Genomic DNA, 225,506 nt, shown 5'->3' on the forward strand with positions numbered 1-225,506 from the left:
GCGGGAGGGCGGTTCGCTTCGAAGGCACCAACTCGCATATCGACGAAATGCTGGAGATGTTTTCCGAGGAGCCGGCTAAGGTCGAGCCGGAGCAGGTGGAGAAAGTCTCGCTTGCCACGCGCGTCTTCGCGCCGATCGGCAAGATGACCTATGAGGTCTGGGACAATTTCGCCGCTGCCATGTATATCCTCGGCTCGGCGGTGCGCGGCGCGCAGATGAAGTTCGGCCGCGGCAGCGGCGTTTCGCCGGCCTCGATCGTCAACCAGATCGACCATATGGGCGTTCGCGCCGTTCCGATCATCTTGCTGATGTCTTTCCTGATCGGGGCGATCATCGCCCAGCAAGGCGCCTTTCAGCTGCGCTACTTCGGGGCTGAGGTCTTCGTCGTCGATCTCGTCGGCATCCTGCAATTGCGCGAAATCGGCGTGCTCTTGACCTCGATCATGATTGCCGGCCGTTCGGGCAGCGCGATCACCGCCGAAATCGGCTCTATGAAGATGCGCGAGGAGATCGACGCGCTGAAGGTGATGGGCCTGAACCCGATCGGCGTGTTGATCTTTCCGCGGCTGGTGGCGTTGACCATCGCGCTGCCGCTTTTGACGGTGCTGGCAAATTTCGCCTCGCTGGGCGGGGCTGCCGCCGTCGCTTGGGGCTATTCCGGCATCACCTTCGCCAATTTCCTGTCGCGCCTGCACGAGGCGGTCACATTGTCGACGGTGCTCTCAGGCATGATCAAGGCGCCGTTCATGGCGCTGGTCATCGGCATCGTTGCCGCGGTCGAGGGGCTGAAGGTCGGTGGCAGCGCGGAATCGCTCGGCCAGCACGTGACGGCCGCGGTGGTGAAGGCGATTTTCGTCGTCATCCTGATGGACGGGCTTTTTGCGATGTTCTATGCAGCGATCGATTTCTAGGATGGCGGACCGCGTGGACGAGAAACCGATCGATACGGAAGACAAGGACGAAAGGGATATCGTGCTATCGGCGCGCGACGTCACCGTCGGCTTCGGATCCAAGGTCGTGCTCGACAATTTGAACCTCAATATCTACCGCGGCGAGATCCTCGGCTTCGTCGGCGCGTCGGGCACGGGTAAATCGGTGCTGATGCGCACGGTGCTCCGGCTGCTGCCACGCCGCTCCGGCACGATCAAGATCCTCGGCCAGGATTTCGACGAGCTCGACGAACCGCAACGCAACGCGCTCGACATGCGGCTCGGCGTGCTGTTCCAGCAGGGGGCGCTGTTCTCGTCGCTGACGGTCAAGGAAAACATCCAGGTGCCGATGCGCGAATATCTCGACCTGCCGACCTCGCTGATGGACGAATTGGCGCATTTGAAGATCCGTATGGTCGGGCTTGCAGCCGATGCTGCCGACAAATATCCATCCGAACTGTCCGGCGGCATGATCAAGCGCGCAGCCCTTGCCCGCGCACTGTCACTCGATCCGGAACTCGTCTTCCTGGACGAACCGACTTCGGGTCTCGACCCGATCGGCGCGGCCGAATTCGATGAACTGATCGCCAACCTGCGCGATAGTCTGGGATTGACCGTGTATATGGTGACGCACGACCTCGACAGCCTGTTTTCGGTCTGCGACCGTATTGCCGTGCTCGGAAAGAAGCGAGTAATGGTGGAAGGCACGATCGGCGACATGCTGGCCTATGACGATCCGTGGGTGCAGGCCTATTTCAAGGGCAAACGCGCGCGGTCGATTGTGCCGCAAAACGATGCTGCCGCGCGGCACGACAGCAGCGGAAAGTGACCGGATAAGATGGAAACCAAAGCCAATTACACGATTGTCGGTTTTTTCACGGTGCTGGTGATCGCGGCTGCCTTCGGCTTCGTCTACTGGATGGCCGAATATGGCCGCGGCGGCCCGATGACGGAACTGATCGTTCGTATTCCGGGCTCGGCCAACGGTCTCAGCGTCGGCTCGCCGGTGCGCTTCAACGGCATCCAGATCGGCTCGGTGCAGACGCTGTCGATCGATGCCGACGATCCGCAATATTCGCTGGCCTTCACCCAGGTGCGCACCGATGCGCCGATCTACCCCTCCACCAAGGCCGCCCTTGAAATCCAGGGTTTGACCGGGGCTGCCTATATCGAACTCTCGGGCGGTCGCAAGGGCGAGGAAAGCATCCTCCAGCATGCGATCGATAACGGCAAACGCGCCGTCATCGTTGCCGACCAATCGAGCGTCACCAATCTTCTGGCGACCGCAGACAAGATCCTCGATCGCGCTAATGACGCGGTCGGCGAGCTTCAGGGTTTCATCGAAGATTCGCGCGGGCCGTTGACCGAGACTTTCAAGAATGCCGAGACGTTTTCGGATGCACTTGCCAAGAATTCCGGCAATATCGACGCCTTCCTGCAGAGCGTGGGTGAGCTCTCCAATACGGTGAAGGCGGTCTCCGGCCGTGTCGATTCGACGCTTCAAGCCGTCGAGTCGCTGGTCAAGGCGGTCGATGCGCAGAAGATCGATAACATCGTCTCCAATGCCGAGAAGATTACCGCCAATGTCGCCGATGCCTCCGGCGACCTCAAGGGCGCGATCCAGAAGTTCGACCAGACGGCCACAACCTTCAACGATTTCGGCAAGCAGGCACAGGCGACACTCGATCGCGTCGATACGCTCGTTGCCCAGATCGACCCGGCGAAGGTGAAGGGCTCTGTCGACGACATCGCGCAGGCGACCAAGGATGCGCGCGCCGCCGTCGCCTCGATCCGCGAGGTCGCCAACACGGTTTCGGCGCGTCAGAAAGATATCGACCAGACGATCCAGGACGTGTCGCAGCTTTCCAACAAGCTGAATTCGGCCTCGACCCGCATCGACGGCATTCTCATCAAGGTCGATGCGCTGCTCGGCACCGACAATACGCAATCGCTGTTCACCGAGGCGCGCAATACGCTGGAATCCTTCAAGAAGGTCGCCGACAACCTGAATTCGCGCATTGGACCGATTGCCGACAATCTGCAGAAATTCTCGAGCGGCGGCTTGCGCGACGTGCAGACTCTCGTCAACGACATGCGCGGAACCGTGAGCAATCTGAACGATACGATCACCAACTTCGACCGCAATCCGCAACGCCTGATCTTCGGCGGGGACACGGTGAAGCAATATGACGGCCGGACGCGGCGTTAACTGGGAAATCAGGGGTAGCCTAATATGGTCGCATCGCATTTGTTGTCGCGCCGTTCACGGATCAGGGGAACGGTGATCGCGCTGCCGCTGACGGCGCTGATCCTTTCGGGGTGCGGCACCGCGGCCAAGAACGACACCTATGACCTGCCCGCTGCCGTCGACGGCAGTGGACCCGCGGCCAAATCCCGCCAGATCCTGATCGCCAGCCCGACGGCGCTAAGGTCGCTCGACAGCGAGCAGATCGTCATCCGTGTTTCGCCTTCGGAAATCCAGTATCTCTCAAAGGCGCAGTGGGGCGACAAGCTGCCGCGCATAGTGCAGTCGAAGCTGGTGGAAGCCTTCGAGAACTCGGGCAAGCTCGGCGGCGTCGGCATGCCGGGGCAGGGGCTGGCGATCGACTACCAGATCGTCACCGATATCCGCGCCTTCGAGATCGACGCTTCGCACGGCAACCAGGCGGTGGTCGAAATTTCCGCCAAGATCCTCAATGATCGCAACGGCTCGGTGCGCGCCCAGAAGGTGTTCCGCGCCATGGCGCCGGCCGGCGGCGACAATGACGGCTTCGTCAAAGGCCTCGACCGCGCCTTCTCCAACGTCGCCTCCGAGCTCGTCAGCTGGACGCTGCGCTCAATTTGAATTTCGATGCCGCCCCGTGAATATCGGGGGTTGTCGATTGTGAAAAATATTTGATCCCATGGCATAGGGGTCGTCATCGTATTCAATTTCTTCACGAATTTATGGAACGCATCATGTAGTCCCTTTCAGGAGGAATGTTGCATGGTGGTTGCACGGGTCTTCGGGAAATCGTCATTGGAGGCGATCCAACGCGAAAATGATCGCCTCGCTGTGTTGCAGCAGCTCGATATCCTCGACACGCCGAGGGACGAGGGCTTCGAGCGGATCGTACGCCTGATAAAGGAGATCTTTTCCATCGACATCGGCATCGTGTCGCTGATCGATGCGCATCGGCAATGGTATAAGGCTTGCTCCGGCCTCGCGGGCGATGAGGTGTCGCGCGAAGACACGTTCTGCCGCTATGTCGTGGACTGTGAAAAGCCTGTTGTCGTGCAAGACGCCACCAAGGACTCGCGGTTTTCACAACATCCTGCGGTGACGGGCGAGAACCATATCCGTTTTTATGCCGGCGTGCCGTTGAGAACAAAAGCCGGGCACATGATCGGAACGGTTTGCGCGATCGACCGCAGGCCGCGATCGTTCGGCAACAGAGATCTCGGCATTCTCGAGGAACTGGCGGGCGCTGCGATGGACCGCATCGAGCTCATGCAGTCGGCCGCGATCGACAGCCTGACCGAGGCGATGACGCGGCGTGCCTTCAAGCAGGAGGCCGATCAGCTCATTTCGCTCGCTTTACGGCACAAGCACGACCTCTCATGCATCGTCTTCGATATCGACCATTTCAAGAAGGTGAACGATACGCATGGACATGCCGCAGGAGACGAGGTTCTCAAGGCGGTGGCATCGACCTGCAAGACGACCCTTCGAGCCGGTGATCTGTTCGGCCGTCTTGGCGGCGAGGAGTTTGCCGTCATCTTGCCGCATGTCGATCGGGAAGGTGCTGCCGCGGTCGCCGAGAAACTCAGAGCCGCCATCGCCTCTCAGATCATAAGCGGCGATCATGGCGCCCTGACCGTCACAGCCAGCTTCGGAACTTCGGCACTCTCGATCGTCACCAAAGAGATCGAGACCCTGTTGGCTCAGGCGGATGCGGCGATGTATCAGGCCAAGCATGGCGGACGGAATCGTTGTGTGTCGTGGAGCTCCATCCACGCCGATCACGCCATTGGGGCTCGACGGCGGGTGCTGAAGGCGGGTTCGATCCTGTTCAACGATCGGCGTTCGACCATCGACTGCACCGTCAAAACCATAGGCTCGGAGAGCGCCGGCATTTCAGTCTCCAACACATCAGGCATTCCTTCGGAATTCATCCTGGCCATCAAAGGCGAAGGTTTCGAAACGAATTGCAGGGTGATCGCGCAAGACCGGCAGCATCTGGAAGTCGCTTTCAGATAACCCGTCGGCAAAATCCTGCCGGCAAGTCTCCGCTCATCGGGCCTATTTCGTCGGTTGTGAATCCGTCATCGTCGCTCCCGGCTGGCTGCCCGGTGTCGTCGAAGCTGTGGCGGTCGATGACGGCGACAGAGTGCTGTCCAGCAGGCTTGCCATCTTGTCGTCGCGTATGCTCGCGGTCTTTTCGCCCATAACGACGCCGACCACGCGGCGGCCATCCTTCAACGCCGACGTCACGACATTGTAGCCCGATGCATCGGTGTAGCCGGTCTTGATGCCGTCGACGCCGTCGTAGCGATACATGAGGTTGTTGTGGCCGCGCAGCTTCATGCCGCGGAACTGGAAGCCGCGCATGGAGAAGAGCTTGAACTCCTCGGGAAAGTCCCGCATCAGCGAAACGCCGAGTGTCGCCATGTCCCGCGCCGTGGTGACCTGCTCAGGATCGGGAAGGCCCGACGGATTCTTGAAGACCGTATCCTTCATGCCGAGCTGACGTGCCTTGTCGGTCATTGCCTTGGCGAAAACCTGTTCGGAGCCGCCAAGCTGTTCTGCGATCGCCACAGCCGCATCATTGGCGGAGAGCACGACAATTCCCTCGACCGCTTCGCGCAGCGTCACCTTGCGGCCGGCCCCGACAGCGAGCTTGAAGGGCTCCTTGCTCTCGGCATTTTCCGACATGGTGAGCTTCTGGTCCCAGTTGAGGCGTCCGTCATGCAGGGCTTCGAAGGCGAGATAGAGCGTCATCATCTTGGTCAGCGACGCCGGATAGTTCAGATCGTCCTGGTTGGAACCTTCGAGGACTTGGCCGGACTGGGCATCCACGACGAAGCTTGCCTGGCCTGCCTGAACCTGAGTGAAAGCGCCCATCAGGAAAAAGGAAGAGAGCGCGGTGGCAAGGAGCGTGGATGTCGTCTTGGTCATCAATGTTGCTGTCTCTGTCGTTTGGATGGTGGAGTGAGCCGCTTGTTTGAATGTGAGCGGATCAGAAAAGTTTGTGACGGAATGAAGGACAGGGGGCAATAAAAAAGGGTCATCCACAGCTGATTCCTTTTGTCTCACCCTCTTCGGTTTTGACAATGATGCGCACGGCACGTAAAAATGCGCCATGAGCATGAAGCACGCGCCCTTCTCCCGTCATATCAGCACCTGCCCGCAGGTCGCGATCGTGCGCGCTCTTGGCGGACGAGGTCTTCGCGTCCTGCTGTGACGTCAGGGCGCCAGGCGTCCGGCGCGCTGCTGGACGTAAAGCCCCTCACCACGTCAATCAAGGTTGCCAGGGAGACAGGCACCGTGCTCAATATTTATCATGTCAATTCGCTCGTCCATTGGGAGGAGCGCGAGATCCATCTGCGCGATCATATGATCGGCTTCTTTTCGCAAGAGGTCCGCAGTTTTCTCAGATCCGTCAATCCGGCCTGGGATGTCAGGAGGGTCGAGGCGCCGGCGCTGATGCCGCGGTCTCTGGTTTCAAGCGCCTATTCGAACGCCGATATCTGGGTCCAGGAACAGTTCTCCACCAGCGATACCGCGCTGGTGCTGAGACCGGAGACCACGCCGTCGACCTACATCTACATGCAGCATATTCTCGGCAATCACTCGAAGACACGGCTGCCGCTCTGCGTCTGGCAGGCCGGCAGATCCTATCGTCGCGAGCAGGAACAGCCGACGAAACACATGCGGCTGAAGGAATTCTGGCAGCTCGAATTCCAATGTGCCTTCACGGCCGATAGCGGCAACGACTATCATGCCGCCTGCCTCGAGCCGGTCCACCGGATGATCGCATCGCTGATCCACCTGCCGACGCGGATCGTAGCCTCCGACCGGCTGCCGGCCTATTCCGAGGTGACTGTCGATATCGAGGTCGACAATGGCGACAAGTGGATGGAGGTCTGCTCGATCTCCCGACGCACGGACTTTCCGCAGCGCTACCAGTCGCAACCGAAGAAGGGAGCGGCGGTCGACCATGACGTGCTCGTGCTTGAGATCGCCATCGGTCTCGATCGGTGCGTCTACAACTGGAACATAGCGGCCGATCAGTAAAACATGAAGAACCGGGACCGCGCAAGCGGTCTCGGTTTTCGCCGTTGCAGTTATCCTTGAATTTTCTGCAGCACTTTGAATTGCTGCGTAATTCCGATTTAAGAAATTATACAGTAAGAGACAGCGTTATGCTGCGAGGGGTGGGGTTTCTATGATGCGTTCGGCAATGGTTTTGGTCGTTGGCATATGCGTGCTCGTTCTTTCAGCTTTTTCCGCCTTTGCGTCATCCGGACGCTCCGTCCCGCGTTCGTTAGTTCCTCAAATGTTTCTGTATGAGGAAAAACCGGAGATGGCACAGCCGACGACGGTTCCCGGTTCTGTCAGGTGGTCAATCGATATGCGCACCGACGCCAGGGGACACTCCGATCCTGTTATCCAAGCGCACATTGCTGTGCCGAAGCGTCACTTCACTGCAGTGCTGACACTGGAACGGAATGCAGATCCCTCCGTTTCCGCAAGCCACCTCATTGAATTGTCGTTTCAGATCGCACCAGGATTTAAGGGAGGTGGAATTTACAGTCTCCGGCACATGTCAATGAAGGCGACGGAAAGCGATCGCGGTGACACATTGATAGCCGTGCCCGCCAAGGTCACGGACAATCTCTACATGCTGGCGCTCAATGATCTGCCTGAGGCTCGTGCCAAGAACCTTGAACTGCTTGAACGCCAATGGATCGATTTGCCGATTTCCTATCAGGACGGCAAACGAGCACTGCTGACGCTTGAAAAGGGCGCCGATGGTGAGCGTGTGTTCAACCAGGCAATTCAGGCTTGGGCGTCAAATGATCTGGTCCGGACTGATGCCGGCAATGCTCAATAAAAAGATGGTAGCACCAAACCTGGCCTATGAATTGCTGCGTGGGTTTCCAGGCGCAAAGCGCAGCCCATGGTCAAAAGCGAAAGCCGCCTGACATCAGTTCAAGCGGCTTTCTCCCATTCGACGATCAAATTGGCCTCCGTTCGCTCGGAGGTTTTCACCCCAGGTAAAAGTCAGGCTCAGCCGAGCCTGCCTGCTGCATGGGCGAGCATGGTGTAGACCTTGCCCGTATCCGAGGTGAGGTAGGACTGCGTCACCGTGCGGTTCGGGTCGGTGCGGGCGACGTCGGCGAGCAGCTTTTCGAAATCACCGATGTAGCGGTCGACGGCGGTGCGGAATTCCGGTTCGCGGTCGTATTTGCGCTTGATCTCGTCGAAGGTCTGCTGGCCCTTCAGCGTGTAGAGGCGGCGGGTGAAGACGTCGCGCTCGCCGCGCTGATAACGGCGCCAGAGATCGACCGAGGCGTCGTGGTCGATGGCGCGGGCGATATCGACCGAGAGCGAGTTCAGCGATTCGACGACGTGGCGCGGATTGCGGCTGTCGTTGCTGCGCGCGGCCGGCGCGGCAGTTTCCGCCGGGCGGGCGGGAGCACGAGCGGCCGCGGCCTCGTCGGCGGCTTCCTCACGCGATGCGCCACGCAGGAGATCGCTGATCCAGCCGCCGCTTTCCGGACGAGCCGGCTCCTGGCGAGCTGTTTCCGGGCGGCCTGTTTCCTGGCGAGCGGGGGCAGGCTGCGGCGCGGCACGCTGGGGGGCGGCAGCCGGCGCAGACGGTGCGATCGTTCCGCGCAGACCTGTCGCTTCGATCGGCGGGGGTGCTGCCGGCTGCGGAGGCTGGGCTGCGACCGGCTGGGCAGGACGCGGGGCCGGCTGCACCTGGGCGAGTGTGCGGGCGACGGGCTCGGAGATCTCGAGCTGCTGGCTGGAGCGGCCGACGAGCTGGGAGATATCCTGCAGCGCCTTGATCTGCTCGGCGACGGCCCGGCGCATGGCCGAGGCGCTTTCCTTGGCTTCCTCGGGAAGGTCGAAGGCGCCGCGCTTCAGTTCGGCGCGGGTGGCGTCGAGCTCGCTGCGGATGTCGGCGGCGGAGCGGCGGATATCCTCGGTGGCGCCGGAGAAGCGGCCGACGGCATCGTCGATGGCCTCGCGCAGCGCTTCCCGCATGTTCTGGGCGGCGCCGTCGGAAGCGCGGCCGGCTTCGCCGAGCATGCGCTCGACTTCCGACAGCGAGGCGGTGAGACCACCGCGAATGCGGTTGGAGAGATCGCCGGAGCGGCGCTCGACATTGGCGAAGGTGCCGTCGATCGTCGTATTGGCCTCGTCGCCGGCGCGGGTGATCGCCTCGCGCATCGTCTCTGCCGCTTCCTGGGCGCGCTTCTCGGTTTCGGTGAGAATGCGGCCGATATCGGCGAAGGAGGATTGCACGCCCTGGCGCAGATTGCCGGTGACCTGGGCTGAGCGCTGCTCTGCCCGCTCGAACACGGTCTCGATCATGCCGCCGAGGCCTTGCATGGTCTTTTCGATCTCGGCGGAGCGCTGGACGAGGCCGACGGAGAGCGTCTGCAGAGCGCTCTCGCGCTCCTCGAGCGTCGAAGCGAGGTTGGACTGGGCGGCGCCGAGAAGCTGCGACGCCTGGGTCAGAACCTTGGAGTGTTCGTCGAAGCGGCCGATGATGCCGCCGACCTGTGCCAGCGTCTGGCCCGAGATGTCGGAGAGGCGGTCGACCTTGCCTTCGAGAAGCCTGGTCGAGGCGGAGACCATTTCAGCGGCCTTGGTGGCGGAGTCGGCAAAACGTGTGGTGGTATCGCCGAGACGGCCGTCGACGCTGGCCAGTTGCTCGGCGGCGCGGTTCATCATCATCGCCATTGCCGCACTGCTTTCCGACATGCGCTCGACGAGGCCGTTGACGTTGCCGACCAGGCTGTTCTCGATGGCGCTGACCGCATTGGCGACATTCTCGGTGCGGGCGGCAACGGCGCTGGTGAGCGCTTCGTTTTCGGCGCGCAGACGATCGGCGCTGAGGTTGGCCGCCGCGGTGATGCGAGCGGCGGCCTGCTCGCCGGCATCGGTGTAGCGGTCGATGATCGGGCGGGCCGTTTCGTCGAGGATGCGCGTCAATTCGACCGAACGGCCTGATAGCATCGAGTTGAGGTCGCGGGTGCGCTCTTCGAGCGTCGAGCGGATCGAGTTGCCGCGCGCTTCGAGCGCCCGGTCTACCTCGGAGAACGTCGTATCGATCTCGCGGGCACGCTCTTCGAGGTTGGTACGAATGGCGTTGCTGCGCGCTTCGAGCGCCCGGTCGACATCCGCCATGGTGGCGGAAATCTCGCTGCCGGCGCCCGACAGTGTCGAGCGGATGGCATTGCCGCGTGTCTCCAGAGACTGGCCGGCATCCGACAGCACCTTGGAGATGGCATTGACTTGCGTGCCGACGATGGTCTCGGCCTCGGCGACCTTGTTGACGATGGCGTTGCCGGCTTCCGAGAAGGTCTGGGCGACGGCAGCGGCCTGGCTTGCCAGCCGGTTCTGCGCTTCGGCGACGCGGGTGACGATCTGCGACGAGCGCTCATCCATGGTGCGGGTGAATTCGCCGCTTTTCGTATTGAGATCCTCGGCGAATTGCTGGCCGGTCTTGCCAAGCAGTTCGGTGGTTCTCGTCGCTTCGCCTTCCATTCCTTGGGCTGCGTCGGCAACCGCGCTGCGCAGCGTCGAGGCGAGACCGGCGGCCTTGCCTTCGATGGTGCGGTTGACGGCCTCGAGGCCGACGGTCAACGCACGGTCCATGGTGGAGAGGCGTTCCTCGATGCGTTCATTGCCGCGGTCGAGAGTTTCGCCGAGGCTCGCGGTGCGGCCGTCGATGGCGCCGGTCAGGCTAGTGGTGCGGCTGTCCAGCGTCTCGGCCAGATTGGCGGTGCGGCTGTCGATCGCCTGGGTGAGGTTTGCAGCACTGCCTTCGAGCGTCGCCGAGATGCGCTGTGTGGCGTCGTCGCTGAGCGCGCCGATACGAGAGACGCCGTCGGCAAGCACGCCGGACAGCTGGCCGCTGGCCGCTTCGACCTTTTCGGCAACGCCGCCGACGCCGTCGCGGATTCGGGTCTCGATCGCCGCAAGACCGGCTTCCACACGCGATCCGGTTTCTTCAAAACGGCCCGTCAGGCTTTCGACCGACCGATCGAGATGGGCGGAGAAATCCTGCGTGGAGCTCGAAATCGCACTTGCCGCCTCCTGGAAGCGGCCGGCGATCTGGCCGGCGCCGGCATGCATGCGATCTTCCAATGTCTGGGCGCCGGCATCGATCGCCTGCCGGATCGCGGCTTCACGGTGCTCCAGCGACAATTCGAGCATGCCGACGCTCGTCGCCACCGAGGTGCCGATGCTGGTCGCCTGTTCGGCCAGCGTATCGCTGATCAGCGCATGGGCCTGGTTGAGCGATAGGTCGATGGCGTTGGCGCGGTCTTCGAGCGTCGTACGGATGCGCTCATGGGCAGAGGCGAGCCCGCCCTCGATACGAGCCGCGGCCTCGTCGGCGAGGCCTCCGAGCCGTGTATGTGCATCTGTCAGACGGCCTTCGATGCGGCCGGTCAAGCCGCCGACGAGATCCTCGAAGCGGTTGCCGCCGGCATCGAGAACGCCCGAGAGGGCGGCGCTATGTTCGGAAAGCGCATTTTCGAGCCGCTGCTGATTGTCGGTATAAGCGGTGCGGATCGCATCGGTCTTGTCGGAGAAGGCGCCGGCGACTCGTGCCTCGGCACCGGAGACGGCCTCCATGATGGCGTTGCTGCGGGCTTCGAGCACGCTGTCGAAGCGGCTCTGGTTATCGTCGAGCGAAATGGCGAGCGCCATGGTCTTTTCGTCGAGCGTATCGGTGAGCCGGTCGTGGGTTGCCGTCACGGCGCCGATGATCGCGGCGGTGCGGTGGCCCAAGGCTTCCTCGAGGCGGGCCTGGCCTTCGCTCAGCGAGGCGGCGAGGGTGGCGGCCTTCTGGTCGAGTACACCGTTCAGGCCGTCATGCGTGCCGGAGACCGCATTGGTGATCGCATCGGCGCCTGTTGTCAGCGTCTCCTCGAGACGGCTCTGGCTCTCGTTCAGCGAGATGGCAAGCGCCATCGCCCGATCGTCGAGTGACTCGGACAGGCGGTCGTGGGTGGCGGAGACCGCATTCAGGAAGGATTCCGAGCGGCTCTCCAGCGTATCCTGCAGGCGGCTCTGACCCTCGTTCAGGGAGGCGGCGATCGCCGTCGCCTTTTCGTCGAGCGTTTCTGAGAGACGGTCGTGCGTGCCGGACACGGCCTTGAGGAAGGCTTCGGAGCGTGCTTCCAGCGTGTCTTCGATCCGCGATTGGCTCTCATTGAGCGAGATGGCGAGCGTCATCGCCTTCTCGTCCAGCGTCTCGGACAGACGGTCATGCGTGCCGGAGACCGCATTCAGCAGGGCCGCCGAGCGGGTTTCCAGCGTGTCTTCGATCCGTGTCTGGGTTTCGTTGAGCGAAATGGCGAGGGCCATCGCCTTTTCGTCCAGCGTCTCGGAGAGACGATCATGGGTGCCGGAGACGGCGTTCAGCAGGGCTGCGGAGCGGGTTTCGAGCGTATTCTCGATACGGGCATGGCCTTCGCTCAGCGAGGTGGCAAAAGCTGCCGCCTTGCCGTCCAGGGTCTCCGAGAGACGGTCATGGGTTCCGGAGACCGCGTTCAGCAGGGCGGCGGAACGGGTTTCCAGCGTCTCCTCGATACGGGCCTGGCTCTCGTTCAAGGACATGGCGAGCGCCATCGCCTTTTCGTCGAGCGTCTCGGCAAGACGGTCGCGCGTACCGGATACAGTGTTCAGCAGTGCCTCGGCGCGCGTTCCAAGCGCATCCTCGATGCGGGCATGGCGCTCGTCGAGCGAGGTCGTAAGGGCCGCCGCCTTGCTGTCCAGCGTTTCCGACAGGCGATCATGCGTGCCAGACACGGCGTTGAGGAAGGCTTCGGAGCGGGTCTCGAGCGTATCCTCGATGCGGGCCTGGTTTTCGCTGAGCGAAATGGCGAGCGCCATCGCCTTCTCGTCAAGCGTCTCGGAGAGGCGATCATGGGTGCCCGAGACGGCGTTCAACAGAGCCTCGGAGCGGGTCTCGAGCGTGTCCTCGATGCGGGCCTGGCTCTCGTTCAGAGAGATGGCAAGCGCCATCGCCTTTTCGTCGAGCGTCTCGGCAAGACGGTCATGGGTGCCGGAGACGGCATTGATGATGGCGTCGGAGCGGGTCGTCAGCGCTTCTTCGAAGCGACCGTGATGGGTGGTCAGTGCCTCCAAAAGTGCGCCGCCGCGCTCTGCCATGACGCTGTCGATACGGCCGTGGGCCGTGCCGAGCGCCTCGCTGATTTCGGCCGCACGGGCGGTAAGCACACCGCTCAGCTCTTCGGCGCGACCGCCGAAGGCAGAGGTGACCTGCTCGGTGCCAGCGGCAACGGCAGTCGTCAGATCGGTGGTGGTGGTGCGCAGCGTGTCGCGGAATTCGGCCGAGCGTGTCTGAAGGTTGTTCTGCAGCTCGGAGGTGCCGGTCGCAAGCGTCAGCGCGATTTCCGAGGTCGCGCTCTGCAGCGCCGAGGTCAGCTCGCCGGTGCGGCTGGTGAGTGCCGTGGTGATTTCGTCCGCGCGGCTGCCGAGTGTGCTTTCCAGCACTTCGTGGCCGGTGGCGAGCGCGGTGGCGAGCGCCAGCGACTGGTCGGTCATAGACGAACCGAGCCGGTCGATGCCGGAGCTCAGAATGCCGTCGATTGAATCCGAGCCGCCGGTCAGCGTCTCGTTGATACGGGCGAGGCTCTCCATCAGCTTGGTGTCGAGCGAGCCGGTGCGTTTGTCGAAGGCGCTGGTGAATTCGGAGACGCGTTCGTCGAAGGCGGTCGAAAGTTGGGCAACGGTCGTCTGCAGCCGCTCCTCGAAGAAGCCGGAGCGCACGTCGAGATCCATGACGGCGTCGTCGGCGGTGGTCTGCAGGCTCTGACGGAAGCTTGCGCCCTTTTCGTCGAGCGCGCTGTTCAGCTTGAAGAGTACGTCGTCGAGCGTGCCGCCGATGGTGCGTTCGCCTGACGTCAGGCTCTCATTGATCTCGCGGGTGCGGGCGATCAGGATCTCGTTGAGTTGGTGCGTACGCTCATTCAGCGCCGCATTCAGCTTTTCGGTGCTGCTGTCCATGGTCGAGGCGCGCGTCTCGAACTGGCTGAGCAGCCTTTCGCCATGATCGTTGAGATTGACGGAGAGGGCTTCGAGGCGGTTGTCGAATTCGGTGGCCAGCGCAAAGCCCGATGCGTTCAGGGTCTGCAGCAGGGTATCGGTCTTGGCTGCGAGCAGGCTGCCCATCGACTGCAGGGCGCTGTCCGATTTTTCCAGGATCGTCGCGGCGCGTGTATCGATCAGCGAGGCGAAGGCTTCGCCCGATGTGGCAAGCCGCACCGCGATCTCTTCGGTCGCAAGCGACAGCTCTTCCTTCAACTGGTCGTGGACGCTGCCGATCGAGGTGCGGATACGGTCGGCATGGTTGACGATCGCCTCGCGCTCGGAGCCGAGTTCGTGGACGAGGCCGCGAACGCGCAACTCGTTGTCGGCATAAGAACGTTCAAGCGCATTGACTTCGGAATGGACGAGCGTTTCCAGCTCGGAGGCACGCGCGATGGTGCGCTCGATGCCTTCATTCATGGCCGAGACCTCACGGCGCACGGCTTGGCCGACGGTCATGATGCGCTCGGAGGCGATGGTTTCCGGCTCTGCGAGGCGCAATGCCACCTCTGCCATGGAGCGGGCGGCGTTGCGCATGTCCTGGGCGCGGGAGATCATGATGGCGAAGGCATAGAACATCATCACGGGAATGATGATGCCGACGAGGCCGGCAATGACGCCGGGCAGGGCGACGAGATCGGCGAGCGAACGGATCTGCCAGATCTGCGGAGCATAAAGCAGCGACATCAGGCCGAGGCCGGCCATGACCCAAAGTACGGAAAACAGGGTGGCGGTGCGCACCGCCGAGCGGCTGGAGGCGCCGTCAAAGGATTTCAGGATCGAGGCGGGCGTATTGCGGCTGGCATCGTTGGCGGGCGCGAAAGCCGGACCCCTGGAAGCCTGCTCGCCGCCGGCACCGCGGCGGCTGCGGCGCTGCGCTTCTTCCTGGGCCTGCTGGTTACGCGCATTTACTGGATCAGACACATTAGCCTCCGGGGCCTGGGGCGCGTCGCCGCGGCGAGACGGTACGTTATCCTTGCTAAAGTCGATCTGGAGCGCCTCGTCCAATGCCTTGAACGCCTTGTCCTCAATCGACTCGTTATATTTGTTGTTCGCCATTCGGTTATGCCTCGTTACTGTCAGCCAGTCCGACAGCGCTTCCTGGGCTTCCGCCTCACCCGGGAACAACTTTGCCGTTCCAGCCTTCCATCCCAACGAAGGACGGATAAGCATGTCATTTCAGAGTAGATAGCCGCTTTTTCAAACGGAAGGTATCAAAACACTACCATTATCCACTCGCTCGGCAAAGGCGCGTACCATAAACCCGCTCCACCAGTATCGTAGTGACACATCTGGGCTCTTCACACAATTAATGAAGGCTTGAGATTCATGGCGCGTTAACCCTTTGTTAACACCTTTGAATCCCAGGCGCGGCTCAAAAGCCAATAGTTTAGGGATATTTAACGGATGTTAACCATATGGCGAGATTTCCGCCCTGACTGTGCCGGAATTTAACGTGATGGCCACCCTCCTGTCGCAGAACTGTTGCAACTGCGGACGACAGAGACGGGAGAATTGGCAATGGCAGCCCAGATGGCAGCATTGAACATCGTATTCGAGGCGCCTGATAATGCAAAGGGACCGTGTCCCTCGAAGGTCCGGCCGATCGATCTGGTCCATCTCGCAAAGCAGACGATGGGCGACAAGACACTGGAACTCGAAGTCCTTCAGATGTTTGCGCGCCAGGCTCGCGCATGCCTGCAGGATATTGCCAGCGGCGAAACCATCCGTATCGGCGCAGCCGCGCATCGGCTGAAGGGCGCGGCAAGCTCGGTCGGCGCGTTCCGCGTGTCGCAGACGGCGGAAGCCGTCGAGGAAAACGGCGGCGATGCCGGCGCGACGGCAGCGCTCGGTGCCGCCGTCATCGACGCCGAGAATTTCATTCTGAAGCTCTGCCGCGGCTGACTCCAAGTTTTTATCTGACGCATGTCGTTGTGCCAAAACCGCTGCGCACTTTTGGGCGACGTGCATAAGATACCGTTCGAACGAGGCCCGTTGTTCCATTGCGGAACCGCGGGTCTTTTTGCGACGTCCTTTATGACGCTTTGAAGACGGCGGGCGAAGGGCCGATCTGCGAGGCTGTCGCGGATTTCCCAATGTTGACTGATGCGTCGAATTGTCGGAAGAAAATCCGCCCACCCACTTGAAGACCGGAAATAGTCCTGATGCCAAAACTTACCATCGTCGCCTTCGACGGCACGCGCTTCGACCTCGACGTCGACCAAGGCTCCACCGTTATGGAGAATGCCGTGCGCAATTCGGTGCCCGGCATCGAGGCCGAATGCGGCGGCGCCTGCGCCTGCGCGACCTGTCATGTCTATGTCGACGAGGAGTGGACGGAGAAGGTCGGCCAGCCGGAAGCGATGGAAGAGGACATGCTCGACTTCGCCTTCGATGTGCGCCCGACCTCGCGGCTGTCCTGTCAGATCCGGATGAAGGCTGTCTATGACGGGCTCGTGGTGCACGTGCCGGAACGCCAGGCCTGAAGCGCGCTGCGCTTCAAACGTCGTCGAAAAATTCGATACCAAAAAAAAGACGCCTCGCGCGCTAGAGCGAGCGAGGCGAGGCGGGCGCATTACCTACGGATGAGGGAGGAACATCCGCGGCTTCGGAACGCGCCAGGAGAACCCAGCGATGAAAGTGCAGATGCCGTACCTGAACTTTCGAATGTGTTCATATTAACGCGTTCCGGTTGAGTCTGCCAGGATGAAAAATGACCAGTGAATCGCTGGGGAGGGTGCAAGTTTCGCACAAGTTTCGTTATTCAGCTAAGGGTTTCCGCTCGCAACCAGACTGAAAAAGCCTTATTTTGCGCCGGCTCGACCGTTGATTCGATTGTTCAGCAACCTCAGCATCCGCTTCTGGAAATTGACCGCCTCGACCCGGTCGAATCGCGCCTGCTGCTGGTCGTGCTCCTCTATACCGCGAGCTGATTCGCCGGAGACGAGTTCCTGCATGGCTTCGCAGCTGCGCTGCTGCGGCAGCGCCCGGATGGCGCGCTCCATGGCGCGGGCCTGGTCGCGGGCGATCTCGGCATGGCGCTCCTCGTGGCGCTTGATATCGCTCGACAGCGCGTCCCAGATCATCGACAGCTCCTTGCTGGCGCCCTTGCGACTGCTCCAGCGCGGCAGGATGATCTGGGTGTGGACCGTGACCTTGACGTTACCGACGCGGCAGCGCCCGTTATTCTGGATATAGGTTGCCTCGCCGCCGAAGCGGATCTTCGTAGCGCCGGGGTGGCGTGCCGAGGAACCGCTCGCCGTCGGGCCGCGCCGGCTGAGTTCGCGGTCGAGCTCATCCGCGCTTTTGCCGCGAATGTCGAAATAGGAATAGCTTTTCGATGCGATCACTTCGGCTGCCGACGGGCTGCAAAGGGAAAGAGCAATGGAAAAAGCGATAGGAACGACCATATAACGCACTGCAAGCGGCATTCTGAACGCAACCCGTGTTGAAATCGACAGGAGCTTGGGGCATAGCCACCCCAAGCGCAATATCAGATGGCGCTTTTTTCGTCATCAATGGGATAAGTCTGGTGACAGGGCTCGAAGGCATCATATGGCGTGTCGGCCATGGCCGGGAGATCGAACTCGGGCGTCGTTCGGTGATCATGGCGATCATCAACGTGACGCCGGACTCCTTCTCCGACGGCGGACGCTTTGAAACCGTCGATGCGGCGGTCGAACAGGCGTTGCGGGCGGTAAGCGAGGGTGCCGGGATTGTCGATATCGGCGGCGAATCGACCCGGCCGAACGCTGCAACCGTCAGCCCTTCCGAGGAGCAGGCGCGCGTGCTGCCCGTCATCGAGGCGCTGCGCGGGCGCACCCAGGCGCTGATCTCGATCGACACCTATCGCGCCGAGACGGCGCGGCTTGCAATCAGTGCCGGCGCCCATATCGTCAACGACGTCTTCGGGCTGCAAAGGGAGCCCGATATCGCCGATATTGCTGCGGTGACCGGAGCCGGGCTCTGCATCATGCATACCGGCCGCGACAGGGTAAAACTCGTCGATGTGATTGCCGATCAGGTGCATTTCCTCGAACGGTCGCTTGCGATCGCCGCTGCATCAGGCGTCAACCGCGACCGCATCGTGCTCGATCCGGGCTTCGGCTTCGCCAAGGAGACGGCGGAGGAGAACCTGGAGCTGATGGCGCGGTTTTCCGAACTTTCCCGTTTCGGCCTGCCGCTGCTCGCCGGCACGTCGCGCAAGCGCTTCCTCGGCACGGTGACGGGGCGTGAGGCGCAGGGGCGGGATGCAGCGACGGCTGCGACCAGCGCGCTGCTCAGACTTCAAGGGGCTGCGGTTTTCCGCGTGCACAATGTCGCAATCAACAGGGATGCGCTCGATATCGCCGATGCTATGCTTAATGCGCGCCAGGAATTCGAGAGGAAGCGGCCGACATGACCACCTACACGATCACGCTGCAGAACTGCGCCTTCTTCGCGCGCCACGGCGTGCATGACGAGGAGGAATTCCTCGGCCAGCGTTTCTTCGTCGATGCCGAGCTCGATGTTGTCGCCGGCGAGGCGCTGGAAAGCGATTCGATCAACGATACCGTCAATTACGGCATCGCCTTTACGGTGATCGAGCAGATCGTCACCGGCAAGCGGCGCTACCTGATCGAGTCCCTGGCGCTCGATATCGCCAAGGGGCTCTGCGAGACATTCCCGCAGATCCGGCGGGCGAAGATCACGGTGCGCAAGCCGAACGCGCCGGTGCCCGGCGTGCTCGATTTCGTGCAGGTGAGCGTTGAGCACTTTGCCTGAGGCCGCATTGCAATCCGCCACACTCGGTCTCGGCGGCAATATCGGCGACCCTGTGAAGGCGATGGCTGCGGCACTGCAGAGGCTCAACGGACGGGACGACTGCCGGGTTACGGCGGTCTCGCGGCTCTATCGCACGCCGCCCTGGGGCAAGACCGACCAATCGTTCTTCTTCAATGCCTGCGCTGCCGTCGAGACCAGGCTGAAGCCGGAGGCTTTGCTCGATGTCTGCCTGTCGATCGAACGCGAGATGAAACGCGAGCGCATCGAGCGCTGGGGTCCGCGCACGCTCGATATCGACGTGCTGACCTATGGCGACGTGATCCAGGACGCGCCGCGGCTGGAACTGCCGCATCCGCGCATGACCGATCGCGGTTTCGTGCTGATGCCGCTTGCCGACATCGCGCCGGGTCTCCTGGTCAGGGGCAGGGCGGTGAGTGACTGGCTTGATGATGCCGAGGTGGCCGGCATCGAGATTGCCGACGATAGTCGCGACTGGTGGCTGAGCGCCTGAAGCAGGGAAACTGAAACGGAAAACGGCGGGAACCCCGCCGCTTCAGGAAAATCCGCTGTGCGATTTGTCTACTGGATGGAACCGACGGCCATCTCGTCGACCTGGCGGGTCAGCGTCAGGCCGATCACCGGGATCATCTGGCTTTCGACCTTGACCGAAACGGTGACGTTCATCGTCTTGTCATCGCGCACGCGGGCAATCATCGCACCATTCAGCTTGGCGCGGTTGATGCCGACGACGACGGTATCCTCGCTGACGGCGCCGGAGACGACGTCAAGGCCCTTGCCGGCGGCGCCGTCGAGGAATTTGCCCTTGTAGCTCGAGCCCGACTGAGAGATGACGGCGGTCATCGGCTGCTTGAAGACGCCGACGCGGCAGGTGCCGTCGAGCTTGATGCCGGCGCTGCTGTCGCCGGTGGGCTCACCGATCAGGTTGCAGGTGAATTTCGTGCCCTTGTACTTGCCGGCGACGATTTCACCGGGCCCCTTCCAGGAGCCGGCGACGGAATCGAAGAAGGCCTTGTCACGGGTTGCAGCGGTGGCTGCCGGTGCGACATCTGCGACGGGAGACAATGCCGCGGCGGCCAAGCCGCATACGATGAGAAACTTGCGCGAATACATGGATTTTCCTTGGCAAACACCACTCACGAACTGGCTGCAAGTTTTGCCGAAGAATGGTTAATCCTTCCTTTCGATTGTGCCGAAATGCAAGGTAGTACAGGGTTTTCGCGCGGTGATGGTTTTAAAATCCCGTCACTAGAGCCTTGAATCTGCTGAAATTTCTCCGGCATTACGCTACGGCAAGCGAAAACTGCGGAATCGCTGCTTCGTTCAAGGATTGTTGCCGCGCGGCGACATGGATGGGGTGAGATCGCCGATGAAATCACCGATTCCCGGCCGCTTCAGGGCGCGGAAGGCGAGCGGGCGGCAGAGATCCATCGCCGCGATTCCAATGCGGGCGGTCATCAGGCCGTTGATGACGCCTTCGCCCAGTCGTGCCGAGAGCTTCGAGGCCAGCCCGTGGCCGAGCACCTGCTGGACGAGGCTGTCGCCAACGGCGATCGAGCCCGTGACGGCCAGATGCGCCAGCACGTCACGCAACAGACGGAACATGCCGAGCGTGCCGGGCCGGCCGCCGTAAAGCTCGGCCATGGCACGGATAAGACGCACCGCCTCGTAGAGCACGTAGAGCAGGTCGACGATGGCGCGCGGGCTGACGGCGGTGACGATCGAGACGCGCTTGGAGGCGTTGACGATGAGCGCGCGGGCCTTGCGGTCGAGGGGAGCGAGCAGTTCGCGTTCGGCAAGCGCAATCAGATGCGGGGGATCGATGACCTCGCCCTCGGTCGCCTTCAGCGTCGCGCGGCCCTTCGCCGTCTCCGGATTGGCGGAAAGGAGCGTGGTAAGGCGTGCGACGACGGCGCGCGCCTTCACTGGTCGGGTTTCGAGCATCGCCGCGTCTGCCTCGGCCTTAATCGTCTGGACGGCGGCAAGGCGCATCATGCCTGATGTTTCGCGGATGACGAGGGCCAGCACGGCAAGGATGCCGACTGCGAGCACGGCAAGGGCGGCATAGCCTAACCAGTCGGCGCGGGTGAAGAGATCGCGGATCAGGCTATCGGTCCAGAGGCCGATGGCGAGGGATAGCAGAATGCCAAAGGCGCCGGCGGCGATCTTGCCGAAGGAGGTCCGCCGCTTGCGCGGCGCGGCAACCGGAACCGCGCTCAGATCCTTGTCGGGATTGAGGAAGGGATCGTCTTCATCAGGCGTCACGACGATATGCTCCGAGAAGCTTTCCGGCTTGCGCCGCTCACCTCCTTGCCGGCCGTTGTCACGCCGCTCGGTGGCTTCGTCCTCATAGATGAAGGCGGCGGGCGCGCGGCGCGGCGGATCGGACGGGGGCTTGCTCATGCGAGACGGTCTCCGAACAGGAACTGCATGGCGCGGTCGAGGCGGATATGGGGCACCGACAGCTTGATGCCGCCGCCGGTTTCTTCGAGATGCGGCGGGCGGAACCTGACGACGTTGACATCGGGCAGCTGCAGGCCGGTCTCGCCCGAGGCGATGCGGTCGAATAGGCTTTCCGGATCCTCCGGCAGGTCGCCGGGGAAAATCGCGGTCTTTCTCTCACCGTCGAAACGCTCGCCGGCGATGGTTTCGCCCTCCATCGGCGTGCCGACGATGACCGGCAGTTCATGGCCGTCGCGCTTGACAGTCGCTTCGCGGGTGGCGCGCACGGACGCAAGCGCCATGACGTCGATGCCGGCGCCGGCCATGCCGATGCGGTCGATGGCGCGATCCACCAGGCGGCGGGTCAGAGCATCGAGCCGGTCGTGGCTTTCATGGTGAAGGTGATCGGCCTTGGTGGCGGCGACCAGCACGCGGTCGATGCGGCGCCCGAGCAGCGAGGAGAGCAGCGAATTCGTACCGGGGCGGAAACAGGCGAGCACGTCGGTCAGCGCGCGTTCCAGATCCTGCACGGCTTCAGGGCCGCGGTTCATCGCCTGCAGCGCATCGACCAGGACGATCTGGCGGTCGAGTCGGGCGAAATGTTCGCGGAAGAAAGGTTTGACGACGACGGATTTATAGGCCTCGTAGCGCCGCTCCATCATCGTCCAGAGCGAGCCACGGCCGGGACGGCCGTCCGGCGGCAGAGCCAGCGGCGCGAAGGTCAACGCCGGCGAGCCGTCGAGATCGCCGGGCAGGAGCAGACGGCCAGGCGGCAGGGTGGAAAGCGAGCGTTCGTCGGCTTTGCAGGCTTTGAGATAATCGGCAAAAGCGGTGGCGAGGTCGCGGGCGACCATCTCGTCGGCGCCGGCATGGATATCGGCGGCGCGCGTTCGCGCCAGCCACTGGCTCGACAGTTCTGAGCGGACGCCGGTTTCGGCAAGCGCAATCGTTTCCTCGCTGAACGTGCGATAATCCTTGCCGAGCAGCGGCAGGTCGAGCAGCCATTCGCCGGGATAATCGACGATATCGATCGACAGGCGGCCGGGCGAAAACAACCGGTTCCAGCCGCTGGCGCTTTGATAATCCAGGGTGATGCGCAGTTCGGATATGGCGCGGGTCGAATCCGGCCAGATACGGTCCTTCACCAGCGCGCGGATATGGTCCTCGTACTGGAAGCGCGGCACGGCATCATCCGGCTGCGGTTCCAGCCGCACCGCCGAGACGCGGCCGGATTGGACCGGCTCGAACAGCGGCAGTCGGCCGCCATGCAGCAGATTGTGGACCAGCGAGGAGATGAAGACCGTCTTGCCGGAGCGGGAGAGGCCGGTAACGCCGAGCCGCACGGTCGGATTGACGAGACCACTCGCCCGGTCGGCGAGATTGTCGAAGGCGATGCGGGCGTCATCGGCAAAAGATGTCAGGCGTGGCGGCAAGGCGCAATTCCGGTTGGTGACTGCCCCGCAATATAGGGAGGGCGCGCCGCCCGCAAAAGAAGCGGCGCTAGAGCATTTCCTTTTTTCTTCGAATCACGGAAATGCTCTACTTCCTTGTTTTTTCGCAATTCCCGGCAAAAGCGCGTCGCGCTTTGCCTGGCAAACCGCGGCAAACTTTTGCTGGAATTGCTCTAGTCTTCAGACGACGACGAAATCGGTGAGGCGCCAGACGGCGGCGGAAGCGTCGTAATCGACGACGGCAAGGCCTACCGTCGGGAAGCCGCCGGGAAGGGCGCTTACCATCGCCTCATGACCGATCAGCGCCTCCAGCGCCTGCTCCATGGTCGGATTGTGGCCGACCAGCATGACGGCCGCCTCATCCTGGGCATCGATGATCTCGAGATAGGTATCGACCGTGGCGTTATAGAGCGCGTCGACATAACGAACCTCGAGCGTAAGGCCCATCGCCCGGTACACCGCATCGGCGGTATCGCGGCAGCGCAGCGCCGTAGAACTGATCAGAAGATCGGGACGGTAGCCCTTGTCGGCGGCCTTATCGGCGATGATCTCGGCATCGCCAAAGCCCTTTTCGTTGAGCGGCCGGTCAAAATCGCGCTGTCCGGGTTCCGCCCAGGCGGCCTCGGCGTGGCGCAGGAGATAGATGCGGTTGGGCGGAGGCAGGGGTACGGTCATGGGCAAATCCAAGATCCAGCGGGCCTTTTCAGTAGCGGTTGCAATCGGCCGGCGTCAACCGTCCGCGCTGCTCCAGCTGCCCAAAACGCGGCTGACAACACGGCCTTTTGAAGGCGAAGCAAAAAACGCAAGCCGGAATAATGATGAGAAAATAGTCTGTTAGCCGAAAACTGTGACAGATTTAAAAATCTGTTTACCTGTCGTATTTGGCTTGAATCGCGACTAGCGCTTGGGATATACACCCCGCCAGATGAGATGTTCTTCAGGAGAATCGCGTTGAGTGAGAAGATCGATCTTAGCAATTACGTTCCCTCGGAAGAGGAAGAGTTCATGAACGTAAACCAGCGCGCCTATTTCAGGGCCAAGCTGGTTGCATGGAGAAATGATATCCTTAGAGAAGCGCGTGAGACACTCGACCATCTGGCCGAGGAAAGCGCAAACCATCCCGACCTCGCCGACCGGGCGTCATCGGAAACAGATCGGGCGATCGAACTTCGCGCCCGTGATCGCCAGAGAAAGCTGATTTCGAAGATCGACGCGGCAATGCAGCGCATCGACGACGGCACCTACGGCTATTGCGAGGAAACCGGTGAACCGATCGGCCTCAAGCGTCTCGACGCCCGCCCTATCGCGACACTGTCGATCGAAGCGCAGGAGCGTCACGAACGCCGCGAAAAGGTCTATCGCGACGAATGAGAGTTTTCATGCAGGCATGAAAGCAAAATAGGCGCCGCGATCAGATCGCGGCGCCTTTTACAATTACGGTGAACTTCCGGTCGCCACAGACCTCCACCATTGCTCCCGGCCGGTCTCGGCGGTGGCGTCGACTGCAACCCTGGTGCCGTTCTTGATCCGCCGCCGCAAAACGTCTGCTCGATTCGAATCCGTCCGCAGCAGACCACTATCGTGAAGAGCCTGTAGCCGGGTGCGCGAAACTTGCAACTCGGACGCCAGCAGACGGTCGAGGCGCGTGCTTGTTGGAACCGGGACGATCAGTTCGATTTCCAGTCTCGTCCAGTTGGCAATTTCCTGCTGCATCTCTTTTGCGATTTCAAATTCGGCAAACTCGTCGACACGCTGCGACTTGTGCCTGAGAGCCTCGAGGTTGAACGCTTCTGCCCGGATCCAATCTGGATCGTTGGACTGCAACGCCTCGAGGACTGCGGGATCGATGTCGCGAACATTGCGGCGCTCGAAGATCGGACGGTTCCACGTCTTTTCGCAGGTCGAGCATTTGTAGATAAGCCAGGCATCGAGCTTGCGGCCATTGGCGTTGAGCCGGATCTTGTCACTGCATCGGAAAGCTCTGAAGCCCCCGCAGCCGCTGCATACAATCCAGGGCTGGGGCGCTGTTTTCGGCAAAATGGTCCATCGGACCCGAAGGGTATTGCACATATCGTGTTGGTCTTCCGTTCGGAAGTCCACCAGGATGATGCGTGAGAAAGCCCTTGCGGGCGCGGTGTGGCGATGTTCTGGGCGGCGGAAGAGCTGAGACAGCGGAGCTGCACATGGCACATGTCAACAATGCCAAACCGGTCTCTCGCCACCACCCGATGAACATGTTCATACGCCGTCAGCGTGTCGCTGTCCGGCAGTACGGGTGAAACTGGAGTGAGACCGGTATTTACTTAGGCAAAGTATGACCTCGATGCGCCAACGCTCTTCAACCGGAGCGATAACAAATTATCAGCACAAGATGGAGTCCCTTGACGCATAGGGAACTGAAAGTCGCCGCATTGCGGCTTTTATGCAACTTGGTGATGAAGGAAGGTCGGAAGTGCGTTTCCGCTCACTTGTCGCGCCCGGTCACTTGGCGCGCCCGCTCACTTGTCGCGATTGACGCTCATCTCGCCGAAGATGCGGGCGACTTCCTTTTGCAGATCGGTATCGGCGCCGGTGATCGGGGCCATTTCCGGATCGCGGCGCGGCAGGTTTCCGGGTTGCTGCGCTCCGGGCCGAGGCGCCTGGTTTGCCGGCGCCGGCACGATGCGTTCGGCCGTCAGATTGTTCGACATTTCCTGTTCCAGCACCCGCTGGAAATCAAGACGGCTCGCTGCTGCCGACTGCGCAGCCGAATCGTCTTCGGCGCTACCCGGTGCGGCACGTGTGGCCGCCGGCATGTCCTTGACAGGCGGGGCGGAGACTTCGGGTTCGATGCGCTGCTGCGGCAGCACGCGCTGGCGGGCGGCATCGAGGATCTCGGCGGCACTTGAGGTATCGTGGAACGGTGCGGGCTGCGCGGCAGGGGGAACGACGGGACGCTCCAGCGGGCGCGGCTGGGGCGGGACGGCGCGCAGAGGATTGTCCCGTTCGGCCGACAGCGGAGCAGTCACCGGCTCTGCCGGAAGAGGGCTCGTGACCACCGGGGGCGCCACGGCAGGCTGAGCTGGCGGTTGCGCCGGCGGTTCTGGGCGCGGGCGCGGCTCCGGCGAAACCGGCGCGGAGAAAGAGGGCTCGGCGGCCGGCTCAACACGGGCTGCGACCGGCGGGCGCGGTGGCGAGACCGGCGGCGTTTCAGGCCGCGCGACGGATATCGGACGCTGCTCGACGGGCTGCGGGCGGATGGCGCTGTCCGGCTGCTCGGCCGCCGCGGGCAGGATGCGGCTTTCGATGACGATATCGCTCGGGCCGCCGATCATGATCAGGTGCTCGACGTCGTCGCGGCGCACCAGCACCAGCCGGCGACGGGCATCGACGGCTGCGGCATCCAGCACCTGCAGGCGGGGCTGGCGGTTGCGGCCGCCGCGCACGAAGGGCGAGGGCGCCCGGCTGCGGATCACCCAGAGCACGATGATGAGCAGGAGAAGCGCCAGACCGACGCCACCGGCCGCAAGCAGGAAACGGCTGCCATAAGCTCCGACAACATCATCCAACATAGTCACTTACTCCATTTCGCATTCGGCACATATTGACGACTTTTCCGTTCCTTAGGCAAGGGCCGCCGGTGCTGTCCAGTCACGGGAGAACGCGATTTCGTGTTCCGCTGCTTGGCACCCGGCGACCTTGCGCACGGGTGGCAGCGTTGGACTTCTGGGGCAGATGGCGCTGTTGCCTGTGAATTCAAGCAGTCTTGCCGGCCAGCGGTGTTTTTGCCGACGCGGCAAATTGCTAAGAAGGAAAGAGTGCCTGATTCCTGCTTCGTGTTCGTGCTACGAAGCGGTAGGGTTTATGTGAGGAATATATGACGAAACCGCGTCAGGCCGACGACTATAACGCACCGCTTGTGGATCGTGGGGGGCGTTCTGGCACGGTCTTGCGCATTCTTCTGCTGGCGCTCGTGCTGATTGCTGCTGCCGGCGCCTTCGTCTTCTTCAAAAAATCGCTCGACAACGAGGTCGTGCTTGGCGGTCTCGGCGTGCTCGCCATGGTCGGCATCTTCTTCCTGGTGTCTTCGGTCATCGGCTTCATCGAAGTGATGCCGCAGCGCCAGTCCGACAGCCTGGCGCGCGCCTTCCTCAACAGCCATCCCGACGGCACGCTGATCACCGACGAAAAAGGCCGGATCATCTATGCCAATGCCGCCTATGGCGCGCTGACCGGCGCGCGCAAGGCGACCGAGGTGCAGACGCTGGAAACGCTGTTGTCGCGCCACCGCGAATCCAACGAGGCGCTCTACAGGCTGGTCAACGGCCTGCGCGAGGGCAAGGAAGGCCGGGAGGAATTTCGCCTGCTGCGCGCCGTCGGGCCTGGCAGCAACAGCTCCGGCGCGCATTGGTACCGGCTGAAGGCGCGGCTGCTGCAGCCGGAGGAAAACGGTGGCAAGCCGCTGCAGATCTGGCAGATCACCGACATCACCACGGAGCGCGACGACCAGGAGCGCTTCTTCAAGGAATTGCAGAACGCGATCGATTATCTCGACCACGCGCCGGCCGGCTTCTTTTCCGCCGGCAGGAAGGGCGAGATCTTCTACCTGAATGCGACGCTTGCCGAATGGCTGGGCCTCGACCTCACCAAGTTCGTGCCGGGCTCGATGACGATCGGCGACGTCGTGGCGGGCGAGGGACTGGCGCTGATCCAGTCGGTGCAGGCCGAACCGGGTCTCAAGAAGACCGTGACGCTCGATCTCGACCTGCGCAAGAGCAACGGCCAGAGCCTGCCGGTGCAGATCGTCCACAGCGTCACCTCGATGCGCGACGGCGCACCCGGCGAAAGCCGGACGATCGTGCTGGCGCGTGAAAAGAGCGATGCCGGCGGCCAGTCCGCTTCGGCCGCCGCCATGCGCTTCACGCGCTTCTTCAACAATACGCCGATGGCGATCGCCTCGGTCGACGGCAACGGGCGCATCCTGCGGACCAACGCGCCGTTCCTGAAGATGTTCTCCGGCGTCGTCTCGCGCGACGATCTCGAAAAGGCGCCGCATCTTGAAACCATCGTGCAGGAGAGCGACCGGCCACAGCTGGCCGCGGCGCTGGCGGCGGCCAAAGACCGCCAGGGCGACATCGCGCCCCTCGACACCCGCACACCGACCGACGAGGCGCGCTATTTCCGCTTCTATGTCAATGCCGTCATCGACCAGAGCGACGAGGCGCCAGAGGAGGCGGCGATCGTCTATGCCGTCGAGGTGACCGAGCAGAAGGCGCTGGAAGCACAGATGGCGCAGACGCAGAAGATGAATGCTGTGGGAACGCTCGCCGGCGGCATCGCGCATGATTTCAACAACGTGCTGACGGCGATCCTGCTTTCCTCCGACCACCTGCTGCTGCAGGCGCGGCCGGCCGATGCCAGTTTCGCCGACCTGATAGAGATCAAACGCAACGCCAACCGCGCCGCCGTGCTGGTGCGCCAGCTGCTCGCCTTCTCGCGCAAGCAGACGATGCGGCCCTCGGTGCTGAACCTTACCGATGTCGTCGGCGACCTGCGCATGCTGGTCGACCGGCTGCTTTCCGGCACCAATGTCAAGCTCGACGTGCAATATGGCCGCGACCTCTGGCCTGTCAAAACAGACCTTTCGCAGTTCGAGCAAGTGCTGATCAATCTCTGCGTCAATGCGCGCGACGCGATGCCCGAGGGTGGCACGCTGACACTGCGCACCCGCAATCTGACCGCCGCCGAGGTCTCGGCCTTCAACTATTCCTACATGCCGGCCGAGGACATGGTGCTCGTCGAAGTCGCCGATAACGGCACCGGCATCGCGCCCGAGATCATGGACAAGATCTTCGAGCCGTTCTTCACCACCAAGGATGTCGGCAAGGGCACGGGACTTGGCCTCGCCATGGTCTATGGCATCGTCAAACAGTCGGGCGGCTACATCCAGCCGGAATCCGAAGTCGGCAAGGGCACGACCTTCCGCGTCTTCCTGCCGCGCCACATTCCGGAGCCGGCGGTGGCCGCCGAAGCAGGCTCGATCGATGGCGCCATCGCCGGGGCCGAAGTGGTGCCGCTGCCGGTATCGCGGCAGCAGCCGGAGGACCTGACGGGATCGGCCGTCATTCTTCTTGTCGAGGACGAGGAGGCGGTGCGCCGCGGTGGCAAGCGCATGCTGGAAACGCGCGGCTACACCGTGCACGAGGCGGGCTCGGGCGTCGAGGCGCTGGCCATCTTGGAAGAACTCGACGGCAAGGTCGATATCGTCGTTTCCGACGTCGTCATGCCCGAAATGGACGGCCCGACGCTGCTGCGCGAACTGCGCAAGACCTATCCAGATATGAAATTCATCTTCGTCTCAGGTTATGCCGAAGATGCCTTTGCCCGCAATCTGCCGCCGGAGGCGAAATTCGGCTTCCTCCCGAAGCCGTTTTCGCTGAAGCAGCTCGCCGTCGTCGTCAAGGAGACGTTGGACGGGTGAGTTGGGGAAGGTTGTGCCGTGCCACACCCCCCTCTGCCCTGCCGGGCATCTCCCCCACAAGGAGGGAGATCGGATGGGCGCACCGGCTTCCCCAACCAAGTATCTATTGCAGTTCGGCGAAACGTTGATGTGATGCGAAGGTTTCGCCGCTTGTCATCTCCCCACCTGTGGGGAGACGCCCGGCAGGGCAGAGGGGGCTGGAACGGCACCACCTATCTGGAAAGGCGATTCCGGCCGGCCCCGTCAATCCTCATTCACCCAGCGCCACCGCAATCTCAGCGGCAAGCCGCGCGTTGTTCTCGACGAGCGCGATGTTGGTCTTCAGGCTCTGGCCATCCGTCAGGTCGAAGATGGTCGACAGAAGATAGGGTGTGACCGCCTTGCCGGTGACTTCGTCGCGCTCGGCGCTGTCGAGCGCTCGCTCGATATAGATTTCCATCTCCTCGCGCGCGATCTCGTCGGCCTCGAGCACGGGGTTGGCGACGAGCATGCCGCCGTCGATGCCGAGTTGTTCGCGCACCCTCTGGAAGTTGGCGATGGCGGCCGGGCTGTTCAGCGACAGCGGGCTGCGGATGCCCGAGGAGCGCGACCAGAAAGCGGGGAATTCCTCGCTCTCATAGGTGACGACAGGCACGCCGCGGGTTTCCAGCACTTCCAGCGTCTTTGGAATATCGAGGATCGCCTTTGCGCCGGCGCAGACGACGATGACGCCGGTGCGAGCGAGCTCCTCGAGATCGGCTGATATATCGAAGCTTTCCTCGGCGCCGCGGTGCACGCCGCCGATGCCGCCTGTGGCAAAGACGCGGATGCCGGCGCGCGCCGCCGCGATCATCGTGGCCGCGACCGTGGTGGCGCCGGTGCGGCGTTCGGCGATGGCGAAGGCGAGATCGGCGCGCGACACCTTCATCACTTCGGTCGCCTTGGCGAGTTGCTCCAGTTCCGCAGCTTCAAGGCCGATATGCAGCGTGCCGTGAATGACGGCGATCGTTGCCGGCACAGCACCCTGTTCGCGAATGATCGCCTCGACGCTGCGGGCCATCTCGATATTGCCGGGATAGGGCATGCCGTGGGTGATGATGGTCGATTCCAGCGCCACCAGCGGCGCGCCGCGCTGCTTGGCGCTGGCGACTTCCTTCGAATAGGCGATCGGCAGAAGAGGGGAGATGGGCTTGGTCATGGTCTTGTCCTGTGATCGACAGAGCATGATGCCGAAAGTGTGAGCGGTTTTCCGACGACATCATGCTCAACTATTTATTTAGCCGCTTCAATGCAGAATTCTGACCTTGGGAACAAGGGCAAGCGCCTCATTCAGCAGATCGGGCGTCAGATTTTCGTTGACGGCATGCCGCGACTGGACGGTCAGCGTGGCAGCCGCGGTGCCGTGGCGAACGGCTTCTTCGAGCGGCAGGCCTGATATCAAGGCGGCGAGCGTGCCGGCCGCAAGTGAATCGCCGGCACCGGTGACATCGGCGACGGTCTCGGCGATCGGCGGCTGCAGCGTTACGGCGCGGCCCTCGCAAAGCGCGACGAGCTCGCGCCGGCCGCGGGTGACGACGGCGTTCCGGATGCCGATCTGGTTCAGCAAAGGTGGCCAGCCGGCGGCGTCTTCCGGCCGGTCACCGGCAAGTGCGGCAGCTTCAGCCTCATTCAGGAACAGGTAGTCGATATCGCCGATGCAGGGTTTCAGCCTGACGACCTTGGCCGGCGAGATCGCGATTGCCGCAACGGGCTTGGCTAGCGAACGTGCCTTTGCGACGATCGCCGCGATCGTCTCTTCCGGCAGGTTGGCGTCGAAGAGGATGAAATCATGCGCGGCGAAGGCCTCCCGCACCCAGCGGATGGAGAGACGCCGCGGCACGAAGAAGCGGTAAAGATCCATGTCGGCAAGGGCGATCACCAGATTGCCGTCCTTCTCGATGATCGCCGTGTAGCTCGGCGTCTTGCGGTCGAGGAAGACGAAGGGCCGGTCGTCGATGCCAGCGAAATCGGCAGCTTCTCCGACCGTCTCGCCCATCGGATCGCCGCCGCGCGGCGAGATCATCGTCACCTGAAAACCGAGCCTTGCCAGGTTGCGCGCCGCATTGAAGCCACCGCCACCCGGCTCCTCGAACCAGGTGCCGGGATTGCTGGCGCCAGGCGCCGTCTCGCCGGAGATACGGCCGCGCCGATCGATATGGGCGCCGCCGAGAACAAGAATCTTTTTCTTCATCCGAGCCGCTCTCCCGATGCCCGAAAGACGAATCGATGCGGTGCGCCTTGCGCCGTTCGTGCCAGCACTTCAAACCTAAGTCGTTGCTTTTCATCGATAAAACAAATACAGAACACGGGTCGTTTTACCTTTTTCTTTCAATTATTTGATCGCCTATTGCGAAAATGGAACAAATAGGGTACAAACTCGACATTGCTAGAGCGGCTTCAATAACCTAAAGGTGGATCGGATGTCTCAGAATTCATTGCGGCTGGTAGAGGACAAATCGGTGGACAAAAGCAAGGCGCTTGAAGCGGCACTCTCACAGATAGAGCGGTCGTTCGGCAAGGGCTCGATCATGAAACTCGGCTCCAACGAGAATGTTGTCGAGATCGAGACGATCTCGACCGGCTCGCTTGGTCTCGATATTGCACTCGGCGTTGGTGGCCTGCCGAGGGGCCGCATCATCGAAATCTACGGGCCGGAAAGCTCCGGTAAGACGACGCTTGCATTGCAGACGATTGCCGAAGCGCAGAAGAAGGGTGGCATCTGCGCCTTCGTCGATGCCGAACATGCGCTCGATCCCGTCTATGCCCGCAAGCTTGGCGTCGATCTGCAGAACCTTTTGATCTCGCAGCCCGATACCGGCGAGCAGGCGCTCGAAATCACCGATACGCTGGTGCGCTCGGGCGCCGTCGACGTTCTCGTCGTCGACTCGGTTGCGGCACTGACGCCGCGCGCCGAAATCGAAGGCGAGATGGGCGACAGCCTTCCCGGCCTGCAGGCGCGACTGATGAGCCAGGCGCTGCGCAAGCTCACCGCTTCGATCTCGAAGTCGAACACCATGGTGATCTTCATCAACCAGATCCGCATGAAGATCGGCGTCATGTTCGGCTCGCCGGAAACGACGACGGGCGGCAATGCGCTGAAGTTCTATGCTTCCGTGCGCCTCGACATCCGCCGCATCGGCGCGGTCAAGGAGCGCGAAGAGGTGATCGGCAACCAGACCCGCGTCAAGGTCGTCAAGAACAAGATGGCGCCGCCCTTCAAGCAGGTCGAGTTCGACATCATGTATGGCGAGGGTGTTTCCAAGACCGGCGAACTGGTCGATCTCGGCGTCAAGGCCGGCATCGTCGAGAAGTCGGGCGCCTGGTTCTCCTATAACAGCCAGCGCCTCGGCCAGGGCCGAGAAAACGCCAAGACCTTCCTGCGCGACAATCCGGATCTCGCCCGCGAGATCGAACTGTCGCTGCGCCAGAATGCCGGCCTGATCGCCGACCGCTTCCTGCAGAATGGCGGACCGGACCCCGATGACGGCGATGGCGATGCCACTGCGGAAATGTAATTTTCGCGCCTAAACTCATCGAACAGTTCCAACCGGCCGCATTCCTGATGAGAATGCGGCCGGTTTTGTTTGTCTGCTGGACAGCGGCGGGGGTGAACGTTAAAAGCCGATGAATTTAAATTACCTGCCTCCGGCAGCATTGAAGGGCATAGCATGAGCGGTGTGAACGATATCCGGTCGACCTTCCTCGACTATTTCAAGAAGAACGGCCATGAGATCGTTCCGTCGAGCCCGCTCGTGCCGCGCAACGACCCGACGCTGATGTTCACCAATGCCGGCATGGTGCAGTTCAAGAACGTCTTCACCGGCCTCGAAAAGCGTCCCTATTCGACGGCGACGTCTTCGCAGAAATGCGTGCGAGCCGGCGGCAAGCACAACGACCTCGACAATGTCGGTTATACTGCCCGCCACCTGACCTTCTTCGAGATGCTCGGCAACTTCTCCTTCGGCGACTATTTCAAGGAGAATGCGATCGAGCTTGCCTGGAAGCTCGTCACCGAAGGCTTCGACCTTCCGAAGAACCGCCTGCTGGTGACCGTCTATTCCGAGGATGAAGAAGCTGCGACGCTGTGGAAGAAGATCGCCGGCTTTTCCGACGACAAGATCATCCGCATCCCGACCTCTGACAATTTCTGGCAGATGGGCGATACCGGCCCCTGCGGCCCGTGCTCGGAAATCTTCATCGACCAGGGTGAGAATGTTTGGGGCGGCCCTCCGGGCTCACCGGAGGAAGATGGCGACCGGTTCCTGGAATTCTGGAACCTCGTCTTCATGCAGTTCGAGCAGACCGAGCCTGGCGTTCGCAACCCGCTGCCCCGCCCGTCGATCGATACCGGCATGGGACTGGAGCGCATGGCCTGCATTCTGCAGGGTGTTCAGAGCGTGTTCGACACCGATCTCTTCCGCACGCTGATCGGCACCATCGAGGACACGATGGGCGTCAAGGCGGAGGGCAGCGCCAGCCACCGCGTCATCGCCGACCATCTGCGCTCCTCGGCCTTCCTGATCGCCGACGGCGTGCTTCCGTCGAATGAGGGCCGCGGTTATGTGCTGCGCCGCATCATGCGCCGCGCCATGCGCCATGCGCAGTTGCTCGGCGCCAAGGAGCCGCTGGTCTACAAGCTGCTGCCGACGCTGGTGCAGCAGATGGGCCGCGCCTATCCGGAACTGGTGCGCGCCGAGGCGTTGATCTCGGAAACGCTGAAGCTGGAGGAAAACCGCTTCCGCAAGACGCTGGAACGCGGCCTGTCGCTTCTGTCGGACGCGACGACGGATCTTTCCAAGGGCGATATGCTGGATGGTGAGACCGCCTTCAAGCTTTACGACACCTACGGCTTCCCGCTGGATCTGACGCAGGATGCACTGCGTGCCCGTGAGATCGGCGTCGACATCTCCGGCTTCACCGATGCGATGCAGCGCCAGAAGGCCGAAGCCCGCTCGCACTGGGCCGGTTCCGGCGAGAAGGCGACGGAAACCGTCTGGTTCGAGCTTAGGGAAAAACACGGAGCCACCGAATTCCTCGGCTACGATACCGAGACTGCCGAGGGTGTCGTGCAGGCAATCGTCAAGGACGGCGCTGTCGCTGCCGAGGCGTCGGCCGGCGACAAGGTGCAGATCGTCGTCAGCCAGACGCCGTTCTACGGCGAATCCGGCGGCCAGATGGGCGATACCGGCGTGATTTCGTCCGACCACGGCAAGATCGAGATTTCAGATACGCAGAAGAGGGGCGAAGGCCTGTTCGTGCATCAGGGTACTGTCGTCGACGGCGTGTTCAAGGACGGCGATGCGGTCGTGCTGACGGTCGATCATGCCCGCCGTTCGCGGCTGCGCGCCAACCATTCTGCGACCCACCTGCTACATGAGGCGCTGCGCGAAGTGCTCGGCACCCATGTTGCCCAGAAGGGCTCGCTGGTCGCGCCCGAGCGCCTGCGCTTCGACGTTTCGCATCCGAAGCCGATGTCGGCCGAGGAACTGAAGATCGTCGAGGATATGGCAAACGAGATCGTGCTGCAGAATTCGCCGGTTACAACGCGGCTGATGAGCGTCGACGATGCGATCGCCGAAGGCGCGATGGCGCTGTTCGGTGAAAAATACGGCGATGAAGTCCGCGTCGTAGCGATGGGCGAGGGCGTGCGTGGCGCCAAGGCCGGCAAAGCCTATTCGATCGAACTCTGCGGCGGCACGCATGTCGGGGCCACCGGCCAGATCGGCCTGATCCGCGTTCTCGGCGAAAGTGCCGTCGGCGCCGGCGTTCGCCGTATCGAGGCCGTCACCGGCGAATCGGCGCGGGAATATCTCGCCGAACAGGACGAACGCGTAAAGACGCTTGCCGCCTCGCTGAAGGTGCAGCCGGGCGAAGTGCTGTCGCGTGTCGAAGCGCTGATGGACGAGCGCCGCAAGCTCGAAAAGGAACTGGCTGACGCCAAGCGCAAACTCGCCATGGGCGGCGGGCAGGGCGGTTCGGTCGATGCCGTGCGCGAAGTCGCCGGCGTCAAGTTCCTCGGCAAGGCGATTTCGGGCGTCGACCCCAAAGATTTGAAAGGTCTTGCCGATGACGGCAAGACCAGCATCGGGTCCGGCGTCGTTGCCCTCGTCGGCGTGTCCGACGACGGCAAGGCAAGTGCTGTCGTGGCGGTGACACCGGATCTCGTGCAGCGCTACAGCGCCGTCGATCTCGTCCGCATCGCATCTGCCGCCCTCGGCGGCAAGGGCGGCGGCGGCCGCCCCGATATGGCGCAGGCCGGCGGCCCCGACGGATCGAAAGCCGATGAAGCGATCGAGGCAGTTGCCGTAGCACTTGCCGGCTGAACTGCCGCCTGACAACAGTTTGATATTCAAACCGGCTGCGAGATCACGGATTTCGCAGCCGGTTTTGTTTTCAGCGGCCGTGGTCACTCGATGTTCAGTTTCGCGGCTGCAACGCCAGGCGGCAGGCGAGCCCGGTGAAGACCGTTGCCAGAATGTATTGCGGCAACTTCGGGAAACGGCTCGCCGATTGGAGTCTCGAACGGATCGTGCTTCCGAGGAAAATCACGGCGCCGTTCACGACGAGGCCGATGCCGTTCAGGATGCTTGCAAGTATCAGCATCTGCACCGTCAGCGATCCGGCTGACGCATTCACGAATTGCGGAAAGAGCGCCATGACGAAGAGCGCCATCTTCGGATTGAGCAGATTGGTGGCAAGGCCCGCAAAGAAGATACGCCGGCCCGACAGTCGCTTCAGCGTCGATGCCGGCTGAAAGGCGGCGCCTTCCGAGCGGACCGTCTTGTAGGCGAGATAGAGAAGATAGCAACAGCCGGCCCAGCGCACCGTCTCATAGGCGGCCGGCACGGTCATGAAGAGCTGCGACAGCCCAAAGGCTGCGGCAAGGGCGTGGCAATAGGTGCCGAGCGCGATGCCGGCATAGGTCAGGAAACCGGCAGCGCGTCCCTGGCTGATGCTGCGGGAGGCGATCAGCAGCATGTCGGGACCGGGCGTGGCGGTCAGCACCAGCGCCGCGGCGGCAAAGAGTATTAATGTTGAAAAATCCGGCATCTATCATTCCTCTTGGGTTCGAGCCGGAATTCCGGTTTACGCAGGATTCGCCGGAGGGGCAAGTCAGCAGGATTTGTCAAATCGGGTTATGGTTCTCTGCGGTCGATCAATTTGCACGAGGTTCCGACATGAATGGCGAAACGGCATGGGCACTTTATGAAAACCGTCTGAGACGGGTTTCGGCCTATATTCACGACCACCTCGACGAGGAGCTGGATATGGGGCGCCTTGCCGAGATCGCCTGCATGTCGAGCTATCACTGGCACAGGATCTACCGGGCGATTTACGGCGAGACGCTGGCGGCCACCGTCAAGCGGCTCAGGCTGCATCGTGCGGCGGGCGAGATCGTCCGCACGGAGCTTGCCGTCAGCGAAATTGCGAAGCGATCAGGCTATCCCAATCTCCAATCCTTCAATCGTATCTTCAAGTCGGTCTACGGCATGCCGCCGGCCCGCTATCGGAAAGAGGGAAGCCACACAGCCTTCGAACCCTCACCTAACGGAAAGACCAAAGCCATGTTAGACGTTACCATACGCGAGATCGGGTCGATCGAGTTGATCGGCGTTGCCCATACCGGCTCCTACATGCAGATCGACAAGGCCTTCGAGACGCTGTTCGGCACGCTTTATGCCCGCGGCCTCGCCAAGCCCGACATGCGGATGATCGGCGTCTATCTCGACGATCCCGATCTTGTGCCGGAGGAAAAGCTGCGCTCGATAGCCTGCGTCACCGGCGCTGCCGAAGTGCCGGCCGCGACACCCTTCGAGCGGCGCACGATCGACGGCGGCGATTATGCGGTGCTGCGCCACAAGGGTCCCTATGCCGACATGTCCAAGTCCTATCAGTGGCTCTTTGCCGAATGGCTGCCGAAATCCGGCCGGCAGTTGAAGGACAGGGTCATGTTCGAGGAATATCTCAACAATCCGCGCGAGGTGTCGCCGACCGAGCTTCTGACGGATATTCACATGCCGCTTGTCTAAAGTCGTCGATCGGGGGCACGGCGGATCTGCCGCGTCCTGGAATTTTCAAGCGGCCTGCATGGTCTTGATGGCTTCGTCATCAAGGGCGTTCGCCCGTTTGTAGGCCTCGCGCTCGCTGATGCGGCCGACATAATCGAGGAATGCCTGGCGTCTTTCGATGCCGCCGAAGCCGATGCCCCAGCCGATATGGGAGCCGACATAGACGTCGGCGGCGGTGAAACGCTCGCCGGTGATGTAGGTCGAAGCGGAGACGGCTTTCTCGAGCGTGTCCATGACGTTGCCGAAACTGCCGCAGCCGGCCATGCGCAGCCGCTCTTTCGGAATTTCGAAGCCGAGAGCCTTCATCGTCACCGCCGATTCGAGCGGACCGGCGGCAAAAAACATCCAGCGGTAATAGCGGGCGCGCTCCTCCGGCCTCGGCGCCAGCGCCTTTTCTGGGAAGGTCTCGGCCAGATAGGCGCAGATCGCCGCGCATTCGGTGACGATGGTGTCGCCGTGGCGGATTGCCGGCACCTTGCCCATCGGATTGACCGCGAGATATTCCGGCGCCTTCATGGTTTCGCCGAAGGTCAGGAGTTCGGTGCGGTAGGGCTGGCCGATCTCCTCCAGCATCCAGCGCGCGATGCGGCCGCGCGACATCGGGTTCGTATAGAATACCAATTCTTCGGTCATGACGTCCTCCTCGTGTTGCCGTTATTGGGTCCCACGGAATCAATAGCGCAGCGATGGCCGCCTGCAAGTCCCGACCGTTAGAGCGCCTTGCGATATTGGATGAAGCCCGAGCGCTCGGCGATCCTGTCATAGAGCCGGCGGGCCGTTGCATTTGTCTCGTGGGTCATCCAGTAGAGCCTGCCTGCGCCGTTGGCGCGGGCGAGGTCGGCCACGGCCTCGATCAAAGCGGCCCCGGTGCCGAGCCCGCGCTGGCTGTTTTCGACATAGAGATCCTGCAGATAGCAGGTCCATTGCGGCAGCCAGCAGGAACGGTGAAAGATGGCATGGACGATGCCGACAAGATGGCCGTCTTCGTCGAAGGCGCCGAGCGCATGCATCGGTTCGTCAGCATCGTGGAAGCGAGCCCAGGTGAGATCTGTGGTTTCGGGCGGGATGACCACTTCGTAGAAGCGCTGATAGGCCTCCCACAGGGGTTCCCAAGCGGCGCGGTCCGAGGATTCAAGCGGTCGCAGGATGGCCGTCATCGGTTCATTCTCCCAAAATGAAAACGGCGGGGAAATCCCCGCCGTTTCGATGTTATCTTGGAAAGGCCGGCTTACGCCATGGCCTTCTGCAGGTTCTGATCGATCTTGTCGAGGAAGGCGGTGGTCGAGAGCCACGGCTGGTCGGGGCCGATCAAGAGCGCCAGGTCCTTGGTCATGAAACCGGATTCGACGGTGTCGACGCAGACCTTTTCGAGCGTTGCGGCGAAGCGGGCAAGCTCGGCATTGTCGTCGAGCTTGGCGCGATGCGCCAGGCCGCGGGTCCAGGCGAAGATCGAGGCGATCGAGTTGGTCGAGGTTTCCTGGCCCTTCTGGTGCTGGCGGTAGTGGCGGGTGACCGTGCCGTGAGCGGCTTCGGCTTCGACCGTCTTGCCGTCGGGCGTGAGCAGAACCGAGGTCATCAGGCCGAGAGAGCCGAAGCCCTGGGCGACGGTATCGGACTGGACGTCGCCGTCATAGTTCTTGCAGGCCCAGACATAGCCGCCCGACCACTTGAGCGCCGAGGCGACCATGTCGTCGATCAGGCGGTGTTCGTAGGTGATGCCGGCTTCCTTGAACTGATCCTTGAATTCGGTCTCGTAGACTTCTTCGAAAATGTCCTTGAAGCGGCCGTCATAAGCCTTGAGGATGGTGTTCTTGGTCGACAGATAGACCGGCCACTTGCGCATCAGACCGTACATCATCGAGGCGCGGGCGAATTCGCGGATCGACTCGTCGAGATTGTACATGGCCATGGCAACGCCGGCGCCCGGTGCGTTGAAGACTTCCCTCTCGATGACGGTGCCGTCTTCGCCGACGAACTTGATCGTCAGCTTGCCCTTGCCGGGGAACTTGAAATCGGTGGCGCGGTACTGGTCGCCGAAGGCGTGGCGGCCGACGACGATCGGCTTGGTCCAGCCGGGAACGAGGCGCGGCACGTTCTTGCAGATGATCGGCTCGCGGAAGATGACGCCGCCGAGGATGTTGCGAATCGTGCCGTTCGGGCTCTTCCACATTTCCTTGAGGTTGAATTCCTTGACGCGGGCCTCATCCGGCGTGATCGTCGCGCACTTGATGCCGACGCCGTACTTCTTGATGGCGTTGGCGGCATCGACGGTGACCTGGTCGTTGGTGGCGTCGCGGTTTTCGACCGAGAGGTCGAAATAGTCGATGTCGAGGTCGAGATACGGATGGATCAGCTTATCCTTGATGAGCTGCCAGATGATGCGCGTCATTTCATCGCCGTCGAGATCGGCGACGGGATTGGCGACCTTGATCTTGTTCATGTATCTGCCTCGTTCGAGCTTCAATGGGGACCGGCGTCCCGGGTGGGTGATGTGATGAGGAGCGCTATAGCATTGTGATCAGGGAACGCAAAGCTGCAAGGGGCTCGACAATGCGTTTTTGCCACCATTGCCAAGCGCCGGAAATTGGCTAGTGTCCGCCTCGATCTGCCGCCCCGGACATTCGACCATGAAGACAATCGCCGTTGTTATCGCAAGCCTTATCGCCTTTTCCGGCATCGGCCATGCCGCCGACATTACCGCTCCCGTGAAGGAGATCATGGAGGCGACCAAGAGCAACTGGGCCGACAATAACAGCGACTGGACCGACATCTTCGATGCGAGCCGGCTCGACCATCTCTACAGCCGCGATTTCGTCGCGAGATACCAGGCGGCGGCACAGTTTCCTGCCGTCGACGACGACGGCATTTCGCCCTTCGACTACGACGTCATCGTCAACGGCCAGGATGCCTGCCCGCTGGAGGATCTGACGATGGCGGCAGCGCCTGTGGTCGACGGCGTGGCTGAGGTGACAGTGCGCTTCCGAAAGTCCGCCTGCTCGGATGCGCCCGATGCCAAGGACTATACGACCGTTCATTTTCTGGTGGTCGATGAAGGCGGCAAGCCCGTCATCGACGATATCGTCACCGAGAATATCGAAACGCAGGCGCGCGATTCCCTGAAGGCGACGATGGCGCTGATTGCCAAGGGCCAATAGGCGCGCGACATTCGAGAGCATCGGGATTCGATCGTGATCTTGTTCTCTGGCGGTTTGATTTCCGCTCGTGCGGCGGTATCTGTCGATCTGGGCAGCATGAGGGGCTCTTGCACTTGTTTTCCGGTTTTCAGTTCCGCGACTGGCTGCTTGCCAACGATCCGGCGCTTTCGCGCCTGCGCATGGCTTCGCGGGTGACGCTGACGATCGTCCTCTCCTTCACCATCCTGTTCGCCATCCAGATGTTCATCGTGCCGTTGCCGACGGCGGCCTTCGGCCTCGGCATCGTGCTGTCGATCGAGGGCGGGGTGGCGGTGCGTGACAAGGGCAATTCGCGACAATTGGTGACGCGGCTCTTCGGTTGCGTCGCAAGCCTCGGCGTCGTCGCCATCGCGGCGGGCCTCGAGGATCGCCGTTTTCTCTCCGATCTCGTCTTCCTGGTGGTGATCGCGCTCGCATCGGCAGGCCGCGTGTTCGGGCCGCGCGGTTTTGCGATCGGCATGTTCGCCTTCACCTCCTATTTCATGGGGTCCTATTTCCGGCCTTCTCTTGCCGAGCTGCCTGATGTGGCGATCGGCCCCGTCGTCTCGGTGCTCGTCGGCCATCTGGTGAGAGCTGTGCTCCTGCCGGACGACTGGCGGCGCGACCTGCTGCGCTCACTCGAAAGCGTGCGCGGCCGGATCAACCAGATCCTTTTCAAGCTCGCCGCCCTTGCCGGTGGCGCCGAGATCGGCGAAGCCGACCGGCAGGAGCTGCGCCAGCTGGAAGACCGGCTGAAGGAAGTGGTGCTGATGGCGGAGACCTTTATTCCACGCCCGCCCGGCGGGGTTTTCGATGCCACCGCCGATCCCGCCGCAGAGCTGGCGATCCGGCTCTTCGATGCGCATCTTGCCGCCGAGAGCGCGATAGTGCTGAGCTTCCAGAGCCCGCCGCCCTTTGCGCTCGTCCATGCGGTGATCGAGGCGGATGCAGCCGAACTTGCACCTTATAGTGCCATGGCGGAAGCCATCAAGGACGAGCCGCAGGGCGAAACCGTGCGGGCGCTTCTCTGGCTCGGCGAGGCGCGGCAGCAGCTGACGCAGGCGATCGGCGAGGGGCAGGCCTCCGGTTTTGCCGGCATCGATGCCGTCAAGGACACTGCGCAGCCTGAAAGGATCGACTTTTCCTTTGCCAATCCGTTGCTGCGCTCGGCACTGCAGATCACGCTGGCCTCGGCGCTCGCCATGGGCTTCGGCCTGCTTCTGTCGCGCGACCGCTGGTTCTGGGCGGTGCTTGCCGCCTTCCTGGTCTTCACCAACACCAATTCGCGCGGCGACACGGCGACGAAAGCGCTGTCGCGCTCGTTGGGCACGGTGTTCGGGATCGCCATCGGCCTCCTGCTGGCGACGCTGATTTCGGGTGAGCCTGTCATCGCCATTCCGGTCGCCGGCATCTGCATCTTCCTCGCTTTCTATTTCCTGCAGGTCTCCTACGCGACGATGACCTTTTTCATCTCGATCGTGCTCTGCCTGGTCTACGGCATGACCGGGGTGCTGACGCTCGATCTCCTGCAGCTGCGCATCGGGGAGACCTTGATCGGCGCGGTGGCCGGAACGGCGGTCGCCTTCCTGGTCTTTCCGGCACGCACGCGCGGCGCGCTGGATGCGGCACTCGCCCGTTGGTTTCAGGCGCTGGACGAGTTGTTGAGCGCGATCGGCGAAGGCAGGAGCGGTTTTGCGCTGATTACGCTATCGCAGAAGATCGATGCCTGCTACCGCGACGTAACGGTGGCGGCGCGGCCGCTCGGCTCGTCCTGGTCGGTGGTGACGCGGCCGGGCCAGATCCGCCAGACGCTGGCGATCTTCCTCTCCTGCACCTATTGGGCGCGCATCCTGGCGAAGAGCTACGCGGCATCGGCCGAGGCCGACGAGCTGAAGAGGCTGATCGCGTCGGATCTGGCGCTGATGAAGGATGCGGCCCCGCGCGGCTCGACCTGTTTCTTCATCGAGCGCAAGACATCGCGGACGACAGGGCGGCACCTGCCGCTGTCGCGCGAAGGGGCCAGACTCGGGCTCGAAATGATCGGTTCGGCGCTGGAAAGGCTCTATCCGCAGGCTGATGTCTTGCCGTTTGCGCCGGGCGAGGTTATTGCGCGCTCGAAACAGGGATAGAACCATGGCAGGCACGAACAGCGAGCGTCAACTTCTGGCCGAAGGGCCGGCCATCATTCTGGTCGAGCCGCAGATGGGCGAGAATATCGGCATGGTGGCGCGCGCCATGGCGAATTTCGGGCTTGCTGAACTGCGCCTCGTCAATCCGCGCGACGGCTGGCCGAACGAGAAAGCCCTGGCGACCGCCTCCAAGGCCGATCACGTCATCGAGGCGACCAAGGTCTACGACACGCTGGAACAGGCGGTCGCCGATCTTAATTTCGTCTATGCGACGACGGCGCGCGAGCGTGATGGCTATAAGCCGGTCCGCTCGCCGGTCATTGCCGCCGAAACGCTGCGGGCGAGGTTTCGCGCCGGCGAAGGCACCGGCATCCTCTTCGGGCGCGAGCGCTGGGGGCTGACCAACGAAGAGGTGGCGCTTGCCGACGAGATCGTGACCTTTCCCGTCAACCCTGCCTTCGCCTCGCTGAACATTGCCCAGGCGGTGCTGCTGATGTCCTATGAGTGGATGAAATCAGGCATGGAGGATCTCGGCGCCGTGCCCTTCCAGGCAATGGGGCAGACACCTTCGACCAAGGACCAGCTGTTCGGCCTGTTCGACCAGCTCGAAGAGGCGCTCGATGCGCGCGGTTATTTCCATCCCGCCGGGAAAAAGCCGAAAATGGTCGACAATCTGCGTGCCGTTCTATCCCGCCGGGCCTTCACGGAGCAGGAAATCAGCGTGCTGCGCGGCGTCATCTCTTCCCTCGACCGCTTCTCACGCAAGAGCCCGCGCGGCGGCCGGTTCCCGACAGCGGCCAAGGAAACACCGCCAGATGACAGCGCCGACGCATGAGCTGAAACCCGTCCTCGTCTTCGATTCAGGCATAGGCGGGCTGACCGTCCTGCGCGAGGCGCGCGTGCTGATGCCGGAACGCGGCTTCATCTATGTGGCCGACGATGCCGGCTTTCCCTATGGCGGCTGGGAGGAACAGGCGCTGAAGGAGCGGGTGATCGGCCTCTTCGGCCGGCTGCTCGAGGAGCACGATCCCGAAGTCTGCATCATCGCCTGCAACACCGCCTTCACGCTTGTTGGTGCCGATCTGCGCGCCGCCTTTCCGCAGATGACCTTCGTTGGCACGGTGCCGGCCATCAAACCGGCGGCGGAGCGCACGCGCTCCGGCCTGGTCTCGGTGCTCGCGACGCCGGGCACGGTCAAGCGAGCCTATACGCGCGATCTCATCCAGTCCTTTGCGCAGCAATGTCATGTGCGGCTCGTCGGCTCGGAAAACCTGGCGCGCATGGCGGAGGCCTATATCCGAGGTGACGCGATTTCCGATGAGGCGGTGCTGACCGAGATTGACCAATGTTTCGTCGAGAAGGAAGGCCGCAAGACCGATATCGTCGTGCTCGCCTGCACGCATTATCCCTTCATGGCCAATCTATTCCGCAGACTGGCACCTTGGCCGGTGGACTGGCTGGATCCGGCAGAAGCCATTGCCCGGCGGGCGCGCACACTCGTTCCACAGATCGCCGATGCCGTTCACCCCGATAATTTCGACTTTGCCGTCTTTACATCCGGCAATCCCGATTTTGCGACGCGCCGACTTATGCAGGGTTTCGGTCTCAACACGCGATAAGGCACTGCGCGCTTTATCTCGCCGATGTCATCGCGCAAGATCTCCGCGGAGAATCGCGGGCGGGTGTTTGCCGCTCAAGACATAAAGGGATGCGCTGTGCCGCTGCAAAGACTTGTCATGCTGATCTTCTTTCTGCAGCCGATAGCCTTTGGCGCCTGGTTACCGCGCATTCCTGATATCCAGGCGAAGCTTGAACTCGGCACCGCCGATCTCGCCGTCGCACTTCTGGGATTGCCGATCGGCACGCTGATCACCCTGCCGTTTGCCGGCCGCCTCGTCTCGCGCATCGGCGGGCGCATGGCGATCATCTATGGTTTCATCTTCTTTCTTGCCGTGGTTTCGCTTCCAGCCTTTGCGCCCAGCGTCATGCTTCTATTCTTCGCCTTGATTGTCGTTGGGGTCGCGCTTTCGACGGTGGAACTCGGCATGAATGTCGAGGCCGATGTGACGGAGAAGGCGACCGGGCTGATTATCATGAGCCGCTGCCACGGCTTCTGGAGCTTCGGAATCATGGCCGGCAGCCTGATCGGCGTTGCTGCCATAGCCATCGGGCTTTCGCCGCACTGGTCGATCCTGATCACGGCGATCGTCATCCTGCCGGCTGCGCTGATTGCCAGCCTGCGCCTGCCGAAATTGTCGGAAAGTCACCATGCGGAGAATTCGCAGGCAATGACCGGTTTCAAGCTGCCCAGTCTTGCTCTGCTCGGGATCTGCGCCTTCGTCTTCGGCGTGACGATGACCGAAGGTGCGATCGCCGATTGGTCGGCGGTCTACCTCCGCGATGTCATGAATGCAGAAGGCGCGCAAACCGGCCTCGGTTATTCGGTTTTCGCTTTCATGGTTGCGGCGGGGCGCTTCAGCGGTGATTACATGAAAGGCCGTTTCGGCGCGGTTGCCATCGCCCGTGGCTGCGGCATCGCCTCGCTTGCCGGCATGCTCGTCGTTCTCCTTGCACCGGCGACGCCGCTTGCGCTCCTCGGCTTTGCCGCAGTCGGTGTCGGCGTCTCGGTCGGGTTTCCGCTTGCGGTGACGGCCGTCGCTTCGCTGACTGACCGCCCGCCCGCTTCAAGCGTTGCGACGCTCTCTTTCGCAGCCCTGACCGGTTTTCTCATCGGGCCGCCGATCATCGGCTTTCTCGGCGAACTCTTGGGCTTGCGCGCGGGGCTTGCGGTCTTGCTGGTACCGCTTTTCGTCAGCCTGCTCTGCACACGTTTGCTAATTCCGACGCAGACGGACATGGCGGGGGACCTCGTCGAGCGCGAGGCGGTGTGAAGCCTTATTTCCCAGGGCTGGCTTTCCTGTGGGTTCTTAAAGGTTTGACGACAACGGTGCCTGCGAATCTGCTAGAGCATGATGCCGAAAAGTGTACGCGGTTTTCGGACGACATCATGCTCTATTTCTTTGATGTAGATCAGGAAACAGGTTTTAGGCCGATCGGGCCTAAAATCATCCTGATCTAGAGACGGGCCGGGAATTTGTAAGGGGAATTGGACGTGCAGGTTGGCATCGATATGGGATTGGCGTCCGGCGCTCCGGCGACGCTCGATATCGAGGAGCTGCTGGCGACACGTCTGCTCGTGCAGGGCAATTCCGGCTCCGGAAAATCGCATCTTCTGCGCCGTCTGCTCGAGCAATCGGCGCAATGGGTGCAGCAGGTCATCATCGATCCCGAGGGTGATTTCGTCACGCTCAGCGACAGGTTCGGCCACGTCGTCGTCGACGGTGAGCGCACAGAGGCGGAGTTGGCGGGCATTGCCAACCGCATCCGTCAGCATCGCGTTTCCTGCGTGCTGACGCTCGAAGGCCTCGATCTCGAAGACCAGATGCGCGCCGCCGCCGCCTTCCTCAACGGCATGTTCGATGCCGATCGCGAATACTGGTATCCGGTTCTCGTCGTGGTCGACGAGGCGCAGATGTTTGCACCGTCGGTCGGTGGCGATGTCTCGGAAGATGCGCGCAAGATGTCGCTCGGCGCGATGACCAATCTGATGTGCCGCGGCCGCAAGCGCGGCCTTGCCGGCGTGATCGCGACGCAGCGGCTTGCCAAGCTCGCCAAGAACGTTGCGGCTGAGGCCTCGAACTTCCTGATGGGCCGCACCTTCCTCGATATCGACATGGCGCGCGCCGCCGACCTGCTCGGTATGGACCGGCGCCAGGCCGAGATGTTCCGCGACCTGAAGCGCGGCAATTTCGTCGCTCTCGGACCCGCGCTGTCGCGCCGGCCGCTGCCGATCCAGATCGGCGCGGTGGAGACCTCGGCGCGCTCCTCCAGCCCGAAACTGATGCCGCTGCCGGATGCGCCGCAGGATGTCGAAGACCTGATCTTCACGCCCGATCCGGAGGAATTCCAACGCCCGCTGGTGCGCCGCGCCCCGCCGGCGCCACGGCCGACGACCGATATTCTGGCCGAACTCTCGCGCTCAACGCCGGCTGCATCGGCCGTACCTGCGGAGGCGAGGGCGAGCCAGGTGGAAGTCTCCGCCGAGGAGCGGGAGGAGCGCCTTGCCGGTGTGCTGGCCGAGATACTGGACGATCCGGCATCCGCCTTCCGCACCGATTCGGTGCTCTACCAGGACTTTCTGGTAAGGCTGCGCATGCGTCGCGTGCCGGGACCGCCGATCGCGCTGCCGGATTTCCGCCGGCGCGTGGCGATCTCGCGCTCCGGCGTCGATGCGGCAACGGCCGCAACCGATGCCTGGGCGACGGCGCTGTCGCTGTCTTCAGGTGTCACCGACGACCTGCAGGGCGTCTTCCTGATGCTCGCCAAGGCCGCCGTCTGCGGCGAGCCGTGCCCGTCGGACGCCCGCATCGCCCGTGCCTATGGCACCCATTCCGCCCGCCGTGCGCGGCGCCTGCTCGGCTATTTCGAGGAGCAGGGCATCATCGTCGTGCACGCCGATTTTTCCGGCAAGCGTATCGTCGCTTTCCCTGATATGGACTGCCAGACGGCGCCGGGCGACGCCAACGCACCTGATGCTGGCGGGGACCCACGGCTGGCGGCGGAATAGTGGTGCTTTCGAGCTTTGCCGCTGTTGACAATTTCATGACGGCCCTCTAAAGACCGCCGCAAGCACCGGGCAGCAATGCCCGGTGTTTCATTTGACATGTCCCGTGGATCGTTCCTGTTCGCTAACCGGAACATCCTGTCAGGTCTCGGAAAAGACCAGAGGAGGGCGTGTTTCCTTCGTGCGGTTTGGCAACAAGCCGTCATAAACCTTTGAAAGGAAATACGATGAGCAAGCGCGAATCGTCCAAGTACAAAATTGACCGCCGTATGGGCGAAAACATCTGGGGCCGTCCGAAGTCCCCGGTAAACCGCCGCGAATACGGCCCGGGCCAGCACGGCCAGCGCCGCAAGGGCAAGCTTTCGGACTTCGGTGTGCAGCTGCGCGCCAAGCAGAAGCTCAAGGGCTACTACGGTGACCTGCGCGAAAAGCAGTTCCGCGCGATCTTCGCCGAAGCCGACCGCCGCAAGGGCGACACTTCTGAAAATCTGATCGGCCTGCTGGAATCGCGCCTCGACGCAATCGTCTATCGCGCCAAGTTCGTTCCGACGGTCTTTGCTGCCCGCCAGTTCGTCAACCATGGCCACGTCTCGGTCAACGGTGTGCGCGTCAACATCGGTTCCTACCGTTGCAAGGCCGGCGATGTCATCGAAGTTCGCGAAAAGTCGAAGCAGCTGGTGATCGTTCTGGAAGCCGTCAGCCTCGCAGAGCGCGACGTTCCTGATTACATCGAAGTCGATCACAACAAGATGGTCGCAACCTTCGGCCGCGTTCCGACGCTCAGCGACGTTCCGTTCCCGGTCGTCATGGAACCGCATCTGGTCGTCGAATTCTACTCGCGTTAATGCATTCGTCTCGCAGTCGAAACCGATTGCGAGACAACAGCATGCGTCGATATACGGAAAGCCGCTCTTTCGAGCGGCTTTTTTGCGATCTGGAGAGAAGCAATGGCAGATTTGCAGGCGACCCTCGATAGCATCTACGCCGATATCCAGCCGCGGATCGGCGAGGGCAAGGTGGCGGACTATATTCCGGAGCTCGCCAAGGTCGACCCGAAGCAGTTCGGCATGGCGATCGTCACCGTCGACGGCAAAGTCTATCGCGTCGGCAATGCCGATACCGCCTTCTCGATTCAGAGCATATCGAAGGTCTTCATGCTGACGCTGGCGCTCGGCAAGGTCGGCGAGGGGCTGTGGAAGCGGGTCGGGCGCGAACCCTCGGGATCGGCTTTCAACTCGATCGTCCAGTTGGAGCATGAGAGCGGCATCCCCCGCAACCCCTTCATCAATGCCGGCGCGATCGCCGTCAGCGACGTCGTCATGGCCGGCCATGCGCCGCGCGAGGCAATCGGCGAGCTGCTGCGCTTCGTGCGTTATCTCGCCGATGACGAGTCGATCACCATCGACGACAAGGTGGCGCGCTCGGAAACGCAGACGGGATACCGCAATTTCGCGCTTGCCAACTTCATGCGCGCCTACCGCAATCTCGACCATCCGGTCGACCATGTGCTCGGCGTCTATTTCCATCAATGCGCGCTGTCGATGAGCTGCGAGCAGCTCGCCCGCGCCGGGCTGTTCCTGGCGGCGCGCGGCAGCAATCCGACGACCGGCCATTCGGTGGTCTCGCCGAAGCGGGCGCGTCGCATCAATGCGCTGATGCTGACCTGCGGCCATTACGATGGCTCGGGTGACTTCGCCTATCATGTCGGCCTGCCCGGTAAGAGCGGCGTCGGCGGCGGCATTTTTGCGGTGGCGCCGGGCATTGCCTCGATCGCGGTGTGGTCGCCGGGGCTGAACAAGGTCGGCAATTCGCAGCTCGGCGCCGCGGCGCTGGAAATGCTCGCAGCCCGCACCGGCTGGTCGGTTTTCGGCGATTGATGCTGTGTTGCCAGGCAGCTTTCTGCTAGAGCAAATGTGGAATTTCTGTAGGACGAAGCAATGAATATCGCAGCCAACATCGCCGATGATTTGGAAACCGGCGAAGCCGACACCAGCGGCCATGCGCTGTTTGCCGATGCACCGCGCTCGGTCTCCTTCAACAAGCTGCGCAAGCGGCTGCTGCGGCAGGTGCGCCAGGCCTTCGACGATTTCGACATGCTGAAGGGCCAGAAGCGCTGGCTGGTCGGCCTTTCCGGTGGCAAGGACTCTTATGGGCTGTTGGCGCTGCTGCTCGATCTCAAATGGCGCGGCTTGCTGCCGGTCGAGCTCATCGCCTGCAATCTTGACCAGGGCCAGCCGAACTTTCCGAAACACGTTCTGCCGGATTATCTTAACAAGATCGGCGTCCGCCACCGGATCGAGTATCGCGACACCTATTCGATCGTGAAGGAGAAGGTGCCTGAAGGCGCCACCTATTGTTCGCTCTGTTCGCGGCTGCGGCGCGGCAATCTCTACCGTGTCGCGCGGGAAGAGGGTTGCGATGCGCTGGTGCTCGGCCATCACCGCGAGGACATTCTCGAAACCTTCTTCATGAATTTCTTCCATGGCGGCCGGCTCGCCTCGATGCCGGCGAAGCTTCTGAACGACGAGGGCGATCTGATGGTGCTCCGTCCGCTCGCCTATGCCGCTGAGGACGACCTCGCGAAGTTTGCCGTCGCTATGCAGTTTCCGATCATCCCCTGCGATCTCTGCGGCTCGCAGGACGGGCTGCAGCGCAATGCGATGAAGGATATGCTTGCCGATATCGAGCGGCGGATGCCGGGCCGCAAGGATACGATGCTGCGGGCGCTTTCGCATGTGAACCCGTCGCATCTGCTCGATCCGAAACTCTTCGACTTTTCCACCCTTGGTGTCACCGATCCTTCATGAAAGGCCAGCTATGCAGGCAGGCTATTGAATGAGGCAGGATTTCGCATGACTATTTCAGATCAGGATATTCTCTTTCTCGGCGATTGCGTCAGAGAGGCGGCGCAAGCCGAGATCATGCCGCGTTTCCGCAATCTCGGCGCTGCCGATGTTTCGGAGAAGACTTCGGCAATCGATCTGGTGACGCAAGCGGATCTGCTTGCCGAACACCGGATCACCGCGGCGCTGAGAGAGCGCTTTCCCGCAGCACTCGTCGTCGGCGAGGAGGCTTATGACGCCGACCGGTCTGTCGTGCCGGCACTTGCCGATGCCGAGCTCGCCTTCGTCATCGACCCTGTCGACGGGACGTTCAATTTCGCCGCCGGGCTTCCTGTATTCGGGACCATGTTGGCGGTGACCGTCCGGGGCGAGACGGTCGCCGGCATCATTCACGATCCTGTTCTCGGTGACACGGTGACCGCGATCAGGGGGGCAGGCGCCTTTCTGACGCGTTGGGACGGGCAGTCGACAAAGCTGAAAGTCGCTGAGCCTGCTAGCCTGAACCAGATGGTCGGTGGCCTGTCATGGAGCCACATGGACGAACCGGATCGCGCGCGTATCTGCGCCAACATGGCGAAGATCCGGATGACCTTCGCCTTCAACTGCTCGGCCTACGAATATTGGATGGTCGCCTCCGGCAAGCTGCATTTCATCGGCCATGCGAAGCTGATGCCTTGGGATCACCTGGCCGGGGTGCTCGCGCATCAGGAGGCCGGCGGCCATACGGCGAAATTCGACGGCACGCCCTATCGCCCCGGCGAGACCGTGGGCGGTATCATCTCCGCGCCCGACAAGGAGAGCTGGCAGCTCATCCGGCGCGAGATCGTCGGCATCTGATTCAAGGTTCTTCTGAGAGACCCAAGCGAGAGGATTTGACATGACTTCGATTGTCGACGTGACCGTTCTTGCCGATCTGCTGCGCCGCGCGGCGAAGGCGGAGATCCTGCCGCGTTTTCGCCGGCTCGGTCAGGCCGACGTGCGCGCCAAGAGCGAGGCGACCGATCTCGTCACCGAGGCCGATGAGCAGGCGGAACGGATGATCAAAGCGGAAGCTGCGCAACTCTGGCCGGGCGCGCTGTTCCTCGGCGAAGAATCGGTTGCGGCCGATCCTGATTTGCTCGGCAGGCTCGAGCATGCCGATCTCGCGATCGTCGTCGATCCGGTTGACGGCACCTTCAATTTCGCCTCCGGCATCCCGGCCTTCGGCGTCATGGCATCCGTCATTTCCGGCGGCGAGACGGTTGCCGGCATCATCTACGATCCAATGGGCGACGACTGGGTGATGGCCGAAAAAGGCGGCGGCGCCTGGCTGCGGCGGCCGGATGGCGGCGCCGAGCGGCTCTCGGTCGCAGCTCCCGTGGAACTGGAGCATATGGTCGGCATGGCCTCGACAGGCTACCTGCCGCAGGAGAAGCGGGCCGAAGTGCTCGCCAATCTCGCCAAGGTGCGCTTCCTCACCAATTACCGCTGCGCCGCCCACGAATACCGCACCTTTGCCGGCGGCCATGTGCATTACCTCATGTACAACAAGCTGATGCCCTGGGATCACCTTGCCGGCACGCTGATCTCGCAGGAGGCAGGCGCCTATGCGGCGCGCTTCGACGGCTCGCCCTACCTGCCGCATCATCTGGACGGCGGGCTGCTGATTACCCCCGACAAGGCTTCGTGGGACGTGCTGCGGCGTGAGGTTTTCACGGTCTGAACCCGCCGTTCCGGTGAGCCTCAGACTACTGAGACAGTTGTCCAACTCCTCTTTCGTCATGCTCGGGCTTGTCCCGAGCATCTGCAATTCGTTGATATGCAGCAGATCCTCGGCACAAGGCCGAGGATGACGTCGAGTGAAGAACGTTTGTCAACAAACGGAAGTGTCCGGGTCCGGTACTCTTCGCATTCAAAAATGCGCAGCACCCGGATCGAGTTGCGGGCTGTCGCCGGGGTGGGTGAAGAGCTTGCCGTTTTCGGCCCAAAGGGTGGCTGCGATCGTCACCGCGCCGAAGAGCGCGAAGCCGCCGAAGAGCGGCTGCACCGTGCCGTTGAACATCTGGCCGACCAGGCCGCCGAGGATGGCGCCGGCCGTCGTCGAAACGAAGCCGGTGATGGCGGTCGCCGTGCCGGCGAGATTACCCATTGGCTCCAGGCAGATGGCGGTGAAATTGGTGGCGATCAGGGCAAACATCATCAGCACGATAGTGAAGATGCCGTAGGCAATGGCGAAATCGGGCTTGCCGGCCAGCGAATAAAAAAAGCCGACAGCCGATAGCGCCGTGAAAATCAGCAGGGCGGCGTGCGAGATGCGGCGCATGCCGAATTTGCGGACGAAGAAGCCGTTGGCGAAATTGGCGACGGCGATGCCGCCAGCGGTGGCCGCAAAAGCGATCGGCAGCCAGTCGCCAAGGCCGTAGACCTCGCCGAAGACCTGCTGCACCGAGATCACATAGGCGCTGATGACGCCGGTGAACATGGTGAGGCCGATCATGTAGCCGCAGGTGATGCGGTTGGTGAGCACGGTCTTGAAGCCATCCACGACAGAGGCGACCGACAGCGGCAGCCGCTCTTCCGGCGGCAGCGATTCCTTCAGCCGCAGGAGAGCCCAGACGAACAGAATGGTGGCGATGATGCCGAGCAGGATGAAGATCCAGTGCCAGTTGGCATAGAGGATGATGAGTTGGCCGACGGATGGGGCAACGATCGGCACGATCATAAAGACGATCATCACATAGGACATGACACGGGCCATTTCGCGGCCACCGAAGCAGTCGCGCACCATGGCCATGGTGGTGATGCGCACGGCCGCACCGCCAATACCTTGGACAAAACGCATGACGAGCAGCATTTCGAAGCTGCCGGTCGCTGCGGCGGCAAACATTCCGACAATATAGCAGGCCAAGCCGCCGAGCAGGATGTTGCGGCGGCCGAACGTATCCGAAAGGCTGCCGAAGAAGATCTGCGAGACGCCGAACCCTAAGAAGAACACGCCGATGATCAACTGCGCGTCGTTTGTATTGGTGACGCCGAGGGAATGGCCGATATTGGGCAATGCCGGCAGCATGCTGTCGATCGCCATAGCGACGCTGGCGGTCATGATGGCGATGGTAAAGACGAATTCGCCAAAGCCCATGCCGATGCGGCGGGAGCCCTGGTTTTCCTGGTGCGGTTTATGCGGCGGCGTCATGTGGTGAAATCCCGGATGCGAATGAGGTCGGCCGTTCAGACGGCTGGGTTCTGCGATTGGAAGAGGCGGCCCTTTTCGGCGATCAGCACGAAGACGAGCCCGATGATCGACACGACGAAATAACCGGCGACCATCGGCAGCGCCGTGCCGTCGAAGGCCTGGCCGATGCCGGCGCCGATGATGGCGCCGCCGACCGTGCTCATGAAGCCGAGGACGGAGGAGGCTGTGCCGGCGACGTGGCCGAGCGGCTCCATGGCGAGCGAATTGAAGTTCGAGCCGATCCAGCCGAACTGGAACATCGAAAGGCCGAAGAAAGAGATGAACAGAGCGAAGGGCATCGGCTCGGTGCTGGCCATCTGGACGATCAGCCAGATGGTGTTGATGGCGATGAAGCCGATGAGCGAGCCATGCGACAGGCGGCGCATGCCGAGCTTGCCGACGAAGCGCGAATTGAAGAAGGACGACAGCGACATGAAGATCGCCACGCCGGCAAAGGCGAACGGGAAATAGACGCCGAGATCGTAAATGCCGACATAGACCTGCTGGGCCGAATTGATGAAGCCGAACAGCGCGCCGAAGATGAAGGTGCTGGCAATGGTGTAGCAGAGCGCGACGCGATTGGTCAGCACCAGCTTGAAGGCGCCGAAGATCGATCGGGCGGTGAAGGGCCTGACATTGGCGGGATGCAGGGTTTCCGGCAGGCGTAGATAGGCCCAGACGGCAATCGCCGTCGCCATGGTGGCGATGAAGAGGAAGATCAGGTGCCAGTTGCCGAAGAACATGACGATCTGGCCGGTGCCAGGCGCAATGACCGGCACGATCATGAAGACCATCATGATCAGCGACATGACTTCGGCCATCTGCCGTCCGCCATAGACATCGCGGACAATGGAGATGGTGATAACGCGGGTGGCCGCCGAGCCGATGCCCTGCACGAAACGCAGCACCAGCAGGCCGGCGAAGGAGGGAACGAAGACGATGCCGATGGCCGAAACGATGTAGACGACGAGGCCGAACAATAGCGGTGTGCGGCGACCGAAGCGATCGGAAAGCGGTCCGTAGAAAAGCTGGGCGCAGCCGAAGCCGAGCAGATAAGAAGAGACGACGAATTGCCGGTGGTTCTCGCTCTCGACGCCGAGGCTCGCGCCGATCTGCTGCAAGGCCGGGAGCATGATATCGATCGCCAGCGAGTTGATGGCCATCAGGAAGGCTGCGAGCGCGATGAATTCTCGCTTGCCCATGGGCAGGCGGCCCGCGGACACGGCTTGTGAAGAATCTGTCACAATGAAATTCCCATAAACAGGTCAAGGCGCTGCTAGCCGCAGCGCCTCGAACTCAAGAAACAGATTTGGAAACCGGGCGGACGTCCGGTGACCGGTCAGGAGGCGGCGCGCACAGCGATGCCATTTTCCTGGAGATGCTGCTGCAGTTCACCAGCCTGGAACATTTCCCGGACGATGTCACAGCCGCCGACGAACTCGCCCTTTACGTAGAGCTGCGGGATCGTCGGCCAGTTGGAATATTCCTTGATGCCCTGGCGGATTTCCGAATCGGCGAGCACGTTGACGCTCTTGTAATCGACGCCGATGTAATCGAGAATCTGCACGACCTGGCCGGAGAAACCGCACTGCGGAAACTGCGGCGTGCCCTTCATGAAAAGGACGACGTCGTTGCTCTTGATTTCGTTGCCGATGAATTCGTGAATGCCGCTCATGGGACCTAATCCTTTCAACAGGCGGGTTAAAGGCCCACCGTTTCAATCGTTGCCTTTAGATAGCATGCGACAGCAGGAATTCCAGCTGCCCGAACCAAAAAAATACCAATTCGGGCAGGCCGTTGCCGGGGCTGTTGCCCTCGCGCTACTGCACATCAAAGTACTACAGCGTCCTTTGCACGTCTTAAAAGACGCGCGGCGCTGCAGCGGAGCACAATTCATCCGAAAGCCGCTCGTATTTTCATGGTGTCTTAGCTGCGTCGCTGACGGCTGCGGCCGGCGGCGGTGCGGCGCTTGCTGACCTGTTTGCGGGCGGGCTTGGGTTTGGCCGAGGTGGCCTTGCGCGTATCCTTCGTCGTCGTGGCGGGGCGTGTCTTACGCCTCCTGCGCTTCGTGGTGACGCGGCCGGTGGTTTTCTTCAGGATCTCCTTCAGCACGCTGTCGACGACGCCTGATATCAATTCTTTGACTAGGTCGGCCACAAAACCCCTCCGTTCGTGATGGAAACGACATGGCTGCTATTGAATTCCGGAAGAGTTCGGTTAGCAAGACGGCTTCGAGACCATGGCTGCTTTTTGCCCATATCAGTGGCGCAGCAGCCGGATCGCAGCAACATGCCGGCCATTCGCCCGGCCGGAAGAGTGGAATGAAACTGATCGAGAAGCGGGTCGTCCTGCATTTCACTGGCTTCGAGCCGCTCGACGGCGTTGCCCACAGGGCACGCTACGAGCGCTCGGCCAGGCAGAGTGCCGCCGTCTGGGGCTATTCGGTTGAAACGGGCGCACCGGAGGCGGGAAGCGATCCCCTCAGTTTCGTGGTCACGACGGGCGAACGGGCAGCCGAAGTGGCGCCCGTGGCAGCCGCAAAAGCGGCGCCCGGGGCCGCTGACAAAGCGGCGGCCGGGGAAGGGACCGGTTCCCCCGGCTGGCAGACGAAGAGCCGCATCCATATGGTCGATCACGATATACTGGTAAGCAGGCTGCGTGCCGGCAACACGCTGAGCCAGATCATTGCAGGCTTCCGAAGCTGCGCCGAGATCATGCTGGAAGGCGGGATGCGGGGATATTTCCGCCATGCCTGGCGCTTCGGCCTGTTCTTCCTCTTTCCGTTCCTGCTGACGGCACTGGCGATCGCGCTGACCGCGCAGATCGCCATCCTACCCTATGCTGTCGGCTTTTCGCCGTGGCACATGCTCTGGAGTGGGCCGCTGGCGCTCTGTTTTTTCATCTTCGCCTTCCTGCCATTTTCCGAACGCTTCCATACGCTGCATCTCTTCGCCGATTGGGCAATGGCCGTGGCACTCGGCCGCATGGACCGGACAGATTTCAACGACTGGCTGGAAGACCGGGCCGCTGCCGTGCGCAAGGCGCTTGAAGAAGAGGCGGACGAATATGTGATCTCCTCGCACAGCATGGGATCGAGCGTCGCCGCCCATGTCATCGGCATATTGCTGGAAAAGGAACCGGAGATCTTCAAGGGCAAGCGCGTGGTGTTTGCCACCCTCGGCAGCGCCATCCTGCAATGCGCGCTGATGTCATCGGCGACACTGCTTCGCGCCCGCGTCGGGCTGATCGCCCGCTGTCCCGAGATTTCCTGGCTCGACGTACAGTGCCTGACGGATTCGATCAATTTCTACAAGGTGCCGGTCGTTGCCGTCTCCGGCCATGCGGATGCGCCTCAGGCGAAGATGATCCTGATCCGCGTCAAGCAGATGCTGACGCGCGAACACTACCGCAAGATCCGCAAGGACCAGCTGCGCGTTCACCGGCAATATGTGCTTGGGCCCGATCTGCAGGCGCCCTTCGACTTCACGCTTTTGACATCCGGGCCGATGCCGGCCTCGGTCTTTGCCGATCCCGACGAAAATAGAATGCCCGGCTGAGGGCCGGGCATCGTCATCCGGATTGGGTCGGGCTCTATTCCGGCGCGGAGGTCTGCAGGGCCAGAGCGTGCAGCACGCCGCCCATGTTGCCCTTCAGCGCCTCGTAGACCATCTGGTGCTGTTGCACGCGGCTCTTGCCGCGAAAGGCTTCGGCGACGACTTCGGCGGCGTAGTGATCGCCGTCGCCCGCCAGATCGCGGATCGTCACTTTGGCACCGGGAATCCCAGCCTTGATCATGTCTTCGATATCGCCGGGTTTCATGGCCATGATCGTTACTCCTTGCGCATCATTCCGCAGCGGCAAGTTCGCCGCGGCCTTCCATGAAATCAGGGAACCATGATTCATGGGCATCGCGCAATTGCTGAATCGGCAGCGAGATGAGATCGCCGACGACGAGCGCCGTTCCTCCGACCGTGCCGAGACGGCGGAAGGGAACGCCGCCACCTTCTGCGTTGACGCAGACGAAATCGGCGACATCGGCAGGCAAGGTCAGGACGTAGCGGGCCTGATCCTCGCCGAAGAGCAGCGCATGCGGTTCACCCTTGCCTTCGCTCAGATCGATCGTCAGGCCTTTGCCCGAGGCCATCGCCATTTCGGCGAGCGCCACGGCAAGGCCGCCAGAGGAGATGTCGTGGCAGGCGGTCGCCTGGCCGTTGCGGATGACAGAGCGGACGAAATCGCCATTGCGTCTTTCGGCGAACAGATCCACTTCAGGAGCCGGACCTTCGCTGCTGGAAAGTACATCGCGGAGATAGACGGACTGGCCGAGATGGCTGCCGTCGACGCCGATCATGATCACCTTATCGCCATCGTTGGCAGCACCGATGCGGGCCATCTTGCTCCAATCCGGCAGCAGGCCAACGCCCGCAATCGTCGGGGTCGGCAGGATGGCGACGCCGTTGGTCTCGTTGTAGAGCGAAACGTTGCCTGACACGATCGGGAAATCCAGCGCGCGGCAGGCTTCGCCGATGCCCTTCACCGCCTGAACGAACTGGCCCATGATTTCGGGCTTTTCCGGATTGCCGAAGTTCAGATTGTCGGTGGCGGCAAGCGGTTCGGCGCCTGTCGCGGTGATGTTGCGCCAGCATTCGGCGACCGCCTGCTTGCCGCCTTCGAAGGGATCCGCCTCGACATAACGCGGAGTGACGTCGGAGGAGAAGGCGAGCGCCTTGGAGGGATGGCCGTCGACACGCACGACGCCGGCATCGCCGCCCGGAAGCTGCAGCGAATTGCCCTGGATCAGCGTGTCGTATTGCTCATAGACCCAGCGGCGGCTCGACTGGTTGGCGGAACTGACGAGTTGCAGCAGCGCCTGGCCATAATCCTCGGGTGCTGCGACGAGATTGGCGGGCAGGGGGGCGTGTTTGCCGGATTCGCGCCAAGGGCGATCATATTCCGGCGCCTGGTCACCGAGATCCTTGATCGGCAGGTTGGCGACTTCCTCGCCCTGGTGCATGACGCGGAAGCGCAGATCGTCGGTCGTCCAGCCGACGATGGCAAAGTCGAGGCCCCACTTGACGAAGATCGCCTTGGCTTCCTCTTCCTTCTCCGGCTGCAGCACCATGAGCATGCGCTCCTGGCTTTCCGACAGCATCATCTCGTAGGCGGTCATCCGCTCTTCGCGCACAGGCACCTTGTCGAGCTCGAGCAGGATGCCGAGATCGCCCTTGGCGCCCATTTCGACAGCAGAGCAGGTGAGGCCGGCGGCACCCATGTCCTGAATGGCGATGACGGCGCCGGTCTTCATCAGCTCGAGGCAGGCTTCCAGCAGGCACTTCTCGGTGAAGGGGTCGCCGACCTGAACGGTCGGGCGCTTCTCTTCGATCGATTCGTCGAATTCGGCCGATGCCATCGTCGCGCCGCCGACGCCGTCGCGGCCAGTCTTGGCGCCGAGATAGACGACCGGAAGGCCGACGCCCTTGGCCTCCGAGAGGAAGATGGCGTTCGACTTCGCAATGCCGGCGGCAAAGGCGTTGACGAGGATGTTGCCGTTGTAGCGGGCGTCGAATTCGACCTCACCGCCGACCGTCGGCACGCCGAAGGAATTGCCGTAGCCGCCGACGCCGGAGACGACGCCGGAGACGAGGTGGCGGGTCTTCGGATGATCCGGCTCCCCGAAGCGCAGCGCGTTCATCGCGGCGATCGGGCGCGCACCCATGGTGAAGACGTCGCGCAGGATGCCGCCGACGCCGGTCGCAGCCCCCTGATAGGGCTCGATATAAGAGGGGTGGTTGTGGCTCTCCATCTTGAAGACGACGCAATCGCCGTCATCGATATCGACCACGCCGGCATTTTCGCCCGGACCCTGGATGACGCGGGGGCCCTTGGTCGGCAGCGTGCGCAGCCATTTCTTCGAGGATTTGTAGGAGCAGTGCTCGTTCCACATGGCCGAGAAGATGCCGAGCTCGGTAAACGTCGGTTCGCGGCCGATCAGATCCAGAATGCGCTGGTACTCGTCGGGCTTCAGGCCATGGCTCGCAATGAGTTCCGGCGTGATCGGGATGGTGTTTGGAATGGTCATGAGCTCTCGGAAGTCCCTGCCTTAGAGCAATCCAGCAAAAGTGCGCAGCGGTTTTGCGTCCGGAATTGCGTGAAAAGAAAGAGATAGAGCATCTCCGTGATTCGAAGAAAAACGGAGATGCTCTAGCGCGTTTTCCGCTCTTTAACCTATGTAGCGACGGCGCGCGACAGGAAAATGCCCGCCGTCAACAGCGGGTCGGCAACTTCTTCCGCACGATGAAAAAAGCGGTCGCTGCCTAGAATTTGTAGCCGATCTGCAGACCGGCGCGTGTCATGCCGTCGTTCGGCCCATCGCAGAGGTTGGCATGCGAGGAATGGGCGATCTGGGCCATGACGTTCCAGTGCGCGTTGAAACGATAGCCGGCGCCCAGATATTCGTGGAAGAGGACGCGACAGCCGAGTTCCGGACCGTCATCATCACCCTCGAGATCGCCGGTATGAATGACGCCGCCGAAGCCGGCTTCGGCAAAAAGCTTCTCGTTGAAATCGACCGTCCAAGTGAAACCGGTGAAGAATTGGGTGGCCTCGCCTGACGTGCCGATCGAGGTGCCGAGATGCACACGAGGATGCAGCAGCTGTTGCTGCCAGCCGACTGCCATATCGTAGCCGAAGGGATCGAAGAGAGCGGTAATTTCCGGAAAGACGCCGTCTTCTCTGGAATGGCCCGATTGTACCGAGGTCGAGACGCCGAAGCGCAATTCATCGAATATCTGCTCGCCGGCAGTTGCCGAGCTCGCAACCGGGATGGCGGCTGCCGCTGCCAATGATGCCATACCCAAAAAACGCAACGCGATCTTTCCGAAGTCGACCCTCATTTGCTGTCCTTTGATTCGCGTCAGACGGGAACAGCAAAGAGGTAACATGGAGGTTGAGTCGGTATAGCGCTCCGAATAGGCTCCGGCGTTTTTTCCGATTTATGGCGTGTATTTGCAACACGTCATATTTCGCCATCATAGGCGGAGCCGCCATTTTCCAGCAGACGGCGCAGGATCATCAGGCCCGAGATCAGTTCCTGCCCCGTCTTCGGCGAGGAAAAGCCGATCCGAACGCGATGATAGGGTCTCTCTCCGCGCGCCGCCTTGAACTCGTCCTCGTCGTCGACGAGCACGCCGTCGCGGAAGGCGGCATTCTTGAAGGTGCCCGACATCCAGGGTTCCGGCAGTTTCAGCCAGAGGAACGGCGCGTGTATGTGCGATTCGAAATCGAAGCCCTGCAACTGCTCGCGGGCGAGCCGGACGCGCCGGGAGAGTTCCTCGACACTTGCCTTGCGAATCTCGTGCGCCATGCCGCTTTCGACGAGGCGCGCACAGGTCTCAGCCAGGATGAAGGGCAGGCCGCCGGTGATCATCCTATGCGTCACCTTGATGCGCTGGGCAAAATGCGGCGGGCAGGCGACCCAGCCGCCGCGCACGCCGGCGGCGACCGATTTCGACAGCCCGTTGACGAGGAAGGTGCGATCGGGCGCGATCGAGGCCAGCAGCGGCGTATCGTCGTCGGCCATGCCGCCGTAGAGGTCGTCCTCGATCAGCCAGACACTGTGTTTCCTGGCGATTGCGGCGATGGCCGCGCGCCGTTCATACGGCATGATCGCCAGCGTCGGATTGTGGACGGTCGGCATCAGGAAGGCGATCTTCGGATGCTGCTGCTGACAGAGCCGCTCGAAATCCTCGGGGATCACACCGAGCTCATCGGAATCGACCGTCAGCGTGCGGCGGCCGAGCAGGCGGGCGCTGCGGCTGACCTGGGTATAGGTGAGATCCTCGAAGACAATCTTGTCGCCCGGCGCCGAGACGGCGGCGATGACGGCGATTGCTGCCGCATGGGCGCCGAGCGTCGGCACGATGTTTTCGACCTCCGGCGTCCAGCCGCTGCGAGCAAGCCACAGGCGGCCGGCCTCGAACCAGTTGCGCGGGAAGCTCCGGGAATAGGAGGAAATTTCGGCAAGATGCTGCTCGCCGATCTCGGCGAGGATGCCAGCGATGATCTTGCCCTGGCCGAGATCGGGAGCGGCTGTCGTGTCGAAGCGGATCTTGTTGGCCGGCGCATCCTGGATGCGGGTGCCGCCGAGCGAGACGGTCAGCGGATCGATCTGTTCCCCGGGCGGCGTTTCGGAGCGGTTCAGCACATAGGTGCCGCGCCCCACTTCGCCGGCGACCAGGCCGCGCTCATGCACCAGCGCATAGGCGCGGCCGATCGTGCCGATCGTCACGCCGATATCGTAGGCGAGGTTGCGCTGCGGCGGCAACTTGCTGCCGGCGGGCAGGGCGCCGCTTGATATGGCGGATTCGATGCTGTCGGCAAGCCGGAGATAGACCGGCCCGGAACCGCGGGAAATATCGGGAAGCCAATTTGTCATGGTGACAATTGTATATATTGGCACATTGTACCCGTCAAGCGTATGAGTCAATTCCAATGGCAAACCGAGAGGATTTCTGGAATGTCTGCCTTGCCTGAGATCAAAATGCCAATTGTACCGATTGTCTCTTGCGATGACAGGAGACAAATCATCCTCCGCGACGCGCCCGCCGAGGCGACGACGCGTTTGGAGCGAATCTGGTCCGCCATTCTTCTCTGGCATCAAAAGCGGGAAGGCCGGCGCGCGCTGAGAGGCCTGACGGCGACCGAACTCAAGGATATCGGTGTGTCGCAATCCGATGCCGCGCGCGAAGTCGGCAAGTCATTTTTCTGGGACTGATCATGCTTTCGGGCTGCCGCATCATTCCTTAAATCGGAAGCGATTTCAGGGTCATATGCAGCATTCAAAGCGTTGCAGAGCCCTTCGCGCGTCTGAAAAGACGCGTGGCGCTGTCATCGCCGCGATCAGCTGCAGGCCTTGTTGCCGCCGGACCAGCGATTGACGTCGGTGGTGATGCGGCCGGCGACCGGTTCCTGCATCATCGGACCGAAGGCCTGCAGGCGCGAAGGGCTTCCCTCAGCCTGGACGACGAGCAGCGGCCGGCTTTCCGGGCTGCCCTTGTGGACGAGCAGGATGCGTGGACGGCCTGAAAAGGAATTGAGCTCCGGCGCGAGCTTGTAGGCTGCAAAGGCCGGATCGCCCGACTTGAACCAGCAGGCATTGGCGCCAAGCGCCACGCGTTCCATCGTCGGCAGTGCGGCGCGGTTCGGGCCTGTCGGCGCCGGCGTCTGGCAGGCTGCCACCATGGCTGCAAGAGCGGTCAACAGGGCGGCGTTTGCGACGGAGAGGCGAGGGCGCATCGATTGCTCCAGATCCGAAAAGAAGGATTTTCGTGTGCCGAGGTTCAGGCGGCGATGACGTCGAGCGCCGAGGCGAAGAGACCGCGGCCGTCCGAACCGCCGTGGGCGGCCTCGATCAGGTTCTCGGGATGCGGCATCATGCCGAGCACGTTGCCCTTTTCGTTCATGACGGCGGCAATATCATTGATCGAGCCGTTCGGGTTGGTGCCTTCGGCATAACGGAACACCACCTGGCCATTGCCTTCGATCGCAGCCAGCGTCGCATCGTCGGCGAAATAATTGCCGTCATGATGGGCGACCGGGCAGCGAATGACCTGGCCTTGCGCATAGGCGCGGGTGAAATCCGTCTCGGCATTGACGACTTCGAGCTTGATCTCGCGGCAGACGAATTTCAGCGAGGAATTGCGCATCAGCGCGCCGGGCAGCAGGCCGGCCTCGACGAGGATCTGGAAGCCGTTGCAGACGCCGAGGACTTTCACGCCTTTTGAAGCCTTGTCGATGATCGCCTGCATGACCGGCATGCGGGCTGCGATCGCGCCGCAGCGGAGATAATCGCCATAAGAAAAGCCGCCGGGGATGACGATCAGGTCGACATCGGGGATCTGGGTTTCCGTCTGCCAGATCGTCACCGGTGGCTGGCCGGAGATCTTGGTCAAGGCGGCGATCATGTCGCGGTCGCGGTTGAGGCCCGGAAGTTGAACGACGGCTGATTTCATGGGGTCCCTGCGTTTCGCGAAAGATATTGAACTGGAACGCTTTCGGCGAGCCATACTCCATTGTCGGAGACAAAGAAAGAATGACCCTCGGAAAACATGCGGGCCGCGTCGACACGCAGGATGATATGTTCACCCTTGCGGCGCATTGCGACAATTTTCGCCGTTTCGACATCCGCCGACAGATGAACGTGGTGCCGCTGCATTTTCTTCAAGCCTTCGCGCTCGATCGACTGCCAGTTCGTCAGAGACGTGCCGTGAAAAAGAGCGGCGGGCGGTTCGACCTGGTTCAATGCAAGATCGACCTCGAGGCTATGACCTTGGTTTGCACGAATTCTGTTATCGGCGAGGCTGAAGCGCTTCTTTGGATTGTTTTCGACGATCTCGATAATATCAGCGCGGGAAACATCGTATTTCGACGCCAACGCTTTTTCGAGCTCATCAAACGACACCCAACCCTCGCTATCAAGCGTCAAGCCCGCAGCATCAGGCGCATGACGCAAAACATAGCTCATATATTTCGAGACTTCCGTCTCCAGCTTTGCTTTCATCATGACGCCAAATCCTCAAAGTCCGCCAGACGACGGGTCTGTGATCATCAGTCGATCGCGATTGCGTAGTTCTCGATCACCGTGTTGGCGAGCAGTTTTTCGCACATGGCCTTGAGGTCGGCCTCAGCCTTGCCTTTGTCGGCGCCTTCCAGCTCGAGGTCGAAGACCTTGCCCTGTCTTACATGGCCGACGCCCGAGAAGCCGAGGGCACTGAGCGCACCCTCGATAGCCTTGCCCTGCGGATCGAGAACGCCGTTTTTCAGCGTGACGGTGACACGAGCCTTGATCACTTTGTCTTTCCTGCCTTACTTGACGAGAACCGGGCCGGTGCCGCGCACAGGCTCGTTTTCATTGATGATGCCGAGACGGCGCGCGACTTCGGAATAGGCTTCGAGCAACCCGCCAAGGTCGCGGCGGAAGCGGTCCTTGTCCATCTTCTCATGGGTTTCGATATCCCAGAGCCGGCAGCTGTCCGGCGAGATCTCGTCGGCGAGGATGATGCGCATCATATCGCCTTCGAAGAGACGGCCGCATTCGATCTTGAAATCGACGAGCTGGATGCCGACGCCGAGGAAGAGGCCGGTCATGAAGTCGTTGACGCGAATGGCAAGCGCCATGATGTCATCGAGTTCGGCGGGGTTTGCCCAGCCGAAGGCGGTGATGTGCTCTTCGGAGACCATCGGATCGTCGAGCGCGTCGGACTTGTAATAGAATTCGATGATCGAGCGCGGCAGCACGACGCCTTCGTCGATGCCGAGGCGCTTGGCGAGAGAACCGGCCGCGACATTGCGCACGACGATCTCCAGCGGGATCATCTCCACTTCCTTGATCAACTGCTCGCGCATGTTGAGCCGGCGGATGAAATGAGTGGGAATGCCGATCTTGTTCAGATGGCTGAAGATATATTCGCAGATGCGGTTGTTGAGGACGCCCTTGCCATCGATGACTTCGTGTTTCTTCTTGTTGAAGGCAGTGGCATCGTCCTTGAAGAACTGGATCAAAGTGCCCGGTTCCGGGCCCTCATACAGAATCTTTGCCTTGCCCTCGTAGATACGGCGGCGACGGTTCATCGTGGTCATTCTCTGTTGTTGGCGCTCTTGGGATAGCGCGAGTGGATCGATCTCGTGGCGTCCCCTTAAAGGAAAAGAGATGGTTTCACAATCCGCCTGTCGCTCCTTCCCCGGTTTCAAGATTCTGTGGCCCCGGTTTCCGGATTTCGCGGCCTTGGTTTCCAATTTTACGGAATACCACCAAGAGAATCGAATGAATTCGCAAGACGAGTTTAGCGCCTTTTCCTCTACGGAGGAATGAAGGCGAAATGGCGGGCCGCTTATGCAGGTTTTTATTTGGCGGCTCTGCTTGGCAGCGCGCGGCGAAGCTGCGCCTGCAAGGCGCGAGCGGCGATTTGCCCGTGGCGCCAACTTCCGGCGCGGATGAAGGAGGGGATCTGCATGGCCGGCATCGGCCGGGCGAGCGCGTAGCCCTGCAGCGTGTCACAGTCGAGTTCTTCGAGAATGCGAATATGCTCCGCCGTTTCGACGCCCTCGGCGATGACGAGGATGTTCAGCGAGCGGCCGATATCGATGATCGAGCCGACGAGTTTGCGCTGCTCGGACGATTGCGGCAGCATGCGGATCAACTCGCGGTCGATCTTCAGCGTCTTCGGGCTCAAACGCAGCAGGCTGACGATCGAGGCATGACCGGTGCCGAAATCGTCGATCTGGATGTCGATGCCGAGCTTGCGCAGCTTTTTCAGGTTGGCGGCCACCGCCTCGTCGCAATCGTCGAGCGAGATCGATTCCAGCAGCTCGAAGGAGAACGTGCCGGGCTCGATCTTCAAGGCGCGGAGCTTCTTGCCGAGATCGGGATCGGCGAGCCGCCTGGCGGAGACGTTGACCGATATCTTCGGGATCGGCAGCCCGTCCTTGAGCCACACCTTCCGGTCGGCAATGGCGCGCTCCAGGATCAGGGCGTCGATGGTCGAGACGACGTCGAGATCCTCGGCGATGTCGAGGAAGCGGTCGGGCGTAAGCAGCCCGTGCACCGGGTGCTGCCAGCGGGCAAGTGTTTCGACGCCTGCGACATCGAGCGTGCGGGCATCGAACTGCAACTGATAGAAGGGTACGAATTCATTGCGTTCGAGGCCGATCAGGATCTCGTCGGCAAGGTGCTTGGCGGAGATGATGTCGCGGCGGGCAGAGGCCGAGAAGAATTCGAAGCGGTTGCGGCCCAGGCCCTTGGCACGGTAGAGGGCGATATCGGCGTCGAGCAGCATCTGCTTGGCGTCGAGCTTCGGTCCGCTGTCGATGGCGATGCCGATGCTGGCGCCGAAACGGCAATCGTGCCCCTCATATCTGACGGGTTTGCGCAATTCGCGGATGACACGTTCGGCAAGGCTGGCGATCTTCTTCGATGCGGGATCGACAATGCAGAGGATGACGAATTCGTCGCCGCCGATGCGGGCCACGAAATCGACGGCGCGGACGGACGTTCTCAGCACGCTTGCGACATGCTGCAGCATGGCGTCGCCAGCCCGGTGGCCGAGCGTGTCGTTGATCTGCTTGAAGCGGTCGAGATCGATATGCAGGATCGCCAGCGCCAGGCCCTTGGCCCGGCATTCCGCCGCACGCTCGTCCAGCATCTTGTCGAGATAGCGGCGGTTCGGCAGGCCGGTGAGGTAATCGTGCAGCGCCAGGTGCTCGATGCTCTCCTTGGCGGTTTCGAGCTCGCGGTTGCGCGCCTCGGCCAGATCCTTGGCGCGCTGCAGCTCGTTGCGGAGCGCCACTTCCTCGGTGACGTCCCAGTTGGCGCCGATCAGCTTGCGGTGGCCGTTGCCGTCGATAAAGAAGGCCGAGCGGGCGCGGATGACGCGTTCGGCGCCGTCGCCGCGGATGATGCGGTATTCCTGCTGGAAATCACTGCCGCTTTCGACGCTGCGGTCGGACAAGCCAAGCACGCGCTCTCGGTCGTCTGGATGCAGGCTTTTCGCCCAGACGTCGCCGCCGATCTGACGCGAGGCACCCTGCAGCCCGTAGATGGCGATGAGGCGGTCGTCCCATTCGACGGTATCATGCTCGATATCGGCCTCGAAGACGCCGATGCGGGAAACCTCCAGCGCCAGATCGAGCCGGCGCGACAAACGCGACAGCGTCTCCTCGGCTTCCTTGCGGGCGGTGATATCCGTATCCGTGCCGATGATGCGCGTCGGCACGCCGTTCTCGTCCCATTCGACGCAGGCGCCGCGACACTCGATCCACACCCAGTGGCCGTCCTTGTGGCGCTCGCGATATTCGAAGACCTGGTAATTTGGATCGCCGGCGTTCTGCCGGTCGATTGCATGGACGACGAAATCGCGATCGTCGGGATGAACGAGCTGCAGCCAGGCCTCGTAATCGCCGTCCGCTTCCTCGTCGGGCGCCATGCCGCGGATGGTTTTCCACGTCGGCGAGTAATATTTCCGGTCGAGACGGTAATTGTGATCCCATACGCCGAGGCCAGAGCCGACGAGCGCATAATTCCAGCGGCTCTCCCGCTCGGTGAGGTCGGAATCGTCTGTTGTCCCATTGCCGATGCCTGCCTCAACCGATGCAGCATCGCCATGCGGATCACCGGCCTCTGTATGGGCTTTCTTCACGGGCATTCTCGCTTATGTCACCTCGGCGCAGTCTGCTGTCATTCCATTAAGAAAGACTTAGAAAGCACCTGCTCAACAAGCGAGGCGGCGTCTTTTCCGCGATCAGGCGGAGAGCCGGCCGAGGAACTGGGCAAAGACCATCGTGCCTTCGGGCCAGGGGCCGTGACCGGAATCGGCATTGATATGGCCGGCCTCGCCGGCATCGACGAGGAAGGAGCCCCAACTGCCGGCGACATCGTCGGCATGTTCGTAGCTGCCGAACGGATCGTTGCGGCTGGCGACCGTAATCGACGGAAAGGGCAGCGGATCGCGTGGATAGGGGCCGAAGGTCATCAGGTGCTTCGGGCGGATGTCGGGATTGGCGACATCGGGCGGGGCGACGAGGAAAGCGCCCGCCACCCGGTTGCGGAAATGCGGGATGGCATGGATCACGGAGGGCACGCCCAGCGAATGGGCGACGAGAACGACCGGACGGGTCGAGGCGTTCACCTCCTCGGCGATGCGGGCGATCCAGTCCTCGCGGACCGGCTTCGTCCATTCGGCCTGTTCGACGCGCCGCGCCGTGCTGAGTTTTGCCTCCCAGCGGCTCTGCCAGTGGCTCGGGCCGGAATTGGTGTAACCGGGGATGATGAGGATATCTGCGTCTGAGGCTTTCATGATGCCGCCGATGTGAGAAAGCTGGTCCAAGATGTCAAGAGGGGGATGTCAAGGGAGGGAGCGACACGGGTTCTGAAAGTTGCTATATTCCTCCAGTGCCGGTTGCGGAATTCGTATCGGCTTGCCCGCCGATGCTGTCCGCCGCCGATCAGGTCTCGGCTGAGGAGGAGAAAGCCATGGCGGCATTTCACGTCATGACGGGTGCAAGCGAAAGCTTAGCGCGGCCCGTCGTCAATCGCATCGGTATCGCCGACGTCTTCGACGCGCTGAAGCGCGGATACGACGATTTCATGGAGAAACCGTCCCACTATGTTTTCCTGTGCCTGATGTACCCGATCGCCGGCGTCTTCCTGACGCTGTGGACCTCGGGTGCCAACCTTTTGCCGATGGTCTTCCCGCTGATGGCGGGTTTCGTGCTGATCGGCCCGATCGCAGCGATTGGCCTCTATGAGATCAGCCGCCGGCGCGAGGCCGGCCTCGACGCGTCCTGGAGGCATGCGCTCGACGTGCGCCATTCGCCGGCACTGCCGTCGATCGTGGCGGTCGGGCTGATGCTCTGCGGCCTCTTCGTCGTCTGGTTGGTGACGGCGCAGACGCTCTATAGCAACCTGCTCGGCGAGGTCTTTCCGCGCAGCATGGGGGATTTCTTCCGCCAGGTCTTCGGCACGTCAGAGGGTATGCAGTTGATCATCTGGGGCAATCTCATCGGATTCGTCTTTGCGCTCGTCGTGCTGGCGATGACCGTCATCACCTTTCCGCTGCTGCTCGACCGCGATGTCGGGGCAGTCGCCGCCGTCACGGCGTCGATCCGCGCGACGATTCTCAATCCGGTGCCGGTGCTGCTCTGGGGCCTGATCGTCGCCGCGCTGCTCGTCATCGGCACGATCCCAGTCTTTGCCGGGCTTGCGCTCGTCATCCCGATCCTCGGCCATGCGACCTGGCATCTCTATCGCAAGCTGATTGCGCGGGAAGGGGAAGTCACAGCATAACCACGGCCTAGTCTGCGGGGAATTCCGGAGATCCCTGGGGGGAATCTAGGACCCCCGCGGGAATCTGGGATACCCCCGGGAACCTCGATCCTGCCTCGGAGTTTGTTTAGCCGAGAGCATGATGTCGTCGACATCATGCTCTCGGGATTTCGAGGAGGATTTTGAGGTGACGATGAAGCATCTGTTTGCCCACTTCGCAACCAAGGTATCGGAATGGGCGGGCAAGCCTGTCATCTTCATCCTGGCACTGATTGCCGTCGTTATCTGGGCGGCACTCGGCCCCTTCTTCGACTATTCGGAAACCTGGCAGCTGGTCATCAATACCGGCACGACGATCGTCACTTTCCTGATGGTCTTCGTGCTGCAGAACGCCCAAACGCGCGACACCAGGGCGATTCAGGCAAAGCTCAACGAAATCATCCTGACCAGCCATGCCGAGAACCGTTTCATCGGCATCGAGAATCTCGACGAGGAAGAACTGAAACGTCTCGACGAGCTGGTCGCGAAGGCCGCAAAGGGCAGGGGTGAGAGGGAGGCTTGCAGGACATCGGACTCAACCGAAGCAGCGAATGCGGCGCCGTCGAAAAAGGCGGAGGTGCGCAAACGACGGGTTTCAGCCAAGCCGGTGAAGCAGAGGTAGAGATCGGTCGGCTATTTTTATCAGGCTTATCTTTCCTGCATCGCTTCCGATCCGATCTCCGCTAACGCAAGAGATATTCAAGGATGCGCCGGCTGCCAGTCTTGACTTCAACGGTGACGGACATGCCCGGCGAAAGCGCCAAGCCCAATGCTTCGGCAGTGAAGTCGCCGGGGGATAAGCATCCAGGCCTGACAAAGCTCCCTAAACCCTGTCAGTCAACGACAGTTACACGGGCAGTGATCTCCCAAACCCCAGCCTCAGACTCGCTCGACTCTCGCAACTTGATTTTATCGGATCCAGTGAACTTGGCGCCTGGCGTATAGTAGACCACAGCTCCCTCGACCTTGCGGCCATTGCATTTGAAGCGGGGATTGCTTCGCTTGAAAATCGGAAACACCTTTTCATGGGCGATTTGAATCTCTCCATGTTTGCCGCCGTCCAGAATCTTTAGACGCGGCACAGCGGCCAAGCTGCAGTCGGGATTCACAAATGACGATTGATAAATGATGGTTCGACTGCCGGAGATGACTGTAGCGGAAGTATTTACCTTTTTGATCTCCTGCGCTTGGGCATGTCCCCCGGCAATGAGAAGAAGGGCCGAACCCAAAAGTCCGTATCGGATGTTCATGGAATTCTCACCAGTATTGAAATTGGGTTCCGGGGCAGGCGGCATCATAAGATTACGATACCGGCCGCCAACGCAGCATGACTATTCGACAACCGTAATATTCAGCACCCCTTCGGTGACAATGCCGTTTTTATCGGACGTGCGAATTACAATTCTGTCCTTGCCGACAAAGCCCTTGTCAGATGTATAGTACCCTACCGTGGTAGGTACCTTTGTGCCATTGCACTTCTTATATTCACCCTTGCCATGGGGGAACGCGAGTTCGCGCAGGCTCTCCACCTTGCCATGTTTTGGGGCCTCGCGGATGCGGACCTCGGGTACAACTTTCGCGCTACAGTCGGGGTTGAGGCTGAAGGCAACGCCAATCTTGGTGCGCTCGCCGCTCGCCACGCTGATATTCCTTTGGTAGTGCGACAATCCATCCGGACCGGTCGTCGTGCAACTCGCCAATGCTGCACTGGCGCACATCGTGGCAACCGACAGAATGAATGCTTTCTTCATGAGAACCTCTGTTGTCATTGTTGATATTGTGTTTTGGGCGGCACGCATCACCGCGTCAGCGGCTGAAATCCGGTCATAGCGAATTGTGAAGCAGGGGGCGACTTTCACCTCTCATCAAATCCAAAAACGCGAAATGCGTCGGCCGGGCGTGGGGATATCATCATCACTGAGATCCAAAGCGCTACTTCCGAAGCAGGCGTCGAGCTTATCGCTCGCTTCCATCGATAAACACCGATCTCAAGCCCGCTTACGCTCCTCCAAACACGCGCCGGAAGATCGTGTCGACGTGTTTCGTGTGGTAGCCGAGGTCGAATTTTTCGCGGATGTCTTCCTCCGAGAGGGCAGCGCGGACTTCGGCATCGGCGAGCAGCTCTTCCAGGAAATCCTTGCCCTGTTCCCAGACCTTCATGGCGTTGCGCTGGACCAGCCGATAGGCGTCCTCGCGGGAGGTGCCGGCCTGGGTCAGTGCCAGCAGGACGCGCTGCGAATGGACGAGGCCGCGGAACTTGTTGAGATTCTTTTCCATGTTCTCGGGATAGACCAGCAGCTTTTCGATGACGCCGGCCAGCCGCGACAGGGCGAAGTCCAGCGTCACGGTGGCATCGGGGCCGATCATGCGCTCGACAGAGGAATGCGAGATATCGCGCTCGTGCCAGAGGGCGACGTTTTCCATCGCCGGCATGGCGTAGGAACGGACCATGCGGGCAAGGCCGGTCAGGTTTTCGGTCAGAACCGGGTTGCGCTTGTGCGGCATGGCCGAGGAGCCCTTCTGGCCGGGCGAGAAATATTCCTCGGCTTCCAGCACCTCGGTGCGCTGCAGGTGGCGGATCTCGGTTGCCAGCCGCTCGATCGACGAGGCGACCACGCCGAGGGTGGCGAAATACATGGCGTGGCGGTCACGCGGGATGACCTGCGTCGAGACCGGCTCGGCCTTCAGGCCGAGGGCCTCGGCGACATGTTCCTCGACGCGCGGATCGATATTGGCGAAGGTGCCGACGGCGCCCGATATGGCGCAGGTCGCGACTTCCTCGCGGGCGGCGACGAGGCGCTGGCGGCAGCGCTCGAATTCGGCATAGGCGAGCGCCAGCTTGACGCCGAAGGTGGTGGGCTCGGCATGGATGCCGTGCGAACGGCCGATGGTGACGGTGTCCTTATGTTCGAAGGCGCGGCTTTTCAGCGCCTCGAGCAGCCGGTCGATATCGGCAAGCAGGATGTCGGTGGCGCGGACCAGCTGGACGTTAAAGCAGGTATCGAGCACGTCGGACGAGGTCATGCCCTGGTGGACGAAACGCGCATCCGGGCCGACGATCTCGGCGAGATGGGTGAGGAAAGCGATGACGTCGTGTTTGGTGACGGCCTCGATCTCATCGATGCGGTCGACGTCGAAGGTGGCCGCGCCGCCTTTCTCCCAGATCGTCTTTGCCGCCGATTTCGGGATGACGCCAAGTTCGGCCAGCGCGTCGCAGGCATGCGCCTCGATCTCGAACCAGATGCGGAACTTGGTTTCGGGAGACCAGATGGCGACCATTTCAGGCCGGGAATAACGCGGGATCATGGGCGGCTGCCTTCACTTCAAGAGGTTGAGCGTTTAAGACGCAATTCCGGACGCAAAACCGCTGCACACTTTTGCTGGAATTGCTTTAGCGCCCCTGTAGCAAAGACGGGCGGCAATCTCAACGCATGCGTTTGGCAAGATGATAGCTGCTTGCGACAAGACAGACGAGGCCAAGCGGCAGGAAGAGACGCAGGCCGATCACCAGGAACTGATAGACTGCGCTGATACTGGTGAAGACGAACTGGAAAGCCCAGACGATACTGCCGAAGGGCGCATGCCAGCGCGCATAGAACATCCGGTATTCCATGGCGAAGAGGAAGGCGGTCATCAAGATCGTGGCCGCTGTCAGCGTCACGAAAAAAGCGGCAAAACGCGTTTCCAGCGGCCTGTCAAAGGCGAGGTAGCGGGCGACCGGCAGGGCGAACGGCCAGGCGAACAGGCCGCCGGCGAAATAGAGTGCGGCGATCTCGGCAAGGCGGCTCGTCTGCAGGCCGTTGCGCAGGTAAAGGCCGAGCATGGCGGCGGCAAGCATCTGCATGCCCCAAAGCAACGCGCCGGCAATCAAATCGGGGTAGGACGGCCGTGCAGCTCTTAGACGATCCATCCGGGGGCGATCCGTCCTCGGGCGATCCATGCTCAGGGATGAACCGGAACGGCGATCCAGCGTCCGTTCCTGTCGGCATCGAAGGCCAGGACGAGGGCGATGTGAACCTGGTTTCCGGCTTCCGGCTGATAGACCACGGCGCCGCCGATCCGGTATTCGACGGAACATACGCGCTCGGCCGGAACTGCGGTGGCCTGGCGCGCTGCCTGCCGGTTCGGAGCGCCTTCCTTCTCGATCATCTGCAGGCTGAAGCCGATGACGCGCTTGTCGACTGCAGCGCAATCCTTCGGCGTCGGCACCGGCATCTCGCCGAGCGAGAGCGTATAAGGCGATTTCGGCGGACCGTCGGTCGCAAGCGTCGTGTAGCGGATCGTCTTCGAAGGCGAGCCGAGTTCAGTCGGCGGATTGAAGGCGGCGATCAGGCCGGGATTGGTCAGGAGATCATATTTATCCATCTGGCTGCGCGCCGCCGTCAGGTTCTGCCGCCGCGCCTTGGAGAGATTGGCGTCCTTATCGGTCAACTCGGTATGGAAGGGCGTGCCCTCGAGATAGTGGCCGTCTTCGGTATCGATGAAATAGGTGTTGGAGTAGGGAAGGTTGCCGCTCTCCTCGATGCCGAATTCCTGAAATCCGAAGACCTTGCCGTCGGCGGAAAAGCCGATCGGCTGGATATTGGCGATGTCACCGGCAAGTGACGGGCCGGGCAGGCCGGCAAATGCAGCAGCAAGCATGCCACCAATGATCAGACGTTTGTTCATGCTCGTGCCCCTTCGGCTGCCTGACGCAGATCGGCGACAGTCCGGCGATAATCCTCGACCGTATCGCCCTTGAAAATTGCCGAGCCGGCGACGAGAACGTTGCCGCCCGCCCGCGCGATATCAGGCGCCGTTTCCACCGTGACGCCGCCGTCGACCTCGAGTTCGATCGGCCGATCACCGATCAGTGACTTCGCCGCCGCGATCTTCTTCGCCATCGCCGGAATGAATTTCTGTCCGCCGAATCCGGGATTGACCGACATGATCAGGATGAGATCGACATCGTCGAGCACGTTCTCGATGGCGCTGAGCGGTGTCGCCGGATTGATCGTCACGCCGACCTTCTTGCCGAGATTGCGGATGGTCTGCAGCGAGCGGTGCAGATGCGGTCCGGCTTCGGCATGGACGGTGATACGGTCGCAGCCGGCCTTGGCGAAGGCTTCGAGATAATCGTCGACCGGCGAGATCATCAGGTGGCAGTCGAAGGTGGCTGATGTATAGGAGCGCAGCGACTTGATGACATCCGGGCCGAAGGAGATGTTCGGCACGAAATGGCCGTCCATGACGTCGAGATGGATCCAGTCGGCGCCGGCGGCCGTCACGTCGCGCACCTCCTCGCCGAGCCTGGCGAAATCCGCTGCGAGGATCGAGGGGGCAATGCGAATGGGCAGCGTCATCAAATCTTACTCCGTATGGGCCGCCATTTGAGCGCGGGGCCCGAATTCAAGGCTGGCGCGCCGCTCATTGCGTCGGCGCGGCAGGTGGAAAAAAGCCGTTGCCCCGCCATTCGAGCAGGCGGTAGGGGTTTTGCGAAAGTTCATGCGCGCCGGTGAAGGCGATAGCGCCGACCGGCGTCTGGAATGTCGTGCCGAGAAGCATCTCCTGAAGGGGCTTGCCCGCCGCAGCGGCGGCTTGCCCGGCCTGTCCGGCAATGAGGGCCGCGGCCAGCGACGGCAGGACATAACCTTCCGGCTCGATGCCTTTGGCGCGCAGCGCGTCGGCCGCAGCCGTGCCTTCCGGCAGGATGGTGTATTCGGGCAGGGCGACGGCGCGTACGCCTTCATTCAGCGGCAGCGGCTGGTCGGCGGCGCGCATGGCATCGCCGCCGAGGATGGAAAGCTGGATGTTCTCTGCCTTGGCGTCGCGGGCGATGACGGCGACGTCGTTGCGGTCGCCGCCGATAAAGACCCTGGTGGCGCCGGCTCGTTTCAGGCGGCGGACGAGGGCAATCTGCTGTTCCTGTCCCGGCCGGTAGGTGTCGGTAAAGACCGGCTTCAGGCCGTTCTGCTCCAGCGCATTGCGCACCGCTTCCGTCAGTTCGCGGCCATGAATGGTGCCGTCCTCGATCAGGGCGATCGGATCGGCGGCCCAGTCCTTCAGGATCACCTCGATGACCTTTGCCGCCTCGGCACCGTCGGCGGGCGCCGCCCGGAAAAGCGGCCAGCCGTTCTTCAGCGCATCCTCCATGAGGATGCGGGAGCGCACCGAGACGGTGATCGCCGGAATATTGGCGTCCTTCAGCTTCGGCAGCGCACCTTCCAGCGTCTCGCTGCAGAGAAAGCCGACCGCGACCTGCACCTTGGCATTGACAAGCGCATCGGCGACCGCGGCACCACTATTGTCCTCGCAGGTCTCGTTGATGGCGACGAGGGTATTTCCGGACTGCTGGATCTCGAAACCGGCGCCGGCGGCAATCTGGGCGCCGAGGAGGGCGAGCGGTCCGTTCTGAGGGGCGACGACACCGATCGTCACGCCGGCCGCATGGCTTTCAGCCGCCGCTCCCAGCAGCACCAGAAAGGCTGCTATGCCACGCAGGTTGATCATGAAAGGCGGAGATCCCTAGCCATCGTCCATGCCCTTTTATCCGCAAGGCCGCGATCGTCAAAGAAAAACAAGCGCAACACAGCGCTTTTCACCGGTCCTATTGTAGAAAAGGTAACCGATGCTCGCCATATTGGCGCGATAGCAAGTCGATCAGAGCAAGTCGATCAAGGCAGAATAAGCGCGTACGGGAGAAGCAGGTGTTGAACAGGCAGCATATCGACCCCGGCCTTTATCGCGATGCCATGAGCCGTTATGCCGGCCATGTGCAACTCGTGACGACGGCGATGGGCGAGCTGCGCCGCGGCGTCACCATCACCGCCGCCTGTTCGGTCTCGGACAATCCGGCCTCGGTGCTGATCTGCCTCAACAACACCAATCCGAAGAACGAGATCTTCTTCCGCAGCGGCATCTTCGCGCTGAACACGCTCGGCGCCCACCACCAGGGCGTAGCCGATGCCTTTTCCGGGCGCACGTCGCTTGCCAATGACGACCGTTTCGCCAGCGCCCGTTTCGATATGCTTGCCACCGGTGCGCCCGTGCTGGCCGACGCACTTGCCGCCTTCGATTGCCGGGTGATCGATATCAAGGAAATGCCGACGCACAATGTCATCTTCGGCGAGGTCGCGGCTGTCCGCTTCAGCGAAAAGCACCCGGCGCTCATCTATATGAACCGGGATTATCACGCGCTGTGATGAGAGCGCCGTGCGTCCTTTCGAAAGCATCTCGAGGGAATAGAGAATGGACAATGCCGGCATCGAGGAAATGTTTCAGGGGCTTGGCCCCGTCACGGTCAAGCGCATGTTCGGCGGCAAAGGCATCTATCATCTCGGGCGCATCATCGCGCTCGAAGTGCGCGACGAGATGCTGCTGAAGGCCGACGAGACGAGCGCCCCGGAATTTGCCGCTGCCGGCGCCACGCAATGGACCTATGAGGGCAAGAAGGGCAAGCCGGTAAAAATGCCCTATTGGTCGATCCCCGACGAGGCCTACGACGATCCCGATCTGATGGCGAAATGGGTGCGGCTTGCCTATGAGGCGTCGCTTCGCGCCGAATAGCTAGCCGCGTTCAGCGGGCGACAAGGCTGCGATGGCGGCTTTGGTGAAGGCCGACAGTGGCTCGGGTAGATCCGTCAGCGGAAACCAGCCGAAATCCGAAAGCTTGTCCGGTTCGGTCAGTTGCGGCTCGCCCTCGACGTCGCGAGCGAGATAGAGAATCGAGATCCAGTGTTGGCGATCGGCATCGATGATCTGCTCGGTCATGCCGATTCGTTCGATGCGGCCGATCGTCAGGCCGGTTTCCTCTTCGGCCTCACGGCGCGCGGCAGTCTCTGCCGGCTCCATGTGGTCTACTTTGCCGCCGACGATATTCCAATAGCCGGCTTCCGGTGCTCGCATGCGTTTGTAAAGAAGGATCCTGGCGTCGCGCAGAATCACCAGACCGACGCCGAGACCCGGAAAATCGAGACCGGGCCTGCCCATTGGAAGTTCAGACCTTGGCGCTGCCGGCGATCAGCATGAAGGCGGGGATATCGTCGCCGAATCCAACAGGGGTCGGGCCGTCGTCGTGGTCGCGATGGCGGCGGCGGTCGCGGCTGTCGTCGTTTGCCGGGTAAGGCCGACTATTGCGCGCATTGTTCTGCGGCTTCTGCTCTGCTTTGCGCTCGTTCTTCACGATGTCGGCCTTTACTGGTGCTGCTTCGATCACGTCTACGCCATTATCCTGTATGTCGTTATCAGATTTATGACTCGCAGCGGCGCGATTGCCGCGTCCGCGCCCACGATCCTTATCGCCATTCTCTCTCGGCGCACGATCTCGGCCTGCGCCATCTCTGGCGCCACGTTCGCGGCTGTTACGGCGCGGGCGTTCACTGTCCCGGCTGTCTTCTGCCGGCGGCGGCAGCGACGTCAGGTCACCGCTCAGCCATTCGACCTTTTCGCCGATCAGCTTCTCGATGGCGTCGACGAATTTGGTATCGCGCTTGGTGACCAAGGTGAAGGCGGCACCCGAGCGGCCGGCACGGCCGGTGCGGCCGATGCGGTGGACGTAATCCTCGGAATGGATCGGCACGTCGAAATTGAAGACGTGGCTGACATCGGGGATATCGAGGCCGCGGGCGGCTACGTCGGAGGCCACCAGAAGCTGGAGGTTGCCGTCACGGAAGCTTTGCAGCGTCATCGTGCGGGAACGCTGGTCCATGTCGCCATGCAGGGCGCCGACCGAAAAGCCGTGACGCTCGAGCGACCGGAAGAGATCGGCGACATCCTTCTTGCGGTTGCAGAAGACGATGGCGTTCTTGAGTTCGGTCTGGGCGCGGACGAGTTCGCGCAAGACGGCGCGCTTTTCGTAATCCTTGCCGTGCGAAGCGACGAAACGCTGCGTCACGGTCGCGGCGGCGGAAGCCGGCTTTGCAACCTCGATACGCTCGGGATTCTGCAGGAAGCGGTCGGCGAGCTTCTGGATCTCCGACGGCATGGTTGCCGAGAAGAAGAGAGTCTGGCGGGTGAACGGGATCATCTTGGCGATGCGTTCGATATCGGGGATGAAACCCATGTCGAGCATGCGGTCGGCCTCGTCGATGACGAGGATCTCGACGCCGCTCATCAGGAGCTTGCCGCGCTCGAAATGGTCGAGCAGGCGGCCGGGGGTGCAGATCAGCACATCGGCGCCGCGTTCGAGCTTGCGGTCCTGGTCCTCGAAGGAAACGCCGCCGATCAGAAGGGCGACGTTAAGGCGGTGGTTCTTGCCGTATTTCTCGAAATTCTCGGCGACCTGGGCGGCGAGTTCGCGCGTCGGTTCGAGAATCAGCGTGCGGGGCATGCGCGCACGCGCACGGCCCTTCTCCAGAAGCGACAGCATCGGCAGAACAAAGGATGCCGTCTTGCCAGTGCCGGTCTGCGCGATGCCGCAAATATCGCGGCGCTCGAGCGCAAACGGGATGGCGCCCGCCTGAATAGGCGTTGGGATCGTGTAGCCCGCGTCCGTAACAGCGGATAGCACTTTTTGGCTTAAGCCAAGGTCAGCAAATGTCGTCAAAGGGAAAACTGTTTCCATTCCGTTCGGCCGAGCTCTGAACGAGTCGGCGGGATTGCATGCCGCAATGCAGCGCGACATAGCCCCGAATGGCCGGCAAGTCAAGAAATAGAGACGCCGCACCCATTGCAGAGTGAAGCGTTGGTTACCGGGCAGGAGTTACTTGATATAGGTGGCGAGTTTAAGGCCGGCATTCATGAAATATACTGGATCGACGGCATGGCCGTCCTGGCGCACTTCATAATGCAGGTGCGTGCCGGTCGAGCGGCCAGTGCTGCCGGCAAGGCCGATGACGTCGTTGCGGTCGACCGTGTCGCCGACCTTGACCAGAACCTCCGACATATGCCCGTAGCGCGTCGAGATGCCGTTGCCGTGATCGACCTCGACCATGTTGCCGTAGCCGCCGGTCCATCCGGCCGAAATCACCTTGCCGGGCGCCGTCGGGCGGATCCTTTCGCCCGGCGAAAAGCGGAAGTCGATGCCGGAATGGAGCGCGAGGCGGCCGAGGAAGGGATCACGGCGATTGCCGAAGGGGCTGGTCACGTCCTTGCCGATAGCGGGATTGCGGAAGGGCAGGGATTCGGCGGTACTGCGCACCGCTTCGAGCCGGGTCAGCGCGCCGTCGAGCGCTGCCAGCGAATTGTTGAAGCCGTCGTTGCTTTCAGGCTCGACATAGGGGCCGCCGACGGCATCGTCGTCGTCTTTCCTGGCAGCGGTCTCGGGCATCGGAATCTTGAAGCGGGTCAGCACCGTCTCGATGGCGTTGGCGGCATTGCCGGCATCGCTCGTCAGCTGTTCGACACGGCTGCGCTGGTCCTGTTCGACATCTTTGAGCGACAGCGTCACCTTCGAAAAGATGCGGTCAGCCCGGTCGCCGACCGTGTCGGTGGCCGGCACATAGGCAAGCGTCGAATTGTCGGGCGTCGCATCGGCGGGCGCGCCGCTCGCCAGCTGTTTCTCGATTGCCTCGATGCCGCTCCCGGTGAGTGAAGCACGCTTATCCTTGGCATCGGGTGCATAGGACTGAACGGGTGAAGACGGCGTAGGCGGGGCGCCATCCTTTTCCGTCAGGCCGGAGCTTTCGGCGCGGTCGAGCAGATTGTCGAGCTTGCCATGGCGCGAGGTCAGCGCCATCTGCTGCTCCATCAGCTTGTCGACCTTGTCTTCCACCACCTGCTGGTCGAGAAGCTGGCGGGAGGTGATGCGGTCGACCTGCGCGCGGAGGGCGGCGATGCGGTCTTCATAATCGTGCTGCATGCGGGCCTGGCGGGCCATGGTGGCGCCGATCAGGTCGTCGCGCAGCACGAGATAGGACGTGGCCAGGAGGTAGCCGATCGAGAAAACGCCGACGAAGCAGAAGGCCAGTGCTGCCATCCACGGCCGGACCGTCATATGGCGGACCTTGTCGCCGCTTGCCAGGATGAGGATATGTTCCTGCGCCCGCCTGCCGAATACCCGGTGCTGATGTCCGCTGTTCACGCAGGCTCTCCCGATTGATGCTCTACGCCTCTTTCGGAAATTAGACACCGTTATGGTTAATGAATGCTTTCATTGTCGCTGTCGCGTCATAAATTTCAGTGACTTCAAGCGTGGCTGATCGATACGAGCGATCGGTAGAAAGACGGCGTCAGTCCGGCCTCGGCACGGGCAAGATCGTTGAAGGGCGGCTTCAGCGGTCCGCGGAAATTGGCGCGCACCAGCTCCTGGAAGGCCTTTGCCGGATCGCGCTTCTCGCGGGCGCAGAGGAAGCGGAACCATTTGGCGCCGACGGCGACATGGCCTTTCTCGTCATTGTAGATGACGTCGAGCACCGCTGCACTTTCGAGATCGCCTGTCTGGCGCATCTTCGCCTGCAGCGATGGCGTGACGTCGAGGCCGCGGGCTTCCAGAATCAGCGGTACGACGGCGAGCCTTGCCGTCAGGTCGTTGCGCGTCGAATGGGCTGCCTGCCAGAGCCCGTCATGGGCGGGCAGATCGCCGTAATCGGCGCCGAGATCGTTAAGCCTGGCGCGCACCATGCGGAAATGCTTCGCCTCCTCGAAGGCGACCAGCATCCAGCCGTCGAAAAAGGAATTCGGCACCTGCTCGGTCGCGAATCGCGCGACGATATCGAGCGCCAGATCGACGGCGTTGAGCTCGATATGGGCGATGGCGTGCAGCAGAGCGATCCGCCCTTTGAGCGTATGCAGCGAGCGCTTCTCCACCTGGGTCGGCGGCGTCAGCACCGGTTTGTCAGGACGGCCGGGCCTGTCGGGCAGGTCTGCATCGAGCGGCGAGCGCAACGACACCCGGCGGGCGAACCAGCGGGTGGCGCTTTCCTGCGCAAGTGCCGTCTTGCGATCAAGATCGGCGGAAGAGATCGCATCGATCGCGCCGCCGCGCAGCGAGGTTATCGTGAGATCCCCGGTCACGCCGCCAGGTTCCTCACGGCCGCGAGCACGGTTTCGGCATGGCCTTGCACCTTCACCTTTTGCCAGATGGTGGCGATGGTGCCGTCCTGGCGGATCAGGAAAGTGGTACGCTCGACACCCATGAAGTTGCGGCCGTACATGCTCTTTTCCTTCCAGACGCCATAGGCCTGCAGCGTCGTCTTTTCCTCGTCCGAGGCGAGCGCCACCGAAAGACGGTGCTTCTTGATGAACTTGTCATGGCAGGCGGCCGAATCGGGCGACATGCCGATGACGGCAGCACCCGCCGCTTCGAACTCGGCTGCTAATGCGGTGAAAGCCAGTGATTCTGCGGTGCAGCCCGTCGTGTCGTCCTTGGGATAGAAGAACAACACGAGCGGCTTGCCGTGGAATTCGGCCAGCGAAACGCGGCCGCCGCCGTCGCGGGGAAGGTTGAAATCAGGGGCCGAAACGCCGATGCCGGGAACCGTCATTAGGAAAACCTTTCTTTTGCCGGGTTTGTGGATGACACTTTCTCTCCCCGAATTATATAGTGGACGGATACCCGTCCAGCATGGCCGGGTTCAATTCTTCACTTAAAGGGAGAGCCCGAGGGCGCATGTCAGCCATCCGCGGCGAAAAGGTCACGTTTCGCAAGAAGGATATCGTTGCGCTGGACCGCTTGCCGTCCGCCCAGGCCGAGGATCCGATCATCGTTCATTGCCCGCCGCCGCGTTCGCCGATGCGCCGCACGGCGAAGCTGACCTCAGGATTTCTGGGGCTGATCCTCGTTATTCTCGCTGGCATCGTTTTCACCGTCGAGAGCGGCATGTTCGACAAGCCGCTGTCGCAGCAGGCGCAGGCGGCGCTGAATGGCGTGGCCGGACCGCGCTACCGTGCCGAGGTCGGCTCCACCGTCATCCGCTTCACTTCGGATTTCCGGCTGGCGCTGGAAGCGCGCAACGTCAACATGATCGACCAGGAGAGCGGCCAGCACCTGTCGACGACGGGTTCGGTGCGCCTGGGGCTTGATCCGCTGCAGCTTTTCCGCGGCCGCATCGCCGTCGCGGACATCGAAGCAGAGGATATCGCGCTCGATACCGCGCTTCTGCCCTCCGGCAATGCCGTCAAGCTCGACGATCTGCGGATCGACGCCATGCCGGCGGCGATGGAGAAGATCTTCTCGCAGTTTGACATGTTCGACAGCATCGTGACGCGCGGCTCGACCAATTCGGTGCGCATCTCCGGCATCGACATCAAGCTTGCCGATACCGCCAACGGTCCGCTGTCGCTGGTCATCGACAATCTCGTCTTTGCCCATGCCGGCCCGTCCTCGCTGCAATTGACCGGCGAAGTCGCGCTCAACGGCGAAGTGGCGGAGCTCGACGTGCTGGCCGAGAAGGAAGACGGCCACGTGTCCAAGGTCGTGGCGACGCTCAAGCATGCCGACCTCACCCCCTTCGCGCTGAAACGCAACGATCAGGGCATGATCCGGCAAGGACTGAGTGCCTTTGCCGATCTGACAGTGTCGGCCAGCCGAGCGCGCGATGGCGTGCAGCCGGCGCTGGCGGCGACGGTCGACATCAATCCCGGCCTGATCTATGCGGACGGCGATCCGCAGGAGCTGTCGGGCGGGCAAATCAATCTCGTCTATGATTTCGCCAAGCAGACGATCGAGATCGCCCGATCGAACGCCCGGTTCGGCGCGACCACGCTTCCCATCAATGGCGCGCTGATCGATCTCGACAAGCTCGACCCGCAGGCCGGCAAAGGCTTCGGCATCGACCTGCTCGTCAGCGGCGGCACGGCAGCCCCCGGCGGCTCCGGCGAGCAGCCGCTCTCCTTCGACATCCAGGCGACCGGGCGCTACATGGTCGCCGGCCGAGAATTCCAATTTCCCAACATAACCGCTTCCAGCCCGCTGGGCGCGCTCTACGGATCACTTGATGTCAAGCTCGGCGACAAATCGCCGGAGATCAGCTTTGCCGGCCAGTCGGCGCAGCTGCAGACGATAGCGATCAAGCAGCTCTGGCCGTTCTGGATGGCGCCCAAAGTGCGCACTTGGGTGCACGGCAATCTCTTCGGCGGCACCGTCACCGACGCCGCTATTTCCGTCTTCATTCCCTTCGGCAGGCTGGACGAGGCAGCCGGCGGCAAGGGATTGAAGCTCGACGCCAACCAGATCCGCATCGGCTTCGACATCACGGGCGCGCGGATGAACGTTGCCGGCGACATTCCGCCGATCCGCGACACGTCAGCCCATTTCGACCTGACCGGCCCGGTTGCGATGATTGCGATCAAGAGCGGCACGTCCTATTTCCCGTCCGGCCGGTCCGTCGGTCTCGGGCAGGGGACGTTCATCTTGCCTGCCACCTACGATAAACCGCTGATGGCCGATATCGATCTCGCGGTCTCCGGGGCGGCGGACGCCGTCGGCGAGCTTCTGACCTACCGGCCGATCCGGGTGCTGCAGCGTGCCGGCTTTACGCCCGACGATCTCAAGGGCCGGATCGAGGCGAATGTGAAGGCCCATTTCGGCCTGCTCTCCTCGCAAAACCCGCCGCCGGCCGAATGGACGGCGGCAATGAAGCTCACCGATATCGATCTTGCCAAGCCGTTTTCCGGCAGGATGATCAGCAATCTCGACGGCACGCTGAACGGCAATCCGAAGAGAATAACGCTTGACGCCAAGGCCCAGATCGACGGCGTCCCGGCCGATATCGATCTTACCGAACCGGTCGAGGCATCCGACACGGCGGTCAAACAACGGGTGATCACTGCGACCCTTTCCGAGGACCAGCGCAACAAGCTGATACCCGGCCTTTCCGGCATCGTCGGCGGCAGCGTGAAGATGGTGCTGACGCGGATCGACGACGACCGGCAGGACGTCCAGCTCGACCTCACCAAGTCGCTGCTCGAACTGCCCTGGATCGGCTGGGCGAAGGGCAGCGGCATTGCCGCCACGGCCGAATTCGAAACATCCGGGCCGGCCGACAATACCCAGATCAAGAACTTCCGGCTGAAGGGCGACGGTTTCGGCGCCAATGGATCGCTGAACATTGGCAAGGGCGGGCTGATCTCGGCCGATTTCGACAGCGTCAAACTCTCCTCGCTCGACGATTTCGCCCTATCGGTGAAGCGCAGCAAAGGCAATTTCGACGTCTCGGTCTCCGGCGACAGCGCCGATGCGCGGCCGGTGATCCAGCGGTTGAAATCGGGCTCGGACGGCGATGGTGATGGGGATGCCGGCGACGCCGGCGTATCGGTGCGCGCCAGGCTGAAAAACGTCATCGGCTTCAACGACGAGAAGGTCGGCAATTTCCAGGCGCAAATATCACTGCGCGGCGACAAGCTGCAGGCGCTCAATTTTTCCGCCGTTACCGATAGCGGCGAGGCTGTGGTCAGCCAGATGAAGGACGGCGGCGTCATCAACATCACCAGCGGCGATGCCGGCGCGGTATCGCGTTTCGCCGATCTCTACCAGCACATGCAGGGCGGCCTGCTCAATCTGGCGATCCGGCTGGGGGCGGAGGGCGGCTGGGACGGCTCGCTCGACGTGCGCCGCTTCGCGATCGTCAACGAACAACGGCTGCGGTCGATCGTCTCGACGCCCGTCGGAAATGAGCAGCGCAGCCTCAACGAAGCGGTCAAGCGCGACATCGATACCTCGTCGCAGCGCTTCCAGCGCGGCTTTGCCCGTGTCGTCTCGCGCAACGGCATGGTCGGCATCGAGAACGGTGTGCTGCGCGGCGATCAGATCGGCGCAACCTTCCAGGGCATCGTGCGCGACCGCAAGGGCAACATGGACATGACCGGCACCTTCATGCCCGCCTACGGCCTCAACCGCCTGTTCGCCGAACTGCCGCTGATCGGCGTCATCCTCGGCAATGGCAGCGACCGCGGTCTGATCGGCATTACCTTCAAGCTGACAGGCAAGTTCGACCAGCCGAACCTGCAGATCAATCCGCTGTCGATCATCGCGCCGGGCGTCTTCCGCCAGATTTTTGAATTCCAGTGAGGGGAGGCGGTCACGGCAGAGGTCGTGGCTAGACGTAGCTAAACCTCTCTCCGCCTGAAGAGATAGTCGAGGCCGCCGACACGATACCAGCGGTAGCCGTATGCATCGAGCATGACGGGGTGGCGGTTGTCTTCATCTGCCGAGCGCGATTGACAAGTCCGTCATCGACGCCCAACTTGATTTAGAGAAATCTGATATAAGATACGATCCCGGCCTGGAACATGGGCCGGCGCAATGTCGGAGGATGCCATGCAGTGCGCCCGGACAGCTTCTTTTGCATCGGCCGCCGTGCTCGCAGTCACAATTGCCGACGCCTCGCTTTCTGCGGAAAAGAGCGTGCGGCTGAAATCGCAAGAGGCGGTCATCCGTTCCTACCACGTCCTGATGGTTCCTCTGGACGCGGTAATGACGCCGCCGATTTTCTCGATCGGCTGGTGGTCGCGGGTGAAGCCCGCTTCAAGCGTCGATCCGCCGGGTTACCTTCTTAAGAGACCAGACGAGATGACGAAGAATACCGGCGGGGAGCCGAATGATCTTGCTCGCCGACCCGAATAGCGAGGCAAAGAAAAGCCGGCGCGGGCGCCGGCTTCGATATCGGTTCGGAATTGGAGGCCCTTACGCCGCGCGGCGGATCAGGATGTGCTTCTTTTTGCCGAGCGAGAGCTTGATGACGCCGTCAGCGGTGATTTCGCCGCTGCCGATCATCTTGCGTTCGTCGCTGACCGCCTCGTCGTTGATGCGGACTGCGCCGCCCTGGACGTGACGGCGGGCTTCGCCGTTCGACGAGGCAAGGCCGGCACGAACGATCAGCGACAGCAGGCCGATGCCGCCGTCGAGTTCGGTGGCGGGGATATCGACCGAGGGCAGGTTCTCCGAGAGGCTGCCTTCCTCGAAGGTTTTGCGCGCGGTTTCAGCGGCCCGCTCGGCGGCCGGGCGGCCGTGCAGGATCGCGGTAACCTCAGTTGCCAAGATCTTCTTGACCTCGTTCAGCTCCGAACCACCGATCGCCGACAGCCTTGTAATTTCATCCATGGGCAACGTGGTGAAGAGCTTGAGGAAGCGCGGCACATCAGCGTCCTCGGTGTTGCGCCAATATTGCCAGAAGTCGTAGACAGGCAGCAGATCGGCATTCAGCCAGACCGCACCGGAAGCCGATTTGCCCATCTTGGCGCCGGACGACGTCGTCAGCAGCGGCGAGGTAAGGGCATAAAGCTGCGGGGTCCCCATGCGGTGACCAAGATCGATACCGTTGACGATATTACCCCACTGGTCCGAACCGCCCATCTGCAGGCGGCAATCGTAGCGCTTGGCAAGCTCGACGAAATCGTAGGCCTGGAGGATCATGTAGTTGAATTCCAGGAAGGACAACGACTGTTCGCGGTCAAGGCGCGTCTTCACACTGTCAAAAGACAGCATGCGGTTGACCGAGAAATGGCGGCCGACATCGCGCAGGAACTCCAGATAATTCAATGAGCGCAGCCACTCGGCGTTGTTGATCATCAGCGCGGCGGTGGCGGGCCTGTCATAATCGAGGTAGTTCGAGAAGCAGGTTTTGATCGAGGCGATATTCTGCTCGATCGTCTCGATCGTCATCAGCTTACGCGCCTCCTCCTTGAAAGAGGGATCGCCGACCATACCGGTGCCGCCGCCCATCAGCGAAATCGGGCGGTGGCCCGTCGCCTGCAGCCAATGCAGCATCATGATCTGTGTCAGGTGGCCGACGTGAAGACTGGATGCCGTCGGGTCGTAGCCGATATAGGCCGTCACGGTTTCCTTGGCGAACAGGTCGTCGAGGCCGCTTTCATCGGAGATCTGATGAATGAAGCCGCGCTCTTTCAGCGTGCGGAGGAAATCGGACTTGAACTCGGACATAGGTTTCGTCTCTTGGTGTCTGCTCCGCACCCCATGGGGGCTTGGCGCAAGTTCGTTGTTGTTGATCTGTCGCGGCGCGTTTAGCACTGTTTTTATAAAAGTGCATCCGGGAATCGCATGGGAGGCAAGCCTCATGGATGTCATCAGGACCGCGATCGGGCTGATGAGCGGCACGTCGATGGACGGAATCGACGTCGCGTTGATCAGGACCGACGGCCGCGGCTTCATCGAGCGCGGGCCGTTCATGGGCGTGCCCTATGACGCGGATTTTCGCGCGCAGCTCAAACGGGCGCTGGAACTATCGCGTCCACTCAGTGAGAGAAGCCAGCGACCGGCTGAGCTTCGCGACATCGAGCTTGAACTGACGTTGCGGCATGCAATTGCCGTTACGGCATTCATGGAGCGTTTCGGGCTAGCGGCCGATGCTGTCGATGTTCTCGGCTTCCATGGTCAGACAGTGCTTCATCGTCCTGATGACGGATTGACGATCCAGATCGGCGACGGCGAGGAACTGGCGCGCCGGACCGGCATATCTGTGGTCTACGACATGCGCGCCAACGACATGGTTCATGGCGGGCAGGGCGCGCCACTGGTGCCGGCCTATCACGCAGCACTTGCGGGAAAATTCCAGCAGGCGGGACAGGCGGTGTGCTTCGTCAATATCGGCGGCATCTCCAATCTCACCTTTATCGGCACCGACGGCCGGATATCGGCGTTCGACAGCGGTCCGGGCAATACGCTGATCGACCAGTGGGTGGAGATGCAGACCGGCAAAACTTATGATCCCGGCGGTGAGATCGGCGGGCGCGGCAAGGTCGTGGCCAGCCTGGCGGAACGCTATCTGCAAAGCCCATTCTTCCGCGGCAATGTTCGCCGTTCGCTGGACCGCGGCGATTTTGCGCCGCTTCAGTCCGAGGAGGCGAGCCTTGAAGACGGCGCCCGGACGCTGGCGCATGTCGCCGCCGCCTCGATCATCAAATCCAGCGGTTTCCTGCCGGAGACCCCAGCGCTCTATATCGTCTGCGGCGGCGGGCGGCTGAACGCCACTCTCATGGCAGAGTTCTCAATCATGGCCGAAAGGCTGGGCTCGAGGGTGTTGACGGCCGAGGAGGCGGGCTTCGACGGCGATGCGATGGAAGCCGAGGCCTGGGCCTATCTCGCCGTCCGATCGCTGGACGGGCTGCCGCTGACATTCCCCGGCACGACAGGGGTCGCGGCTCCTGTCAGCGGTGGGGTGCTGGCAACGCCATGACAGAGCAAAGGGTCATACTGAAGACGCCACGGCTTACCTTCGTCATGTGGGACGAAGGCGATGCGATCCTGGTGCAACAGCTGCATTCGACGATGGCGACGACCCGATATTTGTCCGGCAACGCGCCGTGGAGCCTCCAAAAGGCTGAGGAACGGCTGCGCGGCTGGTTCGAGGAACAGGCGCGCGACGGCACGACCAAATACAAGCTCCTCGCCGAGGACGGCAGCTTCGTCGGCCGCGCGGGGATTTCGAAGTTCAGGAACGAGCAATTCGAACTCGGTTATTCCCTGCGCGAGGAGGCTTGGGGCAAGGGCCTAGCGACCGAAGCGGCGAGCGCGTTGGCCGACTGGTTCCTCGAACGGCAGTTTGCATCCGGCTTCATCGCCTTCACGCATCCCGAAAACATCGCCTCGCAGCGTGTCCTCAGAAAGATCGGCATGCGCGAACGCGCGCCGATCCTGATCGATGGAGTGCTGGACACGGCTTTCGAACTGACCGCCAGTATGCGGCCGGCAAAGCTCTAACTCTTTACGGCGACCGGCCGGACATGGGATTCGCGCCCAGCCTGATTGCCATCCTCGACGCCCCTGACCTGGGCGATAAACGAGAATTTCTTGCGAAGGCCGAGGATCGGCTTCTCGATGAAATGCCAGGACAGCACCGCAACGGCGAGAGCCGATGGCAGGCCGACGAGATAGAGCGCCAGCGCACCATATTTCGGATAGAGGAAAACCGACGGGAACGAGCTGATCCAGATCTGTAAAAACGGGTCGTGATAAAGATAGACGCCGTAGGAATAGTCGCCTTTCCTGAAAAAGGCCGGGATGGGCACCTCGGACAGGCCGACGAAGACGGTGATGTAAACAAGAGAGGTGATGACCAGGGGCCGGTTGAGCACCGACTCCGTCGCCCGGCTGTCCAGGGTGAGGATGGCGACGATGCAGACCAGGCAGGCAGCGCCGAATATCCAGCGGGAATGCGGAATGACTGCCCTGAACTGAAAGGCGACGATGCCCATCATGAAGGCCGTTATCAGCTGGGAGCCTCGGCTCATGAACAGGAAGCGAGCGATCGGCTTGATCGAGCCTGGCAGCAGGTAGGGCATCTTCTGCACGATAAGGCCGATGACGATGTAGGCGATCGTCACCGCCAGCAGCTTGTAGCGCGTCTTCACGATGGCGGTGATCATCAGGAACGACATGATGATGTAGCAGAAGATTTCCCAGGGAACCGTCCACAGAGCGCCGTTGACGCGCTGGCTCGGATTATCCTGGAAGACGCCCGGAAGCTCGTAATGGATCCAGCCGACGATATTCAGGAAGTATTTGAAAAACCGCTGATCGGTAAAATATTCGGAATGATAAACGACCGTAATGATCGGCCCGATGATCAACGAACAAACGACGATATCGACGGCAAGGGCCGGGACAATGCGCAAGCCTCGGTTGATCAGAAAATTTCGGAGGCTCAGGCGCTGTGCACTGCCGGCGATCAGAAATCCGCTCAACGCGAAGAACATCGGAACAAGAGCGTATTCAGTGAACCAGAATACTGACCCCCTGATGAAGTCATTGTTGTCGGTTAACAAAAAAGAATGGGTCAATACGATGGAAAAGGCGAGCCCTATTCGAAGGAAATCGAACCCCGGACCAATTCCCCTATACTTATCCAGGACTTCCCCGAACGACTTGGTCATTGCGGACCTCGCTTTTGTTAGGATCGCGAGGACCCTACCGCACTGCAACATGGATTGCAACACGATAGGTGATCTGTTCCGGCACAGCCGGCCCGGTTGTGTTCCGGACCGTCATGGCATTGATGAGGCTGAGATTTGTGGTGTCAGCGAATCCGCTTGGCGGCCGGTTCCGGCACCAGTTCGCCGTTGAGGCGACGGTCGAGATAATCCTCGCATTCGCCCATCAGCGTTTCCACCTGGCCGTTGAAGAAGTGGTTGGCATTGGCGACGGTGCGATGGGTAATCAGGATGCCCTTCTGGGTCTTCAGCTTCTCCACAAGGCCGTTGACATCCTTCTCAGGCGCCACCTTGTCGGCCTCGCCATTGATGATCAGGCCGGAGGAGGGGCAGGGCGCCAGGAACGAGAAGTCGTAGGTGTTCGGCTGTGGCGAGATCGACATGAAGCCTTCGATTTCCGGCCGGCGCATCAGGAGCTGCATGCCGATCCAGGAGCCGAAGGAATAACCGGCGACCCAACAGGTCTTGGAATCAGGATGCAGGCTCTGTACCCAGTCGAGCGCCGAGGCGGCATCCGAGAGCTCGCCGGCGCCGTGGTCGAATTCGCCCTGGCTGCGGCCGATTCCCCGGAAATTGAAGCGCAGCGTCGTGAACCCGCGTTTCTGGAACATGTAGAAGAGCTGATAGACGATCTGATTGTTCATCGTGCCGCCGAACTGCGGATGCGGATGCAGAATCAGGGCGATGGGCGCGCTTTTTTCCTTGGAGGGCTGGTAGCGGCCTTCAAGACGGCCGGCTGGGCCGTTGAAAATAACTTCGGGCATTGGTACTCCGGGTTTTATTTCGCGTTAGCGCTGCGTTGGATGACAACATGACTTGACTAGTGTTGTCAGCTTTTCTAAAACGCAGTTTAGAACAATTCGAAACTTGCATGGCGATCCACGCATCGTGGAACGTGTCATAAGGCAAGCCCGGCGGAAATTTCAAGAAAAATGAACCGCGGCCGCTGAAGCAAGCTCGTCAAGCGCAGGACTGAAGATCATGGCGCCGCCACGCCTTTATCTCGACTGGAATGCCACAGCGCCGCTGCACCCCGCAGCACGCGCGGCGATCATGCGCGCCATCGACGTGTTTGGCAATCCGAACAGCGTGCATGGCGAGGGCCGCGCCGCGCGCGCTGCCATCGAAGGCGCACGACGCAAGGTGGCAGCACTTGCCGGCACCGATGCCGGCAATGTGGTCTTTACCAGCGGCGCGACCGAAGCCGCCAATCTGGTGCTGACCTCGGATTTCCGCATGGGCCGCACGCCGCTTCGCCTTGGCCATCTTTATTTTTCGGCGATCGAGCATCCCGCGGTGCGCGAAGGCGGCCGCTTCGCCAGAGAGAAGATGACGGAGATCCCGGTGACGGAAGCCGGTATCGTCGATCTCGATGCACTCGGCCTCCTGCTCGATGCGCATGACAAAGCCGCCGGCCTGCCGATGGTCGCTATCATGCTCGTCAACAACGAGACGGGCATCGTCCAGCCGGTCGAGGCGGCAGCAAAGATCGTCCACGCCCATGGCGGCCTCTTCGTCGTCGACGCCGTGCAGGCGGCCGGCCGCATCGCGCTCGATGTCGGCAAGATCGGCGCCGACTTCATGATCGTTTCCTCGCACAAGATCGGCGGGCCGAAGGGTGCCGGTGCGCTCATCGCGCAGGGCGAAGCGCTGATGCCCAGGCCGCTGATTCAGGGCGGCGGGCAGGAGCGGGGTCACCGCTCAGGGACACAGAATTCGCTGGCGCTGATCGGCTTCGGCGCGGCGGCTGAAGCGGCGATCGACGAACTCGCGGCGCGCAATGCGGCAATCGGCGCGTTGCGCGAGCGGCTCGAAGCCGGCATGCGTCAGGCGGCAGCCGATGTGATGATCCACGGCGAGGGTGGCGAGCGTGTCACCAATACGATCTTCTTCACCCTGCCGGGGCTGAAGGCCGAGACCGGACAGATCGCCTTCGATCTCGAAGGCGTTGCACTTTCCGCAGGTTCGGCCTGCTCATCGGGTCGGCTTGGCGAAAGCCATGTGCTGACGGCGATGGGACGTGACGCGAAGCTCGGCGCTCTGCGTATCTCGCTCGGCTTTTCGACGACGGAAGAGGATATCGACAGGGCGATTGCGGCTTTCGCCAAGATTGCCTGCCGGCGAAGATCGGCTGGCGAGGCGGCTTGAGCCGCGTCAAAACTTGCGGAAATGCAAATTTCCGCTTGCCAATCGGGCTGAAAAGTCCCTTTTGGCCTCTTACATAAAGGGCAAGACAATTGCCCAAACGCTACAAGCTGCCGGACCTTGTATCCGGCGAGATTGGAGAATGAGATGGCTGCGGTGCAGGAAACAATCGAACAGGTGCGCCTGATCGATGTGGACCAGTATAAATACGGTTTCGAGACCGTCATCGAGATGGACAAGGCGCCGAAAGGCCTGTCCGAAGATATCATCCGCTTCATTTCGGCGAAGAAGCAGGAGCCGGAGTGGATGCTGGAATGGCGTCTTGAGGCCTATCGTCGCTGGCTTACGCTGGAAGAGCCGACCTGGGCGCGCGTCGACTATCCGAAGATCGATTTCAACGACATCTATTATTACGCCGCGCCGAAGAGCACGCCGGGTCCAAAGTCGCTCGACGAGGTCGATCCGGAGCTGTTGAAGGTCTATGAGAAGCTCGGCATCCCGCTGCGTGAGCAGGAGATCCTTGCCGGCGTCGAGAAGCCGAAGATCGCCGTCGATGCCGTTTTCGACAGCGTCTCGGTCGTCACCACGTTCAAGGCAGAGCTGAAGAAGGCCGGCGTGATCTTCATGTCGATCTCGGAAGCCATCCGCGAGTATCCGGAACTGGTGCAGAAGTACCTCGGTTCCGTCGTTCCGACGAGCGACAACTACTATGCGACGCTCAATTCGGCGGTCTTCACCGACGGCTCCTTCGTCTTCGTGCCGAAGGGCGTTCGTTGCCCGATGGAGCTTTCCACCTATTTCCGCATCAACGAGAAGGGCACGGGCCAGTTCGAGCGCACGCTGATCATCGCGGAAGAGGGCGCCTACGTTTCCTATCTCGAAGGCTGCACGGCGCCGCAGCGCGACGAAAACCAGTTGCATGCCGCCGTGGTCGAACTGGTTGCGCTCGACGATGCGGAGATCAAATATTCGACGGTGCAGAACTGGTATCCGGGCGACAAGAACGGCAAGGGCGGCATCTACAACTTCGTCACCAAACGCGGCGATTGCCGCGGCGACCGTTCGAAGATTTCCTGGACGCAGGTCGAAACCGGCTCGGCGATCACTTGGAAATATCCGTCCTGCATCCTGCGTGGCGACGACAGCCGCGGCGAGTTCTATTCGATCGCCGTGTCGAACGGCCATCAGCAGATCGACAGCGGCACCAAGATGATCCATCTCGGCAAGAACACGTCGAGCCGCATTGTTTCCAAGGGCATCGCCGCCGGCGTTTCCAACAACACCTATCGCGGCCAGGTTTCGGCTCACCGCAAAGCGTCGAACGCGCGCAACTTCACCCAGTGCGATTCGCTGCTGATCGGCGACAAGTGCGGCGCCCATACCGTGCCCTACATCGAGGCGAAGAATTCGACGGCGCAGTTCGAGCATGAGGCGACAACCTCAAAGATCTCCGAGGATCAGCTGTTCTACTGCCTGCAGCGTGGCATCCCGACCGAAGCGGCGATCGCGCTGATCGTCAACGGTTTCGTCAAGGAAGTGCTGCAGGAACTGCCGATGGAATTCGCCGTCGAGGCGCAGAAGCTGATCAGCATTTCGCTTGAGGGCAGCGTGGGGTAATCACGGTTTCCGTCATCCTCGGGCTTGTCCCGAGGATCTGAGGGCCATCCGAACATCGTGTTGGCGATCCAGCGAGAGAAATCTTTGAAACGCTACCTGCGTGAATGGAAGATCAAGCTCGTAGAAGGTCTCAATCCGACCTGGATCGACCTTTACGAGCGGATTGATGAAATCGAGAATGTCTATCGACCGCATCCGAATACGCGGGAGTGGAGCGACTACAATTGAGGGCATAGATCCTCGGGACAAGCCCGAGGATGACGGATCGCAACAATTGAGACCGCTCAGACGGTCTATGAAGCGGCACCTATGCCCGCTCTATGAACAGGAACCAAAGATGCTTGAAATTACGAACCTTCATGCCCGTATCGCCGAAGACGGCACCGAGATCATCCGTGGCCTGAACCTGACGGTGAAGGCCGGCGAAGTTGCCGCGATCATGGGGCCGAACGGCTCTGGCAAGTCGACGCTCTCCTATGTGTTGTCCGGCCGCAGCGACTACGAAGTCACCGAGGGCGACATTCTCTATAATGGCGAGAGCATTCTCGAGCTCGATCCGGCCGAACGCGCTGCCAAGGGCATCTTCCTTGCCTTCCAGTACCCGGTCGAAATTCCGGGCGTCGCCACCATGCAGTTCCTGAAGGTGGCGATGAACGAGCAGCGCAAGGCGCGCGGCGAGGACGAGCTGACGACGCCGGACTTCATGCGCCGCGTCAAGGATGCCGCCGGCAAGCTGCAGATCAATACCGAGATGCTGAAGCGGCCGCTGAACGTCGGCTTCTCCGGCGGCGAGAAGAAGCGGGCCGAGATCCTGCAGATGGCGCTGCTCGAACCGAAGCTCTGCGTGCTTGACGAGACCGATTCCGGACTCGACATCGATGCGCTGAAGATCGTCGCCGACGGCGTCAATGCGCTGCGTTCGCCGGACCGCGCGGTCGTGGTCATCACCCACTACCAGCGCCTGCTCGACTATATCGTGCCGGATACCGTCCACGTGCTCTACAAGGGCCAGGTGATCAAGTCGGGCGACAAGACGCTGGCGCATGAGCTGGAAGCCAACGGCTATGCCGACATCATCGGCACGGCGGCCTGAGTTTCGGGTGGAAAGGACGACGTCCATGAACATGCAGACGACGAGCCGCCTGACTGCGGCCGAGACGGCGCTGATCGAGGCTTTCAACCAGCAGATCGGCGAGCTGCCGGGCAATGGCGCGGTGACGGCACTGCGCGACCGGCTTCTCGACGACCTGAAGAAAGCCGGCCTGCCGACGCGCCGCATCGAGGCCTGGCACTATACCGACCTCAAGAATCTGCTGCGCACTGTCCCGCAGCAGGCGGGCGATGCCGGCTCGCAGGCTTTGGAGCCGCTCGTTGCTGATGCCACGGTGCTGGCGGTGATCCAGGGCCATTCCAACCAGAAGGCTACGGTCGACGGTCTTGGCGTTTCGGCCTATTCCGAACGTCTGCTTGACGGATCTGCCGCGGACAGCCTGGATGCGCTCGGCAGCGACGATGCCGTCGGCCGCATCAACGGCAGCTTCGTGCGCGACGGCTATGTCATCGACGTGCCTGCCGATACCGAGCTTGAAAACCCCCTTGAAATCCAGTTCATCCATGCGGGCGGGCAGACACATACGCGCCTTCCCGTGTCCTTCGGCGCCGGTGCCAAGGCGACGGTCATCGAGCGTCACCTCACGGTGACCGGCGATGCGGCCCTCGTGTCCCATGTCAGTGACATCACGGTTGGCGAAGGCACGGAACTGACCTGGATCATCCTGCAGCAGCAGGGGCCTGACGATACGCATCTCGGCCAGATCCGCATCGATCTCGGCGCTGACGCCAAGCTCCGGCTTTTCGTCATCAATGCCGGCGGCAAGCTGGTGCGCCAGGAGCTTAACATCAAGGTGACGGGCGAGGGCGCCGATCTGACCCTGCGCGGCATCAACCTGCTCGGAGCAGAAAGCCATACCGACGTGACGATGGTGCTCGGCCACGACGTGCCGAATACCGGCTCGACCGAAGTCATCCGCAACGTCGTCTTCGACCGTGCCAAGGGCGTCTTTCAGGGCATGATCCGGGTGGCGCCCGATGCGCAGAAGACCGATGCCAAGATGGCCTGCAACACGCTGTTGATGTCCGACGATGCCGAATTCTCGGTCAAGCCCGAGCTCGAAATCTTCGCTGACGACGTGCAGTGCGGCCACGGCGCCACGGTGACCGATATCGACGCCAACCATCTCTATTACATGATGGCGCGCGGTATTCCGGAGAACAAAGCGCGGGCGATGCTCGTCAACGCCTTCGTCGCCGAAATCGTCGAGGAACTGGAAGACGAAGCCCTGGTCGAGGCGCTGGAAGGCGTGATTTCGGCCTGGCTCGAAAAGCACGCCTGATCGGATATATCAATGGACAAGATAGTGCCGGCCACGCAATACGACGTCGAAGCCATCCGCCGGGATTTCCCGATCCTGGCGGAGAAGGTGCATGGCAAGCCGCTGGTCTATCTCGACAACGGCGCATCGGCGCAGAAGCCGCAGGTGGTGATCGACGCCATCTCGCATGCCTATTCCCATGAATATGCCAATGTGCATCGCGGCCTGCACTATCTCTCGAATGCGGCCACGGACGCCTATGAGGCAGCGCGCGAGAAGGTGCGCCGTTTCCTCAATGCGCCCTCGGTCAACGACATCATCTTCACCAAGAATTCGACGGAAGCGATCAATACCGTGGCCTATGGCTGGGGCATGCCGAAGATTGGTGAAGGCGACGAGATCGTGCTGACGATCATGGAGCACCATTCCAATATCGTGCCCTGGCACTTCATCCGCGAGCGGCAGGGGGCCAAACTGGTCTGGGTGCCTGTTGACGACGAGGGCGCCTTCCATATCGAGGATTTCGAAAAGAGCCTGACGGAGCGCACCAAGCTCGTCGCCATCACCCATATGTCGAATGCGCTCGGCACGATCGTTCCCGTCAAGGAAGTCTGCCGGATCGCGCATGAGCGCGGCATCCCGGTGCTGATCGATGGCAGCCAGGGCGCCGTGCATCTGCCTGTTGACGTGCAGGATATCGATTGCGACTGGTACGTCATGACCGGCCACAAGCTCTACGGCCCATCGGGCATTGGCGTGCTCTACGGCAAGAAGGAGCGGCTTTTTGAGATGCGCCCCTTCCAGGGCGGTGGTGAGATGATCTTCGAAGTCGCCGAGGACGTGGTTACCTATAACGACCCGCCGCATCGCTTCGAGGCCGGCACACCGCCGATCGTGCAGGCGATCGGGCTCGGTTATGCGCTCGATTATATGGAGAAGATCGGCCGCGAGGCGATCGCCCGGCATGAGGCCGATCTTGCCGCCTATGCGGTCGAGCGGCTGAAATCCGTCAATTCGCTGCGAGTCTTCGGGACGGCGCCCGACAAAGGCAGCATCTTTTCCTTCGAACTTGCCGGCATTCATGCCCACGACGTCTCGATGGTGATCGACCGGCAGGGTGTTGCAGTCAGGGCTGGCACGCATTGCGCCATGCCGCTCTTGAAACGCTTCGGCGTCACCTCCACATGCCGTGCATCCTTCGGCATGTACAATACCCGCGCCGAGGTCGATGCCCTGGCCGATGCGCTTGATTATGCGCGCAAGTTCTTTGCTTGAGGAGTGTCCGTGATGAGCCTGGACGAAAGCGAACAGAAGACCGACGTGCGCGAAGGCATCGTGCATTCCAGCATTCCGGCCGATGAGCTGGCGCGGCTGAGCGACGACGTCATCAGCGCGCTGAAGACCGTCTACGATCCGGAAATTCCCGCCGACATCTTCGAGCTCGGTCTGATCTACAAGATCGACATCGAGGACGACCGGATGGTGAAAATCATGATGACGCTGACCGCACCCGGCTGCCCGGTGGCCGGCGAGATGCCCGGCTGGGTCGAAAACGCCGTCGGCGCCGTCGAAGGCGTGTCGGGCGTCGAGGTCGCGATGACTTTCGATCCGCCATGGACGCCGGACCGCATGTCGGAAGAGGCGCAGGTCGCCGTCGGCTGGTACTGATACAGTACCGTGGTATTGATCCGTTTACCTCGGAAGACTACATTTGAATCACGAAGCGCCGGATCTTGACCCCGGTTGCGGAAGGAGAATGAGCCGATGGGCTTTGCAATCATGAGCATGACGGACGGTGCTGCGGCTCGCGTCAAGGCGATCGTCGAGAACTCGGGATCTGATGCCAAGGGTGTCCGCGTCGGCATCAAGAAGGGCGGCTGCGCCGGGATGGAATATACCATCGACCTGGTGACCGAGCCCAATGCCAAGGACGACCTGATCGAGCGCGACGGTGCCAAAGTCTGGGTCGAGCCATCCGCAGCTCTCTATCTGCTCGGCACCGAGATGGGCTTCGAAACGACGACGCTCCGCTCCGGCTTCACCTTCACCAATCCGAACCAGACATCGGCCTGCGGCTGCGGCGAATCCGTCGAGCTGAAGCCTGCTGATCTCGCGGCCCTTGCCGCCCAGCGCCAGGGCGAGCCGGCGCATTCCTGATATAGCTTCAGAGCGGCGGAAAATTCTCCACCAGCAAGTCTCCGATGAAATCGAGCGTGTTCAGTCGCGCTTGATGCTCATGAGCATTTCCCACATGTCGGCGCCGGTCTCAAAGACCACGGCATTTGCCTTGTAGCTCTGCTCGGCTTCGATCAGGTCGGTCAGTTCGGCAGCCGGATCGACATCCGACGCAGTCGGGCTGACGACGGCCTGCACGCCGCCTGACTCAACGGAGGTGAGGCTGGTGTTCAGCCTGGCATAGCCCGGTGTGCTGCTATTTGCGATGTTGTTGGCAATCGCGCCGACCCGCGTCGTCTGCGCTCGCATTCCCGAAAGAGCAGTGCTCGTAATACCCGATATGCTCATCAGCCGTTTCCCCAGAACTGGATGAAATTCTTGTACATGCAAGGGTTTAGGGAATGCTGAAGGCGTTGCGTTAGCAAAGACCTATAGGTTCGCGCCATCTGTTCCGGATTGGCACGGAACGGGGTCGGGCGCGCGCGGAGCCATGGCTAGCTTCGCTATCGCGACGCCACCCAGTCGTGCCAATCGCTCTCGTTGCCGTTGAACACGTTGAGGTCGATCTTGCCGTCGACGCCATCGGAAAGGCCGGAGCCGGAATACTGCCAGAAGACCCACTTGCGGCCGGGATAGACCTTGGAGGGATGAGCGGCCACCGAGCGCAGCCAGAAGGGATAGTTGAGCAGCTGCCCCTTCAAATTATCGCGGTAGAAATCCGGCGCGGTGTAGATGATCGGGCGCTGGCCGTAATGGCGCTCCAGCTTATCCATGAAAACCTGCATCTTTTCCCGGACACGTGCGGGGGAGATGCGCCTCTTGCAGCTCGATTCGCCGTTCCATTCGACGTCGATGACGGGCGGAAGAGCGTTGGCTTCCCTCGGCACGTTGCGGATGAACCAGTCGGCCTGCTCACCGCCTGTCCGGCACCAGTAGAAGAAGTGATAGGCGCCGTGTTTCAGGCCTGCTTCCTTGGCCCGGCGCCAGTTCTTCTTGAACATCGGATCCAGGTGATCACCGCCGTCGGTCGCCTTGATGTAGACGAAGTTCGCGCCTTGCCGCCGCAACGTCTCCCAGTCGATCTCGCCCTGCCAGCGCGATACATCGACGCCGTGCACGGCAAGCTTTCTCGGCGAAGTGGAACCGAAATTGATCGGCTTGGCATCGCGGAAGCGGTGGCCGTAAATTTGTCCGCGTGTCGGCGATCTCGTGCCGACATCGGGCATTGCATTGCCGGCGGGATTGGACGGCATCAGCAGCGCGACCGGCTTATCTGTCGGCAGCGGCATGCCGACCGGCCTGTCGGCGGGCACGAGTGCCTGCGGCTCCGGAACCTCTCCCGCCCAGCGCAACGCCTGCTGCGGCGGGCTTGCCTCCGGCGCAGTATCGCCAACGGCGGCGGCAGGAATCGGGCCGCTCGGCTGGGTGATGGCATTGGTCGTTTCCGGCGATGGCACGTTGCCCAGCACATCTTCGGCGCCAGAACTGGCAGCGCATCCCGACAGGATCAGGGCGGCGAGGAGGATTGCTGGCACTGCCGATGTACGCATAAGAACCTGCACGCAAAACAAGGGATCGACGGAGATCCATGTTGATGGAAGCGCCTTTCTGAATTGCTAACAGAGACTTGCTAAGAAAGGTTAAATTTGATCCCTGCGCGCCAAAAGCATGCAGTCCCTCCCAACCTGTGGAAGGAGGTTTGCCTAACGCTGCTACTCAGCCGCCTCGGCGCGGCTATAGGGACGATCCCAATCGCCGACGAGGTTCTTCCATCTTGTGTGCGGAAATCCTCCATGTCGATATCGCTATTCTCGCGCAGCTCCATCTGAGACAGCCGTGCCGAAATGGTGCGACAGCGTCAGCGACTGGCTCTCATACCCGCAATCAGAATATCGATGAGTTGCCTTGCCGCATCCCGCCAGGCGGGGCCACTGCTGATGCTCGCGCCGCCCGCCAGCGCGCGCAGGATATCGAGCGGGTCCATCGCCAGACGGATTTCACCGGTGGCGACTGCGCGATCCACCAGCAGATTGACGGCGCCTATGATCAAATCGGCAGAATCGGCATAGAGCTCGGAGGTGCCGCCGACCAAAGAATCCAGCACCTCCGACATGCCGTGTTTGGTCACGACATAATCGACGAACTGCACCAGCCACAGGCGAAGCGCTTCGACAGGCGGATGTCTCTCAGCAAGGCTTTTGGCGGCAGCGGCAAGCTGCGTCGTCTCGTTGCGGTAGATGGCGGAAACCAGTGCATCGCGCGTCGGAAAATGGCGATAGAGCGTGCCGATACCGACGCCGGCGATGCGGGCGATTTCCTCCAGGCTGGCGCTGGAACCCTTGTCGGCAAAGACGGTCTTTGCCGTTTCCATCAACAGAAGACGATTGCGTTCGGCATCCGCGCGCGGCTTTCGGATGGTGGGCTGGTCGCTTTTTTCGGCCATTTCCGAGAAGTCCCCTTGATAAGCGGAGGTGCCCTCCATATTTATATGGAGGCATCCTCCTTTTATTTCATTTGAGGCCGGCGGGCAATGGTCCACCAGCCTGGAGTGGTGCGTCCATGATCAAGGAGATAATCATGAGTGGACTTTTTGGCGCAACATCAACCACCGATGAGGTGCTCGCAGGCGTCGATCTCAAGGGCAAGCGTGTTCTGGTGACGGGTGTTTCGGCCGGCCTCGGCGTGGAAACCGCGCGCGTGCTGGCAGCCCATGGTGCGCAGGTGACGGGTACGGCACGCGACCTTGCAAAGGCGAGGGCGGCAACGGAAGTTGTGCGCGCCGGTGCGGCCGATGGCGGCAGCCTCGATATCGTCGAGCTTGATCTTGCCTCTCTGGCAAGCGTGCGCGCCTGCGCCGATGCGCTCATTTCGGATGGCCGCCCCTTCGATGTCGTCATTGCCAATGCCGGCGTGATGGCCGCTCCCTTCGGCCGCACCGCCGATGGCTTCGAAACGCAGTTCGGCACCAACCATCTCGGTCATTTCGTGCTGGTCAACCGCATCGCACCGCTCGTCAAATCGGGCGGCCGAGTGGTGATCGTCGCATCCTCGGGCCATCGAATGGCACCTTTCAGCCTCGATGACCTCAATTTCGAGAGCAAGACCTATGAGCCCTGGGCGGCCTATGCCCAGTCGAAAACCGCAAATATCCTGTTCGCGGTGGAACTCGACCGGCGCCTCAAGGAGCGCGGCATCCGCGCAACGGCACTGCATCCCGGCGGCATCCAGACCGAGCTCGACCGTCATCTCGACCCTGACATGATTGGAGGCATGATAGCGCAGATCAACGCAGCTCTCGCCGCCGAGGGCAAGCCGCCCTTCCAGTGGAAGACGATTCCTCAGGGTGCGGCTACCTCCGTCTGGGCAGGTTTCGTCGCGCCGGCTGACGCGGTCGGCGGCAGATATTGCGAGAATTGCCACGTCTCCGGAGTGACGGATGCGGAGATCAGCCCGATTTCCGAAGGCGTGCGCACCTACGCGCTCGATCCCGAGACGGCCAGGGCATTGTGGGCCAAAAGCGAGGATATGGTCGGCGAGCGCTTCTAGAGCATGATGCCGAAAAGTGTAAGCGGTTTTCGGACGACATCATGCTCTAACTATATAATGTAGAACAGGATTCAGATTTTAGGCCGACCGGGCCTAAAATCATCCTGTTCTAGGCCGCAAACCGGCACGCTTCGACGCTGATAGAGAGCAGGGGAACTGGGAAACTGGTGCCCCTGCCGAGGAATTGAACCTGGATCGGCTGCTAACCAGACAGGTTAGCTGCACATTTCTATCAGAATTAGGAAAGCCCCTCCCATGATGGAAGGGGCATTGGATTACTCGGCCTTTCGCTGCATCAGGCTTGACCGCTACTCAGCCGCCTCCGCATAGCTTTCCACCGGCGGGCAGGTGCAGATCAGGTTGCGGTCGCCATAGACATTGTCGACGCGGTTGACCGGGGACCAATATTTGTCAACGCGGAAGGCGCCGGGCGGGAAGCAGGCCTGTTCGCGGCTGTAGGGACGATCCCAATCGCCGACGAGATCTTCCACTGTGTGCGGAGCGTTCTTCAGCGGGTTGTTCACCTTGTCCATGCGGCCATCCTCGATGGCGCGGGCTTCCTCGCGGATCGCCAGCATCGCCTCGCAGAAACGGTCGAGTTCAGCCTTGGTCTCGCTTTCCGTCGGCTCGATCATCAGCGTGCCGGCGACCGGCCAGCTCATGGTCGGCGCATGGAAGCCGCAGTCGATCAGACGCTTGGCGACGTCGTCGACCGTGACGCCTGAGGTGTCGACCAGCGGGCGGGTGTCGATGATGCATTCATGCGCGACACGGCCGGCCTCCGACCTGTAGAGCACGTCATAAGCGCCCTTCAGCCGGGTGGCGATATAGTTGGCGTTGAGGATCGCCACCTTGGTCGCCTGCGTCAGGCCTTCGCCGCCCATCATCAGGCAATAGCTCCAGGAGATCGGCAGGATCGAGGCCGAGCCGAAGGCGGCGGCCGAGACAGCACCCGAACGGCCGTCGGTTTCGGGATGGCCGGGCAGATAGGGAGCCAGATGCGCCTTGACGCCGATCGGCCCCATGCCGGGTCCGCCGCCGCCATGCGGAATGCAGAAGGTCTTGTGAAGGTTCAAGTGCGAAACGTCGGAGCCGATGTCACCGGGGCGGGACAGGCCGACCATGGCATTCATGTTGGCGCCGTCGAGATAGACCTGGCCGCCATGCTCATGCACGAGATCGCAGATTTCCTTGACGGTCTCCTCGAAGACGCCGTGCGTCGAAGGGTAGGTGATCATGCAGCAGGAAAGGTTTGCCGCATGCTGCTCAGCCTTGGCCCGAAAATCGTCGAGATCGATGTCGCCGTTTTCACGCACCTTGACGACGACGACCTTCATGCCGACCATCTGGGCCGAAGCCGGATTGGTACCGTGCGCCGAGGTCGGGATCAGGCAGACGTCGCGATGGCCGTCGCCATTGGCGATATGAAAGTTGCGGATCGTCAGCAGGCCGGCATATTCGCCCTGCGCACCGGAATTCGGCTGCATGGAGAAGGCGTCGTAGCCGGTGACGGCGCAGAGCTTTTCGATCAGGTCGTCGATCATTTCGCGGTAGCCGAGCGCCTGGTCGGCCGGCACAAAGGGATGGATGTCGGAGAACTCCGGCCAGGTGATCGGCAGCATTTCCGCCGTCGCGTTGAGCTTCATCGTGCAGGAGCCGAGCGGGATCATCGAGCGGTCGAGCGCCAGATCCCGGTCGGAAAGCCGGCGGATGTATCGCGTCATCTCGCTTTCGGCGCGGTTCATGTGAAAGATCGGATGGGTGAGGTAATCGCTGGTCCGAAGCAGGCCCTTCGGCAGGCGATAGGACGGCTCGAAATCGGCAATGGTGAAGTTGCCGCCGAAGGCGCGCCAGACGGCTTCGAGCGTCGCCGGCCGGGTGCGTTCGTCGAGGCTCATGCCGAGTTTGGTTTCGCCGACCTTGCGCAGATTGACGCCTTCGGCGACGGCTGCACGCAGGATGAGACCCTGCATGTGGCCGACATCGACGGTGATCGTGTCGAAGAAGGTGTCGGGCTCGACCTTATAACCGAGCTTTTCCAAGCCCTTGGCCATCAATACGGCCTTCTGGTGCACCTGCTGGGCGATCGCCTTGATGCCCTTCGGTCCGTGGAAGACGGCATACATCGAGGCCATGACGGCAAGCAGCACCTGGGCGGTGCAGATGTTCGACGTCGCCTTCTCGCGGCGGATGTGCTGTTCGCGGGTCTGCAGCGACAGGCGATAGGCGCGGTTGCCGCGGGCATCGACGGAAACGCCGACGAGGCGGCCAGGCATGGAGCGCTTGATGGCATCCTTGACCGACATATAGGCCGCATGCGGGCCGCCGTAGCCGACCGGGACGCCGAAGCGCTGCGAGGAGCCGACGGCGATATCGGCACCCATTTCGCCGGGCGATTTCAGCAGCGTCAGCGCCAGGATATCGGCGGCGACGATCGCTATGGCGCCGGTCTGATGCAGGCGCGAGATCAGGCCGGTAAAATCGTGCACGTGACCGTGGGTACCGGGATACTGGAAGATCGCGCCAAAGACGTCGACAGGATCGAGATCGGTGAAGGGATTGCCGACGATGACGCTCCAGCCGAGCGGCTCGGCGCGGGTGCGGATCAGGGCAATGGTCTGCGGATGGCAGTCGGCATCGACAAAAAAGGCCTTCGCCTTCGACTTGGCGACGCGCTCGGCGATCGCCATGCCTTCGGCGGCGGCGGTCGCCTCGTCGAGCAAAGAGGCGTTGGCAACGTCGAGGCCGGTGAGGTCGCAGATCATCGTCTGGTAGTTCAACAGCGCTTCCAGGCGGCCCTGGCTGATCTCCGGCTGGTAGGGCGTATAGGCGGTGTACCAGGCCGGGTTTTCAAGGATGTTGCGCTGGATGACCGGCGGCGTGATCGTGCCGTAGTAACCCTGGCCGATCAGCGAGACCAGCACCTTGTTCTTGTTGGCGGTCTCGCGCAGCTTGTCGAGCGCCTCGCGCTCGGTCATCGGCGCGCCCCAGACGAGCGGCGCCTTCTGGCGGATCGAGGGCGGCAGCGTCGCGTCGATCAGGCCGTCGAGGCTGTTATAGCCGATCACCTTGAGCATATCGGTCATCTCGGCCGGCGAGGGGCCGATATGGCGGCGATTGGCGAAATCGTAGGGCTGATAGTCGGTGAACTGGAATTCTGTCGGCGTCGTCATTACGCAGTGAGCTCCTTGTAGGCCGCCTCGTCGAGCAGGCCATCGGCGTCCGCAGCATTTGCAAGCTTCAGCTTGAAGAACCAGCCGGCGCCCTGAGGATCGGAATTGACCAGCGATGGGTCTGCAACGATGGCCGGATTGACCTCGGTGATCTCGCCATCCAGCGGACAATAGACGTCGGAAGCAGCCTTGACGGATTCAACGGTCGCGGCATTGCCGTTCTTGGAGAAGGTCGCGCCGACTTCCGGCAGTTCGACGAAAACCAGGTCGCCGAGCTGTTCGACGGCATAGGTGGTGATGCCGACCGTTGCAACGCCGCCTTCGATCTTCAGCCATTCGTGTTCTTCGGTAAATTTCAGCATTGTTCGTCCTCTCTGGAAAAGGTTTAGCGTTTGTAGGTCGGTGTGACGAAGGGCAGGGCGCTGACGGTGATCGGCAGATATTTGCCGCGCACCTCGGCATAGACGAGCGTGCCTGCCGCAGCATGGGAGAGCGGCACGTAACCCATTGCGACGGGGCCTTCGACGCTGGGACCGAAGCCGCCCGAGGTGACTTCGCCGATTTCGATCTTGCCCTCGGCATCGGCATAAAGCTTGGCATGGCCGCGCACCGGCGCCTTGCCTTCCGGCTTCAGGCCGACGCGGCGGCGGGCGGCGCCGTTTTCGAGTTCGGACAGGATGCGGCCGGAGCCCGGGAAGCCGCCGGCACGCGCACCGTTGCCGCGCCTTGCCTTCTGCATGGCCCATTCGAGTGCTGCCTCAACCGGCGAGGTGGTCGTGTCGATATCGTTGCCGTAGAGGCAGAGACCGGCTTCCAGGCGCAGCGAATCGCGGGCGCCGAGGCCGATCGCCTGGACATCGGGATGTTCGAGCAGCCGCATGGTGACATCCACGGCCTTGTCTGAGGGAATCGAGATTTCAAAGCCGTCCTCGCCGCTGTAGCCGGAGCGCGAGACCAGACAGGACACGTCGTGCAGACGGCAGTGGCGCACGTCCATGAATTTCATCGCCGCGACATCGGCCCAGAGTTCGGCAAGAACCGAAACCGCGCGCGGTCCCTGCAGCGCAATCAATGCGCGGTCGAGAACGGTGATGTCGCACTGGTCGCCGATATGGGCCCGGAGATGGGCGACATCGGCCTCCTTGCAGGCGGCGTTGACCACGACGAAGAGGTGGTCGTCGAGATGGGCGATCATCAAGTCGTCGAGAATGCAGCCGGTATCGTCGGTGAAGAAGCCATAGCGCTGCCGGCCTTCGGCAAGGCCCAGGATGTCGACCGGCACCAGGCTTTCGAGCGCCAGCGCCGCATCCTCGTAGCTGCCCGACTTCGCCTTCACGATGACCTGGCCCATGTGGGAGACATCGAAGAGGCCGGCTTCGGCGCGGGTATGAAGATGCTCCTTCATCACGCCTGCGGGATATTGCACCGGCATGTCATAACCGGCGAACGGCACCATGCGGGCGCCGAGCGAAAGATGCAGGGCATGCAGCGGGGTTTTCTTCAGGGCAGCAGTATCGTCCAAAAGACGCCTCCGGGGTTTGCGCCTTCTCGCGAAGGCGCGGGCTCAAATCTGAAGGCGCGGTTGCGCACTTCTCTCCTGAGCCCCCTCTGTCCCTTTGCCTGAGATTGTTATCCCTTCGGCGAGCGTTTCGAGAACGCTTCTCTCCAGAGTTCCGTCTGCCCCTTGCTGGTCCTTTTGCCTGAGAGTTTCCGGGGCGGTTGCTCCTTCGGCACCGGTGGCGAAAGCACCGGCTTCTCCCAACAAGGTTGGCGCAATTATCCGGCGGGTGCAGCGCTTGGCAAGGCCAAATGTCGTGACCGGACAATTTTTTGTCGCCATAGGCCGGCTGAGCCCTGATCTACGGCAATCTGCTTTTGCATTTCGCGGGGAAACCGGCTATCGCGACATGCTGTTGAAGGGGATCTCATGCGGCAGACCGGATTGAAAGCGACTCTCTTCCTGCGCATGCTTTGCGCATTGAGCCTGCTTTTGCTCGGCCTCGCCCATCAGGCGCCGCAGGCTGTCGCCTCCGAAGGCTACGATGCCGCGGCCTATGTGCTGCCCGACGGCACGTTCGCCTCGCTCTGCATCACCGTGAAGGATGCCGACGGCAAGACCGTCGCCTTCAAACCGAATTGCGAAGCCTGCCGGTTGTCCGCCTCCACTATTCTGCCGACGCCGGATGCGGGCTCCTGGCTCGAGCGCGAACTCGCCTCGCTGATCAACGCGCCGATCGAAACCTCAGCCGTTGCCAGTGCAAGCGCTGTCAGCCGGGCGAATTCCCGCGCGCCTCCCATCCTCGCCTGATCTGCCGTCGCAATCCATGATGCAGCATGCCGGTCCGCCCGAGAGAAGTCCGCGGCCGGCGAGGAGACATCCGATGAAAGCCATCAAGAAATTTGGCAAGACATTTGGCAAGTCATTCGGGCTTGCCGCCCTTCTTTCCGTGACCGCCTTGGCCAGCGCTGAGGCGCATGTGACCTTCCTCGACAGAGAGGCGAAGCAGGAGAGCACCATTCTCGCTGCGCTGCAGGTGCCGCATGGCTGCGACGGCAAGGCGACCACGGAAGTGCGGGTCAAGCTGCCGGAAGGCTTCGTTTTCGCAAAGCCGCAGCCGAAGGCCGGCTGGGAGCTCGAAGTGATCAAGGGCGACTACCAAAAGACCTACGACAATCACGGCGACAAGGTGAAGACGGGCGCGATCGAAGTGCGCTGGAAGAACGGCAATCTCTCCGACGATTTCTACGACACCTTCGTTATCCAGGGTAAGGTATCAGGCGTCGAGGCCGACACCTCGCTCGCTTTTCCGGTGACGCAGATGTGCGGCGACACGGTCGCGGCCTGGGATCAGGTGGCCAAGGAAGGCGGCGACGCGCATGGGATGAAAAGTCCGGCGCCGCTGTTGAAGGTCGTTGCCGGTGAAGACCATGGTCACGATCATGACGATATGGCCGGCATGGACATGTCTGGCATGGGCGGGGCCGCACCGGCCGGCGAAACGGTCAAGGCCGGCGATCTTGAAGTCTCCGGCGGGTTCGCCAAGGCAATGCTGCCCGGCCAGCCGGTCGGCGGCGGCTTTTTCACGGTGAAGAATAACGGCCAGGCGGACGATCGCCTGGTGTCCGTCAGCTCGCCCGCAGCTGGCGAGGTTCAGATCCACGAGATGGTGACGAAGGACAATGTCATGCGGATGCGCCAGCTGAAGGACGGTATCGCCATCGGCGCCGGCGAGACGGTCAAGCTCGAGCCCGGCAACCTGCACCTAATGTTCCAGAAGGTGAAGACGCCGTTCAAGCAGGGCGATACGGTGCCGGTGACGCTGACCTTCGAAAAAGCCGGCAAGGTCGACCTGGTCCTGCAGATACTCTCCGCCCAGGGCAAGTGAGAGCAGCGATTCAAAGTGCTACAGCGTCCTTTGCTCGTCTGAAAAGCCCGCGACTGTAACGGCAGTCGCGGGCTGTCGTTTGGAAGGCGATGGCCTCAGAAGTCTTCGTAGGATCGCAGCGCCTGTTTCAGGCCGGCCTGCGGCTGGCGATTGCCCTTGGCCATCAGGTCGAGGGCCACTTCGGTCGACTGGATGATGCTGGAGGGCTCGTCTATTTCATCAGTGCCTTCTGCCTTCAATTGCCGGTCGGCAACGCGGCGCGCATCGCGGGCGGCGGTGCTCGTCGCGACACGCTGCGGGATTCGGAGCGAGTCGAAGGCAATGGCGGCGGTGCTTGCCGATATGGACAGGAGCTGGGTCATGCCGTCACGGTATCGATACGATCTTGGCGCCCTCATAAGAAAATAACGAGCATTTTACCGAATGGTAAGAATTCATTCCTTCTCGATTGGAATCGCTGCGGAGTTGCGATAAATCGGGCTGATGATCCAGGCTCTTCTCGTCGCCGTCGGCGGCGCTATCGGTTCTCTTCTCAGATATTATGTCGGCCAATGGGCGCTGAGACTCATGGGGCCAGCATTTCCCTGGGGCACGCTCGCCGTCAATGTCGTCGGCTGCTTCGTCATCGGCCTCTTCGCCGAGCTGATCGCGCGGAAATTCAACGCCTCGGTGGAGCTGCGCCTCCTGCTGATCACCGGCTTCCTCGGCGGCTTCACAACCTTCTCGGCCTTCTCGCTGGATGCGATCTCGCTATTCGAGCGCGGCGAAGCCGTCGCCGGCGGTATTTACATCGCTGCGAGCGTCGGGCTTTCGATGGCGGCCGTTATCGCCGGGCTCGCTGTCATGCGCGCTTTGGCCTGATTTCTTTTCCGGTTTCCGTTTTGCTTGAAAATGCTCTAAAGGCTGCGGCAAGAACGCCGGCTCGGCCTGCGCTGCAATTTCCGAAAGATTTTTTATGGCTGGCATAGAACATATCAAGGTTGAACCCGACGAAGCCGGCATGCGGCTCGATCGCTGGTTCAAGGTGCACTTTCCCGGGCTCGGCTTCGGTCCGCTGCAGAAGCTCTTGCGCTCCGGCCAGGTGCGCGTCGACGGTGGACGTGTCAAATCCGATGCTCGTGTGCAGCCCGGCCAGACGGTGCGTGTGCCCCCGATGGATGTCGATGCGAAGCTGAAATCCGGACCGATCGCCGGCAAGGATCTCAAACATTCGACGGATTTCGAACTCTTGTCGCGCATGGTGCTGCACGAGGACGAAAAGGTGATCGTGCTCAACAAGCCAGCTGGCCTTGCGGTGCAGGGCGGCTCGGGTGTGGCCAGGCATATCGACCAGATGCTCGAAGCCTGGACCAGCCCGAAAGGCGAGAAGCCGCGGCTCGTTCACCGTCTCGACCGCGACACATCGGGTGTTCTCGTCATCGCCCGCACCCGCGGCGCGGCGCAGAAGCTGACGGCGGCCTTCCGCGAACGCGATACCAAGAAGACCTACTGGGCGCTGGTCAAGGGCGTGCCGCGCAAGCACGAGGACAAGATCTCGACCTGGCTGGTGAAGGAGCCGACCGCCGACGGCGACCGCATGCGCATCGCCAAGCATGGCGAGGACGGCGCCGACCATGCGATTTCCTTCTACCGTGTGCTGGAGACGGCGGCACAGAACCTCGCATGGCTGGAGATGGAGCCCTATACCGGCCGTACCCATCAGTTGCGCGTCCATGCCCTGCATATCGGCCATCCTATCATCGGCGATCCGAAATATTTCGACGACGATCCGAATTGGGATTTTCCGGGCGGCGTCCAGAAGAAGCTGCATCTGCACGCCCGTCGCATCGACATCCCGCACCCCTCCGGCGGGCGCCTGCGCGTCACCGCGCCGCTGCCGTCGCATATGGTGCAGACGTGGAATCTTCTCGGCCTCGATCTCGCCGGTGCCGAAAGGGACGCCGAATGAAACTGGCGCTCTTCGATTGCGACGGCACGCTGGTCGACAGTGCTGCGCTGATCCACGAAACCATGCGCCGGACCTTCGATAAGTTCGGCAAGCCGGAACCGCGATTTGAAGACACCAAGGCTATTATCGGCCTGTCTCTCGATATTGCGATTGCCCGCATGCAGGGCAGGCAGCATGTGGAGCAGGAAGACGTCGACATGACGGCGCATTACAAATCGCTGTTCTCGATCGTGCGTCAGGATCTCGATTACAAGGAGCCGCTGTTTCCCGGCATCCGCGAAATGATCGATGCGCTGACTGGGCGAGAAGGCCTGCTGATCGGCGCGGTGACGGGGAAATCCAGGCGCGGGCTCAAGCTGGTGATGGAGACGCATGGCTTCGACAAGCATTTCATCGTCGCACGCACCGCCGACGATTGCCCCTCCAAACCGCATCCGGCCATGGTGACGGAATGCTGCGATGAAACCGGCGTGAATGCTGTCGACACCATTGTCATCGGCGATGCGGTTTACGATATGCAGATGGCCAAAGCTGCCGGCGCCAAGGCGATCGGCGTTGCCTGGGGCTATGCCAGCGTGGATGAGCTGATCGCCAACGGCGCTGATGCGATCGCCTACCATCCGAACGAGATATTGCGTCATTTTTCCTGAGGTGAGCCCATGCGCGATCTGCTGAACGACCTTTCCGAAGGCCTGAGCCATCCCGATCCCATCCGCCGCGCGCAGATCCAGATGAAGAAGCCGCTGCCGAAGCGCTTCTATACCGATGTCTCCGTTGCCGAGCACGAGGGTGGTTTTGCGATCACGCTCGACGGCAAGATGGTGCGCACGCCGGCGCGCCAAGTTCTCGCCGTGCCGACCGAAGCGCTTGCGCGGCTTGTCGCCGCCGAATGGCGGGCGCAGGGCGAAGAGATCAATCCCGTGAGCATGCCGGTGACCCGGCTGGTCAACACCGCACTCGACGGCGTTGCCGCCAACGCCCAGGCGATCTTCGAGGATATATTGCGTTTTTCATCCAGCGACCTCATCTGCTACCGTGCCGAGGAGCCGGAACTATTGGTCGAGCGCCAGGCCGAACGCTGGGATCCCGTGATCGACTGGGCGGCGACCGATCTCGGCGCCGGCTTCATCCTCGTCGAAGGGGTGATGCCTCAGGAGCAGCCGCGCGAGGCGATTGCCGCCTTCGCCGTTACGCTCGCGAGATATGATAGCCCGATGGCGCTTGCGGCCCTCCACACAGTCACCACGCTGACCGGCTCGGCAATCCTGGCGCTCGCCTTCGCCGAGGGCCGGGTGATGGTGGAGGAGGCCTGGTCGCTTGCCCATCTCGACGAGGATTGGACGATCGAGCATTGGGGCAGTGACGAGGAAGCCGAGGAGCGGCGGGCCAAGCGCTTTGCCGAGTTCAAAGCCGCAGCCGATGTTTTTTTCGCCCTAAGCGCCTGAAACATATTGCCTTCCAATGCATTATGACCAAGTCTGCGACTCCAACGGGGTGGTGCGGGATTTTGCAATGAATTGGCTGAGGTCGTGTTTTTGCCGGGCGACACTCGTCTGTGTCGCGCTCACGGCCTGCGGCAGCCTCTCGGCCACCAAGCCGGCGGCGCCGGTCTATGATGTGCGCAGCGCCGTCGTTCTCTCCGGTCCGAACATGCCGGCGGAGTTGCTTTCCGGTATCAACGACCGCGTCAACGCAGCGATCAATGCCACCGTGCGCGACACCGTGCTGCCGCGGGTGGTGCTGACGATCCGCGTGGTTTCCGTCCAGAAGGGCCTCGGCTTCCAGAAGGACCGCAACGTCGCCAAGATCAGCATCGACGCAGCCTCGGTCGAGGACGGCTCGGTCATCGCCGTCAGCGCCTTCGACGTCACCAGTATCGCTGCCGATCCCAAGCTTGCCGACGAGATCCTGGCCGAGGACGCCGCCGCAAGGATCCGCTCGGTTTTCTCACTCAGCGGGCGCGGTCGCTAAATATTTAGAGCATGATGTTGTCCGAAAACCGCTCACACTTTTCGGCATCATGATCTAGCGCATAATCATCGCCGGATTGCCGCCCGCAGCGGCGAGGGAGATCGCATGAAGGAAATTCTCGAAGAACTGGAACGGCGCCGCGGCATCGCCCGCCTGGGCGGCGGCGAGGCGCGCATCGCCGCCCAGCACAAGCGTGGGAAGCTGACGGCGCGCGAGCGCATCGATCTCTTCCTCGACGAAGGCTCGTTCGAGGAATTCGACATGTTCGTCGAACATCGCTCCACCGATTTCGGCATGGACAAGAGCCGGATTGCCGGCGACGGCGTCGTCACCGGCTGGGGCACGGTCAATGGCCGCACGGTGTTCGTCTTCGCCAAGGACTTCACCGTCTTCGGCGGCTCGCTGTCTGAGGCGCATGCCGAGAAGATCATGAAGGTGCAGGACATGGCGCTGAAGAACCGCGCGCCGATCGTCGGTATCTATGATGCGGGCGGCGCCCGCATCCAGGAGGGCGTGGCGGCTCTCGGCGGTTATGCCGAGGTGTTCCAGCGCAATGTGCTCGCCTCCGGCGTTATTCCGCAGATCTCGGTGATCATGGGTCCCTGCGCTGGCGGCGATGTCTATTCGCCTGCGATGACCGATTTCATCTTCATGGTGCGGGATACTTCCTACATGTTCGTCACCGGGCCGGACGTGGTCAAAACCGTCACCAACGAGACGGTGACAGCAGAAGAACTCGGCGGCGCCGTGGTGCATACGGTGCGCTCGTCGATTGCCGACGGCGCCTATGAGAATGATGTCGAAACGCTGCTGCAGGTGCGCCGGCTGATCGATTTCCTGCCGCTTTCGAACACAGCACCGCTACCGGAGATCGAATGTTACCAGTCGGTGGCAGATGTCGATGCCTCGCTCGATACGCTGGTGCCGGCAAGTTCCAACAAACCTTACGACATCAAGGAGCTGATCCGGAAGGTGGCGGACGAGGGGGATTTCTTCGAGATCCAGGCGAGCTTTGCCAAAAACATCGTCTGCGGCTTCGGCCGCGTTGAAGGCTCCACCGTCGGTTTTGTCGCCAACCAACCGATGGTGCTGGCCGGTGTTCTCGACAGCGACGCCTCGCGCAAGGCGGCTCGCTTCGTCCGCTTCTGCGACTGCTTCAATATTCCCATCGTCACCTTCGTCGACGTGCCGGGCTTCCTGCCGGGTACGGCACAGGAATATGGCGGCCTCATCAAGCACGGCGCCAAGCTGCTCTTCGCCTATGCCGAGGCGACGGTGCCGAAGCTCACCGTCATCACACGCAAGGCCTTCGGCGGCGCCTATGACGTGATGGCGTCGAAGCATCTGCGCGGCGACCTCAATTATGCCTGGCCAACGGCGCAGATCGCCGTGATGGGCGCCAAGGGCGCGGTCGAGATCATCTTCCGCAAGGATATCGCCGATCCGGAAAAGATCGCCGCCCATACCAAGATGTACGAGGACCGGTTCCTCTCGCCCTTCGTCGCCGCCGAGCGCGGTTATGTCGACGAGGTGATCATGCCGCATTCGACCCGGCGGCGGCTGGCGCGCGGTCTGAAGATGCTGCGCAACAAGGATCTCGCCAATCCGTGGAAGAAACACGACAACATCCCGCTCTGACCATGGCGCGGGCGAATAAGATCGTCCATTCAGGCGTTTACCTGCTGTCGAAAAAGTGAACGGATGTCAGCAATCCGTGTGTTCAATCCTTGGCGAGGACAGGCTAACGCTCGGCTGTGTCTTTTAAAGAGGGGTTTTAATGTCAACTTTCGACCGTCTTTCCGCCTATCAGCCCTATGGGCTGGCTGCGCTCAGGATCATCACCGCATTGCTGTTCATCGAGCATGGCACGATGAAGCTTTTCGGCTTCCCTGCTTCGCAGATGTCGGGCTCGCTGCCGCCGCTGATGCTGTTCGCCGCTCTGCTTGAGCTTGTCGGCGGCATCCTCATTCTCGTCGGCCTGCTGACCCGTCCGGTCGCCTTCCTGCTGGCCGGAGAAATGGCGGTCGCCTATTTCATGGCGCATGCCCCGAGCAGCTTCTTCCCGGCCGTCAACCAGGGCGACGCCGCGATCCTGTTCTGCTTCGTTTTCCTCTACCTGGTCTTCTCCGGTCCCGGCGCTTTTGCCGTCGATAACCGCAAGACAGCCTGAACGATACGCTGAGGGGCGTCGGTGACGCCCCTCAGCTTCATGTCAGGCAGTAAGCTTGAGGCCGGCGATGCCGGCGACGATCAGCGTGATGCAGGCAAGGCGGGAGACACTTGCCTCATCGCCAAGCAGCCATATTCCGAGGAATACGGTGCCGACCGTACCGATGCCGGTCCAGACCGCGTAGGCGGTGCCGATCGGCAGATGCTTCACCGCCAGGCCGAGCAGCACGATGCTGATCACCATCGATATGACGGTCAGCGCCGTCGGCATCGGCCGTGTGAAGCCTTCGGTATACTTAAGGCCGATCGCCCAGCCACATTCGAAAAGACCGGCGAGAAAAAGCAGAAACCAGGCCATGCGACTCTCCTTGTTCAAGAGCGAGGCCGTCCCCGCGACAGTTGCATCCCAGAGGATGCCGCAGTCGTCTGCGATAGTGCCTATATGCGTGAGGAAACGGCCGACTTCAAGTTAGGAATCGGCATGGCTGCCATGCCACCCGTTTCTTGCGAGCCTGTGCGAGCCACATCACGGCTGCCCGCCAGCCTCCGCGGCAAGGCTCTTGGCGCGGCGGCAGAGGCGATCGAAGGTTTCGAGGAAGCGTGAGCGGTCCTTCGGGCTGAAGGCGGCGTTGTAGCCCTTGCTCTCGCCGGTTTCGCGCAAGTGCGCGCCGAGATCGCGCATGGCGCTCGCCATGCCGATATTGGTCTCGTCGAAGACGCGCCCTGTGGGGCCGCTGACGAAGGCGCCGGTCGCGACACAGCGCACGGCAAGCGGCACATCGGCGGTGACGACGATATCGCCCGCGCCGGCACGTTCGGCGATCCAGTTGTCGGCGGCGTCGAAGGCGTTGGAGACGATGACGTTGTGGATCATCGGATCGCGCGAGGGGCGCAGGCCGGAATTGGCAACGAAGGTGACCTCGAGGCCGTGACGTTCCGCGACCTTCAGGACTTCCGGCTTCACCGGGCAGGCATCGGCGTCGACATAGATCATGGCAATATCCTCATGCCGGTTGCGTGGCCTGCTGGCGGACCATATCGATGTGGGGAATGCCGTCTTCCAGATATTCCTGTGACACCGCTGTGAAACCGAAAGATTCGTAGAACCGCCGCAAATGGGCTTGTGCCGACAAGGCAATAGCATTTTCCGGATAAAGCCGCTCGCAAGCGGCAATCGCCTCGCTCATCAGTACATCGCCCAGCCGCTTGCCGCGATGGTCAGGCGCGACAACAACGCGGCCGATCTTCGACGGATCCTGTGGCTCATACGGTTTCAGGATTCGCGCCGCGCCCAGGAGTTCGGCACCTTCCAGCAGCCGCAGATGCAAGGCATCGATATCCTTGCCGTCAAGTTCCGGGTAGGGGCAGTTTTGCTCGACGACGAAGACATCGACGCGCATTCTCAAGAGATCGTAGAGTTCCCGCGCGGGAAGTTCATCGAGACTCCTGAGGTCTACCCTGTAGGTGGCAGCAGTCCCCGTCGCCTTGACCTCCACCAGCACTTCGCCGGCCCGCGGCCCCTCCAGCTGCCCGGTCATCACCTCCAGCGGTTTTCCTGCCTGAACGGCAACGGCGGCGCGAACGTCCATTTGATATCTCCCTGCTGATTTTGTCGGTACCCAGCTGCTTGTCGGGCTGAGCTTGGCATGCTCGGCAAGCCGGGCCGATGTGAATCCGACCAGTTGGCTTGTCTCTCAGGCGAATTCCATGATCACGGCATCGACGGCCAGGCTTTCGCCGGCTGCGGCATTGATCTTCGAGACAACGAGATCGCGGTCAGCGCGCAGCACGTTTTCCATCTTCATCGCTTCGACGATCGCAAGCGTCTCACCGGCCTTGACCTCCTGGCCCTCGGCCACCGCGATGGCGACGACGAGGCCGGGCATCGGGCAGAGCAGGAGCTTGGACGTATCGGGCGGCAGCTTCACCGGCATCAGCCTGTCGAGTTCGGCATGACGCGGCGAAAAGACCTTGGTCGTCACTGAAAGTCCCTGCCAATCGATACGCAAGCCGTTCAGAACGGGGCGGATCTGCGCGGTGATGTCGCGACCGCCGACCTTGCCCCTCCAGACAGGGTCGCCCGGTCTCCAATCGGTAACAACATTCTGGCTCTCGCCCTCTATCGCCCCATCGATCGCGATATCCATATCGAAGGGGATGGTGACGAGGCCGTCGAGCAACCTTGCCGCGACGTGGTTGTCGCCGATCTTCACCACCCAATCCTCGCGCAGCGCGCCCGCTGCGGCGCGCAGGCGATCGGCGAAACGTTCACGGCGGTTCGTCTCGATCAGCGAGGCGGAAAGCACGATGCCGGCCAGCACGGCTTCTTGCGCCCGGTCCGGTTTCATCGGCGCGAAACCATCGGGATATTCCTCGGCGATGAAGCCTGTGGAAAGCCGGCCCTCGCGCCAGCGCGGATGTTTCATCAGCGCCGACAGGAAAGGAACATTGTGCTCGATGCCGTCGACGACGAAACCGTCGAGCGCCTGACCCATGGCCTCGATCGCTTCCAGCCGTGTCGGCGCCCAGGTGCAGAGCTTGGCGATCATCGGATCGTAATACATCGAGATCTCTGCGCCTTCGAAGACGCCGGTGTCGTTGCGGACGACGACATTGCCGGTCCTGCCTTCCGCCGGCGGCCGGTAGCGCGTCAGGCGGCCGATCGAGGGCAGGAAGTTGCGATAGGGATCCTCGGCATAGAGCCGGCTCTCGACCGCCCAGCCATCAAGCCTGATATCCTGCTGGGCAAAGGGAAGGGGCTCTCCCGCTGCGACACGGATCATCTGCTCGACGAGGTCGATACCGGTGATGAGTTCGGTCACGGGATGCTCGACCTGCAGGCGGGTGTTCATTTCGAGGAAGTAGAAATTGCGGTCCCGGTCGACGATGAATTCGACGGTGCCGGCGCTCTGGTAGTCGACGGCTCTCGCCAGCGCCACCGATTGTTCGCCCATCGCCTTGCGGGTCGCTTCATCGAGGAAGGGCGAGGGCGCCTCTTCCGCCACCTTCTGGTTCCGCCGCTGGATCGAGCATTCGCGCTCGCCGAGATAGACGACGTTGCCATGCGCATCGGCCAGGACCTGGATCTCGATATGACGCGGCTCGACGATGAACTTTTCGATGAAGACGCGGTCGTCACCGAAAGAGCTTTTCGCCTCCGAGCGGGCGCGCTCGAAGCCGTCGCGCACTTCCGCCTCGTTCCAGGCAATGCGCATGCCTTTGCCGCCGCCGCCGGCCGATGCCTTGATCATGACGGGATAACCGATCCCGCCCGATATCACTTCCGCATGGGCGCCATCCTCGATGATGCCGAGGTGGCCGGGCACGGTGGATACACCGGCGGCATTGGCGAATTTCTTCGATTCGATCTTGTCGCCCATCGCCATGATGGCTTTCGGCTTCGGGCCGATGAAGACGATGCCCTGTTTTTCCAATTCAGCGCAGAAGGAGGCGCGTTCGGACAGGAAGCCATAGCCGGGATGCACCGCCTCGGCGCCGGTTGCCTTGCAGGCGGCAATGATCTTTTCGGCAACCAGATAACTCTCCGACGCCGCGGCCGGGCCGATATGAACGGCCTCGTCGGCCATCTCGACATGCAGCGCGTCCCGATCCGCATCCGAATAGACCGCGACGGTCAAAATACCGATGCGGCGCGCAGTCTTGATCACGCGGCAGGCGATTTCGCCGCGATTCGCGATCAGGATTTTCTTGAACATCGAGACTCCACCCAGAAATGCATCCCGGAGTTTTACGCACAAAACACCGGAACGCACAATCAGGCTTGCGGAGCGTCAGGCGACGGCGGCTTCTGCGACGGGTTCCTCGTCGACGATGCGCAGCCAGCGGCTGCGCCGCGGCTCGGCATAATCGCGCAGCTCGACGGCAGCCATGATCCCCGCCCAGTGCGGATGATTGGCGCCGCGCAGCGTTGCCTGCTCGATCTGCTGGAGAACGCCGTATTCGACCGACGAGACCGGGATGACGCCGCCTTCGGCGACGCTTCTGAAGATGCGCATCGCATAGTCGATGTCCTGGCGGGTGATGCCCCGGCGATCGATGGCGCGCGACAGCTTGTAGCCACCGATATTGTCGGTGATCGCCAGGCGGAGCTGATCGAGGGCGAGCGCTCTCAACTCGACTGGAACATCGGCCGAAATCTCCATGACGTGGAGAATGAGTTCGAGCTCGAGCGCCGAGTTGACGACACCATCGGTCGTGAACATGCGCATGATCCAGGCGACGTTGATTTCATCCAGCGAGCCCTGCGGATAGGTGTAATGGACGATGAAACCGGCGAGCTGCTCCACGAAGAAAGCGTTCCAGTCGGCACATTTTTCAGGGCAGGAATTGTTGAGCGCCAACATCGCCACGACATCGTCGGATGTCCGGATACCCTCCGGAAAACTATGTTTGCGCAGCAGTACTATATCTTCGGCCGTCAGCCGATGCTTGCCGGCCACGACACAGGCCGGAAAAGCGAGACGAAATTCGCTCATGTTTTAACTCCAGGCTTCATCATGAAGCCGGAGACAGTTTTACCGTCTGCGAATTGACGATCCCTCAAGAAGAGGAGTTAACCCGATATTCCCCGGGTCAGGAAGATTTTAACGATTGCGCCTGCAGCCGCTCGCGCCAGATGATGAAGAGGCCTGACGCAACGATGATGAAGATGCCGATCCATTTGGAAAAGCTCGGGAAATCGTTGAAAAGCGCATAGCCGAGAACGGTCGCCGAGATGATCTCGAAGTACTGGAACGGCGCAAGCAGCGACAGCGGCGCGAGGCGGAAGGCCCGGACGATGAGCATATGCGCATATCCCGAGATCGAGCCGAGGGCGAGAAGCAGAACAAGGCCGAGGCTGGAGGAGGGCAGGGAGACGGTAAAATCGGCACTGCCGGAGCTGTTGCCGAGGAAAAGGGCGGCCGCCATGAACACCGTTCCGCCGATGCCGGCCATCGTCTGCATGGTCAGTGGCGAATCGGCCTCGCCGATGGCGCGATTGAGGAAGAGATAGAGCGAGAACAGAAAGGCGCAGGCGACCGGCAGCAGCGCCTTCAGGCCGAAAATCTCGTAGCTCGGCTGAATGACGATCATCGCGCCGCCGAAACCGACGACGATCGCCACCCAGCGCCGCCAGCCGACCTTCTCTCCGAGAAACAGCGCCGACAGAGCGGCCAGCATGAAGGGCTCGACGAAATAGATAGCGAAGACATCAGCAAGCGGCATGTATTTGACGGCGACGAAGAACAGCAAGCTCGCACCACCATGCAGCACGCCGCGCAGCAGGTTCATCCACGGCCGTTGGGCCGAAAGCGCCTTCAGCCCGAAAAGGGCGAAAAGAATCGGCAGGGTGCAGGCGATCTGGAAGAAGAATCGGTAGAAGGTCACCTGACCCGGCGACATCGCCTCGAAGGTCGCCATGTATTTGGCGATGGCATCCATGATCGGCAGGATGAGCATGGCGCCGGACATGATGGCCATGCCCTGCAGGGAATTTTGATGGGGCTCTGACATGGCTGCTGATTCTTGCGAGGATGACGCCATCAACCACGGGAAAGCCGGGCAATCAAGCCGAGCTATCGCAAATGGCTTCGAGGTGAAAACGAAATCGTCGCTTACAGAGCGTTTCCCTGAAGGGAAATGGTGCGGTCGAGAAGACTCGAACTTCCACGGGTTGCCCCACAGCGACCTCAACGCTGCGCGTCTACCAATTCCGCCACGACCGCATCGTGGTAGGTGCCGATTTGCGTCGGCGGGGCAGCATGTAGCAAAAGCATCTGGGGTGCACAAGGGCGATATGACAGTTTTTTTGAAAACCGCTCACAGCATTTGAATTGGCCCCGAAACGGGTCCATATAGCTGTGCTGCCGCCCCTATTTTACAGGCATTTCGGGGAGAGCGGCAAGGAATGGCCATGCTTCGAACCGATCTCGAATTCTCCATGCTTCCCCAACTCGGCACCCGGCCGGTACGCTGGCGCATCGCCGACGGCCTCGTTCCCTATGAGGAGGCGGTGGAGACGATGGAGCGCGAGGTGGCGATAATCGCCGATGGCGGTGATGAACTCGTCTGGCTCGTCGAACATCCGCCGCTCTATACCGCCGGCACCAGCGCCAATGCGAGGGATCTCGTCCAGCCGAACCGGTTTCCGGTCTTTGCGACGGGGCGCGGCGGGGAATACACCTATCATGGACCCGGTCAGCGCGTCGCTTATGTCATGCTCGATCTGAAGAGGCGGCGTCAGGACGTGCGCGCCTTCGTCGCCGCCCTCGAAGATGTCGTCATCCGCACGCTGGACATGATGAATGTGCGCGGCGAGCGACGTGAGGATCGCGTCGGCGTCTGGGTGCGCCGGCCGGAAAAGCCATTGCTGGCCGATGGGACAATGGCCGAGGACAAGATCGCCGCCCTCGGCATCAGGCTGCGGAAATGGGTGACCTTTCACGGACTGTCGCTCAACGTTGACCCCGATCTCGATCATTTCGGCGGCATCGTGCCCTGCGGGATCTCAGCCTATGGCGTGACCAGCCTCGTCGATCTTGGCTTGCCTGTGATGATGGCTGATGTCGATATCCGGCTGCGCACCGCCTTCGAGGCGGTTTTTGGGGAAACGACGCGCGAGATGGATTGAAAAAGAGAAGGGCCGTTTCCGGCCCTTTCTTTTGTCGGATCCCAGCATTTATCGGATCAATGCGTCGCGCGGCATGCTTCGGTGCGGGAGGCGCCGCTGTCTGCACCCTTGGTGTGGGAGCCCTTCGGGCCAATCATGCTGTGGCATGGGGGCAGGGAGTTGATGCTGGCCGTTGCGGTCTTGTCGACGACAGGAGTCGCCATGGCGCTTGGGGCGAAGCCGTCGCTGTCATTGGTGTAGTCGCTGGAATAGGCCGGGGCCTTGTGGCTGCTATAGTGGACCGGAGCCGGCTTCGACATCGGGCTTGGGGCGAAGCCGTCGCTGTCGTTGGTGTAGTCGCTGGAATAGGTCGGCTGGGCGAAGGCAGCGCCTGCAAGGCTGACGGCGAACAGGGACGCGGCAAGGGCAAATTTGATGCGCATGGGGTCTATCTCCTCAATCTGTTGTTGAATTCCACAACATTAAACTAACCCTCGGCACATACGAGTTCGCGCCCCAATTCAGGCAATTTTGTGATAATATGGCGGCGCAGCCGCGACCATTTGTCCAAATGAAATCACAGTGTTGTCAACGGAATTGACGTTCTCGTGACAGAAGCCGCCTAACAGAAATTGGCAATTGGTCTCGTGAATAAGACAGTTGTTGCTACAATCGTAAATTGTTAACTTTTGGTAATGTTGAGAATGATCATCAACGGAAGGCGGTAGCCCTCTCGTTGATGATCTGGGCTGTGCGCAATGCGTTAGTCCTCGTTCGGGATATGCGCATCGACACCGGTCAGCTGCAACTTGTTACGGACATGATGGACGCCGTCGACCGAAAGCGCGCCGAGTTCGACCTTGCGGGCGATGCCGATCGTCTCCACCGATCCTTCCAGGGTAACGACGTGACCGTCTGCATGAACCTCGACGCTGTCGATATCGACCTCGGGAATGTTTTCGAGATTGTCGTTCACCCGCGCTTCGAGATCGTCGCTTTCATTGCGGTCGATCGTATCGGCGCGCAGCGAATCTTTCAGGCGGTTCTCGTTGCCGTCTTCATCCGTGCCATCGATCCGGAAGCCCTTGTTTGGATCGCTGTCGAAATTGGCCGTGGTCTCGCCGTAAGGACGATTATCCGGACCGCCGGTGCCGGCGCCGCTGCCATCGGCATAGGGCCAGCCTTCGTCGAGATTGCGCTCTTCGAGGTCGCGATAATCTTCCTCCCGGGAAAGCCCAGGCTTCTCCCGGGAAAACTGGGTCTTGTCACCGATCCTTGCCATTGCACTCGCTCCTTGTTTCTTTGCTGGAAACGCCGGCAGCGGCGAATGGTTCGGTGCAGACGGCGATTTGTCAGCCGTGATTGTCAGCCCTGTGCCTTCTCCCATTTCTTCACCAGACGGTCGCGCTTCAGCCGCGAGAGGCGCTGCAGCCAGAAAATGCCGTCGAGCTGGTCGACTTCGTGCTGGATGCAGATGGCGAGGAAATCTTCGGCACCATCCTCGTGCACGGCGCCCTCGGCATCCTGATAGCGGAAGCGGATCGCCCGTGGGCGGGTGATCTCGTCTGTCGCGCCGGGCATCGAGACGCTACCTTCGGTATGGTTCATCGTCTCCTTCGAAAACCAGGTGATATGAGGATTGACGTAAAGGCGCACGCCGTCGGCCTTGTCGAGCTCCAGCACCGCGACACGGCTGAAGACGCCGATATGGGCGGCGGTGATGCCGACGCCGGGGGCTGCGCGCATCGTCGCCAGCAGGTCCTCGGCAAGCGCTGTGAGCGAGGAATCAAAGACCGTCACGGGCGCGCAGACAGTCTTCAGGCCCGGTTGCGGATAACGCAGAATCGGACGGATGGGCATGGGGCAGGCTTCCTCTGTTTGAACGGGTGAGGAAACTATCGCCGGCCGCGTGCATTGTCATCACGAAGCACGGTTTGCCGCTTTACGAAGCGGATGCTTTGGGCTAGCAGGGGCCAAGAATTCCGGTTGCGGGAGCCTCGCGCGGGATTTGCTTATCCGCTTGTTGATAATGTGTTTTCGGCCGACATTTGCGAATGCGGCGCGGCAGTCGTTGAAATTCGAACCAGATGCGAGGGCGGCAGATGACGACGACCGACGGGGAAGACCGTATTCGCAGGCGCCCCGATGACGAGGAAGCCGATATCTACGACGAGGACGGCAATGTCCGCGGCGATTTCCTGGCGCTCGTCGGTGCTGCGATCGCCGACCGCGACACGCTGTTCCTGCGCCAGAACGTTGCCCGCCTGCATGAATCCGAAATAGGCGACCTGCTGGAATCGATCCAGCCGGATCAGCGCCTGGCGCTGGTGCGCCTGCTCGGCGACGATTTCGACATGACGGCGCTGACCGAGGTCGACGAGGCGATCCGCCGCGAAATCGTCGACCAGATGCCGAACGCACAGATCGCCGCCGCGATCGGCGAGCTCGATTCGGACGATGCCGTCTACATTCTCGAAGACCTCGACAAGGAGGACCGGGAAGAGATCCTCGCCCAGCTGCCGTTTACCGAGCGGGTGCGGCTGCGTCGGGCGCTCGACTATCCCGAAAGCTCGGCCGGGCGCCGCATGCAGACGGAATTCGTCGCCGTGCCGCCGTTCTGGACGGTCGGCCAGACGATCGACTACATGCGCGACGAAGAGGATCTGCCCTATTCCTTCTCGCAGATCTTCGTCATCGATCCGACCTTCAAGCTGCTCGGCGCCGTCGATCTCGACCAGATTCTCCGCACCAAGCGGCAGACCAAGATCGAGCAGATCATGCGGGAGACGAACCATCCGATCCCCGCCGAAATGGACCAGGAAGAGGCGGCCCAGCTCTTCGAGCAGTACGACCTTCTCTCGGCCGCCGTCGTCGACGAAAACGGCCGGCTGGTCGGCGTGCTGACCATCGACGACGTCGTCGACGTCATCCACGAGGAGGCGGACGAGGACATCAAGCGCCTCGGCGGCGTCGGCGACGAAGAGCTGTCGGACAACGTGCTCTCGACGGTGCGTTCGCGCTTCCTGTGGCTTTTGATCAATCTCGGCACGGCGATGCTGTCGGCAAGCGTCATCGGGCTGTTCGACGGCTCGATCGAGAAGATGATCGCCCTTGCCGTGCTGATGCCGATCGTCGCCTCGATGGGCGGCAATGCCGGCACGCAGACGATGACGGTGACGGTGCGCGCGCTCGCCACCCGCGATCTCGACATCTACAATGCCGGTCGCATCATCCGCAGGGAGGCGGGCGTCGGCGTCCTCAACGGCATCGTCTTCGCCTCGATCATGGGCGTCATCGCCGGCACGTGGTTTCACGACTACCAGCTCGGCGGGGTGATTGCGGCGGCGATGGTCATCAACCTGATGGCGGCAGCCCTTGCCGGCATCCTGCTGCCGTTGCTGCTCGACAAGATGGGGGCCGATCCGGCGATCGCCTCTTCCGTCTTCGTCACGACGGTGACGGATTGTACCGGCTTCTTCGCCTTTCTTGGTATCGCCACATGGTGGTTCGGCATCTGAACCGCCCAAAAATTGACTATTACGTAAAAGTCAATATTATCGTCTGTCCGACGACGGGGAACACATGCCGGTGAACAAATATTATAGCATAACGGAACTGACGCGCGAATTCGGGGTCTCGACGCGCACGCTCCGCTTCTATGAGGACGAGGGACTGATCCATCCGGAACGGCGCGGGCGTACGCGTCTGTTCCGGCAAGCCGACCGGCGGCTGATCGGGGAAATCCTGCGTGGCCGGCGCATCGGCTTCACCATCGCGGAGATCCGCGAGATCATCCAGGTCTACAAGGAGCCGCCGGGCGAACTCGGCCAGTTGAAGCTCCTGATGAAGCGCGTCGACGAGAAGCGCGACGACCTGCGTCAGAAGCGCAAGGATATCGACGACACGCTGGCGGAACTTGACGCTATCGAAGAGACCTGCCTCGGCCGCCTCGCCGAAATCGGCGTCACTACCTGATCACGCGCCGTATTGTCGGCGAATTCATTCAGCCTCGGCGCTGCATTCGGCAGCGATTGTCTGGACCCGCTCGTCGTTCTGTATATCGATCGCGCCCTCCTGCAGCGGCGTGAACAGGGCTTGCGCCTGCAGTTTCCCCAGCGTGCACTGGCAGAAGCTGTGGCAGAGCGCTTCGCCTTGCTGCATGACGCAAGAGGCGTTGCATTGCCTTAGGTAAGTTGCGACCGGATCCGGGGCTTGCGGCGGGACGACGAGCGAAATCCCATAGGCGATGGCGATCAATACCGGCTGATGGATCAGATAGAAGGCAAGGCTGTGGCGGCCGAGCCTTGCCGGCCACCAGGAGCCGGTGCCGACGGCGGCAAGCCGGTGCAGCAGCCTGGTTCTGATAGCGATCGAAGCGATACTCAATCCAGCGAAGAAGGGCGTTGCCCAGGGAAACAGCGGCACATAGTCGTTGGACCGTTCCGGCGCCACGGCAAGGCCGATCCAGGCGAGATAGCGCGGATCGAAGAAGGATGAGCGAAGCAGGCCGGGCGGCCCGAAATTATCGGTGATCCAGGCGGCAAAGAGCGCTAGCGTGGCGATGAGCGTGAAGGCGAGCGGCAATCTCAAAAAAACGACGCCGATGAGCGTGAGCACCGCGATGCAGTGCAGGATGCCGAAATAGATCCACTCGTTCGGCATCGCGATGCGCGTGGCGATCGAGATCACCGCGGCCGCCGCGGCGATCATGCCGAAGCGCTTCCAGAAGGAAGGCCAGCGAATCTCGGGCGTGCTTGAGAGCACCAGGCTGATGCCGACGATAAAGAGAAAGGTCGTGGCGATCGCCCGGGCATAGATCTTCAGCCAACCGGTCTCGGCCGTGCCTGGCGCGAGATAGCCCATGAACTCCATGTCCCAGCTGAAATGGTAGCTCGCCATGGCGATCAGCGCGACGCCGCGCGCCGTATCCAATAGACCGATGCGCGGCGGTTTTGCCGCCGCATCGGCTTCCCTTGCCGGCAATGTCATCAAAGTCCCTCGGACAAATCATTTCCGTCGCTCGACGGCCCATCGCGGCGAATAGCAGAAAGGTGGAGATTTGATGGCGGGCCGGTATCCATGATCGCCAGTCGCGCTTGCGAGAAAAATTGCCGGCGTGTCAGCACGAAGATGACGATCGCCGTCGTCAGCATGAAGACATAGGGGTTGATGAACCAGCCGAGATAGCCGATCGACAGGAAGATCGCCCTGAGGCCCTCGTTGAAATTGCTGCCGGCAATGACGTTCATGCGGATGACGCGTTCGGCGGCCCGCTCGGCGGCGATGACGTCGCGCTCGGTGTCGCGCATCATCGGGATCGAGCCGAAGAGGATGGTGCAGTAGTTGAACAGCCGGTAGGACCAGCCGAATTTGAAGAAGGCATAGCCGAAAAGCGCTGCCAGCCCGCCGACCTTCATCTCGAAGACGGCATGGCCGCCATGGAAGACGAAGGGCAAGTCGGCGAAGACGGCGTCGACCTTCTCCGTCGCGCCGAGCAAAGCAAAGCAGCTGCCGATCGCGAAGATCGAGGTCGAGGCAAAGAAGGCGGTGCCGTTCTGCAGGCCGGCCATGATCTGCGTGTCGATCATCTTCAGGTCGCGGCGCAGCGAATTGTAAATCCACTCCCGGCGCCGTTCGGTCATCGCATGGGTCAGGCTGGTGCGCCCGAAGAAGGTACGGCCGTGCAGCAGCCAGGAATAGCCCATCCAGACAAAGGCAAAGAAAGCCAGAGCGATATAATCCGCCGTCGTCATCAGTGATTCGGTCTCCGCATGAACGCGGCCACTATGCCGCAAGTCGGATTATGCCGCATGGCCGAGTTCGGCGGCTTTACGCGGGCTTTTGGCCATGCGGCAGTTCGGCATAATCGAGCCGTCGGCAAACGACAAGGCTTGGTGGATAGGCGACCGGCATCTTCTGGAACGAACGACAGCAATGCGGTCATCCGTCAGCTTGCGGATTCGGCGCGGCAACCCAAAGAAGAAGAAAAAGGACGGCGCTACACCTCCAGCGCCTCAATCATCCCCACCCGCGTCGCATGCCGGCCGCCCTCGAAACGAGCGGTCAGGAACGCATCCACGATATCAAGCGCTAGCCCTTCGCCGACCACGCGCATGCCAATCGAAAGCATGTTGGCATCGTTGTGCTGGCGGATCATGCGGGCCGAGAATGTGTCGACGCAGACGCCGCAACGGATGCCCCTTACCTTGTTCGCAGCCATCATGATGCCCTGGCCGGTGCCACATAGAATGATGCCAAACCGGCAATCGCCGGAGGCGACGAGACGCGCCGCCGCTTCGCCGTGCTTGGGATAGTGTGTGCTCTCCGGCGTTGTCGGTCCGATATCGACCGCTATCCAGCCTTGCGCCGCGATATGACCGGCAATGGCCTGCCGGAGCTGAATGGCGGCGTGGTCGCTGGAGAGGGCGATGCGGTTGGTGGCTGTCATGGAGAAGTGGTCCCAGTTTCCAAAGCAATTTGCCGTCCTGACGATGCACGTTGGCGCCACAGCAGTCTAGAGGCGCACGAGCAGGGTGCCGCGTTAACCGCTTATAAAGTCGTGATGGCCAATTCTTCAGGACTGAACCTGAACTCCGAATTCAAAAGTGACCCATGAGTCGGCCGGATTACATCCCGAGTCTTGATGGCCTGCGCGGTGTCGCTGCGCTTCTGGTCGTTGGAGCCCATATTGGCCTTATCTTTCCGATCACAGCTCCGCATCTCGTGACGATGGGCGACGAAGCTGTCGGTTTGTTTTTTGCTCTCAGCGGCTTCCTGATGGCGCATCTTTACGGCTCACGGCCGGTCACGAAAGAAAACGTGCTGGATTTTCTTGTGAGCCGCTTTGCCCGCATCTATCCGGTTTACCTGGTGGCCGTCGTTCTCGTAGCGATGCTGTCGAGCATGCAAAATCTGGATTTTGTTCAGCCGATCGTTAGCGGCACGGATTTTGTGCGCCATGTCTTTCTTCTCGGCTCTAGTGGTGTTTTCTGGTCGATACCACCCGAGATTCAGTTCTATCTGCTCTTTCCTGTCCTGTGGCTTTGCCTGGCCCAGCCGCACCGCTATAGCGGCGTGATTGTGGGCCTCACCGTGGCCGTCGTCGTGGATGGCCTGGTTGAATTGCCAGGCCCGGGAATAGTGCTCGTCTCCAAGCTTCCTTACTTTCTTTTCGGGGCACTTGCCGGAATCATGCATTCCTACTGGAACAGCTGGGTTCCATCTGTCCTCACAGGTATTTCAACGCTTTTCCTTCTGGTGGTGTTTTTCACCTACCGGCATATCTTGCCCGGCTTTTCCCCGGAATTTTGGAGCCTGCAAAGTGCGGTGGCTGCAGCCGTCATTGTCGGGCTCGTCGCTCGACAGCCGCCCATCGCAACCCGTGTCCTGGCAGCTGCACCAGTACGGTTTTTCGGAAAGATCAGCTTTTCACTTTACCTTTTCCATGTCCCCATCATGTTCCTGGCGCGTCTGACCTTTGATGCCTTCATGCCCGAACCGGCGCTCATCCTGGTGACGCTTTGCGTTGCGGTCGTCGGGGCATGGTTCATCCACGAGACGATAGAGGTTCCAGGCCGTCGGCTGCTGGTCCTGATATGGCAGGATAATCGCTGGCGTCTGGTTTCGCGCGAAACTCCGGCCGACCAAATGGACCGCGCAATTCTCGGCCTGCAGGAGATCGAAAAGCGCATGCTGAGCGGCGCAACACCAGCCATGGCCGATCAACGACAAATCTCGACGACGCCCGAACCCCGGGATGGAGCCGACGGCACGGTCATTCAAGACGAACGCGACGAGAAGCTTCGCGCATAGCTCAGCTAAGTTCTTGGGCGAGTCCGATGAGAAGCCCTCCAGGCCCGCGGATGTAGCAGAGCCGATAGGTGTCTTGATAGTTCACGACTTCGCCAACCAGCTGCGCGCCGCGCTTGCGGAGCCTCTCAAGCGTCTCGTCGATGTCATCAAGTGCGAACATGACGCGGAGGTAGCCTAGAGCGTTCACCGGGGCATTGCGGTGATCCGCGACAGCAGGCGGCCTGAGGAAGCGGGAGAGCTCGAGCCGGCTATGGCCATCAGGCGTGCGCATCATGGCAATCTCGACGTGCTGATCGCCCAGTCCAGTGACACGTCCAGCCCATTCTCCTTCGATCATGGCCCGCCCTTCGAGCTCGAGGCCGAGGTCGCGAAAGAAATCAATCGTCTCTTCGAGGTCATCGACGACGATTCCCACGTTGTCCATCCGTTTGAGCGCCATGTGTCCAATCTCCCAATCTACAAGGTGTCGTCTAGCATCGACGTCAGCAGGACATTGGGAGCTGGTGCAGACTGTCAAGATAAGGCCACCGGTTCTTCCTCCGCATAGGCTTCATTGATTGCAGCAATGAGTGGCAAGCCGGACCACTTGGTTTAGCGCATGATCCCGAAAATCGGATTCGATTTTCGGGGAGGATTATGCGCACACTCAAAGTGCCTGCGCGTCCTATTGGACACGCGGCGCTCCAGTGTGCAGCCGGAATGTCGCACCGGCTCCATGCGATGTCGGTGTGCTGCACGGATTCGAAACCGACCTCGCTTAAGCTTGCATCCTCGTATTCAGAAAGCGCACCCATGTTTCTCTCGGTATTCGATGTCTTCAAGATCGGTGTCGGGCCGTCGAGTTCACACACGATGGGTCCGATGTCGGCGGCCAACCGGTTTCTCGAGCTGATCCTCTCGAACGAATGGCCGCGCCCGTCATCGGGCGCCCAGGTCACAGCCATCAAGGTCAGCCTGCACGGCTCGCTCGCCCATACCGGGATCGGCCACGGCACGGGCAGGGCTGTTATTCTCGGGCTGATGGGCGAAGCGCCCGACAGCGTCGATCCCGACAGAATGGACGGCATCGTCGACACCGTGGAGCGCACCGGCCGCATCACGCCGGACGGCCATCCCGGCTATCAGTTCCAGCCGAAAACCGACCTGATCTTCGACAAGAAACAGCCGCTGCCCGGCCATGCCAACGGCATGGTCTTTTCCGCCTATGACAGGGACGGCCGGCTTCTCGTCAAGCGCATCTATTATTCGGTCGGCGGCGGCTTCGTCGTTACCGACACCGAGCTCGAGCAGATGCGGGCGAAGAAGAACGCGCCCGGCGGCACGCGTGTGCCCTATCCCTTCTCCACCGCCAAGCAGATGCTCGAGATGGCGGAGCGCTCGGGGTTGTCGATCGCCCAGATGAAGCGGGCGAACGAGGAGAGCCAGCGCAGCCCCGAGGAACTCGACCAGGGGCTTGACCGCATCTGGGAGGCGATGCGCTCCTGCATCGAACGCGGCCTCAAGGTCGAGGGCATCATGCCGGGAGGCCTCAACGTCAAGCGCCGCGCGCGCAGGATTCACGACAAGCTGGAAGAGGAATGGCGCAGCAACCGCATCAACCCGCTGCTCGCCAACGACTGGCTGAGCGTCTATGCGATGGCCGTCAACGAGGAGAATGCGGCCGGCGGGCGCGTCGTCACGGCGCCGACCAATGGTGCCGCCGGCGTCATTCCGGCGACAATCCGCTATTACGAGCATTTCCACGAGGACTGGGACCAGAACGGCATCCGCGACTATCTGCTGACGGCAGCCGCCATCGGCGGCATCATCAAGCACAATGCCTCGATCTCGGGCGCCGAGGTCGGCTGTCAGGGGGAGGTGGGGTCGGCGGCGGCGATGGCTGCCGCGGGCCTTGCCGCGGTCATGGGCGGGACGCCGGAGCAGATCGAGAACGCCGCCGAAATCGCGCTCGAACATCATCTCGGCATGACCTGCGATCCGATCGCGGGCCTCGTGCAGGTTCCCTGCATCGAGCGCAACGCGCTCGGCGCGGTCAAGGCCGTCACGGCGGCCTCGCTCGCCATCAAGGGCGACGGCCAGCATTTCGTGCCGCTCGATGCCTGTATCGAGACGATGCGCCAGACCGGCCACGACATGAGCGAGAAATACAAGGAAACCTCGACCGGCGGCCTTGCCGTCAACGTCGTCGAATGCTGAGTTTGTGGACATCAGGTGCTTGACGCTTGACGCTCGCTGCCAAAAGGATTTCAACGGCAGCATGGCATTGCATCTCATCAAACTCTGTGTTGGGGCCGACTCGATAGACGATCTGCGCGAATGGGTGGCGGAACGCTCGTTGCGCGCCATCGCCGCCGGGCTCGAGCCGCATTCGGTGCATACGACGCGCATGGCGCCGAAACGCATGGATGAGCTGCTTGACGGCGGCTCGCTCTACTGGGTGATCAAGGGGCAGGTCCAGGCGAGGCAGAAGCTGCTCGACATCGAGACCTTCACCGACGGCGAGGGGATTTCGCGCTGCCGCCTGATGCTCGGCCCTGAGGTCATCGAGACGTCCGTGCAGCCGAAGCGTCCGTTCCAGGGCTGGCGTTATTACACTGAGGACGATGTGCCGCGCGACCTGACAAGCCTTGGCGCCGGCATTGCCGAAATGCCCGCGGATCTTCGCCGCGAGCTTACGGACCTTGGTCTGCTCTAATCCCCGAAAATCGAAGCCGATTTCCGGAAAGTTTCATGCGTGGATTGAACGTCCTCCGCGGGGCCTTTCGGGCGCGCGGTCCTGTTCAGCGCAGGCGCAGCTGCACCGGCGCGCTGCCATCCGGCGAGGTCACATGCAGATGGATGCGGGCTTCGGGCTGGGAATAGCGCCATGCGCGCGCACCATGGCACAGCAGCAGATTGATGAGATCCCGGGTCTTCGGAGACTTCGCCTTCGGCCGCTGCAGGCCGATCTCGGCGAGGCGCAAAGCCGCCTCGTGCAGCGGATGGAGGGATGAGCGCCCTTTAGCCGCCATGCGGCGGTCTGAAGGCATTCCCGGAACATTCTCATTGATCGCCATTGTTTTCCCCGTACGCAATACTGATCGAGTTCAAGAACGGTGGCCGGAAACGCAAACACCGATTCCGGCCGTCACCGATGCCGCCGGCCATCTTGCAGGCAGCATCGAATATCTCATTGGGCAGCTGCCCAGCATTTGATGCCGGCCTTCTTCAAGGCCTTGCAGGCGTTGACGGCATCGCGCTGATCGTCGAAGCCACCGAAGCGGGCGCGGTAAAGCTGGTCACCACCAGCGGCATAGGCGACCGCGAAGGGCTTTGCCGAGGCCAGAGCCTTGCCGCCCTTGCTCCTGGCGCTTTCCAGAAGATCCATGGCCATCTGCCGGCTCGGCGAGACGCCGACCTGCACCACCCAGCCGGTCGGACCGTTGCTGGTTGAAGCAGCACGAGTCGGGGAGGGAGTGGTCGACGCGGTGGTGACATTATCAACCGACGTATCGCCCTGTTCCGTCGGCATAGACGCGGGCGTCGGCTTTGGCGCTGTGACCGCTGCCTGCTGCTTGAAGGTCATGGTCTTGACCTTGGTCGGCGCCGGCATCGGCTGTGCTACCAGCGGATTGTCGGATTTCGGCGCAGCGGTCTCGGCATAGGCGACCTCGGTCTCGGCGACCTGATAGCGCGCATCCGGCAGCGGGCCTTTGTGCGGCAGGCTGAGATCGGCAGCGGCGGCCGAAACCGGCGGCTGCGCTGCGGCGATGGTCTTCGCCGTTTGCTGAGCCTTCTTGGGCGCGACCGGAGCCGGCGTCACGATCATCGCCGGGGCAGGGGCTGCCTGGGCGATCAGCGCCGACGATCCGCCACGGCTCGATGCCTTCGGCAGATAGGTGGCGATCAGATTGCGCATCTGGGCATCGCGGGCAGGCGTCGAGGCGCCACCCATCACGACGCCGACGATCGTTTTGCCATCGACCTGCACCGAGCTTACCAGATTGAAACCGGCAGCGCGGGTGTAACCGGTCTTGATGCCGTCGACGCCGCGCACTGAACCGACGAGGCGGTTGTGGCTGCGGATCGTGCGACTGCCGAACTTGAAGGCACGGGTAGAGAAATAGCCGTAATATTGCGGGAAATGCTGGCGAAGGGCGATACCGAGGCGAGCCTGGTCGCGCGCTGTCGTCATCTGCGCCGTATTCGGCAGACCGTTGGCATTGCGATAGGTGGTGCGCGTCATGCCGAGCGCATGCGCCTTGGCGGTCATCAACTGGGCGAAGCGATCCTCGCTACCGCCGCCGAGCATTTCGCCGAGCGCCGTTGCGGCATCATTGGCCGACAGGGTGACGAGACCGAGAATGCCCTGTTCGACGGTGATCGTACCGCCGGCGCGCACGCCGAGCTTGGTCGGCGCCTGGGCCGACGCATGGGCGGAGAAGGGAACCGGCGTATCGAGGCGGATGCGACCCTGCTCCAATGCCTCGAAGGTCATGTAGAGGGTCATCATCTTGGTCAGGGAGGCGGGGTATTGCAGCCGGTCGGCGTTCTCACTGTAGAGAACGTTGCCGGTCTTGGCGTCGACGACGATGCCTGCATATTTCGGATTTGCCGCTTCCGCGTCGGCATTCACCGAATCGACCATGACGATCGTGACGGCCACCGAAAGGATCGCCAGCAGTCTTGCGAAAAAATTGCCGGATCGGGACGATGATACGGAGGAGACTGACCTTGACACTATTCCACTCTTCGCTTGCATTTCAGATATTTGGCACTTCAGATTTTGGCAGGAACCGCACACCTCCCGCCGCACAGCTCGTCTTTTAAAATTACCGGTTGGGCGTTACCAATCCGTTTATGATGAATCGTTTATTTCGCTGTCCGGTGAGCATTTTAGGGACTTGTCGCAGAACGGTTCACAAGACGCGCGTCTACAAAGGTGCGGATAGCGGCATCAATATGTTCCCAGTCGTCGAGATGGCTGCTTGAGAAGCGGTAGAGAACGCTGAGATCCCTGCCGACTTTGATATCGCGCTGACAATCTCCGCCCGCCGCCTTATCCGGGGCTGACGGCAAGATGCAGCGCACGACGTAATCCGGCCCGCCCTTGACGGGCGCCGTCAGCAGCACCTCGTCGCCGTAACCCGCATCGGCGCGAAGACGGTGCAGCGTCAGCCCGTCGCGGAAGGGCTTCGCAGGTCCTTCGAGCAGATGCGAATAGATCGGTTCCAGCCGCCCGGACATGTCGCGCGACATGGTGCTCTGAGTGATCTGCAGGAAGATCAGCCCGGAGGATTGAGCGATATCGTCGAATCGAAGGTGATTTTCCTTGCCGTAACCCTGCATTTCCGGCCAGGCGAGGTAGAGATCGACGCGCTCGGCGGCGCCCTCATGCCTTTCACTCGGGAAACGGATGGTATTCTCGGGGAATTTTACGGTGTCGCGGCCGATGGCCAGCTGGATTTCAACCGTGCTGTCGGTATTGCCGGCGAGCGAGATATGCCGGCCAAACCAACGGCCGCCGATGCTGATGGCAACAGTCAGGACTGCCAGGACCGAGATCACCGCCATCGTGCGGAGGAGAAACCCCATGGAAAGAAGCGGCTGCTCGTCGGGTGCGCTGTGCGCTGCATGGCTCATGGCGGTTCTTCGCGTTTCGGTCCGCCGCAGGAAGAACATGAGCCGCCGGTGCCGATAATGATTCTCGTCACCATGATCGGACCGGCAGGGTTAACAATTCACTAAGATGCTGAAGCCTGTCGCGCAAAACTATCCAGCGGTTTTGCGATAGCGACAAGCGTAAAAACAAAGGCTTAAAGCACAGGGAAGCGCATCTTAAGATCGCGATGCGCTTTCGTGAGGCCGTCTTGAAAAGGGGCGAGCCGTTCCCGGGACAGCGGGAACGGCTCTTGGGCACCGGTCGGGGACGGGATGCGGGGACTGACCGGGCCGCAGGCAGCAACCGGCAACGGCCGGCAGGCTGTTCTTACTTGACGCTACCGACCGCGACAGCGCGGCCGTCCTGAAGCTTCGACCAGCGGGCCGGATCGTCGGCGGACTGGCGCTTCAGATAGGTGTATTCGGTGTCCGACCACAGCAGCACCTTGTTGCGCATGTTGTCGAGGATGAAGTCGCCATGATCGGTACGAACAGTCAGCACGGCATGGCCTTCGCCATTCGGCTGCAGCACGACGGTGATCAGCGTGTCGGACGGCGAGAAACCGTCGTCGATCAGCATCTTGCGCTTCAGCAGGGCGTAATCCTCGCAGTCGCCGACGGTGCGCGGATAGGCCCAGCGCTCCTCGACCCCGTAGATCTGCTCATCCGTCATCGGCTGGATCGTCGAATTGACAGTGTAATTGACCTTGAGAATTTCCTTCCAGCGATCCTCAGTGAGGATGGCCGGTCCGGCATCGCCGCCGACTTCGACACATTCCGTCGGATTCGCCTTGCAGAATTCGTAGTGTCCGATCGGCGGGCTGGCATTGCCTGCCAGGGCCATGCTGGCGGGCATCGCCTGTCCCGAACCCGCCATTGCCATCATGATGGCACCGGCCAGAAGGCCGCCTTTCAGGATGTTCGCAGTTGTCATTGCCGTCTCCCCGTAAGTTGAGGCGACAATGGCACAGACGTTTTTATCTCACGCAAAATTACGTAATAGAATTAAAGGCTTAGTTGATTCAAATGCCGAGAAAACTCGACTAAAAACAGATTCGAATGCGCATAAAATTTGACGCGGATTTGTCTTGAAATCGATTAAAATTGTAATCGACGCAACAAGGCTTTCGCCCGCGAAAACGCTGCGTTGCCGTCCTGATGTTAAGGATTTTCGTTGAGCCGGGTAAATCTCAGCAGTGTGCTGGCGATCTGCGGCAGCGCGTAGCCGGCCGACGATGCCGCCGGAAACGACCGATTCGGCCGGCTCAAAAGCGGCATAACGCTCAGATCGCCGGTCCGGGCGGGAAAATTATTTTTGAGGAAAATCGCGAAATCGATCGGTGGCAGCCACAATCGCCGCGCTCATATCGGGATTTGCGGTGGAATGGGCAGCATGCGGAAGGATGGTGAGCTCGCTTTGCGGCCAGGCGCGGGCCAGTTCCCAGGCGGTGACGAGCGGCGCCTCGATGTCGAGCCTTCCCTGCAGCAGGATACCGGGAATGCCGATGAGCCGAGCGGCGTTCCTCAAGAGTTGGCCGTCCTCCAGCCAGGCGCCATTGCTGAAGTAATGGGTGATGATGCGGGCGCGCGTGAGCATATAGGCCGGATCGGCCCAGCGGCGTGGCAGGCCTTGGGGATCGGCAAGCAGAATCGAGGCCGCCTCCCAATCATGCCAGTCACGCGCCGCCTTGAAGCGCGTTTCCGGATCCGGATCGTTGAGAAGACGATGATAGGCGGCGGCGATGTCCTCGTCTCGTCCCTGGCTGTCTGCGGGAATCACCTGGCGGAAACGGTGCCATTCCTCCGGAAAGAGTGGCGCCATGCCGCGACAGAGCCAGTCGATTTCCGAACGCCGGGTGGTGGTCACGCCTGACAGGACGATCGCCGCGACACGCTCCGGATGGGTTTCGGCATAGGCCAGCGCCAGTGTCGAACCCCAGGAATTGCCGAAAAGGAGCCAGCTGTCGATGCTGAGATATGCCCGCAACCGCTCGATATCGGCAACGAGATGCCAGGTGGTATTGCCGGAGAGATCGGTTTCAGGGTCGGCAGCACTTGGCAGGCTGCGGCCGCAATTGCGCTGATCGAACAAAATGATTCGGTAGGCATCGGGATCGAAGTAGCGCCGTGCCGCAGTTGAACAGCCGGAACCAGGGCCGCCATGCAACACCAGTGCTGGCCGGCCCGCCGGATTGCCGCAGGCTTCCCAATAGATCAGATTGCCGTCGCCCATATCGAGCAGGCCGTGATCATAGGGTTCGATTTCGGGATAAAGAGCTGACATGGACGCACTTGAGATCGAGGCGGGCCTTATCCGTCATATCCGTGACGAATGGATGACGGGCGAGGGCAGGGCATTCCCGGACGCAAGATCACTGCAGATTTTGCGCAACCTGATTGGGTATCGATCGGTGTCGCAGCTTGTTCCACTCATAAAATTATCTACCGCCTGGGTGGAACGACTTGCGACAGGATTTCGCGCTTGCTTTCCAAAGCCAGATTCGTTGCTGCTTGCAAAGCTCCTGCCGTGAAGTGCCGGCTTTTCAACACGACCTGACCGGGCGCGCACCGGACCTGGCAATCGCATTCGATGGAAGCCCGTCGAGAATTGCATCCCGCCGCGGAACCGCCGGCAAGGCAGCGCCAATTTCCGCAGTTGTTAAAGGAATTCCCGCAGCGTCTCGCGGGACTGGATCGACAGGAATTCGATTGCCACACCTTCGACGAAGTGGCGCACGACGCGACCGCGCATGTTGCCGAGGCGCACGGCCGTTCCGATCGAAGGGCGCATCTCGACGTCGACGGCAGCGCCCGACAGCGAAAGGTCCATGATGCGGCAGGAATAACGCGTGCCGTCCTCGAGCGTCAGCTCGGTCTTCGTGTCGCGGGGCGTCAGACGATCATGGCGACGATCCTCGGGCAGGCCGAGTTCGTGCTTGTTGGCAAGCCAGGTGAGCTGGGCTGCGAGCTTCTCGCGCTTCCGGTCGGTGGCGTTGATCGACATGGTGAAGCCGCGGCCGTCGATCGTCTGGACATAACCTTCGACGCGGCCGAGATGGTCGATATAGGCGACGACGCGTTCGTTGGCGCGCGGCCGGCCGAGGCAGGTGACGTACATATCGCCAGGCGACATGTCGATCACCATGCATTCGAATTCCTCGTAGTTCGCAAGCATCAGCCGGCCCTGCATATTGATGGGCACGCGCTGAAAAACGCCCTGTTCAGGGCGCGGCGCAGGTCGTTGCGTCTGAGCTGGCTGGAACGAGTGCATCAAAGGGCTTCTTCATGAAAATCGCAGAGACCGATCTTTACCCACAATCCATTAACAGAAGGTTGTTTTGCTCGGTCCGCATATAGCGGAAAACGAGTATGCCGGATGTGCCGAAATGGGACCGTCAGCGCGCCTCCGCACTCAGCAGCTGCGAGACCATGCGGCGCATGAGCTGGCCGAAATGGATGCTTTTGCCAGCGACGATCCTGTTGATGGGGCGCGGTTCGGCCGGTGCTGCCTTGTCGAATTTTCCGGGCAGCAGGCGGCTGCGGTCGAGCGCCAGGAATTCGAGCGGTACGATCTCCAGCCAGCTCGCGGCCGCTGCCGGCGCGATGGCGCCGAGCAGCCGGTCGCAGGCGCCGTCCGGCGAACGCAGCGGCATCATGATAATCTCGAAGGAGGCCTGATGACCGACAGTGCTGTAGCCGGTGGCGTTGAACAGGGCCGGCATGGCATGGTCCATGACGCCCATCGCCGTGCGTTCGATGTCGGCGAGCTGACCATTTGCCCAGAGAGACGAAAAACGTTCGCCGCGCAGGTCACGTCCGAAGAGATCACAGATGCGGGTGCCGGCGAGCCGGAAACCGATGTCTCCGCCCTCGCGCCTCTCAAGAATGAACAGACTCTGGAGCAGGTGGGGGACGGCGGAGGGTTCGACCTGTGATTTCAGCGGCGCATCGGCAGCGCCGCGGATACGGTTCCAGTAGTCAAAAATCTCGATGGTCGTTTGCACACGCATTTCACACCAACCTGTCCCATTCCGGAGCATTTTCGGGCAGTCATTGCCCTTACAGGCTCTACCTTGCGGATTTCATGCCAGATCGCGGCGGTTAAGGTTAAGAGATGGTTTCGGTTGAGATGCCGTGTCCGTCGTGACACTGTCCTGCCATCGCTTCGACTTTCGAAGTTCAGCACAACCTGCCCGGGCCGAGGTCTTTTCCTGGAGCTCCCGGTACGCCGTCCGGCACTTCGGACGGCTTTTTTTTTGACAGTCGCTCCTGTATGGCTGTGGCCTCAACGAGGCAAAACACAGATGAATGAGCAGACGGCCGAGCCGCATAAGGCGTCCGAACCTCCCGAGGTCCAGCCGCCGGCACGGCCACCGCGCGAACCGGTCTTCAACCTTCCGCCGGCGCTGTTCTTCAGCCTTTGCCTGCTTGGTGTCATCTATGCGGTGCAGGAGCTCCTGCTGTCCGACGATGCGCTGAACTGGCTGTTCTTCACCTTCGGCTTCGTTCCCGCCCGCTATGTGATTCCGCTGTCGCAGCAGGGGCTGGAGCTGTTCTGGACGCCTGTCACCTATTCGCTGCTGCACGGCAGCCTCCAGCATATCGTCTTCAACGCTTTCTGGCTGATGGCCTTCGGCGCGCCGGTCGTGCGCCGCATCGGGACGCTGCGTTTCGTGCTCTTCTGGGTTTTTTCCGCCGTCGCGTCCGCCATACTGCACGCGGCACTGAACTGGGGAGACGTGTCGCTGCTGATCGGCGCGTCGGGCGTCATCTCCGGGCTGATGGGGGCCGCCTGCCGATTCGCCTTTCCGGCCGAACGGCGGCCGATGCTGCCTGCGCATCTCAATCCCCGGCTTTCCATTTTCGAGGCGCTGAAGAGCCGCACCGTCATCATCTTCATGCTGCTCTGGCTGGTCGGCAATGCGCTGATCGCCGTCGGCATCCCGCTCGTCGGCGACAGCGACCAGGCGATTGCCTGGGACGCGCATATCGGCGGCTTCGTCTTCGGCTTCCTGCTGTTTTCGCTGTTCGACCGGGCGCCGCGCCCGCCGGTGATGGAACCTGACGGAACCGAGAAGGATGTGTTGCAATCCTGAGCCGGGCAGTGCACGATCGACCTATATCCGTGCCGGGGGGAGAAACCGCCGCGGATGCCTGTGACAAGTGTTTCACGGACATAGGAGGTTCGAATGACCAGTTCAGTCAAAGCAATCCTCGACCTGAAGGGCAGGGACGTCGTCACCGCCGGGCCGAATGCCACCGTTGCCGAGGCGGCCGCCATCCTCAGCAAAAAGAAGATCGGCGCCATCGTCGTCGTCGGCATGGAGAACCGGATTTCGGGCATGTTCACCGAGCGCGATCTCGTGCATGCGATCGCCAAACACGGCAAGGAAGGCCTCGACCAACCGCTGGCCCAGGTCATGACCGCAAAGGTCTATCGCTGCCATGAGGAGACGACCGTCAACGAGCTGATGGAGCTGATGACCAGCCGCCGTTTCCGTCACGTACCGGTGGAAAGCAACGGCAAGCTTGCCGGCATCATTTCAATCGGCGACGTGGTGAAATCGCGTATCGCCGAGGTTGAGCGTGAGGCCGAGGAAATCAAGGCCTATATCGCCGGCTGAGGTTTTCGCCTGCCTCGCTTGACTAATGTCGTCGTCCCAAACCGCCACGCGCTTTTGGACGACGTGCATCAGGGGTTGCTTGCGTAGACTTCCTGCATGCGCTTGATCTCGGGGAGCCGGGCTCTGGCTTCCTCGTAGCCGCGTTCGATCGCCTCGCCAGCCCGGTGGAATTCGGAAAGGCCGATATAGCTGAGGCGCGGCTGCAGCGAAATGTCGGGCGGATCGCCGGCAAGGCGGGCGCGGGCGATCCTGTCCTGGATGATGTTGAAGGCCTGCACCATGACGCCGGTCATGCCGAGGCGCGCATAGGGCGCTTCTTCCTGTTTCTGCACTTCCTGGGCCGACAGACTGGCATTGTGGCGGACGACGGCCGAGCGACCGTAGAGATCGTAGTTGAGATTGACGGCAACGACGAGCGGCTGCTCATAGGCGCGGCAGACGGAGACGGGGACGGGATTGACCAGCGCGCCGTCGACCAGCGTGCGGTGATTGCTGCGCACCGGCTCGAAAATGCCGGGCAGGGCATAGGAGGCGCGCAGCGCCGTGATCAGCGAACCATTGGCGATCCAGACCTCATGACCGGTATTGACCTCGGCCGCGACCGCGACGAACGGCCGGTCGAGATCCTCGACGTTCAAGCCTTCGAGATGTTCCTGCATGCGCTTGGTCAGCCGCATACCGCCGAACAGGCCGCTGCCGCCGATGGTGAGATCGAGGAGACTTGCGATGCGGCGCATCGTCAGCGAGCGCGCGAAACTTTCGAGTTCATCGAGCTTGCCGGCGAGATAGCAGCCGCCGACCAGCGCACCGATCGAGGTGCCGGCAATCATGCCGATCTCGACCTTTGCCTCGTCGAGGGCGCGCAGCACGCCGATATGGGCCCAGCCGCGGGCAGCGCCGCCGCCGAGTGCCAGCGCGATCTTGATTTTCTTTTGAGGCGCAGGAGGCGGAAGCATATCGAGCGTGGTCGACATGCCGGAATCGGAACCCTCGCCTTCAGAGCTTTGACGATGCAGACTCCAGCTCAGCATGGCGCTCTCCCCTCCCAGCAGAACACTTGATTTCCGATAGTGTGCCCGTTCAGTTTCCAAATGGTATAGAGAAGCGGTTTCTGGCGCAATAAGGAGCAAATGCCAGGAAAATTAGGCTATTTTCCGTAAACATCCTGCGGATCGAAATGACGCTCGTCGTCAACGATATCAAGCATCGGCTTTCCGTCTCGAAGCGTGATCGCCCGGTAGAAGCAGGAGCGGCGGCCGGTGTGACAGGTGGCGTCGTGGCCGGCGACCTCGACCTTCAGCCAGATGGCGTCCTGATCGCAATCGGTGCGGATTTCCTTCACCGTCTGGAGATTGCCCGAGGTCTCGCCCTTCTTCCAGAGCTTGCCGCGCGAACGGCTGAAATAGTGCGCCGTGCCGGTCTGGATGGTCAGCGCCAGCGCCTGAGCATTCATATGCGCCACCATCAGCAACTCGCCGTCGCCGGCGTCGGTGACGATCGCGGTGATCAGGCCACGGTCGTCGAAGCACGGCGTGAAATCGCCGGCGTCTTCCAACGCCGACTTGTCCTCGGATGGTTGATTGAAGATCAGTTGACTCATCGCGGCCCTCCTGAGGGAGCCGGTATCAGCGGCTCCGCACCATGGTCATGAAACGGGCCTGATCGGCCGGCTCAGTCTTGAACGTTCCCGTAAACGTCGTCGTCAACGTGGTCGAGCCCTGCTTCTGAACGCCGCGCATCGCCATGCACATATGTTCGGCCTCGATCAACACGGCGACGCCGCGCGGATTAAGCGTATCGTCGATGGCCCGGGCGATCTGCGCGGTCATCGTTTCCTGCGTCTGCAGGCGGCGGCCATAGATCTCGACGACACGGGCAATCTTCGACAGGCCGAGCACACGGCCATCAGGCATGTAGGCAACGTGGGCCTTGCCGATGATCGGAACCATGTGGTGTTCGCAATGCGAGTAGAACGGAATATCCTTGACGAGGACCATGTCGTCGTAACCGGCGACCTCTTCGAAGGTGCGGCCGAGCACGTCTTCCGCCGCCATGTCGTAACCGGAAAAAAGCTCGCGGTACGATTTGACGACGCGGGCCGGCGTTTCGAGCAGGCCTTCGCGCGTCGGGTCGTCACCGGCCCAGCGTAGCAGAACGCGAACGGCTTCCTCCGCCTCCTGCTGGGAGGGGCGATCCGAATCTCGGTTCGTCTGCGGAAAATTCTTTACGATGGCGTCCATGAACAATGGTCTCCTGGCCCGCACCGCGGACCCATCTGTCGGAATCGCCACTGGTCAATCCCATGCGGGAATTCATGCACCTTTGGCGGGCTCCGGGGCTTTCAGGGCAATTTCAACGCCCGTCCGGCACGGTTTCCCAATCAAACTTACACCAGGCCATTGCATTTTCATGGCCTTCGAACGACATACATATAGGAAGACGGCCATCGTATGTAAGTATCCTCACACGACACGGTGTGTTTTTTGTTTTGACGACAATAACGCCCTCAGCGAGGCCGATCCGCAGCGATTTTGGAGCGGAAATCCAGCATGGACGATATCTACAACAGCAAAATCCTCGAATTCGCTGGCAATATTCCGCTGACCGGCACGCTTGATGATGCCGATGCGAGCGCCCAGGCCCATTCGAAGCTCTGCGGCTCGAAGGTGCGGATCTGGCTGAAGATGGATGGCGACACCGTGACCGGTTTCGCTCATGACGTGAAGGCCTGCGCGCTCGGCCAGGCCTCGTCCTCGATTATGGCCCGCCATGTCGTCGGTGCCACATCGGACGAATTGCGCCAGGCCCGCCAGGACATGCTCGCCATGTTGAAGGCGGACGGGGCGGGGCCCCATGGACGATTCGAAGACATGCGCTATCTGCTGCCGGTGCGGGACTACAAGGCCCGCCACGCCTCGACGATGCTGACCTTCGATGCCGTTGTCGATGCGATCGGGCAGATCGAGGCGAAACGAGCGGAAGTTGTCGAGGCGTAACTGACATGTGCGAGTTCTGCGCTCGGCAGGCTGATGATGAGGACGACGGCGGTGCCGCCGGATCAGCAAAGCCGCGCGAAAAGGCCGCACGCACCTCCCGCAATTATACCGGTCCGTTCCGCAAGACTCCCGACCGTCTGCTCGGCATGGGGCTGATCCGCCTCTACCAGCTGACGCTTTCCGGCTTTGTCGGCAATTCCTGCCGCCATATCCCGACCTGCTCCGAATATGGCTACGAGTCGATCGCCCGCCACGGGCTTTGGGCCGGCGGCTGGATGACATTGTTTCGCGTCGGCCGCTGCGGCCCGGGCGGCACCAGCGGCCTCGACCAGGTGCCGGAGATGCTCGGCGACAGCTTCCGCTGGTGGACCCCTTGGCGCTATCTCGCCCTCGGGCGGAAGAAAGGGTGAGCGCCATGAGCACCTTCATCGCCCTTCTGCACAGCATTGTCCTGACGCCCGACCGCCGCGTCATCATGCAGGATTTGCGCGCACTTGCCGAAGAGCTCGGTTATCGCGAGCCGCGCACGCTGGTTTCTACAGGCAATCTTGTCTTCGAGGCCGACGAGATGCGGCCGCACGAAGTTGAGACCCATCTGGAAGAGGGCTTTGAAGAAAAGTTCGGCAAACATGTCGATATCATCGTCCGCAGCGACTGCACCTGGATGGCGCTTTGCAGCACCAATCCCTTCAAAGACGGCAATGGCGACCAGGTCATCGTCCGGGTAATGCGTCTGCCGGTCGACCCGGAGAAGGTAGAGGCGCTGAAACCGCTGATGACGGAGGGACAGCGCATCGCCGTCGTCGGCGGCGATCTCTGGATAGATTTCGCCGGCAAGCCGAGCCAATCCAAGCTGCTTTCGGCGCTGACGACCAAGCGGCTCGGTGTCGGTACGATGCGCAACTGGAACACGGTGCGCGGGCTGACTGAAATGATTATATAACCCCCGCTTCATCTTTACTCAGACAGGAAATCTGGCTATCAGGCGGCTGCGCATTCAGCTCCGCGGAGGCGCGTTTGTGTCAACCACCCGCATTCGTTGGCGGGACTGGACAAGGAGAATTTCGATGTCCCAAGCTATTTCCCTGACATTTCCCGATGGTTCCGTGCGCGGCTATGATGCCGGCGCAACCGGCCGGGATGTCGCCGAATCCATTTCCAAGTCGCTCGCCAAGAAGGCGGTCGCCATTGCCATCGACGGCACCGTGCGCGACCTTTCCGATCCCGTGACGACGGGCAGGATCGAGATCATCACCCGCAATGACGACCGCGCGCTCGAACTCATCCGCCACGACGCGGCGCATGTCATGGCTGAAGCAGTGCAGGAGCTCTGGCCCGGCACCCAGGTGACGATCGGCCCGGTCATCGAAAACGGCTTTTATTACGACTTCGCCAAGAACGAGCCCTTCACAGTCGACGATCTGCCGAAGATCGAAAAGAAGATGAAGGAGATCATCGCCCGCAACGCCGCCTTCACCAAGCAGGTCTGGTCGCGCGAGAAGGCGAAACAGGTCTTCGCCGACAAGGGCGAGCAGTACAAGGTCGAACTCGTCGATGCTATCCCGGAAGGGCAGGATCTCAAGATCTATTACCAGGGCGACTGGTTCGACCTCTGCCGCGGCCCGCACATGGCCTCGACCGGCCAGATCGGCAGCGCCTTCAAGCTCTTGAAGGTTGCCGGCGCCTACTGGCGTGGCGACAGCAACAATCCGATGCTGAGCCGCATCTACGGCACGGCCTTTGCCGAGCAGTCGGAACTCGACAACTACCTGCATATGCTTGCCGAAGCCGAAAAGCGCGATCACCGCCGGCTCGGTCGCGAGATGGATCTCTTCCATTTCCAGGAAGAGGGTCCTGGCGTCGTCTTCTGGCACGGCAAGGGATGGCGTATATTCCAGACGCTGGTCGCCTATATGCGCCGCCGGCTTGCCGGCGACTATCAGGAAGTCAACGCGCCGCAGGTGCTCGACAAGTCGCTTTGGGAAACCTCCGGTCACTGGGGCTGGTACCGCGACAACATGTTCAAGGTGACGGTTGCCGGCGACGACACCGATGACGACCGCGTCTTCGCACTGAAGCCGATGAACTGCCCCGGCCATATCCAGATCTTCAAGCACGGGCTGAAATCCTACCGCGAGCTGCCGATCCGGCTCGCCGAATTCGGCAATGTCCACCGCTACGAGCCGTCGGGTGCGCTGCACGGGCTGATGCGCGTGCGCGGCTTCACGCAGGACGATGCGCACATCTTCTGCACCGACGAGCAGATGGCCGCCGAATGCCTGAAGATCAACGACCTGATCCTTTCGGTCTATAAGGATTTCGGCTTCGACGAAGTCACGATCAAGCTCTCGACCCGGCCGGACAAGCGCGTTGGTTCGGACGAGCTCTGGGACCGCGCCGAAAGCGTGATGATGGGCGTGCTGGAGACGATCCAGCAGCAGTCCAACAATATCAAGACCGGCATCCTGCCGGGCGAGGGCGCCTTCTACGGTCCGAAGTTCGAATATACGCTGAAGGATGCGATCGGCCGCGAATGGCAGTGCGGGACGACGCAAGTCGACTTCAACCTGCCGGAACGGTTCGGCGCCTTCTACATCGACAGCAACTCGGAAAAGACGCAGCCGGTGATGATCCACCGCGCCATCTGCGGCTCGATGGAGCGTTTCCTCGGCATCCTGATCGAGAACTTCGCCGGCCACATGCCGCTCTGGGTATCGCCGCTGCAGGTGGTGGTCGCAACGATCACCTCGGAAGCCGACGCCTACGGGCTTGAGGTGGCCGAGGCGCTGCGCGAGGCCGGGCTCAACGTCGAGACCGACTTCCGCAACGAGAAGATCAACTACAAGATCCGCGAGCATTCGGTCACCAAGGTTCCTGTCATCATCGTCTGCGGCAGGAAGGAGGCCGAGGAGCGCACGGTCAACATCCGCCGCCTCGGCAGCCAGGATCAGGTTTCGATGGGGCTCGATGCAGCGGTCGAGAGCCTTGCTCTCGAAGCGACACCGCCCGACATCCGTCGCAAGGCCGAGGCAAAAAAGGCCAAGGCGGCCTGAACAAATGGCCGGTATCCGACAGCGCCGGGCTTCGGCGCTGTCGGAAGCTGATCGATAGCCATAATGTTATCGGAACGTCTCACCCCGAGACCGGGGGCGTTTCAGAAAATACTCTATACTAATGATGGAATCCGCGCCTGAGCACTGCTGAGCTGCACGGTCGGGGGCTTCTTGCCGCGATCCGTCCTCTCAGTGGCGCCGGCGTTGTCTCGGGCCGAAACCGCTCGCGGTAAAAGTCAATCGAGGCTGGTGTCGTCGCCGTCCTGCGGCACGAGCTGTTCGTAGGACGGCAGCGGCGCCACCGGGGCCGGCTGGACACCCGGCGGTGTCGGTGTGCCCACGGGCACCTGCTGAACCGTGCGGGCCGCGTCGCTGACCGGCGGCTGCGGCTGCTGGTCCTTCATGAGAACCTCGACATCGGTGTTCCTGCCGGCGACGACGGTGAAATCGCGCTGGTAGATCTTGTCCTTGTTGCGGGCGACGGCGGAATATCCGCCTTCGGCGAGCACCATGGTCGGGAAGGCGCTGACGCTTTCGCCGACACTGTCGCCGGCCGCCGTCAGGATCGACCATGCTGTATCGGCGATCGCCTCGCCGCCGGCGTCGGAGACCAGCTTGAAGGTGATCTGTGCGGCACGATGCTGGATCGTCGCCTCGGTCAGCTTGCCGGCCTCGACCTGGATGTCGGCGCGGATCACGGCGTTGACGCTGCCATATTCGGAAACGATGTGATAGGTGCCGGCATTGAGACGGACGACGGTATTCGGCGAGACATCGGCCACGACCAGGCCGCGCTCGCCATCGTCGCGCACTTCCGAGGAATAGATCGAGAAGCTCAACTGGTCGGGGCGAATGCGGGCATCGGCGCCGGAGACGGCATTGAGCAGCAGGCCGCCGGCATCGAGCACCATCACCTGCTTGTCGACCTCGCCTTCAGCGGGCACGGTCAGTTTCTTGGTGACCCCGGCGCGGCCGAAGGAGACGTTGACGAAATAATCGCCGGGGGCGAGCTGGAAGGCGGCGGGGCCGCCCTTGGCGCTGGCGATCAGCGGCAGCTTGCCATCGGTTCCGGCGATCGGGCTGAAGACGTACCAGGAAAGGCCCTCCTCGACCGGCGTGCCGTCGGCCGTCAGCTTGGCTTCCATCGGGACGTCGCGCAGCTTGACACCTGCGGGCACCGTGCCGGGTGCGATAAAGGCATCGAGCTTCGGCATCTTCGGTGTCGATTCAAGCTGTTTGAATTCCTTGAAGGCATCCTGAGCGCCGGCGCCGAGGGGCATCAATACCATCAGGGCAATGGCAAGGCCGATGCGTGCAAAAGGCAAAATGCCAAACATCTGTTTCGTGAACCGATTGACTTCTGAAATCGCAAAGGTCACTTCAAGACCAACGCGATGGCAAATTCAAGACCCACCCTTTGCAGCAGCATAAAAATGAGAGCTTCTCCCGTATGAAATCCGATATCAAGCTGATCGACTACCTCGCCGTGCGCCGCTCCATCCCCGCTTTTCAGATGTGCGAACCAGGCCCCGAGAAGGCCGAGATCGAGGAGATCCTGCGTCTTGCCTCGCGTGTTCCCGATCACGGCAAGATCGCGCCCTGGCGCTTCATCGTCTATCGCGGAGAGCAGCGCGTGCGTCTCGGCGAGGAACTTCTGACGCTGGCGCTTCAGACAAAGCCCGACCTTTCCGAAGAGATGATCCAGGTCGAGCGCAGCCGTTTCACCCGTGCGCCGGTGGTGGTCGCCATCGTCAGCAAGGCGGGGCCGCATATCAAGATCCCGGAATGGGAGCAAATGATGTCGGCAGGCGCGCTTTGCTTCAACGTCATCCTCGCCGCCAACGCCAACGGTTATGTCGCCAACTGGCTGACGGAGTGGTTCGCCTATGATGAGCGCGCCTATCCGCTGCTCGGCGTCGGACCTGATGAAAAGGTGGCGGGCTTCATCCATATCGGCTCGACGACATTTCCGGCGATCGAGCGGCCGCGGCCGGAGCTTGCCGATACCGTGACCTGGGTCGGCGGAGAAGACTGATGTTCTACGCCACCGACAGCAACCGGCACGGGCTCGCGCATGATCCGTTCAAGGCGATCGTGTCGCCGCGCCCGATCGGCTGGATCGGCAGCAAGGGCAGGGACGGATCGATCAATCTGGCGCCCTATTCCTTCTTCAATGCTGTTGCCGACCGGCCGAAGCTTGTGATGTTTTCTTCGGCCGGGCGCAAGCACAGCCAGCGCAATGCGGCCGAGACCGGCGTCTTCACCTGCAATTTCGTCAGCCGCGATCTCGCCGAGAAGATGAACCTCTCCTCGGCGGCGCTGCCCTACGGCGACAGCGAATTCGACTTCGCCGGCTTGACGGCGAAGCAGGCGGAACTAATCGACGCGCCCTATGTCGGCGAGGCTTTCGCGGTGCTCGAATGCAGGGTGACCGAGATCATCGAGCCGATGACGCTGTCGGGCGAACCGTCCGAAAACGTCCTCGTCTTCGGCGAAGTGGTCGGCATCCGTATCGATGAAGCGATCGTCAGGGACGGCCGTCTCGACATGTCGATCGCCCGACCTTTGGCCCGCATGGGCTACATGGATTACAGCGAAGGCAGCGATGTTTTCGAGATGATCCGGCCGAAGACGCAGCAAGGCTGAGCTGAACCGGCAAGGCGCCCAAAGGCTTAAGAAACATGGTGAACCAATCTTAAACCTTTTGCCACTACGGTCGCAGCATTGAATGGAACGCGAGGGAATCGCGTTCAAATGCTGGGGCGTCGCGTGATCGTAGAAGCTTTCCTTCGTTGGATCGAAACGGCCAAGACCGGTGACCGGGCCCGGGCCGCAAACGCCCTCGGGCGCGCCTATCTTCAGTCCGAAATGTCCGCGGACGAGCGGGCGGCGGCCGAAATGGCGATGACTTTTCTTCTCGACGATCCGTCGCCGCGCGTGCGGCTTGCGCTTGCCGAGGCGATCGCCTGGTCGCCCGATGCGCCGCGCAACCTTATCCTTTCGCTTGCCGAAGACCAGCCCGAGGTCGCCTGCCACGCGGTGACCTGCTCGCCGCTTTTGAGCGACGCCGATCTCGTCGACCTTGCCGCACGCGGCAACGGCGCCACCCGCATGCTGATCGCCGGCAGAGCGCATGTGACACGCCCGGTCTCCGCCGCCCTTGCGGAGGTCGGCGACGAGGAAGAACTGCTCTGCCTGCTGGAGAATGACGGCGCGGTGATCTCCAGCCTATCGTTGAAACGCATCGCCGAACGGCTCGGCGACTGCTGCGATATTCGCAACCTGCTTCTCGACCGCAGCGATCTTCCCGCCGATGCCCGCCAGTTGCTGACCCAGCATGTCAGCAATGCGCTGGTCGGCCTGCCGCTGGCACAGGCGGCGATCGGCCTGCAGCGGCTTCAGCGCATCAGCCGCGAGGCGACCGAGGCTGCCATCGTCTCGATCGCCGGCGATATCGCAGCGCGCGAAATACCCGATCTCGTCCAGCATCTGCGCCTCAACGGCCGGCTGACGCCGTCCTTCCTGATGCATGCGCTCTGTGCCGGCAAGGTGGATTTTTTCGCCGGCGCTATCGTCGATCTGACCGCGTGCAGCGAGCGCCGCGTGCGCTCGATCCTGGCAACCGGGCGTATGCATGCCGTGCGCGCGCTCTATGAGTCCGCCGGCCTGCCGAGGGACATCAGCGTGATCTTTGTCGAAGCGACGATGCTGTGGCGCGACGCCGCCAGAAAAGCGCCGGCCAGCGTGCTCGGCAATGTCTGCGGTCGTCTTCTCGAAAAATTCCGCCATCACGACGCGCATGGCGCGATCGGCGAGTTGCTCGACATGGTGGAAAAGCTGCACGTTAACGAGCAGCGACAATCGGCCCGCGTCTACGCGGCGCTTGCGGCCGCCTGAAGCCCTCCGTAGAACTGCTTGGCACTTTTCCTGGATTTGCTCTGGGTCTATTGAGATTTATTGAGAATTTATAACGGCGGCGCAAGCTTAACGTATTGATACTGCCACGCGGAACCGGAGTACTGGAGCGCGGAGCTAAGCTATTGACACAAGCTGGGTATCGAAGGCACAGAATGGCGAAGCTGAAAATTGGCGATATTGTCGAGATCAATACGGCGAAAGGATTTTCCTACGCGCAGTACGCGCATAAACATAAGCAATATGGTGTGTTGCTGCGCGTGTTTGGAAAATTTTTTGAGTCTCGGCCTGATAGCTTCAACGATCTAGTAAGCGAATAACCGGTGTTTATGTGCTTCTTTCCGCTAAACGCAGCGGTTGGGCAACGTATTGTTTCAATTGTTGACAATGTGGCACTGCCATCTGATGCCAAGAAATTCCCTACGTTCCGTGCTGGTATTGTCGACCCGGCTGCGCAAAAGGTGGGTGTGTGGTGGCTATGGGATGGAGAGAACGAATGGCGGATCGGACAGCTAGCTGCTGAACAGCGTCATCTCTCGATTCGCGGAGTATGGAACGATACGTTGTTGATTGAGCGAATTGAATCTGGCTGGACGCCGGAAACAGATCCGACGTAAACGTGGTGGGCTGGGCACATGTGGCCCCAATGATGGGGTGAGTAATGGAGACCGTTTCAAGGCTTTGTGCCTGGTTTGAGCGTCAATGCGTAGACGAATGGTTGAGGACCGTGGCGTCAAAATCGACACCATGGACAATCCTGGCTGGTCGATGAAAGTTGACCTCAAAGGAACCGCCCTTCAAGACAAGGACTTTCAGGAGATCCGAGTTGAAAGATCGGATCGTGATTGGTTTGTTGCTCGCAGAAATGATCAGGTCTTTGAGGCATTTGGCGGGTCAATTAGTCTCAATGAAATGATTGAAAGTTTTCTCGCTTGGGCTGAATAGTTCCTGCAACGGCTGTAGACGCGGCGTTGGCTTGAAGAAGCGCCTTGAGTTTCGAGAAGGCGCTTCTTCAAGCCTGCTCATCCAGACTGTGTCAACATGACCTATTGCATGAGCAGAACGATGGAGCTCGGTACGATCTTGTCGGATGCGCGACGACCTAATCACTCAGCCGCGTCACCACCCAGGAATAGCTGGCGGAGACGAAGTGCACGGGTTTGGTCAGTGTGTCCTTGACGCTTCTGCCCGAGGGCAGGTGGGCGCGGACCTGCCCGGCGATGCCTTCAGCAAAACCGGCAATCCTTCCTGCGGGTTGGGGCGCTGCGACAGCGACCTCGGGCGTGGCGGCAGGCACGGGCGCCGGTTTCGGCGGCTCGGCGGCGGCTATGGCTTTCGGCGCCTCGCACACCGCGATCACGGAGGGATAGTTGACATTCACATAGGTCTTCAGCCGTCGTTCGGCTTCGGCATCGCAGGCGGCAACGGTTTCCCAGCGTTTATCGACCGTCGCGACATAATTGCACTGGCTGATGGAATCGTCGCAGCCGAGAATGGTCATCGCGATCAGCACCGCTTGCATATTCTGCTTCCTTGATTATTGAGCACATCATCGTCTTAGAGGGCGCAATTCCAACCGAATGAAGGCAAGGGGCATTAACTCTTCGTCATATCGGGGAAATTTTGTCCCGCGCCGGCAGAGGGAGCCAACATGTCCGTCACCATCGCTCTTGAGCCGCCTCGCCAGGAGGGCGTCATCCGGCTTCTCGATCTTTCCGATGCCTATGCGCAATCGCTCTATCCTGCGGAGAGCAACCATCTGGTCGACCTTTCATTGCTGGAAAAGCCTTCGGTGAGCTTTCTGGTCGCGCGTAATGGCGATGCGATCGTCGGCTGCTGCGCGCTGGTCGAAGGCGGGGACGGCACGGCGGAGATCAAGCGCATGTTCGTCGATCCCGAGGCGAGGGGGCTGAGGATCGCCAGCGGCCTGATGAATGCGCTCGAAGCGATCGCTGGAGAAAAGGGTCTGACGGCGATCCGGCTTGAGACCGGCATCTTCCAGCCCGAGGCGATCGCTCTCTACCGCAAATACGGATATCGGGAAATCGAGCCTTTCGGCAGCTATCTGCCGGACCCGCTCAGCCTGTTCATGGAAAAGCAGCTGGGGTAGCCGGTCTGCGAAGCCATCTTCAGCCTTCGGCGACGCGCGGCATGGTTTTCGGCGAACCGGGGACCGGCGGCGGGGCCTGTTCGTCGATGATGATCTGCGGTCCGGTCTCGCTCTTGTCGGCGTTGCGGGCCTCGTGGATCCATTCGCGCCAGATGGCGACGATCAGCGCCATCAGCACCGGGCCGATGAAGAGGCCGAGGAAACCCATCGTCTTGACGCCGCCGACGAGGCCGAAGAAGGTCGGCAGGAAGGGCAGCTTGATCGGACCGCCGACGAGCTTCGGCCGCAGCGTCTTGTCGACGATGAAGAGCTCGACAGTCCCCCAGACGAAGAGACTGATGCCGGCGACATGCGAGCCGCTCGCCAGCAGGTAGATGGAGACCAGCGTGAAGGAGAGCGGCGCACCGCCCGGTATCAGCGCCATCACGCCCGTCAGGACGCCGAGCGTCACCGGCGACGGCACGCCGGCAATCCAGTAGGCAAGGCCGAGCACGATGCCTTCGCCGATCGCGATCAGCGTCATGCCCATGACGGTGGAGCTGATCGTCGCCGGCACGACGCGGGAAATGCGCTCCCAGCGGTTGGGCAGGATGCGCTCGCCGAGCATGTCGATCTGCTTGGAGAAGGAGAAGCCGTCGCGATAGACGAAGAACAGCGCGATCAGCATGAAGAGCAGCGTCAGCAGCAGGTGGAAGGCGCCGCCGCCGGCCGCCAGCACGGCGCGGTAGATGTTGCCGATATTGGCGCCGCTGACCGCCTGGATGACCTCGCCGAGCGCGCCGGGACTGCCGATATATTTTGTCCAGACTTCATCGAGATAGGCGCCGGCCCAAGGCAGCGCGACGATCCAGTCGGGCGTCGGGGCGCCGGCGCGGTTGGCATGGATTGCCCAGGCGACCCAGGTGCGCACTTCGCCCGTCGTATAGGTGACCGCAAGCCCGATCGGGATGACCAGGAAGGTGATGATCAGGATGATGGCGATGGTCGCGGCGATCGTCGTATTGCCGCCGACGCGGGCAAGAAGCTTGCGGTAGAGCGGCCAGCTGGCAAAGCCGATGACGAGGGCTGCGAGCACCGGCACGAGGAAGCCGTAGAAGAAATAAACGCCGGCAGCGACGACCAGGACCAGCAGCCAGCGCGCCGCCGAAATGGAGGGAATCAGCGGCGTGCGCGTCTGCGCCGACGATCCGAGCCATCGCGGTTCATGATTGCTTTTCTGACGGTCGAACACACCCACGCGCGCCTCTTCTTTTTCTTGTACTCTGGTTATGGGCCATCACCCCGGCGGTTTCAAGGTCCGCACCATGAAAGCGTATACAAAGCGTCGCTATTCGACCCTCAGATCCGGACGTCTTACTGCTGCGGACGGCTGAGAACCTTGAAGGCATAGAATTGCGTCTTCTGGCTGGTCGAAAAATTATTGTCGGAGCCGAGAATGAGAACATCGGTTCCATCCTTGGCCTTACCGAGCGACATGGCCTCGATATTGTCTGGAACGAGGCCGATGGCCCTCAAATCGAGCACCTGGTTCTTGCGGGCGGGGACGACACGCTGGTCGTTTTTGGCGAGCGAAGCGATAGCGGATACGTCGGTGGCATCAGTCAGATCCATCATCATGATCTTGATGTTGTTGCCGAAGCCCTGGGCATAGCTGCGTTCGACGGCGAGCAGGCGGTGATCGTCGAGGGCAAGCATCTCCGACATGCCGTTGTCATTGCCGCCATCGGCCTTGGTGGCGGCCTGCGGGATCGGCGAGACCGGGTAGACATATTCATCTTTCGGCTCGCCGGTGGCGCCGTCGTAGCGGACGATGCGCGACAGGCTGCCTGACGTCAGCGAGGATTTCGGACCATCCTGGTAAAGGGCGGCTTCGACACCGACGAAAACATCGCCGGAGGGCGCGATGGCAAGATCCTCGAAGGCGAGGTTGTCACGGATGCCGGTCGACTTGTCCGCGGTCGGCGCAAAGCCCTCCGGAAGCTTGAATTCGCGGACGAAGGAACCGTCCGGCGACGCGACGCGGACGAAGGGCGCCAGCAGCGCCTTGCCGTCGCCTTCGCTACCCCAATAGATGCCGTCCTTGCCGAGGCGGATCGATTCCGGATCGACGGTGCGGGCAGCGAAGGGCTCGCCGTTCTTGTCCTTCAGCGTCACCTGCTTGACGACCGAAACGCCCCTGAGACCGGACGCGTCGAGATCGACGTCGAGTTCATAGAAACGGGCAGGTCCTCTTTCCGAGCGGTCGTCGCTGACGGCGATATAGTGGCCGGTGGCGGCATCGAAATCGAGGCCGGAAATACCGCCGAATTCGACGCCGTTTTCCATGTGGCCCGTGGGGATGACGACTTCACCGAGATAGGAGAGCGAGATGCCGGCGGCGCAATCGCCGAAGGGGCAGGCGGTCTCGAAAGTGGCGCCGATATCGGTGGCCCCAATATCTGTGGTGCTGGCGGTGACGGTGCTGGACAGGAGAACGAAAGCGGCAGCCGCGAGAAAACGCTTGGTCATGACAATATCCGGCAAAGGTTGAAAACGGTTCGACCGGCGCCAATGCTCCCTTGGGAGGCACGCCGACCGCTTCATGCGCCGGTTGTTTGACGGAGTTGTTACGGTTCTTCGTCAGTTCCGTGAAATCGTGAATGCTAAAATGCGGCGCGCCGAACCCGTGTCTATCCGACCGCTCGGCGAGCTCGATGGTATATTCTAGATATCGAGGTTTTCGGCGAAGGCTGCGCGATCCTGGATGAAGCGGAAGCGGGCTTCCGGCTTGGTGCCCATCAGATCGTCGACGGCGGCGCGGGTGCCTTCGAAATCCACCTCGTCGATCAGCACCTTCAGCAGGGTGCGCTTGGACGGATCCATCGTGGTTTCCTTAAGCTGGGCGGGCATCATTTCGCCGAGGCCTTTGAAGCGGCTGATCTCGACCTTGGCCTTGCCCTTGAACTCCGTCTGCATCAGCTCGGCGCGATGATTGTCGTCGCGGGCATAGGCGGATTTCGCCCCTTGGGTGATCTTGTAAAGCGGCGGCACGGCAAGGAAGAGATGGCCGCCGCGCACCAGCTCCGGCATCTCCTGATAGAAGAAGGTGATGAGCAGCGAGGCGATGTGGGCGCCGTCGACGTCGGCATCGGTCATGACAATGATGCGTTCGTAGCGCAGGTCTTCGTCGCGGTATTTCGAGCGGGTGCCGCAGCCGAGAGCCTGGACGAGATCGGCGAGCTGCTGGTTGGCGCCGAGTTTTTCGCGGCCGGCGCTGGCAACGTTCAGGATCTTGCCGCGCAGCGGCAGAATCGCCTGGTTGGCGCGGTTGCGCGCCTGCTTGGCCGAACCGCCTGCCGAATCGCCCTCGACGATGAAGAGTTCAGCGCCCTCGGCGGTGTTCTGCGAGCAATCGGCGAGCTTGCCGGGCAGGCGCAATTTGCGCACAGCGCTCTTGCGGTTGACTTCCTTTTCCTTGCGGCGGCGCAGACGCTCCTCGGCGCGCTCGATCACCCAGTCGAGCAGCTTGGCCGACTCGTTCGGATTGTCCGCAAGGTAATGGTCGAAGGGATCGCGGAGCGCGTTCTCGACGATGCGCTGGGCCTCGACTGTCGCAAGCCTGTCCTTGGTCTGGCCGACGAATTCCGGCTCGCGGATGAAGACCGACAGCATGCCGACGGCCGAGATCATCACGTCGTCGGTGGTGATCTGCGCGGCGCGCTTGTTCTGCGTCAGCTCGGCATAGGCCTTCAGGCCCTTGGTCAGCGCAATGCGCAGCCCCGCTTCATGGGTGCCGCCTTCGGTCGTCGGGATGGTGTTGCAATAGGAATGCACCTGCGGATCGCCGCCATACCAGGTGATCGCCCATTCCATCGAGCCGTGGCCGCTCACCTTCTCCGTCTTGCCAGCGAAAATCTCGCGGGTGACGGTGAACTCCTTGCCCATCGTCGCCTGGAGATAGTCCTTGAGGCCGCCGGGGAAGTGGAACACGGCCTTGTCAGGGACCTCGGAACCTTCGGGCAGCACGCCCGCCTCGCAGCTCCAGCGGATCTCGACGCCGCCGAACAGATAGGCTTTTGAGCGCGCCATGCGGAAGACGCGGGCGGCGTCGAACCTCATGTGATCCCCAAAGATCTGGGGGTCGGGATGGAAGCGCACACGGGTGCCGCGACGATTGTGGACGTCGCCCAACTCTTCGAGACCGCCCTGCGGCAGGCCGCGGGAGAAGCGCTGGCGGTAAAGCTTGCGGTTTCGCGCCACCTCGACCTCGAGGTCGTCGGAGAGCGCGTTGACGACCGAAACGCCGACGCCGTGCAGGCCGCCCGACGTCTCATAAGCCTTGCCGTCGAATTTGCCGCCGGCATGCAGCTTGGTCATGATGACTTCGAGCGTCGACTTGCCCGGCACCTGCGGATGGTTCTCGACCGGGATGCCGCGGCCGTTGTCGGAGACGGTGAGATAACCCTCGAGGTCGAGATAAACCTCGATGAAATTGGCATGCCCGGCGACCGCCTCGTCCATCGCATTGTCGATGACTTCGGCAAAGAGGTGGTGCAGCGCCTTTTCATCGGTGCCGCCGATATACATGCCCGGGCGCATACGCACCGGCTCGAGGCCTTCGAGGACGCGGATCGACGAGGCGCCGTAATCATCGGAGTTCGAGGCGGTGGGCGCCGGGCGTGCGGAGGCTCCGGCAGCAGGGGGCGCTGCCGCTGCGGCGGGCGCAGCCGTCACCGGCGGCCGTTCGGCGGGCGCCGCAGGCTTCTGCGCCTCCTCACGTTTTTCAGAGAGGGGCATTCCGGAAAAAAGGTCGTTGCTATCGTCCATGGAGCCGTTCAGATCTTCATCCTGTCTTAGGTCTGGCTTGGGCGGGCATCCGCCGCCGACCCAAAATCACCGCATTTCATGCCACGTTTGCGAATCAGGCAGATTTTGCCAGAAAGCACCTCTATACGCGACACCGCCTGATTTGGCGGGATTTTCCCAAATGATTTGCGTTGCCGGGCGCAGAATGGCAAGCGGCGGCAGGCTTCAGGAACCATCCGAATGCGAATGTCCACAAGTCATTGCACCATCATCACTGCAATTGCGGCGTTTTTCTTGTCCGCGGCCATCCTGTCCGCTGTTGGTCCGGCAGAGGCGGCCGACGCTTTGCCGCCTTTCAAGGACGATCTGTTTTCCAAGCAGTCCGTGTTGGAGACAGGCGACGGCGGCGCCTTCGAGGTCATCGACTATGACGAGATGCGCGATATCAACGGCCGCGATCAGATCCCGCAAAAGCGGGTGCAGCAGAAATATGTGGCGCTCGCCATCCGCAAGGCGCAAGCGGACGAGACGCTGTCTCTCGACGGCATCAAGCTCGATGTCACCAGGGTGGGACCGGCCGGAAATGCCGCTTTCACGGTGATTTTCATCCATGGGCGCGACGGCGACCGGCGGCTCGGCGCCAACGATTACAGCTTCGGCGGCAATTTCAACCGCCTCAAGAACCTCGTCGCCGGCAATGGCGGCGTTTATTATTCGCCGACGGTCAAAAGCTTCGACAGCAGCGGCGTTGCGGCGATCAGCGGCCTCATCCGCTATGCCAGCGCGCAATCGCCCGGCCGGCCGATCATCCTTTCCTGCGCCTCGATGGGCAGCCAGGTTTGCTGGGGCGTTGCGCGCGACAGCGACAGCGTCAAGCGGCTGAAGGGCATGCTGATCATGAGCGGGGTCACCGATCGCGATTTCACCAAGAGCGCCTTCTACAAGGCGAAGCTGCCGCTGTGGTTCGCCCATGGCAGCCGCGACCCGGTCTATGCCGCCACTAACCAGCAGGCGCTGTTCGAAAGCCTGCACAATGCAAAGTATCCGGCGCGTTTCACGCTGTTTCAGACCGGCAATCACGGGACGCCGATCCGGATGATCGACTGGCGTAAGGTGTTGAACTGGATTCTGGCCGGCTAGCGCGAATCGACCCGATGCGTGGATTCAAAATGCTACCTTTGCGTGTCTGCAAAGACGCGCAGCGCTGTAGCGGACGATTTTCGGCAGAAATATGCGCGGGATTGCGGAGATTCCCCTTACGTCAAGGGCATGATGCTTTTCTTTGCTGCAAGCTTTTGATATTGCCCAAGGCATAAGCAGATTGTGGAAGGCCAGCATGACACCTGATGTGCGCCCGCTTGTGGCGGGAAACTGGAAAATGAATGGCATGCGTGCCTCGCTGGATCAGATCAAAGCGATCGCCGAGGGTGTTCGCCCGCCGCTGGTTGACAAGGTCGAAGCGCTGATCTGCCCGCCGGCGACGCTGCTCTATGTGGCGACGGCGCTGTGCACCGACAGCCCGCTGGCGATCGGCGCTCAGGACTGCCATCAGAACCCCTCTGGTGCGCATACCGGCGACATCTCGGCCGAGATGATTGCCGATTGTTTCGGCACCTATGTCATCGTAGGCCATTCCGAGCGGCGCACCGACCATGCCGAAACGGATCATCTGGTGCGCGCCAAGGCGGAGGCCGCCTTCGCCGCAGGGCTGACAGCGATCATCTGCATCGGCGAGACCGCGGATGAACGCCGGACAGGCCAGGCGCTCGACGTCATCAAGCGCCAGCTTTCCGCCTCGGTTCCGGACGGCGCCACCGCTGAGAGCACAGTCATCGCCTACGAGCCGATCTGGGCGATCGGCACAGGCGTGACGCCGACATCAGGTGATGTCGAAAAGGCGCATGCCTTCATGCGGGCAGAGCTTGTGGCCCGCTTCGGCGACGAAGGCCGCAAGATGCGTCTTCTCTATGGCGGCTCGGTCAAGCCGGCCAATGCCCATGAGCTGATGGGCATTGCCAATGTCGACGGCGCGCTGATCGGCGGAGCGAGCTTGAAAGCGGCCGACTTCCTCGCCATCTACCGGGCCTATGAGGCGCTGCTCGCCTGAGGCATTTTTTATTCCTGGGTTTATTCCCGAGTTTATTCCGGGCTGAAGGGCTTGGAATAGATGAAAGCCTCATGTAAAGAGCCGCCAGAATTCTTACTTATGTCCGTCTCCAGGCGGGCAGGACTGGACCCATGCAGACCGTATTGATTGTCATCCATCTCATGATCGTGCTCGCCCTCGTCGGCGTCGTGCTCATCCAGCGCTCGGAAGGCGGCGGCCTCGGCATCGGCGGCGGTTCCGGCTTCATGTCGGCCCGCGGCACGGCCAATGCGCTGACGCGCACGACCGCGATCCTTGCGACCCTGTTTTTCCTGACCTCGCTCGGCCTCGGCATCCTGACGCGTTACGAGGGCCGTCCGAGCGACATTCTCGACCGCATTCCGGCAACAGGCGGCCAGGGCAACGGTATTCTCGATTCGCTCGGCGGCGCGCAGGCTCCGGCAACCCCGCCGGCCGGCAACGGCGTTCCGAGCAGCGGCGCGGCAGCACCCGCACCGCAGGCTCCCGCCGCTCAGGCGCCAGCAACTGGGGCGCCGGCAACTGGCACTCAGGCCCCGGCGGCCACCGCGCCTTCAACGACTGCCCCGGCAACGCCCGCAGCTCCGGCCGCGCCGGCACCGGCTCCCTCCGGCGTCCCGACGGGACAGTAAACCGGTCTTCGACATAAACCGCCGGCAGGCCCTCGGGTCTGCCGGTTTTCTTTTGTTCAGATTCCTGCGCCACGCATCGAAAGTTCTGGAAAAGAATTTTTGGGCTGGTGGAATCGTTTTTGAAAAGGTATCCGGTGAATCCCATGGCGCGATACGTATTCATCACTGGCGGCGTGGTTTCCTCTCTCGGAAAAGGAATTGCGGCCGCGGCTCTTGGAGCGTTGCTGCAGGCCCGTGGATATCGGGTTCGGCTTCGCAAGCTCGACCCCTATCTGAACGTGGATCCGGGCACGATGAGCCCGACCCAGCACGGCGAGGTCTTCGTCACCGACGACGGCGCGGAAACCGATCTCGATCTCGGTCACTACGAACGCTTCACAGGGCGTTCGGCGACCAAGACCGACAACATCACCACCGGCCGCATCTACAAGAACATCATCGACAAGGAACGGCGCGGCGACTATCTCGGCGCGACGGTGCAGGTGATCCCGCACGTCACCAACGAGATCAAGGATTTCGTCATCGAGGGCAATGACGACTACGACTTCGTCATCTGCGAGATCGGCGGCACGGTCGGCGACATCGAAGCGATGCCGTTCATGGAGGCGATCCGCCAGCTCGGAAACGACCTGCCGCGCGGCACTGCCGTCTACGTCCACCTGACGCTGATGCCCTATATTCCGGCGGCCGGGGAGCTCAAGACCAAGCCGACGCAGCATTCGGTGAAGGAACTGCAGGCACTCGGCATTCATCCCGATATCCTGCTGGTGCGTGCCGACCGCGAAATTCCGGAAGCCGAACGCCGCAAGCTCTCGTTGTTCTGCAACGTTCGCCCGTCTGCCGTCATCCAGGCGCTCGACGTCGCCAACATCTACGATGTACCGATAGCCTACCACAAGGAAGGCCTCGACGACGAAGTGCTCGCGGCCTTCGGTATCGAGCCCGCGCCGAAGCCGCGGCTAGACCCGTGGGAAGAGGTCTGCAACCGCATCCGCACGCCGGAGGGCGAGGTGACGATCGCGATCGTCGGCAAATATACCGGCCTCAAGGATGCCTATAAGTCGCTGATCGAGGCGCTGCATCACGGCGGCATCGCCAATCGCGTCAAGGTCAATCTCGAATGGATCGAGTCCGAGGTCTTCGAAAAGGAAGATCCGGCGCCCTATCTCGAAAAGGTGCACGGCATCCTCGTGCCCGGCGGCTTCGGTGAACGCGGTTCGGAAGGCAAGATCCACGCTGCCCGCTTTGCCCGCGAGCGCAAGGTGCCGTATTTCGGCATCTGCTTCGGCATGCAGATGGCGGTCATCGAGGCGGCGCGCAATCTCGCCGACGTGTCCGGTGCCTCCTCGACCGAATTCGGTCCGACGAAAGAGCCGGTGGTCGGCCTGATGACCGAATGGGTCAAGGGCAACGAGTTGCAGAAGCGCACGGCAGCCGGCGATCTCGGCGGCACGATGCGCCTCGGCGCCTACAAGGCGGCGCTGAAGAAGGGCACGAAGATCTCGGATATCTACGGTTCCACGGATATTTCCGAGCGTCACCGCCACCGCTACGAGGTCAATATCGACTACAAGGACCGGCTCGAGAACTGCGGCCTCGTCTTCTCCGGCATGTCGCCTGATGGCGTGCTGCCGGAGACGATCGAATATCCCGATCATCCCTGGTTCATCGGCGTGCAATACCACCCGGAACTGAAGAGCCGGCCCCTCGACCCGCATCCGCTGTTTGCCAGCTTCATAGAAGCGGCGACGGAACAGAGCCGTCTCGTGTGACGACTGACAGCCCCAGATCGCGTTGTTTCAGGCGCGATCTGGATAACATCCGTGCCTGCGCTAACTTGCCGGCATGACCCCTTCACGCAGCACCACCGTCTCACGCTTCATCGCCGCACCGCGCGAGCGCATCTACCGCGCCTTCCTCGATGCAGACGCGGTCGCCACCTGGCTTCCGCCTGATACGATGAAGGGCATTGCCCATGCCTTCGAGGGCAGGGAAGGTGGTGCCTTCAGCATGTCGCTCGTCTATCCCGACGACGAGACATCGCAGCCGGGCAAGACCTCCGACAAGACAGACAGGTTTGAAGGCCGCTTTGCCAAGCTCGTGCCGGATGAACGAATCGTCTGGGCAACGGTCTTCGATTCCGAGGACGAGGGCTTTTCCGGCGAGATGACCGTCAGCACGATGTTGTCGCCTGCGGATGGAGGCACCGATGTGACGATGGTCTGTGACAATATTCCGCCCGGGATCCGCCTCGAAGACAATGAGGAAGGGTGCCGCTCGACGCTCGGCAATCTGGCCGCTTTCGTCGGCGGTTGAGGATCGGCGGCAGGACATGCTGCCGCCGAATTCAACCTTCACGCGGCCGCCGGCAACGGCCCGATATAGACCGAGCGTGGCCGGATCAGCCGGCCGTCGAGCGCCTGTTCGCGCGCATGCGCCAGCCATCCGACGGTGCGGCCGATCGCGAAGACGCCGGTGAAGGCCTCGCGGGGAAAGCCGAGCGCTTCGAGCAGCAGCGCGGTATAAAATTCGACATTGACGTCGAGCGGCCGGTTCGGCTTGCGTGCCTTCAGGATCGCCAATGCAGCGACCTCCACGGCTTCGGCCAATGTACCGCGGGCGCTGTTTACCTGTCCGGTTGATATCAGCGGCTTCAGCGCGCCCTTCAGCGCATCGGCGCGCGGATCGCGGACGCGATAGATGCGGTGGCCGAAGCCCATCAGCCTTTCGCCGCGGTCGAGTGCTTCCTCGATCCACGGGTAAGCATTCTCCGCCGTTCCGATCGCATCCAGCATGTCGAGTACAGGACCGGGCGCGCCGCCATGCAGCGGCCCTTTCAGCGCGCTCAGTGCCGCGAGTACGGAAGAGGTGAGGCCGGCCTGCGTCGAGGCGATGACGCGCGATGCGAAGGTCGAGGCATTGAGGCCATGGTCCGAAATCGTCACGAGATAGGTGTCGAGTGCTGACGTCTGCTCCCTGGTCGGCAATTTTCCGGTCAGCATGCGCAGGATATCGGCCGCCTGCGGCAGCGAGGCGTCGGGCGCGATCGGTCTTTTGCCGCTTTGCATGCGAAGGATCGCCGGCAGGAAAACTGCGGGCGCAGCCAGAAGGCTGAGAGCGGTATCGAAATCCTCGCCGTCGGGCAGGCGGGCGATCAGCGCCCGCATCGCATCAACAGGAGGCAAAGCGAGCAGGGCGGCATCGGCGGCCTTGATATGGCCGAAAATCCTCGTTCGCGCCTGTGCCAACCAGTCGCGCAATTCCGCTTCGTCGAAGCTTTTTTCCATCAGCCCATCGAGCAACAGGGCGGCGACGCCTTCATAGGTGCCGTCTGCAACCAGGTGATCCAGCGATACGCCGCGGATGATCAGTCGTCCCGCTTCGCCATCGACATCCGAAAGCTGCGTTTCGGCAGCAATGACATCTTCCAAGCCGTTTTTCATGTTGTTTCTCCTTTACGGTCCGGATGATCCGACCTAGTTTCATTGACGTCAATCTTGATGCAATTGATCAACATGAGGTTCCGATGTCTTGGCTGACCGCCGAGGAGGCGCTGCAGGCGCTGAAGACCAAGCCACAGACGCTCTATGCCAATGTCAGCCGCGGACGCATCCGCGCCAAGCCCGATCCTGCCGACCCGCGGCGCAGCCTCTACCAGGCTGCCGACGTACAGCGGCTTGCCGAACGCCATGCCGGCCGCCGCAAGACCGAAACGGTCGCCGCCGAGGCGATCCGCTGGGGCGATCCGGTTCTGTCGTCGGCAATTTCCACCATCATCGGCGGGCGGCTTTTCTATCGCGGAAAGGATGCGGCCGGTTTCGCTGAAGTCGCGACGCTGGAGCAGACGGCGGCACTGCTCTGGAACGGCGCGGAGCCACTCTCCTGCGGCAGCGGGACCGGACATGCCTCTCCGTCGCTTCAGGCGGCATTCCTGGCGCTAGCGGGGCGTATAACATCGGATTTGCCGTCGCTCGGCCGCTCGCAGGCAGCACTTCGTCGCGAAGCTAGCGGGGTTCTCTACACAGTCGCCGATGCGCTGGCGCCTGGGACGTCGGACCGACCGCTGCATCTCAGGCTTGCGGCAAGCTGGCAGCGGCCGGATGCCGCCGATTGTCTGCGCCGCGCGCTGGTGCTGCTTGCCGATCACGAACTCAACGCCTCGACCTTTGCGGCGCGGGTCACGGCATCGGCGGGTGCAGCCCTTTCGGCCGCCGTGCTGTCCGGTCTGGCGACGCTGACAGGGCCGTTGCATGGTGCCGCCTGGCAAGGCGTCGACGCCTTGATCGAGACCGCTTCCGCGCTTGGGGCGGAGCAGGCGATCCGCCGTACGCTTGCCCAGGGCAATCGCCTGTCGGCCTTCGGCCATCCGCTCTATCCCGATGGCGATGTCAGGGCCTTGGCGCTGCTTTCGCACTTCTCCCTGCCGCCGCAGTTTGCCGAGGTCCGGGAAACCGGCGAGGAGATGGTCGGCGAGAAGGTCAACGTCGATTTTGCGCTTGCCGCGATGTCCGCCGCCTTCGATCTCTCGAGGGAGGCGCCGATCATCATTTTCTCGCTTGCCCGTTCAGTCGGTTGGCTTGCCCATGCAATGGAACAGATCGACAGCGGCGAATTGATCCGGCCGCGGGCGCGTTATACCGGACCGGCTCCTGAAACGGATAATAGAACGTAAGAATTCCGTCGGCGATTGCGACGATTTGCTTTTTTGGTCTAGGGAAATATTTGAATTCGGCTATCATGCTTCATATTAGAAGACGGTTGGGAAGAAGACGGTGGGCGGGCGCTTTCGAAAAGAGCCGTTCCGCACGGTCAAGGGGACTTTCCATGAATACGACGTTTCGCAGCCTTTTTGCCGCCGCACTCGCTGCCGGCCTTATTCCGCATGGGGCGGCCTTTGCGCAGTCTGCCGGCTGCACGGTATCGCGTGATGCCGGCGCCCGCCAGGTGCTCAGTTGTCCCGGTGGCGTGACGGTGACGGCGGAGGCCGGCGCGGCCTACAGCCTCGTCGACCGCAACCGTGACGGCAGCCCGGATTCGGCATCGCTGCGCCGCAAGGCCATTCTCGTCGATGTCGATAACACCCAGCACGCCGGCGGTTTCCAGGTCGTGACGCCGCAGGCGATCGCGGCCGTGCGCGGCACCCAATGGGCTGTCGATGTCGCAGGCGGCCAGACCTCGGTGCTGGTCGTCAGAGGCAGCGTCGCGGTTCGCCGGTCGGCCGGCGAGCCGGTGGTGCTGTCGCAGGGCGAGGGCGTCGACGTTACCGCTGGAACCGAACCCCTCGTCGTGCGTCGCTGGCCGGCGCCACGCGCCGCTGCCCTTCTTGCCCGTCTCGGCCAATAAGTCCCATGAACCATCGCCTGCTGACAGTGATCGCGCTGCTGCTCGCCGGTCTTTGGGGAGCTGCGCTCGGCTATGTCAATCTCCATGCCGGAAGCGGCCTTCTCGACCGGATGGAGGCCTCGCTTGCCGATATCCGCAGCGCCATCATCGGGGCGAAGACTCCGCCTCCCGTCGTCTCGATCGTCGCGATCGACGACCGCACCGCGGCCGCCCACGGCTATCCGCTCGATCGGGCGACACTTGCGCGCCTCGCCGACGCGATCACCGCGTTGAAGCCGAAGGCCCTGGCGATCGACATTCTGCTGGTCGATCCGGGACCGGAGGCGGGTGATGCGGCGCTGACTACCGCCCTTCGCCAGGGACCGAGCGTGATTGCGGCCGCGGCCACTTTCGCGCAAAGCAGCCAGCGGGTCACCGATGCGGCCGAGGATCCGTTTGCCGCCATCCCGGAGGCAAACCAGCTGCTGCTGCCGCTTCCTCGCTTTGCCGGGGCCGCCGCGGTCGGCATCGTCAACGTCGCAACCGACCAGACCGGCACGCCGCGCTTTATCCCGCTGATCTCGCGTGCCGCAGACCGGCTGGATCCGGCTTTTCCGCTGCGTGTCGCGTCGGTGGCGCTCGGCGTCGATCCCACCATCGAACGTGACGCCATCATGCTCGGAAAGCTGCGTATTCCCACAGATATCGGCCAGCGTCTGCCGGTGACCTTCTATGGCGGGCACGGCAGCATCGCCACCTTCAGCGCCGCCGATGCGTTGGATGGCAAGCTTTCGGCGGATGCGGTCGCAGGCCGCATCGTCGTCATCGGTTCGACCGTCACCGGCGGCGGCGACGTCTTCCCGACGCCGTTCGATCCCGTCATGCCCGGCGTCGAGGTGATGTCGACGGCGATCACCCATCTTGTTACCGGCGACGGCATGGTGCGCGACCGCAGGATGCGGCTGATCGATGCCGCCACCGCCATCGGACTGCCGATCGTGCTCGTGTCGCTGGTCGCCTGGCGGCGGAGTGCGGCAGGCTATGTCATCATCGTGCTGACGCTGATCGTCTGGGCGATGCTCAACCTGTCGGCCTTCGCACATGGCTACTGGCTGAGTGCGGCGCTGCCGATCGCCGCAGCGCTGCCGCCGGCGTTGGCTTATGGCGCGGCCGAACTCTGGCTCGACCGCGGCCGCGCCCGTCATTTCGCCGAGCAGAGCGCGCTCTTGCAGCGCATCGAGGCGCCCGGGCTCGGCGAGTGGCTGGCGCGCGATCCGAATTTCCTTGCCGCGCCGGTGCGCCAGAACGCCGCCGTCATCTTCATCGATCTCTCGGGCTTCACCGGCCTCAGCGAAAATGTCGGGCCGGTGGCGGTGAGCGAGATGCTGAGCGGCTTCTTCGAACTGGTCGACGAGGAGGCGCGCGCGCATGGCGGCGCCATCACCAGCTTCATGGGCGACGGGGCGATGATCCTGTTCGGCCTGCCGGAGCCTGCCGATGACGACGCCGCCCGCGCCGCTGCCTGCGCGGTCAGCCTATGCGAGCGCACAAGGGCCTGGCTTCAAGCGCATGCGGGCTTTGCCCAGAAGAAGATCGGCTTCAAAGTCGGCGCCCATTGCGGCCCGATCGTCGCCTCGCGGTTGGGCACCGGCGACCGTCAGCAGATCACCGCGGCAGGCGACACCATCAATGTCGGCAGCCGGCTGATGGAGGTCGCCGCCCGCCATGGTGTCGAGCTGGCGCTGAGCGCCGAAATCGTCCGCGCTGCAGGTCCCGATAGCGTGCTCACGCAGTCCGGCCGGATGGAAGGACCGTTGGAAACGGCGCTACGCGGCCGGGCAAGCCGCATCGACGCCTGGCTATGGCGTAGCCGCACGCTTTGACAATCGCCGCGGGAGCGGCTAGGAACGGCGCAAATACCCCGCCGGCTGGCTCCGGCCATGGCGCAGCAACGCGCCTGACAGCTCCGAAAGATCGAACTCATGACAGAATTTAACGGCGTCGTTCCGGCGATCGCCAAGGCGTTGCAGAAGCGCGGTTACGCCGAACTCACCCCTGTGCAGAAGGCGATGCTCGATCCGGCGCTCGCCGCTTCCGACGCGCTGGTCTCGGCCCAGACCGGCTCCGGCAAGACCGTCGCCTTCGGCCTGGCGCTGGCGCCGACGCTGCTCGAAGGCAGGGAGCGCTTCGGCAATGCCGCCGCGCCGCTCGCCCTCGTCATTGCCCCGACGCGCGAGCTTGCCCTGCAGGTGAAGCGCGAGCTCGAATGGCTCTTTGAGATGACCGGCGCGGTGATCGTCAGCTGCGTCGGCGGCATGGACATCCGCAGCGAGCGCCGCTCGCTCGAACGCGGCGCCCATATCGTCGTCGGCACGCCCGGCCGGCTTTGCGACCATATCCGCCGCAGGGCGCTCGACATGTCGGAACTGAAGGCCGCCGTGCTCGACGAGGCCGACGAGATGCTCGATCTCGGCTTCCGTGAGGATCTCGAATTCATCCTCGATGCGGCGCCGGACGAACGCCGGACGCTGATGTTTTCGGCAACGGTGCCGGCGGCGATCGCTAAGCTTGCCAAGAGCTACCAGCGCGATGCCGTGCGCATCAGCACCGCGGCCGAGGAAAAGCAGCATATCGACATCGAATATCGCGCGCTGATGGTTGCCCCGAGCGACCGCGAGAATGCGATCATCAACGTGCTGCGCTATTACGAGGCGACCAATGCCATCGTGTTCTGCTCGACGCGTGCCGCCGTCAACCATCTGACCGCGCGCTTCAACAACCGCAATTTCGCCGTCGTGGCGCTTTCCGGCGAGCTGACCCAGAACGAGCGCACCCACGCGCTGCAGGCGATGCGCGACGGACGCGCCCGTGTTTGCATCGCGACCGACGTTGCCGCCCGCGGCATCGACCTGCCGGGGCTCGATCTCGTCATCCATGCCGACCTGCCGACCAATCCGGACACGCTGCTGCACCGCAGCGGCCGAACCGGCCGGGCCGGACGCAAGGGCATCAGCGCCATGATCGTGCCGTTGAATGCACGGCGCAAGGCGGAGCGCCTGCTCGAGAATGCCGGTATTTCGGCTGCCTGGGCGCGGCCGCCCTCGGCCGAGGAAGTGAGCGAGCGCGACGACGAGCGCCTGCTCGCCGATCCGATTTTCAACGAAACGCCGCAGGAAGAAGAGCAGGGGCTGGTACAGCAGCTTCTCGCCAGCCACGGCGCCGAAAAGCTCGCCGCCGCTTTCTTACGTCTTTACCGCACCAATCATTCGGCGCCGGAGGACCTCATTGAGATTACCGTGCAGGACGACCGCAGCCGCAAGCGCCGCGACAATGCCGAGCCCTACGAGCCAGCGCAGAAGGGACCGCGCGAAGATTTTGGCGCCAGCGTCTGGTTTTCCGTCTCGGTCGGGCGCAAGCAGAATGCCGAGCCGCGCTGGCTGATCCCGATGCTCTGCCGCAACGGCAATGTGACGAAGCGCGAGATCGGCGCGATCAAGATGCAGCCCGAAGAAACTTTCGTGGAGATCGCCGCGGCGAGCGCCGAAAGCTTCCTGGCGGCGATCGGTCCGAACAAAGCGCTCGAACGCGGCATCCGCGTGACCAGGCTTTCCGGCACGCCGGATTTCAACCGGGCGCCTGCGCCGAAACCCTATGCCGGCAAGCCATCGCGCGACGAGCGGCCGGACGACGCGTTCCGCGGCGAGCGGCCGAAGAACAAGTTCGGCAAGGGTCCGGGCGGCGGATATGCTGCAGCCGACAATAGCGGCGGGGAAAGACGGGATAGCAAGCCCTGGAGCAAGAAGCCGGGCAAACCCGGCTTCGATGGCCCGAAGTCCGACAAGCCGAAATTCGAAGGTCCCAGATCCGAGGCCCCCAAATTTGAGGGTAAGGGCGGCGCCGGACCGAAAGCTAAATTTTCAAAGAAGAAGCCCGGCTGATTTTGCCGGCAGCCCTTCGCTGATCCGGCGGAGGGCTTTGGGCCGTATCCCTGAGGGAGGCAAGGATGGTGATGGAAACGGCGATCCTCAGCGTCCCGGTTTTCAGTACGCTCTGCAATGAGGCCTTCCGGCTGCGGCGCGCTATTTTCGTGCATGAGCAGAAGGTTCCCGAAGCCGAGGAATTCGATGCCGACGATCTCAACGCCCATCATCTTGTCGCCGTCACGGCGGGCGAAGTCTCCGGCACGCTGCGGGTCATTTACGCAGAGGAACATGTGAAGATCGGCCGGGTTGCGGTTGCCGGCCGATGGCGCGGCCAAGGCATTGCAGCCGCAATGATCGGGCGAGCGATGGAACTGCATCGCGGCGCCCGTGACAACCGCTTCTATCTCACCGCGCAGGCGGACAAGCTGCCGCTTTACGAGCGTTTCGGCTTCGTTGCCTATGGCGCGGAATTTCTTGACGGCGGCATGCCGCATCTTGCGATGAAGAATTACTGAGCATCAGCAAAGCGTCGTTCAGGCTTGGGATTTCACGTCAAAGGCAAGCGAACTTGAAAGGTCCCGGTAGGCATCGATCTGTTGCTGCAACAGCGCGATTTTCTGTTCCACCATGCCAACAGCATCAACTCCGGCGATGAACCGGCGGGGTAGCTCCGGATGGTTGACCAGGGTGATCAGCGCTTGGGCGAGTTTTGCGGGATCGCCGCTCTGCTGGCCGCTGGCGGATTTCCAGAATGCCAGGTGTTGGGCGCGCCTTTCGTCGTAGTCGCTGATAGATGACGGAGCATATTGGGTTGATTCGTCAGTCAGCAATTCCGTGCGGAAGAAGCCCGGATTGACGATCATCGTTTCGATACCAAACGGCGCCACTTCGGGCTGCAGCGATTCCATCCAACCATCGAGGGCAAACTTCGCGGCAGAGTAAGCGCTGCAAAACTCAAAGCCCAGCAGGCCGGCCGTCGATGAGATCGAGATGATCTTGCCGGACCCCTGCCGGCGCATCACCGGCAGGACGGCGCGGGTGACACTCATGGGGCCGAGGAGACTACTAGCCAGTTGCAGATCGATCTGAGGCGGCGTCAGCTCCTCAAAATAGCCTGAGTAGAAGTTTGCGGCATTGTTGACCAATATGTCGATGCGACCAAAGCGCTCGAGTGCGGCCTTGACGGCATAGTCCGCGTCGGTCGGCTTGGTTACATCCAGTGTGACGACGAGCAGATTTTCCGACTGGCCGATCGCCTTGGCAACGCGCTCCGGGTTGCGGCCGGTTGCAACGAGTTTGTCGCCAACAGCCAGAACCGCCTTTGCGAAATCCAGGCCCATGCCGCGCCCGGCTCCTGTGATCATCCAAACCTTACTCATCGAATTTTCCTTCATGCGAGATTGTGTGCCGATCCGCTATGCGGTGGCCTTCTGCCGCTGCGCTTCGTGATCATCGTTGATGTTGAACCAGCCGGTGGCCGCCTCGATGACGCCCCAGAGTTTAGCCGGAAGGGCAATTTCCGGGATTGTCGTGGTCCTGATCTCGTTCTCGATCAGCTTCTCATTGCCACTGCGTGAAAGTTCGACCCACTCCGGGTTTATCACCAGCCCTTGGCCTACAGCCACAAGCGAAAGGCCCAGATGAAGGGCGCTTTCCGCCTGTTGGGGTGACTTGATCTGGCCAGCGGCAATAACCGGAACGCGCCCCGCTACCGTGGCGGCGATCAGTTCAGCGATGGGACGATCGGCGATGGCTTCGAGTGGTTGGGCTTCGAGTACGCTCGTCAGCGAAGCATGGATGTAGTCGACGCCGCCGTCGATCAGATGCTCGATGAGTTCGTAGGTGTCTTCAATACGAAGGCCGCCCTCTTCAGGTTCTTCGGGCGAGACCCGGTATCCCAGAAGAAACGGACGCGTCGCGTGTGTGCCTATCACCCGCCTCACGTTGCGGACCACGGCGAGCGGAAACCGCATCCGGTTTTCCAGCGAGCCTCCCCATTCGTCGTCGCGATAATTGTGGAGCGGCGAGTAAAAGTTCTGGATCAGAAAGCCGTGGGCCGCATGCAGTTCGACCCCATCGAAGCCGGCTTCGATAGCGCGGCGGGTTGCTTCGCCGAAAGCAGAAATCACATCAAGTATTTCGTTGTGGCTCAGTGCGCGCGTCGTGCCGCCGCCTGGATTGAAAGGACCGGCTGAAACTTGCAGCGAACTGGCGCTGACAACGTCTCCGTCCGGGATAAGCGCCGGCACGGCCTTGCTGCCGGCGTGAAAAATTTGAAGAATCGCTGGCGCACCGCCGCTTTTGGCCGCCTCAGCCAGACGCCGGAGGCTTGGTGTGAAGCTGTCATCATAAGAAGCGAATTCGCCCGTGAACCCGATGCCATTGGGCAAGACATGCGTGCAACCCGTTAGAACGAGGCCAACGCCGTTCACCCTGCGTCGATAGTAGGACACTTCCTCATCCGAGACTGTTCCGTCGTCATTGGCTGACCACGTCGTCATCGGAGCCATGACGACCCTGTTTCGAAGCGTGATCCCATTGGCGAAAACGAAGGGTTCAAATAGTGCGGAGGTGGCTTCCATCATCATTGTCTCTCTTGCATGCCGTTCAAGCGGTTTGTGAAATGACAGGTAGCAATGAAGACAAACTTTGATTAGCTGGTATAATCGGCATGAAGTTAGAAATGAGGGAGATAAATGAGGCACGGTGATTTCAGCGAGCTTGCAGCCTTCATCGCCGTCGCCGAGGCCGGAAGTTTCACGCGCGCCTCCGCCAAGCTGGGACTGTCTCAGTCTGCCGTCAGCTACTCAGTCAGGATGCTGGAGCAGAGGCTGGGGGTGCGGCTAATCTCACGCACTACACGAAGCTTGTCGCTGACCGATGCCGGAGAGCGTATGCTTCGGAACCTCCGCCCTGCCTTCGAACACATCGAAAGCGAGATCGCTGCCGTCACCTCACTTCGTGACAAGCCGGCGGGCACTATCCGCATCACGACGTTTCGATATGCCGCAATGAGCGTGCTTTGGCCTGTCATGACAACATTCTTGGCGGAATACCCGGATATTGAAATGGAGGTCATTCTTGACGAGGGCCTGACGGATATCGTGGCCGGCCGATTCGACGCCGGTATTCGCATCGGAGAACAGGTTCAAAAGGACATGGTTGCCGTCAGGATCGGCCCTGACCTTCGCATGGCGGTCGTGGGATCGCCGTCCTACTTCCAGAACCGCACAATCCCGATGACGCCCCGCGATCTCGGCGACCACCGGGGTATTAGCTACCGGCAAACCACAGGAGGTGGATTGTATGCCTGGGAGTTCGAGCGCGACAGCGAGGAGCTTGTGGTCAGAATGAATGGGCCGCTCATCATCAACGATAGTTTGATGCTGGAAGCCGCTGCTTTGGATGGGCTCGGGCTTGCCTACACTTTCGAAAGTCAGGTTTCACAATACGTTGCAGACGGGCGACTGATCCGAGTCCTCGAGGATTGGTGCCAGCCGTTCCCTGGCTATCACCTTTATTACCCAAGCAGACGTCAGCATACGGCCGCGTTTGCGCTCCTCGTCGAGGCGCTTCGTTTCAAAGGCTGACGCTCCTGCCAGGGCTGTACGCAAGATGGTCGCGATGGGTTGGGGGACTGATCTCACTTGCGCGATTGCCGATAGATGTAAGGTCCTGTCTGTCCTGATTGCTGATGAAGCGCGCGGTCATCGCTGACTGCGAAGTCTTAGCGCCGTTATTGTCAAGACGTCACGCGACAGGAACATCGCGGCCCTGTGCGGCTCGCTGCATTCAGCGGCGCACAGGACCGGGGCAGGCTCTCGTCCGAGCCAGGTTCTAAGCGAGGTTGAAAGGCATCTGCCTGACCGGCTTGCCTGTCAGACGCGAGATGGCATTGGCAAATGCCGGCGCCAAAGGCGGCAGGCCGGGTTCGCCCATGCCTGTCGGTGCATCCGCGCTTGGAACGATGTTGACGTCGAACTCCGGCACATCCGTGATCCTTGCCACCGTGAATTCGCTGAAGTTGCCTTGCTCCACAATACCGTCCTTGAGCGTGATTTCCGCGCCGGCAAGGCATGTCGACAAGCCCATGATCGCCGCGCCCTGGACCTGCGCTTCCACAGTCCGAGGGTTGACGGCCAGATTGCAGTGCACCCCCGCCGTAACCCGATGCAGCTTGGGCTGCCCGTCGACGACGGAGGCTTCCACCACGTAGGCCACCACGGATGAAAAGGATTCGTGCACGGCCACACCCCAAGCCCTGCCTTCTGCCAATGTCCTACTGCCGTAACTGCTCTTGTCTACGGCGAGCTGCAGTGCATCGCGATGACGAGGATGCTCATCGCCAAACATCTTCATGCGATATGCGACCGGATCCTGGTCGGTGGCTCTCGCTATATCGTCAAGCAAGGTCTCCATCACGAAAGCCGTATGAGTGGAGCCAACGCTGCGCCACCACAGAACCGGCACGTTGGCAACAGGATGATGTACTGTCAGGCGCATGGGAAGCGGATAGGGGCTCCGCATCCCCTCGGTCGTGGCGGCATCGATGCCGTCCTTCACCTGGAACTTCTCGAACACGGTTCCCGTCAGTATGGACTGGCCGACGATGGTGTGGTCCCAGGCCAGCACATTGCCCTCTTTGTCGAAGCCGATGCGAGCGCGGTGAAGATGCGTCGGACGGTAATAGCCGCCCCTCATATCGTCCTCGCGGCTCCAAAGCGTTCGCACCGGTGCGTTCAGCCCCGCCGACCTGGCGGCCTTGGCTATCTGGCAGGCCTCCATTGCCGTGTCGCTGCTGCTGGAAAAGCGCCGGCCGAAGCCACCACCCGATGTCTGCACGTTCACCACCACCTGTTCCGGCTTGAGGCCGAGCACGTTTGCGGCAACGCCGGCATCGAGCCCTGCACTTTGGCTCCCCATCCAGATCTCGGCACGATCGTCGGAAAGCCGAACCGTGCAGTTCAGCGGTTCCATCGCCGCGTGGGCGAGATACGGAAACACGAACTCAGCTTCCAGACTCAAGGGAGCGGTTTCCAATGGCGCCATGTCGGCATCGAACTGGCGCGGGCCGGGGCGATTGGCGATCTCGCGAAACTGAGCAAGTTGCTTTTCGCTATCGACCTTTTCGACAGCCGATGTTTCCCATTCCACCTTAAGGGCGTTGCGACCCTGAGATGCCTGCCAATATCCGTCGGCCACCACGGCCACGCCCTCTGCACCGCGATCCAGCGGTACACGCAAAACAGCTTTCACGCCCTTTACTGAACGTGCTGCGCTGTCGTCCAGAGAGGCTATCTTGGCTCCGAAGACCGGAGGGCGAGCCACCACGGCCGTCAATTGTCCCGGCAGCTTGAAGTCGATGCCAAAACTCTGTTGGCCGCTGCTCTTGGCTTGTGCGTCCAGACGCTGGGTGGGCTGGCCGATGATGCGGAAATCCTTCGGGTCCTTCAACGCTATTTTCTGAGGCACCGGCAGGGCCATGGCCGCTTCGGAAAGTTCTCCATAACCGAGTTTGCGGCCATCGGGAGCCAGAACCACACCGGCCTCGGTTCGCAGCGCGGAAACATCCACGTTCCAGCGGTCTGCCGCGGCTGCGAGTAGCATGGCGCGGACGCGGGCACCCAGCTCGCGATACTGCGTAAAGCTGTTCTTGATGGTGTTCGAACCGCCGGTAAGGTGCATGCCGAAGAGCGGATCAACATAGGCCATGTCATTGGTGCCGAGCTGGCTGCGTACTAAATTCCAGTCCGCGTCGAGTTCTTCGGCAAGGATCATCGGCAATGCCGTTTGGACGCCTTGACCGAACTCCAGCCGGTTGATTGTGACCATAACCTCGCCATTTGGTGCGATTTGAACAAATGCGGAAGGCTGCTCGGTCGGCTTCAGAGCGATCGGCGCCTCACCCGCGTAGATGGGCTGGGCGGCGGCCAGATGGGGGAAAATGCCGACAGCCAAACCGAGGGTCCCCGTCAGCTTTAGAAAGCTGCGGCGTGGCAACGCCTGGACCGGTGTTGAACGGCCTCGTTCCAGCATGTGCTGCAGCGCACGCGGTAATTCGCTATAATCCATGTTCGGCAACATATGGCGTCTCCCTCAGACTAGATTGCTGGCAGCATCGGCTACGGCGGCGCGGATACGGACATAGGTTCCGCAACGACAAATATTACCTTCCATTGCCGTATCGATCTCCGAGGCGGTCGGCTGCGAACCGGAGGGCAGGGATGCCAGGAACGCCGTGGCGCTCATGATCTGACCGCTCTGACAATAACCGCACTGCGCTACATCGTGCTTGACCCAAGCTGCGCTTACAGCGGCGCCGACGCGGTCGCTGCCGTCGGTCGCTTTTTCTATGGTGGTGATCTTCAGGCCCTCGGCAGCGGAAAGAGGGGTGCTGCAGGAACGGACAGCCTCACCATCCAGATGTATCGTGCACGCGCCGCAAAGCGCGGCGCCGCAGCCGAACTTGGTCCCGGTCATGCCGAGCGTGTCGCGCAGGACCCAAAGGATGGGTGTCTCCGGGTCGGCATCGACCTCGTGCTGATTACCGTTGATATTCAGTGTGATCATGACTGGTCGGTTCTCCGATGTTTCATAGTGGATGTGCTCGTTGACTGAAGTCGTTCAGCTAACGGTCAGAACCGTCGATCTCCGAGGAGAGCGACGGCGACGGGAGTGCCGCCAGCAACCTCCAGGATGATGAGACGCCGTCGACCAAGAGCCTGCTTTCCGCGGCAACGTTAGCTCGTCCGGCGGCGCCCAATTAGTTGGCAAAACCTGCACGACGTTAGAAAGGCGGCTTCTGAATGCGAGGCAAAAGCACGAGCAGACACGTCAACCCAAGACCGGTCAGCGATGATCAGCCGCGTTGGGTGCCCATCGATCGCCGGCTTGCTCAGCCAAGAGGTTCGCCGCTACTCCGACAGGGACTTCAGGTAAGCGATGATGTTTAGCCGATCCTCAGGCTTGGGTACGCCCACGGTCATTGTGGTGGTCGGTACAACCTCGCGAGGCGCTGCTAGAAATCGGTCCAACGTCGCCTCGTCCCATACTAATCCCGACGCCTTCATGGCCGCCGAATAGCGGACGCCTTCTACAGAGCCGGCCGCGCGCCCGACAACGCCACCGAGCCCCGGCCCAGCCTTTTTCTGATCCGTGGTCGAATGACAGGCGGAACAGCGCTGAAACGCTTTTTGTCCCAAGGCGACATCTCCCTCCGCTGCCGCAGGAGCCGTCGCCGACACAAGGATCAAGGTGGAGATCACAACGGAGGCCAAAATTTTTGTCATGCGTGTTCTTCCCGAATACAGGCTGTCGAAGCCCTGAAAGGACGGTGGAGTAGCGCGCGCCAGCACCGTTGCTGGCAGGCCGCGCTAAAGACCTTGGACCCTAGACACGCCTCATCGTCGCCGGACATGGCATCGCACTGGAGACGGCGGTTGGTTGGGGACGTTACCTCGCCTCAGCATGGAGCATTAGGCGGTACTATCTGCATGATGTTAGAAATGAGGTTCATAAATGCCCGACAGCCAACGATCGTCGACGGAGGTTGTCTGCCTTGCTTTGCACCAGCAGGACGCAACCCTCTCGATGCCTGCCGCTAAGATGGTCTCGCTTCAACGGCCTGTGTTGCGTTCTTGAATGGCATATGGCACGCCTCATCACGAATAGCGGTTCAGTTCCTTGCGAAAAGCCTGGCTCGTCTTCATTATTTCACCTAAATCGTGGCGTGCATAAATTGCGGTGAATTCCACAACGGCGGCCTGCTCTTGCTATTAAAAACGATACGCCGTTACAGCGCCGGCAGGAGCAGACGACGATGAAACGCCCGGGCATGTCGCAACCCGATCCGGCCGCCTTCATCAAGGCCAACCTGCCGATATCACCCGTTCCCTCCATCCCCGAGATCCGGCTTCATACGGCGGGACCTGCGAGCGGGCTCTGGCGGCTCGCTGGTCGCAGAGAGGCCGACCCGCCGCCTTACTGGGCCTATCCCTGGGCTGGCGGCGCGGTGCTTGCCCGCCATCTGCTCGATCGACCGGAAATGGTGACCGGGCGCCGTGTCCTCGATCTCGGCGCCGGCTCCGGGCTCGTCGCCATCGCGGCGGCAAAGGCTGGAGCAGCCACAGTGACCGCTATCGACATCGATGCCAATGCCATTGCCGCGATCGGCCTCAACGCAGCGATCAACGGTGTGGACATCGTGGCCCGGGCCGCCGATATCATCGAGGATCAGCCCCCCGCGACTGACCTTCTCGTGGTCGGCGACCTGTTCTACGATCCCTCGCTTGCCTTGCGGGTGATGGCCTTCCTGCGGCGTTGCCAGGCGAGCGGCGTCGAGGTGCTGATCGGCGATCCCGAGCGGGCCTACCTGCCGCAGGACGAACTCAGGCGAATCGCCACCCATGCGGTTGCGGATTTCGGCGGAGGCAGCGGCGGCGGGGCGGTGCCGGCGGGCGTCTTTTCGCTCTTCGGCTAAGGCTGAAAGGCTGAGATTATGCCAAGAGATCCGGCCGCAACAGCATGACCGGGCAGGGCGCTCCGGCCGGCAGCTCCGGGGCATGCGGCGGGCGGATGACAAGGCAATCGGCTGCAGCGAAGACCTTCATCATCGAGGAATCCTGCTTGCCGAAGGGTTCGGCGAGCCAGTGGCCGGCAGCGGATTTCGAAAGTTTCGCTCTGATATAGTCCTGCCGGTGGTCGTTGGCGCGCAGTGTCACGGCCGCCTCCACCATTGCCTCGCGCTGCACCGGCGGCAGGGAGGCGAGCTTGCGGATTAGCGGCTCCAGGAAGAGCAGCGAACAGACGAGGCTGGAGACCGGATTGCCGGGCAGGCCGAGGACATGCGTCTCGCCGAAGCTGCCGACCATCAGCGGTTTGCCGGGGCGCATGGCGATGCGCCAGAAATCGAGCTGCATGCCAGCTTCGATCAGCGTGGCCTGCACCAGATCATGGTCGCCGACCGAAGCGCCGCCGAGCGTGACGATCACATCGACCTTGGCGTCCCGCGCCGTGTCGATCGCAGCGGTGATCTTGGCCTTGTCGTCAGGCACGATGCCGAGATCGAGCACATCGGCGCCGGCTTTGCGGGCAAGGGCTGCAATACCAAACGTATTGGATGCGATGATCTGCGAAGGGCCGGGCGTGCTTCCGGGCGGCAGCAGTTCGTCGCCGGTTGCGAGAATGGCGATCAGCGGGCGCCGCAGCACCTCGACATCAGGCCGGTTCATGCCGGCAGCAACCGTCAGCCGAGAGAAATCGAGCACGGTGCCGGCCGACAGCACGGCTTCGCCTTCGGTGAAATCCTGGCCACGGGGACGCACATGCTGGCCCTGCCGCACAGGGAAATTGGTTCGGATGCCGCCCTCGATCTTCTCCGCATCCTCCTGCAGCAGAACGCTATCGGCGCCTGACGGAACAGGCGCGCCGGTGAAGATACGGACGGCTTCACCCTGGCTGACGCTTCCCTCGAAGCCGTGGCCGGCGGAAGACATGCCGATGACCTTCAGCTCGGCGCCCGGTTCCGGCGCATCTTCGCGGCGTAGCGCATAGCCATCCATGGCGGAAGCATTGAAGGGCGGCTGGGTCAGGCCGGCGGTCAGATCGACGGCCAGGACGCGGCCCTCAGCCTCGGCAAGCGGCAGCGTCTCGGACGCAGCAATGGGCTTTGCGCGGGAGAGCAAGCGGTTCAGGGCCTCGGCGACCGGGAGAAGGTTCATCTTGCCTCCGGATGACGGAAATCGCCGGATTTTCCGCCGGACTTTTCAAGAAGTCTGATGCCGCCGATTTCCATTGCCTTATCGGCTGCCTTGGCCATGTCGTAGATCGTCAGACAAGCGACCGAGACGGCGGTCAGCGCCTCCATCTCCACACCGGTCTTGCCGGTCAGCTTGGCGGTTGCCGTAACGCGCAGACCGGGCAGGGCGGCATCTTCCTCGATCTCGACCGTGACCTTCGTCAGCATCAGCGGATGGCAGAGCGGGATGAGATCGGCGGTGCGTTTTGCCGCCATGATGCCGGCAAGGCGCGCCGTGCCGATCACATCGCCCTTCTTGGCATTGCCTTGGACGATGAGAGCGAGCGTTTCCGGCGCCATCTTCACATGGCCCTCGGCAGTGGCGATGCGCACCGTCTCGGCCTTGTCGGAGACATCGACCATATGCGCCTCACCGGAGGCACCGATATGCGTGAGGCCTGGCTTTTGGCCGCTCATATCATTCGGCCGCGATGGCGGCTTCGCCAAAGAGCAGCGCGCGGGTGGCGGCGGCGACGTCCTCCTTGCGCATCAGGCTTTCGCCGACAAGGAAAGTATTGATGTCGACGGCCTGCAGGCGCTTGCAATCGGCATGGGTGAAGATGCCGCTTTCGCCGACCAGCAGCCGGTCATCAGGCACCATGGGAGCAAGCGCCTCGCTGACGGTGAGGCTGACCTCGAAGGTACGCAGATTGCGGTTGTTGATGCCGATGAGCGGCGAGGAGAGTTTTAGCGCCCGCTCCATCTCCTCGGTGTCGTGGACCTCGACCAGCACGTCCATGCCGAGGGCGAAGGCCTCGTCCTGCAGGCGTTCGGCCTCGTCGTCGGACAGCGAGGCCATGATCAGCAGGATGCAGTCGGCGCCCCAGGCGCGGGCCTCGTGCACCTGATAGGTCTCGAACATGAAATCCTTGCGCAGCGCCGGCAGCGTGCAGGCAGCGCGGGCGGCTGTCAGAAATTCCGGGGCGCCCTGGAAACTCGGCCTGTCGGTCAGCACCGAAAGGCAGGCGGCACCGCCGGCCTCATAGGCGCTCGCCAGCGACGGCGGATCGAAATCCGGGCGAATGAGCCCCTTCGAGGGGCTCGCCTTCTTGATCTCGGCGATCAGGCCGAAGCGGCCGGCATCACGCTTGGCAATGAGCGCCTTGTGGAAGCCGCGCGGGGCGGACTGGCCGGCCTGCATTGCCTTCAGATCGGCAAGCGACACGGCCGCCTTGGCAGCGGCGATCTCCTCGCGCTTGTAGAGTTCGATCTTCTTCAGGATATCGGTCATCGAACAATCCTAGTCGATATCGTTGGAAACGGCGATGAGTTTGTCGAGGGCGAGCGCGGTGGAGCCACTATCCAGCGACTGCGTGGCCAGAGCCATGCCGTCGCGAATCGTCTCGACCTTGCCGGCGATGACGAGCGAGGCGGCGGCATTGGCGAGCGAGACATCGCGATAGGCATTCTTGGCGCCGCCGAGCACCTCGCGAAGGGCTGCGGCGTTGGCGACACCGTCACCGCCCTTGATATCGGCAAGCACGCAAGGGCTGACGCCGAAATCGGCGGGCGAGAGCTCGAAGGTGCGGATCTTGCCGCCTTCGAGTGCCGCGACTTGTGTGATGCCGGTGGTGGTGATCTCGTCGAGGCCGTCGCCATGGACCACCCAGACGCATTCGGAGCCGAGATCGCGCATGACTTCGGCGAGCGGCACCAGCCATTGCGGCGAGAAGACGCCGAGCAGCTGGCGGCGGACGCCGGCCGGGCTGGAGAGCGGCCCGAGCAGGTTGAAGATCGTGCGTGTGCCGAGCTCAACCCTTGAGGGGCCGACATGGCGCATGGCGGAATGATGCAGCTGCGCGAACATGAAGCCGACGCCGGCTTCCGCGATGCAGCGGGAAATGATCTCGGGACCAACGTCGAGCTTGACGCCGAGTGCGGCCAGATTGTCGGCCGCGCCCGATTTCGAACTCAGCGCCCGGTTGCCGTGCTTGGCGACGGGCACACCGGCGCCGGCGACGATCAGCGCCGCCAGCGTCGATATATTGTAGGTGCCGCTGGCATCGCCGCCGGTGCCGACGATGTCGATCGCATCGGCCGGCGCCTCGACGGTCAGCATTTTCGAGCGCATCGCGGTGACCGCGCCGACAATCTCGTCGACGGTTTCGCCGCGCACGCGCAGCGCCATCAGGAAGCCGCCGATCTGCGAGGGCGTCGCCTGGCCCGACATCAGGATGTCGAAGGCGGCGCGGGCCTCGTCACGCGTCAGCGGCTCGCGGCTTGCGGCCTTGGCCAGGAACGGCTTCAGATCGGTCATAAAATCTCCTAGCGGACCGTCGCCTTTTCAGCGAGCGTCTGGTTGATCTGAGCGCCATACTGCGTCTGCAGCAGGTTGACCATCTGATCGAGAATATCGTCGCCGGCGGCATTGGCCATGGCGGTGATCTGGGCATCGCGGTTGTTCAGCACGTCGCCGGTCGGCTGGGTGTTGACCTCGGTGACCTTCAGCAGGATCTGCGTCGAGGGATCGGCGCCGACAGCACTCGCGACCGTGTCGACCGGGCCGGAGAAGGCGGCGGTGACGCCAGCGCGGCCGAGGACTGCGTCATCGGTGGAGCGGGTGACACCGCTCTTGCTTTCGACGGCGATGCCGAGCGGCGTCGCGATATCGGCAAGCGCCGTGCCCTTGGCCGCTTCGGCCTTCAATTCACCGGCCTTCTTGGCGAGCTCGGCCTTCTGCTGCTCCGCCGTCCAGTCCTCGACGGCCTTTTCGCGCACTTCGGTGACCGGGCGGTCGCGGTCCGGCGTGATTTCGCGGACGTTGAACCAGACATAGCCGTCATTGCCTATCGGGAGCGGTGGCGCATCGACGCCGACCTCGGTCTTGAAAGCTTCGCCGAGCAGCTGCTGCCTGGCTGGGATATCCTTGACCTCTTGGCCATCCTTGTCGGCGCCGGTCATATCGACGGCATCGACAGTCACGGCCTTGAGATTCAACTGGCCGGCAATATCCTCGAGCGTCGAACCGCCAGCGCGCAGGTCCTCGATGCGGTCGTGAACGTTGATCACTTCCTGGGAGGCGTTGGAGAGCGCCAGCTGCTTGCGGATATCCTCCTTCACCTCGTCGAAATTCTTCGTCGTTTCCGACTTGATGTTGGTGACGCGCAGGATGACGGCTCCGAAGGAGCCATCGACGACTGGCGTCGTCCCGCCATCCCGCGAAACCGCGAAGGCTGCATCGGCAACGGCCTGGTCGGGAACCTTGTCCTTGGTGAACTCGCCGAGCAGCACGTCGCTTGCCGTCTTGCCCTGGTCGGAGACCAGCTGATCGAACGTGGTGCCGCTCTTCAGCGCCGTTTCGGCGGCAGCGGCGAGATCCTTGCTGGCGAAGGTCAGCTGTTCGATGGTGCGGCTTTCCGGCGTGCGATAGGTATCCTTGCTCTTGTCGAAGGCTTCGTGGATCTGGTCGTCGGTGACGGTTGCGGCATCGGCAATATCGCCAGGCTGCAGCTTGAGATAGACGAGCTTGCGGTATTCGGGCGCCCGGTAGCGCTGCTTGACACCTTCGAACCACGTCGCCAGCACGTCGTCGGCAGGCGCCTTGATCGGCTCGATATTGGCATTGGTGAGCAGCAGGTATTCGATACTGCGGCTTTCGTCACCATAGAGCTTCAGGGCGTCGACCAGCGTCTTCGGTGCGGTGAAGCCGTTGGAAATGGCATCGACCACCTGGCTGCGGACAGCAACCTTGCTGCGCTCCTTGATGTAATCGTCCTGACGGATGCCGGCATTTTGCAGGCGCGAGATGAAGAGCTCGCGGTCGAACCGGCCATTGACGGCCTTGAAAGCCGGATCGTCAGCGATAAGCTGGGCGAGGCGATCTTCGGAAAGGCCGAGGTTCATGTCTTCGGCGAGCTGGTCGAGCGAGGCGCCGGCGACGAGCTGGGCGAGCACCTGCTGCTCGACGCCGAAGGCGCGGGCCTGCTCGGGGGTGAGGCGCGTGCCGAACTGCTGGCTGAGGTTTGCCACCTGGCGCTGATAGGCGAGGTGGAATTCGTTGACGTCCACATGCTGATCGCCGACGGTCACGACCGTGGTGCTGTTGCCGCCTGACAGCAGCTCATGCGACACGCCCCAGACGCCGAAGGACGCGACGAGCAGAAGCAGGAGGAGCTTGGCAACCCAGGTCTGAGCAGCTCTTCTCAGGATATGGAACATAGAAACGCAAACCTCGCAGTATCATTGACCCGCGCGCGGGCGGACATTCGACGTTCCTTAAAACAAACCCGACAGGAAATGAAGGGTTTGTCGCGCGAAAAGCTGCACAAGGCGGCCGCTCAGCCGCGGCGGCTTTGCGGCGAACAAAAGATCGGTTGCGGCGGAACCTTTCGGGCCGCCATTTCGTTGAAGCGGCATCCCATGAAACAGGAGCAGACCATGGCAGAATTGAAAACCGCTTCCGCCGAATCCACCGCTGCGCGCGTCAAGGCTGATATAGCAGCAGACGATCTGTCGGCGCAGGTCGCAGCCCTTCGCAACGATCTCTCCCGACTGACGGAAAGCGTGGTCGCGCTGGGGCAGGGGGCGAAGTCGGCGGTGACCGACGAGGCTTCGGTGATGACGGAACGGCTGCGCGACAAGGTACGCGAAGAACCGCTCGTGGCACTCGCCGTGACGGCAGGCATTGCCTACGTGTTCGGCCTGCTCAGCCGTCGCTGAACGGAATCTAGAATGAAGAAAAGCCGGGCGCTATGAACGCCCGGCTTTTAGTGTTTGCATCCGTCAGCAAAAGGAACCGGCCAGCTAACGCCACCGGGCTCAGCTGGCGCGACCAAGTCAGCGGCGGATGACGCGCCCGATCGCGATCAAGATGCAGGCACCAACGAAACCGGTGATCAGATAACCCAGCCAACCGGCGAGCGGCTGGATGTGCAAAAGACCCAGGATCCAGTTGGCGACGATAGCGCCGATGATGCCGAGCAATATGTTCATAAGCAGGCTCATGCTGCTGCGCATGGCCTTTTCCGCCAGCCATCCGGCGACACCGCCGATAATGATGGCTGCAATCCAACCCACGCCTGCGCTTTCCATGGTTATCTCCCTCCTGGCAAAACGAGTCACAGAATGCACGAAACGAAACGAAGTTCCACTCCTAGTTACTGAGATTGCTTTGCGGGTTCAGCAACTTATGTGACTCACGGCTGCAGCAGGGTGACCGGAGAGTGCACCGCGTAGGCGACGATCTGGAACAGGAGGCCGGCAATGGCAAGCAATGCGAAGCCAAAAGGCATAATCAAGCTTTTGCTAAACATCTTTTCTCTCCCGTTTGCGTAAAGCATAAGCGGAAGCGGGCGGAGCGCAACAATATTGTTAACAGATAGTTAAGTATGGCAATTAGTTAAAATTTAATACGTTCGCGGACGTCGTAATACTTTCGGATGTCAAAACATTTATTTTTGCAGCCTTGCCGTGCTTGCTGACGGATCATTCTACTTTCGCTCCAGACCTTCCACTCTCTGCCGGCTCCTCGCCTTTTTCGCGAGATGCTTTAGACGCAGCGGCAGCTGGAGATGCAGTTCTCTCTGGATCGCAGACACGCGGCCGCAGAACGGGCCGGCGCTGTCGCGCGCCTTCGGGCAATCCGCCGTCGCGGGCGATCAGGTCCGGTGGACGATCAGCATAAAGACGAGGAAAGACGCTGTTGCGACCGTCGCGGCGAAGGCAAGCTCATAATCCATGTCGTTAACCCGGTTTGGATGGCTCCCCTAAACGCCGATCCGCGTCAGGGAGTTCCAAACCGCCAGTCGCGCTTATCGCCTGCCGATTGATTTTGCCGAGGAGTGTATCATTTTCCCTAGAACAGGATGATTTTAGGCCCAGTCGACCTAAAATCTGAATCCTGTTCTAAATTAAGAGTTAGAGCATGATGCCAAAAACCGCTCACACTTTTCGCGATTATGCTCTGAATCGCCATTCAACCAAGGGGACCACTTGATGCCAAAAGCTGCAATCGCCATCGCCTGCATCGGCTTGCTGACACTTTCCGGCTGCGGCAATACCGCATACGGGCTGAAGAAGGATGGACAGGAAGCAAGCCATGCAATGGACAATGCAACACATCGGGTGCTTTCGGCCGGCGCCAAGAAGTGATGCAGGCGATGGAATAAAAAAGCCCGCCTGGGGTGAGGCGGGCTTAGGACTAACAGGGAGAATGGACGGATAGACTCCGCCTCAACTAATAAAGCATTTTCTTAAGCGCATGACGTTACGTCATTCGACGTAACGGCGACCGGCAACGACCGATGCGGCCATGATTCGCTATCGAATCGGAGATATCCGGATCGAATCAGAAGTTGCCCCAGTTCTGAGCACGGGCACGAGCGCGAATAATCCGGTATTCGCGACCGCCATAGAGCGAGCCGATTGTCAGCAGAAGCGTCAGAACGTCCCAGATGATATGCATGTTATCCTCTTAGGTTGGACGGCCCTGCCGTCGATCGGTGAAGATACAATAGCAATCTTTCGAACGTGCTTATATGACAAGAAATCAGGATGAGCGGGAAAGCCGGCAGGGCGCTTCCGCAGAGGAGAGGCGGCGTTACCGCCTTGGAGCAGCAAAGTGAACAGATTCGACGGCGGCTTATGACGATTTTCTCCGTCCGCCACATCACGTCCTATCGTTACGTCAGGGACGTAGATTTCGGCGAGCATCGTTTGATGTTCCGGCCGCGCGACAGTTTCGACCAGCGGCTGATGGAGGCGTCGTTGACGATCTATCCTGAGGAAAGTCATGTGCGCTGGATCCACGATGTTTTCGGCAATTGCGTGGCGCTCGTCGATTTTTCGAGGCCGGCGTCCGAACTCCGTTTCGAAACCTGGATCACGCTCGATCATACGCCCCAGGTCGCCCTGGATCTCAAGGTCGACGACGCGGCCCTGACCTATCCATTCTCCTACGACAAGGATGAGATCGCCGATCTGACACCGGCGATGCAGCGCCACTATCCCGACCCGAGCGACGAGGTCGGACGCTGGGCGCGCCAATTCGTGCGCCAGGGGCGCCCGACGGAGACCGGGCATCTGCTGATGACGCTCTGTTACGCCATCCGCGAAAGCTTCGTCTATGCGCGGCGCCAGGAACATGGAACGCAGACGCCGGTACAGACCTTGCAGCTTCGCTCCGGCACCTGCCGGGATTTCGCGCTTCTGATGATGGAGGCGGCACGCATCCTCGGCCTCGCGGCGCGATTCGTCACGGGCTATGTCTATGTTCCCGACCGGGACGGTTCCACCGTGCTCGGCGGCGGTTCCACGCATGCGTGGTGCCAGATCTATCTTCCAGGCGCCGGCTGGACGGAGTTCGATCCGACCAACGGCATCGTCGGCAACCGCGATCTCATTCGTGTCGCGGTTGCCCGCGATCCGCGCCAGGCAGTCCCGTTGAGCGGCAGCTATGATGGGGATGGGAAGGATTTCGACAGCATGACGGTGCAGGTCAACGTCACCACGAGGTAATCTCGACTACCTCCGAGGTAATCTTGGATGACTCCGAGCCGGCCGCGCAGTGAGAGTCCCGCGGCCACGGAACCGGGTAGCGCGATCAACGTTCCATACTCACCTCCACTGATGCGTGGACGCGACAAGGAAGCGACAATGAAGATACGCGCCGGGTTTCATCTGGGCTATGAATGCACGCAGCCAACGCCGATGCTGCTCGTCCTCAATATCCATCCCTCCCGTCGCGCCGATCTTCTCAGCGATCAGACCCTGACATTCGACCGGCCGATCGAGGCCTGGAGCTATACCGACGTGTTCGGCAATGCCTGCAGCCGGATCGTCGCTCCGCCGGGGCTGACGACGATCTCAACGGAATTCGAGATCTACGACAGCGGCCAACCCGACATCGTTCCCGACGATGCCGTTCAGCACGCGATCAATGACCTGCCGGACGATGTGCTGGTCTTCCTGCTCGGCAGCCGTTACTGCGACACCGACAGGCTTGCGGATTTCGCCTGGGCCAGGTTCTCGTCGACGCCGCTCGGCTGGGCGCGCGTCCAGGCGATCTGCGATTTCGTCCATGACCACATCACCTTCGACTACCTGAAGGCCGACGTGCTGAGGACCGCGCATGGCGGCTTCACCGACAAGGCGGGCGTTTGCCGCGACTTTGCCCATCTCGCCATCGCACTTTGCCGATGCATGAATATCCCGGCACGATATTGCACCGGCTATCTCGGCGATATCGGCGTTCCGATCGATCCCAATCCGATGGATTTCAGCGCCTGGTTCGAGGTCTTTCTCGGCGGCCACTGGCATACGGTCGACGCCCGCCACAACACGCCGCGCATCGGACGGATCCTGATGGGGACCGGCCGCGACGCCACCGACGTCGCCATGTCGACGGCCTTCGGTCCGGCAACGCTCTCCCGTTTCGAGGTGATCACCGAGGAAGTGCCGCAGGAGGCGGTGAAAGCCGATTGATCCAGGGGCCGGCCTTACTTGCATCGCCACCCAGCATCGCGCGCGAGGCAGATCCTATGCCTTCTTCAAAAACTCGGTTTTCAGCACGAGGCCTTTGACCTGCTTGGTGCTGCACTCGATCTCGCCTGGATTGTCCGTCAGGCGAATGCCCTTGACCAACGTTCCACGCTTTAGCGTCTCCGAGGTTCCCTTGACCTTGAGGTCCTTGATCAGCGTCACGGAATCGCCGTCGTGAAGCTGGCTTCCGTTGCTGTCCTTTACAATGATGTCAGTCATAATGTCCCCGCTTGGTGATCCCGGACGGGAAATCATGGCGACGCAGGATAGTCAATACGAACGGATCAATCGACCTGACCTCAGATCCGACGCGGCCCTTCAATCATCTCGCGCGCAGGCGTCCCGAACGCAGCCGCGCAGCCAGCGATGCGCGGGATCGGCATCCATCCTGGGGTGCCAGAGCAATGACACCGTGATCTCGGGCGTCGAGACGGGGAGGGGAAAACTGTGCATTCCCGCGCGCAAGGCTCCGGTGTGCCGTTCGGGCACGCTGGCGATCAGATCGGAGGTTCGGGCGAGCGCCAGTGCCGTGGAAAAGCCGCTGACGATGGTGGCGATCTGCCGTTCCAGCCCGAGCGCATTCAAGGCGTCATCGATCGGTCCCTTCTCGAGGCCGCGCCGCGAGACGTAGATGTGCTGGCCGCCGGCATAAAGGGAGGGCGTCATCTCGCGCTCGCAAAGCGGATGTCCCAAGCGCACGACGCCGATGAAACGATCGCGGAACAAGGCCTGCGCCCGCACCTCCGGCCCGGTCGTCCCGCCGACGACGCCGGTTTCCAGATCGACGGTCCCGTCGCGAAGCGGGGCGCTGTCCTTGTCCGGTTTCTGCACGAAGCGCAGCCGCACGCCGGGCGCTTGCCGGACGAGGCGGGCGATGAGATCGGGTCCGAAGCTCTCGGCAAAGCCTTCGCTGGTGCGCAGCGTGAACGTCCGGACCAGCTGTTCAAGATCGAGCGCCTCGGCAGGACGCAGGACCGCCTGCGCGTCCTCGACAATCCGGCCGACCCGCTCGCGCAGTTCGAGCGCGCGCGGCGTGGGAACGAGGCCGCGGCCGGCCCGCACCAGCAACGGATCGCCGGTCGTTTCGCGCAGTCGTGCTAAGGCCCGGCTCATCGCCGACGGGCTGAGCCGCAGCCTTTGCGCCGCACGCGCAACGCTGCCCTCGGCAAGCAGCACATCGAGGGTGACTAGCAGGTTGAGATCGGGTGTCGACATGCGTCAGCTATAACACGGCTTCATCCTGATGTGGCGTCAAATGCATGAATAAAGTGCAAATCATGCGCCTTCCGCCATATCAAGCAGAGGACTAGGTTTTCATCAGTTCCATTCGGGGAACTAAGAGAAAACGGAGTTCACGGGGTGAAATCGATCATTGCAGAGCGAAGCGGGGCCATCGCCGAACGGGCACCCTCCGCACGATGGGCGCTTGCCAGTATTTCCCTCTCGATGCTGCTGCCGTCACTCGGCACCAGCATTGCCAATGTCGGCCTGCCGAGCCTGGCGCAGGCGTTCGATGCCGCCTTCCAGGATGTGCAGTGGATCGTTCTCGCCTATCTCCTTGCCATCACCACCCTGATTGTCAGCGTCGGACGGCTCGGCGACATCATCGGCCGACGCCGGCTGCTGCTCATCGGCATCCTGCTCTTCACGCTGGCCTCGATCCTCTGCGGCGTCGCGCCGACGTTATGGCTGATGATTGCCGCGCGCGCTGTGCAGGGCCTGGGTGCGGCCATAATGATGGCGCTCACCATGGCCTTTGTCGGCGAAATCGTGCCGAAGGAAAGAACCGGGAGCGCCATGGGGCTGCTCGGAACGATGTCGGCGATCGGCACCGCTCTTGGGCCCTCGCTCGGCGGCCTGCTGATCGCCGGGCTCGGCTGGCCGGCAATCTTTCTCGTCAACGTGCCGGTCGGCGTTCTGACCTTCGTTCTCGCCTATCGCCATCTGCCCGCCGATATCAGCAAGGGGAAGACGGATCGGAAGGACTTCGACATGGCGGGCACACTGCTGCTTGCGTTGACGCTTTCGGCCTATGCGCTGGCGATGACGATTGGGCACGGCCGCTCTGGCCTATTGAACATCGCTCTGCTCTCGGCCGCCGTCTTCGGCACCGGTTTGTTCGTCTTCGCCGAGGCGAGAGCGGCATCGCCGCTGATCCAGTTGACGGTGTTCCGCAATCGCGTTCTCACCGCCAGCCTAGCGATGAACGTGCTGGTGTCGACTGTGATGATGGCGACGCTGGTAGTCGCGCCGTTCTACCTCTCCCATGCGCTCGGGCTCAATCAAGCTCTCGTCGGCATCGTCATGTCGATCGGTCCCATCATCTCCATCTTGAGCGGTGTCCCGGCCGGCCGGCTGGTGGACCGTCTGGACGCGCCATTCGTGGTTGTCGCAGGGCTCGTTGCCATGGCGGCAGCCTCCGTCGCCATGGCCGTGCTTTCCGGGATATCAGGCTACATCGCCGCCATCGCCATGCTGACACCCGGCTATCAGCTGTTCCAGGCGGCCAACAACACCGCCGTCATGGCGGATGTCCGCTCCGAGCAGCGGGGCGTCATCTCGGGCATGCTCAACCTGTCGCGCAATCTCGGGCTGATTGCCGGCGCATCCGTGATGGGCGCCGTCTTCGCGTTCTCTTCGGGAACATCCGATGTCACTGCGGCGCATCCCGAGGCCATTGCTTCAGGCATGCGGATGACCTTCGCCGTTGCGACAGTGCTGGTTGTCGTCGCGCTCGCCATCGCGGCCGGGACTTACTGCCGCCGAGCGCTCGGGAAGAGTTGAGTCAGGCACTGATCGGCGCAAGTGAACCCCAGACCAAGGTCCGATCCATCCCGGACTTCGTGCCCATAGCAACTTGCCATCGATGCAATAGGTTGCTTCGGCATGCGTGGAGGTGCTCGGAGTTTTGCTGTGACTAAAATGATCGTTGCGGGGATGATACTGGCGCCGCTCATCTTCTGGGGTTCTATTGGCGTCCTGATATACGCGTACTTCTCGTGAGGGCTGTCAGGCGAAACATCGACATCGCCGAGCCCGTATTTCGAAACATTCTGCGCCTTGACGATACCGGCCTCGATGGCGCCGAAGAGGTTCCGGGCTGCCGCCTGACCGCCCACATATCAGGATCAGTTCGAGTGGCCACGGAAGATCGCAACGGCCGCAGTGACGAGCGCGGCATTGTCGTTGGCAATCGTCCCATCCGGGAGGTGCTTGCCATCTTCCAGGCCGATACGGGTGGAGTAGCGCCGCTCGCGCGCCAACCTGACGAAGGGCCAGACGGTGTCGTCGAAACCGTGCAGAAGAATGGGCCGATTGACCCGGCTATCCCTGAGCACCTTGATAATGCCGTCCGCGATATCGTATGCGTGTTGCGGATCCTGTTCGTCATCGAGCTCGATGAGCACGCGAAAGACCCGCTCATGATCATCGAGGCCGATGTAGCGCTCCGCATCGGCGACCGATGCCAGCCCGACTTCAATGCCGACACCCTTCTGCCGCAGCAGCTGCATGACGCCGGGGCCATCGTCTTCGGAGAGGTTCACCGAGGCATAATCCGGCAGGACATCCCATCGGCGGATGGCTTCCCGCGTTTTCTCCCGATCACCTTCGATCCAGGCGCCCGTGGACACGCCGATCAGCGTTCCCGGGCAGATACGGCGGATCGCGCCGACAGTCTCGTCGACGGCGGCAAGGCTCTCCTTGCCATCGGCTCCGCGCGGATGAACGTGGAGCTCCGCAGCGCCGGCAGCAACCGAAGCCGTGGCATCACGCACCAAGGTATCGATCGTCAGGGGAAGGAGGGGATGGAAATCGCTCGGACGTGCGCCGTTGATGCAAGCTTGAACGATCATAAAAGGAGCCTCGCGCTTGTTGGGCCGCTTAAGACGCCGGGTATACCAAATTGGAAACCTGAAGACCTAGGGTGCTGCTGACAAAGTCATTTCCCTTGCCGTTGCAGCCCCAATAATATCATCTCAGTCGAGATAGGCGACTGCTGATCTCCTACAGGATCAAGCTGCGCGCACGCCGACCACAGGACGGCCACGTGATCTCGTGGCAGCGACGTGACGTCAATCTGCCGCCCGACCCCATTCTTAAGTTAATGGCGGTCGCGTCCTGCTGCTGCCTGTATATCATCTCATCGTCGACGCAAAGGAGGAGGGTGAAACTCATCTATTGCCCTCAGGGAAGGCCAACCTTCCTGCCGAGCCGCATCGGCGGCGGGACCAACACAATAGGCCGGCGCGACCACCACCCGCGACCACACCAGCGGCGCGCCGGCCGGTGTTTTCTGGGATGCTCGCAGACGTTCATCGGAGGTTAATGCTTGTTAACCCAGAATCGCAGCCTGAAAGGATGCGCCGATGAAGATGCTTTTTTCCTCACTTGCAGCCATGATCTTGTCTGCATCTTTCGCCCTGCCGCTGAACGCCGCGCCGATCGTCGTGCCGAACGCAGTACATATGCATACCCCCGACGTCGAGCAGGTCAAACACCGTCGCCACGGTAATGGACATGCGTATGGCCACCGGAAGAAACACCGGTACGCTTACCGCGACTGTCGGTATTACGGCTCGTGCTATCGTCCGCGGTATTACGGCAGTCGCGACTATTACGGCTATCGCGACCGTTACCCCGATCGTCGTCGGTCAGGTGTGACCGTGTATTTTGATTTTTAGCCGACATTGCCACGGAAACCAACCTTGGTGCTCAGCAAATGCGCCGCCGGCCTCACCTGCCGGCGGTTTTCATACCAGAAGCGGGGTTATGACAAGCGTGCAATTCTCGGGCGGAAAGCGGAAAATTGTGCAATAAAATCAATATAGGATGGCGGAAGAGGTGGGATTCGAACCCACGGTACGGTTTCCCGCACGCCGGTTTTCAAGACCGGTTCCTTAAACCACTCGGACACTCTTCCATCTGATTGAAAAGGTTGAGACATCAATATGCTGTCGATGTCTACGAACCGGCCATTGCTACCGATTTGCGACCCAATCACTCAATGGCTGGCTTTTTAGCAGCTTTGATAGCAGCGTCAACGTGCTCTGCAGCATTTGCCAGCATCTTCGCCATGACGTGCGACTAGCTCGAGAGAGCCGACCTTCAGCTGTTCTTCAGCCTGCGCGAGCCGGTAGAGGTTCCGGCGCAAGGACGCTGGAGGTCAACCCGACGCTACTGAACAACTCAACCCTGTTGCGACCCTTGTTTTTGGCAATGTAGAGCGCCTGATCTGCACGCTTCTGGACGTCTTGTTCGGTTAGACCCGCTTCCCAAAGTGCCACACCTGCACTGACGGAAGGTGTGACCTGATTTCCTTCGAAGACAAGGCTCAGGGCGTGGACAGCCTCGCGTATCTGCTCAGCGAGCGCAAAGGCAGAGGCTGCCGTTTGGCCGCGAAAAAAGAGGCTGAACTCCTCGCCGCCCAACCGACCTAACACGCAGGAAGAGGGGGCACTCCGAGCAATCGTCCGAGCAACATTTATGAGAACGACATCACCTTTGTCGTGTCCGTACATATCGTTAACACGCTTGAAAAAGTCGATATCGATGAGGACGAATGCGTCCCCGGGGCCGAGGATTTTCGGAAGGGAATTGAAGAAATGCTGCCGGTTGGGAATGCCGGTCAGCATATCGGTATTTGCAAGTCTGATAAGCTTTTCTTCGGCTCTTTCCTGCACGAGGACGAGCACGAACAGAGCCACTGCGAAATGACAGATGATCAGCAGAAAGAAAGCGTAGCGCGGGGGAAGAGGCGCATCGTTTGGAAAGATGAAACCAACGACGACCAAAGCCGAGAGAGACGTCGCCACCCATGTTGAAGCGGAAAGGCCGAGCCGCGCGGTAAGACGCTCGTGGAAGAAGTCGCGGGCGATCACGAAACCTGACACGGCAAGCAGAATGGTGGCGTTGCCATTGAACACGGATGCTCTCAATCCATTGTTCAAATACCATGGCGTGATAGCCGCACTCAGCATCAGGATGACGGGCAGGAGCAACGGCCACCAGTCTCGTAGAGAATTCTGACGCCGGCTGAGGCCGAAAAGCCCAACTGTCATCAGCCCGTAACCATTGGCGCCCAGCGAAAAACTCCAGAACGTCCTGGCATTGTCGGACATGTGAAGGCTCTCGTCCCACCCTGCCAGCGTTGAGGCGATCGCGAGCAAAGTAAAACCCACGGCAAGTACGCCGAGCCCCGGCGTCGCTCCGGAACGCCATCTCACATAGAAGAAGCAGATCGCTCCGACGATGAACGAAGACTTGTGTAGAAGAAGGACTGTCGCAAGATCCATTGCCGGAACCCGATGTGAGATGAGAAGCGGGGTCCGAATAGCTGCTAAAATCTACTTTTCGATGAACGCCGCGCGACCTTCTGACGGCGGAACTCGCTGTTCTTCCGGAGACTGCCGACCGAGACCGTTGGGAGCCCGTTCCATACATTGGAAATGACTCGCGTTCTCCCCGGCTTGAGCGTTAACTGTGTTGTTCTGGCGGAGGAAACAAACCATGGCCATGTATCTCACGCGCTTCAGCTACACGCCCGAGACCTGGGCGCGGATGATCGAAAACCCCGAGGATCGCCGAGAGGCGGCACGTAGTTACATTGAATCCGTGGGCGGAAAGCTGCATGGGTTCTGGTACGCCTTCGGCGAGCATGATGGTTGGAACCTGTGGGAGGCGCCTGATAACGTGTCGATGGCGGCTGTCGCACTTGCGATCGGCGCAGGAGGCGCGCTCAGTTCCATGGAGACCACTGTCCTCCTCAGCGTCGAGGATACGATCGAAGCCTTGGAAAAGGCGAAGTCGATTCGGTATCGCCCCCCGGCAGCGTAGGCGCGGCCCACTGCTTCCCATCCATGTCGAAGATGAGCGCTTTGCGCTTCTCGTTCCGGCGCAAACTTTCTGTGAATTGCGCCGGAGACATGACAGACTTAACTTCCGTCAGATCCAAGGCCCTTCAGACCGTTGAGCTGGTTCATGTTCTCGCCGAGAGATCGAACCGCCTCCATCGTCGCTGCGAGCGCTGACATCAGGATTGCGATGTCATTGTCGTTATCCAGCTGGGAAAGCGCGCGAGATCTGGCGTGCAACTGCTGGCTGATCGTGTCGAGCTGCATAATGGTTTCATCGTTCATGGTGATCCTCCAAAGGTCTAAACCTTCAAAGCTCGTGGCGGACAATTCGTTCCCATACAGACGGAAGCGCCGCCCCGCTGCGGCGCATCAAATACGCGCGGGCCGTGTTTCAATATGGAGCTTTGGGGGCGTCCGGAAGCGCCCGGATGTTCACCATATGCCCCGCATCGGCACGTTGATTTCTGGCCTCATTGCGGCGATGGAATGGCAGGCGGGGAGGGCTCGCGTTAGTGATTCATAAACCATAATCATTAGAATTGTCGCTATCGCCGCGAAATTGTTCGTAAAATTGCCACGAACTTAGCAAGATTAAAGCCTCGTTAGGCGGGCGGGAATAAGGCGCTATTGCCCCAGGGTGGGGCAGGGTTCCTTAACCATAGCGATCTTTGAGCGGCGTGGGGCATATGAAACTGGATTACGGGGCGGCGTCTTTCGCAACGGCAGCACGGTGGCTGGCGATCTCGGCAATGTGTGCGACGGTTGCGGCTTGCGGCACGACGCAGGCGGTGCCGAAGAAAAAATCCCACGGCAAAGAATATTTCTCCGAATCCGAATATGGCGTGAAGGCGAGCCCGCGGGTCGCCACCGGCAACAATATCCCGAAGGGCGGCGGCCGCTACATCGTCGGCAACGCTTACGAGGTGAAGGGCAAGTGGTATTATCCGAAGGAGGATTTTGCTTATAACAAGGTCGGCGTCGCCTCCTGGTATGGCTCTGCCTTTCATGGGCGCCTGACGGCGAACGGCGAAGTCTACGACCAGATGCATCTTTCCGCCGCACATCCGACCTTCCCGCTGCCGAGCTATGCGCGCGTCACCAATCTCGAAAGTGGTTCCTCCGTGATCGTGCGCGTCAATGATCGCGGCCCCTATCACGAAGGCCGCATCATCGATCTTTCCAACAAGACGGCCGACATGCTGGACCTGCAGCACAGCGGCACCGGCAAGGTGCGCGTGCAATATGTCGGCCGCGCCCGCATGGACGGCCACGACATGCCCTATCTGATGGCCTCCTACGCGCCGAAGGGCAGCCGCATTCCCGGCGTCAATCCGGAAGGCCAGATCGCAACCGGCGTGATGGTCGCCTCCAACAGCCGAAAGATCACCCGCGACCAGCTGCAGAGTTCGGAAGACTACGAAACGCCGGCCAACGTGCCGGTGCCAAGGGCGGCCACCTCCTATGCCGGCTCGACGCCGAGCGCCCGCAACAATGCGGCAGCCGCCGCAGCACCCGCTCTGGCACCGGCTGCCCATGTTCTGGTGGCGCCATCGGCACCGACCTTCAACAACGGCGCGCAGGCGATGGACCAGATGGTCGTGCTGCCGGAGATCGGTCCGATGCCCTACGAGCGGCCCCAGAATTCGCTGGCGCTCGGCTACCAGAACGAAGAGGTGAAGACGGTGACCGTCGATCTCGCCTTCGACGCGGTGATGGTGCGCAATGACGGGCTGACCCAACAGTCCATCCTTGCCTCCGCCAAGCGCCAGCAGGCAAAGTTCGCCGCCCGCTGAGCATGGCATTGCATCGGATTCCCCCTCGCTCTAACCTCCCGACATACGCCGCTCCATAAGTGGAAATTGCGATGCTGAAGCCCGCGCTTCGCCTGCTTGCATGCCTGATGCCGTTCGCCACCGGAGCCCTTGCAGCCGATGGCGGTGCCGCCGGTTTCGCCACCAAGGCGGCGCAGGGCTATATGATCGAGGCGACCACCGGCACGGTGCTTCTTGCCAAGAACGAGGATCAGGGCTTTTCGCCGGCCTCGCTCGCCAAGCTGATGACGATGGACCTCGTTTTCGAGGCGCTGACCAAGGGCCAGATCACGCTCGATACCGAATATCCCGTTTCCGAATATGCCTGGCGGACGGGCGGCGCGCCGTCACGGACGGCAACGATGTTTGCCAGCCTGAAATCACGCGTGCGCGTCGAGGACCTGATCAAGGGTGTCGCCATCCAGGGCGCCAATGACAGCTGCATCATCCTCGCCGAGGGCATGGCCGGAAGCGAACAGCAATTTGCCGTGTCGATGACGCGGCGCGCCCGCGAGCTCGGCATGGAGAAGGCCGAATTCGGCAATTCCACCGGCCTTCCCGATGGCAAGAGCAAAGTGACGGCACGCGAGATGGTGACGCTCGCCGCCGCCCTTCAGCAGACCTATCCGAACCTCTATCCCTATTTCGCGCAGCCGGATTTCGAGTGGAACAAGATTTTCCAGCGCAACCGCAACCCGCTGCTCGGGCTCGATCTCGGCGCCGATGGGCTGGCGACCGGCTTTACCGAGGGCGAGGGCTATTCGATCGTCGCTTCGGTTCAGCGCGACGGCAGGCGGCTGTTTCTGGCGCTTGCCGGCATCGCCTCCGACAAGGAGCGGACGGAGGAAGCCAAGCGGGTGCTCGAATGGGGACTGACGGCCTTCGAGAGCCGGCAGATCTTCGGCGAGAAGGAAGTGATTGGTGCTGCCAGCGTCTATGGCGGCACGGCGCGCACCGTCGATCTCGTCGCCAAGGCGCCGGTCAGCGTCTATATTCCGATCAGCAATCCCGACCGCCTGTCGGCGCGCATCATCTATCGCTGGCCGCTGACGGCGCCGGTCAAGCCGGATACCCGGGCAGGCACGCTCAGGATTTTCGCCGGCAGCCGGCTACTTAGGGAAGTGCCGCTTTATACCGTGGAGGCGGTCGGCGAGGGCTCGCTCAGCAGCCGGGCGGTCGACGCCATGCTGGAACTCGGCGAATCGCTGTTCTTCTCCTGGCTCTGGGACAAGCCAGCGCCCGTCTGACGAGCTGTTTCCAATGCAATTTGCCGGGAAAGGTGAATATGTCGCCGCGGCGAAAGGTTTTCCTCCCTGGTATCTTCGGATAGATAGAAGGAGCGGGGCGCGTGCGGCGCCTGGAATGCGGGAAGTTGTCATTGTCATCCGGTACGGGATTGTTCGTTACGTTTGAAGGCGGGGAAGGCGCTGGGAAATCCACGCAGATCCGCCGCCTCGCCGAAGCGCTGAAGGGCGAAGGTCACGACGTGCTGGTAACGCGCGAACCAGGCGGTTCGCCGGGCGCCGAAGCCGTGCGCCACGTGCTGCTGTCGGGGGCTGCCGAAGCCTTCGGCACGCGGATGGAGGCGATCCTCTTTGCAGCGGCCCGCAACGACCATGTCGAAGAGGTGATCCGGCCGGCCCTGGCCGCAGGCAAGGTCGTGCTGTGCGACCGCTTCATGGATTCCTCCCGCGTCTATCAGGGCATCACCGGCAATCTCGAGCCCGATTTCATCGAGACGCTGCAGCGCATCGCCATCAATGGCGTCATGCCGGATTGCACCGTGATCCTCGACATCCCCGCCAAGGTCGGGCTGGAGCGGGCGCAGAAGCGCGCCGCGGCCGACGCTCCCGATCGCTTCGAGAAGGAGCGGCTGGAAACGCACGAGAAACGGCGCGAGGCCTTTCTCGATGTCGCCGCCCGCGAACCGGAGCGCTGCCACGTGGTCAACGCGATGCAGACGGAGGAGGCGATCGCCGCCGAGATCCTGGCGATCGTCAAACAGCTGCTGTCGCCTGCAGGCCATGCCCGAATGCCGGAAGCCGCCCATCATGAGTGAAGCCCATTATGAGTGAGGAAAGGCCCGGACTGCTCGACGGCGCCATCTGGCCGGGGGAAAATACCAGGCTGTTCGGGCATAAGGAGGCGGAAGCCTTCCTTGCGCAGTCCTACCGATCCGGCAAGGGCCATCACGCCATCCTGATCGAGGGACCGGAAGGCATCGGCAAGGCGACGCTCGCCTTCCGCTTTGCCAATCACGTGCTCTCGCATCCTGATCCAGAGACAGCGCCGGAGACGATCGGCGATCCGGATCCTGCCTCTCCCGTCAGCCGGCAGATCGCGTCGGGCGCCTCGCACAATCTGCTGCACCTTGCCCGGCCGGTGGACGAAAAGACCGGCAAGGTGAAATCGGCGATCACCGTCGACGAGGTGCGCCGCGCCGGCAAGCTCTTCTCGCAGACCTCAGGCACCGGCAACTGGCGGATCGTCATCATCGATCCGGCCGACGACATGAACCGCAATGCGGCCAACGCCATCCTGAAGATCCTGGAAGAACCGCCGAAGCGGGCGCTGTTCCTGGTGCTGTCGCATGCGCCGGGACGGCTGCTGCCGACGATCCGCTCGCGTTGCCTGCCGCTGAAACTGGCGCCGCTTGCCGACGATGAACTCGTCGCGGCCCTTGCCCATCTCGGCATATCAGGCGAGGGCGGGGCGGTGCTTTCGGCCGCCAAGGGCAGCGTCGGCGAGGCGCTGAAACTCCTGAATTACGGCGGCGGCGAGATCATCGCCGCTTATGACGAGATGCTTGCCGCCGAGGGGCCGACAGCCCGCAAGGCGATGCATCGGCTGGCCGACGCGCTTTCGGGCCGGGAAAGCGACACGATTTTCGATTTCTTCGTCAGCCATGTCGGCGACGACATCATGAGCCGCGCGCGCGCGGCGGCCGGCGAGGGGCAGATCGCCGCGGCGGAGCGGCTGGCTCGGCTCTATTCCGAGATCACCGAGCGGCTCACCATTTCCGATGGCTACAACCTCGACCGCAAGCAGACGATCATCAGCATTCTTGCCGATATCAAGCAGCCGGGCGTTTAAAGCGCGTCAGCGCTGACACTTTCGGCACCGTGCTCTGATCAGCCGGTCAATAGCTTCAATGCGACGACGGCAAGCGTAGTGGCAAGGACGATGCGGATGGTGCGTTCGTGCAGCTTCGGCGCCAGAAGGCTGCCGATGATGATGCCGGGGATAGAGCCGATCAGCAGGGCAAACAGCATCGGCCAGTCGATCTCGCCGATCAGCCAATAGCCCGTGCCGCCGATCAAGGTCAGCGGTACTGCATGAACGATATCGGAACCGACGATCTCGCGCACATCGAGCCTCGGATAAAGGACCAGCAGGATCGTCACACCCAGCGCGCCGGCGCCGACCGAGGTCAAGGTGACGAGGACGCCGAGAACGAACCCAAGAATGACGGTGAGGGCGAGGATGGTCGTCGGCTTCGGCGGCGTTCGATCGCCGATGGCGCGGCGTGCCAGCTCGAGGATCGGGCCTCGGAAGACCAGCATGATTGCGGTCATGACGAGCAGCCAGCCGAGTGCCGTGGTGATCGTATTGGTCACGCCGATGCTTTTGCGATCGACGCCGGCCAGCAGCCAGAGCATCAGCAGGGCGGCCGGCAGGCTACCGGCTGCGAGGCTGCCGACGATCTTCCAGTTGACCCGCCCATGCATGCCGTGAACGGCCGTGCCCGCCGTCTTGGTGATTGCCGCGTAGAGAAGATCGGTACCGACGGCGGTCGCGGGATGGACGTCGAAGAGCAGCACCAGCAGCGGCGTCATCAGCGAACCGCCGCCAACGCCGGTGATGCCGACAAGGGCGCCGACGAACAGGCCGGAAAGCGAATAGAGCGGCTCGAATGTCAAGCAAACGCCCCTGACGGCGCGCGGCCACGACAAATCCCGTAGATGAAAACTCGCACTTCTTTCTTGTCCCGCCCTCTTTCCCAAGACGGGTAGATTGGGCGAGAAGCTGAGTCAAGTTCACGCGCCCATCGTCCCGGAAATCATCGACGGCGGCGAAACTTGAGGTTTCGCTTGACGGTGACATGCGCTAAGAGCGGCTGACCATTTTTATAGAGTTAGCCGGACATTGGCCGCCATGATAGACAAGACACCCTTCTACATCACCACCGCGATTTCCTACCCTAACGGCAAGCCGCATATCGGCCATGCCTATGAACTGATCGCGACGGATGCGATGGCGCGCTACCAGCGCCTCGACGGCAAGGATGTCTTCTTCCTGACCGGCACCGACGAACACGGCCAGAAGATGCAGCAGACGGCGCGCGCCGAGGGCATCACCGCGCAGGCGCTCGCCGACCGCAACTCCGGCGAATTCCAGGCGATGGCGACGCTGCTCAACGCCTCGAACGATGACTTCATCCGCACCACGCAGGAGCGTCATCACGAGACGTCGCGCAACATCTGGAAGCTGATGGCCGACAATGGCGACATCTACAAGGACAGCTATGCCGGCTGGTATTCGGTGCGCGACGAGGCCTACTACCAGGAAAACGAGACGGAGCTGCGCGCCGACGGCGTGCGCTACGGGCCGCAGGGCACGCCTGTCGAGTGGGTGGAAGAGGCAAGCTATTTCTTCAAGCTCTCCGAATACCAGGAGAAGCTGCTTGCGCATTATGAGGAAAACCCCGACTTCATCGGCCCGGCCGAGCGCCGCAACGAGGTGATCTCCTTCGTCAAGTCGGGCCTCAAGGACCTCTCGGTCTCGCGCACGACCTTCGACTGGGGCATCAAGGTGCCGAACGATCCGGCCCACGTGATGTATGTCTGGGTCGACGCACTGACCAACTACATCACTGCGACCGGCTATATCGAGGACAGGAACGGCCCGCGGGCGAAATACTGGCCGGCCGATGTTCACATCATCGGCAAGGACATCATCCGCTTTCACGCCGTCTACTGGCCGGCCTTCCTGATGTCGGCGAAGCTACCGCTGCCGAAGCGGGTCTTTGCCCATGGCTTCCTGCTCAACAAGGGCGAGAAGATGTCGAAGTCGCTCGGCAACGTCGTCGATCCGGTCAATCTGGTGAACCATTTCGGCCTCGACCAGGTGCGCTATTTCTTCCTGCGCGAAGTCTCCTTCGGCCAGGACGGCAGCTATAGCGAAGAGGCGATCGGCACCCGCATCAACTCAGACCTTGCCAACGGCATCGGCAATCTCGCCAGCCGCTCGCTGTCGATGATCGTCAAGAATTGCGACGGCAAGATCCCGGAATGCGGGGCGCTCAGCGACGAGGACAAGGCGATGCTGGCTGAGGTCGATGCGCTGCATGCCTCGACCCGCGAAGATATGGGCAAGCAGCAGATCCACCGGGCGCTCGCCTCGATCATTTCGGTCGTTTCCGAGACCGACCGTTATTTCGCCGGCCAGGCACCGTGGGCGCTGAAGAAGACCGATCCGGAGCGTATGGGCACGGTGCTTTATGTGACTGCCGAAGTCGTGCGCCAGATCGCCATCCTGCTGCAGCCCTTCATGCCGGAATCATCGGCCAAGCTGCTCGATCTGGTCGCAGCACCCGAAGACAAGCGCGATTTTGCTGCCCTCGGCGAAGCCGGCCGTCTGGTTGCCGGAACGGCACTCGAAGCGCCGACGCCGGTCTTCCCGCGCTACGTGGCTCCGGAGGCTTGAGCCGTGCTGATCGACACGCATTGCCATCTTGATTTCGCCGACTTCGAGGCGGAGCGGGACGAGATCGTCGCGCGCGCCCATTCGGCTGGCGTTGCGCAGATGGTGACGATCTCGACGCGGGTGCGCAAGCTCGACGGGTTACTCGCGATCACGGAGAAATATCCTTCGGTGTTCTGCTCGGTGGGCACGCATCCGAACAATGCCGACGAAGAGCTGGATATCCAGACGGAAGAGCTGGTGCGTCTCGCCAATGCCCATCAGAAAGTGGTCGCGATCGGCGAGGCCGGTCTCGACTATTTCTACGACACGCAAAAGCCTGAGGATCAGCAGACCGGCTTTCGCCGGCACATCGCGGCGGCGCGCGAGACCCGGCTGCCGCTCGTCATCCACAGCCGCAGCGCTGACGAGGACATGGCTGACATCCTGACCGAGGAAATCGGGAAGGGGGCCTTCCCCTTCATTCTCCACTGCTTCTCCGCAGGCCCGGAACTTGCCAAGACCGGCGTCGCACTCGGCGGCTATGTCTCCTTCTCGGGCATCCTGACCTTCCCGAAGTCGGAAGAGCTGCGCGAGATCGCCAGGACGATCCCGCATGATCGGCTGCTTGTGGAAACGGACGCGCCCTATCTGGCGCCAAAGCGCTGGCGCGGCAAGCGCAACGAGCCGTCCTATGTCGTCAACACGGCCGAGGTGCTCGCCGATACGATCGGCCTTGCCACCGAAGAGGTCGCGCGGATCACGACGGAGAACGCTTTCCGCCTGTTCTCGAAGATGCCGAGGATCTAGCGGCGTGCTCTACCGGCGGCGTTTCACCATTCTCGGCTGTTCGTCGTCACCGGGCGTGCCGCGCATCACCGGCGACTGGGGCGCCTGCAATCCCGACAATCCGAAGAACCGGCGCACGCGCGCTGCCTTCATGGTGCAGCAATTCGCACCCGATGGCGGTGTCACCACCGTCGTCATCGACACCGGGCCGGATTTTCGCGAGCAGATGATCAGGGCAGGGGCCGACCATGTCGATGCCGTGCTCTACAGCCATCCGCATGCGGATCATATTCACGGCATCGATGATCTGCGCGGCTATTTTCACAATACGCGCCGCCGGGTGCCGATCTTTGCCGACCAATTTACCATGGACAGGTTGCGGGAAGCCTTCGGCTATTGCCTGGAAACGCCGCCGGGCAGTAATTACCCGCCGATCGTGCTGCCGATCGTCATCGAAAACCTAGACGCGCCCGTCGAAATCCGTGGCCCGGGCGGAACGATCGCCTTCCATCCGCATATCCAGCAGCACGGGGATATCCACTCGCTCGGATTCCGCATCGGCGATGTGGCTTATTGCAGCGATATCAGCGATTTCCCGCCGCAGACCGTCGAGAAGCTTCAAAATCTCGACATGCTGATCATCGACGCGCTGCAATATACCTATCACCCGAGCCATCTGTCGCTGGAACAGTCGCTCGACTGGATCGGCCGGCTGAAGCCCAAACGGGCGATCCTCACCCATATGCACACGCCGCTCGATTACGACGTGGTGATGGCTGAGACGCCGGACCATGTGGTGCCGGCGTATGACCAGATGAGCTTCGAGACCGAGGTCAAGCTCTAAAGCTTGAACCCGCTCGCTTGCACGTAGGGCAGCAGTTCGACGCCGCCGCGATGGATCATGTCGAGCGAGACATAGAGGATGATCAGCAGGCCGACATAGGCGATCCAGCGATGGTTGGTGAGCAACCGGGCGATAAAGTTTGCGGCAATACCCATCAGCGCGATCGACAGGGCAAGACCGATGACCAGCACGCTCGGATGTTCGCGCGCAGCACCGGCAACGGCCAGCACGTTGTCGAGCGACATCGAGACGTCGGCAATGACGATCTGGGTTGCCGCCTGGAAGAAGGTCTTTTTCGGCGCGCCTTCGCCACCCACCGCTCCGTGACTCTCGCCATGGCCGGCGCGAAGCTCGCGCCACATCTTCCAGCAGACCCAGAGCAGCAGCAGGCCGCCGGCCAGCAGCAGGCCGACGATCGCCAGCAAATAGACTGCGACGCTGGCAAAGAGAATACGCAGAACGGTCGCGGCCACAATGCCGACGATGATCGCCTTGCGGCGCTGCGTCGCCTCGAGGCCGGCAGCAGCAAGACCGATAACCACGGCGTTGTCGCCGGCGAGAACGAGGTCGATAGCAATGACCTGCAGCAAAGCCGTCATACCGGCTGCCGTAAACATGTCCATATGAATTATCCCCAATGCGTCAAAGCCGTGCTAGCGTCTCGAAGGTTTGACGTCAACCGCTGAGCGATTTCGCAAGCGGCGTAATTTGCGAGTCTGCGCGCCGAAATGGCAGGCGGCAATGAAACAGCAGGCGATACAGTAGAGCATCGCCATTCCCTTGGAACATTCAACTCAGCCGCCGGTTCTTCAATTCAGGAAACCAGACTTCGGCCAAACTTCGGATTGGCGGCTGGATCCAGACACCGAGAGGAGAGTCCCATGGGCAGCATTTACAATGATACCAACCCGGCCTTTTCAGGCCCGACAGGCGGCAGCAGCCTTGCCGCATTTTTTGATAACCGATCGGACGCCGAATCCGCCGTCTCGCGTCTTGAAGACGCGGGCGTGCCGGTTGCGAGAATAAGGCTGATGCCCGGATATGAGGCGGGCGCAAAAAATACCGGCGCGATGAGCGACGACCGCAGCGGCTTCTTCGACGCGCTGGCAGACTTCTTCTTCCCCGACGAGGATCGTGCGGTCTACGCAGAAGGGCTCCGGCGAGGCGGCTTCCTCGTCCAGATCAATGATATCGATGACGCGCTCTACGAGACCGTCCACGATATCCTGGACGACGAGGGCAGCATCGACATGGATGAGCGCGCGGATCTCTGGTCGTTGGAGGACAGACAGCAAGGCGCATCCAATACCGGTTTTGCCGGATCGACACAGGGCGGCAAAGCCTCGGAAAACCTCGCCGTGTCCGAGAGTGCATTCGACGATGCGCGCCCGGTGGCAATGCGGGACACCGCGCATGGAAGCGCCAAGGTGCGTGCTTATACCTTGCCCGACCCTGGCACCACGTCATCGGATGAAAGCAATCGCCAATCCCAAACCCAATCGCAAGGTGGATCTCACCAGAGCCAGGGTTTCCGACGCGACCATTGATATCATGAGGCCCGGCCGCAATGCCGGGCCTCATTTCCTCTCGTTCACCTATTCGAGGATACCTCCATGCAATCATCCATCAACCGCCACGGCCTTCCGCCAGATCCTGACGAACTGATCGCGGAAGGTGATCCGCCTTTTGCCGATACCGCGGAGCAGACCGCGCGTGAAAAGGCCGACGAGAGCCTGAATGCCCTGCAGCATGAGGTCAGGCTGCTGAATGCCCGCATAGGCGTGCTGCGCGAGGATGCGGAAGCGGCGCTAAAAGCCAAAGCCACATCGGTCGATGCAAGCGCCCATGTCCAGCTCGGCGATTATCCCTGGCTGAAACTTGCCGCGGCGATCGGCGCAACCTTCGTTGCAGCCAGGCTGGTTCGGCGTCTTCCGCTCGGCGTGTTGCTTGCGGGATTTGCCGGTCATATCCACGAAGTGAGACGGCAGTGACGGATCGTCGTTGATGGTGACTGTCTGGTGCGGGCGGCGATTGATACGCGAACAAGCGCTCATGCTAGAAGCAGGCCAGCAATTCCGGCAAAAGTCGCGACAGTGCCGGCGATCGCGAAACGAACCGCATAGGCGATGCTCCCCATACTTGCAGCAAGAACGGCTTTTGCAAGAAAGTTGGCGAAAGCGGCGACCGCTATGGCGCGAGCGGCCGCATCCGCGGGCACCTGGATGGATGGCAATTTCGCCACAGCAAGGGTTATCGCATCGAGATCGCCCAGTCCTGTGATGAATGCAAGGGCAATAAGCGATTGAGTTCCAAAGACGATCAGGGTCATTCGCGTCAGGACTGTCACGACGGCGAGAACGAGTGCGAAGCGCAGCACGACCATCACCTCGAGCGGGTTTCGGGGTGAAAAATCGGTGCTATCATCCGGGCGTTGCAGCAATGCGGCGAATCCGCCAGCTATGGCGAGGATAGCTGCAGCCGGAGCGAGTGATAGAGCAAGATCCCTGAAAATGGCTGGTGCAATGACGCTGCAAATCAAAAGCACGCGGGCGAGAGAAACGGCTCCCGCCAGCATTGCGCCCGCCGAGAGGAGTGGCGAGAGGGCAGGCATCTGCTTCGATTGACGGGCAAAGGAAAGCGTCAGGGCCGTCGAGGAGACGATGCCACCGCTGGTCCCGGTCAGCAATATTCCGGCGCGGGCGCCGCTCAGCTTGATCAGGATATAACCGGCAAAGGAAACGGCTCCCACCAGGATCGTCATCATCCAAAGCTCGAAAGGATTGATTGCCTGCCATGGATCAATCGGCCTGTTGGGAAGGATCGGGAGGATGACGATGGTCATCGTCAAGAGGATCAGGGCGGCCCTGAGCTCAAGCCAGGTCAATCGGCGCAGAAATCCATGCAACGGCTCCCGCGCGGCAAGAAGGGCGGTTATTGCCACAGCGCTTGCGGCCGTTACCGTCATATCCGCCACAACCGCGCCAAAGCCCAGCGCAAAGACCGCCAGGGCCGCAATGGTGCCGGTGGCGCTGTAATCCTCTTCTTGTGCCGCCTGCATGCGGCTGAAGAGGAGAACCGTGATGCAAAAGAATATAAAGATAGCTGTCGGCAGAATCGGCCCTGTCACAGGCTGCAGGAAACCGCAGAAACCGCCGAGGAAACTTGACAGGCCATAGGTGCGGATACCGGCTACTCTTTTGCCCGGCGCAGCCTCACGATCCCGCCAGCCGCGCTCGATGCCGACGAGAATGCCGATTGCAAGCGCCAGACTGAGGCGCTGGAATGCTTCCGTCGTTACCAATGATGTCACCATCCGATGGGGTCCAGACGCGCCGGCCGATTCATCGAAGGCAGCTGCGCCGTATATGCCATTGCTGTTCATCCGCAAGCTGCTGCTCAGCGGCGTCCGGATGAGTTTGCTCCGCGCAGTGCTGATATTCAATCGCGCTCCGCACGTCATCGCTTAGCATAGATCTTCGCCGCTTCGCCCAACGAATTCCGCTTGCTTCCTGATGAGGACGGTCAATATCAGGCTCGCACTTTCGCGGTGGAACGACCTTGATCTTCGTCAAAGCGCGAGAGACACGTCTGCGCTATGATAACCTCCAACCATTCGGAGGACATCAGCCGTGAAAGCTCAATTCCATTTACCGCTGGCCACCTATCCAGACGCAAGCTCCTTCTCGCTCCTTCAGAACGCTGTCGCTGTTTCCCTTCACCAGAAGGCCGGGTTGACGGCAAGTATACCGCTGGTCAGGATCGAACCCTTTCAGCCGCGATTTCCATCACTCCTTGACGTAGACAAAATGCGTGCAGAGGCGGAGCGCTTGAGCAGAGACAATGGAACCGTTCTCGGGCAGACGCTCCGTGATTATGCGAAAAAAGCTGAGGTCGAGGTCGAGATCCAGCCATTCGATGTGAGGCAGCCGTTTGTCGCACAAACTCTTGCCGATCTGTCGCGCGCATATGATCTTTCCATTTTGGAAGCATCTGAACTGATGAGGCCGCTGATCGAGAGCGTGCTGTTTGAAAGCGGTCGACCGCTCCTGCTTTTTCCCCCGGATAATTTCTCCGGCCGCATCGATGCTGTCGCCGTCGCCTGGGATGGAGGAGCCACTGTCGCGCGGGCACTGACAGGCGCCAGATTGTTGCTGGAACAGGTCTCGCGTGTCGTCCTGATTTCCGTCACCGATGATAAGCAGATTGACGAGCGCGCCCGAGACCGCCTTGCGACCGCGCTCCGAAAGGCTGGTCTTGCCGTCGATATCGCAGCCGTGCAAGCGCAGGGAGACTCGCCAGCCAGCGTCATTCAAGCCGCCGCCCTGGAACGCAAGGCAGATTTGCTCGTCGCCGGCGCGTTCGGCCATTCGAGACTACGCGAATTCCTGTTGGGAGGGGTGACACGGTCGCTGTTGACCCACCTCGAAATGCCCATTCTCCTTTGTCACTAAAGCGCGTCGCGATCTTTCAGATTCGCTCCTCGCGCTTTAGATCTTTGTTTTTACGCATGTCGTTGTCGCAAAACCGCGACACACTTTTGCGCGACATGCTTTAATTCAGAGTGCGCGCGTCGCGTCGCCGATAGCAGCAATATCGCCATCACCGAAAGTCTGATGCCGCAACCAACGCTTTGGAAGGAATCAATGAACCTGCGCGACGTCTGAAGGCATCGGCTTGGCAAGCTCCTTGACGATCGCTTCAAGCGCATCGGCCGTCGTCAGCAGGCCGGATGATCGCGCAATTTTCAGTGCCGCATTGCAGTGAGCGGACAATTCGTCCTGTTGGACGGGATCATTCGTCGGGAATACGATGCCCGCATATTGCGACGGGTTTCCGGCTTCATCCCTGAAGCAGCGGCCCAAGGCCGCCACGGCGACTATTTGCCCGCTTCGATCAAATACCCGATAATCACAGCGATACGGATTTCCTGTGATCACCGATTCTGAAATCGCCTTGGCCACGGATGGCTTGTCGTCCGGATGAATCCGGTCGAGGTATCTTATGACCGGCAGCCCCGTGAGAGTCTCTTGAGGATCAAGCCCAAAGAGGTTTGCCAGCGCCGAATCCGCATAAACCTTGTCGGTCGCCAAGTCCCAGGTGAAAATGCCAGGCTCTTCGGTAAAAGAAAATTCGGACGTTCCCAAAGCTCTGTTGACAAGACTCATTCCGCATCCCCGGTCTGCACGCCAATGCTGCCGGGTGGTTAGGTCCCCCCGGTTCTTGAAAGAATACGACGCGCTCGATCAACGACAGGGCGGTCGACCATTTCACCCCCGATCTTAGCCGCGTTTCCATCGGACGCAACTGCAAGGACAACCCACGGGCCTGCGACCACCACACACGCTCGTTGCGCGCAACCAGCGGAGTCGTTTTCTTGACGGGCACGGCGAAGATGTGCTCCACCTCGGCTTCGACGTTCCAGAATGCGACGAAGCTGACAAGACCGGCGCGAAGGGTTGACGGATATCATGACGACAATCGATCTCAATTCTGATCTGGGGGAGGCGTTTGGACCTTGGCGCATGGGCGACGACAAGGCGATCCTTGACGTCGTTACCAGTGCGAACATCGCATGTGGCGGCCATGCCGGAGATCCAGCGACGATGGTCGAGACGCTCACGCTCGCAAGCGAGCGGGGTGTCGTCGCCGGAGCCCATCCGGGTTTTGCAGATCGCGAGGGCTTCGGACGACGCCTGATCCCCTTGAACATCCGGGAAGTGGAGCAGCTTGTCGCGACGCAGACAGGGGCGCTGATGGGAGCTGCGGCTCTGGCGGGCGCCCGCGTCCGCTACGTCAAACCACACGGCGCACTCGCCAATTGGGCGGCCGACGAACGGCCGGTCGCCGACGCCATCATACGCGCAACCCGAGCGGTTTCTCCGGAACTTGCCATACTGGCGATCTCCGGGACAGAGCTGGAGCATGCGGCCCGCGATGCCGGGATGACCGTCTTCAGCGAAATCTTTGCCGATCGCGGCTATCTCTCCACGGGTCGGCTCGTGCCGCGTAACCTGCCGGGAGCGATGATCCATGACCCGGCAGAGGCGGCATCGAGATTGATCGGGTACCTGTCCAGCGGCCTCATGCCGACGGTCGACGGCGTTCCGATCCCTCTTAATGCGCATTCGATCTGCGTTCACGGGGACAGCCCAGGAGCGCTCGCCATGGCCGTCCACGTGCGAAAGGAATTGCAAATGGCAGGCATCGAGGTGGGTCCATTCCTTCAACCGACACAGGAAAACAGGTGATGGTCAAAGGCTATCTTATCGCCCAGGTTACCGTCACCGATCCGGACGCCTACGGGACCTGCGCGCGGGCCGCGGATGCGGATTTCATTCTGATCGAAGGCGCCGACTGATTTGTCACAGGACCCGTCCGCATCGTCCGGCAGCGTTCCGAACTATCGTCCCGTGGGCGGCCACGCGGTGCTCGTCGAATTCGGCGCGACCATCGATAAGCGGATCCACGATCAGGTCGTCAAGCTGGATGCCGCCTTGAAGGCGGCACCCTTTGAAGGATTCGTCGAAGCCGTTCCGGCCTATGCCAGCATTCTCATATGCTTCGATCCGCTTGTGACCGATCATCGGACGACGGAGGCGGCCATTGCCGAGCGTCTGACGGCCGAGGTTCCACAGACGATTGGAGCGATGCGCGAAGTCGACGTCTGCTACGATCCTGATCTTGCGCCCGATCTTGCCGCCGTCGCCGAGGCAAGCGGATTATCGCCGGAAGACGTTATATCCGCCCATCTCTCCGGCGACTACAGCGTCTTCATGTACGGCTTCGCTCCAGGATACGCTTACCTCGCAGGCGTGCCCAAAGCCATTCAGCAGCCGAGGAAGCCGGCGCCTATTCGCGGCATCGCCGCCGGAAGCGTGCTGATCGCCGGTCCGCAATGCCTGGTGAGCACGCTCGCCATGCCGACCGGCTGGTGGATCATCGGCCGCTCGCCGACAAAGATCCTCGACGCCGCGTCCAACGACCGCCCGTTCCTTTTCGACGTCGGCGATGCGGTGCGTTTCCGCCGCATATCGAGGGCCGAATTCGACGCGAGGTGCCTCGCATGAGCCAAGCCGTTCTTGCAATCAACTTCGCGGGTCCTCACGTCGCGGTCCAGGACGGAGGACGTCACGGATTGATGCGTTATGGCGTTCCGGCCTCCGGCCCGATGGACAGGACTTCGTTTGCCGCCGCCAACGTCGCCGTCGGCAATCCTGCCTTTCAGTCCGCAATCGAAGTCTCCATGGGCGGCCTCGTTCTCGACTGCATGTCGGGGGAGGTTACGTTCGCCGTCGCGGGAGGGGGATTCATCATAGAGCATGCCGGCGACAAGCGCGGCGCATGGATGGTCGCCACCTTGAGGGCCGGGGAGCGGCTGGCAATTCGTCCGGGACACTGGGGAAGCTGGACGTATCTGGCCTTCGCCGGTCATATCGAGGCGAAGACCTGGCTCGGCAGCATGTCGACGCACAGTCTCTCCGGCCTCGGCGGCGGGCGCCTTGCAGCCGGACAGACGCTCACCGTCGCCGATCCGGAAGTGCGAGACGGTCGACATGGTCCGATCACATGTCCGGTCATCGCAAGACCGCGATCCGAGCTGCGTGTGGTGGTCGGTCCACAGGATCGGTTCTTCTCGAAGGAAACCTTGTCGAATTTCCTTTCGTCGCCTTTCCGCCTGAGCGACGCCTATGACCGCATGGGAGTACGCCTCCAAGGTCCGTCGCTTGCGCCAAGCGTTGCGCTGGACATGCCGTCGGAAGCGATCGTGCGGGGCTCGGTGCAGGTCGCCGGAGACGGTGTTCCCACCATTCTGCTGGCCGACCACCAGACGACCGGAGGATATCCCAAGATCGCCACGGTGGTGGATTCGGACCTGGACGCCTTCGTCCAGCTACGCCCACGCGACCATGTCGGTTTCCTGGCCGTGACGCCGCAGCAGGCGATCGAGCACATTCGGCTTCGGGCGTCGACGATGTCCCGTTACCTCGCGGCAGTCCGCGACGGACCATGACGCCCGAACATAGGCGTGTCGATCTGAAGGGTAGGGCGGCGATAGTCGCTTGGAGCTGCGGTTAGCTCGAAGTATTGTTCAGAAAAAATCCACATTCGGTTCGGGGGCACCATGGATTTTCTGAACATCGCGGCGATCATTTTCTTCCTTCTCGTCTGGGTGGCCGTCGAGCCTTTGATGGCAGCGGGGTGGCCGAGGAAGAACGACAGCCTTTCCGTTGACATGGTGCGCATTCGCGCCGCCTGGATGCGCGAGGTGCTGACGCGAGACAACAACTTCATCGGAGATGCCGCGATCCTCGGGCACACGATCAATTCGGCGTCCTTCTTCGGCTCCGCCAATCTCATCGTCATCGTCGGGCTCAGCGGCGCGCTGTTCATGGAGCCGAACTATGGATCGGGTGGTGGGCTGATCTCGATGTTTGCGGCCCAGGATCCGGCGTGGTTTTTCCAATGCAAGGTCCTCCTTATCATGGCGACGCTGCTGCGGGGACTATCCGATTTCATCTGGGCGGTCCGGCAGATCAACTACTGCCTGGCGGCGATCGGGGCGAGCCCATCCCGCGATGAGGAGAGGGACATCGCCGGCTGGACGAATGCCCTGACCCTGGTTTTAAATCCTGCACTTCGATCGTTCAGTGTCGGTGTCCGGTCTTATTACTTCACTTTCGCAGCCGCCTTCTGGTTTCTCGGGCCAATCCCCTTCACTGTTGCGACCATCCTCAGCGTCGGCATTTTGATCTGGCGTCAATCCTGGTCGGATGCTGCAAAGGGGATCATGGCCATACGCAAGCTCCTTGACTAGAGCATGATGCCGAAAAGTGTGAGCGGTTTTCGGACGACATCATACTCTAACTATATAATGTAGAACAGGATTCAGGATTTTAGGCCGGCCCGGCCTAAATCATCCTGATCTAGAGCCAAGCCTTAAGCTGGGCTGAAGCGGAAATTTGTTTGGGACCGGTGTGGCGGCCGCGACTCGAACGACACAACAGAAGCGGTATCTTATTGGCGGTGTCAGATGGATCGTCTCGAAGCGATGCGCATGCTGCTGGCGGTCGTCGACGCCGGAAGCATCTCTGCCGGCAGCAGGAAGCTCAACGCGCCCTTACCCAGCGTCAGTCGCAAGGTGGCCGAACTTGAACGCCATCTTGGGGCGAACCTCATCGTCCGCACCAGCCGCAATCTTCAGCTCACCGATGCCGGGCGCGACTATGTCGACGCCGCCCGAAAGATCATGGCGGATCTAGAGGAGGCCGAGCGAAGGGCGTCCGGGGAATACCAGACACCCAGAGGCGTGCTGACGATCACGATGCCGATCGAATACGGGAGCCGCTACGTGCTGCCTGTCGCGCTGAGCTTCATGGACAAATATCCCGAGGTATCGCTGAACCTACTGTCGCTCGACCGCACGGTCGATCTCGTGTCCGAGCAGGTGGATATCGCGATCCGTCTCGGCAACCTCGCCGACAGTTCGCTCCATGCCGCCAAGGTCGGGGAATTCCGCCTGATGACCTGCGCGAGCCCTGCCTATCTCGAGCGGCATGGCATGCCGGAGCGTCCCGGCGATCTCATCGGTCGCGACGGGATCATCTTCAACAAGCGAACATTCTTCTGGACGTTTGACGTCGACGGCACGCCGATAGAGGCGGTGCCCCGCAACCGGCTGGAGGTGAATACGGCGGCGAACTGTGTTGCGGCGGCCGTCGGCGGGGCGGGGATCGCGCGGCTGTTCGACTATCAGATTCCCGACGAGCTGGCGTCTGGCACGCTCGTTCCGATCCTCCGCGATTTCGACGGCCAACCCCAGCCCATTCATATCGTCTACGCGCGACAGGGGCTTCTCGCCTTGAAGGTACGGGCTTTCGTCGACTGGGCATTGCCTCACTTGCGCGCTATCTGAAAAGGAAGATAATTAAACATTATCTGAATGATGTGTTGATCTCTTCAACCGTTTGTTTCGAGCTCTGAAGATGCGGAAAGTGGCCGATACCTGAGAGGATATCGACTTTTGCACCGATCTTGCCGGCGAACTCGATGCCCATCTCCCTTGCAATGTAGATGTCCTTCTCGCCCCAGATCACCTTCACGGGCGTCTTCAGCTGGGAGAGGTTGGCCTCGAGATAATGCTGATCGGCGGTGAAATTCGCGTAGTAGTGGGCGAAGGCATCCGCGGAAGTCATCCCGTCAACGCTCCACGAACGGGTCATGTCCTGCTGGACGTCAGCCGGCAGATCGAATTGTTCAGCGGGCGAGAGGCCGCGCCTGTGCACGTTCTGGAGGATCTCGTCGCTCGTCTTGTTCATGTAGGCACGGGTCGGCGAAGCGGTCGGCTCGGCTTTGAGGTTCTGCAGGTTCTCCCACATATATTGCGGCCGGTCGAACGGAGCGAAGTCTCCGACGATGATCTGCCTGGCGATCGACGGCTCGTCGAGAGCAAGCAGCAGGACGGGGAGGGCACCGATGTCAGTCGCGTAGATCACGAGGGTCGACCGGTCGATGCCTGCCCGCTCAATATAGGCCTTCAACACCTGGGCGTACGCCCTGGGCGCATAGGAAAACCGCTCCAAAGCCGGGCGCGACGACTGCCCGTAGCCCGGCCAATCGAAGGCGTGGACATCATAATCGCGCGCCAGCGTTGTCGCGATGTTCTTCCAAACCGTCAGCGTTTCCGGAAATCCATGCAGCAAAAGCACGCTGCCTTTTGGCGCGGGGGCGCGGACAATCATCCTCCTCAGCGTGAGGACCTCATCGATCTCGATGAAGTCGACGGCGTCTTGCGCGGCCTCTCTGGACGCGGAAGTGAAGGCTCCAGCCCCCTGGGAAGAGAGAGTTGTTGCGGCCGATGCAGCATTTACGGTTTTGTCCTTAGACATAGGATGTCCTTTCTGAACGGCGGTCAGCCAAAGCCCTAAAGCCGGCTGTCGCCACAAATAATTGAGCACGGCGTCAGCCCGCGGTAGCCGGAGAAAGTGAGAGGAACCCTCTCGACGGCGGCACGCTGAAACCCGTCAGCCCAAGGCTGACATCTGAACGAGAGGGTGCCTCTCACTTTGGCGAGGTGCCGGCCGGCCATCGACCCGCCCAAATATCCACCAGCCGCCGATTTGAGACAGCTCGTTGGCGTTTGCGTGCGGAAGGCAGAGCGTCGGCCGCGACAATATAAGGAAGAACTGATATGAACGACATTTCCCAAAGCAGACAAGTTGCGGCCGCCCCCGACAAGGTCCGCAGCCTCCCCGGCCATGCCACTGTCGGCACGAATGATCTGGATGCCGCGTCGGTATTCTACGACAAGCTTCTGGCCGTGTTCGGGATCGGACGAGTCCTCGTCCAGCCCAACCGAGCCATCTACTACGGTCATCGCACGCTCGAATTCGGCATCATCAAGCCGTTCGATGGCCGCCCTGCCACCGTCGGCAACGGCGGAATGATTGCTTTCGAAGCTCCGTCCCGTTCAAAGGTCGACGAAGCCCATGCAACGGCATTGGCGGCGGGTGGCTCGGACGAAGGAGCGCCTGGCCCACGTGGCGAGAATGGCACGGGTCCTTACTGTGCCTATTTTCGCGATCCGGAAGGCAACAAGTTTCTGATCTTTCGTTCCGGAGCTGACGAGGCCTGACGTTTTCGGCATTGAAGCGGGGCAGGGCCATCGTTTCCCCTCCCGCCCCAGGACGACCCTCGATGTCATGAAAGGACACGTGCCATGGCACTGCCGAACTCTTTGAAACACAGGGATATATCGCGACGCTCGCTGTTGTTGGGGGTTGCCGCGACCGGCATATCCGCCGCTCTCCTTCCACGCGTGTCCGCCGCCGCAGATGTCGTCGTCGCCGCACCCGGGGAGATCCGACCGTTCAAGGTTGAGGTCTCCGAGGCGGCGCTTACAGACCTCAGGCGGCGTCTCACCGAGACCCGCTGGCCCGACGGGGAAACCGTCAGGGATCGTTCGCAGGGCGTCCAGCCCGACAGACTGAAGGAACTCGTGCGCTATTGGCAGTCGTCCTATGACTGGCGCAAGGCAGAGAGCAGGCTGAACAGTTTTCCGCAGTTTCTCACCAATATCGATGGACTGGACATTCATTTCATCCATGTCCGCTCCCGTCATGATAACGCGCTGCCGCTGATCATGACGCACGGCTGGCCAGGTTCGGTCTTCGAGCTGCTTGACGTCATCGGGCCGCTCACGGATCCGACGGCGCATGGCGGCAGGGCTGATGATGCCTTCCATCTGGTGATCCCTTCGATTCCAGGATTCGGCTTCTCCGGGAAACCACCAGCAACGGGTTGGAACCCCCAGCGGATAGCGGCTGCCTGGGACGTGCTGATGAAGCGACTGAACTATGACCGCTATGTCTCGCAAGGCGGCGACTGGGGCGCGATCATCAGCGACGCCTTGGGTCGCCAGGCGCCCGATGGGCTACTCGCGATCCACGTCAACAGGGTCGAGCGTGCCACGACTTTCCCAGCGGACGCAGCGCAGGCTCTTAAAAATGGAGGGCCGGCTCCCGACAGCTTGTCTGCCGATGAGAAGGTCGTCTTTGACGAGGCCCGGGACTTCCTCAACAACGGTTTTGGCTACGCAGCGATCATGAGCACGCGGCCGGAGACGGTCGGCTACGGTATTGCGGATTCTCCGGTTGGCCTCGCTGCCTGGCTTTACGACAAGATCGCCGACTGGGTGTTCCCCCGAGGCAATCCCGAACAGGCGCTTGGTAAGGATGCCATCCTTGACAACATCACGCTGTACTGGCTGACGAACACCGGCCCCTCAAGTGGCCGCATCTATTGGGAAAACGTCATGTCGGGCGCGAAGCTTACGGCCGTCAAAGTCCCGGTCGCCGTCACAGTTTTTCCCGGCGAGGTCTACAAGCCGCCAAGGCATTGGCTGTCGAACGCCTATCCGAAGCTCATCTACTACAATCGCGCTTCCAAGGGCGGTCACTTCGCCGCTTGGGAGGAGCCGGAACTCTTCAGTCAGGAGATCAGGGAGGCCTTCAGAAGCCTGCGGTCTTAAGGCAGACTGGCCCTTGGTTCGTAGTCTCCGTCCGCCGGACGGGTTCGTCGATTGACGTTGGTCGTGCAACGCTTCACAAAGTCCGAAGTTTCGACCAACCATGCAAAAGCGACGACACCGTCGCGGGGACCGCGGCCATATGCGCATCATCGACGACCGTCACTTTCTCCGCAGAGTGTGCGCATTGCTGACGGCAGTATTTTCAACGCTTCTGCTGGCGAGCGCAAACCCCGCCTCGGCGGCTGAGCCGACCAATTCCTCGGCGCCGATCCGGGTTATTATCGAATTGCCGAATGATAATTCCGGACGAGCGCTGGTCGATCGGATCGTCCCCGGCAATCAGGAACCGGCGCAGCCGGTAGCAGTCACGCAAGAGGCGGCACCGACATCGATTGCCACGTCACTACAGGATTTGCGCCAGAGGTTGCTGACACTCGTCGATGCCGTTCCGACCCTTCCCGGGCAGATCCAGTCGGCGATCCGGGTCTTCCAAACGGATGATCGTATCGAACCTGTCGGCCTGATCTTGGCGGTCATACTCTTCGTCGCGGGCGGATTCGTTGCACAGCGTCTTGCCTGGTGGTCAGGGCGAGGGCTGCTCCATTTTGTGCTGAACGCGCCTGCCGACACCGTCCGGCAACGCATCAAGCTCCACGCCGCCCGGCTTTCTATGGGTCTTCTCGCGCTGGTCGGTTACCTGATAGGAAGTCTCGGCGCGTTTATCCTCTTTCCATGGCCTGCCGTGTTTCGCGATATCGCGCTCATCCTCCTATCAGCCGCGCTCATGGTGCGCCTTGGTGTGCTTGTGGGCCGTATTGTCATCGCGCCAGGCGCCCGTCTGCCGCATATGCGGCTTCTGACGCTTGTCACCACGCTTGCCTGGTTCTGGTACTACTGGCTCCTCGGAATCGTCGCGGTGCTGGCGGCTGGCTGGGCCACCATTGAAGTGATCGGGACGATCCGGGCTTCACCGATCTTGGTCGACCTCTTTACCGCAGCATGGCTTGGTGTCGTTTCAATCGCTTTGATCGTTATGATCTGGCTGCGGCACTTTCGTTCCGACGGGCCGTCGGTGAGCCGGCTGGTCTGTGTCGGCTTCAGCGCGAGCATCATAGTATCGTGGCTGTTATGGGTGTCCGGGCTCCACGGGGCATTCTGGACAGTGATCGTCATCACGCTTCTGCCGCTTACCGTTTCGGTGGCTCGTGATATCATCCGTCGCATTGTTCAATCCGGGGAGAGGCAGGCGGTCGAAGATCCGGCCATCGTCGGATGGTCTGTTGTCATCATGCAAACGCTGCGGAACGGCCTCATCGTGGTCGCTGCGCTGCTCATTGCCCGGGCGTGGAATGTCAATCTCAGTGACCTTGCCGCTGCCGAAACAGTCACCACGCGTTTGATCCGCGCAGGAATCCGCATTGTTATCGTGCTGCTGGTGACCGACGTTATCTGGAAGCTCGCAAGCACGCTGATCGACAGCCAGATGGCGGTGGCGTCGCGAAGCGAGCAGGGGGGGCATCACGAGGGTCCCGACGCGCGCCGGCGTCAGCGGTTGAATACCCTCCTTCCCATTCTTCGCAATGTGCTGTTCCTGGCGATCGGAGCCGTCGGCTTCCTGATGATCCTGGATGCAGTTGGCATCCAGATCGGACCGCTGCTGGCGGGCGCCGGTGTCGTCGGCATAGCCGTCGGCTTCGGCGCGCAAACACTCGTCAAGGACATCATCTCCGGCGTCTTTTATCTGTTCGACGATGCCTTTCGCATCGGCGAATACATCCAGGCGGCAAAATATAAAGGGACGGTCGAAGGTTTCTCGCTGCGATCGATCCGCTTGCGCCATCACCGCGGTCCGGTCACCATCGTTCCCTTCGGCGAACTCGGCGCGGTGCAAAACCTCAGCCGCGACTGGGTCATCGACATCATCACGCTCACCCTGAATTATGACAGTGACCTCGAGGAGGTCCGCAAGACCATCAAACGCATCGGCGTTGAGCTTCTGGAGGATGCCGAACTCGGGCCCAACATCATCGAGCCCTTGAAAATGCAGGGGATCGAGCAGATGGCGGATTATGGTGTCCAGATACGGCTGAAGTTCATGACGAAACCCGGCGAACAGTTCGGCGTTCGCCGAAAGGCCCTTGCCATGCTCAAGAAGACATTCGCGGAAAAAGGCATCCAGTTTGCAACGCCGACCGTCCATGTTTCCGGCGGTCCCGCCGATGCAGCGGCAACCGCTGCCGCCTCGGAGCTGCAAAGACCATCGAAAGTCATCCCGACACTTGAGGAATAACAACGGCGAGCTTTCCGTCGAATCCCGTCAATGCTCAGCACTCTGACCCGGACGTTGTCGCCAAGCACACGTCGTCCGACACGGGTTTCTAAAAGAATCTGTTGGCTGGGATCAGCCGCTCAACGAGGCACGTCCGCAGGCGAACTCGTCGATATGCTGGATCGTCCAGGCGCAAATTCGAGCGGGGCGATTTTAAAGAGTGGGTTATAAGATGGATGACGAAGGTATGCCATTGTAATCAAACGGCATCCTTATGTTCCATAATCTATCTTATGCGATATGCGTGTGTAGCCGCAAAGTTGAAGTGTCCTGTTTCTGCAAAGTTGGAATGTCACACTCCCCGCGTCTGAACTGTTATCCGCACCGACATCTTGCCGAACCGCGCACTACTTTGCCAATCACCCAAAGAACTCATGCCGTCAACGGGCTGATTTCACCGTCAGGAAGCGCCAGTGACCCAGGACCGCTTTGACCCGCTTGCCGAACGATTATCGGAGAACGGCCGCACGGATAGCAGGCCAGCCGACCTGTTGTGACGCCTGTTGACGGAAGTCCCAACCGACGCCACGCTTTTGGTAGGCCGTCTGATTGGAGCTATGCATGGAACTGTACCACTTCACCTCGTCAGCACATCTTCGGGGCATCCACAAATTCGGACTGACCATTGGCGACGTGGTCACGGATATCGAAAGACTCGACGGTCGAATTGCGGTCTGGCTCACGAGTTCTCCGAGTGCCGAGGGGCACGGCCTCGGCGGCAGCGCCGTCGACAAGACCGAATTCAGGTTAACCGTGAAAGTGCCAGAAGATGAAAGGCTCGTGAGATGGGTCGACTGGGCTCCAGGAAACGCGACAGAATTGACGCGGCGGCATCTAGTTGCGGCGGGTGGTCACAGTTCAGAGACCTGGTATCTGTTCTTTGGATGGCTTCCCCCAAGCCTCATTACAGAGGTCATCTCAACTCGCACCGCACTAAGCCTCGACAACTGGGGCGAATATCTTTCGGAGGATAAAAGCCTGCGCGGCGTCTCCTTCGAGGGCCGCCACGCTTGGCAGAACAGGCTGTTCCGAGATTTTAAACATCGATTTCAACCCCGCGCACACCGTTTTGAGAAGGCGGCCTCGTTGTAACGATTCTTATTCAAGGCGCCCTCCTCCGCCTGCATCACTTCCCTCAGCGTTGGCCCCCTCCATCACGACGTCCACCAGGTACCATCTGCCCCGCCGGCGCTCATCCCTTGCGACATCTCTTGGCATGATCAGTATCGCAGGCGACGAAATCCGTCGGCCAGACCTTCAAGATGAATGCAAGGAGCATCACCGTGACAACCGGCTTCCGGACTTTCGACGTGACGTTTTTGACTCGCGGCACCGAGGACAACCTCATCGTGACAGCCAGCGACGTCGAACAGGCTTTCAAGGCGGCTCGCGTTAAACTAGCCATAGGATACCCCGCAGACACCGAGATCACCGGAATTCGCCGGCAGGGCCCTGTTCACGCGACGGCCTTCGAGCAGAGTATTGACCCCTCAGATCCGGCGGCGGTACTGTTGCAGGTGGCGACGGTTATTCAAGGGGATGTTTCGCTCACCCTGGACGGCGACACGCCCGAATCAACGGCATTCTTCCTATCGGCGCTTTGCTTGGTGGACAACGGTCACGCCCTCCCCGACACCTTGGCAACGGAATTGGAGCGTCTGCTCGAGGAAACCTCGATATGCTGGCGTTGGGGCATCGATCCGTTTGATGGGCTTCGGCCTGCATTGGATTCGGTTGCCTGCATCTCAGACATCGCAGGCGAGCTGACCGGCAGTTGGCGTCCGACCCCCACGGTTCTAAGCGATCACGATTTTTTTGAACTCCAGTACGGCTACCGTGCCCCCGTCGATTTTGATGAAGGCGTTGAATTTGCGGGGAATTCGCTAGCTTATTGCTACATTTTGCTTGCAGCCGCGCATAAGGTGCTTGCCGAAAAGCCGGACGAGTACCTCATCGTGCCTGCAGAGCGCATTCTGCCTCGCTTCATGATGTCGAATCCCAGCGCTTCAGAAGAGATTTCGGACGTTCTTCTTTCAGATCCACTTCTGCCAGCCTGGGATGGCGTTCCTTTGAAGATATGATCCGAGCGCCCAATCACTGCGTTGCCAATTCTCTTTCCTTTAGGACCAGATCGTTTCCTTGCCACACTAGGTAAGGAGACGGTCTTCGCCAGCCGGACGCTGGCGGCATCGTGCTGGACATTACCGACCGCAGGCGCGGGATGCAGTGAAAGCCGCTCTCGTGCAACTCGTGAAGGTCTTTACGGCAACCGGGCGCCACCGCCGCTTTGAACAGGCTCTCAACCTGAACACGAGAGAGCGTCGAAGCAAGCGTAGCATCCTCTCGTTCGAGATAAAGGGCCACATCGTTGGTAGCAGCGGCGTCACCAGTTTCTGCTTGCTTCAGGACTTCCTTGAACAACTTGTTCCTGAGTTTGGTGTGAAGAAGCGGACCAAGGTCGGGATGCGACCAGAAGCGGCGCAGTACGACGTCCACGGTCTTCGGGTAACACTCCTCGGCGCTCGGATCATCAAACTGGCTTGTCAAAGCAACGAGGAGGGCCGTCGGACTTCTAACCACTCTCTCAGCGGACACTGCCGTTAGGGATCCGGCGAATTTAGCAAAGGTATGGTCAAGACGTTCGCGGTTCTGACCGCTTATCATGGAGAGGAGAACCGGCCGAACAACGCACATGTCGACCAGAAAGGAATCATGCTCGGGGGTGAAGCCCTTCTTTGCAAAGAATTCCTTTGAGATGATGGAATGAAGTTTCGGACGGTCGGATTCCAGCAGGCCTAGCAAGAACCAGAGCGCTCTCGAATCTTCGTCGCCCTTATCCACCACCACCCGCTTCTTCAGCTCGTTCATAAGCAGATAGTAGTCAGGCTCATCGAAAGCGGCTATCTCCTCATCCACCTTCTTTGCGACGTCGTCGACGACCGGGTCGGTGAAGAACCCGTCGCTGTAGATGTCGCGCATCAGGGTATCAATTGCGAACCGTAGCGGCCTTGCCCGCTCGCAAAGAAAATATGTCACCGCTTTCTCAAAGACGTAGTATGCGTCCTTGGCGGTCGACGCAGCCTTGCTCGGGTGCGCGGCGTTGTTGCGCTTATCGAGGATCTCTGCGAGTGCATCGGTTTCGACCACCGGAACAACGCCAGTCTCCTTGAGCTTCGTGACAAGTGCACCCTCGTATGTTCTTCCGCCACTGGTCGCATCCTTGATGGCTGCCACCACACTTGCCGCCCGCGGCACATGGCCTGCCTCGAGCTCGTTCATGCGATCGCGTAGAGTGTCAAAGACTGCGTTGGACGTCATGATGATGCACGCCCGGTAGGCTTGTGCGTTGTAGCACCTGACCGCCTCCAGAACGTAATCCGAGTGGGGTCGATTCTTAACCCGTTGGTACAGCTCATCTATCGCTAAAACGTCAGTCACAGAACCCTCGCACCTACGCAAATCGTAGCCGTGTCTTGGATCGGTAGATCTTAAAACCGCGTTTTCAAAAGGAGGGAAAGTGACCCCATCCTTAACAAACCGTGGCCAACGGGCCGCCATCCCTGCCCGGCCTCGTCGGCGGTCATCGGCAGCGGCTCTAGGTGTGCTATCTGTTCAAGACCCGTCGCCGACCCACTTTTCTCCCCGCCCTCTCTGCCTCCTCCCTGAAGGATTCGAACGACGGGTCGCAAAGGATTGCCGCCAAGTCTCCGACCGCCACGATCGCGACCACGCCTCCGTCGATTTCGATCATCTTCGGCGATCCCCTGAGCACGTCCAGCGAGACCATAAACAGACGGGAGCGGGCGTCCCGGAGCCCTAGTGGCTTTCCACCGACCCCCGCAAGGATTCCAACCAAGCGGGAGGCGGCCTCGGCCGTTGAAGCGAACCGCAATGCCGCCACTTCATCTCGCCAGTCATGAGGCATCGGACTTCTCCTCGGACAGGAAGAGCGCCGTTGCCCTTTCACCGTCGACGGCGCCTTCCTTGTCAAGGATTGCCGCAAGCTCGCGGGCGAAATCGATGTTCTCGCGGACGATGTCTTTCGCCCGCTCGAGCTGGGTCGCCAGCGTCTTCTCGACCTGACGGTTGATTGCCGGTATCGAGCGGCGAAGCCTCTCCCTTGCCTCAGGGGTGTCGGCTTTGAAATGGTTGAGCGTCTGACCCATTCCGATCTGCGTGACCATGATGGTTGCGATGTCCGCCGCTTTGTGAAGGTCGCTACCGGAGCTGCCGCCCGAGCCCTCGAGATGTTCACCGTGAAGAACGATCTCTGCGGCCATCCCGCCAAGGCTCATTGCGATCGCGTCGAGGAAATAGGGTCTGGTGGGCAGCCTCCGGGTCGTTTCGAACACGGCCCCTCCTCCCACGGGTGCGTTATCACGGAAACCCTTCCTGACGACGACGCCCGTCAGTGCGCCGATGTCCAGCGCGAGGCCTACCGCAACATGACCGGCTTCGTGGAGGGCGATCCGTTTGCGCATCTCCCCCTCGATCGGGGTCATCGGGGGCAAGCTGGCAATCAGATCGGCGACAGTCGGATCCTCGCCGCGACGCCGGGCGAGACGGTGCGCGGCCTTTGCCGCGTGAGCGAGATCGGCGCCGCTAAAGCCGTCGCATTCCCGTGCGACCTCCACGAGCTGGTGGTCGCCGGGGCAATTGGGGAGATAGCCGCGAAGGATGGCAGTTCGAGCTGCCGCATCGGGCAGCCCGACCCGAATATGGGTTCCAAGTCTGCCCGGCCGCAGAAGCGCGGCGTCAATCGTCTGCGGGTGATTGCAGGCGCCGATCACGATGATGCCTTCTCGCCGATGAACGCCGTCGAGGCATTCGAGCAGCCCTGCGACGACCTCGGTGCAGTACTGGGCATCCCTGTTGCTGAACCGCGTGCGGTCTCCGATGCTGTCGAATTCGTCGATGAGGAGGATGCACGGCGCCTTGGTCGCCGCCTCTGCGAAGGTTGCCCGCATCGCGCCGAGCAGGTCGCCCAGGTGGCCGCGTGACTGCCACTGCGCGACTGATGACGCGAGGAAGGCGGCGCCGCAGCTTTTCGCGGCTGCTTTGGCGAACATCGATTTTCCGACGCCGGGCGGTCCGGAGAGAAGCAGGCCGGCGTCGATTTCGCTCCAAGGAACCACGCCTTTTCGCCATGCATCCATATCGATCGAAAGATCGCGCACCCATTTGGCGGCGTCGCCATATCCGTGCAGTTCCTCGACGGGAGGAGGGTCCTCAGACGAGTCTGTGCGGCGGTGCGCCTCACGAAGCCGCTCGAGAGCCTGTTCGGCGTCCCTCCCCGGCCGGATGGCGCCAAGCACCTCGGCGATCGGATAGGCTAGCATCTTTTCGACCACGTCGATCGGGTATTCTCGTTCTTCAAGAAGGTGAACTGCACGCACGATGGTCGTGGCGGCGATGGGGAGCACGTCCACCACTTCGTCCACTGCGGCCAGTATCGCTCTTGGAGCTGGCGTTGTCTGATCCAGCAAGATCAGCGCCCGCTTCGCCAGGCGAAGAGTCGATGTGACTTCGGAGAAGTCGATCTTACCCCTGGTGGCGATGGCTGGCGTGCAAATCTCGAAATCTTCGACGCCCGGCATGACTTTCAATACGTCGGAGGCCGCTCCGACATAGTCGTCGAGAAGTTCATTTGGGACACGAACGGCGAGCGAGAAGCTACTGTTCTCCTGTAGGTTTTTCCAACTAGCTAACGTCTCTCGAAGCGTTAGCGTGCAGGTGATCCGCGCAAATGCGGATGATGCATTTCTGTGTCGGTTACGCATGGCGGTCATCCCTGAAGATCCTAACGATGGTGTGCGGCCCAATCGGCTCGGCATCGAGGTCTATGGTCACGAAACGGTGGAGGATGAGCGATGATAGCCCGGCCATTGGATTAAGTTCCTGGAAGGCGCCCATGCACTCGGCGATCGTCGCGGAGCCTTCTTGTTCGAGGGCCGACATGATGCGCATCCGGTCGCCGAGCGGGCACCGGTAGTTCGCATAGCGAAGAAGGTCTTTGGAGTTCTGCAGGCGGTAGCCGGATCGAATTTCCGCCTTGGCGACATACTGATGAGTGAGCCTTCCGCAGGCAGCGATCTCGGTGAGCTGCGGATCTCCCTCGCCTTCGACGACGGTCAGGTAGACGTCCTTGCCGCTTCGGCGAGTCGCCATGAAATCTGGCGATACCCCCTGCCAGCCCCGGTCGCGCAGCAGATCGTCCATGCCGTATGGCCGGCAGCACCAGCCGAGCACGTCGTCATCCACGTCGAGAAGACATCCGAGATCGCGGGCAAGTTGGCTGCGGAAATATGAAGGATTGGAGCACCTGACGGTGCCGAATGGTCTGTATCGCTCGTTCGCTGCACAGGCGCGTTCGCGGGCCTCATGACCCGTCTGATCTGAAGGATTCATCGTCTATCTCCACAACAATAGCCAGGCGTCGCCGCGATTGCGGCGGGACGTTCAGCGTTGTTGCGGTTGTCGACGAGTTTTGATCATGGTCAGAACAAATACGGAACAAGAACTGCGGCGTCAAGTCGTCGCGCAACCGATTTTTTGCAGACTTGGTAACGATGGCGCTTTCGCCGGCGGAATCTGTACGTAGTCCCTGCCCCTGAAGGCGATACCGATCGCCAATCGCGAGGAAACGTTCAGTTCGCGCAAATTCGAAGCACCGTCGGCGCTGCCGACGTCGACACATCGATCATGCGCTCATTCCA

Annotated in this window: 220 protein-coding genes, 2 tRNA genes, 1 pseudogene and 1 riboswitch; of the genes and pseudogenes, 115 read left to right on the top strand and 108 right to left on the bottom strand. The window is 61.6% G+C overall.

All coding sequences use genetic code 11. The features are described from left to right. The 5 genes from GR198_RS04555 to GR198_RS04575 form a co-directional block, all read left to right on the top strand. On the top strand, window positions 1-911 hold a 911-nt coding region (locus GR198_RS04555), incomplete at its 5' end, for an MlaE family ABC transporter permease (protein WP_164067646.1). A 1-nt stretch (window position 912) separates the two neighbouring features. Then, complete coding sequence (locus GR198_RS04560; protein WP_164045833.1) at window positions 913-1,758, top strand: ABC transporter ATP-binding protein; 846 nt, start codon at window positions 913-915, stop codon at window positions 1,756-1,758. Window positions 1,759-1,767: 9 nt separating this feature from the next. Beyond that, complete coding sequence (locus GR198_RS04565; RefSeq protein WP_029875480.1) at window positions 1,768-3,138, top strand: MlaD family protein; 1,371 nt, start codon at window positions 1,768-1,770, stop codon at window positions 3,136-3,138. 24 nt (window positions 3,139-3,162) lie between these two features. Next, entirely contained in the window at window positions 3,163-3,774 is a 612-nt protein-coding gene (locus GR198_RS04570; RefSeq protein ID WP_029875479.1) for an ABC-type transport auxiliary lipoprotein family protein, read from the top strand. A 141-nt stretch (window positions 3,775-3,915) separates the two neighbouring features. Further along, window positions 3,916-5,169, top strand: coding sequence for a sensor domain-containing diguanylate cyclase (locus GR198_RS04575; RefSeq protein WP_029875478.1), 1,254 nt, complete (start codon window positions 3,916-3,918; stop codon window positions 5,167-5,169). Between the two features lie 42 nt (window positions 5,170-5,211). Here the strand turns inward: GR198_RS04575 and GR198_RS04580 are convergent, their stop codons facing one another. Further along, window positions 5,212-6,087, bottom strand: a complete 876-nt coding sequence (locus GR198_RS04580) for a D-alanyl-D-alanine carboxypeptidase family protein (RefSeq protein ID WP_029875477.1) — start codon at window positions 6,085-6,087, stop codon at window positions 5,212-5,214. A gap of 369 nt (window positions 6,088-6,456) precedes the next feature. Here GR198_RS04580 and GR198_RS04585 point away from each other — a divergent pair, with 369 nt between their 5' ends. Both GR198_RS04585 and GR198_RS04590 read left to right on the top strand, forming a co-directional pair. Further along, on the top strand, window positions 6,457-7,206 hold the full coding sequence (locus tag GR198_RS04585; protein WP_164045832.1) for an aminoacyl--tRNA ligase-related protein: 750 nt from the start codon (window positions 6,457-6,459) through the stop codon (window positions 7,204-7,206). Between the two features lie 289 nt (window positions 7,207-7,495). Beyond that, a complete protein-coding gene (locus GR198_RS04590) occupies window positions 7,496-8,026 on the top strand; it encodes a hypothetical protein (RefSeq protein ID WP_029875475.1) in 531 nt (176 codons plus the stop codon). Between the two features lie 176 nt (window positions 8,027-8,202). Here the strand turns inward: GR198_RS04590 and GR198_RS04595 are convergent, their stop codons facing one another. Beyond that, entirely contained in the window at window positions 8,203-15,330 is a 7,128-nt protein-coding gene (locus GR198_RS04595) for a membrane protein (RefSeq protein ID WP_029875474.1), read from the bottom strand. A 462-nt stretch (window positions 15,331-15,792) separates the two neighbouring features. Here GR198_RS04595 and GR198_RS04600 point away from each other — a divergent pair, with 462 nt between their 5' ends. Together GR198_RS04600 and GR198_RS04605 are read left to right on the top strand one after the other, a co-directional pair. After that, a complete protein-coding gene (locus GR198_RS04600) occupies window positions 15,793-16,176 on the top strand; it encodes an Hpt domain-containing protein (RefSeq protein ID WP_003540152.1) in 384 nt (127 codons plus the stop codon). 260 nt (window positions 16,177-16,436) lie between these two features. Then, window positions 16,437-16,757, top strand: coding sequence for a 2Fe-2S iron-sulfur cluster-binding protein (locus tag GR198_RS04605; protein ID WP_003540151.1), 321 nt, complete (start codon window positions 16,437-16,439; stop codon window positions 16,755-16,757). A gap of 318 nt (window positions 16,758-17,075) precedes the next feature. Here GR198_RS04605 and GR198_RS04610 read toward each other — a convergent pair whose 3' ends face one another. Continuing rightward, window positions 17,076-17,702 carry a DUF922 domain-containing Zn-dependent protease gene (locus GR198_RS04610; protein ID WP_012757670.1) on the bottom strand — a complete coding sequence of 209 codons (627 nt, stop codon included), beginning with the start codon at window positions 17,700-17,702 and terminating at the stop codon, window positions 17,076-17,078. 101 nt (window positions 17,703-17,803) lie between these two features. Between GR198_RS04610 and folP the strand changes: the two genes are divergently transcribed. Genes folP through folK form a run of 3 tightly spaced genes read left to right on the top strand, consistent with a single transcriptional unit; the run spans window position 17,804 to window position 19,546 of the window. Further along, complete coding sequence (folP, locus tag GR198_RS04615) at window positions 17,804-18,673, top strand: dihydropteroate synthase (protein WP_029875473.1); 870 nt, start codon at window positions 17,804-17,806, stop codon at window positions 18,671-18,673. Next, window positions 18,670-19,035 carry a dihydroneopterin aldolase gene (folB, locus tag GR198_RS04620; protein ID WP_003540148.1) on the top strand — a complete coding sequence of 122 codons (366 nt, stop codon included), beginning with the start codon at window positions 18,670-18,672 and terminating at the stop codon, window positions 19,033-19,035. The genes folP and folB overlap by 4 nt, the downstream gene beginning before the upstream one ends. Beyond that, window positions 19,028-19,546, top strand: coding sequence for a 2-amino-4-hydroxy-6-hydroxymethyldihydropteridine diphosphokinase (gene folK / locus GR198_RS04625; protein ID WP_029875472.1), 519 nt, complete (start codon window positions 19,028-19,030; stop codon window positions 19,544-19,546). The genes folB and folK overlap by 8 nt, the downstream gene beginning before the upstream one ends. A gap of 68 nt (window positions 19,547-19,614) precedes the next feature. Here folK and GR198_RS04630 read toward each other — a convergent pair whose 3' ends face one another. The 4 genes from GR198_RS04630 to GR198_RS04645 form a co-directional block, all read right to left on the bottom strand. Next, window positions 19,615-20,166 (bottom strand): hypothetical protein, encoded by a 552-nt coding sequence (locus tag GR198_RS04630; protein ID WP_003540146.1) that lies wholly within the window; start codon window positions 20,164-20,166, stop codon window positions 19,615-19,617. Window positions 20,167-20,376: 210 nt separating this feature from the next. Further along, window positions 20,377-21,456 carry a YcjF family protein gene (locus GR198_RS04635; RefSeq protein WP_029875471.1) on the bottom strand — a complete coding sequence of 360 codons (1,080 nt, stop codon included), beginning with the start codon at window positions 21,454-21,456 and terminating at the stop codon, window positions 20,377-20,379. Beyond that, the gene (locus GR198_RS04640; RefSeq protein WP_164051930.1) at window positions 21,453-22,928 is read right to left on the bottom strand and encodes a YcjX family protein; all 1,476 of its coding nucleotides are present in this window, start codon (window positions 22,926-22,928) and stop codon (window positions 21,453-21,455) included. Before GR198_RS04640 ends, GR198_RS04635 begins: the two co-directional genes overlap by 4 nt. A gap of 198 nt (window positions 22,929-23,126) precedes the next feature. Next, a complete protein-coding gene (locus GR198_RS04645; protein ID WP_164067648.1) occupies window positions 23,127-23,621 on the bottom strand; it encodes a SixA phosphatase family protein in 495 nt (164 codons plus the stop codon). A gap of 276 nt (window positions 23,622-23,897) precedes the next feature. Between GR198_RS04645 and dksA the strand changes: the two genes are divergently transcribed. Beyond that, window positions 23,898-24,317 carry an RNA polymerase-binding protein DksA gene (dksA, locus tag GR198_RS04650; protein ID WP_003559816.1) on the top strand — a complete coding sequence of 140 codons (420 nt, stop codon included), beginning with the start codon at window positions 23,898-23,900 and terminating at the stop codon, window positions 24,315-24,317. A 63-nt stretch (window positions 24,318-24,380) separates the two neighbouring features. Here dksA and GR198_RS04655 read toward each other — a convergent pair whose 3' ends face one another. Further along, the gene (locus GR198_RS04655) at window positions 24,381-25,016 is read right to left on the bottom strand and encodes a DUF1062 domain-containing protein (RefSeq protein ID WP_204337023.1); all 636 of its coding nucleotides are present in this window, start codon (window positions 25,014-25,016) and stop codon (window positions 24,381-24,383) included. 428 nt (window positions 25,017-25,444) lie between these two features. Further along, complete coding sequence (locus tag GR198_RS04660; protein WP_164067652.1) at window positions 25,445-26,503, bottom strand: flagellar biosynthetic protein FliO; 1,059 nt, start codon at window positions 26,501-26,503, stop codon at window positions 25,445-25,447. A 299-nt stretch (window positions 26,504-26,802) separates the two neighbouring features. On the opposite strand from GR198_RS04660, the gene cckA reads away from it, so the two are divergent. Continuing rightward, entirely contained in the window at window positions 26,803-29,406 is a 2,604-nt protein-coding gene (gene cckA, locus GR198_RS04665) for a cell cycle histidine kinase CckA (RefSeq protein WP_164045821.1), read from the top strand. Window positions 29,407-29,656: 250 nt separating this feature from the next. Here cckA and GR198_RS04670 read toward each other — a convergent pair whose 3' ends face one another. After that, on the bottom strand, window positions 29,657-30,583 hold the full coding sequence (locus GR198_RS04670) for a pseudouridine-5'-phosphate glycosidase (protein WP_164045820.1): 927 nt from the start codon (window positions 30,581-30,583) through the stop codon (window positions 29,657-29,659). Window positions 30,584-30,670: 87 nt separating this feature from the next. After that, window positions 30,671-31,615: a carbohydrate kinase family protein gene (locus tag GR198_RS04675; RefSeq protein WP_164051934.1), complete on the bottom strand. Its 945-nt coding sequence runs from the start codon at window positions 31,613-31,615 to the stop codon at window positions 30,671-30,673. A gap of 229 nt (window positions 31,616-31,844) precedes the next feature. On the opposite strand from GR198_RS04675, the gene recA reads away from it, so the two are divergent. Together recA and alaS are read left to right on the top strand one after the other, a co-directional pair. Beyond that, on the top strand, window positions 31,845-32,939 hold the full coding sequence (gene recA / locus GR198_RS04680) for a recombinase RecA (protein WP_003540131.1): 1,095 nt from the start codon (window positions 31,845-31,847) through the stop codon (window positions 32,937-32,939). A gap of 153 nt (window positions 32,940-33,092) precedes the next feature. After that, complete coding sequence (gene alaS, locus GR198_RS04685; protein WP_164067654.1) at window positions 33,093-35,747, top strand: alanine--tRNA ligase; 2,655 nt, start codon at window positions 33,093-33,095, stop codon at window positions 35,745-35,747. Window positions 35,748-35,841: 94 nt separating this feature from the next. Here the strand turns inward: alaS and GR198_RS04690 are convergent, their stop codons facing one another. Next, a complete protein-coding gene (locus GR198_RS04690) occupies window positions 35,842-36,474 on the bottom strand; it encodes a LysE family translocator (protein ID WP_164067656.1) in 633 nt (210 codons plus the stop codon). Window positions 36,475-36,602: 128 nt separating this feature from the next. Between GR198_RS04690 and GR198_RS04695 the strand changes: the two genes are divergently transcribed. Beyond that, window positions 36,603-37,454 (top strand): AraC family transcriptional regulator, encoded by an 852-nt coding sequence (locus tag GR198_RS04695; protein ID WP_164067658.1) that lies wholly within the window; start codon window positions 36,603-36,605, stop codon window positions 37,452-37,454. Between the two features lie 45 nt (window positions 37,455-37,499). Here the strand turns inward: GR198_RS04695 and GR198_RS04700 are convergent, their stop codons facing one another. The 3 genes from GR198_RS04700 to GR198_RS04710 form a co-directional block, all read right to left on the bottom strand. After that, entirely contained in the window at window positions 37,500-38,126 is a 627-nt protein-coding gene (locus GR198_RS04700; RefSeq protein WP_018492944.1) for a glutathione S-transferase family protein, read from the bottom strand. A gap of 77 nt (window positions 38,127-38,203) precedes the next feature. Beyond that, entirely contained in the window at window positions 38,204-38,650 is a 447-nt protein-coding gene (locus GR198_RS04705) for a GNAT family N-acetyltransferase (protein WP_164067660.1), read from the bottom strand. Between the two features lie 71 nt (window positions 38,651-38,721). Further along, the gene (locus GR198_RS04710; protein WP_003540122.1) at window positions 38,722-39,933 is read right to left on the bottom strand and encodes an NADP-dependent isocitrate dehydrogenase; all 1,212 of its coding nucleotides are present in this window, start codon (window positions 39,931-39,933) and stop codon (window positions 38,722-38,724) included. A 187-nt stretch (window positions 39,934-40,120) separates the two neighbouring features. Here GR198_RS04710 and GR198_RS04715 point away from each other — a divergent pair, with 187 nt between their 5' ends. The 11 genes from GR198_RS04715 to GR198_RS04765 all read left to right on the top strand — a co-directional run bounded on the left by GR198_RS04715 (window position 40,121) and on the right by GR198_RS04765 (window position 51,964). Beyond that, complete coding sequence (locus tag GR198_RS04715) at window positions 40,121-40,648, top strand: hypothetical protein (protein WP_164067662.1); 528 nt, start codon at window positions 40,121-40,123, stop codon at window positions 40,646-40,648. A 107-nt stretch (window positions 40,649-40,755) separates the two neighbouring features. Further along, window positions 40,756-42,795 carry an FUSC family protein gene (locus GR198_RS04720; protein WP_164067664.1) on the top strand — a complete coding sequence of 680 codons (2,040 nt, stop codon included), beginning with the start codon at window positions 40,756-40,758 and terminating at the stop codon, window positions 42,793-42,795. 4 nt (window positions 42,796-42,799) lie between these two features. Further along, window positions 42,800-43,630 (top strand): RNA methyltransferase, encoded by an 831-nt coding sequence (locus tag GR198_RS04725; RefSeq protein ID WP_012757650.1) that lies wholly within the window; start codon window positions 42,800-42,802, stop codon window positions 43,628-43,630. Next, window positions 43,611-44,414: a glutamate racemase gene (gene murI, locus GR198_RS04730; RefSeq protein ID WP_164067666.1), complete on the top strand. Its 804-nt coding sequence runs from the start codon at window positions 43,611-43,613 to the stop codon at window positions 44,412-44,414. Before GR198_RS04725 ends, murI begins: the two co-directional genes overlap by 20 nt. A 24-nt stretch (window positions 44,415-44,438) precedes the next feature. Continuing rightward, window positions 44,439-45,686 carry an MFS transporter gene (locus tag GR198_RS04735; RefSeq protein WP_204337025.1) on the top strand — a complete coding sequence of 416 codons (1,248 nt, stop codon included), beginning with the start codon at window positions 44,439-44,441 and terminating at the stop codon, window positions 45,684-45,686. Between the two features lie 221 nt (window positions 45,687-45,907). Next, complete coding sequence (locus GR198_RS04740) at window positions 45,908-47,422, top strand: ATP-binding protein (RefSeq protein ID WP_012757646.1); 1,515 nt, start codon at window positions 45,908-45,910, stop codon at window positions 47,420-47,422. Between the two features lie 224 nt (window positions 47,423-47,646). Next, window positions 47,647-48,264: a 30S ribosomal protein S4 gene (gene rpsD / locus GR198_RS04745; protein WP_003540107.1), complete on the top strand. Its 618-nt coding sequence runs from the start codon at window positions 47,647-47,649 to the stop codon at window positions 48,262-48,264. A 102-nt stretch (window positions 48,265-48,366) separates the two neighbouring features. Continuing rightward, window positions 48,367-49,296, top strand: a complete 930-nt coding sequence (locus GR198_RS04750) for a glutaminase (protein ID WP_012757644.1) — start codon at window positions 48,367-48,369, stop codon at window positions 49,294-49,296. 60 nt (window positions 49,297-49,356) lie between these two features. Further along, the gene (gene ttcA / locus GR198_RS04755) at window positions 49,357-50,226 is read left to right on the top strand and encodes a tRNA 2-thiocytidine(32) synthetase TtcA (protein WP_012757643.1); all 870 of its coding nucleotides are present in this window, start codon (window positions 49,357-49,359) and stop codon (window positions 50,224-50,226) included. Window positions 50,227-50,271: 45 nt separating this feature from the next. Next, on the top strand, window positions 50,272-51,099 hold the full coding sequence (locus GR198_RS04760) for an inositol monophosphatase family protein (RefSeq protein WP_029874248.1): 828 nt from the start codon (window positions 50,272-50,274) through the stop codon (window positions 51,097-51,099). Window positions 51,100-51,139: 40 nt separating this feature from the next. Beyond that, window positions 51,140-51,964, top strand: coding sequence for an inositol monophosphatase family protein (locus GR198_RS04765; protein WP_029874247.1), 825 nt, complete (start codon window positions 51,140-51,142; stop codon window positions 51,962-51,964). Between the two features lie 189 nt (window positions 51,965-52,153). On the opposite strand, the gene GR198_RS04770 is transcribed toward GR198_RS04765, so the two are convergent. The 4 genes from GR198_RS04770 to GR198_RS04785 all read right to left on the bottom strand — a co-directional run bounded on the left by GR198_RS04770 (window position 52,154) and on the right by GR198_RS04785 (window position 55,630). Beyond that, window positions 52,154-53,434, bottom strand: coding sequence for a multidrug effflux MFS transporter (locus tag GR198_RS04770; protein WP_029874246.1), 1,281 nt, complete (start codon window positions 53,432-53,434; stop codon window positions 52,154-52,156). 35 nt (window positions 53,435-53,469) lie between these two features. After that, complete coding sequence (locus GR198_RS04775; protein WP_032984504.1) at window positions 53,470-54,675, bottom strand: multidrug effflux MFS transporter; 1,206 nt, start codon at window positions 54,673-54,675, stop codon at window positions 53,470-53,472. Window positions 54,676-54,812: 137 nt separating this feature from the next. Further along, window positions 54,813-55,148, bottom strand: a complete 336-nt coding sequence (gene grxD, locus GR198_RS04780; RefSeq protein WP_012757638.1) for a Grx4 family monothiol glutaredoxin — start codon at window positions 55,146-55,148, stop codon at window positions 54,813-54,815. 251 nt (window positions 55,149-55,399) lie between these two features. Next, window positions 55,400-55,630 (bottom strand): hypothetical protein, encoded by a 231-nt coding sequence (locus GR198_RS04785; protein WP_029874244.1) that lies wholly within the window; start codon window positions 55,628-55,630, stop codon window positions 55,400-55,402. A 164-nt stretch (window positions 55,631-55,794) separates the two neighbouring features. On the opposite strand from GR198_RS04785, the gene GR198_RS04790 reads away from it, so the two are divergent. Beyond that, window positions 55,795-57,030: a hypothetical protein gene (locus GR198_RS04790; protein ID WP_164067670.1), complete on the top strand. Its 1,236-nt coding sequence runs from the start codon at window positions 55,795-55,797 to the stop codon at window positions 57,028-57,030. Window positions 57,031-57,064: 34 nt separating this feature from the next. Here GR198_RS04790 and GR198_RS04795 read toward each other — a convergent pair whose 3' ends face one another. From GR198_RS04795 to GR198_RS04810, 4 genes are all read right to left on the bottom strand, one after another. Next, window positions 57,065-57,298: a BolA/IbaG family iron-sulfur metabolism protein gene (locus tag GR198_RS04795; protein WP_003540079.1), complete on the bottom strand. Its 234-nt coding sequence runs from the start codon at window positions 57,296-57,298 to the stop codon at window positions 57,065-57,067. Window positions 57,299-57,317: 19 nt separating this feature from the next. Then, window positions 57,318-59,552, bottom strand: coding sequence for a phosphoribosylformylglycinamidine synthase subunit PurL (gene purL / locus GR198_RS04800; RefSeq protein ID WP_029874242.1), 2,235 nt, complete (start codon window positions 59,550-59,552; stop codon window positions 57,318-57,320). A 235-nt stretch (window positions 59,553-59,787) separates the two neighbouring features. Then, window positions 59,788-60,366: an acyloxyacyl hydrolase gene (locus GR198_RS04805; RefSeq protein WP_029874241.1), complete on the bottom strand. Its 579-nt coding sequence runs from the start codon at window positions 60,364-60,366 to the stop codon at window positions 59,788-59,790. 122 nt (window positions 60,367-60,488) lie between these two features. After that, window positions 60,489-61,907, bottom strand: a complete 1,419-nt coding sequence (locus GR198_RS04810) for an aminotransferase-like domain-containing protein (protein ID WP_029874240.1) — start codon at window positions 61,905-61,907, stop codon at window positions 60,489-60,491. A gap of 81 nt (window positions 61,908-61,988) precedes the next feature. On the opposite strand from GR198_RS04810, the gene GR198_RS04815 reads away from it, so the two are divergent. Next, window positions 61,989-62,246 (top strand): DUF1127 domain-containing protein, encoded by a 258-nt coding sequence (locus GR198_RS04815; RefSeq protein ID WP_029874239.1) that lies wholly within the window; start codon window positions 61,989-61,991, stop codon window positions 62,244-62,246. Window positions 62,247-62,371: 125 nt separating this feature from the next. Here GR198_RS04815 and GR198_RS04820 read toward each other — a convergent pair whose 3' ends face one another. From GR198_RS04820 to GR198_RS04850, 7 genes are all read right to left on the bottom strand, one after another. After that, on the bottom strand, window positions 62,372-62,767 hold the full coding sequence (locus tag GR198_RS04820; RefSeq protein ID WP_029874238.1) for a hypothetical protein: 396 nt from the start codon (window positions 62,765-62,767) through the stop codon (window positions 62,372-62,374). Window positions 62,768-62,811: 44 nt separating this feature from the next. Then, window positions 62,812-63,483 carry a phosphoribosylformylglycinamidine synthase subunit PurQ gene (gene purQ, locus GR198_RS04825; protein ID WP_029874237.1) on the bottom strand — a complete coding sequence of 224 codons (672 nt, stop codon included), beginning with the start codon at window positions 63,481-63,483 and terminating at the stop codon, window positions 62,812-62,814. Continuing rightward, on the bottom strand, window positions 63,480-64,034 hold the full coding sequence (locus tag GR198_RS04830) for an RNA 2'-phosphotransferase (protein ID WP_029874236.1): 555 nt from the start codon (window positions 64,032-64,034) through the stop codon (window positions 63,480-63,482). The genes purQ and GR198_RS04830 overlap by 4 nt, the downstream gene beginning before the upstream one ends. A gap of 44 nt (window positions 64,035-64,078) precedes the next feature. Beyond that, window positions 64,079-64,321, bottom strand: coding sequence for a phosphoribosylformylglycinamidine synthase subunit PurS (purS, locus tag GR198_RS04835; protein ID WP_029874235.1), 243 nt, complete (start codon window positions 64,319-64,321; stop codon window positions 64,079-64,081). A gap of 15 nt (window positions 64,322-64,336) precedes the next feature. Next, window positions 64,337-65,101, bottom strand: coding sequence for a phosphoribosylaminoimidazolesuccinocarboxamide synthase (gene purC / locus GR198_RS04840; protein WP_003540062.1), 765 nt, complete (start codon window positions 65,099-65,101; stop codon window positions 64,337-64,339). Window positions 65,102-65,373: 272 nt separating this feature from the next. Further along, window positions 65,374-67,671 carry a bifunctional diguanylate cyclase/phosphodiesterase gene (locus GR198_RS04845; protein WP_164067672.1) on the bottom strand — a complete coding sequence of 766 codons (2,298 nt, stop codon included), beginning with the start codon at window positions 67,669-67,671 and terminating at the stop codon, window positions 65,374-65,376. A gap of 96 nt (window positions 67,672-67,767) precedes the next feature. After that, window positions 67,768-68,322 carry an RBBP9/YdeN family alpha/beta hydrolase gene (locus GR198_RS04850; RefSeq protein ID WP_011652152.1) on the bottom strand — a complete coding sequence of 185 codons (555 nt, stop codon included), beginning with the start codon at window positions 68,320-68,322 and terminating at the stop codon, window positions 67,768-67,770. A 176-nt stretch (window positions 68,323-68,498) separates the two neighbouring features. On the opposite strand from GR198_RS04850, the gene GR198_RS04855 reads away from it, so the two are divergent. Continuing rightward, entirely contained in the window at window positions 68,499-69,311 is an 813-nt protein-coding gene (locus GR198_RS04855) for a DUF2189 domain-containing protein (protein ID WP_029874233.1), read from the top strand. Window positions 69,312-69,483: 172 nt separating this feature from the next. Then, the gene (locus GR198_RS04860) at window positions 69,484-69,951 is read left to right on the top strand and encodes a low affinity iron permease family protein (protein ID WP_029874232.1); all 468 of its coding nucleotides are present in this window, start codon (window positions 69,484-69,486) and stop codon (window positions 69,949-69,951) included. A 211-nt stretch (window positions 69,952-70,162) separates the two neighbouring features. Here the strand turns inward: GR198_RS04860 and GR198_RS04865 are convergent, their stop codons facing one another. The 7 genes from GR198_RS04865 to GR198_RS04895 all read right to left on the bottom strand — a co-directional run bounded on the left by GR198_RS04865 (window position 70,163) and on the right by GR198_RS04895 (window position 75,818). Further along, a complete protein-coding gene (locus GR198_RS04865; RefSeq protein ID WP_029874231.1) occupies window positions 70,163-70,579 on the bottom strand; it encodes a hypothetical protein in 417 nt (138 codons plus the stop codon). An 81-nt stretch (window positions 70,580-70,660) separates the two neighbouring features. Next, window positions 70,661-71,080: a hypothetical protein gene (locus tag GR198_RS04870; RefSeq protein WP_003559734.1), complete on the bottom strand. Its 420-nt coding sequence runs from the start codon at window positions 71,078-71,080 to the stop codon at window positions 70,661-70,663. 247 nt (window positions 71,081-71,327) lie between these two features. Further along, window positions 71,328-72,635 (bottom strand): adenylosuccinate lyase, encoded by a 1,308-nt coding sequence (gene purB / locus GR198_RS04875; RefSeq protein WP_003559733.1) that lies wholly within the window; start codon window positions 72,633-72,635, stop codon window positions 71,328-71,330. A 118-nt stretch (window positions 72,636-72,753) separates the two neighbouring features. Then, on the bottom strand, window positions 72,754-73,239 hold the full coding sequence (locus tag GR198_RS04880; protein ID WP_155248950.1) for a hypothetical protein: 486 nt from the start codon (window positions 73,237-73,239) through the stop codon (window positions 72,754-72,756). A 32-nt stretch (window positions 73,240-73,271) separates the two neighbouring features. Further along, complete coding sequence (locus GR198_RS04885; RefSeq protein WP_029874229.1) at window positions 73,272-73,997, bottom strand: DUF2259 domain-containing protein; 726 nt, start codon at window positions 73,995-73,997, stop codon at window positions 73,272-73,274. Then, complete coding sequence (rpe, locus tag GR198_RS04890) at window positions 73,994-74,671, bottom strand: ribulose-phosphate 3-epimerase (RefSeq protein WP_003559730.1); 678 nt, start codon at window positions 74,669-74,671, stop codon at window positions 73,994-73,996. The genes GR198_RS04885 and rpe overlap by 4 nt, the downstream gene beginning before the upstream one ends. A gap of 64 nt (window positions 74,672-74,735) precedes the next feature. Next, window positions 74,736-75,818 carry a branched-chain amino acid ABC transporter substrate-binding protein gene (locus tag GR198_RS04895; RefSeq protein WP_029874228.1) on the bottom strand — a complete coding sequence of 361 codons (1,083 nt, stop codon included), beginning with the start codon at window positions 75,816-75,818 and terminating at the stop codon, window positions 74,736-74,738. Between the two features lie 197 nt (window positions 75,819-76,015). Here GR198_RS04895 and GR198_RS04900 point away from each other — a divergent pair, with 197 nt between their 5' ends. After that, a complete protein-coding gene (locus GR198_RS04900) occupies window positions 76,016-76,510 on the top strand; it encodes a flavin reductase (RefSeq protein WP_029874227.1) in 495 nt (164 codons plus the stop codon). 46 nt (window positions 76,511-76,556) lie between these two features. Continuing rightward, the gene (locus tag GR198_RS04905) at window positions 76,557-76,874 is read left to right on the top strand and encodes a TfoX/Sxy family protein (RefSeq protein WP_003540033.1); all 318 of its coding nucleotides are present in this window, start codon (window positions 76,557-76,559) and stop codon (window positions 76,872-76,874) included. On the opposite strand, the gene GR198_RS04910 is transcribed toward GR198_RS04905, so the two are convergent. From GR198_RS04910 to GR198_RS04930, 5 genes are all read right to left on the bottom strand, one after another. Next, window positions 76,875-77,297 carry an NUDIX domain-containing protein gene (locus tag GR198_RS04910; RefSeq protein ID WP_029874226.1) on the bottom strand — a complete coding sequence of 141 codons (423 nt, stop codon included), beginning with the start codon at window positions 77,295-77,297 and terminating at the stop codon, window positions 76,875-76,877. 7 nt (window positions 77,298-77,304) lie between these two features. Further along, entirely contained in the window at window positions 77,305-78,870 is a 1,566-nt protein-coding gene (locus tag GR198_RS04915; RefSeq protein ID WP_017960621.1) for a DEAD/DEAH box helicase, read from the bottom strand. A gap of 138 nt (window positions 78,871-79,008) precedes the next feature. Continuing rightward, on the bottom strand, window positions 79,009-80,328 hold the full coding sequence (locus tag GR198_RS04920; protein WP_029874225.1) for a peptidoglycan DD-metalloendopeptidase family protein: 1,320 nt from the start codon (window positions 80,326-80,328) through the stop codon (window positions 79,009-79,011). Between the two features lie 104 nt (window positions 80,329-80,432). Next, the gene (locus GR198_RS04925; protein WP_164067674.1) at window positions 80,433-81,260 is read right to left on the bottom strand and encodes a ferritin-like domain-containing protein; all 828 of its coding nucleotides are present in this window, start codon (window positions 81,258-81,260) and stop codon (window positions 80,433-80,435) included. Further along, window positions 81,257-81,730 carry a peroxiredoxin gene (locus tag GR198_RS04930; RefSeq protein WP_029874223.1) on the bottom strand — a complete coding sequence of 158 codons (474 nt, stop codon included), beginning with the start codon at window positions 81,728-81,730 and terminating at the stop codon, window positions 81,257-81,259. The genes GR198_RS04925 and GR198_RS04930 overlap by 4 nt, the downstream gene beginning before the upstream one ends. Window positions 81,731-81,855: 125 nt before the next feature. Here GR198_RS04930 and GR198_RS04935 point away from each other — a divergent pair, with 125 nt between their 5' ends. Beyond that, on the top strand, window positions 81,856-85,254 hold the full coding sequence (locus tag GR198_RS04935; protein ID WP_164067676.1) for a YhdP family protein: 3,399 nt from the start codon (window positions 81,856-81,858) through the stop codon (window positions 85,252-85,254). Between the two features lie 234 nt (window positions 85,255-85,488). Further along, entirely contained in the window at window positions 85,489-85,809 is a 321-nt protein-coding gene (locus GR198_RS04940; protein ID WP_080658233.1) for a hypothetical protein, read from the top strand. A gap of 60 nt (window positions 85,810-85,869) precedes the next feature. On the opposite strand, the gene tyrS is transcribed toward GR198_RS04940, so the two are convergent. Continuing rightward, entirely contained in the window at window positions 85,870-87,126 is a 1,257-nt protein-coding gene (gene tyrS / locus GR198_RS04945) for a tyrosine--tRNA ligase (protein WP_029874220.1), read from the bottom strand. A gap of 133 nt (window positions 87,127-87,259) precedes the next feature. Between tyrS and GR198_RS04950 the strand changes: the two genes are divergently transcribed. Both GR198_RS04950 and GR198_RS04955 read left to right on the top strand, forming a co-directional pair. Next, window positions 87,260-88,378: an anhydro-N-acetylmuramic acid kinase gene (locus GR198_RS04950; protein ID WP_029874219.1), complete on the top strand. Its 1,119-nt coding sequence runs from the start codon at window positions 87,260-87,262 to the stop codon at window positions 88,376-88,378. Further along, window positions 88,375-88,902 (top strand): GNAT family N-acetyltransferase, encoded by a 528-nt coding sequence (locus GR198_RS04955; RefSeq protein ID WP_029874218.1) that lies wholly within the window; start codon window positions 88,375-88,377, stop codon window positions 88,900-88,902. Before GR198_RS04950 ends, GR198_RS04955 begins: the two co-directional genes overlap by 4 nt. Here GR198_RS04955 and GR198_RS04960 read toward each other — a convergent pair. Further along, complete coding sequence (locus GR198_RS04960; RefSeq protein ID WP_017988451.1) at window positions 88,899-90,074, bottom strand: acyltransferase family protein; 1,176 nt, start codon at window positions 90,072-90,074, stop codon at window positions 88,899-88,901. The two genes, GR198_RS04955 and GR198_RS04960, sit on opposite strands and share 4 nt — an antisense overlap. 143 nt (window positions 90,075-90,217) lie before the next feature. Next, complete coding sequence (locus tag GR198_RS04965) at window positions 90,218-90,895, bottom strand: alpha/beta hydrolase (protein ID WP_003540001.1); 678 nt, start codon at window positions 90,893-90,895, stop codon at window positions 90,218-90,220. A 217-nt stretch (window positions 90,896-91,112) separates the two neighbouring features. Here GR198_RS04965 and GR198_RS04970 point away from each other — a divergent pair, with 217 nt between their 5' ends. The 8 genes and pseudogenes from GR198_RS04970 (at window position 91,113) to sufA (ending at window position 98,422) form a co-directional block, all read left to right on the top strand. Next, on the top strand, window positions 91,113-92,279 hold the full coding sequence (locus GR198_RS04970; RefSeq protein ID WP_029874217.1) for a cysteine desulfurase family protein: 1,167 nt from the start codon (window positions 91,113-91,115) through the stop codon (window positions 92,277-92,279). Window positions 92,280-92,423: 144 nt separating this feature from the next. Further along, window positions 92,424-93,893 carry a Fe-S cluster assembly protein SufB gene (sufB, locus tag GR198_RS04975; RefSeq protein ID WP_029874216.1) on the top strand — a complete coding sequence of 490 codons (1,470 nt, stop codon included), beginning with the start codon at window positions 92,424-92,426 and terminating at the stop codon, window positions 93,891-93,893. A gap of 39 nt (window positions 93,894-93,932) precedes the next feature. Continuing rightward, window positions 93,933-94,121 (top strand): annotated as a pseudogene (locus tag GR198_RS04980) (GIY-YIG nuclease family protein); the annotation flags it as partial. Window positions 94,122-94,230: 109 nt separating this feature from the next. Further along, complete coding sequence (gene sufC, locus GR198_RS04985) at window positions 94,231-94,986, top strand: Fe-S cluster assembly ATPase SufC (RefSeq protein WP_029874214.1); 756 nt, start codon at window positions 94,231-94,233, stop codon at window positions 94,984-94,986. A gap of 25 nt (window positions 94,987-95,011) precedes the next feature. Further along, window positions 95,012-96,286 (top strand): Fe-S cluster assembly protein SufD, encoded by a 1,275-nt coding sequence (gene sufD / locus GR198_RS04990; protein ID WP_164067678.1) that lies wholly within the window; start codon window positions 95,012-95,014, stop codon window positions 96,284-96,286. Window positions 96,287-96,298: 12 nt separating this feature from the next. Continuing rightward, a complete protein-coding gene (locus tag GR198_RS04995) occupies window positions 96,299-97,540 on the top strand; it encodes a cysteine desulfurase (protein ID WP_164067680.1) in 1,242 nt (413 codons plus the stop codon). Window positions 97,541-97,552: 12 nt separating this feature from the next. Then, complete coding sequence (locus GR198_RS05000) at window positions 97,553-97,933, top strand: SUF system Fe-S cluster assembly protein (RefSeq protein WP_003539979.1); 381 nt, start codon at window positions 97,553-97,555, stop codon at window positions 97,931-97,933. A gap of 96 nt (window positions 97,934-98,029) precedes the next feature. Then, complete coding sequence (sufA, locus tag GR198_RS05005; protein ID WP_164067682.1) at window positions 98,030-98,422, top strand: Fe-S cluster assembly scaffold SufA; 393 nt, start codon at window positions 98,030-98,032, stop codon at window positions 98,420-98,422. A gap of 60 nt (window positions 98,423-98,482) precedes the next feature. Here sufA and GR198_RS05010 read toward each other — a convergent pair whose 3' ends face one another. From GR198_RS05010 to GR198_RS05020, 3 genes are all read right to left on the bottom strand, one after another. Then, window positions 98,483-98,788, bottom strand: coding sequence for a flagellar basal body rod protein FlgC (locus GR198_RS05010; protein WP_164045785.1), 306 nt, complete (start codon window positions 98,786-98,788; stop codon window positions 98,483-98,485). A 155-nt stretch (window positions 98,789-98,943) separates the two neighbouring features. Beyond that, window positions 98,944-99,990, bottom strand: coding sequence for a glycoside hydrolase family 25 protein (locus GR198_RS05015; protein WP_164067684.1), 1,047 nt, complete (start codon window positions 99,988-99,990; stop codon window positions 98,944-98,946). Between the two features lie 308 nt (window positions 99,991-100,298). After that, entirely contained in the window at window positions 100,299-100,922 is a 624-nt protein-coding gene (locus GR198_RS05020) for a TetR/AcrR family transcriptional regulator (protein WP_164067686.1), read from the bottom strand. A 95-nt stretch (window positions 100,923-101,017) separates the two neighbouring features. Between GR198_RS05020 and GR198_RS05025 the strand changes: the two genes are divergently transcribed. After that, a complete protein-coding gene (locus GR198_RS05025) occupies window positions 101,018-101,986 on the top strand; it encodes an SDR family NAD(P)-dependent oxidoreductase (protein WP_164067688.1) in 969 nt (322 codons plus the stop codon). Window positions 101,987-102,294: 308 nt separating this feature from the next. Here the strand turns inward: GR198_RS05025 and gcvP are convergent, their stop codons facing one another. The 3 genes from gcvP to gcvT are packed head-to-tail and all read right to left on the bottom strand — an operon-like array spanning window position 102,295 to window position 106,681. Continuing rightward, window positions 102,295-105,159, bottom strand: coding sequence for an aminomethyl-transferring glycine dehydrogenase (gene gcvP, locus GR198_RS05030; protein WP_164067690.1), 2,865 nt, complete (start codon window positions 105,157-105,159; stop codon window positions 102,295-102,297). Further along, a complete protein-coding gene (gene gcvH, locus GR198_RS05035; RefSeq protein WP_003539971.1) occupies window positions 105,159-105,521 on the bottom strand; it encodes a glycine cleavage system protein GcvH in 363 nt (120 codons plus the stop codon). Before gcvH ends, gcvP begins: the two co-directional genes overlap by 1 nt. A gap of 23 nt (window positions 105,522-105,544) precedes the next feature. After that, on the bottom strand, window positions 105,545-106,681 hold the full coding sequence (gene gcvT / locus GR198_RS05040) for a glycine cleavage system aminomethyltransferase GcvT (protein WP_164067691.1): 1,137 nt from the start codon (window positions 106,679-106,681) through the stop codon (window positions 105,545-105,547). A gap of 156 nt (window positions 106,682-106,837) precedes the next feature. Next, a riboswitch (glycine riboswitch) is annotated at window positions 106,838-106,930 on the bottom strand. A gap of 156 nt (window positions 106,931-107,086) precedes the next feature. On the opposite strand from gcvT, the gene GR198_RS05045 reads away from it, so the two are divergent. Beyond that, the gene (locus tag GR198_RS05045) at window positions 107,087-107,467 is read left to right on the top strand and encodes a hypothetical protein (RefSeq protein ID WP_164067693.1); all 381 of its coding nucleotides are present in this window, start codon (window positions 107,087-107,089) and stop codon (window positions 107,465-107,467) included. A 73-nt stretch (window positions 107,468-107,540) separates the two neighbouring features. Further along, window positions 107,541-108,545, top strand: coding sequence for a copper chaperone PCu(A)C (locus GR198_RS05050; RefSeq protein WP_164045780.1), 1,005 nt, complete (start codon window positions 107,541-107,543; stop codon window positions 108,543-108,545). 95 nt (window positions 108,546-108,640) lie between these two features. Here the strand turns inward: GR198_RS05050 and GR198_RS05055 are convergent, their stop codons facing one another. After that, the gene (locus GR198_RS05055; RefSeq protein ID WP_003539963.1) at window positions 108,641-108,907 is read right to left on the bottom strand and encodes a hypothetical protein; all 267 of its coding nucleotides are present in this window, start codon (window positions 108,905-108,907) and stop codon (window positions 108,641-108,643) included. 121 nt (window positions 108,908-109,028) lie between these two features. Here GR198_RS05055 and crcB point away from each other — a divergent pair, with 121 nt between their 5' ends. From crcB to GR198_RS05090, 7 genes are all read left to right on the top strand, one after another. Continuing rightward, window positions 109,029-109,406, top strand: a complete 378-nt coding sequence (gene crcB, locus GR198_RS05060) for a fluoride efflux transporter CrcB (RefSeq protein ID WP_029874202.1) — start codon at window positions 109,029-109,031, stop codon at window positions 109,404-109,406. Between the two features lie 94 nt (window positions 109,407-109,500). Then, window positions 109,501-110,493 (top strand): RluA family pseudouridine synthase, encoded by a 993-nt coding sequence (locus tag GR198_RS05065; RefSeq protein WP_164067695.1) that lies wholly within the window; start codon window positions 109,501-109,503, stop codon window positions 110,491-110,493. Next, a complete protein-coding gene (locus GR198_RS05070; protein ID WP_164067697.1) occupies window positions 110,490-111,143 on the top strand; it encodes an HAD-IA family hydrolase in 654 nt (217 codons plus the stop codon). The genes GR198_RS05065 and GR198_RS05070 overlap by 4 nt, the downstream gene beginning before the upstream one ends. Before the next feature lie 9 nt (window positions 111,144-111,152). After that, on the top strand, window positions 111,153-111,938 hold the full coding sequence (locus GR198_RS05075; protein WP_164067699.1) for an ATP12 family chaperone protein: 786 nt from the start codon (window positions 111,153-111,155) through the stop codon (window positions 111,936-111,938). Between the two features lie 67 nt (window positions 111,939-112,005). Further along, window positions 112,006-112,464: a hypothetical protein gene (locus GR198_RS05080; protein ID WP_029874198.1), complete on the top strand. Its 459-nt coding sequence runs from the start codon at window positions 112,006-112,008 to the stop codon at window positions 112,462-112,464. A 105-nt stretch (window positions 112,465-112,569) separates the two neighbouring features. Further along, complete coding sequence (locus tag GR198_RS05085; protein WP_164067701.1) at window positions 112,570-114,102, top strand: acyl-CoA carboxylase subunit beta; 1,533 nt, start codon at window positions 112,570-112,572, stop codon at window positions 114,100-114,102. A 139-nt stretch (window positions 114,103-114,241) separates the two neighbouring features. After that, entirely contained in the window at window positions 114,242-114,634 is a 393-nt protein-coding gene (locus GR198_RS05090) for a DoxX family protein (RefSeq protein ID WP_003539944.1), read from the top strand. 42 nt (window positions 114,635-114,676) lie between these two features. Here the strand turns inward: GR198_RS05090 and sugE are convergent, their stop codons facing one another. The 7 genes from sugE to GR198_RS05125 all read right to left on the bottom strand — a co-directional run bounded on the left by sugE (window position 114,677) and on the right by GR198_RS05125 (window position 120,359). Continuing rightward, complete coding sequence (gene sugE / locus GR198_RS05095) at window positions 114,677-114,991, bottom strand: quaternary ammonium compound efflux SMR transporter SugE (protein ID WP_027667501.1); 315 nt, start codon at window positions 114,989-114,991, stop codon at window positions 114,677-114,679. Between the two features lie 168 nt (window positions 114,992-115,159). Further along, window positions 115,160-115,627 carry a YaiI/YqxD family protein gene (locus GR198_RS05100; protein ID WP_164067703.1) on the bottom strand — a complete coding sequence of 156 codons (468 nt, stop codon included), beginning with the start codon at window positions 115,625-115,627 and terminating at the stop codon, window positions 115,160-115,162. Between the two features lie 10 nt (window positions 115,628-115,637). Next, window positions 115,638-116,222 (bottom strand): GNAT family N-acetyltransferase, encoded by a 585-nt coding sequence (locus GR198_RS05105; RefSeq protein ID WP_164067705.1) that lies wholly within the window; start codon window positions 116,220-116,222, stop codon window positions 115,638-115,640. Between the two features lie 105 nt (window positions 116,223-116,327). Next, entirely contained in the window at window positions 116,328-118,349 is a 2,022-nt protein-coding gene (locus tag GR198_RS05110; RefSeq protein WP_164067707.1) for an acetyl-CoA carboxylase biotin carboxylase subunit, read from the bottom strand. A gap of 75 nt (window positions 118,350-118,424) precedes the next feature. Further along, complete coding sequence (locus GR198_RS05115) at window positions 118,425-119,129, bottom strand: hypothetical protein (protein WP_011652111.1); 705 nt, start codon at window positions 119,127-119,129, stop codon at window positions 118,425-118,427. A 97-nt stretch (window positions 119,130-119,226) separates the two neighbouring features. After that, window positions 119,227-120,177 (bottom strand): DMT family transporter, encoded by a 951-nt coding sequence (locus GR198_RS05120; RefSeq protein WP_204337026.1) that lies wholly within the window; start codon window positions 120,175-120,177, stop codon window positions 119,227-119,229. Between the two features lie 97 nt (window positions 120,178-120,274). Continuing rightward, window positions 120,275-120,359 (bottom strand) — tRNA-Leu (locus GR198_RS05125). A gap of 182 nt (window positions 120,360-120,541) precedes the next feature. On the opposite strand from GR198_RS05125, the gene lipB reads away from it, so the two are divergent. Continuing rightward, entirely contained in the window at window positions 120,542-121,264 is a 723-nt protein-coding gene (gene lipB, locus GR198_RS05130) for a lipoyl(octanoyl) transferase LipB (protein ID WP_164067709.1), read from the top strand. Between the two features lie 56 nt (window positions 121,265-121,320). On the opposite strand, the gene GR198_RS05135 is transcribed toward lipB, so the two are convergent. From GR198_RS05135 to GR198_RS05145, 3 genes are all read right to left on the bottom strand, one after another. Continuing rightward, complete coding sequence (locus GR198_RS05135) at window positions 121,321-121,686, bottom strand: hypothetical protein (protein ID WP_029874192.1); 366 nt, start codon at window positions 121,684-121,686, stop codon at window positions 121,321-121,323. Between the two features lie 320 nt (window positions 121,687-122,006). Next, complete coding sequence (locus GR198_RS05140; protein WP_164067711.1) at window positions 122,007-122,525, bottom strand: BON domain-containing protein; 519 nt, start codon at window positions 122,523-122,525, stop codon at window positions 122,007-122,009. 83 nt (window positions 122,526-122,608) lie between these two features. Continuing rightward, complete coding sequence (locus GR198_RS05145; protein ID WP_164067713.1) at window positions 122,609-123,103, bottom strand: peptide deformylase; 495 nt, start codon at window positions 123,101-123,103, stop codon at window positions 122,609-122,611. Between the two features lie 242 nt (window positions 123,104-123,345). Between GR198_RS05145 and mgtE the strand changes: the two genes are divergently transcribed. Together mgtE and GR198_RS05155 are read left to right on the top strand one after the other, a co-directional pair. Continuing rightward, on the top strand, window positions 123,346-124,761 hold the full coding sequence (gene mgtE / locus GR198_RS05150) for a magnesium transporter (RefSeq protein ID WP_164067715.1): 1,416 nt from the start codon (window positions 123,346-123,348) through the stop codon (window positions 124,759-124,761). Between the two features lie 64 nt (window positions 124,762-124,825). Further along, entirely contained in the window at window positions 124,826-125,218 is a 393-nt protein-coding gene (locus GR198_RS05155; protein ID WP_011652104.1) for a MerR family transcriptional regulator, read from the top strand. Between the two features lie 24 nt (window positions 125,219-125,242). On the opposite strand, the gene GR198_RS05160 is transcribed toward GR198_RS05155, so the two are convergent. The 3 genes from GR198_RS05160 to rpiB form a co-directional block, all read right to left on the bottom strand. Then, a complete protein-coding gene (locus GR198_RS05160; protein ID WP_164024990.1) occupies window positions 125,243-126,232 on the bottom strand; it encodes a heparan-alpha-glucosaminide N-acetyltransferase in 990 nt (329 codons plus the stop codon). Next, window positions 126,232-126,996 (bottom strand): DUF599 domain-containing protein, encoded by a 765-nt coding sequence (locus tag GR198_RS05165; RefSeq protein ID WP_164024989.1) that lies wholly within the window; start codon window positions 126,994-126,996, stop codon window positions 126,232-126,234. The genes GR198_RS05160 and GR198_RS05165 overlap by 1 nt, the downstream gene beginning before the upstream one ends. Before the next feature lie 245 nt (window positions 126,997-127,241). Continuing rightward, entirely contained in the window at window positions 127,242-127,691 is a 450-nt protein-coding gene (gene rpiB / locus GR198_RS05170) for a ribose 5-phosphate isomerase B (protein ID WP_029874187.1), read from the bottom strand. A gap of 164 nt (window positions 127,692-127,855) precedes the next feature. Between rpiB and GR198_RS05175 the strand changes: the two genes are divergently transcribed. Further along, window positions 127,856-129,055 (top strand): acyltransferase family protein, encoded by a 1,200-nt coding sequence (locus tag GR198_RS05175; RefSeq protein ID WP_029874186.1) that lies wholly within the window; start codon window positions 127,856-127,858, stop codon window positions 129,053-129,055. A 1-nt stretch (window position 129,056) separates the two neighbouring features. On the opposite strand, the gene GR198_RS05180 is transcribed toward GR198_RS05175, so the two are convergent. After that, window positions 129,057-129,494, bottom strand: a complete 438-nt coding sequence (locus tag GR198_RS05180) for a VOC family protein (RefSeq protein ID WP_029874185.1) — start codon at window positions 129,492-129,494, stop codon at window positions 129,057-129,059. A 353-nt stretch (window positions 129,495-129,847) separates the two neighbouring features. Here GR198_RS05180 and GR198_RS05185 point away from each other — a divergent pair, with 353 nt between their 5' ends. Continuing rightward, window positions 129,848-131,251, top strand: a complete 1,404-nt coding sequence (locus GR198_RS05185) for an L-serine ammonia-lyase (protein ID WP_025394667.1) — start codon at window positions 129,848-129,850, stop codon at window positions 131,249-131,251. 61 nt (window positions 131,252-131,312) lie between these two features. Further along, window positions 131,313-131,750 (top strand): DUF1489 family protein, encoded by a 438-nt coding sequence (locus GR198_RS05190; RefSeq protein WP_025394666.1) that lies wholly within the window; start codon window positions 131,313-131,315, stop codon window positions 131,748-131,750. A gap of 85 nt (window positions 131,751-131,835) precedes the next feature. Here the strand turns inward: GR198_RS05190 and GR198_RS05195 are convergent, their stop codons facing one another. The 5 genes from GR198_RS05195 to pip all read right to left on the bottom strand — a co-directional run bounded on the left by GR198_RS05195 (window position 131,836) and on the right by pip (window position 136,979). Further along, on the bottom strand, window positions 131,836-132,111 hold the full coding sequence (locus tag GR198_RS05195; RefSeq protein ID WP_003539905.1) for a hypothetical protein: 276 nt from the start codon (window positions 132,109-132,111) through the stop codon (window positions 131,836-131,838). A gap of 113 nt (window positions 132,112-132,224) precedes the next feature. Further along, window positions 132,225-133,796, bottom strand: a complete 1,572-nt coding sequence (locus GR198_RS05200; RefSeq protein ID WP_029874184.1) for a D-alanyl-D-alanine carboxypeptidase — start codon at window positions 133,794-133,796, stop codon at window positions 132,225-132,227. A 134-nt stretch (window positions 133,797-133,930) separates the two neighbouring features. Beyond that, window positions 133,931-134,716, bottom strand: a complete 786-nt coding sequence (locus tag GR198_RS05205) for a hypothetical protein (protein WP_029874183.1) — start codon at window positions 134,714-134,716, stop codon at window positions 133,931-133,933. Between the two features lie 307 nt (window positions 134,717-135,023). Continuing rightward, on the bottom strand, window positions 135,024-135,629 hold the full coding sequence (locus GR198_RS05210; protein ID WP_011652094.1) for a transglutaminase-like cysteine peptidase: 606 nt from the start codon (window positions 135,627-135,629) through the stop codon (window positions 135,024-135,026). Window positions 135,630-136,004: 375 nt separating this feature from the next. After that, entirely contained in the window at window positions 136,005-136,979 is a 975-nt protein-coding gene (pip, locus tag GR198_RS05215) for a prolyl aminopeptidase (protein ID WP_029874182.1), read from the bottom strand. On the opposite strand from pip, the gene GR198_RS05220 reads away from it, so the two are divergent. Next, a complete protein-coding gene (locus tag GR198_RS05220; RefSeq protein WP_029874181.1) occupies window positions 136,978-137,226 on the top strand; it encodes a hypothetical protein in 249 nt (82 codons plus the stop codon). The two genes, pip and GR198_RS05220, sit on opposite strands and share 2 nt — an antisense overlap. A gap of 128 nt (window positions 137,227-137,354) precedes the next feature. Here GR198_RS05220 and GR198_RS05225 read toward each other — a convergent pair whose 3' ends face one another. Beyond that, window positions 137,355-137,966, bottom strand: a complete 612-nt coding sequence (locus GR198_RS05225; protein WP_003539887.1) for a PilZ domain-containing protein — start codon at window positions 137,964-137,966, stop codon at window positions 137,355-137,357. A 124-nt stretch (window positions 137,967-138,090) separates the two neighbouring features. Continuing rightward, complete coding sequence (locus tag GR198_RS05230) at window positions 138,091-138,735, bottom strand: PAS domain-containing protein (protein ID WP_080658232.1); 645 nt, start codon at window positions 138,733-138,735, stop codon at window positions 138,091-138,093. A 264-nt stretch (window positions 138,736-138,999) separates the two neighbouring features. Here GR198_RS05230 and GR198_RS05235 point away from each other — a divergent pair, with 264 nt between their 5' ends. Next, entirely contained in the window at window positions 139,000-139,791 is a 792-nt protein-coding gene (locus GR198_RS05235) for a rhomboid family intramembrane serine protease (RefSeq protein WP_029874179.1), read from the top strand. 93 nt (window positions 139,792-139,884) lie between these two features. Next, entirely contained in the window at window positions 139,885-140,319 is a 435-nt protein-coding gene (locus GR198_RS05240) for a CBS domain-containing protein (protein WP_025394659.1), read from the top strand. Between the two features lie 68 nt (window positions 140,320-140,387). Here GR198_RS05240 and GR198_RS05245 read toward each other — a convergent pair whose 3' ends face one another. The 3 genes from GR198_RS05245 to folE form a co-directional block, all read right to left on the bottom strand. Further along, window positions 140,388-141,350: a patatin-like phospholipase family protein gene (locus GR198_RS05245; RefSeq protein ID WP_029874178.1), complete on the bottom strand. Its 963-nt coding sequence runs from the start codon at window positions 141,348-141,350 to the stop codon at window positions 140,388-140,390. Window positions 141,351-141,466: 116 nt separating this feature from the next. Then, window positions 141,467-141,919 (bottom strand): phosphoribosyl-AMP cyclohydrolase, encoded by a 453-nt coding sequence (hisI, locus tag GR198_RS05250; protein WP_164067717.1) that lies wholly within the window; start codon window positions 141,917-141,919, stop codon window positions 141,467-141,469. Window positions 141,920-141,944: 25 nt separating this feature from the next. Then, the gene (folE, locus tag GR198_RS05255; RefSeq protein WP_017960561.1) at window positions 141,945-142,559 is read right to left on the bottom strand and encodes a GTP cyclohydrolase I FolE; all 615 of its coding nucleotides are present in this window, start codon (window positions 142,557-142,559) and stop codon (window positions 141,945-141,947) included. Between the two features lie 309 nt (window positions 142,560-142,868). On the opposite strand from folE, the gene GR198_RS05260 reads away from it, so the two are divergent. The 4 genes from GR198_RS05260 to thrS all read left to right on the top strand — a co-directional run bounded on the left by GR198_RS05260 (window position 142,869) and on the right by thrS (window position 146,368). Next, window positions 142,869-143,315, top strand: coding sequence for an iron-sulfur cluster assembly scaffold protein (locus GR198_RS05260; protein ID WP_017960560.1), 447 nt, complete (start codon window positions 142,869-142,871; stop codon window positions 143,313-143,315). 5 nt (window positions 143,316-143,320) lie between these two features. Beyond that, window positions 143,321-143,725, top strand: a complete 405-nt coding sequence (gene yidD, locus GR198_RS05265) for a membrane protein insertion efficiency factor YidD (RefSeq protein ID WP_029874176.1) — start codon at window positions 143,321-143,323, stop codon at window positions 143,723-143,725. A gap of 5 nt (window positions 143,726-143,730) precedes the next feature. After that, a complete protein-coding gene (locus tag GR198_RS05270; RefSeq protein ID WP_029874175.1) occupies window positions 143,731-144,258 on the top strand; it encodes a DUF1697 domain-containing protein in 528 nt (175 codons plus the stop codon). A gap of 124 nt (window positions 144,259-144,382) precedes the next feature. Further along, on the top strand, window positions 144,383-146,368 hold the full coding sequence (thrS, locus tag GR198_RS05275; RefSeq protein WP_029874174.1) for a threonine--tRNA ligase: 1,986 nt from the start codon (window positions 144,383-144,385) through the stop codon (window positions 146,366-146,368). A gap of 236 nt (window positions 146,369-146,604) precedes the next feature. On the opposite strand, the gene GR198_RS05280 is transcribed toward thrS, so the two are convergent. Beyond that, on the bottom strand, window positions 146,605-147,705 hold the full coding sequence (locus tag GR198_RS05280) for a hypothetical protein (RefSeq protein WP_029874173.1): 1,101 nt from the start codon (window positions 147,703-147,705) through the stop codon (window positions 146,605-146,607). A gap of 113 nt (window positions 147,706-147,818) precedes the next feature. Here GR198_RS05280 and GR198_RS05285 point away from each other — a divergent pair, with 113 nt between their 5' ends. The 6 genes from GR198_RS05285 to GR198_RS05310 all read left to right on the top strand — a co-directional run bounded on the left by GR198_RS05285 (window position 147,819) and on the right by GR198_RS05310 (window position 151,228). Continuing rightward, complete coding sequence (locus tag GR198_RS05285) at window positions 147,819-148,403, top strand: nitroreductase family protein (protein ID WP_029874172.1); 585 nt, start codon at window positions 147,819-147,821, stop codon at window positions 148,401-148,403. Beyond that, a complete protein-coding gene (locus tag GR198_RS05290; RefSeq protein WP_164067719.1) occupies window positions 148,403-149,014 on the top strand; it encodes a flavin reductase family protein in 612 nt (203 codons plus the stop codon). Before GR198_RS05285 ends, GR198_RS05290 begins: the two co-directional genes overlap by 1 nt. A 108-nt stretch (window positions 149,015-149,122) precedes the next feature. Continuing rightward, a complete protein-coding gene (locus tag GR198_RS05295) occupies window positions 149,123-150,265 on the top strand; it encodes a DUF2336 domain-containing protein (protein WP_164067721.1) in 1,143 nt (380 codons plus the stop codon). 173 nt (window positions 150,266-150,438) lie between these two features. Beyond that, window positions 150,439-150,603, top strand: coding sequence for a hypothetical protein (locus GR198_RS05300; RefSeq protein ID WP_164067723.1), 165 nt, complete (start codon window positions 150,439-150,441; stop codon window positions 150,601-150,603). Window positions 150,604-150,606: 3 nt separating this feature from the next. Then, window positions 150,607-150,900 (top strand): hypothetical protein, encoded by a 294-nt coding sequence (locus GR198_RS05305; protein ID WP_164067725.1) that lies wholly within the window; start codon window positions 150,607-150,609, stop codon window positions 150,898-150,900. A 97-nt stretch (window positions 150,901-150,997) separates the two neighbouring features. Beyond that, window positions 150,998-151,228: an Imm53 family immunity protein gene (locus GR198_RS05310; RefSeq protein WP_164067727.1), complete on the top strand. Its 231-nt coding sequence runs from the start codon at window positions 150,998-151,000 to the stop codon at window positions 151,226-151,228. A 157-nt stretch (window positions 151,229-151,385) separates the two neighbouring features. On the opposite strand, the gene GR198_RS05315 is transcribed toward GR198_RS05310, so the two are convergent. Continuing rightward, window positions 151,386-151,805, bottom strand: coding sequence for a hypothetical protein (locus GR198_RS05315; RefSeq protein ID WP_029874167.1), 420 nt, complete (start codon window positions 151,803-151,805; stop codon window positions 151,386-151,388). A gap of 129 nt (window positions 151,806-151,934) precedes the next feature. Between GR198_RS05315 and GR198_RS05320 the strand changes: the two genes are divergently transcribed. Continuing rightward, window positions 151,935-152,393 (top strand): GNAT family N-acetyltransferase, encoded by a 459-nt coding sequence (locus GR198_RS05320; protein WP_029874166.1) that lies wholly within the window; start codon window positions 151,935-151,937, stop codon window positions 152,391-152,393. A 19-nt stretch (window positions 152,394-152,412) separates the two neighbouring features. Here the strand turns inward: GR198_RS05320 and GR198_RS05325 are convergent, their stop codons facing one another. The 3 genes from GR198_RS05325 to parE all read right to left on the bottom strand — a co-directional run bounded on the left by GR198_RS05325 (window position 152,413) and on the right by parE (window position 157,199). Further along, entirely contained in the window at window positions 152,413-153,630 is a 1,218-nt protein-coding gene (locus GR198_RS05325) for an AI-2E family transporter (protein ID WP_003539854.1), read from the bottom strand. Between the two features lie 116 nt (window positions 153,631-153,746). Next, the gene (locus GR198_RS05330) at window positions 153,747-154,901 is read right to left on the bottom strand and encodes an esterase-like activity of phytase family protein (protein ID WP_131629933.1); all 1,155 of its coding nucleotides are present in this window, start codon (window positions 154,899-154,901) and stop codon (window positions 153,747-153,749) included. Between the two features lie 195 nt (window positions 154,902-155,096). Beyond that, window positions 155,097-157,199, bottom strand: coding sequence for a DNA topoisomerase IV subunit B (gene parE / locus GR198_RS05335; protein WP_029874164.1), 2,103 nt, complete (start codon window positions 157,197-157,199; stop codon window positions 155,097-155,099). 219 nt (window positions 157,200-157,418) lie between these two features. Here parE and GR198_RS05340 point away from each other — a divergent pair, with 219 nt between their 5' ends. The 5 genes from GR198_RS05340 to GR198_RS05360 all read left to right on the top strand — a co-directional run bounded on the left by GR198_RS05340 (window position 157,419) and on the right by GR198_RS05360 (window position 162,251). Then, window positions 157,419-158,318: a phospholipase gene (locus GR198_RS05340; protein ID WP_029874163.1), complete on the top strand. Its 900-nt coding sequence runs from the start codon at window positions 157,419-157,421 to the stop codon at window positions 158,316-158,318. 196 nt (window positions 158,319-158,514) lie between these two features. Next, window positions 158,515-159,285 carry a triose-phosphate isomerase gene (gene tpiA / locus GR198_RS05345; protein WP_029874162.1) on the top strand — a complete coding sequence of 257 codons (771 nt, stop codon included), beginning with the start codon at window positions 158,515-158,517 and terminating at the stop codon, window positions 159,283-159,285. A 131-nt stretch (window positions 159,286-159,416) separates the two neighbouring features. Beyond that, the gene (gene secG / locus GR198_RS05350) at window positions 159,417-159,935 is read left to right on the top strand and encodes a preprotein translocase subunit SecG (RefSeq protein WP_029874161.1); all 519 of its coding nucleotides are present in this window, start codon (window positions 159,417-159,419) and stop codon (window positions 159,933-159,935) included. 143 nt (window positions 159,936-160,078) lie between these two features. Further along, complete coding sequence (locus tag GR198_RS05355) at window positions 160,079-161,707, top strand: CTP synthase (protein WP_012757532.1); 1,629 nt, start codon at window positions 160,079-160,081, stop codon at window positions 161,705-161,707. A gap of 73 nt (window positions 161,708-161,780) precedes the next feature. Next, window positions 161,781-162,251, top strand: coding sequence for an SRPBCC family protein (locus tag GR198_RS05360; protein ID WP_029874160.1), 471 nt, complete (start codon window positions 161,781-161,783; stop codon window positions 162,249-162,251). Window positions 162,252-162,289: 38 nt separating this feature from the next. On the opposite strand, the gene GR198_RS05365 is transcribed toward GR198_RS05360, so the two are convergent. Beyond that, a complete protein-coding gene (locus tag GR198_RS05365) occupies window positions 162,290-163,378 on the bottom strand; it encodes a citrate synthase/methylcitrate synthase (protein ID WP_029874159.1) in 1,089 nt (362 codons plus the stop codon). 83 nt (window positions 163,379-163,461) lie between these two features. Here GR198_RS05365 and GR198_RS05370 point away from each other — a divergent pair, with 83 nt between their 5' ends. From GR198_RS05370 to GR198_RS05390, 5 genes are all read left to right on the top strand, one after another. Next, window positions 163,462-164,607: a citrate synthase gene (locus GR198_RS05370; RefSeq protein ID WP_029874158.1), complete on the top strand. Its 1,146-nt coding sequence runs from the start codon at window positions 163,462-163,464 to the stop codon at window positions 164,605-164,607. A gap of 152 nt (window positions 164,608-164,759) precedes the next feature. After that, entirely contained in the window at window positions 164,760-165,278 is a 519-nt protein-coding gene (locus GR198_RS05375; protein WP_029874157.1) for a FecR domain-containing protein, read from the top strand. Window positions 165,279-165,283: 5 nt separating this feature from the next. Then, entirely contained in the window at window positions 165,284-167,140 is a 1,857-nt protein-coding gene (locus tag GR198_RS05380; protein ID WP_029874156.1) for a CHASE2 domain-containing protein, read from the top strand. A gap of 99 nt (window positions 167,141-167,239) precedes the next feature. Next, window positions 167,240-169,195, top strand: a complete 1,956-nt coding sequence (locus GR198_RS05385; RefSeq protein WP_164067729.1) for a DEAD/DEAH box helicase — start codon at window positions 167,240-167,242, stop codon at window positions 169,193-169,195. A 65-nt stretch (window positions 169,196-169,260) separates the two neighbouring features. After that, entirely contained in the window at window positions 169,261-169,695 is a 435-nt protein-coding gene (locus GR198_RS05390; protein ID WP_029874154.1) for a GNAT family N-acetyltransferase, read from the top strand. 18 nt (window positions 169,696-169,713) lie between these two features. On the opposite strand, the gene GR198_RS05395 is transcribed toward GR198_RS05390, so the two are convergent. Further along, entirely contained in the window at window positions 169,714-170,559 is an 846-nt protein-coding gene (locus GR198_RS05395; protein WP_164067731.1) for an SDR family oxidoreductase, read from the bottom strand. Window positions 170,560-170,595: 36 nt separating this feature from the next. After that, on the bottom strand, window positions 170,596-171,768 hold the full coding sequence (locus GR198_RS05400) for an NADH-dependent flavin oxidoreductase (protein WP_164067733.1): 1,173 nt from the start codon (window positions 171,766-171,768) through the stop codon (window positions 170,596-170,598). Window positions 171,769-171,876: 108 nt separating this feature from the next. Here GR198_RS05400 and GR198_RS05405 point away from each other — a divergent pair, with 108 nt between their 5' ends. Further along, entirely contained in the window at window positions 171,877-172,770 is an 894-nt protein-coding gene (locus GR198_RS05405; RefSeq protein ID WP_025394629.1) for a LysR family transcriptional regulator, read from the top strand. A gap of 247 nt (window positions 172,771-173,017) precedes the next feature. Here the strand turns inward: GR198_RS05405 and GR198_RS05410 are convergent, their stop codons facing one another. The 3 genes from GR198_RS05410 to GR198_RS05420 form a co-directional block, all read right to left on the bottom strand. After that, window positions 173,018-175,264 carry a xanthine dehydrogenase family protein molybdopterin-binding subunit gene (locus tag GR198_RS05410; RefSeq protein WP_164067735.1) on the bottom strand — a complete coding sequence of 749 codons (2,247 nt, stop codon included), beginning with the start codon at window positions 175,262-175,264 and terminating at the stop codon, window positions 173,018-173,020. Between the two features lie 12 nt (window positions 175,265-175,276). Beyond that, entirely contained in the window at window positions 175,277-175,750 is a 474-nt protein-coding gene (locus GR198_RS05415; RefSeq protein ID WP_164067737.1) for a (2Fe-2S)-binding protein, read from the bottom strand. A 344-nt stretch (window positions 175,751-176,094) separates the two neighbouring features. Further along, the gene (locus GR198_RS05420) at window positions 176,095-176,469 is read right to left on the bottom strand and encodes a c-type cytochrome (RefSeq protein ID WP_011652058.1); all 375 of its coding nucleotides are present in this window, start codon (window positions 176,467-176,469) and stop codon (window positions 176,095-176,097) included. Between the two features lie 530 nt (window positions 176,470-176,999). Here GR198_RS05420 and GR198_RS05425 point away from each other — a divergent pair. Then, window positions 177,000-177,659: a class I SAM-dependent methyltransferase gene (locus tag GR198_RS05425; RefSeq protein ID WP_164067739.1), complete on the top strand. Its 660-nt coding sequence runs from the start codon at window positions 177,000-177,002 to the stop codon at window positions 177,657-177,659. A 16-nt stretch (window positions 177,660-177,675) separates the two neighbouring features. Here GR198_RS05425 and GR198_RS05430 read toward each other — a convergent pair whose 3' ends face one another. The 5 genes from GR198_RS05430 to GR198_RS05450 are packed head-to-tail and all read right to left on the bottom strand — an operon-like array spanning window position 177,676 to window position 183,134. Continuing rightward, window positions 177,676-178,899: a molybdopterin molybdotransferase MoeA gene (locus tag GR198_RS05430; protein ID WP_164067742.1), complete on the bottom strand. Its 1,224-nt coding sequence runs from the start codon at window positions 178,897-178,899 to the stop codon at window positions 177,676-177,678. Further along, window positions 178,896-179,393 carry a cyclic pyranopterin monophosphate synthase MoaC gene (gene moaC / locus GR198_RS05435; protein ID WP_130743965.1) on the bottom strand — a complete coding sequence of 166 codons (498 nt, stop codon included), beginning with the start codon at window positions 179,391-179,393 and terminating at the stop codon, window positions 178,896-178,898. Before moaC ends, GR198_RS05430 begins: the two co-directional genes overlap by 4 nt. A 1-nt stretch (window position 179,394) precedes the next feature. Then, complete coding sequence (gene trpC, locus GR198_RS05440; protein WP_164067743.1) at window positions 179,395-180,207, bottom strand: indole-3-glycerol phosphate synthase TrpC; 813 nt, start codon at window positions 180,205-180,207, stop codon at window positions 179,395-179,397. 9 nt (window positions 180,208-180,216) lie between these two features. After that, the gene (gene trpD / locus GR198_RS05445; RefSeq protein ID WP_164067745.1) at window positions 180,217-181,233 is read right to left on the bottom strand and encodes an anthranilate phosphoribosyltransferase; all 1,017 of its coding nucleotides are present in this window, start codon (window positions 181,231-181,233) and stop codon (window positions 180,217-180,219) included. A gap of 8 nt (window positions 181,234-181,241) precedes the next feature. Next, complete coding sequence (locus tag GR198_RS05450) at window positions 181,242-183,134, bottom strand: peptidylprolyl isomerase (protein ID WP_164067747.1); 1,893 nt, start codon at window positions 183,132-183,134, stop codon at window positions 181,242-181,244. Between the two features lie 219 nt (window positions 183,135-183,353). Between GR198_RS05450 and GR198_RS05455 the strand changes: the two genes are divergently transcribed. Next, complete coding sequence (locus GR198_RS05455) at window positions 183,354-183,635, top strand: hypothetical protein (protein ID WP_003539806.1); 282 nt, start codon at window positions 183,354-183,356, stop codon at window positions 183,633-183,635. A gap of 117 nt (window positions 183,636-183,752) precedes the next feature. On the opposite strand, the gene GR198_RS05460 is transcribed toward GR198_RS05455, so the two are convergent. Beyond that, on the bottom strand, window positions 183,753-184,007 hold the full coding sequence (locus GR198_RS05460) for a GlsB/YeaQ/YmgE family stress response membrane protein (protein WP_003539804.1): 255 nt from the start codon (window positions 184,005-184,007) through the stop codon (window positions 183,753-183,755). A gap of 903 nt (window positions 184,008-184,910) precedes the next feature. On the opposite strand from GR198_RS05460, the gene GR198_RS05465 reads away from it, so the two are divergent. The 3 genes from GR198_RS05465 to GR198_RS05475 all read left to right on the top strand — a co-directional run bounded on the left by GR198_RS05465 (window position 184,911) and on the right by GR198_RS05475 (window position 187,397). Beyond that, the gene (locus tag GR198_RS05465) at window positions 184,911-185,066 is read left to right on the top strand and encodes a hypothetical protein (RefSeq protein ID WP_003539802.1); all 156 of its coding nucleotides are present in this window, start codon (window positions 184,911-184,913) and stop codon (window positions 185,064-185,066) included. Window positions 185,067-185,558: 492 nt separating this feature from the next. After that, complete coding sequence (locus tag GR198_RS05470) at window positions 185,559-186,431, top strand: transglutaminase family protein (protein WP_029874145.1); 873 nt, start codon at window positions 185,559-185,561, stop codon at window positions 186,429-186,431. A 138-nt stretch (window positions 186,432-186,569) separates the two neighbouring features. Beyond that, a complete protein-coding gene (locus tag GR198_RS05475; RefSeq protein WP_011652049.1) occupies window positions 186,570-187,397 on the top strand; it encodes a transglutaminase-like domain-containing protein in 828 nt (275 codons plus the stop codon). A 54-nt stretch (window positions 187,398-187,451) separates the two neighbouring features. Here GR198_RS05475 and GR198_RS05480 read toward each other — a convergent pair whose 3' ends face one another. Both GR198_RS05480 and GR198_RS05485 read right to left on the bottom strand, forming a co-directional pair. Beyond that, the gene (locus tag GR198_RS05480) at window positions 187,452-187,673 is read right to left on the bottom strand and encodes an alkylphosphonate utilization protein (RefSeq protein ID WP_020050017.1); all 222 of its coding nucleotides are present in this window, start codon (window positions 187,671-187,673) and stop codon (window positions 187,452-187,454) included. Between the two features lie 99 nt (window positions 187,674-187,772). Continuing rightward, window positions 187,773-188,669, bottom strand: a complete 897-nt coding sequence (locus GR198_RS05485) for a LysR family transcriptional regulator (protein ID WP_164067748.1) — start codon at window positions 188,667-188,669, stop codon at window positions 187,773-187,775. Between the two features lie 144 nt (window positions 188,670-188,813). Between GR198_RS05485 and GR198_RS05490 the strand changes: the two genes are divergently transcribed. Then, window positions 188,814-190,238 (top strand): MFS transporter, encoded by a 1,425-nt coding sequence (locus GR198_RS05490; protein WP_164067751.1) that lies wholly within the window; start codon window positions 188,814-188,816, stop codon window positions 190,236-190,238. Between the two features lie 344 nt (window positions 190,239-190,582). On the opposite strand, the gene GR198_RS05495 is transcribed toward GR198_RS05490, so the two are convergent. Then, window positions 190,583-191,308: a 3-keto-5-aminohexanoate cleavage protein gene (locus tag GR198_RS05495; RefSeq protein ID WP_164052014.1), complete on the bottom strand. Its 726-nt coding sequence runs from the start codon at window positions 191,306-191,308 to the stop codon at window positions 190,583-190,585. Between the two features lie 513 nt (window positions 191,309-191,821). On the opposite strand from GR198_RS05495, the gene GR198_RS05500 reads away from it, so the two are divergent. Continuing rightward, entirely contained in the window at window positions 191,822-192,136 is a 315-nt protein-coding gene (locus tag GR198_RS05500; protein ID WP_025394612.1) for a hypothetical protein, read from the top strand. 149 nt (window positions 192,137-192,285) lie between these two features. Here the strand turns inward: GR198_RS05500 and GR198_RS05505 are convergent. Both GR198_RS05505 and GR198_RS05510 read right to left on the bottom strand, forming a co-directional pair. Then, window positions 192,286-192,375 (bottom strand) — tRNA-Ser (locus tag GR198_RS05505). Between the two features lie 196 nt (window positions 192,376-192,571). Next, the gene (locus tag GR198_RS05510) at window positions 192,572-193,747 is read right to left on the bottom strand and encodes a GGDEF domain-containing protein (protein WP_164067753.1); all 1,176 of its coding nucleotides are present in this window, start codon (window positions 193,745-193,747) and stop codon (window positions 192,572-192,574) included. Window positions 193,748-193,961: 214 nt separating this feature from the next. Here GR198_RS05510 and GR198_RS05515 point away from each other — a divergent pair, with 214 nt between their 5' ends. Next, entirely contained in the window at window positions 193,962-194,288 is a 327-nt protein-coding gene (locus tag GR198_RS05515; RefSeq protein WP_011652042.1) for a GYD domain-containing protein, read from the top strand. A gap of 98 nt (window positions 194,289-194,386) precedes the next feature. Here the strand turns inward: GR198_RS05515 and GR198_RS05520 are convergent, their stop codons facing one another. Next, a complete protein-coding gene (locus GR198_RS05520) occupies window positions 194,387-194,590 on the bottom strand; it encodes a hypothetical protein (RefSeq protein ID WP_164067755.1) in 204 nt (67 codons plus the stop codon). Window positions 194,591-194,994: 404 nt separating this feature from the next. On the opposite strand from GR198_RS05520, the gene GR198_RS05525 reads away from it, so the two are divergent. From GR198_RS05525 to GR198_RS05540, 4 genes are all read left to right on the top strand, one after another. Continuing rightward, the gene (locus GR198_RS05525; protein ID WP_164067757.1) at window positions 194,995-196,101 is read left to right on the top strand and encodes a septal ring lytic transglycosylase RlpA family protein; all 1,107 of its coding nucleotides are present in this window, start codon (window positions 194,995-194,997) and stop codon (window positions 196,099-196,101) included. Between the two features lie 71 nt (window positions 196,102-196,172). Then, window positions 196,173-197,366 carry a D-alanyl-D-alanine carboxypeptidase family protein gene (locus tag GR198_RS05530; RefSeq protein ID WP_164067759.1) on the top strand — a complete coding sequence of 398 codons (1,194 nt, stop codon included), beginning with the start codon at window positions 196,173-196,175 and terminating at the stop codon, window positions 197,364-197,366. Between the two features lie 131 nt (window positions 197,367-197,497). Then, window positions 197,498-198,178 carry a dTMP kinase gene (tmk, locus tag GR198_RS05535; RefSeq protein ID WP_164067761.1) on the top strand — a complete coding sequence of 227 codons (681 nt, stop codon included), beginning with the start codon at window positions 197,498-197,500 and terminating at the stop codon, window positions 198,176-198,178. Window positions 198,179-198,186: 8 nt separating this feature from the next. Further along, window positions 198,187-199,212, top strand: coding sequence for a DNA polymerase III subunit delta' (locus GR198_RS05540; protein ID WP_164067763.1), 1,026 nt, complete (start codon window positions 198,187-198,189; stop codon window positions 199,210-199,212). Between the two features lie 38 nt (window positions 199,213-199,250). Here the strand turns inward: GR198_RS05540 and GR198_RS05545 are convergent, their stop codons facing one another. Beyond that, window positions 199,251-200,039, bottom strand: coding sequence for a sulfite exporter TauE/SafE family protein (locus GR198_RS05545; protein ID WP_164067765.1), 789 nt, complete (start codon window positions 200,037-200,039; stop codon window positions 199,251-199,253). 235 nt (window positions 200,040-200,274) lie between these two features. Here GR198_RS05545 and metG point away from each other — a divergent pair, with 235 nt between their 5' ends. Genes metG through GR198_RS05560 form a run of 3 tightly spaced genes read left to right on the top strand, consistent with a single transcriptional unit; the run spans window position 200,275 to window position 203,434 of the window. Next, the gene (metG, locus tag GR198_RS05550) at window positions 200,275-201,825 is read left to right on the top strand and encodes a methionine--tRNA ligase (protein WP_164045738.1); all 1,551 of its coding nucleotides are present in this window, start codon (window positions 200,275-200,277) and stop codon (window positions 201,823-201,825) included. 3 nt (window positions 201,826-201,828) lie between these two features. Continuing rightward, a complete protein-coding gene (locus GR198_RS05555) occupies window positions 201,829-202,611 on the top strand; it encodes a TatD family hydrolase (protein WP_164045737.1) in 783 nt (260 codons plus the stop codon). 4 nt (window positions 202,612-202,615) lie between these two features. Next, window positions 202,616-203,434 carry an MBL fold metallo-hydrolase gene (locus GR198_RS05560; RefSeq protein WP_029874131.1) on the top strand — a complete coding sequence of 273 codons (819 nt, stop codon included), beginning with the start codon at window positions 202,616-202,618 and terminating at the stop codon, window positions 203,432-203,434. Here the strand turns inward: GR198_RS05560 and GR198_RS05565 are convergent. Beyond that, window positions 203,431-204,057: a TerC family protein gene (locus GR198_RS05565; protein WP_029874130.1), complete on the bottom strand. Its 627-nt coding sequence runs from the start codon at window positions 204,055-204,057 to the stop codon at window positions 203,431-203,433. The genes GR198_RS05560 and GR198_RS05565 overlap by 4 nt on opposite strands. A gap of 258 nt (window positions 204,058-204,315) precedes the next feature. Here GR198_RS05565 and GR198_RS05570 point away from each other — a divergent pair, with 258 nt between their 5' ends. Then, window positions 204,316-204,981, top strand: a complete 666-nt coding sequence (locus GR198_RS05570; protein ID WP_164045887.1) for a hypothetical protein — start codon at window positions 204,316-204,318, stop codon at window positions 204,979-204,981. 66 nt (window positions 204,982-205,047) lie between these two features. Beyond that, window positions 205,048-205,425, top strand: coding sequence for a hypothetical protein (locus tag GR198_RS05575; RefSeq protein ID WP_029874128.1), 378 nt, complete (start codon window positions 205,048-205,050; stop codon window positions 205,423-205,425). A 59-nt stretch (window positions 205,426-205,484) separates the two neighbouring features. Here the strand turns inward: GR198_RS05575 and GR198_RS05580 are convergent, their stop codons facing one another. Continuing rightward, on the bottom strand, window positions 205,485-206,747 hold the full coding sequence (locus tag GR198_RS05580; protein WP_164045736.1) for an MgtC/SapB family protein: 1,263 nt from the start codon (window positions 206,745-206,747) through the stop codon (window positions 205,485-205,487). 316 nt (window positions 206,748-207,063) lie between these two features. Here GR198_RS05580 and GR198_RS05585 point away from each other — a divergent pair, with 316 nt between their 5' ends. Continuing rightward, the gene (locus tag GR198_RS05585) at window positions 207,064-207,885 is read left to right on the top strand and encodes a universal stress protein (RefSeq protein WP_029874126.1); all 822 of its coding nucleotides are present in this window, start codon (window positions 207,064-207,066) and stop codon (window positions 207,883-207,885) included. A 189-nt stretch (window positions 207,886-208,074) separates the two neighbouring features. Here the strand turns inward: GR198_RS05585 and GR198_RS05590 are convergent, their stop codons facing one another. Then, a complete protein-coding gene (locus tag GR198_RS05590; protein WP_003539758.1) occupies window positions 208,075-208,599 on the bottom strand; it encodes a PAS domain-containing protein in 525 nt (174 codons plus the stop codon). A 303-nt stretch (window positions 208,600-208,902) separates the two neighbouring features. Here GR198_RS05590 and GR198_RS05595 point away from each other — a divergent pair, with 303 nt between their 5' ends. The 5 genes from GR198_RS05595 (at window position 208,903) to GR198_RS05615 (ending at window position 213,347) form a co-directional block, all read left to right on the top strand. Next, complete coding sequence (locus GR198_RS05595) at window positions 208,903-209,682, top strand: LamB/YcsF family protein (protein ID WP_164067767.1); 780 nt, start codon at window positions 208,903-208,905, stop codon at window positions 209,680-209,682. 111 nt (window positions 209,683-209,793) lie between these two features. Further along, window positions 209,794-210,501 (top strand): 5-oxoprolinase subunit B family protein, encoded by a 708-nt coding sequence (locus GR198_RS05600; protein WP_204337027.1) that lies wholly within the window; start codon window positions 209,794-209,796, stop codon window positions 210,499-210,501. Further along, a complete protein-coding gene (locus GR198_RS05605) occupies window positions 210,489-211,445 on the top strand; it encodes a biotin-dependent carboxyltransferase family protein (RefSeq protein WP_164067769.1) in 957 nt (318 codons plus the stop codon). The genes GR198_RS05600 and GR198_RS05605 overlap by 13 nt, the downstream gene beginning before the upstream one ends. 111 nt (window positions 211,446-211,556) lie before the next feature. Further along, the gene (locus tag GR198_RS05610; protein ID WP_164067771.1) at window positions 211,557-212,249 is read left to right on the top strand and encodes a DUF599 domain-containing protein; all 693 of its coding nucleotides are present in this window, start codon (window positions 211,557-211,559) and stop codon (window positions 212,247-212,249) included. A gap of 216 nt (window positions 212,250-212,465) precedes the next feature. After that, window positions 212,466-213,347, top strand: a complete 882-nt coding sequence (locus GR198_RS05615) for a LysR family transcriptional regulator (RefSeq protein WP_164067773.1) — start codon at window positions 212,466-212,468, stop codon at window positions 213,345-213,347. Window positions 213,348-213,366: 19 nt separating this feature from the next. Here the strand turns inward: GR198_RS05615 and GR198_RS05620 are convergent, their stop codons facing one another. Continuing rightward, window positions 213,367-214,320: an alpha/beta fold hydrolase gene (locus GR198_RS05620; RefSeq protein WP_164068249.1), complete on the bottom strand. Its 954-nt coding sequence runs from the start codon at window positions 214,318-214,320 to the stop codon at window positions 213,367-213,369. 302 nt (window positions 214,321-214,622) lie between these two features. On the opposite strand from GR198_RS05620, the gene GR198_RS05625 reads away from it, so the two are divergent. From GR198_RS05625 to GR198_RS05645, 5 genes are all read left to right on the top strand, one after another. Then, window positions 214,623-215,066, top strand: a complete 444-nt coding sequence (locus GR198_RS05625; RefSeq protein ID WP_028733707.1) for a VOC family protein — start codon at window positions 214,623-214,625, stop codon at window positions 215,064-215,066. 84 nt (window positions 215,067-215,150) lie between these two features. Then, entirely contained in the window at window positions 215,151-216,461 is a 1,311-nt protein-coding gene (locus GR198_RS05630) for an epoxide hydrolase family protein (protein ID WP_164067775.1), read from the top strand. A gap of 139 nt (window positions 216,462-216,600) precedes the next feature. Beyond that, a complete protein-coding gene (locus tag GR198_RS05635) occupies window positions 216,601-218,751 on the top strand; it encodes a mechanosensitive ion channel domain-containing protein (protein WP_164067777.1) in 2,151 nt (716 codons plus the stop codon). Between the two features lie 600 nt (window positions 218,752-219,351). After that, a complete protein-coding gene (locus GR198_RS05640; protein ID WP_164067778.1) occupies window positions 219,352-219,882 on the top strand; it encodes a hypothetical protein in 531 nt (176 codons plus the stop codon). A gap of 191 nt (window positions 219,883-220,073) precedes the next feature. After that, window positions 220,074-220,871 (top strand): hypothetical protein, encoded by a 798-nt coding sequence (locus GR198_RS05645; RefSeq protein WP_164067780.1) that lies wholly within the window; start codon window positions 220,074-220,076, stop codon window positions 220,869-220,871. 13 nt (window positions 220,872-220,884) lie between these two features. Here GR198_RS05645 and GR198_RS05650 read toward each other — a convergent pair whose 3' ends face one another. From GR198_RS05650 to GR198_RS05665, 4 genes are all read right to left on the bottom strand, one after another. Then, a complete protein-coding gene (locus GR198_RS05650) occupies window positions 220,885-222,069 on the bottom strand; it encodes a hypothetical protein (RefSeq protein ID WP_164067782.1) in 1,185 nt (394 codons plus the stop codon). A gap of 325 nt (window positions 222,070-222,394) precedes the next feature. Continuing rightward, entirely contained in the window at window positions 222,395-222,715 is a 321-nt protein-coding gene (locus tag GR198_RS05655; protein WP_164067784.1) for a hypothetical protein, read from the bottom strand. Beyond that, window positions 222,705-224,579: an AAA family ATPase gene (locus GR198_RS05660; RefSeq protein WP_164067786.1), complete on the bottom strand. Its 1,875-nt coding sequence runs from the start codon at window positions 224,577-224,579 to the stop codon at window positions 222,705-222,707. The genes GR198_RS05655 and GR198_RS05660 overlap by 11 nt, the downstream gene beginning before the upstream one ends. Beyond that, window positions 224,563-225,198, bottom strand: a complete 636-nt coding sequence (locus tag GR198_RS05665; RefSeq protein WP_164067788.1) for a hypothetical protein — start codon at window positions 225,196-225,198, stop codon at window positions 224,563-224,565. Before GR198_RS05665 ends, GR198_RS05660 begins: the two co-directional genes overlap by 17 nt. Window positions 225,199-225,506: the final 308 nt, after the last annotated feature.

The organism is Rhizobium leguminosarum (assembly GCF_010668065.1).
GTDB lineage: Bacteria > Pseudomonadota > Alphaproteobacteria > Rhizobiales > Rhizobiaceae > Rhizobium > Rhizobium leguminosarum_S.

What these genes read in the sequence shown, in the direction of transcription:
- GR198_RS05375 (WP_029874157.1), top strand. Translation starts at nt 164,760, where the DNA reads ATGAATACGACGTTTCGCAGCCTTTTTGCCGCCGCACTCGCTGCCGGC.
- GR198_RS05580 (WP_164045736.1), bottom strand. Translation starts at nt 206,747, where the DNA reads ATGGTGACATCATTGGTAACGACGGAAGCATTCCAGCGCCTCAGTCTG.
- GR198_RS05015 (WP_164067684.1), bottom strand. Translation starts at nt 99,990, where the DNA reads ATGCGTACATCGGCAGTGCCAGCAATCCTCCTCGCCGCCCTGATCCTG.
- purQ (WP_029874237.1), bottom strand. Translation starts at nt 63,483, where the DNA reads ATGAAATCAGCCGTCGTTCAACTTCCGGGCCTCAACCGCGACCGCGAC.
- GR198_RS05010 (WP_164045785.1), bottom strand. Translation starts at nt 98,788, where the DNA reads ATGAGCATATCGGGTATTACGAGCACTGCTCTTTCGGGAATGCGAGCG.
- GR198_RS04950 (WP_029874219.1), top strand. Translation starts at nt 87,260, where the DNA reads ATGGATGTCATCAGGACCGCGATCGGGCTGATGAGCGGCACGTCGATG.
- GR198_RS05355 (WP_012757532.1), top strand. Translation starts at nt 160,079, where the DNA reads ATGGCGCGATACGTATTCATCACTGGCGGCGTGGTTTCCTCTCTCGGA.
- GR198_RS04870 (WP_003559734.1), bottom strand. Translation starts at nt 71,080, where the DNA reads ATGAAGAAAGCATTCATTCTGTCGGTTGCCACGATGTGCGCCAGTGCA.
- GR198_RS05400 (WP_164067733.1), bottom strand. Translation starts at nt 171,768, where the DNA reads ATGATGATGGAAGCCACCTCCGCACTATTTGAACCCTTCGTTTTCGCC.
- GR198_RS05310 (WP_164067727.1), top strand. Translation starts at nt 150,998, where the DNA reads ATGGTTGAGGACCGTGGCGTCAAAATCGACACCATGGACAATCCTGGC.
- GR198_RS05295 (WP_164067721.1), top strand. Translation starts at nt 149,123, where the DNA reads ATGCTGGGGCGTCGCGTGATCGTAGAAGCTTTCCTTCGTTGGATCGAA.
- GR198_RS05360 (WP_029874160.1), top strand. Translation starts at nt 161,781, where the DNA reads ATGACCCCTTCACGCAGCACCACCGTCTCACGCTTCATCGCCGCACCG.
- gcvH (WP_003539971.1), bottom strand. Translation starts at nt 105,521, where the DNA reads ATGCTGAAATTTACCGAAGAACACGAATGGCTGAAGATCGAAGGCGGC.
- GR198_RS04805 (WP_029874241.1), bottom strand. Translation starts at nt 60,366, where the DNA reads ATGAGGGTCGACTTCGGAAAGATCGCGTTGCGTTTTTTGGGTATGGCA.
- GR198_RS04635 (WP_029875471.1), bottom strand. Translation starts at nt 21,456, where the DNA reads ATGAGCAAGCCCCCGTCCGATCCGCCGCGCCGCGCGCCCGCCGCCTTC.
- GR198_RS05290 (WP_164067719.1), top strand. Translation starts at nt 148,403, where the DNA reads ATGTTCTACGCCACCGACAGCAACCGGCACGGGCTCGCGCATGATCCG.
- GR198_RS05200 (WP_029874184.1), bottom strand. Translation starts at nt 133,796, where the DNA reads ATGCAAGCGAAGAGTGGAATAGTGTCAAGGTCAGTCTCCTCCGTATCA.
- GR198_RS05155 (WP_011652104.1), top strand. Translation starts at nt 124,826, where the DNA reads ATGCCGGTGAACAAATATTATAGCATAACGGAACTGACGCGCGAATTC.
- GR198_RS05185 (WP_025394667.1), top strand. Translation starts at nt 129,848, where the DNA reads ATGTTTCTCTCGGTATTCGATGTCTTCAAGATCGGTGTCGGGCCGTCG.
- GR198_RS05020 (WP_164067686.1), bottom strand. Translation starts at nt 100,922, where the DNA reads ATGGAGGGCACCTCCGCTTATCAAGGGGACTTCTCGGAAATGGCCGAA.
- thrS (WP_029874174.1), top strand. Translation starts at nt 144,383, where the DNA reads ATGTCCCAAGCTATTTCCCTGACATTTCCCGATGGTTCCGTGCGCGGC.
- yidD (WP_029874176.1), top strand. Translation starts at nt 143,321, where the DNA reads ATGTGCGAGTTCTGCGCTCGGCAGGCTGATGATGAGGACGACGGCGGT.
- GR198_RS05085 (WP_164067701.1), top strand. Translation starts at nt 112,570, where the DNA reads ATGAAGGAAATTCTCGAAGAACTGGAACGGCGCCGCGGCATCGCCCGC.
- GR198_RS04885 (WP_029874229.1), bottom strand. Translation starts at nt 73,997, where the DNA reads ATGAACAAACGTCTGATCATTGGTGGCATGCTTGCTGCTGCATTTGCC.
- tpiA (WP_029874162.1), top strand. Translation starts at nt 158,515, where the DNA reads ATGACACCTGATGTGCGCCCGCTTGTGGCGGGAAACTGGAAAATGAAT.
- GR198_RS04725 (WP_012757650.1), top strand. Translation starts at nt 42,800, where the DNA reads ATGGCAGGCACGAACAGCGAGCGTCAACTTCTGGCCGAAGGGCCGGCC.
- GR198_RS05320 (WP_029874166.1), top strand. Translation starts at nt 151,935, where the DNA reads ATGTCCGTCACCATCGCTCTTGAGCCGCCTCGCCAGGAGGGCGTCATC.
- GR198_RS05575 (WP_029874128.1), top strand. Translation starts at nt 205,048, where the DNA reads ATGCAATCATCCATCAACCGCCACGGCCTTCCGCCAGATCCTGACGAA.
- mgtE (WP_164067715.1), top strand. Translation starts at nt 123,346, where the DNA reads ATGACGACGACCGACGGGGAAGACCGTATTCGCAGGCGCCCCGATGAC.
- GR198_RS05475 (WP_011652049.1), top strand. Translation starts at nt 186,570, where the DNA reads ATGAAGATACGCGCCGGGTTTCATCTGGGCTATGAATGCACGCAGCCA.
- GR198_RS04605 (WP_003540151.1), top strand. Translation starts at nt 16,437, where the DNA reads ATGCCAAAACTTACCATCGTCGCCTTCGACGGCACGCGCTTCGACCTC.
- GR198_RS05315 (WP_029874167.1), bottom strand. Translation starts at nt 151,805, where the DNA reads ATGCAAGCGGTGCTGATCGCGATGACCATTCTCGGCTGCGACGATTCC.
- GR198_RS05385 (WP_164067729.1), top strand. Translation starts at nt 167,240, where the DNA reads ATGACAGAATTTAACGGCGTCGTTCCGGCGATCGCCAAGGCGTTGCAG.
- GR198_RS05115 (WP_011652111.1), bottom strand. Translation starts at nt 119,129, where the DNA reads ATGAGCGAATTTCGTCTCGCTTTTCCGGCCTGTGTCGTGGCCGGCAAG.
- GR198_RS05500 (WP_025394612.1), top strand. Translation starts at nt 191,822, where the DNA reads ATGAAGATGCTTTTTTCCTCACTTGCAGCCATGATCTTGTCTGCATCT.
- rpsD (WP_003540107.1), top strand. Translation starts at nt 47,647, where the DNA reads ATGAGCAAGCGCGAATCGTCCAAGTACAAAATTGACCGCCGTATGGGC.
- GR198_RS04750 (WP_012757644.1), top strand. Translation starts at nt 48,367, where the DNA reads ATGGCAGATTTGCAGGCGACCCTCGATAGCATCTACGCCGATATCCAG.
- GR198_RS04790 (WP_164067670.1), top strand. Translation starts at nt 55,795, where the DNA reads ATGAAACTGATCGAGAAGCGGGTCGTCCTGCATTTCACTGGCTTCGAG.
- GR198_RS05190 (WP_025394666.1), top strand. Translation starts at nt 131,313, where the DNA reads ATGGCATTGCATCTCATCAAACTCTGTGTTGGGGCCGACTCGATAGAC.
- GR198_RS05450 (WP_164067747.1), bottom strand. Translation starts at nt 183,134, where the DNA reads ATGTTCCATATCCTGAGAAGAGCTGCTCAGACCTGGGTTGCCAAGCTC.
- parE (WP_029874164.1), bottom strand. Translation starts at nt 157,199, where the DNA reads ATGGACGATAGCAACGACCTTTTTTCCGGAATGCCCCTCTCTGAAAAA.
- GR198_RS05300 (WP_164067723.1), top strand. Translation starts at nt 150,439, where the DNA reads ATGGCGAAGCTGAAAATTGGCGATATTGTCGAGATCAATACGGCGAAA.
- GR198_RS05660 (WP_164067786.1), bottom strand. Translation starts at nt 224,579, where the DNA reads ATGACCGCCATGCGTAACCGACACAGAAATGCATCATCCGCATTTGCG.
- GR198_RS04565 (WP_029875480.1), top strand. Translation starts at nt 1,768, where the DNA reads ATGGAAACCAAAGCCAATTACACGATTGTCGGTTTTTTCACGGTGCTG.
- GR198_RS04595 (WP_029875474.1), bottom strand. Translation starts at nt 15,330, where the DNA reads ATGGCGAACAACAAATATAACGAGTCGATTGAGGACAAGGCGTTCAAG.
- GR198_RS05425 (WP_164067739.1), top strand. Translation starts at nt 177,000, where the DNA reads ATGAAACGCCCGGGCATGTCGCAACCCGATCCGGCCGCCTTCATCAAG.
- GR198_RS05460 (WP_003539804.1), bottom strand. Translation starts at nt 184,007, where the DNA reads ATGGAAAGCGCAGGCGTGGGTTGGATTGCAGCCATCATTATCGGCGGT.
- GR198_RS05395 (WP_164067731.1), bottom strand. Translation starts at nt 170,559, where the DNA reads ATGAGTAAGGTTTGGATGATCACAGGAGCCGGGCGCGGCATGGGCCTG.
- GR198_RS05105 (WP_164067705.1), bottom strand. Translation starts at nt 116,222, where the DNA reads ATGGACGTTCGCGCCGCCGTTGCCGTTCAGGCAGGAAAACCGCTGGAG.
- grxD (WP_012757638.1), bottom strand. Translation starts at nt 55,148, where the DNA reads ATGAGCGGCATTCACGAATTCATCGGCAACGAAATCAAGAGCAACGAC.
- GR198_RS04580 (WP_029875477.1), bottom strand. Translation starts at nt 6,087, where the DNA reads ATGACCAAGACGACATCCACGCTCCTTGCCACCGCGCTCTCTTCCTTT.
- GR198_RS04905 (WP_003540033.1), top strand. Translation starts at nt 76,557, where the DNA reads ATGGACAATGCCGGCATCGAGGAAATGTTTCAGGGGCTTGGCCCCGTC.
- GR198_RS05380 (WP_029874156.1), top strand. Translation starts at nt 165,284, where the DNA reads ATGAACCATCGCCTGCTGACAGTGATCGCGCTGCTGCTCGCCGGTCTT.
- GR198_RS05655 (WP_164067784.1), bottom strand. Translation starts at nt 222,715, where the DNA reads ATGCCTCATGACTGGCGAGATGAAGTGGCGGCATTGCGGTTCGCTTCA.
- GR198_RS04735 (WP_204337025.1), top strand. Translation starts at nt 44,439, where the DNA reads ATGTCATCGCGCAAGATCTCCGCGGAGAATCGCGGGCGGGTGTTTGCC.
- GR198_RS05000 (WP_003539979.1), top strand. Translation starts at nt 97,553, where the DNA reads ATGAGCCTGGACGAAAGCGAACAGAAGACCGACGTGCGCGAAGGCATC.
- GR198_RS05530 (WP_164067759.1), top strand. Translation starts at nt 196,173, where the DNA reads ATGCTGAAGCCCGCGCTTCGCCTGCTTGCATGCCTGATGCCGTTCGCC.
- folE (WP_017960561.1), bottom strand. Translation starts at nt 142,559, where the DNA reads ATGGACGCCATCGTAAAGAATTTTCCGCAGACGAACCGAGATTCGGAT.
- GR198_RS05055 (WP_003539963.1), bottom strand. Translation starts at nt 108,907, where the DNA reads ATGACCCAGCTCCTGTCCATATCGGCAAGCACCGCCGCCATTGCCTTC.
- GR198_RS05625 (WP_028733707.1), top strand. Translation starts at nt 214,623, where the DNA reads ATGAACGACATTTCCCAAAGCAGACAAGTTGCGGCCGCCCCCGACAAG.
- GR198_RS05525 (WP_164067757.1), top strand. Translation starts at nt 194,995, where the DNA reads ATGAAACTGGATTACGGGGCGGCGTCTTTCGCAACGGCAGCACGGTGG.
- GR198_RS04930 (WP_029874223.1), bottom strand. Translation starts at nt 81,730, where the DNA reads ATGACGGTTCCCGGCATCGGCGTTTCGGCCCCTGATTTCAACCTTCCC.
- crcB (WP_029874202.1), top strand. Translation starts at nt 109,029, where the DNA reads ATGATCCAGGCTCTTCTCGTCGCCGTCGGCGGCGCTATCGGTTCTCTT.
- GR198_RS04880 (WP_155248950.1), bottom strand. Translation starts at nt 73,239, where the DNA reads ATGGATCGTCTAAGAGCTGCACGGCCGTCCTACCCCGATTTGATTGCC.
- GR198_RS04935 (WP_164067676.1), top strand. Translation starts at nt 81,856, where the DNA reads ATGTCAGCCATCCGCGGCGAAAAGGTCACGTTTCGCAAGAAGGATATC.
- murI (WP_164067666.1), top strand. Translation starts at nt 43,611, where the DNA reads ATGACAGCGCCGACGCATGAGCTGAAACCCGTCCTCGTCTTCGATTCA.
- GR198_RS04560 (WP_164045833.1), top strand. Translation starts at nt 913, where the DNA reads ATGGCGGACCGCGTGGACGAGAAACCGATCGATACGGAAGACAAGGAC.
- GR198_RS04960 (WP_017988451.1), bottom strand. Translation starts at nt 90,074, where the DNA reads ATGACCAAGTCGTTCGGGGAAGTCCTGGATAAGTATAGGGGAATTGGT.
- GR198_RS05280 (WP_029874173.1), bottom strand. Translation starts at nt 147,705, where the DNA reads ATGTTTGGCATTTTGCCTTTTGCACGCATCGGCCTTGCCATTGCCCTG.
- pip (WP_029874182.1), bottom strand. Translation starts at nt 136,979, where the DNA reads ATGTCAGCTCTTTATCCCGAAATCGAACCCTATGATCACGGCCTGCTC.
- trpD (WP_164067745.1), bottom strand. Translation starts at nt 181,233, where the DNA reads ATGACCGATCTGAAGCCGTTCCTGGCCAAGGCCGCAAGCCGCGAGCCG.
- GR198_RS05510 (WP_164067753.1), bottom strand. Translation starts at nt 193,747, where the DNA reads ATGGATCTTGCGACAGTCCTTCTTCTACACAAGTCTTCGTTCATCGTC.
- GR198_RS05495 (WP_164052014.1), bottom strand. Translation starts at nt 191,308, where the DNA reads ATGATCGTTCAAGCTTGCATCAACGGCGCACGTCCGAGCGATTTCCAT.
- GR198_RS05195 (WP_003539905.1), bottom strand. Translation starts at nt 132,111, where the DNA reads ATGGCGATCAATGAGAATGTTCCGGGAATGCCTTCAGACCGCCGCATG.
- GR198_RS04770 (WP_029874246.1), bottom strand. Translation starts at nt 53,434, where the DNA reads ATGACGCCGCCGCATAAACCGCACCAGGAAAACCAGGGCTCCCGCCGC.
- GR198_RS05260 (WP_017960560.1), top strand. Translation starts at nt 142,869, where the DNA reads ATGGACGATATCTACAACAGCAAAATCCTCGAATTCGCTGGCAATATT.
- sufB (WP_029874216.1), top strand. Translation starts at nt 92,424, where the DNA reads ATGGCTGCGGTGCAGGAAACAATCGAACAGGTGCGCCTGATCGATGTG.
- GR198_RS05595 (WP_164067767.1), top strand. Translation starts at nt 208,903, where the DNA reads ATGACGACAATCGATCTCAATTCTGATCTGGGGGAGGCGTTTGGACCT.
- GR198_RS05340 (WP_029874163.1), top strand. Translation starts at nt 157,419, where the DNA reads ATGCGAATGTCCACAAGTCATTGCACCATCATCACTGCAATTGCGGCG.
- GR198_RS04965 (WP_003540001.1), bottom strand. Translation starts at nt 90,895, where the DNA reads ATGCCCGAAGTTATTTTCAACGGCCCAGCCGGCCGTCTTGAAGGCCGC.
- GR198_RS05515 (WP_011652042.1), top strand. Translation starts at nt 193,962, where the DNA reads ATGGCCATGTATCTCACGCGCTTCAGCTACACGCCCGAGACCTGGGCG.
- GR198_RS05120 (WP_204337026.1), bottom strand. Translation starts at nt 120,177, where the DNA reads ATGGCGTCATCCTCGCAAGAATCAGCAGCCATGTCAGAGCCCCATCAA.
- GR198_RS05615 (WP_164067773.1), top strand. Translation starts at nt 212,466, where the DNA reads ATGGATCGTCTCGAAGCGATGCGCATGCTGCTGGCGGTCGTCGACGCC.
- GR198_RS04675 (WP_164051934.1), bottom strand. Translation starts at nt 31,615, where the DNA reads ATGAAGAAAAAGATTCTTGTTCTCGGCGGCGCCCATATCGATCGGCGC.
- GR198_RS04795 (WP_003540079.1), bottom strand. Translation starts at nt 57,298, where the DNA reads ATGGCCATGAAACCCGGCGATATCGAAGACATGATCAAGGCTGGGATT.
- GR198_RS05540 (WP_164067763.1), top strand. Translation starts at nt 198,187, where the DNA reads ATGAGTGAGGAAAGGCCCGGACTGCTCGACGGCGCCATCTGGCCGGGG.
- GR198_RS05075 (WP_164067699.1), top strand. Translation starts at nt 111,153, where the DNA reads ATGCGCGATCTGCTGAACGACCTTTCCGAAGGCCTGAGCCATCCCGAT.
- trpC (WP_164067743.1), bottom strand. Translation starts at nt 180,207, where the DNA reads ATGACCGATATCCTGAAGAAGATCGAACTCTACAAGCGCGAGGAGATC.
- GR198_RS05415 (WP_164067737.1), bottom strand. Translation starts at nt 175,750, where the DNA reads ATGATCACACTGAATATCAACGGTAATCAGCACGAGGTCGATGCCGAC.
- GR198_RS04655 (WP_204337023.1), bottom strand. Translation starts at nt 25,016, where the DNA reads ATGTGCAATACCCTTCGGGTCCGATGGACCATTTTGCCGAAAACAGCG.
- GR198_RS05230 (WP_080658232.1), bottom strand. Translation starts at nt 138,735, where the DNA reads ATGCTCCGGAATGGGACAGGTTGGTGTGAAATGCGTGTGCAAACGACC.
- GR198_RS04815 (WP_029874239.1), top strand. Translation starts at nt 61,989, where the DNA reads ATGTCTGCCTTGCCTGAGATCAAAATGCCAATTGTACCGATTGTCTCT.
- GR198_RS04690 (WP_164067656.1), bottom strand. Translation starts at nt 36,474, where the DNA reads ATGCCGGATTTTTCAACATTAATACTCTTTGCCGCCGCGGCGCTGGTG.
- GR198_RS05045 (WP_164067693.1), top strand. Translation starts at nt 107,087, where the DNA reads ATGCGGCAGACCGGATTGAAAGCGACTCTCTTCCTGCGCATGCTTTGC.
- GR198_RS04915 (WP_017960621.1), bottom strand. Translation starts at nt 78,870, where the DNA reads ATGGAAACAGTTTTCCCTTTGACGACATTTGCTGACCTTGGCTTAAGC.
- GR198_RS05220 (WP_029874181.1), top strand. Translation starts at nt 136,978, where the DNA reads ATGGACGCACTTGAGATCGAGGCGGGCCTTATCCGTCATATCCGTGAC.
- GR198_RS04850 (WP_011652152.1), bottom strand. Translation starts at nt 68,322, where the DNA reads ATGAAAGCCTCAGACGCAGATATCCTCATCATCCCCGGTTACACCAAT.
- GR198_RS04600 (WP_003540152.1), top strand. Translation starts at nt 15,793, where the DNA reads ATGGCAGCCCAGATGGCAGCATTGAACATCGTATTCGAGGCGCCTGAT.
- GR198_RS04820 (WP_029874238.1), bottom strand. Translation starts at nt 62,767, where the DNA reads ATGCGCCCTCGCCTCTCCGTCGCAAACGCCGCCCTGTTGACCGCTCTT.
- GR198_RS04760 (WP_029874248.1), top strand. Translation starts at nt 50,272, where the DNA reads ATGACTATTTCAGATCAGGATATTCTCTTTCTCGGCGATTGCGTCAGA.
- GR198_RS04775 (WP_032984504.1), bottom strand. Translation starts at nt 54,675, where the DNA reads ATGGGCAAGCGAGAATTCATCGCGCTCGCAGCCTTCCTGATGGCCATC.
- GR198_RS04645 (WP_164067648.1), bottom strand. Translation starts at nt 23,621, where the DNA reads ATGACCGTACCCCTGCCTCCGCCCAACCGCATCTATCTCCTGCGCCAC.
- GR198_RS04940 (WP_080658233.1), top strand. Translation starts at nt 85,489, where the DNA reads ATGTCGGAGGATGCCATGCAGTGCGCCCGGACAGCTTCTTTTGCATCG.
- GR198_RS04855 (WP_029874233.1), top strand. Translation starts at nt 68,499, where the DNA reads ATGGCGGCATTTCACGTCATGACGGGTGCAAGCGAAAGCTTAGCGCGG.
- secG (WP_029874161.1), top strand. Translation starts at nt 159,417, where the DNA reads ATGCAGACCGTATTGATTGTCATCCATCTCATGATCGTGCTCGCCCTC.
- GR198_RS05225 (WP_003539887.1), bottom strand. Translation starts at nt 137,966, where the DNA reads ATGCACTCGTTCCAGCCAGCTCAGACGCAACGACCTGCGCCGCGCCCT.
- GR198_RS05370 (WP_029874158.1), top strand. Translation starts at nt 163,462, where the DNA reads ATGTCTTGGCTGACCGCCGAGGAGGCGCTGCAGGCGCTGAAGACCAAG.
- GR198_RS05110 (WP_164067707.1), bottom strand. Translation starts at nt 118,349, where the DNA reads ATGTTCAAGAAAATCCTGATCGCGAATCGCGGCGAAATCGCCTGCCGC.
- GR198_RS05330 (WP_131629933.1), bottom strand. Translation starts at nt 154,901, where the DNA reads ATGACCAAGCGTTTTCTCGCGGCTGCCGCTTTCGTTCTCCTGTCCAGC.
- GR198_RS05285 (WP_029874172.1), top strand. Translation starts at nt 147,819, where the DNA reads ATGAAATCCGATATCAAGCTGATCGACTACCTCGCCGTGCGCCGCTCC.
- GR198_RS04610 (WP_012757670.1), bottom strand. Translation starts at nt 17,702, where the DNA reads ATGCCGCTTGCAGTGCGTTATATGGTCGTTCCTATCGCTTTTTCCATT.
- GR198_RS05205 (WP_029874183.1), bottom strand. Translation starts at nt 134,716, where the DNA reads ATGTTCTTCCTGCGGCGGACCGAAACGCGAAGAACCGCCATGAGCCAT.
- GR198_RS05140 (WP_164067711.1), bottom strand. Translation starts at nt 122,525, where the DNA reads ATGGCAAGGATCGGTGACAAGACCCAGTTTTCCCGGGAGAAGCCTGGG.
- GR198_RS05455 (WP_003539806.1), top strand. Translation starts at nt 183,354, where the DNA reads ATGGCAGAATTGAAAACCGCTTCCGCCGAATCCACCGCTGCGCGCGTC.
- GR198_RS05080 (WP_029874198.1), top strand. Translation starts at nt 112,006, where the DNA reads ATGAATTGGCTGAGGTCGTGTTTTTGCCGGGCGACACTCGTCTGTGTC.
- GR198_RS05165 (WP_164024989.1), bottom strand. Translation starts at nt 126,996, where the DNA reads ATGACGACGGCGGATTATATCGCTCTGGCTTTCTTTGCCTTTGTCTGG.
- GR198_RS05635 (WP_164067777.1), top strand. Translation starts at nt 216,601, where the DNA reads ATGCGCATCATCGACGACCGTCACTTTCTCCGCAGAGTGTGCGCATTG.
- GR198_RS05090 (WP_003539944.1), top strand. Translation starts at nt 114,242, where the DNA reads ATGTCAACTTTCGACCGTCTTTCCGCCTATCAGCCCTATGGGCTGGCT.
- GR198_RS05430 (WP_164067742.1), bottom strand. Translation starts at nt 178,899, where the DNA reads ATGAACCTTCTCCCGGTCGCCGAGGCCCTGAACCGCTTGCTCTCCCGC.
- GR198_RS04700 (WP_018492944.1), bottom strand. Translation starts at nt 38,126, where the DNA reads ATGACCGAAGAATTGGTATTCTATACGAACCCGATGTCGCGCGGCCGC.
- sufC (WP_029874214.1), top strand. Translation starts at nt 94,231, where the DNA reads ATGCTTGAAATTACGAACCTTCATGCCCGTATCGCCGAAGACGGCACC.
- GR198_RS04670 (WP_164045820.1), bottom strand. Translation starts at nt 30,583, where the DNA reads ATGACCAAGCCCATCTCCCCTCTTCTGCCGATCGCCTATTCGAAGGAA.
- hisI (WP_164067717.1), bottom strand. Translation starts at nt 141,919, where the DNA reads ATGAGTCAACTGATCTTCAATCAACCATCCGAGGACAAGTCGGCGTTG.
- GR198_RS04910 (WP_029874226.1), bottom strand. Translation starts at nt 77,297, where the DNA reads ATGGGCAGGCCCGGTCTCGATTTTCCGGGTCTCGGCGTCGGTCTGGTG.
- recA (WP_003540131.1), top strand. Translation starts at nt 31,845, where the DNA reads ATGTCTCAGAATTCATTGCGGCTGGTAGAGGACAAATCGGTGGACAAA.
- GR198_RS05480 (WP_020050017.1), bottom strand. Translation starts at nt 187,673, where the DNA reads ATGACTGACATCATTGTAAAGGACAGCAACGGAAGCCAGCTTCACGAC.
- tyrS (WP_029874220.1), bottom strand. Translation starts at nt 87,126, where the DNA reads ATGTCCGAGTTCAAGTCCGATTTCCTCCGCACGCTGAAAGAGCGCGGC.
- GR198_RS05665 (WP_164067788.1), bottom strand. Translation starts at nt 225,198, where the DNA reads ATGAATCCTTCAGATCAGACGGGTCATGAGGCCCGCGAACGCGCCTGT.
- GR198_RS04715 (WP_164067662.1), top strand. Translation starts at nt 40,121, where the DNA reads ATGAAGACAATCGCCGTTGTTATCGCAAGCCTTATCGCCTTTTCCGGC.
- GR198_RS05160 (WP_164024990.1), bottom strand. Translation starts at nt 126,232, where the DNA reads ATGACATTGCCGGCAAGGGAAGCCGATGCGGCGGCAAAACCGCCGCGC.
- GR198_RS05050 (WP_164045780.1), top strand. Translation starts at nt 107,541, where the DNA reads ATGAAAGCCATCAAGAAATTTGGCAAGACATTTGGCAAGTCATTCGGG.
- folB (WP_003540148.1), top strand. Translation starts at nt 18,670, where the DNA reads ATGACCACCTACACGATCACGCTGCAGAACTGCGCCTTCTTCGCGCGC.
- GR198_RS05100 (WP_164067703.1), bottom strand. Translation starts at nt 115,627, where the DNA reads ATGATCTATGTCGACGCCGATGCCTGCCCGGTGAAGCCGGAAGTCCTG.
- GR198_RS05630 (WP_164067775.1), top strand. Translation starts at nt 215,151, where the DNA reads ATGGCACTGCCGAACTCTTTGAAACACAGGGATATATCGCGACGCTCG.
- alaS (WP_164067654.1), top strand. Translation starts at nt 33,093, where the DNA reads ATGAGCGGTGTGAACGATATCCGGTCGACCTTCCTCGACTATTTCAAG.
- GR198_RS05420 (WP_011652058.1), bottom strand. Translation starts at nt 176,469, where the DNA reads ATGACAAAAATTTTGGCCTCCGTTGTGATCTCCACCTTGATCCTTGTG.
- GR198_RS05065 (WP_164067695.1), top strand. Translation starts at nt 109,501, where the DNA reads ATGGCTGGCATAGAACATATCAAGGTTGAACCCGACGAAGCCGGCATG.
- sufD (WP_164067678.1), top strand. Translation starts at nt 95,012, where the DNA reads ATGAACATGCAGACGACGAGCCGCCTGACTGCGGCCGAGACGGCGCTG.
- GR198_RS04895 (WP_029874228.1), bottom strand. Translation starts at nt 75,818, where the DNA reads ATGATCAACCTGCGTGGCATAGCAGCCTTTCTGGTGCTGCTGGGAGCG.
- GR198_RS04575 (WP_029875478.1), top strand. Translation starts at nt 3,916, where the DNA reads ATGGTGGTTGCACGGGTCTTCGGGAAATCGTCATTGGAGGCGATCCAA.
- GR198_RS05135 (WP_029874192.1), bottom strand. Translation starts at nt 121,686, where the DNA reads ATGCGCATCAAATTTGCCCTTGCCGCGTCCCTGTTCGCCGTCAGCCTT.
- GR198_RS04845 (WP_164067672.1), bottom strand. Translation starts at nt 67,671, where the DNA reads ATGCCCGTGAAGAAAGCCCATACAGAGGCCGGTGATCCGCATGGCGAT.
- GR198_RS04630 (WP_003540146.1), bottom strand. Translation starts at nt 20,166, where the DNA reads ATGTATTCGCGCAAGTTTCTCATCGTATGCGGCTTGGCCGCCGCGGCA.
- moaC (WP_130743965.1), bottom strand. Translation starts at nt 179,393, where the DNA reads ATGAGCGGCCAAAAGCCAGGCCTCACGCATATCGGTGCCTCCGGTGAG.
- GR198_RS05245 (WP_029874178.1), bottom strand. Translation starts at nt 141,350, where the DNA reads ATGCTGAGCTGGAGTCTGCATCGTCAAAGCTCTGAAGGCGAGGGTTCC.
- sufA (WP_164067682.1), top strand. Translation starts at nt 98,030, where the DNA reads ATGGGCTTTGCAATCATGAGCATGACGGACGGTGCTGCGGCTCGCGTC.
- GR198_RS05620 (WP_164068249.1), bottom strand. Translation starts at nt 214,320, where the DNA reads ATGTCTAAGGACAAAACCGTAAATGCTGCATCGGCCGCAACAACTCTC.
- sugE (WP_027667501.1), bottom strand. Translation starts at nt 114,991, where the DNA reads ATGGCCTGGTTTCTGCTTTTTCTCGCCGGTCTTTTCGAATGTGGCTGG.
- GR198_RS04705 (WP_164067660.1), bottom strand. Translation starts at nt 38,650, where the DNA reads ATGACGGCCATCCTGCGACCGCTTGAATCCTCGGACCGCGCCGCTTGG.
- GR198_RS04970 (WP_029874217.1), top strand. Translation starts at nt 91,113, where the DNA reads ATGGCGCCGCCACGCCTTTATCTCGACTGGAATGCCACAGCGCCGCTG.
- GR198_RS05570 (WP_164045887.1), top strand. Translation starts at nt 204,316, where the DNA reads ATGGGCAGCATTTACAATGATACCAACCCGGCCTTTTCAGGCCCGACA.
- GR198_RS05365 (WP_029874159.1), bottom strand. Translation starts at nt 163,378, where the DNA reads ATGAAAAACGGCTTGGAAGATGTCATTGCTGCCGAAACGCAGCTTTCG.
- GR198_RS05590 (WP_003539758.1), bottom strand. Translation starts at nt 208,599, where the DNA reads ATGAGTCTTGTCAACAGAGCTTTGGGAACGTCCGAATTTTCTTTTACC.
- GR198_RS04590 (WP_029875475.1), top strand. Translation starts at nt 7,496, where the DNA reads ATGGCACAGCCGACGACGGTTCCCGGTTCTGTCAGGTGGTCAATCGAT.
- GR198_RS04710 (WP_003540122.1), bottom strand. Translation starts at nt 39,933, where the DNA reads ATGAACAAGATCAAGGTCGCCAATCCCGTCGCCGATCTCGACGGCGAT.
- GR198_RS05240 (WP_025394659.1), top strand. Translation starts at nt 139,885, where the DNA reads ATGACCAGTTCAGTCAAAGCAATCCTCGACCTGAAGGGCAGGGACGTC.
- cckA (WP_164045821.1), top strand. Translation starts at nt 26,803, where the DNA reads ATGACGAAACCGCGTCAGGCCGACGACTATAACGCACCGCTTGTGGAT.
- GR198_RS05610 (WP_164067771.1), top strand. Translation starts at nt 211,557, where the DNA reads ATGGATTTTCTGAACATCGCGGCGATCATTTTCTTCCTTCTCGTCTGG.
- GR198_RS05640 (WP_164067778.1), top strand. Translation starts at nt 219,352, where the DNA reads ATGGAACTGTACCACTTCACCTCGTCAGCACATCTTCGGGGCATCCAC.
- GR198_RS05175 (WP_029874186.1), top strand. Translation starts at nt 127,856, where the DNA reads ATGAGTCGGCCGGATTACATCCCGAGTCTTGATGGCCTGCGCGGTGTC.
- GR198_RS05410 (WP_164067735.1), bottom strand. Translation starts at nt 175,264, where the DNA reads ATGTTGCCGAACATGGATTATAGCGAATTACCGCGTGCGCTGCAGCAC.
- GR198_RS04995 (WP_164067680.1), top strand. Translation starts at nt 96,299, where the DNA reads ATGGACAAGATAGTGCCGGCCACGCAATACGACGTCGAAGCCATCCGC.
- GR198_RS04955 (WP_029874218.1), top strand. Translation starts at nt 88,375, where the DNA reads ATGACAGAGCAAAGGGTCATACTGAAGACGCCACGGCTTACCTTCGTC.
- rpe (WP_003559730.1), bottom strand. Translation starts at nt 74,671, where the DNA reads ATGACGCTGCCCATTCGCATTGCCCCCTCGATCCTCGCAGCGGATTTC.
- metG (WP_164045738.1), top strand. Translation starts at nt 200,275, where the DNA reads ATGATAGACAAGACACCCTTCTACATCACCACCGCGATTTCCTACCCT.
- GR198_RS04570 (WP_029875479.1), top strand. Translation starts at nt 3,163, where the DNA reads ATGGTCGCATCGCATTTGTTGTCGCGCCGTTCACGGATCAGGGGAACG.
- GR198_RS05145 (WP_164067713.1), bottom strand. Translation starts at nt 123,103, where the DNA reads ATGCCCATCCGTCCGATTCTGCGTTATCCGCAACCGGGCCTGAAGACT.
- GR198_RS04830 (WP_029874236.1), bottom strand. Translation starts at nt 64,034, where the DNA reads ATGATGAAAGCAAAGCTGGAGACGGAAGTCTCGAAATATATGAGCTAT.
- purB (WP_003559733.1), bottom strand. Translation starts at nt 72,635, where the DNA reads ATGATCCCGCGTTATTCCCGGCCTGAAATGGTCGCCATCTGGTCTCCC.
- GR198_RS05520 (WP_164067755.1), bottom strand. Translation starts at nt 194,590, where the DNA reads ATGAACGATGAAACCATTATGCAGCTCGACACGATCAGCCAGCAGTTG.
- GR198_RS05025 (WP_164067688.1), top strand. Translation starts at nt 101,018, where the DNA reads ATGAGTGGACTTTTTGGCGCAACATCAACCACCGATGAGGTGCTCGCA.
- GR198_RS05465 (WP_003539802.1), top strand. Translation starts at nt 184,911, where the DNA reads ATGCCAAAAGCTGCAATCGCCATCGCCTGCATCGGCTTGCTGACACTT.
- purL (WP_029874242.1), bottom strand. Translation starts at nt 59,552, where the DNA reads ATGACCATTCCAAACACCATCCCGATCACGCCGGAACTCATTGCGAGC.
- GR198_RS05485 (WP_164067748.1), bottom strand. Translation starts at nt 188,669, where the DNA reads ATGTCGACACCCGATCTCAACCTGCTAGTCACCCTCGATGTGCTGCTT.
- GR198_RS04865 (WP_029874231.1), bottom strand. Translation starts at nt 70,579, where the DNA reads ATGAACATCCGATACGGACTTTTGGGTTCGGCCCTTCTTCTCATTGCC.
- GR198_RS05270 (WP_029874175.1), top strand. Translation starts at nt 143,731, where the DNA reads ATGAGCACCTTCATCGCCCTTCTGCACAGCATTGTCCTGACGCCCGAC.
- GR198_RS05470 (WP_029874145.1), top strand. Translation starts at nt 185,559, where the DNA reads ATGACGATTTTCTCCGTCCGCCACATCACGTCCTATCGTTACGTCAGG.
- ttcA (WP_012757643.1), top strand. Translation starts at nt 49,357, where the DNA reads ATGAATATCGCAGCCAACATCGCCGATGATTTGGAAACCGGCGAAGCC.
- GR198_RS05390 (WP_029874154.1), top strand. Translation starts at nt 169,261, where the DNA reads ATGGTGATGGAAACGGCGATCCTCAGCGTCCCGGTTTTCAGTACGCTC.
- GR198_RS04695 (WP_164067658.1), top strand. Translation starts at nt 36,603, where the DNA reads ATGAATGGCGAAACGGCATGGGCACTTTATGAAAACCGTCTGAGACGG.
- GR198_RS04810 (WP_029874240.1), bottom strand. Translation starts at nt 61,907, where the DNA reads ATGACAAATTGGCTTCCCGATATTTCCCGCGGTTCCGGGCCGGTCTAT.
- purC (WP_003540062.1), bottom strand. Translation starts at nt 65,101, where the DNA reads ATGAACCGTCGCCGCCGTATCTACGAGGGCAAGGCAAAGATTCTGTAT.
- GR198_RS05235 (WP_029874179.1), top strand. Translation starts at nt 139,000, where the DNA reads ATGAATGAGCAGACGGCCGAGCCGCATAAGGCGTCCGAACCTCCCGAG.
- gcvP (WP_164067690.1), bottom strand. Translation starts at nt 105,159, where the DNA reads ATGACGACGCCGACAGAATTCCAGTTCACCGACTATCAGCCCTACGAT.
- GR198_RS05070 (WP_164067697.1), top strand. Translation starts at nt 110,490, where the DNA reads ATGAAACTGGCGCTCTTCGATTGCGACGGCACGCTGGTCGACAGTGCT.
- GR198_RS05180 (WP_029874185.1), bottom strand. Translation starts at nt 129,494, where the DNA reads ATGGCGCTCAAACGGATGGACAACGTGGGAATCGTCGTCGATGACCTC.
- GR198_RS05210 (WP_011652094.1), bottom strand. Translation starts at nt 135,629, where the DNA reads ATGACAACTGCGAACATCCTGAAAGGCGGCCTTCTGGCCGGTGCCATC.
- GR198_RS05405 (WP_025394629.1), top strand. Translation starts at nt 171,877, where the DNA reads ATGAGGCACGGTGATTTCAGCGAGCTTGCAGCCTTCATCGCCGTCGCC.
- lipB (WP_164067709.1), top strand. Translation starts at nt 120,542, where the DNA reads ATGGCCATGCTTCGAACCGATCTCGAATTCTCCATGCTTCCCCAACTC.
- GR198_RS05650 (WP_164067782.1), bottom strand. Translation starts at nt 222,069, where the DNA reads ATGAACGAGCTCGAGGCAGGCCATGTGCCGCGGGCGGCAAGTGTGGTG.
- GR198_RS04860 (WP_029874232.1), top strand. Translation starts at nt 69,484, where the DNA reads ATGAAGCATCTGTTTGCCCACTTCGCAACCAAGGTATCGGAATGGGCG.
- GR198_RS05565 (WP_029874130.1), bottom strand. Translation starts at nt 204,057, where the DNA reads ATGGACATGTTTACGGCAGCCGGTATGACGGCTTTGCTGCAGGTCATT.
- rpiB (WP_029874187.1), bottom strand. Translation starts at nt 127,691, where the DNA reads ATGACAGCCACCAACCGCATCGCCCTCTCCAGCGACCACGCCGCCATT.
- GR198_RS04765 (WP_029874247.1), top strand. Translation starts at nt 51,140, where the DNA reads ATGACTTCGATTGTCGACGTGACCGTTCTTGCCGATCTGCTGCGCCGC.